This is a genomic window from Pandoraea norimbergensis, from assembly GCF_001465545.3.
GTDB lineage: Bacteria > Pseudomonadota > Gammaproteobacteria > Burkholderiales > Burkholderiaceae > Pandoraea > Pandoraea norimbergensis.
Map to the genome: position 1 here is coordinate 5,753,655 of NZ_CP013480.3, position 230,686 is coordinate 5,984,340.

Consider the following 230,686-nt stretch of genomic DNA (forward strand, 5'->3'; position numbering starts at 1 on the left):
TGCTCGATGAAGGTACGGCATGGCGCGCCTGCTTCTGGATCGGCATTCTGCCCGCCGTGTGGATCACCTACGTGCGCCGCAACGTGTCGGACCCGGAGATCTTCACGCAAACGCGCAAGAAGATTGCGGAGGGCAAACTGCAAGGCAACTTCACGCAGATTTTCGCGCCCGAGCATCTGAAGACGACGATTCTCGGCAGCCTGCTCTGCACCGGCATGCTCGGTGGCTATTACGCGATCACGACGTGGCTGCCGACGTATCTGAAGACGGTGCGCGGCCTGTCGGTGTTCAATACGAGTGCGTATCTGATCGTGCTGATCGTCGGCTCGTTCGTGGGCTATATCGTGGGCGCCATTCTCTCGGACAAACTCGGCCGTCGCGGCGCGTTCATCTTCTTCGCCATCGCCTCGTTTGTGCTCGGCATGGTCTACACGATGCTGCCGATCACCGACAGCGCGATGCTGTGGCTGGGCTTCCCGCTGGGGATTGTGGTGCAAGGCATTTTTGCCGGCATTGGCGCGTATCTCACCGAGTTGTATCCGAACCATATTCGCGGTTCGGGTCAGGGCTTTTGCTACAACCTCGGGCGCGGCATCGGTTCGTTCTTCCCCATCGCCGTGGGCATGCTCGCGCAAACAGGCTCGCTGGTGAAAGCCATCGGCTTCGTTGCCGGCGGCGGCTATCTGCTGGTGGTCGTCTGCGCGCTGCTGTTGCCGGAGACGCGCGGCAAAGTGCTCACGACGCCGGACCTGACGCACTGATTACGCACTGTTTACGCACTGATTACGCACTGACCAAGCACTGACTAAGCACTGACTAAGCACTGATCACGCACAGAAATGGCAAAACGGGATGCCGGATCGCGAACGACGTTCGATCCGGCATCCCGCTGCCTCACCGGGCGTTCGCCTGAACTACCGCGAGCGCGCCGGACAACTACCGCGGTGCGCGCCGCTTGTGCGCGGCGTCGCGACCGTCATACCCCCGCCTACACACCGGCTACCGGCCCAACATTCAACACGCCCGCATAGGGCGTTTCCGGCAAACCCTGGACGCCGCATCGCACGGCAAACACGTGACCATCGTGCTCGTTGGCATTCGCCCCCGGGCGGATGGACGTGACAAACAACGTATCGTACTCTCGCCCGCCAAACGCGCACATCGACGGTTTGGACACCGGCAACACGATCTCGCGATCCAGTGCACCGGCAGGCGTAAAGCGCAGCAACCGGCTGCCGTCGTTCGCACATGTCCAGTAACAACCGTCCGCATCGACCGCCGCGCCATCGGGGCGGCCCGGGTACTGGTTCATATCCACGAACAGGCGTTGCCCGCTGATCGCACCGCTGTCGATATCGAAGTCGAATGCCCACACGAGACGCCGCGTCGGGTGCGAATCACTCAGATACATCGTGCGGCCGTCCGGCGAGAAACCCAGACCGTTTTGCGTCACCAGTGCGTCGACCAACGGTGCCGACAACTCACCCGCGGCGTCGAATCGGAACAACGCACCCGCGTCGCTCGCCAACGACATGTCCTGCACCATCGTGCCCGCCCAGAAGCGGCCCTGCCGATCGCAACGTCCGTCGTTGAAACGCATGCCGGGCGCCGGAAAAGCGGGGGCAGCGAGACGATGGAATTGCGCCGTGTCGACGACGTCCGACTTAGCGAGATCAGCGAGATCATCGCGATGCACCGCGAACAGCCCGGTCTCGGCACCGGCGAGCAACGTGCCCACGGCGTCGAACGTGAAGCACGCGACCTGCTCGGGGAAAGTCCACTGGCGATGCGCGCCATCGGCCGGCGTCAGCCGATGCAGTTGCTTCGCAGGGATATCCACCCAGTAGAGCGCCTGTTCGTCATCGCGCCAGAGCGGGCTTTCTCCAACTGCGTGCGGCGTCGAACGCGTAGGCGCCAGTCGCTCGATGCGTTCGATGCGTTCGATCGACAGACTCATGCTTTGGGCTCCATCGGCCCCATCAGCACGAACGGACCGCCTTGATAGCGTTGGGTCCAGTCATCCATTTGCGTATCGGGCGCCTTCGCCGGGAACAGCCCTGCGAATTCGGCCGAACTGTCTTGCGGACGGTAGCCGAGGAACGACGCCTTGGTGTTGTCGACCCACAGCGTCGGGTTGTCCGACACGCCGTAGACGATGGCATGGCCCACGCGATTGGTGAACAGCGAGCAACGCACGAGTTCTGCCAGATCGCGAAAGCTCAGATACGTGACCATCATGCGCGGATTCTTCGGCTGCTCGAACGATGAGCCGATGCGCAGGCACACGGTCTCGAGGCCAAAGCGATCGAAGTAGTAACGCGACAGATCTTCGCCAAAACACTTCGACAGTCCGTACATGCCATCGGGACGGTGCGGGACGTCGGTATCGAGCACTTCGGTGACTTCGTGAAAGCCCACCGCGTGGTTGGAACTGGCGTACACAATGCGCTTCACACCCTGCTTCTGCGCGGCGCTGTAGACGTTGTACAGCCCCAGAATGTTCGCTTGCAGAATGTCGTCGAACGGCGCTTCGACGGAAATGCCGCCCAGATGCACGAGCGCATCCACGCCTTCGAGTAACGCGTGCACGGCGGCGCGATCTGCGAGATCGACCTGCATCGCTTCTTCATGCGGTGCGTCTGCGGTGACCGGCACGATGTCGCTCACGCGAACGATGTCCGCCCATTCGGCAAGCTTGCCGCGCAATTGTTTGCCGAGGTTGCCCGCTGCGCCGGTCAACAGCAGACGGCGGAAGGGTTTGCCGGAAGTCTGGCTCATGTCACTCCTTGTTCATCGGTAGATCGCCATGCATGCGTCGATGCATCGCTACAACGAAATCGACACTGCGCCACACACCGGTCAAGGTGCGCAGCGCAGTGTTCGTCAAACTTACTGTTCAGACTTAAGTTCAGGTTCGGGCGCAAGCTCAAGCATTCGCCGTGCGCCCCACATCCACACGCTGCGCCGGTGCCGGGGTCGCCGTGCCGGTGATATGCGGCTTGACCACCGTCCACAGAATCACCGCACCGATCAGGTCACCCAGACCGAGTGCCACGAAGAACGGGGCATAACCGACGGCCGTCACGAACGCACCGATCACCAGCGTGAACAACAGGTTACCGATACCGGCCGAGAGACCCGCCAGCCCGGTGACCGTGGCCACTTCATTACGCGGAAACAGGTCGGCCGACATGGAGATCACGCTGATCGAAAGCGTCTGGTGCGCGAAGCCGCCGAGACACAGCAGGAAAATCGCCATCATCGGGTCTTTGACGAAGCCCACGCCGCACATCGCCGTCATGACGAATGCACCGATGGTGAACACCACGCGTTTGCCGTTGAAGATGGTGATCTTGAAATGCTTGTTGAGCCATACGGAAATGGTGCCGCCCATCAGACAGCCGATGTCGGCCGCCACGAACGGCAGCCATGCCGTCGCCGCGATGGTCTTCAGATCGAAGCCACGCGCCTGACTCAGGTACAACGGCATCCAGAACACGATGGTGCCCCACACCGGATCGGCGAAGAAACGCGGCAGGGCGATGCCCCAGAAATTACGCTGACGCAGGATCGAACGCAGGTTCGGCTTGCGCGCGTCGGCCGCGGCATCGACGACGTTGCCTTCGTTGATGTAGTCGGACTCGGCTTGCGTCAGTGCCGGGTGGTCCGTCGGATGACGATAGAACGCGAACCACAGCGCCCCCCACACCAGCCCCAACGCACCGGCGATCACAAACGCGGTTTCCCAGTTGTAGCGCAGGATCGACCAAGCGATCAGCGGCGGCGCAAGAATGGCGCCGATGGACGTGCCAATGTTGAAGATGCCCGCTGCGAACGCGCGCTCTTTCGACGGAAACCAGAAGGCTGCGGCACGCATGCCGGCCGGAATGAACGACGCTTCGGCCAACCCCAGCAAACCGCGCAGGACGAACAGCCCGACCCAGCCGTCTGCCAGACCGTGCAGCATGCACACGATCGACCACATCACGCCGCACAGCAGGAAGCCGAGACGCAGGCCGATGCGGTCCATCAGGTAGCCCGTCAACGGGGCGCCGATCGGGTACAGCACGAGGAATGCACCCGTGATCCAGCCGTACTGCTGGGTGGTAATGTGGAGATCCTTCATTACCGTGGGGGCGGCAACGGCAAGCGAGCTGCGCGCGAGGTAGTTCATGACCGTGCCGAGTGGCAGCAGTCCGATCATCCACCAGCGCAGGCCTTTGATCTTCAGTGCCATGATGGTTGTCTCTCTGTTGTGGATTTTTTTGTTGCGAGTGCATGGCTCGCATGGAGAGGCATCCTACGTGAGACGATGTACGATGACAATGGCTGTTTGTGGCGTTTACGGATAATCCCTAGTGTTTTGATTTACCCCGGCGCAACACGTCATATACCTTATAGGCATTGATGTTTGCACATGTTGGGAAGGATTTCCCACATGTCATCGCATCGAAAAGATGTCTTGTTGTATGACATCTTATATTTAGCGATTTACTGAATTTCCAGCTTGGCGGGCGTTGCACCCGACAGCACCTGCGCAAGACGAACAGGCAAGAAAAAACCGCCCGAACGTTGCCGTTCGGACGGTTTCTCCACAGCGACGCAGCTGCCTACGGCTGCGCCCCCTCCTCTCAAACTCAACAACCACCCCGTATTTGTGGTTTTGGCAGGCAAATTTGCTTAGCGCGGCAGTTCCGAATGGCCCATCAGGAACTCGTCGACCGCGCGTGCGCACTGACGGCCTTCGCGAATCGCCCACACCACCAGCGACTGACCGCGACGCACGTCACCGGCAGCAAACACCTTCGGCAGATTCGTCGTGTAGGCGCGCTCGCCTTCGGTCGAGGCACGCACGTTGCCGCGCGCATCCTTGTCCACGCCGAACGCGTCGAGCACGGTCTGCACCGGCGAGACGAAGCCCATGGCCAGCAGCACCAGATCGGCCTTCAACTCGAACTCCGAACCGGCCACTTCCTGCATCTTGCCGTCCTTCCATTCGAGGCGCACGGCGATCAGCTTTTCCACCTTGCCGTTCTTGCCTTCGAAGCGCTTCGTCGCGACCGACCAGTCACGCTCGCAACCTTCGTCATGGCTCGACGACGTGCGCAGCTTGGTCGGCCAGTACGGCCACACCATTGGCTTGTTTTCCTGCTCCGGCGGCTGCGGCAGCAGCTCGAACTGCATCACGTGCTTCGCACCATGACGGTTCGACGTGCCCACGCAATCCGAACCCGTATCGCCGCCACCGATCACGATCACGCTCTTGCCCGTCGCCAGCATCTGGTTCGCCAGCTTGTCGCCCGCGTTGACCTTGTTCTGCTGCGGCAGGAATTCCATCGCGAAATGCACGCCTTCGAGCTCACGCCCCGGCACCGGCAGATCGCGCGGCTGTTCCGCACCACCCGCGATGACCACGGCGTCGAACTGCGCTTGCAGTTGTTCCGGCGAAATCGTCTCTTTCGAGAAGTTGTTGATGGTGGCATCCGGCGCATCTTTGCCGATGTACACACCGGTGCGGAACGTCACGCCCTCGGCTTCCATCTGACGCATGCGGCGATCGATCAGCCACTTTTCGAGCTTGAAGTCGGGAATGCCGTAACGCAGCAGGCCGCCCACGCGATCGTTCTTTTCGAACACGGTCACGTCGTGACCGGCGCGTGCCAGTTGTTGTGCGACTGCCAGACCCGCCGGGCCCGAACCGACCACGGCAACCGTTTTGCCGGTCTTGTGCTTGGCGGGCTGCGGCTCAACCCAGCCTTCGCTCCACGCCTTGTCGATGATCGCGTGTTCGATCGACTTGATGCCCACGGCGTCGCTGTTGATGTTCAGCGTGCACGCGGCTTCACACGGTGCCGGGCAGATGCGGCCCGTGAACTCCGGGAAGTTGTTTGTCGAGTGCAACACCGCAATCGCCGACTTCCAGTCCTGGCGATACACCAGATCGTTGAAGTCGGGAATGATGTTGTTGACCGGGCAACCGTTGTTACAGAACGGGATGCCGCAATCCATGCAGCGTGCGCCCTGTACTTTTGCCTGATCGTCGGAGAGCGCGAGCACGAACTCCTTGTAATGCTTGACCCGTGCCAGCGGTGCTTCGTACGACTCGCTCTGGCGCTCGAATTCGAGAAAACCTGTGACCTTGCCCATGTTTCTTCAGTCGGAAAGTTTTGTGGTTACCGTGCCTCACCCGCGCGCGGCACGCCGACAGGGCCCTCACCCTGTGACGTGACCGCGCATTCGGTATCAGGCCGCCAGTGCTTGTTTGTCGTTGGCTTTGGCCATTTCGCCCAAAGCGCGTTTGTATTCGTTCGGGAACACCTTCACGAACTTGCGGCGGGCGCTGTCCCAGTCCTCAAGCAACGCCTTCGCGCGCATCGAACCGGTGTACTGGAAGTGACGCTCGATCAGCTCGCGCAGCAACGCTTCGTCGGTCTGGCCGCGATGCCACAGGCCCTGACTCACCGTACGCTCCTGCTCGCCGTGCGGCAGCACCGGATCCAGCGCGACCATCGCCGTGTTGCACTTGGCGCCGAAGGTACCGTCGGCGTCGTAGATGTACGCCACGCCACCCGACATGCCCGCAGCAAAGTTGCGGCCCGTCTCGCCCAGCACGACCACCGTGCCGCCGGTCATGTATTCGCAACCGTGATCGCCCGTGCCTTCCACGACGGCCGTGGCCCCCGAGTTACGCACGCAGAAGCGCTCGCCGGCCACGCCGTTGAAGAACGCTTCGCCTTCGATCGCACCGATCATCACGGTGTTGCCCACGATGATGTTGTTCTCGGCGTCGCCGCGGAAGTCGTTGGTCGGACGCACGATGATGCGGCCACCCGACAAGCCCTTGCCGACGTAGTCGTTACCGTCGCCCACGAGATCGAGCGTGATACCGCGCGCCAGGAAGGCACCGAAGCTCTGACCCGCCGTGCCCTTGAGTTGCACGTGGATCGTGTCGTCCGGCAGACCTTCGTGACCGTAGCGCTTGGCGACTTCGCCCGAGAGCATCGCGCCGACCGTGCGGTTACGGTTGCGCACCGGCTGGATGAACGAGACGTGCTCGCCCTTTTCCAGCGCCGGCAGCGCCTTCTCGATCAGCGCGTGATCGAGTGCCTGCACCAGACCGTGATCTTGCGACTCGACATGCAGACGCGGCACCGAGGCTTCGACCTCCGGCAGGTAGAAGATGCGCGAGAAATCGAGACCCTTCGCCTTCCAGTGCTCCACGCCCGACTTGGTGTTGAGCAGGTCGGCACGGCCGATCAGGTCATCGAACTTCGCGATGCCCAGTTGCGCCATGATTTCGCGCACTTCCTCGGCCACAAAGAAGAAGTAATTGACGACGTGTTCCGGCTTGCCTTGGAATTTCTTGCGCAGCACCGGATCTTGCGTCGCCACGCCCACCGGGCAGGTGTTCAGGTGGCACTTGCGCATCATGATGCAGCCTTCGACGACGAGCGGTGCCGTCGCGAAGCCGAATTCGTCAGCGCCGAGCAGCGCACCGATCACCACGTCACGGCCGGTCTTCATCTGACCGTCGGCCTGCACGCGGATACGCCCGCGCAGACGGTTGAGCACCAGCGTTTGCTGCGTCTCAGCCAAGCCCAGTTCCCACGGCGAGCCGGCGTACTTCACCGACGACAGCGGCGAGGCGCCCGTGCCGCCATCATGACCGGCGATCACAACGTGATCGGCCTTGGCCTTGGCAACACCGGCAGCCACCGTGCCCACGCCCACTTCGGACACGAGCTTCACCGAGATCGACGACGAGGCGTTCACGTTCTTCAGATCGTGAATCAGCTGTGCCAGATCTTCAATCGAGTAAATGTCATGGTGCGGCGGCGGCGAGATCAGACCCACGCCCGGCACCGAGTAACGCAGCTTGCCGATGTACTCGGTCACCTTGTGACCCGGCAATTGACCGCCTTCGCCCGGCTTCGCGCCCTGCGCCATCTTGATCTGGATCTGATCGGCCGAGACCAGATAGTCGGCCGTCACACCAAAGCGGCCCGAGGCCACTTGCTTGATGCGCGAGCGCAGCGAGTCGCCGTCTTGCAGCTCGATATCGGCTTCGATGACGTCGTGGCCCACGATCGAGGCAAGCGATTCGCCCTTCTTGATCGGAATACCCTTGAGTTCGTTGCGATAACGGCGCGGATCTTCACCGCCCTCACCCGTGTTCGACTTGCCGCCGATACGGTTCATCGCCACGGCCAGCGTCGCGTGCGCTTCGGTCGAGATCGAACCGAGCGACATGGCACCCGTCGCGAAACGCTTCACGATGTCTTTGGCCGACTCGACTTGATCGAGCGGGATCGCGCGCTGCGGATCGACGCGGAACTCGAACAGACCGCGCAGCGTCATGTGGCGCTTGCTCTGGTCGTTGATGAGGTTCGCGTATTCCTTGTACGTCTGGTACGAGTTGGAACGGGTCGAGTGCTGGAGCTTGGCGATGGCGTCCGGGGTCCACATGTGGTCTTCACCACGAATGCGGAACGCGTATTCGCCACCGGCGTCGAGCATGTTGGCCAGCACCGGATTGTCGCCGAAGGCTTCACGATGCAGACGCACCGCTTCTTCCGCCACTTCGAAGATGCCGATACCGCCGACGTTCGACGCCGTGCCCTGGAAGTACTTGCGGACCAGTTCCTGCGACAGGCCAATGGCTTCGAAGATCTGTGCACCCGTGTACGACATGTACGTCGAGATGCCCATCTTCGACATGACCTTGTGCAGCCCCTTGCCGACGGCCTTCACAAAATGCTTCACGGCCTTCTCGGGCGTCAGGTCGCCGCCTTGCTTGCGGGCGATCTGCGCGAGCGTTTCCATCGCGAGATACGGGTGCACGGCTTCGGCACCGTAGCCGGCCAGCAGCGCGAAGTGATGCACTTCACGGGCCGAACCGGTTTCCACCACGAGACCCGTGCTCGTGCGCAGACCTTGCGCCACCAGATGCTGGTGCACGGCCGACGTGGCGAGCAGCGCCGGCATGGCGACTTGTTCGCGATTCGTCAGACGGTCGGAGACGATCAGGATGTTGTAGCCCGACTTCACCGCGTCGACAGCTTCGGCGCACAGCGATGCGAGGCGGGCTTCGATGCCTTCCTTGCCCCAGGCGACCGGGTAGCAGATGTTCAACTCGTACGAGCGGAATTTGCCGCCGGTGTACTTGTCGATGTGACGGATCTTCGAGATTTCCTTGAAGTCCAGCACCGGCTGCGACACTTCGAGACGCATCGGCGGGTTGATGTTGTTCGTGTCGAGCAGGTTCGGCTTCGGGCCGATGAACGACACCAGCGACATCACCATGTTTTCGCGGATCGGGTCGATCGGCGGGTTCGTCACCTGCGCAAACAGCTGGCGGAAGTAGTGATAGAGCGTCTTGTTCTTGTTGCTCATCACCGCGAGCGGGCTGTCGTTGCCCATTGAGCCCACGGCTTCTTCACCGTTGATCGCCATCGGCGTCATCAACACCTTCACTTCTTCCTGCGTGTAACCGAACGCCTGCTGCAAGTCGATCAGCGGCGTGGCCGTGTCGTGATGCACACCGGCCTCTTCCACCTTCGGCTCGATCTCGTCGAGCTTGATGCGCACGGCGTCGATCCAGCTCTTGTAGGGCTTGGCGTTGGCCAGGTTGTCCTTGAGCTCCTTGTCGTCGATGATGCGGCCCTGTTCCATATCGATCAGGAACATCTTGCCCGGTTGCAGGCGCCACTTCTTGACGATCTTCGACTCGGGAATCGGCAGCACGCCCGATTCCGACGCCAGAATCACCATGTCGTCATCGGTGATGACGTAGCGCGCCGGGCGCAGACCGTTACGGTCGAGCGTCGCGCCGATTTGACGACCGTCGGTGAAGGCGATGGCAGCGGGGCCGTCCCACGGCTCCATCATCGCGGCGTGGTATTCGTAGAACGCGCGGCGGTTCTCGTCCATCAACGTGTGCTGTTCCCAGGCTTCCGGGATCATCATCATCATCGCGTGGGCGAGCGGGTAGCCGGCCATCGTGAGCATTTCGAGGCAGTTGTCGAACGATGCGGTGTCCGACTGGCCCGGATAGATCAGCGGCCACAGCTTTTGCAGATCGCTGCCGAGCACGGCCGACGAGATCGCACCCGTGCGGGCGTTGATCCAGTTGACGTTGCCCTTGACGGTGTTGATTTCGCCGTTGTGCGCCACCATGCGATACGGGTGGGCGAGTTCCCAGGCCGGGAACGTGTTGGTCGAGAAGCGCTGGTGCACGAGGGCGAGCGCGGAGACCGTGCGCGGATCGGCCAGATCGCGGTAGTAGCGGCCGACCTGATCGCACAGCAGCAGACCCTTGTAGACGATGGTGCGTGCCGACATCGACGGCACGAAGTATTCCTTGCCGTGCTTGAGCTTGAGCGCCTGAATGCGGTGGCTTGCGGTCTTGCGGATGACGTACAGCTTACGTTCGAGCGCGTCGGTCACCATGATGTCCTGACCGCGACCGATGAAGATCTGACGGATCACCGGCTCGGTGGCCTTCACGTTCGGCGACATCGGCATGTCGCGATCGATGGCGACATCGCGCCAGCCCAGCACGACCTGACCTTCGGCCTTCACGGTGCGCTCGAGCTCTTGTTCGCAAGCGAGACGCGACGCGTGTTCCTTCGGCAGGAAGATCATGCCCACGCCATACTCGCCGGCCGGCGGCAGCGTGACGCCCTGACGGGCCATCTCTTCGCGGTAGAACTGATCGGGAATCTGGAGCAGGATGCCGGCACCGTCGCCCATCAGCGGGTCGGCGCCCACGGCGCCCCGGTGATCGAGGTTCTCGAGGATCTTCAGACCCTGCTCGACGATGGCGTGACTCTTCACACCCTTGATATGGGCCACGAAGCCGACACCGCAGGCGTCGTGTTCATTGGCCGGGTCGTACATGCCCTGTGCGTCCGGCGCCACGTACGCCTCACCCGGCAGCGCTGCTGCCGTCGCAATCGGTTGCTGTTTCTTTTCCACGAGTTACACCGTCTCTTGGCGAGGCCGCCGCGCGCATGTTCGTCACGGTCGGCCGGGTTAAGTGGGGGTTGGCCGGGCAGGCCAGACTGCGGTGTCGCACGCGTCGAAGATCATTCTCGAGTGTCGCCACAGGTACCGACTCAGTGCGCACGGTTTTGCGCATCGCACCAATCGGCCGAAGTTGGAATATACGCTATGAAATTCACAATGACAAAATATTTTAATGGGGTCAGATTCCAATTAACGACCGCACCAAAAGAAGGCTTATTTTTATTGGGGTCAGATTGTTTTCATCAATTTGATCACCGTCATAAATTTGTTGAATTTCAAGCAGTTGAGGGAGATTGGCGAACCCGGACGGGTTCGCCGATGGGGAGATTCAGCAGGAGATCAGAGCAGATCGGAGGCCAACTTGCGGGGACGGCCACGCGTGAGTGGACTCACTCGACGATTCGCCGCCAGTGACATTCTCGCCAGATATTCGGGGCCGCCAAGCAGCCACCCCTTCTGCGTGGCTGTACGCAGCGCGTCAACCTCGTAGGGCGGCAGCGGAACTGAGAACCCCTCCGCGTAGGTACGTTGACGTTCGAACGGCGTATTACCGAGTGACCAATACAGCGCGTGATCGGTCACGAGGCTATCGACCGTCAGGCCTACGTGATGGTTGTAGCTCGACCACACGTAGTTGCCCGGGGCGTCGGCCAGCCCGGCGCGCACCGGGTTGAGTTCGACATAACGGCTCGCGAGCAGCAGATAGTGCTCGGCTTCGATGACCGTCGCCCGGTAGCGCCCTTCCCACAAGGTGCCGGTGCGCTGGTGCCGCCGGTTGAAGTACAGCACGTAATAGCGGCCGACCGCCTGAAGCGTGGCGGGCAGGCTGCGCTCGTCGGCCGGCGTCGCGACCAGATGGAGATGGTTCGGCATCATGCACCACGCGTGAATCGCCAGCCCGTGCGCTCGCGCAGCTTCGCGCAGACGGTCATGGAATACACGCCGGTCTTCGTCGTCCACGAAGATGGCTTGCCGGTTGTTGCCGCGCAGAATCACATGCTGCGGCTGACGGGGAATAAAGAGTCGCGGTAATCGGGCCATGCGAATTCAAATGTAAAGCTTTAAAGCTCGATATCACGATTCGCGAGGCAGTTTCGACAGCAAAAACCTCTTTAAATACTGATATCTAGCCAATTCCCTTTGATTCGTACAAAAACTCTAGATTCGACGATTGCGCCCAGAGTCCACCAGCGCATAATGCATCGAAAAATAAATAAATAATCTTGGGAGGATAGACAAATGACAACTCGGACCTACCGGTCCGCAGCGTGCTTTTGCGCGCTCGGTATCGGCATATCACTGGCGTCCACCAGCGCCACTGCACAACAAGCCGGCGACAACGTCGTCAACCTCGGGTGGTTTCACATCGCGCCGCAAGACTCCAGCAAGCCGATGACCACCAGCACCAATCAGGACGGTCTCACCCCAACGCTCGTGCCGGCGAACTTTACCTCACCGGGCTCCGGCGCGAAGGTTAGCAATGCCGACACGCTCGGGCTCGTCATCACCCACTTCATCACCGACAACATCGCCTTGCAAACGGTGGCCGGGGTTCCTGCCAAATTCAAGCTCACCGGCCAAGGCGTGATTGCACCCCCGGGTCTTGCCGGCGCGCTCACGAGTATCGACCTCGGCGCACCGCAAAACAACCCGATCGTGCAAAGCGTTCGGCAATGGAGTCCGGCGCTGGTATTCCAGTATTACTTCGGCCAGGCTAATTCGACCTGGCGTCCTTTTCTCGGCGTCGGCGTGAGCTATACGTTCTTTACAAACGTCAGTCTCAATCCGAGTTTCGAATCAGCGCTGAATCAGAATTTCGGTAGCGTGCTCGCTTTTACTTCCGGACATAACGGTCCGACGACGGTAGAAGCGAAATCATCGGCATCGTGGCAACCAGTTGTGAATGCCGGCGTCTCTTATGCGTTCGACAAGCACTGGGTCGCAAGCGCATCGGTTTCCTACATTCCGCTCAAGACCACGGCCAACATCAAGATCAAGGCACAGGACGGTACGGTGCTTGCGTCCTCAGATGCCGAAATCAAGCTGAATCCGATTGTGACCTTCGTCTCGCTCGGCTACAAGTTCTAAAGCCAGCCTGCGGGACGCTAATTGCGTTCGTAATATCGGAGTCCGGAGGTTTTTTCTCAAAGCGTGCCTGACGTATAAGGGCACGCTTTTCTTTCGTCCAGCGCTTTTTTCTAAGGGCATTCCATAAGTCGATGCGTGGAAACAACACCTTTAGAGCGACACCTCCAGTCTCATGCTACCCGCGACTTTCCACGCTCGGCATAATGGCCCTGAATTTCATTTACCGAAATTCTCGACAATAAAGAATCTTGAGCAGGAGACGAATCAAATGAAGTTGAAGCATTTGACCATTGCTGCCGTGGCCATGCTGACGGCGTCGGGGGCCGCTTTCGCACAGAAAGCCGGCGATAACGTTGTCAGCCTCGGCTGGTTCCACCTCTCGCCGCAAGTTTCCAGCGATCCGTTGAAGGTAACGGGATCGAGCGTGCCGGGACTGGCTGCCGGCCTTAACGCCGCGCTTGGGGGCAATACCGGCGCCCAGGTGTCTGACGCCGATACGCTCGGCATCACGTTCGCGCATTTCTTCACCGATAACATCGCCGTCGAAGGCGTGTTCGGTGTTCCGCCGAAATTCCATCTGTACGGCCAAGGCCGCCTGCAACTGCCTGGTAACGGCGCACTGGCGTCGGCCAAGCAGTGGAGCCCGGCCCTGTTGCTGAAGTACTACTTCGGTCAGGCCGACGACAAGTGGCGTCCGTTCGTGGGCATTGGTGCCAGCTACTTCTGGTACTCGAACATCGAGCTCACGGATGGCTTCCAGGCACTGGCCAGCAACTCGCTCGCCCTCGGCCCGGGTGGCTCGACCACGGCAAAGCTGACCAACTCGTGGGCCCCGGTGTTCAACGCGGGTATCAACTACAACATGGACCAGCACTGGACGCTGTCTTTCTCCGTGTCGTACATCCCGGTGAGCACGACGGCCAAGCTGACCACGACGCGCGGTCCGATCACCACGACCAGCGAAGCCAAGGTCAAGCTGAACCCGGTGGTCACGTTCCTGTCGCTCGGCTATCGCTTCTAAGTCACTGCCAGATCACGGCAGCGCGCTTCAAAGCGTCGCACCACGCTTCAGATGGATCAGAAAACGCCGCCTTGTGCGGCGTTTTCGCATTTCCTCGCGGAAATTGGCACCATCGCAATCGATCGATCGGTAAATATCTGCAACTTTCCCTTTTGGCCCGCTGTCTCTCATGGTGTACGCCCGCGAACGGCCACGCCATAATGGCCGCTCGCACCAGGTTTCCATCGGCATGACGCCGGCAAGTCCCCCCCGGACATGGCGCATGTCGCATTTCAATACCACCATCAGGGAGTCAGAAATGGGAATTGCCTCGAAAGCGGAATCAGCACTGAATAACGGCCTCGACGATGCCCGCTATGCGGGACGCCGCACGGCACGCGCAGCACGTCTCGCAACCGGCGACGTTTCAGCACGTGTTCGCGACCTGCTCGACGATCTCGACCACGCCCTCTCCAACGCAAAATCGGCCTCCGACATTGAAGCGCTGCGCGCCGAAATCGGAGACAAGCTTCGTGAAGCACGTAGTGATTTTGGTGACAAAAGCGCCCATCTGCGCCGCCGCGCCAACGAAGTCTGGGAAGAAGCCGACGGCTATGTGCACGAACGCCCCTGGCAGACGCTCGGGACGGTAGCCGCCGTGGCCTTGGTACTCGGGTTTATCGCGGGACGTAGTTAATCGCAGTGCGAGGGGCGGCCTCCCTCGCGGAGGCCGTGACTCACTCAACTGTCCACTAGACTGTCGGCTCGATCGTGAAGAGCCTGCGGTATTCCTTGATCGCGTAGCGGTCGGTCATGCCCGCGACGTAGTGCGCAATCCAGCGCGGTTGATCAGCCTCGTTCTCGGGGCGGTAGTTCGGCGGCAGCAACCGAGGGTCCGAGAGAAACGCGGCAAACAGCTCCTGCACAATGCGCTGGGCTTTGGCCGCCATGCGCATCACCAGATAGTGGCGATACAGGTTCTCGAACAGAAAGCGCTTCAACTGGCCCGCCTGCTCCCGCATCTCGTCGCTGAACGCCACCAGCGGTCCGACACCCCGCACGTCGTCCATCGAGGCCGGTGAGGCATCCGCCACACGGCGGCGCGTCGTGGCGATCAGGTCGACGATCAGCGCGTTGATGATGCGTCGTGTCGTCTCATGCACGAGCCGGCGACCGGATATCTCCGGCCACTCGCGCTGCGCGTCAGCGCAATAGCGCTTCCAGAGCGGCACGGCATCGAGCTGCTCCAACGACAACAACCCGGAGCGCACGCCATCGTCGATATCGTGATTGTTGTAGGCAATCTCGTCGGCGAGATTCGCAATCTGCGCTTCAATGCCCGGCTGGCGCCCCTTGAGAAAACGCTCACCTAGCTCACCCAGCTCTCGCGCATTCGCACGCGAGCAGTGCTTGAGAATGCCCTCGCGCGTCTCGAAGCACAGGTTCAGGCCGTTGAATCCCCCATAGTGCTCTTCGAGTTCATCGACAACGATCAGGCTTTGCAGGTTGTGCTCGAAGCCACCATAGTCGCGCATGCAGGCGTTCAGTGCGTCTTGTCCGGCGTGACCGAACGGTGTGTGGCCGAGGTCATGCGCCAATGCAATGGCTTCGACCAGGTCTTCGTTGACACGGAGGTTGCGGGCGATCGAGCGCCCGATCTGGGCAACTTCGAGGCTATGGGTGAGGCGGGTGCGGAACAGGTCGCCTTCGTGGTTCACGAAGACCTGCGTTTTGTATTCGAGCCGGCGAAACGCCGTTGAATGGATGATGCGGTCGCGGTCGCGCTGAAACTCACTGCGTGTCGCCGGTGCCGCCTCGGCAAACCGACGTCCACGCGAATTCAGCGAACGGGCCGCGTATGGGGCCAGCGACGCTTCGTAATCGACCATCGCCAGCCCTCCCGCTTACACGTTGGCGCGCAGCGTCGCGCGCAGTTCGGCATCGGGCACACGCGTCATGAACGCTTCGCCCAGCCGATTAAGTAGCACGAAGCGGATATCACCGCCCTCGGCCTTCTTGTCGACCCGCATCAGGTCGATATAGCGATCTTCGCCGAGCGCAGGGCCGGTCACCGGCAACTTGGCTGCCGCGACGAGAGCCTTGATGCGCGGCACCAGGGCTTCGTCGATGTAGCCGAGCCGCGCCGACAGATCAGCGCCCATCACCATGCCACAGCCGACTGCTTCGCCGTGCAGCCACTCGCCGTAGCCGAGACCCGCTTCGATGGCGTGTCCGAAGGTATGTCCGAAGTTCAGCGTGGCGCGCAATCCTTGTTCGCGTTCATCGCTGGCAACCACGGCGGCCTTGATCTCGCACGAGCGTTGCACCGCGTAAGACAGCGCCGCCGTATCGCGCGCATTCAACGCGTCGATATTGGCTTCGATCCAGTCGAAATACGCTTCATCGGCGATCGCACCGTGTTTGATGACTTCTGCGAGTCCCGCCGCCAACTCACGTTCCGGCAGCGTCGACAACGTGTCGATGTCAGCCAGCACGGCGCTCGGCTGCCAGAAGGCGCCGATCATGTTCTTGCCCAACGGATGGTTGATGCCCGTCTTGCCGCCCACCGACGAGTCGACTTGCGAGAGCAGCGTCGTCGGCACCTGCACGAACGGGACACCGCGCATGTAGCACGCTGCGGCAAAGCCCGTCATATCGCCCACCACCCCGCCGCCCAGCGCGATCAGTGTCGCCTTACGATCGGCTTGCGCGCCCAGCAGTTCGTCGAAAATCAGATTCAGCGTCTGCCAGTTCTTGTACTTCTCGCCATCCGGCAGCACCGCCGTGACGACGCGTTTGCCGAGCCGCTGGAGGGTTGCGGCGACTTTCTCTGCATACAGCGGCGCCACGGTCGTGTTCGTCACGATGATCGCGTGCGTGCCGCGCACATGCGGCGCGAACAGGGCGTCCTGCGAGAGCAGGTCGGTGCCGATATGAATGGGGTAGGCGCGCTCGCCAAGTTCGAGTTTGAGGGTAATCATGCCGCTGACTGGCTAGTTATCGTGGTCGGCAACATCAGCGTGAGGCCGCGTCAGGTATTGGTGACACGGTCTTTCCCGCTGCGTCGCTGGGTAAGGGTTCGCTTGCGTGCGTGCTCGTGTTCGGCGTGTCAGTCTCGGCCGCCTCGCTGGCGTTCCCGACGCTTCCGGTGCCGGGACTTCCGATGCCTTCGCCGCGGCCTTCATTGTCTTCGCCCTGGGCATCAACAACATCAGCACCATCCACATGTGCATCTGCTTCAAGCTCATGGTGAGGCCCGATCGGCACAATGCCGGCGACCTCCAGTTGCATGAGCACCATGTTGACGAGCGCATTGACGCTTGGCCGGCCCGTCTCGATGACAAAGGTCGCACACTCGCGGTACAGCGCGTCGCGCTCCTGAAACAATTGTTCGAGGCGCGCGCGCGGATCCGCCGTTTGCAGCAACGGGCGGTTTTTGTCGCGACGTGTGCGCAGCCACAAGTCATGCGGCGTGGCGCGCAAATAGACGACAGTACCGCGCGACTTGATGCATTCGCGGTTTTCGGCGCGCAGCACGGCGCCCCCGCCGGTGGCGAGAACGATGCCGCTGCGCTGTGTGAGTTCGTCGATGGTATGCGCTTCGCGCTGGCGAAAGCCGTCTTCGCCCTCGTGCTCGAAGATGACCGGGATTCGCACGCCTGTGCGCGCTTCGATCTCGTGGTCGGAGTCATAGAACTGCCGTCCGAGACGTCGCGCGACGGCGCGTCCGACCGTGGTCTTGCCCGCCCCCATCAATCCGACAAGTATTACGTTTTCCAGCATGAATCGCTGATATTTGGGTTCCAATCCCTGATGATACCGGGATATGCGTCGGGCGTGCGGAACGCGTCGCCTCCAAAGACGCCGCCGTCAGCCTGGCGTGCCCCGCCGGAACGTCATTTGCCGGCGCCTTGGGGCGCGCTGCCGGGTGGTCCGGCTCGCCCCGGAATGCCTTGCGTCCGGGCATCGTCTCGCTACCGCCCGGTAACGGTGCGGACCTGCCGGGGGCGACATTGGCGTCCACGCCACCGGCCTCGGGCACCACGCTGGGCGTGATGAACACAAGCAACTCGGTGCGCCGGTCCTCCTCCGACCGGTTCCGGAATAGCGCACCCAGCAGGGGCACGTCACCTAGCCATGGCACCTGGGCGCGCGAATCGCGCCGTTCCTCCTGATAGATCCCCCCGATGGCCACCGTTCCACCGTCTTCGACCTGCACCTGTGTCTTGACGTGCCGGGTATCCACGGCGAAGCCGTCTGCGACCTCATGCCCGACGCTGTCCTTGCGCACATCCACGTCAAGAATGACCTGTCCGTCGGGCGTAATCAGCGGCGTGACCTCCAGACGCAGCGTGGCTTTGCGGAACTGTAGCGTCGACACGCTTCGCCGCCCGCTACGGGCCTGATAGGGCAATTCGGTTCCCTGCTCGATGACCGCCTCCACCTTGTCTGCCGTCACCACCCTCGGACGCGACACCACACGCCCCCGCCCGCTGGTTTCCAGTGCCGACAGCTCTAGTTGTAGAAACCGCGTTGCAGATCGTCCGAACAGCGTAATGGCCAGACTTGGCGGCGCCACACCGGCGAGTGCCGCCGCAGGCAAGGCGCTGTCGAGTATGTCGACCAATCCCTGAGACCCCGTGCCGGTCGACGAGCCCTGCCTCCCCTTAGCTCCCTGCCCCCCATTAGCCCCATTAGCCCCATTAGCCCCATTAGCCCCATTAGCCCCATTCGCCCCATTAGCCCCATTCGCCCCGTTTGCCGCTTTACCTGCCGCACTGCCACTTCGCTCCGAGGGGGGCCCGCCACCGCGCGAAGGCCCGGCGTTTCCGGCCTTCTGGGCATGGGTCCGCGCGTAATAGCCGGCGAGGTTGACGCCGAGAGACTCGCTGAACCGATCGTCCGCTTCGACGATGCGCGCCTCGATCAGCACCTGCCTGACTGGCACATCGATACGCGCGATAAACGCGCCGAGCGCGTCGAGGCGTTCCGGCAAGTCCGTCACGAAGAGCTGGTTGGTGCGAGGGTCTGCGATCAAACTGCCTCGCGATGACAACAGCCGCTGCGTTTTGCGATCCTTTTCGCCGATGATGATTTCGCGCAATTCCAATGCGCGCGGGTAATTCAGCGTGAAGCGCCGGCTGACGAGTGGTTGCATGGTCTCGCGCTTCGCGGCGGTTTCCAGTTGCGTCTGCTCGTCAGCGAGCAACTCGGCCTTCGGCGCAACCCAGTCCACACCGTGCAGCGATCGCACGCCCAGCCCTGCCGCCCTGATCAGCACTTCGAAGGCCGTCGCCGGGGAGACGTTTGCCATTTCCACCTCAAGCCGCCCCGCGACATGTTCGCCGAGCACTAGATTTCTTCCCGTCAGACGCGCGAACGCCTTCAGTGCAGCCACCGTATCCACGCCATGCAGCGTCACATTGATCTGCGTTTCGAGGTGCGGTCCGGGTGCATGTGTCGGTCCTGCCCAATCCGTGGCCACACCGTTGGCGACACGCCGGAAGGTCACCCGGCGCGCCCCGGCCTGCATCTTGCCAATGGGATCGGCAACATCAACTGCCAAGATGGGCGGCGCCGCCGGGTCTACCGCCATTGCAGCGGCCGCTTGCCCGGGACGCCCCGTCAAGGACGCCCGGAACACGTCGACCATGGCCGGCGGCATCTGCCAAGGTGTCGGCGTCTCTGGCAGCTCGGGCATCGGCACGGTCTCACTCACGACCCCAGCGGCTGACGTGCGATGCCAAACGTAGGTCGCTATCGTCACCTTTAAGGTTGCCTGCCCGTTTCCGTCATGCGCCGCCCCCGCCCCCGCCCCCGCCTCTACCCCCTGCAAATTCAGCCGTTCGATGACAAGATGACGTGGCGCCCGCTCGATCTCGGCAAGCAGGCCGATCAAACCCGCCACAGACCCCGTCACCCGCAACTCCGCTCGCTCGGTGTCGATATCGGCCTTCGTGTCGAATGCCCCCGGACGGGCCGTCTCCAATACCAGCCCAGCGCGCGCGACGAGCGACTCTAAGTCGGCACGCCACATCGGTTCGGACCCTGCGTCCGCGCTATTCGCCCCAACTCGTGGTATCTGCCGCAGTGGTTGCTGCGGCTGTGGTACCTGCCGCCGTGGTACCTGCTGCATACCCTCGGGAAACCCGCCGACCGCCGCTGAAGCGCTATGCACAAGCGCCCCCGGAGGCACCTCCGATGGCGCCACCGGTACCAGTCGCTCCCACGCCACCGTCTCGGCTTGCGCGTTTCGCAGCGTCGTCATCAACTGCGGCAATTGCTTCGCCTGCGACATCGCAAGATTCAGCGCCGTGCGCCCAGCCGCGATGTCGTTACTCAGCGACGTGCGGACCGGTAACCCGATGAGCCACCACATCGACCAACTCAGCATCAGTGCCCCCAGCAGCACCCCAGCCCCAAGGCTCCAACGCACGGGCAACGGCCATTCCTGTGGCGACACGGATGTCCATGCCGCGCAGTGTGTCCGGCAACGCTCGACAAGATCGGCAAGAAGATCGCGGACGTCGGCCGGCGATTGGCGGTCATTTGTCATCGACGCCCTCCTCCTGGTCCCATACGGCGTCACCAGCAAACACCGGTTCAGCAATGGGCCGGGGCACGACACGCACCGCGAAACGTCGTACAGCCGGCAACGACGCAGGGGGATTGGCGCCCATCAATTGCCGCGCCACGCTCTCCGGGATCAGACTCGATTCGACTTCCGCAACTTTCTTGACCCACAGCAGGCTTCGCAAGCGCTTCTGCATCTCTCGCACACGGGACTGTGTTGTCGCGAAGCCACCGACGTTCAGTTGCCGGTCGTCGATATCGAGGCTCGCCAGACGCACGCCGTCGGCACACGCCCGCATGACGTCGAGGAGCCGGCCCGCCATATCCTGCCGGCGCGTGACCAGTGCCAGCACCACCCTCCGGTGTGCCCGAATACCCGCTAACGTGCGCCGCGTTGTGTCGAACGACGCTGTCTCTGCGTCAAGCCGCGATCGTGCCGCGTTCAACGCCAACAACTGCGCTTGCCCTTCTCGACGAGCATGAACGTCCCAAGCGATCGGCAGCAACGCCAGCAAGGCGCCCACCAGCGCGAGAGCCGCCCAGATTTGCCACTGCCGTCGAAAATCGCGCTGACGACGCTGTGCCAGCGTGGGTAGCAAATCGATTGGCGGGAGATAAGGCATCACTGCCATGGCAGCCCCCGCATCGACATGGCGCGCAACGCCAGACCACACGCCACTGCAAGCGACGCACGTTCCGCAAACGTCTGTCGCAGGCGCGCCGGTGCGTTCGCAGCGTCGAGTCGACCGAGCGGATCAAACGGCCGTACGGGGACACGGCACGCCGAGACGAGACCATCGCACATCGCCACGAAAGCGCCCGGCGTCACGCTTTGCGCCGCCACATGCAGCGAACCGGCGGGGACCGGCATTCTGCCGAGTAGCTCACAAACCACACTCGCCAATGCTTCCGGATTCCCATTCACGCCGTCGAAGCGCTCGCGCAGGTCGGCCACGCACGTCTGCGCATCGAATACGGCCAGATCGATGTCGTGGTCGCTAACCTGGAGTAGCGCCATCGGCGATTGTGGTGATTTTGGTGATTGAGTCGAGATCGGCGTCTCATGCGCCGGCTCACCCATCGCTGGCCACGCCCATTGAAACGCCCGACGCCCGGCGGCATGCGCCACATCGACGGCATGGGCACGCAAGCCCGCCATTTCCAAAGCCGCAAGGCGGTCGTCGACCAGCTCGGCCTCACAGGCATACAGCCGTAGGCGGTGACTCCCCGGTTCGGCCCAAGTCACTCCCACGCGCGAGCGCAAACCGGGCCTACCGTCGCCCGGCAACAGTAGCGCCGCATGCCGCTCGCACCAGGCGCGCAGGGCGCGCGCCGGCATATCCGGCGGGTACTCGACGACGTGCGTCTTGAGCAGGTGCGCGGGTAGCGCCAGCACGACGGTGTCGCCTCGCAGGGACTCGGCACTCGTGCCGGCACGTTCGAGCAGCTCACCGAGGCGTCGCGCCGCGGCTTCGGGTTTGGCCAGCACTCCGCCGCGCAACACATCGTCGTCGAGCGCCGCCGTGCCGTAAGCGTCGAGGCGCAGCCGCGAAGGACCGGCCACCCGCGCCAGGCGAACAAATTGCAGGGTTCCTGCGTCAAAGTGAATACCGCACCCACCACCGTCGAGACGCGGCATAAGCGCCGCGAAGGGCCGTGCAAAGGGGGATGTAATGTGGCGCAAGTTGCGCAGGGCCGCTTCGATCATGACGTGCCTCCCATGTGGATCGATGTCGATGCAATCGATCCTAGCCATGGAGGAAGCGGCCTCCAATCGGACGAGTCCGAATCTAGGCGCGGAAATCGCGGTTCGTTTCGCTTTCGGAATCCACGCCGCTTTTTTCTCATCTTTGTCCGAGTCACGACACGCCTGGAATCCCATTTCTGACATCTTCGGCAAAGAGGCACCGGCCGTTCGGGGGTCCTTCGCTAACCGTTCGTTATAATCGGCCCATTGTTTTTTTCGACTCCCCCATGGCAAGCACACCCCAAACAGACACCCCACGCGACAAGCGCCCACCCAAGCCGCGCCGCTCGATCTGGCTGCGCATCGTTTTGTGGTTCGTCGGCCTGATCGCCGCGATGCTCGTCTGTGGCGCGTTGCTGGCGGGGTACATCCTGGTGGTCATGACGCCGCAGTTGCCGTCGCTCGACACCATCGTCGACTATCGGCCGAAGATTCCGCTTCGCATCTATACCGCCGACGAAATTCAGATCGGCGAGTTTGGCGAGGAACGTCGTAACGTCGTGCGCTTTGCCGATATTCCGGATGTGATGAAGAAGGCCGTTCTCGCCATCGAGGACGATCGCTTCTATCAGCACGGCGGCGTCGACTTCATCGGGATCTTCCGGGCTGGCGTGGCCAACGTCGCCCGTGGCGGCTCGTCGCAAGGCGCCAGTACGATCACGATGCAGGTCGCACGCAACTTCTTCCTCTCGAGCGAGAAGACGTATACGCGCAAGATTTACGAAGCCCTGCTCGCCTACAAGATCGAGTCGCGCCTGACGAAGGATCAGATTCTCGAGCTGTACATGAATCAGATCTATCTGGGCGAGCGCGCGTACGGTTTCGCGAGCGCCGCCCGCGTGTATTTCGGCAAGGACATCAAGGACGTCACGCTTGCCGAAGCCGCAATGCTGGCCGGTCTGCCCAAGGCACCGTCGGCCTATAACCCGATCGTCAACTACAAGCGGGCGCGCGTGCGTCAGGAATACATCCTCAAGCGCATGTACGACCTCGGTTACATCTCGAAAGCGGAATACGATCAGGCGATCTCGCAAGAGCTGGTCGTGCGCGGGCTCGGCAGCGAGTTCAGCGTGCATGCCGGTTATGTCGCGGAAATGGTGCGTCAACTGCTTTACGCCCAGTTCAAGGACGAGATCTATACGCGCGGCTTCAACGTCTACACGACGATCAATTCGGCCGATCAGGAAGCAGCCTATGAAGCCCTGCGCGCCGGGGTCATGGCCTACGAACTGCGTCATGGCTACCGTGGGCCGGAAGCCAATATCGATCTGCCGAGCGACCAGGACGACCGAGAACAGTTGATCGACGACACACTCGTCGAGCATCCGGACAGCGGCGACATGGTGGCGGCCGTGGTACTTGCCGCGTCGCCGCAGCAGGTCAAGGCGGTACTGCTCAATGGTGACGACGTGAGCGTGACGGGCGACGGTCTGCGTTTCGCCGCCGCCGGCCTGAGCGCCAAAGCGCAACCCAAGCAGAAGATTCGCCCGGGTTCGGTCATTCGCGTGACGAAGGACGCCAAGGACAACTGGCGCATCGTGCAGATGCCCGACATCGAAGCAGCGTTTGTCTCGCTCGACCCGCAGAACGGCGCAATTCGCTCGCTCGTCGGCGGCTTCGACTTCAATCGCAACAAGTTCAATCACGTCACGCAGGCGTGGCGTCAGCCGGGGTCGAGCTTCAAGCCGTTCATCTACTCGGCTGCGCTGGAAAAGGGCTTCGCGCCGGCGACGATCATCAACGACGGTCCGCTCTACTTCACCGCGGCGCAAACGGGCGGTCAGCCGTGGGAGCCGAAGAATTACGGTGGTGGCTTCGAAGGTCCGATGCCGATGCGTGTCGCGCTGATGCGCTCACGAAACCTTGTATCGATCCGTATTCTGCAAAGCATCACGCCCGGGTACGCCCAGAAGTACATCGCACGCTTCGGGTTCGAAGCCGACAAGCACCCGGCGTATTTGCCGATGGCGCTGGGTGCCGGCATGGTCACCCCGTTGCAAATGGCGAGCGCCTACGCCGTGTTCGCTAACGGCGGCTTCCGCGTGAATCCGTTCATCGTGGCGCGCATCACGGACTCGAAAGGCAACGTGATCATGGAAGAGAAGCCGGCCACGGCGGGCGATGAAACGTTCCGCGCCATTCCGGCCCGCAACGCCTTCATCATGAACTCGATGCTGCACGATGTGGCGACGCGTGGCACGGCCGCCAAGACGAACGTGCTCAAACGAAACGACCTCGCCGGCAAGACCGGCACGACCAACGATTCGCACGACGCCTGGTTTGCGGGATATCAATCGCAACTGGTGGGGGTGGCGTGGATCGGCTTCGATCAGCCGCGCAATCTGGGCGACCGTGAAACCGGTGGCGGTCTGGCACTGCCGATCTGGATCGACTACATGACCAAGGCTTTGCGTGGTGTGCCGGAATCGACGCGCCCGGTGCCCTCGGGAATCATTCAGGCGAACGGCGATTATTTCTACGACGACTATCCGCCGGGTCGCGCGATCAGCACAGTGGGTCTGAGCGCAGACACCGCGCCGGATGGCACGACAACCAGTGCACCGCCGGGGCCGGTCGATACGCAGGAGCGCCAACGCATCCTGGATATGTTTAACAAGCCTTGAGGGGATTTATCCGGGAAAAGTGCTGATGTGCGCGGTGGGAAACACGCACTGACATACAGAAAATCAAGCGGCGCAGCGGTCTCTCACGAGGTGCTGCGCCGTTTTTGCGACTGGACAGTCAATTCCCCGGTGGAATCGAACGGTCGGCCGGACAGGCCGGGCAGCCTCAGTCAGCTTGCAGCGTCACCGTCTCGCCGGCTTGCTGCGACGCGAAACGCGAGAGCGCCTCGAACAGCTCGGCGTCGTCACGGGTGTCGCGCCATTCGTCACCCTTCAGGCGATAGTGGTAGCCGCCCGAGCGCGCCGCCACCCAGATTTCGCTCATCGGCGTTTGCAGATTCACGATGATCTTGCTGCCGTCGTCGAACTCGAGCGTCAGCACGTTGCCCGTGCGCTCGCAATCGATGTCCACGTCGCTGTCTTCGACAGCCGCCTCCACCCGCGCCAGCACAGCCTCGGCGAGCGCCAGGAATTCACTTTCCGTCATGCTAAACTCCACGGTTTGCGTCATCGATTGCATGCCGCACCACGCGGCGATACCCCCATGACAGCACCTATTCGAACCTGCGCGATTGTAGCCTCGATTGCCCTGCTGAGCGTATTAGCCAGCTGCGGCCAAGCCGGGCCCCTTTATTTGCCGGCTCGGCCGATCAAGCCGACTGCGCCGCCGGGTGCACCGCTGCCCCCGCCGCCGCTCGTGCCTGAGCCGCAGCGCGGTCCGTCGGTCGAAGTGCCGCCAGCAGCGTCGCTGCCCGCCGCCAAACCGGAGTAAGCTTGTCGGCACCGTTGTCGGGCACCTGACACCCGACAACGAACCCGACGGCCAGCGCTCCGGATTGCCGGACAAGCGCTTCCTACCTGTTTATATTGCGCGCCACGGCGCGTGCCCTTGCCGATTACCCGAGTTTCCGCGATGTCCAACGCCTTCTTCTCTTACCGCGACGACGTACTCCATGCCGAGGGCGTGGCCCTGCCCGTACTCGCCGAGCGTTTCGGTACGCCTTTGTACGTGTATTCGAAGGCGGCTCTGACGTCCGCCTATCAGGCTTACGCCAAGGCTTGCGAAGGGCGTAACGCGGCAGTTCATTACGCGGCCAAGGCCAACTCGAATCTGGCCGTACTCGGCGTGTTCGCCAAGCTGGGTGCTGGGTTTGACATCGTCTCGGCCGGTGAACTGGCACGCGTGATTGCCGCCGGCGGTGACGCCGGCCGCGTGGTCTTCTCCGGTGTGGGCAAGCACGCCGACGAAATGCGTTATGCGCTCGACAAGGACGTGTTCTGCTTCAACGTCGAATCGCGCCCCGAGCTCGACCGTCTGAACGAAGTGGCCGCCCAGATGAACAAGCGCGCGCGCGTGTCGCTGCGCGTGAATCCGAACGTAGACGCCAAGACGCACCCGTATATTTCTACCGGCCTGCGCGGCAACAAGTTCGGCGTGGCTTACGAAGAAGCGTTCGACGCTTACCGTGCCGCTGCGGCAATGTCGCATCTCGACGTGGTCGGCATCGATTGCCACATCGGCTCGCAAATCACGGAGATTTCGCCGTACCTCGACGCCATCGACAAGCTCCTCGATCTGGTCGAAAAGCTCGATGATGCCGGGATCTCGCTGCATCACATCGATGTGGGCGGCGGCCTCGGCATTCAGTACACAGATGAAACGCCGCCGGACATCACCGCGTTTGCCACCACGGTCATCGACCACATTGCCAAGCGCGGCCATGCGCATCGTCAGGTGCTGTTCGAGCCGGGCCGCTCGCTGGTCGGCAACGCTGGCGTACTGCTCACGCGCGTGGAATTCCTCAAGCACGGTGAGACCAAGAACTTCGCCATCGTCGACGCGGCCATGAACGATCTCGCCCGCCCGGCCATGTACGAGGCTTATCACGGCATCGATCCGGTGACGCGTCATGCAGCCGACGTGGTGACGTACGACGTGGTGGGCCCGGTGTGCGAAAGCGGCGACTGGCTCGGCCGTGACCGCGCGCTGGCCATTGCGCCGGACGATCTGCTGGCGATTCGCTCGGCCGGCGCGTACGGCTTCACGATGAGCTCGAACTACAACACGCGTCCGCGTGCGGCAGAAGTCATGGTCGATGGCGTCGATGTCCACCTCGTGCGCGAGCGCGAAACGGTCGAATCGCTGTTCGCCGGTGAACGTCTGCTGCCGGCCTGAAGTTGCCTCAGCCAGCCTGAGCGGACCGATCCGCCGGTTTGCCAACGCCCACACTTACGGGCCGGCAAACCAAAGCGCCGCCCAATAAAAAAGCCGCCTGCGCACATTGCGCGGCGGCTTTTTTACTTCACGTATCGATCGGCCGTGTACTGCGACTGCTGGCCGTATCGACACGTGGATGACGCGTCAGAGCTGTCCGTAGCTGTGCAGCCCCGACAGGAACATGTTCACACCGAGGAACGCGAACGTCGTGATCAGCAGGCCGGTCAGCGACCACCATGCAGCCACCACGCCACGCAGCCCCTTCATCAGGCGCATGTGCAGCCACGCCGCGTAGTTCAGCCACACGATCAGTGCCCAGGTTTCCTTCGGGTCCCAGCTCCAGTAACCACCCCACGCGTCGGCCGCCCACAGCGCGCCGAGAATCGTGGCAATCGTGAAGAACGCGAAGCCCACGGCAATCGCCTTGTACATCACGTCGTCGAGCAGTTCGAGGGACGGCAGGCGTGACGAGAAGAAACCACTGTCGATCGCCTTGCCCGCGGCAACGTTACGCTTTTGTTCGCCGGACTTGAGCAGATACGCCACCGCCACCATCGCCGCCAGCGCAAACGTGCCGTAGCCGATGAAGTTGGCCGGTACGTGGATCTTCATCCACCAGCTTTGCAGCGCAGGCACGAGCGGCTGAATCTCGTAGGCACTGCGTGCCACGCTGTACCAGAGATTGAAGCCCACTGCGGCGCTGATGACCAACAGCACGAACGGGCCGAGGGCGCGCGTCGCATAGTGTTGCTCGTAGTACAGGTAGAACAGCGACGTGATCAGGCAGAAGAGGACGAACACCTCATACAGGTTCGAGATCGGAATGTGCCCGACGTCGGCCCCCACCAGATACGACTCGTACCAGCGCACCATCATGCCGGTGAACCCGAGCAACACCGCCGCCCAGCACAGTGCCGACCCGACACTCGCGCCGAACGGCGAGCGCGCCAGCAGGCCGCCCCAGTAGAACAGTGTCGCCAGGAAGAACAGCGCGCTCATCCAGAGGATGGCCGACTGGCTCGAGAGGAAATACTTCAGGAAGAACGCCTGATCGGCACGGGCCAGATCGTGGTGATAGAGCCCGATGCCGGAGAGTGCAAGAATCGCGATACCCGCCATCAGCCAGCGCACCGAGCGCCAGTGCCAACCCAATACCGCGAAGGTCGGCACCGAGAGCACCAGAATCGTGTGCTCGTAGTAATCCATAAAATGGCCGTAGCGATTGAGCGCGAAGCCCGCCCCAATCGCCAGCGCCAGTGCGAACAGCCAGTCACCGATACTGCGCCGGCGCAGCCACGAGACGTCTGAATAGCCTTGCGATAACTCCATGTCTCTCACCTTCATCGTTTTGTGACGATCGCGTCCAACTCCGCCTTCGTGCGGGCGAATTCCTTGTCGAAATCCAGCGTACGACGTGTCGTCGACGCTGCCATCATGACCGAGCTGCCGCCGTCGGGGGTGTCTTTCACCCACAGCCAGAGACGTCGTTCACGTACGTAAAACATCGAGAAGATACCGAGTACCAGCAGCAGACTGCCAAGATACACGATCTTCTTGCCGGGCGAGCGCGTGAGCTGGAAGACGCTCGCCTGGATCTGATCGAATGAGTCGAGTTGCAGGAACACCGGCGCGTCGTACAGGAAGTTGTCCGACAGTGCGTTGGTTGCCGTGTGCACAAAACGCTCGTTGTCCGGCGTCGGCGTCGCCGCCGGTTGACCGGCTTGCTCGCGCGCGACCTGCCAGAGTTGCCAGATCGTGCCGTCGAGAATGCGTCGGAACATGTCGGCCGCACTCGATTGCTGCTCCTGCGGCACCTTCTCGCTCACGAACTCGGCAATCGCTTGCAACCCGCCCGTCGCGTGGCCATTCGCGCTGGCCGGAATGGCCCCGGCGAACAGGTCGAGCTCACGCTTGGCGCTTTCCTGCAATTGACCACGCAGCTCAGCAGACGTCTGCGAAGGCAGCGATTGGGCAGCGAAGCGGCGCGCAGCTTCGACCCGGGCCCCGTCATCCTGAAGCGCTGCGCGCAGCAGCATCCATTGTTTGACGGAGCCGTCGTCGTCGGCCGGAATGCGCAAGTACTGGAACGGGCCGTCCGGGGTGTCGCGCACGCCCGTCATGAACACGCGCTGGCCGTCTTCCACCAGAATCGGCAGCATGTAGTTGCGGTATTCCTTCGCCTGCCCGCTGCGATCGCGCACCTTGTACTGCACCGACGGACCGACGTTGCGCAAGTCTTTGTTCAGATCGGTTTTCGCGCCCGAACCCAGTTGTGCACTCAGGTCGTCGCGGAACGATTTACGGGCCACGCCGCGAACATCTTGCTGCCCACTGCCATTGCTGATGTTCTCGACGTTGATCGCGCGGAAATCGCTGAACTCGACCGTGTATTCGTCTTTGGCTGCGGCGGCGCCCTTCAACTGCGTGGAGCCGCCGATGTCGCCCGAAAAGGCGAACGTCTTGTCAGACGCGCCACGCATGGGGTAACCGGTGAGCTTGAGCTTGCTGCCGCCATCTTCGAAGCTCGACTGATAGATCGCGACGCCCTTGTAGATGAACGGCTCATTGACCTTCACCGTGGCATCCATCGACTTGCCGGTCTCCGGGTCGGTCACCACGATGTCGCTCGCGAAGAGCTTGGGCATGCCCGTCGAGTAATAGTCGACGTGGAATTTCTTCAACTCGATGGAGAAGGGCAGGTCCTGCACAACCGAGCCGTCCTGAAAATTCAGAATCGCGGTCGTCGACTTGCCGCCTTCGGGCACGAATGCATAGCCGCGGAACGCGGGGTTGCTCGACGACAGGCGGTGCTCCTCGGGAATCTGTGCGATGACCGCGTTGCCTTGCAGCGGCGACTTGCCGAACAGCGCCATCTGCATGCGCGTGAGCAGATCGCTGTCGACCAGGCCGCCGAGGCAGATGATCACGATGGCACTGTGCGCGAAGATGTAGCCGATCTTGTTGATGGCGCCGGCCTTCGCCGCGACCAGCGTCGCCCCGTCGCGATCTCGCACAACGAAACGGTAGCCGCGACGCCCCAGAAAACCCGTCAATCGCGGCAGCAGCTCGGCGCGTGGCGTCGGGCCGGAGAACTCACCCTTGTGACCGAAGGCGCGCAGGCTGCCTTCACGCACGTGGTCGCGCCAGCTGCGGATGTCCGCGATCATCTTCGGCGCGTTGCGGACGACGCACAGCGTCGTCGATGCCATCAGGAAGAAGAGGATCAGCAGAAACCACCACGAGCTGTAGACCTTATAAAGGCCGAGCGAGCGGAAAACGTCGGCCCAGAACGGGCCGAACTGATTGACGTAGTTGGGGTAGGGGTCGCCTTGCTTGAGCACGGTGCCAACAATGCTGGCGATCGCGAGCACGGTGAGCAGGCTGATGGCAAAACGCATCGAACTGACCAGTTCGACACCGTCGCGCACCCATCGCTGCGCGCTTTTGATCTGCATTCCCGAAGTACTGATGCTCATCCTGTTTCCGGCAACAAAAAAGGGCGGGAGCGCGTTTTTCACGCGCCCGCCACCCTGTGTATGCTAAACCAGTTCTATCCCGTCACCCTGCGGCGACGGAGCTGGTTTCGTTATAAGTCAGCGAATATACCCCGACGTTCACACGATGTCAGAGTAGACCTTACCGATCAGCGCAAACCGGCGATGTAATCCGCGACTGCCTTGATTTCCTTGTCCGACAGTCGCGACGCAACGGCATGCATCGGCGCGTTGTTCAGACGCGTTTCGTCGCGGAAGGCCACGAGTTGTGCAGCGGTGTAATCGGCCCACTGGCCGCCGAGGCGCGGGTATTGCGACGGCATGCCGGCACCGGCCGGACCGTGGCAGGCAGCGCAGGCGGGCACGCCCTTCTCTGCAATACCCCCACGGAAAATCTTTTCGCCCAGCGGCACGGTGTCCTTGTTGCGCGCAGCGCCCGGTTTCTCGGTTTGCGACGCGAAATAAGCGGACACGTTGCGCATATCCTGATCGGACAACGCAGCGACCATACCGGCCATGATGGGATTGTTGCGCGCCGGTGTCTTGCCGGGCTGCGCCTTGAAGTCGGTCAGTTGCTTGTAGAGGTATTCAGCGTGCTGGCCGGCGATTTTCGGATAAGCACCACCGGTGCTGTTACCGTCCGCCGCGTGGCACGATGCGCAGACCTGACTGGCAATCGCCTGTCCCCGGTTCAAGTCTGGTTTGGCAGGCGCCTGAGGCTCGGCGGCTTGTCCTGCGCCGCTCAGTAGAAAGCATGCCAGCGCCAATGGTGTTGCAGCGAGAGACTTCCACACTCCTCGGTTCATTCGCACACCTTATATCTGTTTTGTCGGGAAATCGGTCGTTCGAACTCACCGTCCGGCGCCGTGTTTCTCCTCCAACCTCACGGCGTGCGAGACGTTCGGACAAGCCTTGGCAAGGCCAAGGTTAACTTTCGTATTGTACAATAAAGTCTTTCCCCGACTTTAGGGGATTCCATGTAGAAGGCCGCAGAGCGGGGCTTCCCGGGCTTTGGCCGGCAGCGCCCCAACTCATCGTTCTGCGCCCCCTGCGCCCGCGTTGCCAGCCCATCCCCTGTGGCTGCGGCGCTCCCCGGTTCCTGTCATGTCCCTACTTCATCAAGCCCGCTTCTTTACGACCGTCAATCATCTGCGCGATCTGCCGCCCACGGCAGTGCCCGAGGTCGCCTTCGCGGGTCGCTCGAACGCGGGCAAATCCAGCGCGCTGAACATCCTGTGCAACCAGAAGCGGCTGGCCTTCTCCAGTAAGACGCCGGGCCGCACGCAGCACATCAACTACTTCGAGATTGCCCACCTCGAGCATCTCTACGGCTATCTCGTCGATCTGCCCGGCTACGGCTACGCCGAAGTGGGTGGCGGCGTGAAAGTGCACTGGCAACAACTGCTTGGCGATTATCTGGTGCAACGTCCGCAACTGCGTGGACTAGTGCTGGTGATGGACTCGCGTCGACCGTTCACCGAACTCGATTGCGAACTGATCGACTGGTTCCTGCCGACCGGGCGCCCGATTCACGTGCTGCTGACCAAAGCCGACAAGCTCACCCGTCAGGAAGCCACGGTCGTCCTGCGCGACACCCAGAAGCGTCTGAATGCCCTTCAACGCACCGACGGTCTCCCGGCAGACGATCCCAACACGCTGCCCCAGTTCACCGCGCAGCTGTTCTCATCGCTCAAGCGCACAGGCGTCGAAGCCGCGCAACGCGTGCTCGAAGACTGGCTCGCCATTCCGCCGCGCGAATCCGCGAAGAAATGAGCGTGTCTCAGTAATTTCGCCGTCCAGCACGATTCGACACCCCGCCACCAAAACCCAAAGGTAGATGACGCACGCGCCCGCCGGGCGCGACATATCGTCGCGGTCAACGGCGTGGTCGTTTGGGTCAACGTGAAGAAAATCAGGACGGCGGCCGCTGCCTCAACCGAACGGATGAGGGGCACGTGAAGATATCGGGATTGACCGAAATGCCTGTACGCGCCCGATTTCCGGGGCGTTGGATGCAGTCATTGGTGCGATAAAGCGAGCGCACATAAAAAAACCGCCGTGTAGGCACGGCGGGTTTAAATGAGCCTTATCGTAGAACGACAGGCGCCCGCTCAGGGAGGAGAAGCGGGGGACGCCACACACAGTGCGAACATCCGGTTGGTATGATATACCATGCGTCCGAAAGTTTCCCGGCAAGCGGCCTTTTTTGCGCGCTTTCCTCCTTACGGAATCGTTGAGCCGATCGCAACGGCAACGCCTTTTCGGGACGTCTTCACCCGACGAATCACGGAATTTTCAGACGCGCTATTCCCCGTCCAAAGGACCGATCGCATGAGTTCCTATCCCCTGCTTCGCCCGCGCCGCATGCGACGCGATGACTTCTCACGCCGCCTGATGCGTGAAAACCACCTGACCTGTGACGACCTGATCTATCCGGTGTTCGTGCTCGACGGTCAGAATCGCCGCGAGGCTGTCGACTCGATGCCCGGCGTCGAGCGCGTCTCGGTCGATGAATTGCTGCGTGTGGCCGATACGTGCGTCACGCTCGGCGTGCCCGTCATTGCGCTGTTCCCGAATATCGACGCGTCGTTCAAGACGCCTGACGGCATCGAAGCGACCAACCCCGAAGGTCTGATCCCACGCGCCGTGCGCGAGATCAAACGCAACTTCCCCGATCTCGGCGTGCTCACTGATGTGGCCCTTGATCCGTACACCAGCCACGGTCAGGACGGCGTGCTCGATGAGAACGGCTACGTCATCAACGACGTGACGACCGCGATCCTCGTTAAGCAGGCCCTCACGCAGGCAGAAGCCGGCGTGGACATCGTTGCACCGTCCGACATGATGGACGGCCGCATCGGCGCCATCCGCGAAGCCCTCGAATCCGCCGGATATATTCACACGCGCATCATGGCTTACGCGGCCAAGTACGCGTCGGCGTTCTACGGCCCGTTCCGCGACGCCGTCGGTTCGGCATCGAACCTCGGCAAGGGCAACAAGATGACCTACCAGATGGACCCTGCCAATTCGGATGAAGCGCTGCGTGAAGTGGCCCTCGACATCGAAGAAGGCGCGGACATGGTCATGGTCAAGCCCGGCATGCCGTACCTCGATATCGTGCGCCGCGTGAAGGATGAGTTCCGCTACCCGACGTATGCCTATCAGGTCAGCGGCGAATACGCGATGTTGAAGGCCGCAGCTCAGAACGGCTGGCTAGATCACGACAAGGTAATGATGGAATCGCTGCTCGCCTTCAAGCGCGCAGGGGCCGATGGCATCCTGACCTACTTCGCACTCGATGCCGCACGCCTGATTCGCGCGCAAGCCTGAGTTGAGAAAACTTGAGCAGGCTTGAGGAAACACCGGCCACCGGTTGTGCGCATCCGCTCAAGTTCTCGCAGATGAAACACAAACAGCTAGTCCATCATCGGGCTAGCTGTTTGTTTTTGTAGCGGCGGAACAACCACCTTCGAGGTATTCAACGCAGCAGAGTCAACTTCGCAACCCCACCCCGTAATACCGTCAGGCGGCCGGACCGTACGCCTTATCGAGACTGCGCAGGAATTGATCGGCCGATTGCGCACCAATCACGCGTGAGCCTGCCACCTCAGCACCTTTGCCATCGAAGAAGATGATCCCGGGCGGACCGAACAATGCGAAGCGCTTGAGCAATGCCTGATCGTCGGCATTGTTTGCCGTAACGTCGGCTTGCACGAGCACCATCTGATCAAGGCGCGCCTTCACACGTGGATCGGTAAACACAAACCGCTCCATCTCCTTGCAACTGATGCACCAGTCGGCGTAGAAATCGAACATGACCGGCCGTCCTGCTGCGGCAACGACCTGATCAAGTTCAGCAACACTTCGCACGCGCTGAAATTTCACACCTTCGGCGGCCTGTGCGCCCGCACTGGCACTCCCCGACGCAACCGTCGACAAACCGGCCAGCGGAGCGAGCGGGTCGCGGGCGCCTGCGGCAGCGCCCACCAATGCCACGGCCCCGAGCAGCGCAACAGCAACGCCGAGTCCTTTGAGCAAACGTCGCGCACCGCTCACACCATCGGGCAGGGTATCGAAGACGCGCATGAAGGTCGCAGCCACCAGCAACAACACGCCCCACCCGAGCAGCAAGACTTGCGTCGACAGCAGCGGGCGCACGATCCACAGCGCGACACCCAGCAGCAGGAAACCGAAGAACCGCTTCACGCCATCCATCCATGCCCCGGCGCGCGGCAGCAACGTGCCTCCGCCGCCCGCCAGAATCACGAGCGGCAAGCCCATGCCCAACGACAGGGCGAAGAGCGTGGCGCCACCGAAGACGGCATCTCCGGTCTTGGCGATGAAGGCAAGCGCAGCCGCGAGCGGTGCTGTCACACAAGGGCTAACGATCAGGCCAGACAGAATACCCATCATGGCGGCACCCACCCATTGCCCCGATTTCTGCTTGCGGGCGGCGTCGTCGATTCGCTCACGCAGCGCCGTCGGCAATTGGATCTCGTACATGCCGAACATCGACAGCGACAAAATCACCATCAGCAACGCAAACAGGGCGAGCACCCAAGGTGCCTGGAGAAACGCGATGAGGCCTTGCCCGAGCAATCCCGCCGCCACACCAATCACGGTGTTCACGATGGCCATACCGAGCACGTAGGCGATCGCCAGGCGCACTGCCTTGCCGCGACTGGCCTCCTGACCTGCGACGATCGACAACAGGATAGGTACCATCGGCAAGACACACGGCGTAAAGGCCAGACCCACGCCCAGTGCAAAGAAGATGCCCAACGCCAGCAAGAAACTGCCGCCAGAGAGAATGCGCTCGGCTTCGCTGTAATCGTCACGTGCCGAGAGCCAGCCGCCACCCGAGCCACTGGGAGCGGTCGCAGTTACGTCGGCAGCAACTGTCGCGGGCTTGGCCCCAAGTAGCGCCTGTGTGGCGGGTCCGGCGGCAGATTGCGACGACATCGACGATGCCCCTGCACCGCCAGAGCTACCAACGGCTGACGAGATCTTGAACGGCTTGTCCATCGGCGGGTAGCACAACCCCTTGTCCGCACAGCCCTGCATCGTCACGGTCAGCGTGAACGGAGCTGTAGCGCCCTCGACAGGAATCCGGACGTCGATGGGCTCGTGATAGACCTCCATGTCCTTGCCGAAGGTCTCGTCATGCTTGACCTCACCCTTCGGGAATTCGGGGGTGCCGAGTTTGATGGCCGGGTTATCGGCAGCGAACGCAAAACGTTCGCGATAGAGGTAGTAGCCTTTGGCAACTTCAAAACGCAGCAGCACTGCACCGGGTTGCTCGGACTTTGACACCTTGAATGCCACATCCGGGTCGAGAAAATCGTCTGCGGCGTGGGCGCGTCCGACGCCGATTGTCATCAGTAGCAACGCTGCGCAAAGCCACGCAAAGGCCCAGAACGGGAGCCTCCTTTGGCCGCCGATCATCGATTCAAACATGCAACTTCCCCCGAGTCTCATCCTCAACCCAGCGCGCGTACGCGGGTAACGACGCCGTCGCGGGCCACGCCACGATTTCCGGCACGTCGTAAGGATGGTGTTCCTTGATGAACTGCTCAAGCGCCGTGTAGCGCGCGGCGCTCGTCTTGATCATGAGTGGCACTTCAACACTCGTCTCGCGCTTGCCTTGCCAACGATAACTCGAGCGCACCGGAGCCATCTGCTGCACACAAGCCGCCAACTGCGCAGCCAGCATGCCGTCGATAGCTGCCTCGGCGCTGGCCTCGTCGGGAAACGTCGTCATGACGATAAGAAGGGCATCCATAGTGTGCAATAGACCGGTCAAACGTAGCGATTGTTCACTGTACACCGGCCGCAAGCAAGCTGCGCAGGCGGGCCGTTATTCCGGAGATATCTGCCGCAGGCTTCGGACAACACCTCAAATGAAAAAAGCCAGGTCAATGACCTGGCTTCTCTCTTACGGCTCACGGTACCCGAAGGTCCGTTGCGCAAGTCACTTACTCAGCAACTTCCGGCGCTTCCGTATCAACTTCCGGACGGTCCAGCAGTTCGACGAACGCCATCGGAGCGTTATCGCCAACACGGAAACCCATCTTCAGGATACGCAGGTAGCCACCCGGACGGGTTGCAAAGCGCGGGCCGAGCACGTTGAACAGCTTCGACACCGAGTCACGATCACGCAGGCGGTTGAAAGCCAGGCGGCGGTTAGCCAGCGAGTCCTTCTTACCCAGGGTGATGAGGGGCTCGACGACCTTACGCAGTTCCTTGGCCTTCGGCAGCGTGGTCTTGATCGCTTCGTGTTCGATCAGCGAGTTCGACATGTTACGGAGCATTGCCAGACGGTGGCTGCTCGTACGATTCAGTTTACGCAAACCATGACGGTGACGCATTTCAACTTTCCTTTAAACAGAGTTTTTCGACCAAGCTCTTCTATCGGCGACTATCACCGCGGGCCGGTGTCGTTACAAACGGCCGTATCGGATCGCTCCGACGCACCGCACTTTTGTTGCAACACGGCCGCCCGAAGGCGGCCATGTCTTCACAACTTACTTCTCGAGACCAGCCGGCGGCCAGTTTTCGAGCTTCATACCCAGCGTGAGACCACGCGAGGCCAGCACTTCCTTGATCTCGTTGAGCGACTTGCGACCCAGATTCGGGGTCTTGAGCAATTCGTTCTCGGTACGTTGGATCAGGTCGCCGATGTAGTAGATGTTTTCGGCCTTCAGGCAGTTGGCCGAACGCACCGTCAACTCGAGATCGTCCACCGGACGCAGCAAGATCGGATCGATCTGCGGCGCACGCGACGGCGCTTCGCTGGCGGCTTCCGTGCCTTCCAGCGCAGCGAACACCGACAGCTGGTCGACGAGGATGCGAGCCGATTGACGGATCGCTTCTTCCGGCGACACAACACCGTTGGTTTCGATGTTCATCACGAGCTTGTCCAGGTCGGTACGCTGTTCCACACGGGCCGATTCGACCGCGTAGCTCACACGCTTGACCGGCGAGAACGACGCGTCGAGGACGATACGACCAATCACCTTGGCCGAATCATCGCCATAACGGCGCACGTTACCCGGGACATAACCACGACCCTTTTCAATCTTGATCTGGACGTCGAGCTTACCGCCCTTGGCCAGATGTGCAATCACGTGATCGGGGTTGATCAGTTCGACGTCGTGCGGCAGTTCGATATCCGAAGCACGCACCACACCTTCACCATCCTTGCGCAGCGTAACGGTGACTTCGTCACGGTTATGCAGCTTGAACACAACACCCTTCAGGTTCAGCAGGAAGTTGACAACATCTTCCTGAACGCCGTCGATGGTGGAGTATTCATGCACGACGCCAGCGATCGTCACTTCGGTCGGCGCATAGCCGAGCATCGACGACAACAGCACGCGGCGCAGCGCATTGCCCAAGGTGTGGCCGTAACCACGTTCGAACGGCTCCATCACAACTTTGGCGTGATGCTCACCGACTTCTTCAACCTCGATGATCTTGGGCTTCAATAAACTGTTTTGCATAGGTTTCCTTTTCAATACCCTCGGCTCGTTACACCGATAAGGCTGATGGGTGACAAACCTGCACGGAACGCAAACGCGCCGTGAGGCGCGTCAGCGTTTGGATTAACGCGAATACAATTCGACGATCAGGCTTTCGTTGATGTCGCCCGCGATATCGCTACGTTCCGGCAGTGCCTTGAAAGTGCCTTCCATCTTCTTGGCGTCAACCGAAACCCAGATCGGGAAACCGACTTGTTCTGCCAGCGTCAGCGATTCTTGAATACGCACTTGCTTCTTGGCCTTTTCGCGCACGGTGATCACATCACCCGGCTTGACCTTGATCGACGGGATGTTGGCGACAACACCGTTCAGCACGACGGCCTTGTGGCCAACCAGCTGGCGCGCTTCAGCGCGCGTCGAACCAAAACCCATGCGATAGACGACGTTGTCCAGACGCGACTCGAGCACTTGCAGCAGGTTTTCACCCGTGTTGCCCTTCAGACGATCGGCTTCCGCGAAATAACGACGGAACTGACGCTCGAGCACGCCGTAAATACGCTTGACCTTCTGCTTTTCGCGCAGTTGGTTGCCGTAGTCGGACGTACGAGCACCCGAGGTGCGGCCATGCTGACCCGGCTTGCTATCCAGCTTGCACTTGTCGGCGAGCGAGCGACGTGCGCTCTTCAGGAAGAGGTCAGTACCTTCACGACGGGAGAGTTTGGCCTTCGGGCCGATATAACGTGCCACGGTTGTTCCTTTATCTCAAAATTTGACGCAGCGGCGCCTTGTCCACTACGCAAGTCCGGTACCAATGTACCGGACGGTGGTCTTAGAAATTGCTTCGCGCACGGCCGAGACCGTGCGCGAACCCGCGATTATAGCAGGATTTTCTAAAGCGTCTTAGATACGACGACGCTTCGGCGGGCGGCAGCCGTTGTGCGGGACCGGCGTCACGTCCGAAATGGCCGTGATCTTGATACCCAGCGCATTCAGTGCACGAACCGCGGATTCGCGACCCGGGCCCGGGCCCTTGATGCGAACTTCCAGGTTCTTCACGCCGTATTCCAGTGCCACGCGGCCAGCCGACTCAGCAGCAACCTGGGCAGCAAACGGGGTCGATTTACGCGAACCCTTGAAGCCCTGGCCACCCGAAGTCGCCCATGCCAGTGCGTTGCCCTGACGATCGGTGATCGTGATGATGGTGTTGTTGAACGAAGCGTGGACGTGCACGACGCCTTCAGCAACGCTCTTCTTAACCTTCTTGCGAACGCGCTGTGAAGCGGCGTTGTTCTGTTGCTTAGCCATGAGTTTCCTATCCTCTGGTTACTTCTTCAGCGAGACGCCGGCCTTACGCGGGCCCTTGCGGGTACGCGCATTGGTACGGGTGCGCTGGCCGCGGACCGGCAGGCCCTTGCGGTGACGCAGACCACGATAGCAGCCCAAGTCCATCAGGCGCTTGATGCTCATGGTCACTTCACGGCGCAGGTCGCCTTCAACCGTCAGCTGACCGACTTGGTCACGCAGCTTTTCGAGATCGTTGTCGTCGAGGTCCTTGACCTTCTTCGAGAACGGCACACCAGCGGCTTCGCAAATCTGGCGAGCGCGCGTGCGACCGACACCGTAAATAGCCGTCAGGCCGATTTCCGTGTGCTGGTGGTTCGGGATGTTAACCCCTGCAATACGAGCCATTCGTAATTCCCCAACTAAATAGCGTTAAAGGCCGATTAGCCCTGACGTTGCTTGTGGCGTTGATCCGTGCTGCAAATCACGCGCACTACGCCTTTGCGCTTCACAATCTTGCAATTGCGGCACAGACACTTAACAGATGCCAAAACTTTCATGACAATTCCCTCTCTCTAATCACTTCGCCCGGAAGACGATCCGCGCACGCGACAGATCGTAGGGCGTCAACTCAACCGTCACCTTATCTCCGGGAAGGATGCGGATGTAATGCATCCGCATCTTGCCGGAAATGTGTCCGAGTACTACATGGCCATTTTCCAGTTTCACCCGGAAGGTGGCATTGGGGAGGTTTTCAAGGACCTCACCCTGCATTTGAATAACGTCGTCTTTCGACATGATCCCAGATGATCAGCGAAGCGTCATGTTATTGCCGCCCTTGAAATTCGCCTTACGGAGCAGCGACTCATACTGTTGCGACATCACATACGACTGCACTTGCGCCATGAAATCCATCGTGACCACGACGATGATCAGCAGTGACGTTCCGCCAAAATAAAACGGGACGTTCCAGCGCAACACCAGGAACTCGGGCAGCAGACACACCAGGGTGACATAAGCTGCACCGGCCAGCGTCAGACGCGTCAAGATCTTGTCGATGTACCGTGCCGTCTGGTCGCCCGGACGGATACCCGGCACAAACGCGCCGCTCTTCTTCAGGTTCTCGGCTGTTTCTTTGCTGTTGAACACCAGTGCGGTGTAGAAGAAGCAGAAAAACACGATTGCCAAAGCGTAGAGCATCACGTAGATCGGCTGACCCGGCGACAACTTGGCCGCGATGTCCTTGAGCCAACGCGTATTGTCACCTGCGCCGAACCAGTTCGCGATCGTTGCCGGGAACAGGATGATCGACGACGCAAAGATCGGCGGAATCACACCAGCCATATTCAGCTTGAGCGGCAGGTGCGATGCTTGACCACCGTACACCTTGTTGCCCACCTGACGTTTGGCGTAATTCACCAGAATCTTGCGCTGACCCCGTTCCACAAACACGACGAAGAACGTCACGAGCACAACGAGCGCACAGATCACGATCGCCGAGAACGGACCAATCGAACCCGTACCGACAAGCTCAAACAGGCCGCCCACAGCATTCGGCAAACCGGCCGCGATACCACCAAAGATGATGATCGAAATACCGTTACCGAGGCCGCGTTCAGTGATCTGCTCACCGAGCCACATCAGGAACATCGTGCCGGTTACGAGCGTGATCACCGTCGTCAGGCGGAACATCATGCCTGGATCAACGACGAGTCCCGGCTCGCTTTCCAACGTCACCGCGATTGCAGCTGCCTGGAAGAGCGCAAGCACCACCGTGAAATACCGGGTGTACTGCGTGATCTTGCGTTGGCCGGCTTGGCCTTCCTTACGCAAGGCTTCCAATTGTGGCGAAACCATCGCCAGCAACTGCATGATGATCGACGCCGAGATGTACGGCATGATCCCGAGCGCGAAGATCGTGAAACGCGACAACGCACCGCCCGAGAACATGTTGAACATGCCCAGGATCCCGCCCGACTGGCGCTGGAACAGCTGCGCCAGCTGATCGGGGTCGATGCCCGGCACCGGGATATGCGCACCAATACGGTAGACGATCAACGCCAGCAGCAGGAAAACCAGCCGCCGGCGCAGATCCGCATACTTCGGGCCCTGCGTACCAGGCTTAGCGAGATTAGGAGACTTGGCCAATGATGGCTCCGGGATGTCCTAACTTACTCTGCGACCGAACCGCCAGCCGCCTGAATTGCCGTGAGCGCACCCTTGGTGACGCCCAGACCCTTCACAACGACCTTGCGGGTGATCTCGCCAGCGGCGATGATCTTGGCCGACAACGACAGCTCGCTCACCAGACCGGCCTGCTTCAGAACCAACAGATCGATTTCGTCGACCGGCAGGTTGTTCAGGTCCGACAGGCGAACTTCGCCCACGAAACGACGCGTCAGCGACTTGAAGCCACGCTTCGGCAGACGACGTTGCAGCGGCATTTGACCGCCTTCGAAGCCCACCTTGTGGAAGCCGCCCGAACGCGACTTCTGACCCTTGTGACCACGGCCGGCGGTTTTACCCAGACCCGAACCGATGCCACGGCCAACGCGGCGCTTGGCGTGTTTAGCGCCTTCTGCCGGCTTAATCGAATTCAATTCCATTTTGCCCTCGCTCAGTCGACGATCTTCACAAGGTACGAGACCTTGTTGATCATGCCCCGCACAGCGGGCGTGTCCTGCAACTCATACGTCGAATTGAGGCGACGCAGGCCGAGACCGCGAACGGTTGCACGATGTTCTTCGCGCGTACCGATCAGGCTCTTGACCAGCTTGACTTTCACAGTTTGTTGCTGCGACATATTGATCACCCTTAGCCGAGGATCTCTTCCACCGACTTGCCACGCTTAGCGGCGATGTCAGCAGGAGTCGATTGTTTCTTCAGGCCGTCGAGCGTGGCGCGGACCAGGTTGTACGGGTTCGTCGAGCCAAGGCTCTTCGTCACCACGTTGGTCACGCCCATCACCTCGAACACCGCACGCATCGGGCCACCAGCGATAACGCCGGTACCGTCTTTCGCCGGCGACATCAGGACGCGCGAGGCGCCATGCTGGCCGAGAACGTTATGTTGCAGGGTGCCATTCTTCAGGGCGACCTTGAACATATTGCGGCGGGCTTGTTCCATTGCCTTTTGAACGGCAACCGGGACTTCCTTCGCCTTGCCTTTGCCCATGCCGATGCGGCCATCGCCGTCACCAACCACGGTCAACGCGGCAAAACCGAGAATACGACCACCCTTCACCACTTTCGTGACGCGGTTGACCGAAATCATCTTCTCGCGAAGGCCGTCGTCGCGTTCGTCAGCCTGAACTTTCGCTTGCATCTTTGCCATGACGGATCCTTACTTAGAACTTGAGGCCGGCTTCACGGGCAGCGTCGGCCAAAGCCTTGACGCGACCGTGATAGCGGAAGCCCGAGCGGTCGAAAGAGACGCTTTCGATGCCGGCAGCCTTCGCCTTTTCGGCGATACGACGGCCGATCAGCGCAGCAGCAGCAGCGTTTCCGCCCTTGCCTTCCTTGTCGCCCAGTTCCTTGCGCACTTCGGCTTCCAGCGTCGAAGCGCTGGCCAGCACTTGCGTGCCGTCTTCCGAGAAAACTTGCGCGTAAATGTGCACGTTGGTGCGATGCACGGAAAGGCGATGCACCTTTTGAGCTGCCAGCTTGATACGAGTCTGGCGAGCGCGGCGCACACGTGATTGTTTCTTGTCCATGTTTCGCACCCTTACTTCTTCTTGGTTTCCTTGAGGATCACCACTTCGTCCGCATAGCGGACACCCTTACCCTTGTAGGGCTCGGGCGGACGGTAACCGCGAACTTCCGCAGCCACTTGTCCGATGCGTTGTTTATCAACGCCTTTGATGATGATCTCCGTTTGCGTCGGGGTTTCCGCCTTAACACCTTCCGGCATGGCGTGCACAACATCGTGCGAGAAACCCAGCTCAAGCTTCAGGTTGTTACCTTCAGCCTTGGCGCGATAACCCACGCCAACGAGTTGCAGCTTCTTCTCGAAACCCTTGCTCACACCAGTCACCATATTGTTGACCAGTGCACGTTCCGTACCATACAGCGCATTCGCTTCACGGCTTTCATCGGCCGGGGCGAAGGTGATGGTGGCGTCTTCAATCTTGACGTTCACGAGGGTGTTGATGCCGCGGGTCAACGAACCCAGGGCGCCCTTGATCGTCAGCACATTGCCAGTCAGCGTTGCGTCAACGCCCTTCGGCAGTGCAATAGGACTCTTACCTACGCGAGACATTTAAACTCTCCTCGGTTAGGCGACGTAGCAGATGACTTCGCCGCCCACGCCGGTGGCGCGTGCTTTGCGATCGGTCATCACGCCCTTCGGGGTCGAGACGATTGCAACGCCGAGGCCATTCATGACCTGCGGGATGTCGTTGCGGCTCTTGTACACACGCAGACCCGGACGCGACACGCGCTCGAGGCGCTCAATCACAGGACGGCCAGCGTAGTACTTCAGTGCAATGTTCAGCACCGGCTTGGTTTCTTCTGCCTCAACCGCGAAGTCTTCGATGTAGCCTTCGTCCTTCAGGACTTTGGCGATCGAGACCTTCAGCTTGGACGAGGGCATCTTCACGGATGCCTTCTCAACCATCTGAGCGTTGCGGATGCGGGTCAGCATATCGGCGATAGGATCGCTCATGCTCATGGTGCTTCTCCTATTACCAGCTAGCTTTGGTCACGCCCGGGATTTCGCCACGGAAGGCGATTTCACGGATCTTGTTACGGGCCAGGCCGAATTTGCGGAAGGTTCCGCGCGGACGGCCGGTCAGTTCGCAACGATTGCGTTGACGCGTCGGGTTGGCGTTACGCGGCAGCTGTTGCAGCGCCAGACGTGCTTCATAACGCTCGTCTTCCGACTTGCTGGTGTCTTCGATGATCGCTTTGAGGGCGTCGCGCTTGGCAGAAAATTTCTGCGCCAGACGGGCGCGTTTCTTTTCGCGTTCGATAAGTGCCAGTTTAGCCACGATTACCTCAGTTACGGAACGGGAATTTGAACGCCGACAGAAGAGCCTTGGCTTCTTCGTCAGTCTTCGCGGTGGTGGTGATGCTGATGTTCAGCCCACGCAGCGCGTCGATTTTGTCGTACTCGATTTCGGGGAAGATGATCTGTTCCTTCACACCGATGTTGTAATTGCCACGACCGTCGAACGCACGACCCGAAATACCGCGGAAGTCACGCACGCGCGGCAGAGCCACGGTGATGAAACGATCCAGGAATTCGAACATACGCTCACCGCGCAACGTCACCATCGTACCGATCGGGTAACCTTCGCGGATCTTGAAACCGGCGATAGCCTTGCGAGCCTTCGTCACCACCGGCTTTTGGCCGGCAATTTTCGTCAGATCGCCAACGGCGTGTTCAATGATCTTCTTGTCAGCAACCGCTTGGCCAAGGCCCATGTTCAGGGTGATCTTGGTGATACGCGGCACTTCCATGACAGACTTGTAACCGAACTGAGTCGTCAGAGCGGCAACAACTTTGTCTTTGTAGAACTCTTGCAAACGGGCCATTTTCTATACTCCCTGCGACTTAGGCACCGACGACCGTAGCACCGGTCGTCTTGAGGAAGCGGACCTTCTTGCCGTCTTCGACCTTGATGCCCACACGCGACGGCTTGCCATTGGCATCCACCAGCGCCACGTTCGAAACGTGGATCGGCATCGTCTTGTCGACCACGCCACCTTGCGTGCCCTTCATCGGGTTCGGCTTGACGTGCTTCTTAGCAACGTTCACGCCCTCGACGACCAACTTGTCGCCATCAATGGCCAGGACCGTGCCACGCTTGGCCTTGTCCTTACCCGTCAGCACGATGACCTGGTCACCCTTGCGAATCTTGTTCATGTGTCGGCTCCTTACAGCACTTCCGGGGCCAGCGACACGATCTTCATGAAGCGTTCGGTACGCAGTTCACGCGTAACCGGTCCGAAGATACGGGTGCCGATCGGCTCGAGCTTGGTGTTCAGCAGCACGGCGGCGTTGCCGTCGAATTTGACCAGCGAGCCGTCTTGGCGACGCACGCCCTTGGCGGTACGCACGACCACTGCATTGTAAATTTCGCCCTTCTTGACGCGACCACGCGGCGCAGCGTCTTTCACGCTGACCTTGATGATGTCGCCAATGCCGGCGTAACGACGCTTGGAGCCGCCCAGCACCTTGATGCACATCACTTCGCGCGCACCGGTGTTGTCGGCCACTTCGAGCCGGGTTTCAGTTTGAATCATGGTGTTATCTTCCCAACTTAATCCGACACCAGGGCGTCGGTCAGTCTTGGTCCCCGTCAGCATCAAAGGATGCCGTTTGGGTTGAGTCGTTCAAAAGTGGACAACCTTGCTACCTCAACACGACTCGTAGAGGATACGAATCAGTCTCGGAAGCCATCCACTCCCTTGCGAAACCAAAGACCGGTTTTGGCGAAAGAAGCGGAAAGTCCGGAATTATACATCGATAATTCCGGACTTGCAAGTCAGCCTTCGCTTCAGCGCGCCTTAGATGATGCGGGCGGCTTCCACGAGACGGGAAACCGTCCAGGCCTTGGTCTTCGACAGCGGACGAGTTTCTTGAATCTCGACCGTATCGCCTTCCTTGATCTGGTTGGTTTCATCGTGCGCGTGATACTTCTTCGAACGCACAATGTACTTGCCGTAGAGCGGGTGCTTCATTTGACGCTCGACCAGCACGGTAACCGTCTTGTCCATCTTGTCGCTGACAACCTTACCCACGAGGGTACGCTTCAGCGAGGTCTTAGCGGTATCGTTCATTTCTGGCTCGCCTTCTCAGTCAACACGGTACGCACACGCGCGATGTCCTTGCGCACCTTCTTCAGCTGGCTGGTGTTGCTCAGCTGTTGGGTGGCCGCTTGCATGCGAAGACCGAATTGGGCCTTCAGCAGATCCGACAGCTCGTTGTTCAGAGCGACGGGATCCTTGGCACGAAGTTCGGATGCTTTCATTTCAATCTCTCCAATCAAGCGCCAAGGCGACGGACGAAGAACGTCGTCTGAATCGGCAGCTTAGCGGCAGCCAGGCGGAACGCCTCGCGTGCCAGTGCTTCATCAACACCGTCCATCTCGTACAGCATCTTGCCCGGTTGAATCTCGGCGACGTAGTACTCAGGGTTACCCTTACCGTTACCCATACGCACTTCGGCCGGCTTTTGCGAGATCGGCTTATCCGGGAAAATACGAATCCAGATACGGCCACCACGCTTGATGTGACGGGTCATGGCGCGACGAGCGGCTTCAATCTGACGAGCCGTCAGACGACCGCGACCGACCGCCTTGAGACCGAATTCGCCGAACGACACTTCGTTGCCACGGGTGGCGACGCCAGTGTTACGGCCCTTCTGCTCTTTACGATACTTTCTGCGTTTCGGTTGCAGCATGATTATTCTCCAGTCTTGGCGTCGCCTTCAGGCTTGCCAGCCGGACGGCGTGCACCACCGCGCTTCGCACCGGCCTTATCGCCAGCGTCGTCACGACGGGGGCGACGGTCGCCCGGACGCGCGTTGCGGCGCGGACGCTTTTCTTCGGCCGGCTCTTCAGCCACCGGAGCGTCGTTGCGGCCCAGCGTGTCACCCTTGTACACCCACACCTTGATACCGATGATGCCGTAGGTCGTCTTCGCTTCCGAGGTCGCGTAGTCGATGTCGGCGCGCAGGGTGTGCAGGGGCACACGGCCTTCGCGATACCATTCGGTACGGGCGATTTCGATACCGTTCAGACGGCCAGCGCTCATGATCTTGATGCCTTGGGCACCCAGACGCATCGCGTTCTGCATCGCGCGCTTCATTGCGCGACGGAACATGATACGGCGCTCAAGCTGCTGAGCGATCGAGTCGGCGATCAGTTGAGCATCGGTTTCCGGCTTGCGGATTTCTTCGATGTTCACGTGAACCGGCACGCCCATGCGCTTTTGCAGTTCGGCCTTGAGGATTTCGATGTCCTCGCCCTTCTTACCGATCACAACGCCCGGACGCGAGCTGAAAATCGTAATGCGGGCATTACGGGCCGGACGCTCGATGATGACGCGGCCAACCGAAGCGTTCTTCAGCTTCTTCTTCAGGTAATCGCGAACGCCGATGTCTTCCTGCAACATCTGAGCGAAATTCTGGTTGTTCGCGTACCAACGCGAAGACCAGTTACGACTGACGGCCAAGCGGAAGCCAGTCGGATGAATTTTCTGTCCCATCGTGACCCCTTAGTTACCCAGCGTCACAGTGATGTGACAGGATTGCTTCTCGATGCGGTTACCACGGCCCTTGGCGCGCGCGGTGAAACGCTTGAGCGAGGTCGCCTTGTCAACGAAGATGCCCTTAACGCGCAGCTCGTCGATGTCAGCACCTTCATTGTGCTCGGCGTTGGCGATTGCCGACTCGAGCACCTTCTTGATGATGACAGCGGCCTTCTTCGGCGAGAAGGTCAGGACATTCAGTGCACGTTCGAGCGGCAGGCCACGAATCTGGTCAGCGACCAGACGCGTCTTCTGCGCCGAGATACGAGCACCGCGATGAATTGCTTTCACTTCCATGGTCGGGCCCCTTATTTCTTCGCCTTCTTGTCGGCCGCATGGCCTTTGAAGGTACGGGTGAGTGCGAACTCACCCAGCTTGTGGCCGACCATGTTTTCCGTCACGTACACCGGCACGTGTTGACGGCCGTTATGCACGGCGATCGTCAAACCGATGAAATCGGGCAGAACGGTCGAACGACGCGACCAGGTTTTGATCGGCTTTTTGTCCCGCGATGCAGCAGCCGCTTCCACTTTCTTCAGCAGATGAGCGTCGCAAAACGGACCTTTTTTAACAGAACGAGTCATTTGCTAGCTCCTTAACGCTTCTTGCGACGCTGAACAATCATGCTGTCGGTGCGCTTGGTCGAGCGGGTACGCTTACCCTTGGTATGCTGACCCCACGGGCTGACCGGATGACGACCAGCAGCCGTACGACCTTCACCACCACCGTGCGGGTGATCCACCGGGTTCATCGCCACACCGCGAACGGTCGGGCGAATACCGCGCCAACGCTTTGCACCGGCCTTGCCCAATTGGCGCAGGCTGTGCTCTTCGTTACCGACTTCACCGATGGTGGCGCGGCACTCAATGTGCACGCGACGGATTTCACCCGAACGCAGACGCACCTGAGCGTACACACCTTCACGTGCCAGCAGCATTGCCGAGGTACCTGCAGCACGAGCGATTTGCGCGCCCTTGCCCGGCAGGATTTCGATGCCGTGGATCGTGGTACCGACCGGAATGTTGCGGATCGGCAGTGCATTGCCAGCCTTGATCGGCGCTTCCGAGCCGCTCACCACTTGCTGGCCGACGGTCAGACCGCGCGGAGCAATGATGTAACGACGCTCGCCGTCGGCGTAGCAAAGCAGTGCGATGTTCGCGCTGCGGTTCGGGTCATATTCCAGACGCTCAACCTTCGCCGGAATGCCGTCCTTGTTACGACGGAAATCGACGATACGGTAATGTTGCTTATGACCGCCACCCATGTGACGGGTGGTGATGTGACCGTTGTTGTTACGGCCGGCGGTCTTGCTCTTGGTATCCAGCAGCGGGGCGAACGGCTTGCCCTTATGCAGATCCTTGTTGACGACCTTGACCAGGGCACGGCGGCCCGGCGATGTCGGCTTAGTTTTGACGAGTGCCATGATTACTTGGCCTCCGCTTCAAAATTGATTTCCTGACCCGGCTTCAGGCTGACGTAGGCCTTCTTCTCATGGTCGCGACGACCCATGAAACGGCCAAAGCGCTTTTGCTTGCCCTTGCGGTTCAGGATTTGCACCGACTCGACTTCCACCTTGAAGAGAAGCTCAACAGCAGCCTTCACTTCTTGCTTGTTCGCGTCACGTGCAACTTGGAACACCACTTGCTCGTTCTTGTCGGCCACCAGCGTCGCCTTTTCGGAGATCACCGGCGCGAGCAGGACCTGCATCAGACGATGGTCGTTTTTACGCACGTCGCTCATGACAGCATCTCCTCAATCTTGGCGATCGCGCCCTTCGTCAGCAACACCTTCTTGAAGTAGATGAGCGACAGCGGGTCGGCGAAACGCGGCTCGGTGACAGCGAAGTGAGCCAGATTGCGCGAGGCCAAGAACAGGTTCTCGTCCACGGTATCCGTGATCAGCAGCACCGAATCGAGGCCCATGGCCTTGATCTTTTCAGCGAGCAGTTTGGTCTTCGGTGCATCAATCTTGATGTCGTCGACCACTACCAGACGACCTTCACGGGCGAGCTGCGACAGAATCGAGCACACACCGGCGCGGTACATCTTCTTGTTGATTTTGTGGGTGAAGTTTTCTTCCGGCGAATTCGGGAAGATACGGCCACCGCCGCGCCACAACGGGCTCGACGACATACCGGCACGAGCGCGGCCCGTACCCTTCTGACGCCACGGCTTCTTGGTCGTGTGCTTGACCTGTTCACGGTCTTTTTGCGCACGATTGCCGCTGCGGGCGTTGGCTTGATAAGCCACAACCACTTGGTGGATCAGCGCTTCGTTGTAGTCACGACCGAACACGACGTCCGACGCGTTGACCGCAGCGCCTTCCTGACCTTGCTCATTCAGGAGCTTCAGTTCCATTGTTACGCTCCCTTCGCGAGTTTGGCCTTGACAGCCGTGGTCACGAAAACCTTGCCTTCGTTGGCGCCCGGAACGGCACCCTTCACGAAGAGCAGGCCACGTTCAGCGTCAATGCGCGCGATTTCGAGATTCTGCACCGTCGTCGTCGCGTCACCCATGTGACCCGTCATGCGCTTACCCGGGAACACACGACCCGGATCCTGCGCCATACCGATCGAACCCGGAACGTTGTGCGAACGCGAGTTACCGTGCGAGGCACGGCCCGAAGCGAAGTTGTAACGCTTGATCGTACCGGCGTAACCCTTACCGATCGACACGCCTTGCACGTCGACCTTCTGGCCTACTTGGAACAGATCAACGCCAACGGCTGCGCCCGGCTGCAATTCAGCAGCTTTAGCAGCTTCGACGCGGAATTCCTTCAGGATTTCACCGGCTTCGACACCCGCTTTCGCGTAGTGACCGGCGGCGGCTTTGGTCACGCGCGTGGCGCGACGCTTACCGAAAGTAACTTGAACGGCGGTATAGCCGTCCGTTTCATCCGTCTTGATTTGCGTCACGCGGTTGTTAGACACGTCGAGCACGGTAACGGGAATCGAATCGCCGTCGTCCGTGAAAATACGCGTCATGCCAACCTTGCGACCGACAAGGCCAAGGCTCATGATTTTCTCCATTCCCGACTGCGATTGGCCGGGGCTAAATGACAAAAGGATGGACCACGGATGTGGGCCATCTTTTCAAAACTACACTTGAGCCCGCCATTATAGACGAGCTTTTATCGCTTGACAAGTGTTGCTAAATCGCATAACAAAAGCCCCACCAGATCCAGCATTGGCGGGGCTTTCGAGAGCAAAGTCGCCCGTAAGCCTTACTGCAGCTTGATCTCGACGTCGACACCAGCCGGCAGGTCCAGCTTCATCAGCGCGTCGACGGTCTTGTCCGTCGGATCGACGATGTCCATCAGGCGTTGGTGCGTGCGGATTTCGAGCTGATCGCGCGACGTCTTGTTGACGTGCGGCGAACGCAGGATGTCGAAACGCTCGATGCGCGTCGGCAGGGGCACCGGGCCCTTGACGATAGCGCCCGTGCGCTTGGCGGTTTCGACGATTTCAGCAGCCGACTGGTCGATCAAACGATAGTCGAAGGCCTTCAGGCGGATACGGATTTTTTGGTTCTGCATGGAAATTCTCCAAAGAGCGTGGCAGCCCTCGTTCGGGTGCCGGGTAAATCACAAAGAGCAAACAGACATTCGGTGGCAGGCGCCGGACTCGCCGGCACTTGCCACCTCAAAATCCGCTATTAGGCAACGATCGTAGCAACCACGCCGGCGCCGACGGTACGGCCACCTTCGCGGATTGCGAAACGCAGACCTTCGGTCATGGCGATCGGAGCGATCAGCTTGACCGTGATCGACACGTTGTCGCCCGGCATGACCATTTCCTTACCTTCCGGCAGGCTGATCGAACCGGTCACGTCCGTCGTACGGAAGTAGAACTGCGGACGGTAGTTGTTGAAGAACGGCGTGTGACGACCACCTTCGTCCTTCGACAGAATGTAGACCTCGCCCGTGAAGTCCGTGTGCGGCTTGATCGAGCCCGGCTTGGCCAGAACCTGACCACGCTGGACGTCTTCACGCTTCGTGCCGCGCAGCAGAATACCCACGTTGTCGCCTGCTTGACCTTGGTCGAGCAGCTTGCGGAACATTTCAACGCCCGTGCAAATCGTCTTGACCGTCGGCACGATGCCCACGATTTCGATTTCTTCGCCGACCTTGACCACGCCCGACTCAACGCGACCCGTCACCACCGTGCCACGGCCCGAGATCGAGAACACGTCTTCAACCGGCATCAGGAATGCCTTGTCGATGGCGCGCTCCGGCGTCGGGATGTACGTGTCCAGCGCTTCAGCCAGCGCCAGAATTGCCACTTCACCCAGTTCGCCCTTGTCGCCTTCCAGCGCCAGCTTGGCCGAACCCTTAACGATCGGCAGATCGTCGCCCGGGAATTCGTACTTCGTCAGAAGCTCACGAACTTCCATTTCGACCAGCTCGAGCAGCTCGGCGTCGTCGACCATGTCGCACTTGTTCAGGAACACGATGATGTACGGCACGCCAACTTGGCGGGCCAACAGGATGTGCTCACGCGTTTGCGGCATCGGACCGTCTGCGGCCGAGCAAACCAGGATTGCGCCGTCCATCTGCGCAGCACCGGTAATCATGTTCTTGACGTAGTCGGCGTGGCCCGGGCAGTCAACGTGTGCGTAGTGGCGGTTAGCCGTTTCGTACTCGATGTGCGCGGTGTTAATCGTAATACCGCGTGCCTTTTCTTCCGGCGCTGCGTCGATTTCGTCGTACTTCTTAGCCGTGCCGCCGAACTTCGACGACAGAACCGTTGCGATAGCGGCCGTCAGGGTGGTCTTGCCATGGTCAACGTGACCGATGGTGCCGACGTTCACGTGCGGCTTAGTCCGCTCGAATTTTTCCTTTGCCATTTCCGAATCCTCAGATACTGAATAGACGATTTAAACAGAGTGACGGGCGCTGCATCACATGACGCAGACACCCTTCAAAACGAATTTACTTGCTCTTGGCGCTGATGATGCCTTCGCTCACGTTCTTCGGAGCTTCAGCGTAGTGCTTGAACTCCATCGTGTACGTGGCGCGGCCTTGCGTAGCCGAACGCAGCGACGTCGAATAGCCGAACATTTCCGACAACGGAACTTCAGCGCGCACGATCTTGCCGCCGCCGACCATGTCATCCATGCCCTGGATAATGCCGCGACGCGACGACAAGTCGCCCATCACGTTACCCATGTAGTCTTCCGGCGTTTCGACTTCGACAGCCATCATCGGCTCGAGAATCACCGGGCTGGCGCGACGCATAGCTTCCTTGAAAGCCATCGAGCCGGCCATACGGAACGCGTTTTCGTTCGAGTCCACATCGTGGTACGAACCGAACGTCAGGCGAACCTTCACATCAACCACCGGGAAGCCGGCCAGAACACCGTTCTTGAGGGTGTCTTGAATACCCTTGTCGACCGCCGGGATGTATTCGCGAGGAATGACACCGCCCTTGATCTCGTCGAAGAACTCGTAGCCCTTGCCTTGCTCGTTCGGCTCCAGCGTGATGACCGCGTGACCGAATTGGCCGCGACCACCCGACTGCTTGACGAACTTGCCTTCGACGTCCGTCGCTGCCTTGCGAATGGTTTCGCGGTAAGCAACTTGCGGTGCGCCGATGTTGGCTTCCACGCCGAATTCGCGCTTCATGCGGTCCACCAGAATTTCGAGGTGGAGCTCGCCCATACCCGAAATGATGGTCTGACCCGATTCTTCATCGGTTTGCACGCGGAACGACGGGTCTTCCTGCGCCAGGCGGTTCAGGGCGAGGCCCATCTTTTCCTGGTCGACCTTGGTCTTCGGCTCGACAGCCTGCGAAATCACCGGCTCCGGGAACACCATGCGCTCGAGCACGATCGGGGCGGTCGGGTCGCACAGCGTGTCACCCGTGGTCGCGTCCTTCAAACCGACGGCTGCGGCGATGTCGCCTGCACGCACTTCGTCGATTTCTTCGCGCTGGTTCGCGTGCATCTGCACGATACGGCCCAGACGTTCCTTCTTGCCCTTGACCGAGTTCAGCAGCGTGTCGCCCTTGTTCACGACGCCCGAGTAGACGCGGAAGAAGATCAGCTGGCCAACGAACGGGTCGGTCATGATCTTGAATGCCAGCGACGAGAACTTCTCGTCATCGGCAGCGCGGCGCTCGACCGGCTCTTCCTTGTCGTTCGTGCCCTTGACCGGCGGAATGTCGATCGGCGACGGCAGGAAGTCGATCACGGCGTCCAGCATACGCTGCACACCCTTGTTCTTGAACGCGGTACCGCACAGCATCGGCTGGATTTCGCAAGCGATGGTACGCGTGCGCAGGCCCAGGATGATGTCTTCTTCGGAGAGGTCGCCCTCTTCGAGGTACTTGTTCATGAGCGCTTCGCTCGACTCGGCAGCAGCCTCGACCATGCTTTCACGCCACTTCTTGGCTTCCGCTTGCAGCTCGGCCGGAACGTCGACGTAGTCGAACTTCATGCCTTGCGAAGCTTCGTCCCACAAGATGGCCTTCATCTTGATCAGGTCGACGACGCCCTTGAAGTTTTCTTCAGCACCAATCGGCACCACCACCGGCACCGGGTTGGCCTTCAGGCGGTTCTTCAGTTGGTCATAGACCTTGAAGAAGTTTGCGCCGGTACGGTCCATCTTGTTGACGAACGCCAGACGCGGCACGCCGTACTTGTTGGCCTGACGCCACACGGTTTCCGACTGGGGCTGCACGCCACCCACAGCGCAATACACCATGCACGCGCCGTCAAGAACACGCATCGAGCGCTCGACTTCAATCGTGAAGTCGACGTGACCCGGGGTGTCGATGATGTTGATGCGGTGCTTTTGGTAATTGTTCGCCATGCCGGACCAGAAGCAGGTCGTGGCAGCCGACGTAATCGTGATGCCACGCTCTTGTTCCTGCTCCATCCAGTCCATCGTCGCGGCGCCATCGTGCACTTCACCGATTTTGTGGTTCACACCGGTGTAGAACAAAATGCGCTCGGTCGTCGTGGTTTTACCGGCGTCGATGTGAGCGCTAATACCGATGTTGCGGTAGCGCTCGATAGGGGTTGTACGAGCCACTTTAAGCCTCTTTCAATGTAGCCGCCATTTTTGAGGGGGCTACTAACACAAACGGGCGAGGCGCAATTTCTCATGCGCACCCGCCCCGGTTTCTGCTCTAGGTACTGCCTGCCAGCGTCAGAAGCGGAAGTGCGAGAAGGCCTTGTTGGCTTCAGCCATGCGGTGAACTTCGTCACGCTTCTTCATCGCACCGCCACGGCCTTCCGAGGCTTCGATCAGCTCGCCTGCCAGACGCAGGGCCATCGACTTTTCGCTACGCTTCTTCGCGGCCTCACGCAACCAACGCATCGCCAATGCCATACGACGCGACGGACGCACTTCGACCGGAACTTGATAGTTTGCACCGCCAACACGGCGGCTCTTCACTTCAACCACCGGCTTCACGTTACCGAGAGCCGTGTTGAAGATTTCCAGCGGATCCTTGCCCGCCTTGGTTTGGATCTGCTCGAAAGCACCATAAACGATGCGTTCTGCCACCGACTTCTTGCCGGCAAGCATCAACACGTTCATGAATTTAGCGACATCAACGTTGCCGAACTTCGGATCGGGCAACACTTCGCGCTTGGGGACTTCGCGGCGACGCGGCATAATTTCTTCCTTAATTGTTTCAGTCGGAGCCAGGCTCCAGGCCACCTACTAGCCCTTCTCAGGCCGAGTGACCACTTACTCAGTGACGATTCAACACCATCACCGAACGTATGTCCGTGAGGCTGCTTAGGCCTTCGGACGCTTCGCGCCGTACTTCGAACGGGCTTGCTTACGGTCCTTGACGCCTTGCGTGTCGAGGCTACCGCGCACCATGTGGTAACGCACACCCGGCAAGTCCTTCACACGACCGCCGCGAATCAGCACGACCGAGTGTTCCTGCAGGTTGTGGCCTTCACCGCCGATGTACGAGATGACCTCGAAACCGTTGGTCAGGCGCACCTTGGCAACCTTACGCAGTGCCGAGTTAGGCTTCTTGGGCGTCGTCGTGTACACACGGGTGCACACACCGCGACGCTGCGGGCAGTCCTGCAGGGCCGGGCTCTTGCTCTTGATTTGAGCAGAGGTGCGCGGCTTGCGGACCAATTGGTTAATCGTTGGCATTGTGATTTCCTAAATGTGTCAAAAGCATGACAACCAAGGCGGGCTACCATGCAGATTTACTGCGCACTTCCCGGTAACTCCTGCGGATTACCCGCACCTAACCGCTTGATGCGTAAGCATTTTGGGTTAGGCACGCGCCTACCGCCGGAAAAACCGGAGCCTGCGACTATACATGGGGGATGTGCAAGTGTCAATGCAGCCGCATGCGTTTTCGCTCGGTAAGTCGTTGATTGTTAACGGCTCCGTGGAGTGCCTCCCCCACCGGCGCCAAGTGCCCGTCCATTCGCCGAGACAGGATTCAGGCATTGCGACCGATATGTATGCAGACTAAACTGCATTACGACGCTGCATAGCGAAAAATCTCCATACATTCTACCGACATCCGCCATGGACGCCTCCCACGACACCCTGCGCGCCACCTTCTGGAAGCCCGCGCTGCTAGCCGGCAAAGGCCCGCGTTATCTGCGCCTCGCCAGCTTCATCGAGCAGGCCGTCGCGGATGGCCGGCTGCGTCCCGGCGACCGGTTACCCGCGCAGCGTGAGCTCGCCTCATGGCTCGGCATCGACTTCACCACGGTCACGCGCGCCTACAACCGGGCCCGCGAACGTAACGCCATCGAGGGGCGGGGGCCGCTGGGCACGTTCGTGAGCACACCGCGCGTCACCTTCGAGCAAGTGCTCGATCTGGGCATGAACATTCCCCCCGCGCCGTCCGACCTTTTCCTTGGAGAATTGCTCCAGCAAGGGATCGATGAGGTGCTCACCCACACCGACGCTTCCATGCTCATGGCATACCAGTTGGGCGACGGCGGCATTGCCGACCGGCAGGCTGGCGCACTCTGGCTGGCCCCCATGCTCGGCGAACTCGACGCGTCGCAGGTCTGCGTATGCCCCGGTGCACAGGCCACTTTGGCTGCGCTAATACTCACCGAGACTGCGCGCGACGAAACTATTCTGTGCGAGCCGATCGTGTATCCGGGCATCCGGAGCGCCGCCCGCACACTGGCGCGCAAGCTCGTCGCGGTGGCGACCGACGACGACGGCATGCTGCCCGACGCACTCATCGCCGCCGCCCGTGATCACAAGGCCCACGTCGTCTATCTGAATCCGACGCTGCAAAATCCGACCGCACGCACCATGCCCGAGGCCCGCCGGCGCCAGTTGCTCAATGTCGCCGAGACGCTCGACCTGACGGTGATCGAAGACGACCCTTACTGGCGCCTTGCCCACCGGGCCCCGCCGCCGCTCGCGCGCCTCGCGCCCCACCGCGTGCATTACATTGCGACGCTGTCGAAATGCCTCACACCCGGCTTGCGCACGGCCTACTTGCGCCTCGCCGACGCCCGTCGGCGCGACGCGTTCCTCGGCACACTGAACGCGTTTGCTCTGATGGCGCCGCCGTTGATGACCGGGCTGGCCACCCAGTGGATTCACAACGGCATGGCTGACCGTATTCTGGCCGGCGTGCGTAGCGCCGCCGCGCAACGCCAGGCCATCGCCGCCGAGGTGCTGGGCGACATTGGCGCAGTTTCTGAACAGGGCATCCATCGGTGGCAGTCATTGCCCGCCCCATGGACCGCGCGAGAATTGACGATGGCAGCGCGCGCCGAGGGGCTGGCCGTCACCCCGGCCGACGCGTTCTGCCTGACCCCCGATGCCCCTAACGCCATTCGTATTTCGCTGGGCGGGGTACGAGATCCCGAACGTCTCGCCAGCGCGCTCAAGCGACTGAAATCGCTCCTGAGCGAAGCGCCGCCCAGCGTGCACGCCGCGATTGTTTAGGCCCTTTGCGTCGAGTTGAACAGAAACCCCAACGCATTACGCCGGAACCGACAAACGCAATCTGCGCTAGTGGGAACACTGCGAAGCACCACGGGATAGGCCCGTGGTACTGACCGGGATGACCCCTTATGCACGTTGGAAAATGGCTGACGGCGGCATTAGCCGCCACAACGGGGATGCCGATCAATACGGCCCCCACTTCCGATTTTGCCGATGCGTTTGTCACCGGCGAGCACCCGCCGGCCTCCGACGCGGACCCTCCGGCCACGGCCAGACCTTCTGCAATGCGGCGTGCCAGCGTCCCGGCTTACGCGCCAACCGCGGCGCCTGCCTTCAGGTCGACCTTGGCGCCGACATCGGCCATCACTTCCGCCAACGCCGCCGCCCCGGCTTCGGCATCCCCATCCTCAAGCACGACCGCGACCCCACAACACTTCGACTGGTCGCGTCCACCGATCACGCGCGCGGCGTATTTGGCTGAACAGCTAGCGGATGTCCGGCCGGTCTGCGTCGTCGGCAGCCGGATGGACAGCGGCGATTGCCTGCTCGACATTCCTGCGGGAGAAAGGACCTATGTTCGCGTCAGCGAATTGATGCGACGCGGCTGCGAGAAGGCGCTGCCTCAGCACGTGCAGACAGCGCTGTCCGCCAGCCAGCGCGACGCAGACACCCTTGAAGCAGGCTTCGAAGCCCGCTTCGCCAGCGAATCGCAGGGCCGCTACGCCGCAAAGGCCATCGCGCAGCGCCTGGATGAGCGCATCGCCGGCCTGCCGCCGACGCTACGCGAGGCGCTGGCGGCGGACACCGCGTATATCGAAGTGCCGCGTCTGACCTTTCAGCGCGTCGTACGCGGCACGCAGGAAGCCCAGCGGAACAACCTGTTCCTGCGCATTCCTGACCGCGATGTGCCAGTACCCACCGGCGAGGCGCTGACCGACGAAGCCACGCTGGGGGCGTTCATCCGTATTCCGGGGCAAGGCGGCATCCGCACGTTTGTCGTCTCGCTGGGCACGCAGGCCACAATCGAGCCGGTGCAGCACGACCCCATCACCTACACGGGCCTGCATCTGGATCACCTGTTTGGCGAAGTCCCCGAGTACTACGTCATCAGCCGCATTCACATGCAAAAACTCGCCGTGGGCGACGATCTCGTGCACACCCTGTCGAAACGACTCCACGAGGGTCATCGGCGCTACTGGGACTTCGCGTACGGCAAGACCCGGGAACAGGCCGCCCGCAACTCGCATGCCGACGTTCGGCAACCACCCTGCGAGCCCCGCCCCCGACGGCTGTCGCGCACGCAACTGCTGTTCAGGCGGGTCTCGTTGGGTTGACATCCATGTACTCGGCTCCGGGTAGCACCGCGAAAAAAAGCCATAAAAAAGCGCCACCGGGGCGGCTTTCCCCCTTGATGCGCACCCGCCCTGTCAAATACCGTAGCCGAAGGTGTCGCAAACGGCGTATCCCGTGTCACCCGGCGCGTTTTATTTGATGCCGCGAATTCGTACACTCCGAGACTTCGTCTGTCACGACGCCTCTCCTCCTATTCCTATATCCCATGCAGGCGAGTTTCGAAAAAGACAGCATTCTGGTACTCGACGTCGACGGCACGCTCACGGATTCGGTGCGTATCCACCAGCGCGCACTGCTGGGCGCCATGGAGTCGCTGGCCTTCGAGGCACTGAATACCGACTGGGGCAGCTACCCGCATCACACGGATACGGGAATTCTGATCCATGCACACGCCGAGAATGGCCGCGCACTGCCGCAGCCGCACGATCTCGCACGCTTCGAGCATGAGATCGACGAACGCTTCACGGCGCTGCTCAACGCCCACGGGCTGGCGGAAATCCCCGGCGCACGCGCCTTCGTCGAAGCCGCGCACCGGTCGCGCTGGGGCGTGGTGTTCGCCACCGGCGGCATCCGGCAGGTCAGCCATCGCAAGCTGCGCTCAGTCGCCATCGACTACACCGACGCCATGCTCATCACCGCGTCGGAATACAGTTCACGCGAGCAACTGGTGAGCGAGGCCATCAAGCGTGCGCAGGCAGGTTACGGCATCACGAATCCGCGCGCGATCGTGTCGATCGGCGACGGCATGTGGGATCTGAAGGTGGCGCGCACGCTCGGCATCGACTTCGTCGGCATTGGCTCGAAGCGTCAGCGCTCACCGCTTTACGCCGAGGGCGTGCCGGTCTACGACGATATGTGGGAAGCCATGCACTGGCTCAATCCGGGTGCCGGCCGCGCGTCAGGTATTCGCTTGGCGTCACGCCCATAAGGCGGCGGAACATCGTGGAGAAGGCGCTCGGCGTGTCGTAGCCGACTTCGAGCGCCACCTGCGTGATGGGCCGCCCGGCCCCCAGCAGCGGCAATGCGCCGAGCAGCCGCATGTGTTGCCGCCATTCCCGAAACGGCAAGCCGAACTCCGTCATGAAACGGCGCTCCAGCGTGCGGCTCGACGCGCCGACTTCGGACGCCCAGTCCTGCAAGCTGCGCATGTCGGCCGGCGTGGCCAGATAAGCATCGAAGATCTTGCGCAAGCGAGTATCGACCGGCACCTGCAAGTGCAGCGGCGTGTCGCTCTTCCATTCGATTTCCTGCAACAGCAGGGCGATGACCAGACCGTCCTTGCCGTCGGCCGCCCAGTCCTTGGGTAACGCCATAGCGCGCAGAATCAGCTCGCGCAGCAACGGGGTGACACGGATGGCCACCGGCGTGTCGGGGGCGCTCAGACCGCAGCGCGCCACGTCGACGTACATCGTGCGCATTTCGACTTTGCCCCGCATACGGACTTCATGCGAGACGTTCCCCGGAATCCACAACGCGCGTTGCGGCGGTATTACCCAGAACGACGTATCGGTGCGCACTTCCATGATCCCGGCACGCGCGAACATCAATTGCGCACGCCGGTGGCTATGAGGCGTCACGATAAAACCGTCCGGATAATCTTTCGCCAGCGCGCCGACGGGGCGGTCGTGACCTGGACCATCCAGGGTTACCGCACTTGAGATCGGCATCGGGCCATTTTTCGGCGTTATAGGCGACCACGCCAGCGTAACACCGCCGACACACGCTCACCAAGCCGATTGCCCTCGATTGCCGCCGCCGTTGCCTTACCGCGTCATGGAAGCGGTTTCGATCGGCCCAACCCCGTGCCGCAGCGTCACAGTCCTCAGAAAGGCTTCACGATGACCATGACGACGATGACGGCCATCGACACCAGCGTAATGGGCAGCGCCCGCTGAAAAAGCGATGGCGAGGGTTGCATCACGCCGTCTCGCTCCAGCCTGCGCAGCGTGGCGGACAAACGCCCGTGCAGCGCCGAGATCACCAGCACGAAAACCAGTTTGACCATCAACCACGGCGCGCTCCACCAATTCGCCATCACCGCCAGCGTCGGGCCGCTCAGCCACACGACGATGAGCGCCGGCGACGCCAGCCGATAGTCGGCCTGCCGCGCGATGCGGCGCCAGTCGGGCTGCGCCAGACGTCCACCGAGCGACATCGCCACCAGCCCGGCAATCAACAAAATCACGGCAATCAGATGTACGGCCTTGATCCACAGATAAAGCATCGATGTCTCCTCAGTCGTTTTCGATTATTTCTTAATTGACAAGAGTTGCTTGACGAATGTCGTGTTTATTGTTGAGTCGCGCATCAATAGACTGTAACTGTCGACGATGAATTACACATCGCCCCCTTCAAAAGACAGGAGAAAACATCATGAAGCGCACTCTTATTACCTCGGCTCTGGTTTCCGCAATGCTTGCTGTGTCGGCCGGTTCGGCCTTTGCCAGCGACGCCTTCGACGGCCCTTCGGAGTTCTCGTGGGTCCCGCAAACCAGCGTTCTGACGCGCGCTCAAGTCCGTGAAGAACTGGTCCAGGCCCAGAAGGCCGGCCTCGTGGTTCAGCACGACAGCGTCTACCCGAAGGCAGCGCCGAGCGCCCAACCGGTCTCGAGCAGCGCCCCGGTCACCATGGGTTCGGTCGGTGGCTCGCAACGCGCCGGTTCGACCTACTTCGGTTCATAAGCTAAATTGCCGCGCCGCCCGTCCCCCTCAGGGGACCGCGGCGCGGTGCGCGTTCTGCGCACGACGACGCGTCGGCATCGTCCCGACGTTCAGCGTGTTCTCCGGTCTCGTATGGCGGGCGCTGGAAGTTTCAGCCAGCCCGGCATCACCGCAGGCTCCTGTCGCTGTGCGTAGTGGTTCAACGCACAGGACTTTGCCCGTCGCTCCGGCGACGGGCTTTTTTAGCACAGTCTGCCAATGAAAAGCCCGCCCAGGAATTGGGGCGGGCTTTTTTGTATCGCTATGGCAACGGCCTACTTCGACAGCCACGTCGAGAGGAATGCGAGCGAACGGCCGTGGGCTAGCGCCGCCGACGGCTGATGGTACGAGCCACGCGACCAGCAGTTGAAGCCGTGGTCGGCCTGCGGATACACGAAAACTTCGGTATTCGGGCGCGACTTCACGGCCTCGGTCACGGCCGTGACGATATCCGGCGTGATGTGACTATCGAGCGCGCCATAGTGGAATTGCGTCGGTACGTTGAGGCTGGTGGCTTCGCCGAGATAGTTGTGAATGCCTCCGCCGTAGTACGGCACGGCGGCATCGACCAGACCGCGCGCCGCGGCCAGATACGACACCAGTCCGCCGAAGCAGTAACCGACCGCAGCCACTTTCGCGCCCGCGTCGAGTTTGCCGCGCAGTGCCGTGACGCAGGCGCCGACGTCGGCGACGGCCTTCTCCACGTCGACCGACTTGCGCAATTCCATCGCGCGAGCCATGTCGTCACCCGAATAGCCGAGTTCGACGCGCGGGGCGGCGCGCCAGAAGATGTCCGGCGCGATCACGACGTAGCCATCCGACGCGTACTGGTCGGCCACACCGCGAATGTGTTCGTTTACACCGAAGATTTCTTGCACCAGCACGATGCCCGGTGCGTTAGCCGTCTTGCCCGACGGCGGCAATGCCAGATAGGCATCGAAAGTGCCGTCGACGGTTTCGACGCGGATCCATTGACTGTTCGACACGGGAGTGACTCCTCACGAAAAAGGGGGAAAGCCTGCGCTCGCGACCCGCCGACCGGCCGGTTCACCGGCAGCCGTGGGGAACGGCTACCTCGGGTGGCGGCTGTCGCGCGCAGAAAGGCCGGACCAGTATAGGCATTTTTCGTGATGCGCACCGGGCATGCCCACGCCCGTGGCATAAGGCTCAGCGGGCGACGACGCGTGCCCCGGCGCTCAGCCGGGAGCCATCGCGCCCGATCGCGACGTAGCGACCCTCGCCCGTCGTTTCAGTCGTCGAACCCATGCAGCACCGGCATTGCGCCGGGTCACGCCTTGAGCGCAGCCTCAAGCAGCTTCGCAACACCACCGAAGCCCGCCACTTGTGCGGCATCGATACCGTACAGCGCGCTCAACGCGGGACCGGGGTTCAGGAAATCCACCCGCACCTCATCGGCGGAAGCCGCCCAGACCATCACCTTGAGGGGCAACTCCAGCCCGGCATGCGGGTTGGCCGCCATGACCGGCGTACCGCCTTTCGGGTTACCGAACAACACCAGCCGCGTCGGTCGCAGCGACAGCCCCGCCGATGCTGCGGCAGCACTCTGATCGATGTCTGCAAAGATCGTCATGCCGTGCTGCTTGAGTGTGTCGATCACGCGCGCGAGCGTCGCGTAGAAATCCACCGGGCTGCGCAGCGACGTGACGGCGACCGGGCGAACGAAATCGGAAGTCATGAAGCGCTCCTTCTCAGAGATCCACGGCAGCATGCGGCACGAATTCGCACGCGGCTGCCAACCTGCATCGCTCCACACATTACACCTTACACACGGTTACCACTGACCGGCGCGCAGCACTCCGCGCGATACGCTTGGTGCATGCGTTCGATATCTCAGTGAACGCCTTTGCTATGGAGTCCAAATTATGAAGATCACCATCCGCCATCTCACGGGTGTCGTTGCCATGACGATGGTGTTAGCGGCAACTGCCACGACGGCCGCTCACGCAGCGCCGGCCAATATGTCGAATAGCGCGAATACCTCAGATTTACCACCGCAAATCGTCCTCGCGCAGAACGGCCCGCAAGGCAACGACATGCCGCCTCCCGGTGCCGGACCGCAAGGCCCCGGCGGCCCGCGCGGCCCGGGTCCGATGGGCCCCCGTTCACCGGGCGGTCCAGCGTTCGGCGCCATGCGTACGATCGACGAAATCGCCCACCTGTATCGTGTTGGCGGTCACCCCGAAAACGTATTGCCGTTCTATCGCGAGACGTTGACGCAAACGCGCGATCCGATGCTGCGTCACCATTTGCGCGAAGCCATCGCGCGTGAAGAACTGAAGCCGTCCGATACAAACGCGGCCATCTCGACGCTGCGCGCGCAGTTGAGCGAAGATCTCGCCGCGCTGTCGTCGCCCGACGGCAAGCGCAGATAAGTCACCCGCTTCGATGACGGCGGCGCCGCACGTCAATCATGCGAGGCAGACATGATGCGTTCGTTCCACTGCGGCAACCAGTCGAGCAGAAACTGCGCGAAACCTTCCGCAGCGGGTGACGCGGCACGCGATACCGGCCGATACACGCACACCTGACGAATCGTCTCGGGCGCGACGACACGTTGCATCACCAGACCGAAGGTATTGGCGAGCGCAGCCACGTAGCCGGGCGTCAGCGTGGACGCGAGTCCCTGCGCCGCAATACCGAGCGCCGTCGTCACGTTATCGACGACATCGATAGGCGTGATGCGTGCGTCGGGCGGAGCGCTCGCGCGCATTTGCTCGACGCTGCGCTCGTGGTCGCGCCCGGCGGCCACGAGTGGCGTGTCGCGCAGGTCTTGCCAGCGCAGTCGTTTGCGCTTGGCAAGCGGGTGCGACGGCGCGCACCACAACACCCACGGACTATCGAACGCCGGTGCCCCGGCGACATGCGCGCCGGTCGCACGATTGGGGCCGATGGCAAGATCGAGATCGCCATTGGCGACATGGTCGATGAGCGCGTCGACCGGGGTATCGACCACACGCACGACAACCTTCGGACGCAACGCCGCGTAATCGCGAATCGCTGCGGGCAGCGCCATGCCCGCGAGCACGAGCGGTGCGCCCACGCGCACGATCCCGGCGGCCCGATTGCGCAAATCGTCGGCGGTTTTCTCCGCCGCCTGCACATGACGCAATACCGATTCGGCGGATGCAAGAAAGTCGCGTCCGGCACTGGAAAGCGCGACGCGTCGCGTCGTGCGATCAAAGATGCGGAAGCCGAGCACGGATTCAAGCTCGGCCACGAGTTGGCTCACCGCCGACGACGTGAGACCCAGCCGCTTGCCGGCTTCGGCAAAGCTGTGCAGCTCGGCAATGGCCACCAGTGCTTCGAACTGGCGCAGCGTGACACGGGTCAGGGGCATGGGGTTTCGATTATCAAGTTTCGCTTACGAATCGACCAAAATCGATTGATTGTTCCGTAACGGGCCGTCGCCCACAATCGATTTCAAAAATCCACTGCGATTTCTTTGATCCCTTTGCGTCGAGATTCTGCGACGCCCCCTGCGAGGCCCCATGCAAGGTCCCATGTTTTCTCACGTCGATGCCTACCCCGGCGACCCCATCCTTGGTCTGAACGAAGCGTTTGGTCAGGACCCCCGGCCGCATAAGGTCAACCTGTCGATCGGCATCTATTTCGACGATGCCGGCCGCCTGCCCGTGATGGGTGCCGTGCGCGAAGCGGAAACCGGCGTGCTGGCCGACATTGGTCCGCGCCCGTACCTGCCAATGGCAGGCTCTGCCGCCTACCGCGACGCCGTGCAGGCCCTCGTCTTCGGCGACACCTGCGCCGCCCGCCGCGAGCAGCGCATTGCCACCTTGCAGACCCTCGGTGGCGGTGGCGCGCTGCGCGTGGGCGCCGACTTCCTCAAGCGCTACTTCCCCGACGCCACCGTGTGGATCAGCGACCCCAGCTGGGACAACCATCGCGTCGTGTTCGAGAGCGCCGGGTTCCCCGTGCAGGCGTATCCGTATTACGACGATGCCACCGGCGGCCTGCGTTTCGACGCGATGCTCGATACGATCGCCAAACTGCCGCCGCGCAGCATCGTGCTGCTGCACGCGTGCTGTCATAACCCGACGGGCGTCGATCTCACCCCGGCGCAGTGGCAGACCCTCATACCGGTGCTGCGCGAGCGCGGCCTCATCGCTTTCGTCGACATGGCGTATCAGGGCTTCGGCGATGGACTCGATGCCGACGCCTTCGCCGTGCGCGCACTCACCGAGTCGGGCGTACCGACCGTCGTGGCGAATTCGTTCTCGAAGAACTTCTCGCTGTACGGCGAACGTTGCGGCGCGTTGTCGGTTGTCTGCGCTTCGACGCAGGAGGCGTCACACGTCTTCGGTCAACTCACCGGCACGGTGCGGGCGAATTACAGCAATCCGCCGACCCACGGTGCACGGCTTGTCGCACAGGTGCTCACGACGCCCGCGCTGCGTCAATCGTGGGAAAAGGAACTCGACGGCATGCGTACGCGCATCGCCTCGATGCGCGCAGAAATTCACGCGCAGCTCGCGTCACATGTCAGCGACGAGAAGCGTTCGCGCTATCTCGCGCAGCGCGGCATGTTCACGTACACCGGCTTATCCGCAGCACAGGCAGACGCGCTGCGCGAAACCCACGGCGTCTACATCCTGCGCTCGGGGCGTATGTGTGTGGCGGGGCTCAACACGCGCAATGTCGGCACGGTCGCCAGCGCGATTGCGCAGGTGCTCACAGGCCATTGAGAGGGCACGGGGGCGTTGGCGCCCCCGACAAAGCATCACCAGAAACAATCATCGGAAACACGGAGCGCATGCCTCCGCCAAACGCATGCCGAATCCATAACTACATCACGACATCACGTCGACTGGAGACACCATGACAACAGCCACCGCCGCCGGCGCGCGTTCTGACGCGCACCAAGGCGACCACATTGCCAAGCACCCTTGGCGTGCGGTCATTTCCGCGTCCATCGGTAATGCGCTCGAATGGTTCGATCTGGTGGTGTACGGCTTCTTTGCCGTGACCATTGCGAAGCTGTTCTTCCCGACGCACGACGACACGACGTCGTTGCTGCTCACGCTGGGCACCTTCGGCGTGTCGTTCTTCATGCGTCCGCTGGGTGCAATCGTCATTGGTGTCTATGCCGACAAGCAGGGGCGGCGCGCGGCGCTCACGCTGACCATTCTGATGATGATGGTCGGCACGGCGATCATCGCGTTCATGCCGACGTACGCCTCCATCGGCGTGCTCGCCCCGGTAGGGATCGTGTTGGCGCGGATGATTCAGGGCTTTTCTGCGGGCGGTGAATTCGGCAGCGCGACGGCGTTTCTCGCTGAGCATGCCCCACGGCGTCGCGGCTTCTTCGCGAGCTTTCAGGTCGCGAGTCAGGGCCTGACGACGCTGCTCGCCGCCGGGTTTGGCGCGTTGCTCACCAGCACGCTGTCACCGGAACAAATGCAGAGTTGGGGCTGGCGGGTGCCGTTCCTGTTCGGTCTGTTGATCGGACCGGTGGCGTACTACATTCGCCGGCATGTCGATGAAACGCCGGAGTTCCTGCAAGCGGAGCCGACCGAGACACCACTGCGCGACACGCTGGAGCATCAGAAAATGCGCCTGCTGCTGGCCGTGGGGGCTGTCGTCGTCGCGACAGTGTCGACGTATCTTGTGCTGTACATGCCGACCTACGCGATCAAGCAGTTGGGGCTACCGGCATCGGTCGCGTTTGCCGCGACGGTAGCCACGGGGCTCGTGCAGATGTTTCTGTCGCCGGTGGTGGGTGCATGGTCTGACCGCGCCGGTCGCACGAAGCCGATGATGATTGCGGCGGCCGCGCTGCTGGTCTTGATCTGGCCGATGTTCTGGCTGCTCTCGACGTACCCGAGCTTCGGCATGATGCTCGCGCTGCAAACAGTGCTGGGGGTGCTGATGACGGTGTACTTTGCGCCGCTGCCCGCACTGGCCTCCGAGATATTCCCGGTGAAGACACGCACCACGGGCCTGTCGCTGTCGTACAACCTGTCTGTGACGTTCTTCGGTGGCTTCGCCCCGTTCATCCTCACGTGGCTCATCAACGTGACCGGCAGCAAACTGGCGCCGAGCTTCTACATGATGGCGGCTGCGGCAATCGGGCTGCTCGCCCTGAGCCGGATTTACCGGCATACCGGGGTGCGGTAGGTTGACTTAGAGCTCGTTCAGTCGGTCGAGAAGATCCGGCAACGCGATCTTGATAGTGTCTCAGACCATGTCAAGATTGATTTCGAAGTAGCCGTGAGCGATGCGATTGCGCATGCCGCGCATCGCTCGCCACGGCACTTCTGAGTGCGCTTGGGAGAAGTCAGCGTGGCGGTCCATGATCTTGGTAGCCGCCTCGCCGATGATTATCAGACTCATCACTACAGCTTGTTGCGTGCGCTTGTCCTGAAGAAAGTCTTCCTTTGACAAACCATCGACAAAGTCGCAGGCATCGGTTGCTGCCAGCCGCATATGGTCGAGATAGTCGGGTAGACGTGTTTCACTCATACAGGACGAGCCTCAGCGAGTACCTGTGCCCGAAATTTCAATGGGAGATCTGCTGGCGTCAGCACATCGACGTGCACACCCAGCATCGACTCCAATTCATCCTGCAAGCCGCCGAGATCGAAAAGTGTTGTGCCGGGCAAAGCATCCACCAGAAGATCGAGATCGCTGTCGTCGCGATCCGTTCCGCGCAGCACCGATCCGAACACGCGTGGATTTACGGTGTGATAACGCTCAACCGCCTCGCGGACTGCGGCGCGCTTCAGTTGCAGCACCATGGATGGTCGCATGACGCACCTCGACAAAGATGACTCGACAGCCGTCAATATAACCCATGCCCCGTACTCGACTTCATCACGGCTGCCGCTATCGGATTCGCCGCCCTGAGCCGGATTTACCGGCATACCGGGGTGCGGTAACACGACCCTGATTCGCTAATGCCAACGACCGAGGCCATTTCATACGGAATGGCCTCAGTTTTATCCCGCCCTTGAAGTGACATTTCACAGATCACCGGGTGAATTGATCGTATCTCCATGGTCGCGTCGCAGAGTCGCTTCAGCCCGCGATTCCTCCATCGATTTCGCAGGCTTCCTCGAAACGAACCGGAGATCACGACATGTACGACTCGATTCAAACCGATCAGAGCAAATTTGTGGCTTTGGTCAGAAGATTCTCCCAACTGACCGGCAGGCCTGTTCCTCTTAAAGAAGCAGGACACGGGGCGTACTTCCTCGGAGATGCCGGGATGAAGAATCTGGCTGATATGGTTGACGGTATTCAGTCGTTCCAGAAACTGCACCCGGGCTTCGCTCAGATTATCAACGCACCCAAAACATCTTCTCCGATCAATTCAATGGCGCACGGCCTATTGATCGTCAATCAAATCGACAGCGAGAAGGTTCCGCCCGGGCTCGACAAGGTGGCAGAGGATAAGTGGCGGGAAGCGCAGAAAAATGACCGCCAGGCAGAAATGGATTCGTACATGCATCTGGGCGGGAGCATTACCCTCAAACAGGGACAGACAACCTTCGTCGATAGCAACGATCGAAAGGTGAGTATCGATTATTGGGTCGCGTTCATGCCCGGCCACATGACGATGCGTGTGAGAACAAACTTGCTGGTGGATAACCTGCCGACGCAGCGCAAGGAATATTCCGACGGCGAACTGACTCAATTCAAGGGTATTTCGGACCTTGAAAAGCAGGTATTCACGAACTTCAAGTTTGTCCCGGCCGGGAAGCCCGAGGAAGTCGTCGAACCACTGATGGACGCCGCGCGTAGTTCGCAAGCGCATGACGTGCTGGCAGTGGCGGCTGGTCTGGACGGTCACACGCCGGCCACCGCAAAGCTCGATGCCCTGTTGCAATCGATGGGTGCCTTCACGCCCGAGAACAACGGCGTCGACCAGACCCTCACGCGCGTTACGTCGGCGCCGAAGGCATCGGTGTCGCTCGCCACACCGCATTAACGTCTTTACGGGGGCGCCTCACTTCGATCACCTTGCGTGATCCGCGCTAATTGCGCGGCGTCAACTGTGTAACACATACAACGGACACTCACGGCGGACTCGGCAACGCAGTCCGCCGCGCTCATGCCAGCCAACGTTGTGCAGACCTACTGCGGATATAACCCGCGCACTCGCCCAAACAACCGCGCCAAACCGAGCAACGCATCGATATTCGGCGTCGCCACTGACAGCGTCTGCCCCATCTCGCGCACCACGCTCACCAACGCGTCGAGCTCAATCGGCCGGCCGGCTTCCACATCCTGCAACATCGACGTCTTGAACGCACCGAGCTTCGCCGTTACCGCATGGCGATCCTCCGGTGATTGCTCGATCACGCAACCAATCTTCCCGCCAATCATCGCCGCCTCGGCCATTGCCGCCGAACAGAACGCGCGCACGAGCGGATCGTCGAGCACACGGTCGATGGTCGCCCCCGTGATTGCTGACACCGGGTTCATCGTCAGGTTGCCCCACAGCTTGTACCAAATGTCCTGTCGCACGTTCTCCGACGCTTTCACCTCGAAGCCCGCGCGCTCCAGCAGTCCGGCCAGCTTCTGCACACGGTCACTAGTCCCGCCGCCCGGCTCACCGATGATCAACCCGCGCCCCATCTTGTGATCGACCAACCCCGGCTCCGGCGTGGCCGCGCTCGCATGCACCACACAGCCCAACACGTTCGCCAGCGGAATCGCTGCGCCGATGGCGCCTCCCGGGTCGACACTCGTCAACGGTTCGTCGCCGAACGGCGCCACGCCCTTGCAGAACCACCACGGCACGCCGTTCATCGCCGGCAACACGATCGTGTCCGGCCCGATCAGCGGCCCAATGGATGCTGCCACTTGTGTGAGCGCCGGCCCTTTGACCGCGATCACCACCAGATCCTGCACGCCAAGCTTCTCCGCCTCTTCCAACGGATGCGCTGCCGCCACCGGCGCGGCGGAAAGCGACTCGCCCTGCTTTACCCGCCAGCCGCGCTCACGCAGCGCCGCCAGCGTCGCGCCGCGCGCCAATGCGCTGACCCGCGCTTCGCCCGTCGCCGCCAGCTTCGTGCCGATCAGCCCGCCAATGGCGCCCGCGCCAATGATCGTTACCTTCATTCGTCTGCTCCGTACCAAGAATTGCCGCGACGTGCCGGCATGACCGGGACATCTTCGGATGCCGCCACCGCTTACGTCAACTACGCCTTATTTGCCGCGCGCCGGTAGTTCTCTTTGAAATGCTCCGGTACACGCTCATCGAAGCCCAGCGCAACACGGCGTACTTCCGGGCTATCGGTCGGCGCATGTCCCACGCCGAGCGCCGCCGCACGCGGCGCTTCGATGCCGACGACCCGGCCTGACAGTCGGCCCAGCCCGGTGATCTCGCACTCGACCAGATCGCCCGCATCGACCGAGCGCGAATGGCATGGCGTGCCCATCAGGATCACGTCGCCCGGCATCAGCGTGATGTGACGCGCGATGTCCGCGATCACGTAATGCGGGCCCCAGATCGTCTCGCCGCCGATGTGCGCTTCCTGCACGACCAGTCCGTTGCGATACGTGCGCAATGTCTGCTCGAACAGATTCACGCCGCGCACGATGCCGGGACCGATCGGCAACAGCGTATCCGCGCCCTTCACACGCAGCATCGATCCCTGATCGGTATCGCGAAAGTCCTGCAACCCCATGTCGAGCGCCGGGCAGAAGCCTTCGATGTAATCCCACGCCTCGTCGGGCAATACGTTGCGGCACGTCCGGCTGATCACTACCGCGTACTCGCTCTCGTAGTTCAGATACTTGCAATCGGCAGGCTTGAGAATCTGCCCGCCATGGCCATTGAGCGAAGTCGGCGGCTTGGTGAAATACGTTGGCGTATCGGTCGGCTTCGGCTTGTTGCGCGTCTCCATGCTGCGCGAACGATACGAGATATGCACCGCGATGATCTTCGACGGGTCCACAGGCGGCAGATGCGCCACCGTTTGCGGATCAACGACGCGGCCGTCGTCGAGACGCAACTGACCGCGCAGCGAGCCGTCTTCGATCATCGTGCCCCAGAACGCGCTGCCGCCCAGCAAGATGCGCCGGCGCTCAACACGTGGTCCTCGCATGACTTCGGGGAGTGCTTTCAGCGGAAATTCGAAATCCATCGTGTGACTCCCTCAGGCCTGACGCGCGTTGCTGCTCGCGCTGTCATCGCCATCGAACCAGATATGCACGTTGCCGGTGCCGCGCGCGTTTTCGTAATCGGAGAGCACCACGCCCTTGCTTCGACATGCAGCGCCGCCCAACGCACCGACCATTTGCAGATAGTGCGCGCCGTGGGCTTCCCACGGACGCTTGCGATAGTCGCTGTCCCAGTCCGCCAGAATCTGGTCATGACGTCCCTCGCGAAACGCTTCGATCGCGCGCTTGTCGCTCTCGATGTTCTCCGGGCGCGACACGTTGCTCTCGTGAAAAATGCGCGGATGCGTGGGCTTCCAGTCGATGCCGTTGAACTTGTGACTCAGCGCGCCGGACGCCAGCATCACCACGCGCAAATCGCTGCGGCGAATGGCCTCGCCGATCACTTCCCCCGATTGCAGGAAGTGTTCCGTCTCGCAGTTCTGGCACGAGCTCACGGTCACGATCGGCCACGCATCGAGGCGCATCTGCTTGATGACGTTGATCGTCGGATAGTGACGCGGCAAATCGGGATGCTGCACGGCACGCGCGCGCACGCCCTTCTCGCGCGCTACGGCTTCCACCGCGAGCGCCAGTTCCGGATGACCACGATAGTCATACGGCACGCCGTGCAGATACCACGGCATTTCGTCCGAGACGTACATGCCGGAATAGCGCGCTCCGCCGTCGATCAAGTGATAGCCGGTCGTGAACCAGTGCGAATCGAAGATCAGCACGACATCCGGCTTCGCCGCCGCAATTCGCTCGCGCACTCGCGTGTACCCGGCGATCAAATCCGAATCCGCGCCTGCGCCCTGCAAGACGCGGAATTCCTCGCACTGCATCAGGCCGGGATGGTGCGACACCAATGCCGCGCCGACGATCTGTCCCATGGTGTTCTCCTCAATCTCTCTTGTTTTTTACGGAATGCCGCGATGCCATCAGCGATGATCAGCGATGGCTGAAGCTCGCCTTGAACGGCTGTTTCGGCACGACGACATCCTTCACGTCGCAGAAGAACTCGAAGCTCCATTCGCCGCCTTCGCGGCCTACGCCCGAGCGCTTGATCCCGCCGAACGGCGCCGCGAGATCGCGAATGCCAAAACTGTTGACCCAGATGAAGCCCGTGCGCACGCGTTGCGCGATGGCGATGGCATGCGCCTCGTCGCCATAGCAGACGCCACCCAACCCGAAATCGGTGCCGTTGGCCATGTCAACCACATCGTCGTCGCTGCGGAACGTCTGCAACGTGAGCACCGGCCCGAAGACTTCCTGCTGCACGATCTCGTCGCGTTGACGCAAGTCGGTGAGCAGCGTTGGTGCGAAATACTGCGCGCCGAACGCATGACGCTTGCCACCCCACAGCACGCGCGCGCCGCCAGCGACAGCACGCTCGACAAAACCCTCCACACGCTCAAGCTGACGCGGATGAATGATCGGCCCGACTTCCGTTGCCGCTTCACGCGGATCGCCCACGACGAGGCTTTCGACCAGCGTACGCAGCGTCTCGGTGAAACGTTGCGCGACGTCGGCATGCACGAGCAGTCGTGTGCCCGCGAGACACACCTGCCCCGCGTTGCGATACATCAGCGCGGCCGTGGCGGCGGCAGCGTCAAGATCGGCGTCGGCGAGCACGATGAAGGCCGACTTGCCGCCGAGTTCGAGGCTGCACGGCACCAGATTCGCGGCGGCCGTTTTCGCGATCCACTTCGCCGTCGTCACCGAGCCTGTGAACGAGATCCGTGCGAGCCGCGAATCGCTCACCAGCGCCGCCCCCGTCACCGCACCCGAGCCCTGCAACAGGTTGAATACGCCGGGCGGCAACCCCGCCTCTTCCGCACAGTCGGCCAATAGCGACGACGTGAGCGGTGCCCATTCGGGCGCCTTGAGCACTACGGTGTTGCCGGACGCGAGCGCCGGACCGATCTTCCACGTCGCGAGCATCAGCGGCGAATTCCACGGCGTGATGATGGCCACCACACCGGCCGGGTCGTGCCGCACGAGATGGCGCGCCTGCGGGGTCTCGATCACGCGGTCCTGCAACGTCAGTGCATGCTCGGCAAACCAAGTGATGTTTTGCATCGCGCGCGGCACCACGCCGTGCGCCATGCGCGAGCGCAACACACCCGCATCGTGGCTCTCCAGCGTGGCGAACGCTTCGGCACGACGCCCGATCGCGTCGGCAAAGCGTTGCAGATACGGCTGGCGTGCAGCCGCGCCCAGCGCCGCCCAAGCAGGGAACGCCTGTGCTGCCGAGGTGACGGCGGCGTCCACGTGCGCGAGATTGCCGCTGGCGATATGGCCGAGCAGCGATTGATCGATGGGGGAAACGCATTCGAACGTATCCGGCGACGCCACGCGTCGTCCGTCGATGAAATGATCTGGCGACACCGGAATACCGGCGACGTCAAAACGGGAAGCGCTCATGCGATGCCTCGTTGGGGGAAAGTGGGGAAATTCAATCTGCCGAGTCGGCAAACTTGGCGGCGAGCGCACGGCTCGCATTGGCGAGCAGCGACGTGTCGATGCCGACGGCAATAAACGTCACGCCGAGGTCGAGGTAGTGGCGCGCCAGCGTCTCGTCAACACACAAGATGCCGGCCGGTTTGCCGGCAGCGCGAATGCGCGCGATGCCGTCTTCGATGGCCTTGCGCACGTCCGGATGCGTCGCCTGCCCGAGATAGCCCATCGACGCGGCCAGATCCGCCGGGCCGATGAACACCCCGTCGACGCCGTCGACCGACGCGATGGCATCGACCTGCGCGAGCGCTTCGGCGGTTTCCACCTGCACCAGTAGACACGCCGTGTCGTTCGCTGCATGCAGATAGTCGTCGTAGCGATTCCAACGCGACGAGCGGGCGAGCCCGCTGCCGACACCGCGCGTGCCCTGCGGCGGATAGCGCATGGCGCTGACCAGCGCCGCCGCCATGTCGGCGGATTCGACCATCGGCACGAGCAACGTCGTCGCGCCGATTTCGAGCACCTGCTTGATGAGTACCGCATCGCCCTGCGGCAGACGCACGACCGGATGCGACGGGTAAGGCGCGACCGCCTGAAGGGCCGCGAGCGTCGAGCGCAGATCGTTAGGCGCGTGCTCGCCGTCGATCACGATCCAGTCGAAGCCGCTGCCGGCGCACAGCTCGGCGGCGTACGGTGTGGCGAGTCCCATCCACAGGCCGATCTGGCGCTGCCGGTTGGCGAGCGCCTGCTTGAAGGCATTCGGGGGCGTTTTCATGAGGTCGGTTCCGGAGTTCGGGGAGTCGGTCAGACGAAGCGCACACCGATCGCCCCCAAGGGGCCGTAATCGGCATGAAAGACATCGCCCGCCTTGCAGGCGACCGGTCGCGTGAACGACCCGGCGAGCACGATCTCGCCCGCCTGCAAGCCTTCGTCGAAGGCACCCAACTTGTTAGCAAGCCACGCGACACCGTTGGCCGGGTGATTCAGCACTGCGGCACTCAGGCCCGACTCTTCGATCACGCCATTGCGATAGAGCAACGCCCCCGTCCAGCGCAGATCGATGGCATCCGGTTTGACCGGGCGCCCGCCCAGCACGATGGCGGCATTGGCCGCGTTGTCGGCAATGGTGTCGAACACTTTGCGCGGTGTCTGCGTGTCGCGGTCGAACAGCTCGATGCGGCCGTCGATCAGCTCGAGCGCGGGTGTGACCCATGCCGTGGCGTCCAGCACATCGAACAGCGTGACGCCGGGGCCCTTGAGCGGTTTGGCCAGAATGAACGCTAGCTCCACTTCGAGACGCGGCACGATGAAGCGCCCCGCTTCGAGCGTTGCGCCATCGGCGACGAGCATGTCGTCAAGCAGCGTGCCGTGGTCGGGTTCGGTGATTTGCGCGGCCACCTGCATCGCGCGCGAGGTCAGTCCGATCTTGTGGCCGATCACACGCCGGCCTTCCGCGTATTTCAGCGCGAGCCACGCTTGCTGAATCGCGTAGCTGTCGGCAATGGTGATGTCGGGATAGCGGCGCGAGAACTGCGTCACCGGCGTGCGGCTACGCTCGGCGTCGTGCAACTCGCGGGCAAGGGCTTGATGAATCGACGCATCCAGCATCTTGTATGTCTCCGTAGCGCCGCCGCTCGCTCGGACGCTTGGGGCGCGTAGAGCGCGATGTGGGCAGCGCGGTTCTTGTCTCGATGCGCTCTATTCTTGCGGCTCGGCGCCTGCGGAACAATCAATCGATTTTGGGCGATTAGTAAGCAAAACTGGATAATCGTCGGCCGCCCCTCAGCCCCCTCTCGACTACGCCGTTGCGGCCCGAAAGCCCCTACTGTCGCAATCCAGTCACAGCCTCAACTACCCGTTGAAATTCACGAACGGCATTCGGCATACCCGGCTTCTTCTCGTATTTCTTCGCTTTTATAGCCCTTTTCCGAGCAATGCGTCCGTTTTTGCGTACCGCTATGCGCACCACGCATGGCCACCCGGGAATACCGATTCCCGATCATCAATACCCATTAAAAATGAGAGTGATTTGCATTTATAATCCGCGACGCTTTATTACAACGCATTACCCATAACAACCGACCGCGCCCGGGGGCTCGCCAAGAGCGAAGGCCGCGCTCGCCATACTCACGAAGTCACGAAGGTCAGCAAAGATGAAGATGTCCGAACGTCGCCGCGCGTCAGCGCCGGCCACTTTCAGCGCCGCCGCCATGTTGCCGGCAGCCCGCCTCCCCCGTGCCACCGCCTGTGCCGCCGCGCTGTTGATGGCGACACTCGGCGTCGCCCATGCGCAGCAGGCCAGCGATGCCGCCAACGGCGCCAGCGCCGCCAGCACCACGCGCGCCGCCAATGAAGCGAAGGCCGACGTCGAACTCGGTGCGGTCAACGTCTCGGGCGACTGGCTCGGTACGGGGCTGGATAACAGTGCGAAGACATTCCCGGGTGCACGCACGGTTGTGAAGAAAGACCAGATCGACGCCTCGGGCGCGGCAAGCATCGGCGACGTGCTGCGCCGCGTGCCGGGCGTGCAGGCCACCGACAACTCCAGCTCCGCCGGCAGCGCCATCTCGCTCAATATCGGCGTGCGCGGTCTCGCGGGTCGTTTCAGCCCGCGCTCGACCGTGCTGCTCGACGGCATTCCGCTCGCCGTGGCGCCCTACGGTCAGCCGCAGTTGTCGTTCGCCCCGGTCAGCCTCTTCAACATCGAGAGCATCGACGTCGTGCGTAGCGGCGGTGCCGTGCGCTACGGCCCGCAGAACGTGGGCGGCGTGATCAACTTCAAGACGCGCTCGATTCCGAACACGCCGGGCCTGACCGGCGACGCCACGGTGCGTCAGAACATTTACACCACCGGTGGCGGCGCCAACACGCAATACGGCCTGTTCCTCGGTACGCAGATGGACAACGGGCTGGGCCTCGCGTTGCTCTACTCGGGCATGGTCGGTCGCGACTGGCGCACGGGCAGCAACGAGAACGTGAACGACCTCGCGTTGAAGTGGCGCTACGACATCACGCCGAGCCAGCAGGTCTACGGTAAGGTCTCGTACTACGACGCCAAGTCGATGACACCGGGTGGCCTGACCGCTGCGCAGTACAACGCCGATCCGTTCCAGAACACGCGGCCGAACGACTACTGGAGCGGCAATCGCACCGGGCTCGACTTCGGCTACCTGAACACGATCTCGGAGACGCAGGAATTCGAGCTCCGCACGTTCTTCAACGAGAGCTACCGTCAAAGCTCGCTGACCAACTTGTCGGTGCTGCCGCTCGTGACCATTCACCAGCCGCGCAACTATCAGACGTTCGGCATCGAGCCGCGTTACACGCAGCGCCTGTTCCTCGGTCCGACGGCGCATGACGTCACGGTCGGCTATCGCTTCGTGCGCGAGCGCGGCGACGACAACAACTTCAGCACGACCCTGTCCAACGGCAAGAACTCGGCAACGACCACGTTCTACAACTACACCACGGCGAACGCGGTCTATATCGACGACCGCATGGCGTGGGGCAACTGGCGTCTGACGCCGGGCGTGCGCTACGAAATGATCGCCTCGCAGCGCGTCGACAAGGCCTCGGGCAGCACCTTCCGCACCGACAACAACAAGCCGCTGCCGTCGGTGAACCTGTCGTATCTGGTGAACAGCGCGTGGACGATCTTCGCGGACTACAGCACGTCGTTCGGCCCGGTGCAGAACACGCAGTTGAACTCGATGTCGGCGTCGAACCCGCTTCAGCCGGAAGTGGCGCGCACGTACGAAATCGGCACGCGCTGGACGGACAACCGCTGGCGCGCCGAGTTGACGGCGTTCAAGATGAAGTTCGACAACCAGATTCTGCAAGTGCCGAACGTCAGCCCGGCCACCTTCCAGAACATCGGTGCAACGAATCACGACGGTATCGAAACCGCGCTCGACTACACTTTCGACCGCGACAGCGTGCTGCGCGGCCTGAACCTGTACGCGAACTTCACCTACGTGCGTGCGATCCAGAAGTCGGGCACGACGGCCGGTCTCGACGTGCCGTTCTACTCGCGCTTTACCGACACGCTCGGCGCGCGCTACGCGATCGGCCAGTGGACCCTCAACGTCTCGACCACGCACCAGAGCTCGCAGTACTCGGACTTGGCGAACACCGAAGCGCAATCGGCCGACGGCACCAACGGCAAGGTGCCGGGTTACCGTGTGTGGAATCTGCAAGCGATGTACAAGCTGCCGTTCTACAAGAACGCCGATGTCACCGTGGGCGTGAACAACGTCTTCGATAAGCGCTTCTATACGCGTAACACCGATCAGAACGGCGGCATCATGGTTGGCGCCCCGCGCATGGTCTACGTGCAGGGCCACTTCGGGTTCTAAGCCAGCCCCCAACACCCAAACGGCAGGCAAAAAAAAAACGGCACCCCGCAAAGGGTGCCGTTTTTTACATCAACTTCTGTCGCAACAAAGTCAGAGGTGACAGCGCCGGTTTTCGTCGGCGCCGCCTGCCACCTTACTCTGCCGTCGGCTCTTCCACCGATGCGGGCATCGGGGCAAACGCCTCTTCCAGAGCGATCTGGTCGTGACGCTCGCGATCCGACGTTTCGCGGGCCTTGCGGGCCTTGTGATACGCCAGACCCGTACCTGCCGGGATCAGACGGCCGACGATGACGTTTTCCTTCAGGCCACGCAGGTCGTCCTTCTTGCCCATGATGGCGGCTTCGGTCAACACGCGCGTCGTTTCCTGGAACGATGCCGCCGAGATGAACGAGTCCGTCGACAGCGACGCCTTCGTAATACCCAGCAACACGTTCTCGTACTGCGCCGGACGCTTGTCCAAAGCGTTCATGGCGTCGTTCTCGTCGAGCATGTCCGAGCGTTCGACCTGTTCGCCGGTGATGAAGCGCGTATCGCCCGAATCGACGATCTGCACACGACGCAGCATCTGGCGAACGATCACCTCGATGTGCTTGTCGTTGATCTTCACACCCTGCAAACGGTACACGTCCTGAACTTCGTCGACGATGTAACGTGCCAGTGCCTCAATACCCTGCAAGCGCAGAATGTCGTGCGGATCGGCCGGGCCGTCCACGATCATTTCGCCCTTGTTCACCACCTGACCGTCGTGCACCAGCACCTGCTTTTCCTTCGGAATCAGGAACTCGTGCTGGTTGCCGTCCAGATCGGTAATGACCAGACGCTGCTTGCCCTTGGTGTCCTTACCGAACGACGTCGTACCCGTGACTTCGGCCAAAATGCCGGCGTCCTTCGGTGCACGTGCTTCGAACAGTTCGGCCACACGCGGCAGACCCCCGGTAATGTCGCGAGTCTTTTGCGCTTCGGTCGGGATACGTGCGAGCACTTCACCCACCGGCACTTGCTGACCGTCCTTGATGGTGATCAGTGCGCCCACCTGGAAGCCGATCGTCACAGCGTGATCGGTACCCGGGATCTTCACTTCCACACCATTTTCGTCGAGCAGCTTGACCTGCGGACGCACGTTCTTCGACGCCGGACCACGACGCTTCGGATCGATCACGACCAGCGTGGACAGACCCGTCACATCGTCGATCTGCTTGGCAACCGTGACACCTTCCTCGACATTCTCGAATCGGGCGAAACCGCCGTGTTCGGTAATGATCGGGCGCGTCAGCGGATCCCACGTACCGAGTTGCGTACCGGCCTTGACCTGCGAACCGTCAAGATGCAGCAGCGTTGCGCCGTACGGCACTTTGTGACGCTCGCGCTCGCGACCGTGATCATCCGTGATCAGGATTTCACCCGAACGCGAAATCACGATCTGCTCACCGCGACCATTCGTCACGTAACGCATCGTTGCCGTGAAGCGAACCGTACCGTTCGACTTGGCTTCGATCGACGAGGCCACTGCCGCACGCGATGCCGCACCACCGATGTGGAACGTACGCATCGTCAGCTGCGTGCCCGGTTCACCGATCGACTGTGCTGCGATCACGCCGACGGCTTCGCCGACGTTCACACGCGAACCGCGACCCAGGTCACGGCCATAGCACAGTGCGCACAGACCGTAACGCGTATCGCAGGTCAGCGGCGTGCGCACGCGCACTTCGTCGATACCCAGCGATTCGATCGTTTCGACAACGTCTTCGTCCAGCAGCGTGCCGGCCTCGTACACCGTCTCTTGCGTTTCCGGATTCACAACATCCGACACGGCCACGCGACCCAGAATACGGTCACGCAGGGCTTCGACCACTTCACCGCCCTCGACCAGCGCCTTCATTGCTACGCCGTTGCTCGTGCCGCAATCGTCTTCGACCACGACCAGATCCTGCGTCACGTCCACCAGACGACGCGTCAGGTAACCCGAGTTAGCCGTCTTCAGTGCCGTATCCGCCAGACCCTTACGTGCACCGTGGGTCGAGATGAAGTACTGCAACACGTTCAGGCCTTCGCGGAAGTTCGCGGTAATCGGCGTCTCGATAATCGAGCCGTCCGGCTTGGCCATCAGGCCACGCATACCGGCGAGCTGACGAATCTGAGCGCTCGAACCGCGAGCACCCGAGTCGGCCATCATGTAAATCGAGTTGAACGATTCCTGACGCACGGTCTTGCCATCGCGATCGACCGTTTCTTCCGTCGAGAGCTGTTCCATCATGGCCTTGCCCACGGCGTCGCCGGTCGCACCCCAGATGTCCACGACGTTGTTGTAACGCTCTTGCGCCGTGACCAGACCCGACATGTACTGACGGTCGTATTCCTTGACCTTCTTCGACGCTTCGCCGATCAGCTCTTCCTTCTTCGTCGGGACGAGCATGTCGTCGACGCAGATCGAGATACCGGCACGCGTTGCGAGCTTGAAGCCAGACTGCATCAGCTTGTCGACGAAGATCACCGTCTCGCGCAGACCGCAACGGCGGAACGCCGTGTTGATCAGCTTCGAGATTTCCTTCTTCTTGAGCGACTTGTTCAGCACCGAGAACGGCAGCCCCGGCGGCAGAATTTCGGACAGAATCGCGCGGCCGACAGTCGTCGGGTACAGCGTGATCTTCGGCACGAACTTCGGCGCACCTTCCGAGGTGTCCTCGTTGTGAACCATCTCGGTGATACGCACGTTCACGCGCGAAGCCAGTTCGACTTCCTTGTTGTCGTACGCACGCAGCACTTCCGAGACGTCAGCAAACGAAATGCCTTCGCCGCGGCCGTTGATCTTGTCACGCGTCGCGTAGTACAGACCCAGCACGATATCCTGCGACGGCACGATCGACGGATCGCCGTTAGCCGGGAACAACACGTTGTTCGAGGCCAGCATCAGGGTACGCGCTTCCATCTGCGCTTCGAGCGACAGCGGCACGTGAACGGCCATCTGGTCACCGTCGAAGTCGGCGTTGAACGCCGCGCAAACCAGCGGGTGAAGCTGAATTGCCTTGCCTTCGATCAGCACCGGCTCAAACGCCTGAATACCCAGGCGGTGCAGCGTCGGTGCGCGGTTCAGCATGATCGGATGCTCGCGGATCACCTCTTCCAAGATGTCCCACACCACCGCCGTCTGGTTCTCGACTTCCTTCTTCGCGGCCTTGATCGTCGTGGCCACGCCCATCACTTCCAGCTTGTGGAAAATGAACGGCTTGAAGAGTTCGAGCGCCATCAGCTTCGGCAGGCCGCACTGGTGCAGCTTGAGCGTCGGGCCCACGGTAATCACCGAACGGCCCGAGTAGTCAACGCGCTTACCGAGCAAGTTCTGACGGAAACGACCGCTCTTGCCCTTGATCATGTCGGCCAGCGACTTGAGCGGACGCTTGTTGGCACCCGTCATGGCCTTGCCGCGACGACCGTTATCGAGCAGCGAATCCACCGACTCCTGCAACATGCGCTTTTCGTTGCGCACGATGATGTCCGGTGCCTTCAGCTCGAGCAGACGCTTCAGACGGTTGTTACGGTTGATGACGCGGCGATACAGATCGTTCAGGTCCGAGGTCGCGAAGCGGCCACCGTCGAGCGGCACCAGCGGGCGCAGTTCGGGCGGCAGCACCGGCAGCACTTCGAGCACCATCCACTCGGGCTTGATGCCCGAGCGCTGGAATGCCTCGAGCACTTTCAGGCGCTTGGCGAACTTCTTGATCTTGGCTTCCGAGCCCGTGACTTTGAGCTCCTCGCGCAGACGCTCGACTTCCGAATCGATGTCGATCGCGCGCAGCAGTTCACGCACGCCTTCCGCGCCCATTTCGGCACGGAATTCGTCGCCGTATTCCTCGACCTTGTTGTAGTAATCCTCTTCGGTCATGATCTGCCGCGCTTTGAGCGGCGTCATACCCGCTTCGATCACCACGTAGGCTTCGAAGTACAGCACGCGTTCGATGTCGCGCAGCGTCATGTCGAGCACCATGCCCAGACGCGACGGCAGCGACTTCAGGAACCAGATGTGAGCGACCGGCGAGGCCAGCTCAATGTGGCCCATGCGTTCGCGACGCACCTTTGCCAGCGTGACTTCCACGCCGCACTTCTCGCAGATCACGCCACGGTGCTTCAGACGCTTGTACTTACCGCAAAGGCATTCGTAATCCTTGATCGGACCGAAGATCTTTGCGCAGAACAGACCATCACGCTCGGGCTTGAACGTCCGATAGTTGATCGTTTCCGGCTTCTTGACTTCACCGAACGACCACGAGCGGATCTTGTCCGGCGAAGCCAGACCGATCTTGATCGCGTCGAACTGTTCGTCCTGCTGGACTTGCTTGAATAGATCGAGCAAAGCTTTCATTGCTTTCTCCTATGTACCTGAACGCGATTAACCGCGCTCCAGGTCGATATCGATACCGAGCGAACGGATTTCCTTGACCAGCACGTTGAACGATTCCGGCATGCCGGCATCGATTACGTGATCGCCCTTGACGAGGTTTTCGTACACCTTCGTACGACCGTTCACGTCATCCGACTTCACCGTCAGCATTTCTTGCAGCACGTACGATGCGCCGTAAGCTTCCAGTGCCCACACTTCCATTTCACCGAAACGCTGACCACCGAACTGAGCCTTACCGCCCAACGGCTGCTGCGTCACCAGCGAGTACGGACCGGTCGAACGCGCGTGCATCTTGTCGTCGACCAAGTGGTGCAGCTTCAGCATGTGCATGAAGCCGCAAGTGACCGGACGCTCAAACGCTTCGCCGGTACGGCCGTCGTGCAGCGTGACCTGGTTCTTCGACGGCGTCATGCCGAGGCCCTTCGCAATGTGATCCGGGAAAGCCAGATCCAGCATGCGGCGGATTTCCTCTTCGTGCGCACCATCGAACACCGGCGTTGCGAACGGCACGCCGTTCTGCAAGTTGCGCGCCAGCGACATGATCTCGTCGTCCGACAGGCTGTCGATATCTTCTTGCTGACCGCTCTCGTTGTAGATCTTCGTCAGGAACTTGCGAACTTCCTGGACCTTGGTGTGCGCTTGCAGCATTTCGCCGATACGCCAACCCAGACCCTTCGCTGCCCAGCCGAGGTGCGATTCGAGAATCTGACCCACGTTCATCCGCGACGGCACGCCGAGCGGGTTGAGCACGATGTCTGCCGGACGGCCATCGGCCATGTACGGCATATCTTCGATCGGCACGATCTTCGAGACCACACCCTTGTTACCGTGACGGCCGGCCATCTTGTCGCCAGGCTGGAGACGGCGCTTCACGGCCAGGTACACCTTGACCATCTTCAACACGCCCGGCGGCAGTTCGTCGCCTTGCGTGAGCTTCTTGCGCTTCTCTTCGAAGGCCAGATCGAACTGGTGACGCTTCTGCTCGATCGATTCCTTGATCTGTTCGAGCTGTTGCGCACCTTCGTCTTCGGCCAGACGGATGTCGAACCAGTGGTAGCGGTCCAGATCGGCCAAGTATTCCTTGGTGATCTTGGTGCCCTTGACGAGCTTCTTCGGGCCGCCATTGGCCGACTTGCCCACCAGGAAACGCTCCAGACGCTGGAATGCATCGCCTTCCACGATACGCAGCTGGTCGTTCAGGTCCAGGCGGTAGCCCTTCAGTTCATCGTCGATGATCTGTTGAGCACGCTTGTCGCGCTGGATACCTTCACGCGTGAACACCTGCACGTCGATGACGGTGCCGCTCATGCCCGAGGGCACGCGCAGCGAGGTGTCCTTCACGTCCGAAGCCTTCTCGCCGAAAATCGCACGCAGCAGCTTTTCTTCCGGCGTGAGCTGGGTTTCGCCCTTCGGCGTGACCTTGCCCACCATCACGTCACCGGCTTCGACTTCTGCGCCGATGTACACGATGCCCGACTCGTCCAGACGGCTCAGTTGCACTTCCGCCAGGTTCGAGATGTCGCGCGTGATTTCTTCAGGTCCGAGCTTCGTGTCGCGAGCGACAACGTTCAGCTCTTCGATGTGGATCGACGTGTAACGGTCTTCCGCAACGACTCGCTCCGAGATCAGGATCGAATCCTCGAAGTTGTAGCCGTTCCACGGCATGAACGCGATCAGCATGTTCTGACCCAGCGCCAATTCGCCCAGATCGGTCGACGCGCCGTCGGCGATCACATCGCCGCGCGCCACCTTGTCGCCCACTTCTACGATCGGGCGCTGGTTGATGTTGGTGTTCTGGTTCGAACGCGTGTACTTGATCAGGTTGTAGATGTCGACGCCGACTTCACCGGCCAGTGCTTCGTCATCGTTCGCACGAATCACCACACGGCCTGCGTCGACGTAGTCCACCACGCCGCCACGGAAGGCTTGCACCGTCGTACCCGAGTCCACTGCCACGGTACGTTCGATACCCGTACCCACCACGGCTTTTTCCGGACGCAGGCAAGGCACGGCCTGGCGCTGCATGTTCGAGCCCATCAATGCGCGGTTCGCGTCATCGTGTTCAAGGAACGGAATCAGCGAGGCGGCGACCGAGACGATCTGCGACGGGGCCACGTCCATGTACTGGATGCGGTCCGGCGTGACCATCAGCGTTTCGCCGGCTTCACGCGACGACACGAGTTCGTCGGTGAGCGAGCCGTCGGCGCCGATCGACGCGTTCGCCTGAGCGATCACGTAACGACCTTCTTCAATGGCCGACAGGTAGTCGATCTGGTCGGTGACCTTGCCGTCTTCCACCTTGCGGTACGGCGTCTCCAGGAAGCCGTATTCGTTCAGGCGGGCGTACAGTGCCAGCGAGTTGATCAGACCAATGTTCGGACCTTCCGGCGTTTCAATCGGGCACACGCGACCGTAGTGAGTCGGGTGCACGTCGCGCACTTCGAAGCCGGCACGCTCACGCGTCAGACCGCCCGGGCCCAGTGCGGAAACACGACGCTTGTGCGTGATTTCCGACAGCGGGTTGGTTTGGTCCATAAACTGCGACAGCTGCGACGAACCGAAGAACTCGCGAATGGCCGACGAGATCGGCTTGCTGTTGATCAGGTCGTGCGGCATCAGGTTTTCCGACTCAGCCTGACCCAGACGTTCCTTCACAGCGCGCTCGACACGCACCAGACCGGCGCGGAACTGGTTCTCGGCGAGTTCGCCGACGCAACGCACACGACGGTTACCCAAGTGGTCGATATCGTCCACTTCGCCGCGGCCGTTACGCAGATCCACCAGGATCTTGATCGTCGCGAGGATGTCGTCGTCTTCCAGCGTCATCGGGCCGAGCACGTCATCACGGCCGACACGGCGGTTGAACTTCATACGACCCACCTTCGACAGGTCGTACGCTTCTTCGCTGTAGAACAAACGGTTGAACAGGGCCTCGACCGCATCTTCGGTCGGCGGCTCACCCGGGCGCATCATGCGGTAGATCGCGATACGCGCGGCGGTACGGTCGGCGGTTTCGTCGATACGCAGCGTGGCCGAGATGTACGGACCTTGGTCCAGATCGTTCGTGTAGAGCGTCTGGATATCCGACACACCCGACTCGCGCAGCTTGAGCAGCACGCTTTCGGTGATTTCGTCGTTGGCGTTAGCGATCACTTCGCCGGTATCGGCGTCGATCACGTTCTTCGCCAGCACGCGGCCGAGCAGGTAGTCTTCCGGCACCGAGATGAACTTGGTGTTGGCGTTTTCCAGATCACGGATGTGCTTGGCGTTGACGCGCTTGTCCTTCTGGACAATGACCTTGCCTTCGCGATCGGTGATGTCGAAACGCGCCACTTCACCACGCAGACGCTCCGGCACGAACTCCATCTGCGCGCCTTCCGGCATCAGCTTGAAGTTGTCGAACACGAAGAAGTTCGCGAGGATCTGTTCCGGCGTCAGGCCAATCGCCTTGAGCAGGATCGTGACCGGCATCTTGCGACGGCGGTCAACGCGGAAGTACAGGATGTCCTTCGGATCGAATTCGAAGTCCAGCCACGAGCCGCGGTAGGGGATGATACGTGCAGAGAACAGCAACTTGCCCGAGCTGTGCGTCTTGCCCTTGTCGTGTTCGAAGAACACGCCCGGCGAACGGTGCAGCTGCGAGACGATGACACGCTCCGTGCCATTGATGACGAAGGAACCCGTGGACGTCATGAGCGGAATTTCGCCCATGTACACTTCCTGTTCCTTGACTTCCTTGACGACGGGCTTGTTCGGCGATTCCTTATCCAGGATCACCAGACGAACTTTGGCGCGCAGAGCCGAGCAAAAAGTCAGGCCGCGCTGTTGACATTCCTTGACATCGAACGCGGGAGTACCGAGCAAATAGCTGACGAACTCAAGGCGTGCGAACCCGTTGTGAGAAACGATCGGGAAAATGGAGGAGAAGGCCGCTTGCAGACCCTCCGGTTTCCGCTCCGATGCAAGCGCTTCGGCCTGCAAGAACGATGTGTACGAGGCGAGCTGGGTAGCCAGCAAAAACGGCACCTTGTGCACGTTCGGACGCTTCGCAAAACTCTTGCGAATGCGTTTCTTCTCGGTGAAGGAATAGTGCATTACGATCTCCGAATCACTACGGTGACGACGACGGCAGGCATCGCCAACGGGTGTTCATCGACTGAGACCAGACGTCCTCCACGGCGGGCTTGCCATGGAGCAACGAGCTTGGTGGTTGGCCGCTACCAACCGCTGGCTGACGGCGACGGATGCCTGTGTTGCCCGTCGCCCGACCAAACTTGCCTTCTGCAGTCGCTTCAGAAGACAAAGAGAAGAACCGCCCTAACTTTCACGGCGCGATCTTTTCTTTGGCCTCTCTCAGTGTGTAACGCGCGTTTCAAACGCCACGATTCACACAGCCATCACTAAAACTTGTTTGACTTCAACCACTTGGCGCTTTTCTGCGCCGGCTTTCGAATACCGCACACGGGATGTGGGTTTTGCAACGCCTGAAAGCACAAAAAGGCTGACGACTTTTCGTCGCCAGCCTTCCCTACGCGCGCAGTCGAATTACTTAACTTCGACCTTGGCGCCGGCTTCTTCCAGCTTCTTCTTGGCTTCTTCAGCAGCAGCCTTGTCGACGCCTTCCTTGACAGCCTTCGGAGCACCGTCAACCACATCCTTGGCTTCCTTCAAGCCCAGGCCGGTCAGTTCGCGCACGGCCTTGATGACGCCGACCTTGTTTGCGCCGACTTCCGTCAGGATGACGTTGAATTCGGTTTGCTCTTCAGCAGCAGCAGCAGCACCGCCTGCGCCTGCCGGGCCAGCGACCGACAGAGCAGCTGCCGACACGCCGAACTTTTCTTCGAACGCCTTAACCAGGTCGTTCAGTTCCATAACCGACATCGAGCCAACGGCTTCGATGATGTCTTCTTTAGTGATTGCCATTTGTAAAACTCCTAGATTGTGTTCGGACCGAAGTCAGCGATCGTGTAACCGGGACGAGAATTAAGCAGCTTCCGCTTGCTTCTTCTCGGCCACGGCAGCCAGGACGCGAGCAAAGCCGGAAACCGGCGCTTGCATGACACCCAGCAACTTCGCGAGCAGTTCGTCGCGGCTCGGGATCGACGCCAGCGCTTGCACGCCAGCCTTGTCCATCACCTTGCCGTCGTACGAGCCGGCCTTCAAGATCAACTTGTCGTTGCCCTTCGAAAAGTCGTTCAAGACTTTCGCAGCGGCTACGGGATCCGTCGAGATACCGTAGATCAGAGGACCGGTCATCTGTTCAGCCAGGTCAGCAAACGCCGTGTTTTCCACTGCGCGGCGTGCCAGCGTGTTCTTCAGAACGCGCAGGTAGACGCCTTGCTGACGCGCGGTAGCGCGAAGCTTCGTCAGATCGCCAACCGTGATTCCGCGATATTCAGCCACAACGATGGTCGAAGCGCCGGCGACTTGCGCCGAAACTTCTGCCACGACGGCTTTCTTATCATCAAGATTAAGTGCCACGGTTAACCTCCAAAATTGACATCACCTCATGGTGATGCCGTTCCACTAACGGCTTACCGACATGTCTGGAGTTTCAATCACCGCGCCGGTTGCCCGTGCGCAATGACGTGACTGCATACTTGTTCGGGTTCGCCATCTGCGTTGGCTGGCGTATTAAGGGAGTGTCAGTGAATGCCCATTCCCGCCAACGGTCTTTGATAACCGAAAGCGTTTTCCGAGGAACCCGCTTTCGCCCAAAGTCTTTTGCTGCTGGCTATCGATCTCTAGGATCTAAAGCCATCGCAGGGGACGCCATCACCCTGCGATTGCGATACTTTGCAGTGCCGCTCGCCGCGTCTGGCGCTTAGGCCGACAGCGACGTCTGGTCCACACGCACGCCAACGCCCATCGTGCTCGACAGGGCGATCTTGCGCAGGTAGACACCCTTGCTCGAGGCCGGCTTGGCCTTCGTCAGGGCTTCCAGGAGTGCCGACAGGTTCTGTTGCAGCGAAGCTGCTTCGAACGATGCGCGACCGATCGTGGCGTGGATGATGCCGCCCTTGTCGACGCGGAATTGCACCTGACCTGCCTTGGCGTTCTTCACTGCCGTAGCGACGTCCGGGGTCACCGTGCCAACCTTCGGGTTCGGCATCAGGCCGCGCGGGCCGAGAATCTGACCCAGCGTACCGACAACGCGCATCGTGTCCGGCGAAGCGATCACGATGTCGAAGTCCATCTTGCCGGCCTTGATTTGCTCAGCCAGGTCTTCCATACCGACGATTTCAGCGCCGGCAGCCTTGGCTTGCTCAGCCTTCTCGCCTTGGGCGAAAACGGCCACGCGAACCGACTTACCGGTACCAGCCGGCAGAACGACCGAACCGCGAACCACTTGGTCCGACTTCTTTGCATCCACGCCCAGTTGAACGGCGACGTCGATCGACTCGTCGAACTTGGCGCTTGCGCATTCCTTGACCAGAGCCAGAGCGTCGCCGACCGGGTACAGCTTGTTGCGGTCGACCTTGGCGGCCAATGCTTGTTGACGCTTAGAGATCTTAGCCATTACAGACCCTCCACCGTGATGCCCATCGAACGTGCGCTGCCAGCGATGGTGCGAACCGCAGCGTCCAGATCGGCAGCGGTAAGGTCAGGCATCTTGGTCTTCGCGATTTCTTCCGCTTGTGCGCGGGTGATCTTGCCCACCTTATCGGTGTGCGGCTTGGCCGAGCCCTTGTCGAGCTTGGCAGCCTTCTTGATCAGCACGGTTGCCGGCGGGGTCTTCAGAACGAACGTGAAGCTCTTGTCCGCGAAGGCGGTGATCACCACCGGCGTCGGCAGACCCGGTTCGAGGCCCTGCGTCTGGGCGTTGAACGCCTTGCAGAACTCCATGATGTTCAGGCCGCGTTGACCCAGTGCCGGGCCCACGGGGGGCGACGGGTTGGCTTTACCTGCAGGAATCTGCAGCTTGATAAAGCCGATGATTTTCTTTGCCATGGTTTACTCCGGAACGAATATGTGGCGCATATTCGGGGTTGAGTCATAGCGCGCGTTCACCATAAAACGGGCTACTGACGCTCCTCGGCGACGACTGTCACCAACGCAAAAACGCGCCGGACGTTGTCCGGCGCATCTTATTCTTAGATCTTTTCGACTTGTCCGAACTCCAGTTCTACCGGAGTTGCCCGTCCAAAAATGGTGACGGAAACACGTAGGCGGGACTTTTCGTAGTTCACTTCTTCGACCGAGCCGTTGAAGTCCGTGAAAGGACCATCCTTGACTCGAACAAACTCGCCCACTTCGAACAACGTCTTGGGACGCGGCTTTTCCACCCCGTCCTTGATTTGAGACATGATCTTGTCGACCTCGGCCTGACGAATCGGCGTCGGACGGTTGCCCGTTCCGCCGACGAAGCCGGTGACCTTGGCGGTGTTTTTCACCAAGTGCCACGTCTCATCCGTCATTTCCATCTCGCACAGCACATAGCCGGGGAAGAAACGACGTTCGGTGACCGACTTCTGGCCACCCTTGGTTTCTACAACTTCTTCGGTCGGGACCAGGATCTCGCCGAAATAATCTTCCATCCCTGCGCGCGCAATGCGCTCGCGAAGCGCTTTGGCTACGCTCTTTTCCATGCCGGAATACGCATGAACGACGTACCAGCGCTTCTTACTCGGTGCAGCCCCGGTATCAGACATATCACTTCCAGCCAAGAATTAAAGAGAACACTGCCCATTCAATCGTCTTGTCGCTGATCCAGAGATACAGCGCCATAACGATGACGAACGCGAAGACAATCGCGGTCGTTTGAGCGGCCTCTTTACGGGTCGGCCAAACGACCTTACCCACTTCCCGATACGCATCCTTGGCAAAGGCCATGAAGCCCTTACCGGTTTGCGATGCCAATCCAACACCTGCGGCAATTGCCAGAACGACGACAATGGCAGCAACGCGCACATACAGTGCTTGTTGCTCCAAGGCGTAGAACGCCACGACACCAGCAACAACCAGCAGCGCGGCCAGAGCCAACAGCAGCTTGTCGCCAGTCGTACGTACAGTTTCTACGGGAGAATTCGCCATTTCCAGCTTGCAGACAGTTGTTTGGCAGGGGCAGAGGGAATCGAACCCCCAACCTTCGGTTTTGGAGACCGACGCTCTGCCAGTTGAGCTATACCCCTAAAACAGCAGCGGGGCCAGCCGCCAAAAGCTGACCCCCGTAAGCGCGGACCTTTAAAGGACCGGCTTAGGCAACGATCGTAGCAACCACGCCGGCGCCGACGGTACGGCCACCTTCGCGGATTGCGAAACGCAGACCTTCGGTCATGGCGATCGGAGCGATCAGCTTGACCGTGATCGACACGTTGTCGCCCGGCATGACCATTTCCTTACCTTCCGGCAGGCTGATCGAACCGGTCACGTCCGTCGTACGGAAGTAGAACTGCGGACGGTAGTTGTTGAAGAACGGCGTGTGACGACCACCTTCGTCCTTCGACAGAATGTAGACCTCGCCCGTGAAGTCCGTGTGCGGCTTGATCGAGCCCGGCTTGGCCAGAACCTGACCACGCTGGACGTCTTCACGCTTCGTGCCGCGCAGCAGAATACCCACGTTGTCGCCTGCTTGACCTTGGTCGAGCAGCTTGCGGAACATTTCAACGCCCGTGCAAATCGTCTTGACCGTCGGCACGATGCCCACGATTTCGATTTCTTCGCCGACCTTGACCACGCCCGACTCAACGCGACCCGTCACCACCGTGCCACGGCCCGAGATCGAGAACACGTCTTCAACCGGCATCAGGAATGCCTTGTCGATGGCGCGCTCCGGCGTCGGGATGTACGTGTCCAGCGCTTCAGCCAGCGCCAGAATTGCCACTTCACCCAGTTCGCCCTTGTCGCCTTCCAGCGCCAGCTTGGCCGAACCCTTAACGATCGGCAGATCGTCGCCCGGGAATTCGTACTTCGTCAGAAGCTCACGAACTTCCATTTCGACCAGCTCGAGCAGCTCGGCGTCGTCGACCATGTCGCACTTGTTCAGGAACACGATGATGTACGGCACGCCAACTTGGCGGGCCAACAGGATGTGCTCACGCGTTTGCGGCATCGGACCGTCTGCGGCCGAGCAAACCAGGATTGCGCCGTCCATCTGCGCAGCACCGGTAATCATGTTCTTGACGTAGTCGGCGTGGCCCGGGCAGTCAACGTGTGCGTAGTGGCGGTTAGCCGTTTCGTACTCGATGTGCGCGGTGTTAATCGTAATACCGCGTGCCTTTTCTTCCGGCGCTGCGTCGATTTCGTCGTACTTCTTAGCCGTGCCGCCGAACTTCGACGACAGAACCGTTGCGATAGCGGCCGTCAGGGTGGTCTTGCCATGGTCAACGTGACCGATGGTGCCGACGTTCACGTGCGGCTTAGTCCGCTCGAATTTTTCCTTTGCCATTTCCAACTCCTAACGGGTTATCTATTGCCGAGTTGCTCGGCATGTTGATTGCCGCGCTTCACACTATCTAGTGGTGCCCATGGGCAGGATCGAACTGCCGACCTCTCCCTTACCAAGGGAGTGCTCTACCACTGAGCCACATGGGCGAAACCTTTACTTCTTCTGCGTCTGCGCGTCACCTGGAGCGGGTGAAGGGAATCGAACCCTCGTCATAAGCTTGGAAGGCTTCTGCTCTACCATTGAGCTACACCCGCTTGGATTCCGACTCTCGCTTCCTTGATAATGAGCGCCGGAACTTCCGGCGCTCATTACTTCCGCATTCTGGTGGAGGAGGTTGGATTCGAACCAACGTAGGCGTAAGCCAACAGATTTACAGTCTGCCCCCTTTAGCCACTCGGGCACCCCTCCGCAGAGAATTTGCAATTATGGAGATGTCGCCCTACCTTGTCAACACCTTCCACGCATTAAAAGAGCAGTTTTTGTGCCTGCTGCTGCGATTTTTTTCGATCCGTGCGGCAAGTCTTTGATTTTCTTGGGAATCGAGACGACAAAGCAAAGCCGCAAATTTTCGTCGATAACTCACAAATTTGCGGCGGCGCTCGCCCCGGAAGCAAGCCCAGGTCACCCCGGCGCAGCGAGGCGCGAAGCGCAATTCCTCGCAACACCTCCGCAGACGGTCGCGTTGCGCGTCTGGCGCCGGCGATGTCGCATCAACGGCCCTGCCGCTGGCACTGACAGGGCCTGGAAGCATCGTGATCGTCCGAATATGTGCTGTCTGCATGGCTTAGCATGCCATCAACGAGGGCCAGGGCACATTACCCATGGGCACCGGCGTAGCGGCTCATCCGACTCGCCCAGCCACCCTGCCGGGAAGCCCTCATTCGGCAGGCGTGCCGGCCTCTAGCTCCCAGCCCGGAGAGCATCAGGCCCGCAGGCGGCTCGTAGTCGCTTCGCGTTGGCCTTATAGGCGCGCCTTGTGGGCCTTTGTAGACGCCAGATGCACTGACGTGCTGTGGTTGGTGCCAAGAACTCGATGGACGTCACGGCACGTGCCAGTTGCTCGATCTGAGCTCGGCACGGTGTTTTATGGCAGGATTTGATCCGTCATCACGCGATGCCGCGACGCTATCGAATTCCGAACGCGCAAAGCAAAAACCCCTTGCTACGCGTTGTAGCAAGGGGTCTTTAGGGGAGCCTGACGATTACCTACTTTCACACGGGTATCCGCACTATCATCGGCGTGGAGTCGTTTCACGGTCCTGTTCGGGATGGGAAGGGGTGGTTCCAACTCGCTATGGTCATCAGGCATAACTTGTATGTTCTGCTGCACTAGGTGCAACAAAACCAATTCAGAAGAAGCGTAGTACTACATGTAGTTGGGTTGTGAGCGTATCAGCCTCGTTATGGGCACACGCAAACTCACACCAGCACAAAACACACTGGTTATAGGATCAAGCCTTACGGGCAATTAGTATCAGTTAGCTTAACGCATTACTGCGCTTCCACACCTGACCTATCAACGTCCTGGTCTTGAACGACCCTTCAAAGGAATCAAGTTCCTAGGGAAGTCTCATCTTAAGGCGAGTTTCCCGCTTAGATGCTTTCAGCGGTTATCTCTTCCGAACATAGCTACCCGGCGATGCCACTGGCGTGACAACCGGTACACCAGAGGTTCGTCCACTCCGGTCCTCTCGTACTAGGAGCAGCCCCCTTCAAACTTCCAACGCCCACGGCAGATAGGGACCAAACTGTCTCACGACGTTTTAAACCCAGCTCACGTACCTCTTTAAATGGCGAACAGCCATACCCTTGGGACCGGCTACAGCCCCAGGATGAGATGAGCCGACATCGAGGTGCCAAACACCGCCGTCGATATGAACTCTTGGGCGGTATCAGCCTGTTATCCCCAGAGTACCTTTTATCCGTTGAGCGATGGCCCTTCCATACAGAACCACCGGATCACTATGACCTGCTTTCGCACCTGCTCGACTTGTCAGTCTCGCAGTTAAGCACGCTTTTGCCATTGCACTATCAGCACGATTTCCGACCGTACCTAGCGTACCTTCGTACTCCTCCGTTACACTTTGGGAGGAGACCGCCCCAGTCAAACTGCCTACCATGCACTGTCCCCGATCCGGATTACGGACCTAGGTTAGAACCTCAAACAAACCAGGGTGGTATTTCAAGGATGGCTCCACAGAAACTAGCGTTCCTGCTTCAAAGCCTCCCACCTATCCTACACAGACCGGTTCAAAGTCCAATGCAAAGCTACAGTAAAGGTTCATGGGGTCTTTCCGTCTAGCCGCGGGTAGATTGCATCATCACAAACACTTCAACTTCGCTGAGTCTCGGGAGGAGACAGTGTGGCCATCGTTACGCCATTCGTGCAGGTCGGAACTTACCCGACAAGGAATTTCGCTACCTTAGGACCGTTATAGTTACGGCCGCCGTTTACCGGGACTTCAATCAAGAGCTTGCACCCCATCATTTAATCTTCCGGCACCGGGCAGGCGTCACACCCTATACGTCCACTTTCGTGTTTGCAGAGTGCTGTGTTTTTATTAAACAGTCGCAGCCACCAGTTTATTGCAACCCTTTCACCCTCCTGGCGCAGGCCAGTCAAGCTACAAGGGCGTACCTTATCCCGAAGTTACGGTACCAATTTGCCGAGTTCCTTCTCCCGAGTTCTCTCAAGCGCCTTAGAATACTCATCTCGCCCACCTGTGTCGGTTTGCGGTACGGTCTCGTATGACTGAAGCTTAGAGGCTTTTCTTGGAACCACTTCCAATTGCTTCGTGAACAAGTTCACTCGCCCCATATCCTTGAATTCCGCGCCCGGATTTGCCTAAGCGCCTTCTCCAATACAGGGACCGGGACTTCCAACACCCGGACAACCTTCCGCGATCCGTCCCCCCATCGCATCATACGACGGTGCAGGAATATTAACCTGCTTCCCATCAGCTACGCATCTCTGCCTCGCCTTAGGGGCCGACTCACCCTACGCCGATGAACGTTGCGTAGGAAACCTTGGGCTTACGGCGAGGGGGCCTTTCACCCCCTTTATCGCTACTCATGTCAGCATTCGCACTTCTGATACCTCCAGCATCCTTCACAAGACACCTTCACAGGCTTACAGAACGCTCTCCTACCATGCGAGCAAGCTCGCATCCGCAGCTTCGGTATATTGCTTAGCCCCGTTACATCTTCCGCGCAGGACGACTCGATCAGTGAGCTATTACGCTTTCTTTAAAGGGTGGCTGCTTCTAAGCCAACCTCCTGACTGTTTTAGCCTTCCCACTTCGTTTCCCACTTAGCAATATTTAGGGACCTTAGCTGGCGGTCTGGGTTGTTTCCCTCTTGACACCGGACGTTAGCACCCGATGTCTGTCTCCCGTGATTGCACTCTTCGGTATTCGGAGTTTGCTATGGCGAAGTAATCCGCAATGGACCCTTCAACCATGACAGTGCTCTACCCCCGAAGGTGATACACGAGGCACTACCTAAATAGTTTTCGGAGAGAACCAGCTATTTCCAAGTTTGTTTAGCCTTTCACCCCTATCCACAGCTCATCCCCTAATTTTTCAACATTAGTGGGTTCGGACCTCCAGTACGTGTTACCGCACCTTCATCCTGGCCATGGATAGATCACTTGGTTTCGGGTCTACACCCAGCGACTGAACGCCCTATTCGGACTCGCTTTCGCTACGCCTTCCCTATTCGGTTAAGCTTGCCACTGAATGTAAGTCGCTGACCCATTATACAAAAGGTACGCCGTCACCCCTTACGAGGCTCCGACTGTTTGTATGCATGCGGTTTCAGGATCTATTTCACTCCCCTCCCGGGGTTCTTTTCGCCTTTCCCTCACGGTACTGGTTCACTATCGGTCGATTACGAGTATTTAGCCTTGGAGGATGGTCCCCCCATCTTCAGACAGGATTTCACGTGTCCCGCCCTACTTTTCTCAAGCTTAGTTCCACACCAGGGTTTTCTCATACGGGGCTATCACCCACTATGGCCGGACTTTCCATTCCGTTTTGATAACACCGGTGCTAAATCTTGAAGGCTGGTCCCATTTCGCTCGCCACTACTTTGGGAATCTCGGTTGATTTCTTTTCCTGCAGCTACTTAGATGTTTCAGTTCGCCGCGTTCGCTTCACTAGACCTATGTATTCAGTCTAGGATGACCCATTCGGGCCGGGTTTCCCCATTCGGACATTTGTGGATCAAAGCTTATTTGCCAGCTCCCCACAACTTTTCGCAGGCTATCGCGTCCTTCATCGCCTGTAATCGCCAAGGCATCCACCACATGCACTTATTCGCTTGACCCTATAACGAGAATGTCTCGTTACAGGTTGAGTTTTAGCGTTGTGCCGTATTCCAAGTCATCTTTCGATCACTTAAATACTAGTTGATACAATCACAACCCGTACAATTTCCACGCGCCATCTCTAACGCGTTTCCGTTGTACTACTACTTCTTCTAAATTGTTAAAGAACAAATAACTGCATGACATTGCTGTCATTCAAAAACATTCACATTCGTTGGGATTTACCGCAGACGTAAAAGCTTTTGACTGACATCGATGTGTGATCTAAGGAATTGGTGGAGGCAGACGGGATCGAACCGACGACCCCCTGCTTGCAAAGCAGGTGCTCTCCCAGCTGAGCTATGCCCCCATTTCAAGCCAGTTTCCACCGACTTGGTCAGGCGGTGGTTAGCTTGGTGGGTCTGGAAGGACTTGAACCTTCGACCCCCGCCTTATCAAGACGGTGCTCTAACCACCTGAGCTACAGACCCGACTTAGATCTACGCAGTCAACAACCGATAAGCGTGAACACTCAACTTCCAGTGCATGCTCTAGAAAGGAGGTGATCCAGCCGCAGGTTCCCCTACGGCTACCTTGTTACGACTTCACCCCAGTCATGAATCCTGCCGTGGTAAGCGCCCTCCTTACGGTTAGGCTACCTACTTCTGGCAAAACCCACTCCCATGGTGTGACGGGCGGTGTGTACAAGACCCGGGAACGTATTCACCGCGACATGCTGATCCGCGATTACTAGCGATTCCAACTTCACGCAGTCGAGTTGCAGACTGCGATCCGGACTACGATCGGTTTTCTGGGGTTAGCTCCATCTCGCGATTTGGCAGCCCTCTGTACCGACCATTGTATGACGTGTGAAGCCCTACCCATAAGGGCCATGAGGACTTGACGTCATCCCCACCTTCCTCCGGTTTGTCACCGGCAGTCTCCTTAGAGTGCTCTTGCGTAGCAACTAAGGACAAGGGTTGCGCTCGTTGCGGGACTTAACCCAACATCTCACGACACGAGCTGACGACAGCCATGCAGCACCTGTGTTACGGCTCTCTTTCGAGCACTCTCACCTTTCAGCAAGATTCCGTACATGTCAAGGGTAGGTAAGGTTTTTCGCGTTGCATCGAATTAATCCACATCATCCACCGCTTGTGCGGGTCCCCGTCAATTCCTTTGAGTTTTAATCTTGCGACCGTACTCCCCAGGCGGTCAACTTCACGCGTTAGCTTCGTTACTAAGGAAATGAATCCCCAACAACTAGTTGACATCGTTTAGGGCGTGGACTACCAGGGTATCTAATCCTGTTTGCTCCCCACGCTTTCGTGCATGAGCGTCAGTATTGGCCCAGGGGGCTGCCTTCGCCATCGGTATTCCTCCACATCTCTACGCATTTCACTGCTACACGTGGAATTCTACCCCCCTCTGCCATACTCTAGCCTTGCAGTCACGAATGCAGTTCCCAGGTTAAGCCCGGGGATTTCACATCCGTCTTACAAAACCGCCTGCGCACGCTTTACGCCCAGTAATTCCGATTAACGCTTGCACCCTACGTATTACCGCGGCTGCTGGCACGTAGTTAGCCGGTGCTTATTCTTCCGGTACCGTCATCCCCCCGAGGTATTAACCCAAAGGATTTCTTTCCGGACAAAAGTGCTTTACAACCCGAAGGCCTTCTTCACACACGCGGCATTGCTGGATCAGGCTTTCGCCCATTGTCCAAAATTCCCCACTGCTGCCTCCCGTAGGAGTCTGGGCCGTGTCTCAGTCCCAGTGTGGCTGGTCGTCCTCTCAGACCAGCTACAGATCGTCGCCTTGGTGAGCTTTTACCTCACCAACAAGCTAATCTGACATCGGCTGCTCTTGTAGCACGAGGCCCGAAGGTCCCCCGCTTTCCTCCTCAGAGCGTATGCGGTATTAATCCGGCTTTCGCCGAGCTATCCCCCACTACAAGGTACATTCCGATGTATTACTCACCCGTTCGCCACTCGCCACCAGGTGCAAGCACCCGTGCTGCCGTTCGACTTGCATGTGTAAGGCATGCCGCCAGCGTTCAATCTGAGCCAGGATCAAACTCTTCAGTTTAAACCTGTTACTGTTTTCGGTTTTTCGTGATAAATCACTTGAACCGGTCGCTCTCAAAGTATGCTGACAAGTTAATTACTTAACTTACCTATTACTATGTGAGCCTCAATAAATTTAAAGCTTATCTGCCGAGGCAGACGCACTTTTCATCGAGTGCCCACACTTATCGGTTGTTCAATTTTTAAAGATCAATCGCTTCGAACTTCGCTTCGTCGCATCATTACCGCGCCGTCGCTTCGTTTTCTGCGTCGCTGCATCAGCAGCAGAGAAGTGAGATTATGTCGCAGCTTCTCGTCGTCGTCAACAGTTTTTTTCGCTTCTTTTCGCTCGCCGCCGTAGCGACTCACAAGCTCTAAAACCACTAACCACCGGGCTTTCCAGCCCGTCGCACCTTCCTGCTTCGCCGCATTCGCTGCGTCGCTGTCGTTGCGAGAGACGGAATATTAGTGAAAACCCCGAACCCTGGCAAGCACTTTGTGAAAATAATTTGAAAAGGGCAAAAAAAGGCCCGCGTCGTGAGCGGGCCGAGATCCATGGGACAGGACTTCATGGAGGAGACAGCCCCAATGTATCCGGGCATCCCCCGGCGACGCAACCAACGAAATCGCATATGCTTTTGGCTAAGCTTCCCTATATGGAAAGGCTTCCCCAGCGGCAGCACCACTTCTGGCACCGCTTCTTTCTCCCTATATATAGAGCGTTCGAGATGGTCCTATTGCGCCTCCTCCGGTCGCTCCTCCCGCCCTATCAGGTCGTCACGCCGCGCAATGCGCGCAGGACGCAGACGCCACCCGCCCCTCGACTGTTTTCGCCGTCTCGCCTGGCATGGGTGCTCGCACTCTCGTTCACCGCGGCAGCCTGTACGTCCGTCCGGCCGCCGCCTGAGCCGACGCAGTGGACGTCCCATACGTCCGCCACGGCCCCGGGCGCATTGGCGGATGCCCTCGCCCCGGCTGAGCGGGCGCATCCGGGTGAATCGGGCTTCCAGTTGCTGGCCACCGGTTCCGCCGCATTCACCACGCGCATCGCTCTGGTCCAGTCGGCGCAGCACAGCCTCGACGTGCAGTACTACAGCGCGGGCGAAGACATTACCGGCCGCCTGCTGCTCCAGTCGCTGCTCGACGCCGCCGACCGGGGCGTGCGTGTGCGCATGCTGGTCGACGACATCAACCGTCGCCATACCGATCCGACCTTCGCCGTGCTCGACCAGCACCGCAATATCGAAGTCCGCGTCTTCAATCCGTTTGGCACGCGCGACACCACGCTGCTCCAACGCGCGGGCAACCTCCTGACGCAGTTCGATCAACTCAACCGGCGGATGCACAACAAGGCGCTCGTCGCCGACAACCAGCTCGCCATCGTCGGTGGCCGCAATCTGGGCGACGAGTATTTCGATGCGAACCCCGATCTGTCCTTCCGCGACTTCGACTTGTTATGCGCAGGCCCGGTCGTCGACGCGATCTCCCATAGCTTCGACCATTTCTGGACCAGCCCGCAGTCCTACCCGCTCCGGCAGGTGCAGTCCAAGATCGACAAGCAAACGCTCGACGCCACCCGCGACGCCCTGGCGCAACATTGGCGCGATGCCGAAAACGTGCCGGCCGGACGCGACGCTCTCCACCAACCGCCACTCGCCGCCGGCTTGAGCACTGGCAAGGTGCCTCTTTTCTGGGCACCTGCCGAACTCGCCGCCGACAGCCCCGACAAGCTCGATACCCCCGCGAAGGAAACCACGAGCGCGCCGGGCGACAAACTGCGCGAGCTGGCGGGCCACGCCCAGCGCGAGGTGCTGATCATTTCGCCCTACTTCGTCCCGCTAGATGGCGGCGTGAAATTTCTGTCGGCGCTGACTGCGCGCGGGGTCAGCGTGCGCGTGCTGACGAATTCGCTGGCCGCCACCGATGTCGTGCCGGTCCACGCTGGTTATGCTCGCTACCGCCCGGCGTTGTTGCAGGCGGGGATCGAACTCTATGAATTCAAGCCGATCCGCCCGGAGCCCGAGCAACGGCGTATCACCTTCGGGGGATCTTCACGTGCGAGCCTGCACGGCAAGGTCTACATCATCGACCGGCTGCATGTGGTGCTGGGTTCATTCAATCTCGACCCGCGCTCAGTACGTCTGAACACTGAGCTGGCCATCGTGATCCACAGCGCCGACTTCGCCGAGCGCATGGCGGGGATCTTCGAGCGGGCCGTCGCGCCGCGCTCCAGCTTCCACGTCGAGTTGGTGCCTCCGGGCACAACCCCACCCACGCCCACACCCCCGACGATGCCCGCACTGCGCTGGGTCGGCGAGGAGAACGGCCAGCCGCGCACGTTCGACGTCGAACCCTACGCGCCCTTCTGGCGCAACGCCGTCGCGGGCGCCTTCACGCTGCTGCCCAGCGACGATCTGCTGTAAGCGTGCGGCCAGGCCGCTCATTCTGTGTCCGCTCGACGGCACACCACACGTGGCTGACTGGCGCACTACCGTCGCGGGCGCCTTTACGCTGCTGCCCAGCGACGATCTGCTGTGGGCTTGCGGCCCCGCCGCTCACCCCTATGTATGTCCAGCGTCGCGCCATACCTGTCCTTTGGCCGCAACGCCGTCGCGGGCGCCTTCACGACGGCTCTCGGCGATGAGCTGCTGTGAGCTTGCTGAACAGTCACCCGCCAACATTCCCACCACCAAAATAATAACCGCCGCCCCGATAAGATCGGAGGCGGCGGCCTTTACGAACCCGGTTGCACCTGCCCACCGAACGCTCAACCCTCGCGCAACCCGAGTTCCCCCGGTGCGATCAAAACTCGAACGTCGCCGACAGTGTTGCCGAGCGGGCGTCGCCCACGGCCACGAAGTACTGGCTCGCGCTCGACGGGTAATACGTCTTGTTGAACACGTTCTTCACATTGAACTGGAAGTGCACCGGCTGACGGCCGATCTTCGTGTCGTAGGTGGCGAACACATCCGCCACGAAGTACGCGGGCAGCGTGAAGCTGTTGGCCGAATCCCCCGGGCGCGACCCGATATACCGGCCCACCGCGCCCAAGCGCAAATTGCCGCTGCCGTCGCCCAACACCGGTCCCCAGTCATACACCCCTGCGAGCGACGCCGTATGCCGCGCCACGTTGGCCAGCGTGTTGCCGGTGTAGAGCGGGTCGTCCGTGGTCTTTGCATCGATGAACGCATAGCTGGCAATCACGTTCCAGCGTTGCCCGATACGCCCCGACACGTCGAGCTCCAGCCCGCGCGAGCGCGCCGCGCCCGACGTACGCCAGTCGATCAGCTTGGTCGCATCGTTGAACTGCGAGACCAGCACGTTGCGCTTGTTGATGTTGAACAGCGCCACCGTCCCGGTCAGCCCGTTCGGCATGTCGAGCTTTGCGCCGACTTCAAACGACTTGGCATGCTCCGGCGCCACGTTCGAGTCGATCACCACGCCACTAGAGAGCGGTGCGATCGTCGACGTCGGCTTGAGCGACTCCGAGTAACTGCCATACAACGACAAATAGTTGGTCGCCTTATAGACGGCACCCGCGCGCGGCAGCCACTTCGAGTCGGAGATATTCGTGTTGACCTGGAACGGACGCCCCTTGCCGGCCAACTGGCTGTACGTAAGCAAACGCAAGCCGCCCACGAGAATCCAGCGGTCGGTCACGTGAATCGCGTCCTGAAAGAACAGCGACGCGTCGTGCAGCGTATCTGTCTGGTCGCTATCGGCCGCAGACACCGTCGTCGGAATCACCTCGCACCCATACACCGGGCTCAGATAGTTGAACTTGCACGTCGACGCCTGCCGGATCAGGTCTCGACGATAGATGCGCCGATATTCCCAATCGCCCCCGAACTGCACATCGTGACGCATGCCGGCCAGTTGCGCGCGGCCGTCGAGATACGCGATGCCGTAACTATCAGTGCTATCCGAGCCGCGCGTGCCGTCGTTGCTGCGCGAAATGATGCCGGTCTTCGTGTTGATGCCGTTCACGCGCAACTGCGTCGCGTCGTACGTTTCGGTGTTGTAGCTGTAGCCGAAGTGCGCCTTCCAGTCGGGGTTGAACTGATGATCGACCGTGATCTGCGCCAGATGCGACTGCCCGGTCATCTCGTTATGCACGTCGTCCAGACGCTCCCGCGGCGAGATTGCCAACGGCTTGTTGGTCGTCGGATCGATCACGGTGCCCCGGTCGAACGGCGTCAGGAAGTTGCGGTATTCGTACGACAGCACGACCTGCGTGTCACGTCCGTAGTAAGCGAGCGTCGGGGCGACCAGCGTCTCGCGCTGCGAGCCGAAGTTACGCCAGTACTGCTGGTTGTTCTGGTCGACGACCAGCCGGTAAGCCAGCCCCGAGTCACCGATCGGCCCCGTGGTGTCGAGCGTTTCTTCCACGCCGTTCTTGCCGTGACCATACGTCGTGCCGGCCACGCTCACCGCCGTATAAGGCTTGAGCAACGGACGCTTGCTCACCACGTTGATCACACCGCCCGGGTCCATGATCCCGTAAAGCAACGACGACGGTCCCTTGAGCACTTCGACCGCATCGGCATTCGCGTTCAGCCCGCGCCCCTGCACCAGCGGCATGCCGTTGTGCATGATCGAGCCGTCGCGATTGCCGCCGAAGCCGCGCTTGAGCAGCGTATCTTGCGTGCCCGCCAGCGTATTGCCCTGCACGATACCGCTCACGTTGATGAGCGCATCGTCGAGCGTGCGGGCGCGCTGATCGGCCAGCACTTGCTGCGGCACCACGTTGATCGCCTGCGGAATGTCGAGAATGGGTGCGTCGGCGCGCGCAATGCCGGCATCGGCGGGCGTGCGGTAAGCGTCCGTCCATGCCTGCCCCTGAACATGCGTCGTGGGCAAAGCCACGTCGCCCGACCCGCCGCCTGCGGCCAGCGTAGCCGCCGCCGGCGCGCCTTGCGGCACCAACGTGAAGCCCGCACCTTGCGGCGATGCAACGAGGCCCGTCCCGGCCAGTACCTGACCGAAGGCGGTCGGCACATCGAACCTGCCCTGCACGCCGGGGCTCTGCCGACCCGCCGTCAGCGACGGCGCATACGTGAGCAGAATGCCCGCCTCGCGGCCGAAGCGCGTCAATACCGCGTCGAGTCCACCAGCCGGAATGTCATACACGCGGCTCGTGGCGGCTGCCTGAGTGGCAGCGGTCGACTGCGTTTGCTGTGCTTGCGCGACACCCGCGCTGAGTGCGGACGCGAACGTCACTGCAACGGCAAGACAAACGTGCCGAGGGCGCGCGCCCAGCGGCATCCGGCGGCGCGCAACGGCGAGGGAATCGGGAAAAGCAACGGCCATGATGTGATATCTCGTTCAGGCAATAGACAGAAGGTTTCACTTCCCTTGTCACGCGAGATGTACAAAACAGCTCACTGGCCGGACAAAATTTTGAAAAAAGTGGAAAAAGACTCAGGCGACGGGTCAACGCGCACGCGAGAGCGCATGACAAACCGCACCAAGATCGACGGTAAAACGTGAAGCGGGTAAGGCCGCGCCCGTTCAGTCCAGTTCAAGCCCGCGGCCCCACGCTCACCCAGTAGCGCGTGACCGACGCCACCGTCACCGGCAGCGCGTGCGGCAGCACCGCGAGAATGGCGTCGATGTCGCCGAGCGGATACGTGCCCGATACCCGCAGCGCCGCCACGGCCGGATCACAGCGCAGATACCCGCGTCGATATCGCGACAGCTCCGCGAGAAACGTATCCAACCGCATGTCGACGGCGACGAGCATGCCATCCGTCCATGCGCCGTCACCGTCCTCAAGCGCGGTGAGCGGCTCAATCGTGTGCGCAGTGAACTCCGCCTGCTCTCCCGCCTGCACGATGCGCTCGACGTGCGGCGCGCCCTGCGGCATGACACGCACCGCCCCCTCGAAGACCTGCACGCGCCCGCCCGCGTCGTCCTGACGGACGGCAAAACGCGTCCCCAACGGCTGCAACGTCGCCTGCGCCGTCGTCACGACCAACGGCCGGGGCGGTACGTGTCCGGCGTCCTTGCCAGTCGTCACCATCACTTCGCCATCCACAAGCGCGATGCGGCGCGTCGAGCCATCCATGGATAAACGGACCGCACTACGCGTATTGAGAACCAACGTCGTCCCATCCGCCAGACGCAGCGTACGGCGCTCGCCGACGCCCGTACGCGTATCCGCGCGCAACCGCTGCACGGCGCGCGGGTCCGTCGCGAGCCACACTCCACCGCCGACAAACAGCGCCCCGGCAATCGCCTTGATGGCCGTGCGCCGTGCCCGCGAGCGGGGTGCGCGAAGCGCCGCCTGCGCCACGGCCGCGCCCAACGTATCGGACACATGCCGCATACGGTGGTTGGCGCTCTCAATATGCCGCCACGCGCGTTCGTGATCGGGATGCGCCTCACGCCAACGCACGCAGGCCGCGCGCAACGTTTCAGTGGCGTCGCCGCCATGCAGCGTCACCCACCACTCGACGGCCTGCTGCGCGATGCCGGGCGCGAACCCTTGCGCCGTCGTCCGCGTCATGCCGCCTCCATCGCGAAGAAGCACTGCGTACCGGCACGCACCAGATAGCGTTTGACGGTCGCGAGCGAGATGCCCAGTTCGGCCGCAATCTCGGCATGAGACAGGCCATCGAGCTGGGCCAGCAGAAAGGCGCGTTTGACCGGGGGAGGTAGACCGTCGAGACAGCGATCGATCTCAAGCAGCGTCTCGAGCACGATGGCGCGCTCTTCTGGTGAAGGGGCGACGGCTTCGGGCTGCTGGGCCAGCGCTTCGAGATACGCGCGCTCGATCTGTTCGCGACGCCAGTAGTTATAGAGAACACGCTGCGCCACCGTGGTCAGGAAAGCGCGCGGCGACGCGAGCATGCGTGGCGGGTCGCGTTCGAGCAGCCGGATGAACGTGTCGTGCGCAAGATCGGCCGCCCGATGCGAGCAACCGGTCTTGCGATGCAGCCAGCCGTGAAGCCAGCCGTGATGGTCGTTATAGAGTCCCAGCAACGCGTCGCGTTGCAGCGTGTCGTCGGCGGGCATGCGCCCCTCCTGTCCCCGGGCCAGGTGTGGCCGAAAGGCTCAGGCACCCGCGTTGCAAATGAGAATCGTTCGCAGTATAGCAAACTAGTCCCGGGGGCGACGCACGATCAATAACGCACGAACGGGGGCGTCGCGCGGGCGCGACGATCCGTCATCTATCAAGCACAGATCAGGAGTCGATCAGTAGTAGGTATCGTCGAGCAGCATGTCCTCGAAGAACGCGCCGAAGCGTTGCTGCGGGTCGCGCAGGTGGATTTCCAGAATCCAGCGCATCGCCGAAGGGGTGGTCTCGAAGTCGGCGAGCGAGCCCGTATGAATGGCGGCATGCGGGAAGTCCGATACGCGATGCCCCGGCAGGTCGAAGTTCAGTTCCCAGCCCATGCGTTTCGCCACCTCGTCGGCATAGGCATACAGCGCCTGCCCCGATACGCCATCGCGCAGCCACTTGCCGCGCACGTCGTGGAACAGCGCTTGCGCGTCGTGCGCGCAGCGTGCGTGCCCAGCGTGCTCGCCCACGACAAAGCTCGCGCCGCCATCGCCTTCCCACGCTTCGAAGCGCGGGGCGATGTCGATGAAGAAGATGTCGTTCTCGCCCAGCACCACACCCGGCGTGGACGGCTGACGCATGGGCTTGAGCGTGTTCTCACCCAAGCGCACCCGCGTCGGATGCCAGCTCAGTTCGAGGCCAGCGGCCGCGAGCACGCCTTTGGCCATCGCGACCGCATCTTCTTCCACCATGCCCGGCTTCACTTGACTCGCGATGTCGGCGATGGCCGCACGTGTCTTGTGACGCGCCATCAACATGCCGTCGACCGAGAACGCTGGGCCGACGCGCTCGGCGAGCGACGCATCGTCCGGATAGCGCACGCGGGGCGCATCGTTGGCCGCCGCCCCGCCTGTCGTCGCGGACGGTGCGCAGGGCGTTGGAGCATTCGGGGAAATCGGGGAAGTCGCAGTTTTGGCGTTGTGCATCGATGCCTCTCGGGGGGAAACGCAGCGGCCCATGCCGCCGTCGATGTCACCGATTGTGCGAACGCTGCCTTTGGATGCCACGCGACCCGAGCGGCCCGATTCTGCCAAACCGAGGCCCCTTCGCGCCAACAGCGGGGCGTGATCGGCTCATCTGACCGCTTTCTGCCAAAATGCAGCGCATTACTGCCAGAGCGCCCCTTTGCCATGATCCGGAATGTCGCCTTGCTGGTTTTTCCCGGCGTGCAATCGCTCGATGTGAGCGGCCCGCTCGATGTCTTCGCGGAAGCAAACCGCTTTCTGCTGCCCGGCGACCACTATCAGACGGAAGTCATCGGCACCCAGCACGGACCGATTGCCTGTTCGAACGGCATGACGATTCTGCCGCGCCGTCACTATCAGGAAGCGGGCGGACATCTCGACTTGCTGCTGGTGGCGGGCGGCCCGTCGCTGCTGACCGACGATCTCGGCCCCAACGTGTCGCGCTGGCTGCACGACGCCACGCCGCGCGCCCGCCGCTTCGGCTCGATTTGCAACGGCGCGCTGGTGCTGGCCGCCGCCGGACTGCTCGACGGCAAGCGCGTGACCACCCACTGGAACGACGTTGACGTGCTGGCCGAGCGCGCCCCCGGCGCCCGCATCGAGGCCGACCGGCTCTTCGTTCAGGACGGGAATCTGTACACGTCAGCGGGCGTGACGGCGGGCATCGACTTATCGCTGCACCTTCTCGCGCAGGATCACGGACAAGAGGTGGCACTCAACGTGGCGAAGCGGTTAGTGGTGTTCACGCAGCGCGCTGGCGGTCAGTCGCAGTTCAGCCCGTACCTCACGCCCTACGCGGAACCGAATTCCCCGGTCGCACAGGTGCAGCAATTCGTGCTGGAACATCTGGCCGAGCCGCTGTCGGTCGGTGATCTGGCCGCGGTGGCCAAGATGAGTGTGCGGAATTTCTCGCGGGTGTTTGCGCGCGACGCGGGCGTAACGCCCGCCGACTTCGTGAGCGCCGCCCGCATCGACGCCGCGCGCGTCATGCTGGAGAACGGCAACGCACCGCTCAAGACCGTGGCATGGCAATGCGGCTTCGGCGATCCGCACAACATGCGCAAGGTGTTTCAGCGCCGCTTCGGGGTGTCGCCTCAGCAGTACCGCGAACATTTCGGGCAGCCGCAGGACTGAAACACCGCCCGCGGCCTGCTGCCCGCCACTCCGGCATTCGTGCCAGTCAATCAGTGCCAGTAGGAAAACGCCGCCAGCGACGTCATCACGACAATCGCGCCGCCGATACGAGTGGCGATCTGTGCGAAGGGCATCAGCGCCATGCGATTCGCCGCCGTGAGAATCGCCACATCGCCGGTGCCGCCCAAGCCGCTGTGCGTCACGTTGACGATGGCCGCTTCCACCGGATACATCCCCACCCATTTCGCCACGACGAACCCGGTGACCGCCAGCGACAGCACCGTCGAGACAGCCGTCACGATGTTGATCCAGTGAAATGCCGTGACGATCTCGCCCCACGGCGTCATCGCGACGCTGATGGCGAACATCAGCGGGTACGTGACCGCGGTCGAGAAGAAGCTGTACATAAAACGCGCCCCGCCCCGCACGCGCGGCGACACAATCTGGAACAACTGCGCGATCACCACGAACACGAGCATCACCACGGGCGCCGGCCAGTTGAACCACTGATGGCTCAGCACCCCCAGCAAGTACAGGGCAATCGCCGTGCCGCCTGCGGCCGCCAGACTCGAGGCATCGAAACTCTGCGACGACTCGTCTTGCGCCGCGAGCGCCTCACCCGCTGGCGTGACCGTCAGTTGGCCGTAGCCAGTGAGCTTCGGCTTGCGCGTGCCCAGATAGCTCAGCAACCCCGCCAGACAGATCGCCGAGATGTTGCCGAGCATTGCGGCCGAGAGTGCCTGCGCGAAGAGCGGCCCCTGTTCCACACCGAGAATCTGCGCGTAGCCCGCCGAGAGCGGCAACGCGCCTTCGCCGACCCCGCCCGCCATGATCGGCACGACGATGTAGAAGAACGCCTGCTTCGCCTCCAGACCCAGTGCCGTGCCGACCGACGTGCCGACAATGGCCGCGACGAATGAACCACTCGCCAGTGGAATAAAGATGCGAACGAAGCCTTTCACCAGCGTGCGCCGGTCCATGCTCAATACGCTGCCGACAATGATCGCGGCGATAAACAGGTAGAGGAAATTGGAGCTCTTGGTGAACGTGGTGACCGCCTTCGTCACCGGTGCGGGCATGAGGCCGTAATAGACCATCGCCGACGGGATGAACGCCGCAAAGATCGACGTCGCGCCGATGTGACGCACCCACGGAATGCGCTTGGCCAGCTCGGCACACGTGAAGCCGCCGACGGCGACGAGCGCGATGCCGGTGGGCAGATCGGCGGCGAGCTTGCCGTTGTGCGTCATTGCCGCGAGGATCGCCACGAGCGCGAGATACACCGGCAACGGCAACGCACCGATGCGCAGGTCGAACACCGCCCACCAGCGCTCGCGCAGCGACATCACGCTGCCGCTTGCAGCACCGGCGCCGTCCGTCGTGCCCGAGGGCTTGGGCGTCGTCGCCCCGGCCCTCGACTGGGTCTGCACGGATGCCCTTGCCGCCTCAGCGCGCGTGGTTACCGTTTCCATGGATTTGTCTCCGTTCATCTTTCTTATATAAGGCGCGCAGCCTTGCGAATCCGATCGCCTGTCGCGCGCGGGGGGATTCGCTTACTGCACCGCCTCTGTCTTACGCAGCGCGGCAATGTCGGTGTCCGTCAGGCCGAGATCGCGCAGCACTTCATCGGAATGCTGGCCGAAGGCAGGCGCGGCGCGCGATACCGGCGCGTTGCCGTCATGACTGGCGCCCGCACCAAACCGGATCGGCTGCCGGAAACCGCGATAACCCAGATCGCCGTTCGGCCCGGCATAGGTGTAGTGCTGCACCATTGCTTCGGCGTCGACCTGCGGATCGTCGAACATGTCTTCGATGCGACGCGCGGCCGCGCAGGGCACGGCATCGCCAAAGATCGTCTCCCACTCGCGCGCACCATGCGCCTGCAACGCGGCGTGCAACTGCGGCACGATCTCGTCGCGATGCTGCGCGCGCTTGCGCACGGAATCGTAGCGCTCGTCGGCGGCCAGTGCAGCCATGCCCGTCTTTTCGCACAGCGCCTGCCAGAAGTGCGGCGTGTTGGCCGAGATATACAGATAGCCGTCGCGCGTGGGATGGATGCCGGTAATGCCGCCGGAGCGCATATCGCGACCGACGTCACGCGGTTCGTCATCGGCCCAGATCATGCGGGCAGACTGCATCGCCAGCGCGCTGCGCAGCAACGACACGCCCACGTACTGCCCCTGACCGGTGCGCTCGCGGGCGAATAACGCCGACGATACGCCCGCCGCTACCAGCGACGCCGCATAGTAGTCGACCACCGAGCCGTAGAGAATTTCAGGCGGACCGTCGGCCTTGCCCTGCATGGCGCACATGCCCGTCATGGTTTGCAGCACTTGGTCGTAACCGGCCTTGTCCTTGTTCGGGCCGGTCTCGCCGTAGCCGGTCACCGCGCAGTAGATCAGGCGCGGGTTCACTTCGCGCAGTTGTTCGTACGCGATGCCCAGCCGGGCGGGCACGCTGGGGCGGAAGTTGTGGACGAGTACGTCGGCCGATTCGACCAAACGGCACAGCACGGCAAGTGCTTCCGGCTGCTTGAGATCGAGCACCAACCCACGCTTACCGCGATTGACACCGAGAAAAGCGCGGCTCTCGCTGGCAAGCGTCGACGGGTATTTACGCAGATTGTCGCCTGTGGGCGGTTCGATTTTGATGACTTCGGCCCCTTGGTCGGCGAGCAACGTGCAGCCATAGGGGCCTGCGATGTAGGCGCTCAGGTCAAGCACACGGACGCCGTCGAGTGGGCCGGAGGCGGTGGTGGCCGTCGCGTCATGGGTGACGGCGGAAGACAAAACGGATTCTCGTTTCATAGCCGTCAGTTCACCGGCTGCTCGTCGCGCAACAAGCCCATGCGGCGGGCATTGCTCACCAGCGCGCGGGCGCGTTCGACAAACGGCACATCGATCATTTTTCCGTCGACGACATACGCGCCTACGCCGTCGCGGGCCGCCGTGCGTGCAGCATCGACCACGCGCACGGCATGGGCGATCTCTTCATCGGAAGGACGGAATACGTCGTTGGCGAGTGCAATCTGACTCGGATGGATGCAGCTCTTGCCGAGGAAACCCATCGCTTTTGCGAGCTGCGCTTCGGCGCGAAAGCCCGCTTCGTCCTTAATGTTGGCGAAGGCGGAGTCGTAAGCAAAAACGCCCGCCTCACCGGCGGCCATGCGCAGCGCAAACATGGCTTGCGAGATCGCGGCGGCTTCGCGACGTGCCACGCCCAGCGGCTCGAACAGATCGCCGAGACCCAGTTGCAACCCGGCCACGCGCGGATGCGCCGTTGCGAGTTCAGCGGCGCGGCGCAGGGCCTGCGGCGATTCGATATTCAGCAGCAAACGCACGGGCGTCGTGACGCCGTTGGCGCGTTCGGCCTGTTCGATGCGTTCTGCGGCGGCGAGCACGTCGTCGGCGCGTTCGGGCTTGGGCAGATTGATGAGTGCGACGCCGTTCTGCACGACGGCATCGATGTCGTCGCCGAAGTACGCGGTATCGAGCGGATTCACGCGCACGATCAATTGCTTGTCGGCGTGGGCGGGACCCGGCGTACGCAGCCAGTCACGCAATGTGTTGCGCGCGTCGTGCTTGCGCTCGGGGGCGACGGAATCTTCCAGATCGAACGACAGGGCGTCGGCCGCACTGGCGAGCGCCTTGGCGAAGAGCTCCGGCCGCGATGCGGGCACGAAGAGTTTGCTTCTCATGTCTCCAGTCCTTGCTTTCTTCTGACTGGAAATGAGTCTAAGTGCCGCCTAGCTTTAGATAAACTATCCGCACCTATCTTAAAAGCATAGAAAATCTATCGTCATGGATACCGCCTTTCTTGCCAATCTTCTGCTCGTGGTCGATAGCGGCTCGATGGCCGAAGCCGCGCGCCGCATCGGCGTGACGCCTGCGGCCATCGCGCAACAGGTGCAGGCGCTCGAGCGCGAACTCGGGGTGCCGTTGCTGGTGCGCGCGGGGCGCACGGTCATTCCGACGGAGGCCGGACATCGGGTGATTGAGAAAGCGCGGGCGCTGGTGCGCGAGGCGGCCGAGCTCCGGGCCGTGGCGCTGACCGACGAGCCTTCGGGCGAACTTCGAATCGGCACCATTACGACGGCGCTGCTCAGTTTGCTGCCCGACGTGCTGGCGAACTTCTCGACGGCGTTTCCGCAAGCCAAGGTGCTGATTCGTGCGGGCACGTCGATGGAGCTGTACGAGACGCTGCAACGCGGCGATCTGGATGTGGCGATCTGCCTGCATCCGCCGTTTGCGCTGCCCAAGGCGTACGACTGGCACTTGCTGCGCGAGGAGCCGATCGTGGTGCTGGCGCCGTCGCATCTGGCGGATGAAGACCCCCATTCCTTGCTGCGGCGCGAGCCGTTCATTCGCTATGACCGGTCGCTGGGCGGCGGCAAGCAGGCGGACCAGTACCTGCGCGCGGCGAAGATCGCGCCGAACGAATTGTTCGAACTGAACTCGCTGATGGCCATCGCCATGATGGTGGACCGCCGGCTGGGCGTGTCGCTCGTGCCCGATATCGTCTCACCGCTCACCAGTGGCCTGAATGTCGTGCGTCTGCCGCTGCCGGTCCCCGTCGAGCGTCGTCGGTTCGGCTTGCTGTGGCACCGGGCGTCGCCCCGGGCCCGGCTAATCAAGGGGTTGATGGCCTGTGCGGCTGAGGTGATCGAGGCGTGATCGGGAGGTAAACGCCTGCCCCCAATCGCCCCCGTCATCTCATGGAAAACATTTATTGACCGACCGGCCGGTCGGTTTATAATGCGTTCCATATCCCCATATGCCGCGGAGGCCTTCCTCTATGTATACGCAAGCCATCGATCTGGCCGGCAACAGCCCCAAGGGCGTGCGCACCCTGAGCGAGACGGAGCAGCAGCAACAAGCCCGCTTCGACGCGCGCATGGCCGCCGATCAGAAGATCGAGCCGCAGGACTACATGCCCGTCGAGTACCGCAAGACGCTCGTGCGCCAGATTTCGCAGCACGCGCACTCGGAAGTCGTCGGCATGCTGCCGGAAGGCAACTGGATTTCGCGCGCACCCAGCCTCAAGCGCAAAGCGATCCTGCTGGCCAAGGTGCAAGACGAAGCCGGCCACGGTCTCTATCTCTATTCCGCCGCTGAAACCCTCGGCACGTCGCGCGACCAGATGATCGACGCGCTGCACTCGGGCAAGGCCAAGTACTCCAGCATCTTCAATTACCCCACGCTCACGTGGGCCGACGTCGGCGTGATCGGCTGGCTGGTCGATGGCGCCGCCATCATGAACCAGGTGCCGCTGTGCCGCTGCTCGTACGGCCCGTATGCGCGCGCGATGATTCGCGTCTGTAAGGAAGAGTCGTTCCATCAGCGTCAGGGCTTCGACGCCCTGCTCTCGATGATGAACGGCACGCAGGCCCAGCGCGACATGGTGCAAGAAGCCGTCAACCGCTGGTGGTGGCCGGTGCTGATGATGTTCGGCCCGAGCGATAAGGAATCGATCCACAGCGCGCAGACCATGAAGTGGGGCATCAAGCGCATTTCGAACGACGACCTGCGTCAGAAGTTTGTCGATGCCGCCATCGAACAGGCCCGCGTGCTCGGCGTGACCTTCCCCGATCCGGATCTGAAGTGGAATGAAGCCCGCAAGGCCCACGACTACGGCGAGATCGACTGGTCGGAATTCTGGCGTGTCGTGAACGGCGAAGGCCCGTGCAACAAGGAACGTGTGGGCACCCGCGTGGCCGCTCACGACAACGGCGCCTGGGTGCGCGACGCTGCCCTCGCCCATGCGGCGAAGCAACGTCAGCGCGCCGAAAAACAAGCCGCCTGAACAAGCTGCCCGAATCAGCCGCCCGGCCAGTCACATGAACCAGCGGCAACCCCACAGACACGCGGGACGCCCCGCACAGGAACGATCATGACGCAAGCAAGCAACAAGGAATGGCCCCTCTGGGAAGTGTTCGTGCGCAGCAAGATGGGCCTCGAACACAAGCACAGCGGCAGCCTGCACGCCGCCGACGCCGAAATGGCGCTGCGCATGGCGCGCGACGTCTACACGCGCCGTCAGGAAGGCGTGAGCCTCTGGGTCGTGCCCTCGGCCGCCATCACAGCTTCGGCACCGGAAGACAAGGCCGAACTGTTCGACCCGGCCGCCGACAAAATCTACCGCCACCCGACCTTCTATCAGTTGCCGGAAGAAGTGAACCACATGTAAGTGGCTGCGCGCCGTCTGTCACGGCGCGCCCCGAGCGAGACACCAGAACATGAAACCGACGCAGGAACACCTGTCCTATCTGCTGCGCCTTGCCGACAACGCGCTGATCCTCGGTCAGCGCAACGCGGAATGGTGCGGTCACGGCCCCGTGCTCGAAGAAGACATCGCGCTCACCAACCTGAGCCTAGATCTGATCGGCCAGGCGCGCATGCTCTATCAACACGCCGCCAAGCTCGAAACCGAACTCACCGGCCTCACCAAGCAAGAAGACGACTACGCCTTCTGGCGCGACGAATTCGCGTTCCGTAACTGGACCCTCGTCGAACTGCCGCATTACGGCCCGACCGCCGGCACTTCGGCCGCCGAGCGTGACTACGCCGTAACGATCGTGCGCAACTTCCTGTACTCGGCCCTGATGGTCGAAGTCTGGCAAGCGCTGGCGCAATCGGGCGACGCCGAACTGGCCGCCATCGCCGCAAAGTCGGTCAAGGAAGCGCATTACCACCTGCATCACGCCCGCGACTGGCTGGTGCGTTTTGGTGACGGCACGGAAGAATCGCACCGTCGCGCACAAGCCGCCCTCGACTACCTGATGCCGTACATGAACGAAATCTTCAAGCGCGATGCGCTCGAAGACGCCGCTGCTGCGGCCGGCACGGGGGTGACCATGTCCGAGCTGAAGGATGCATGGCAGGCCGTCGTGACCGACGCGCTCGACGAAGCCACGCTTAGCGCACCGGCCGCCGGCGCGTTCGAGAGCACGGGCAAGTTCGGCCATCACTCCGAGCACATGAGCTATCTGCTCGGCGAGATGCAGGTCATCGCGCGTCAGCATCCCGGCGCGAGCTGGTAACTGATAACGCGACGCCCACCATGCACACGCACCTCGACACGATCATGAATCTGCCGCTCACCCCGCCCGTCGCCCCCGACGTGCTGACGCCGGCATCGGAAGCCTCGCTGCCGCTCGCGTGGCAGACGCTCGAATCGGTGCCCGATCCCGAGATTCCGGTCGTGTCGATTCGCGAACTCGGCATTCTGCGCGACGTGCGCGTGGTGCAGAACGCGGAAGACGTGACGTCGTTCGAGATCGTGATTACGCCGACGTACTCGGGGTGTCCGGCCATGCAGCAGATCGCCGAAGACATCGACGCCGCGATGACACGCGCGGGCCTCGGCCCGTGGCACATCAAGACCGTGCTGGCGCCCGCGTGGACCACCGACTGGATCAGCCCGGAGGCCCGCGAGAAGCTGCGCGGCTACGGCATTGCGCCGCCCACGGGCGCGCATGCGGTGGCCGCCGACGCGCCGCGCAAGATCACGTTCTACGGCCGCCCGAAAGACGGCGTGCCGTGCCCGCATTGCGGTTCAGCCGACACGGAAGTGGTATCGGCGTTCGGTTCGACCGCGTGCAAGGCGCATTACCGTTGCCGCACGTGCCGCGAGCCGTTCGACTACTTCAAGCCCTATTGATTGATCCGATTGATCCCGACCGGCGGGTGCCGGCGGCAAGGAAGCCCACGATGACGACCCCGCAATTCCATTCGCTGACCATTCGCGAAATCCGTCCCGAGACCGCCGACGCCATCTCGATCGCGTTCACCGTGCCGGATGCCCTGCGCGACGCCTACCGTTTCACGCAAGGCCAGTTCCTCACGCTCAAGACGCTGATCGAAGGCGAAGAAGCGCGCCGCTCGTACTCGATTTGCGTGGGCGTGCCCGACTACGAGGCGACCGGCGAATTGCGCGTGGGTATCAAGCGCGTGCCGGGCGGCAAGTTCTCGAACTTCGCCAACGATCAGTTGAAGCCGGGCCAGCAGATCGACGTGATGACGCCGGATGGCCGCTTCTTCACGCGTCTGTCGCCTGAGCATGCCAAGCATTACGTCGGCTTTGCCGGTGGCTCGGGTATCACGCCGATGCTCGCGCTCATCAAGACGACGCTGGCTTCTGAGCCGAACAGCCAGTTCACGCTCGTGTACGGCAACCGCTCGGTACCGGCCATCATGTTTGCCGAAGCGCTGGAAGACCTGAAGAACACGTATCTCGGCCGTCTGCGCCTGTACCACGTGCTCTCGGACGAGGCGCAGGAAGTCGAGTTGTTCAATGGCCTGCTCAATCAGGACAAGTGCTCGGCGTTTCTCGAGACGCTGATCCCGCCGTCGAGCATCGACGAAGCGTTCATCTGCGGCCCGGGCCCGATGATGGATGCCGCCGAAGCCGCGTTGGCCGCCGCTGGTGTCGCGAAGGAAAAGATCCACGTCGAGCGCTTCGGTGTGCCCACGTCGCAAGCCCCGGTGAAGCCGGTGGTGATCACCGACGACACGCCGATGGCCGAGCTGGTCGTCGTGATGGACGGCAAGGAGCGCCGCCTGCGTCAGCCGTACGAAGGCCAGAGCATTCTCGACACGGGTCTCGCGGCCGGACTCTCGCTGCCGTACGCCTGCAAGGGCGGCGTGTGCTGCACGTGCCGCGCCAAGGTGCTCGAAGGCGAAGTGGCAATGGAAAAGAACTACACGCTGGAAGATTACGAAGTCGAACAAGGTTTCGTGCTGACGTGCCAGGCACGTCCGCTGACGCAACGCGTAGTGGTCAGCTACGACGAGCGCTAAGCCCGCTGTTGGGCGCGCGGGGCGGCGAATTCCTTTGCCGCCCGGTGCGAACGCTCCGCCATCGCAACGGAATTTGCCTTGAAATGGTGCCAATGCGTCGATTATTCCCGGCATTACGGGAGCGTCAACCCGAGGTACCGGGAATACCGTAAACTACCGGCATGAATACCATCCATGTCGTCTGTGGCGATGTCGCCGCGCAGCAGTTACGCGCGGCGATGTCGCAAGCGCTTCGCGCCGACCCTGTCCTTGTCTTGCGTGACGATCTGGCCGTTGGCCCGTTGCGCGAAATCGACGAGAACGAGCGGCAACGCGCCGCCTTCTGGCAACGTGTCGTCCCCTCCGCCGGCCGCGATTATGCGGGTGAGCTGCGCGAGGAACTGGCATCGCTGCAACGGTTGGTCGAAGGCGACAACGCGGTGGTTTGCTGGCACGGCGACAGTGCGTCCGATCAGCTCACGTTGCGGCGCGTGGCGTTCATGCTGCGCAACACCCCCGCGCGACTGAATGAAATCGTGCTGCGCGCCACCGATCTGGCCCCGTCAGCCCAGACGGCGACGGCACAGGATGCCAATCGCCGCACCAGCGTCGGCATGTATGCCCCGGAAGTGCTGGCCGAGCGCTTCGCCCGTATCGCCCCGATTTCGCTGCTTCGGATCGGCCGGCTGTCACTGGAATGGCGGGCGCTCAAGCAAGTGAATACCCAAGTGCGCCGCTGGGTGCACAACACCTTCGAAGGCGCGACGTTTGCCGAGATCGACGATCAGATTCTCGATCGGGCACCGGTGACGTGGATGCCGATGGCCGCGTTTCTCGGTGAAATGATGCCGCGCGTGGAAGGTTTTTTCGCGACCGACAGTTTTCTGCTCTGGCGCTGCCGCGAACTCGGTGCGGCGGGCCGGCTCGCGTTGCGCGGCGACACCACCGTGCCCGCAGCGTGCGATCTACGACTGGAGTAACCCCCGTTTATGGCACGTACCAAGGCGCCCGACCACGAGTCGCAGCGCGAACAGATTCTCGATGTCGCCGCCGAGGCCTTTGCCCGCGCGAGCTATCCCAGCACGTCGATGTCGGAACTGGCCGCCGCCTGCGGCACGTCGAAAGCCCGTCTCTATCACTACTACGCAAGCAAGGACGCCATCCTGTTCGACCTGCTCGACCGCTACACGCAGCGGCTGATGCTGATCGTCACGGAAGTCGAAGCCCTTGGCCAGCGGCGCGGGCTCTCCGAGCGCGAAACGTTTCATGAACTGATCCGGGCGTTTCTCGACGAGTACGAGACCTCGCAGACGCGCCACATCGCGCTGCTCAACGACGTCAAATTCCTCAACGACGAACAACGCGAAGTGGTGCTCAACCGCCAGCGCGATGTGGTCGGCGCGTTCTCCCGTCAGCTCTCGCGCGCATTCCCTGAGCGCGTGGGCAAGCCCAACCAGACGGCGCTCACGATGATGCTGTTCGGCATGATCAACTGGACCTTCACGTGGCTCAAGCCGGGCGGGCGCATGCGCTACCGCGACTTCGCCGATGAGGTGATCGGTGTGCTCGAACACGGACTCGCCCAACCGCTCCCCGAGACGGCCGACCCGGCGGGCACCGCGACATCGGGCGCCGCGCAGGCCTGATTTTCACTCGAAGTGAGTAATTACTTACGATAGGAAGGGCGAATATTGCCCTTTCTTGTTGCTTCGCAGCAACCCTTCCCCCGATGGCCTGACTCGAACTATCGAGAAAACACGCCATTCTTCAGGTACTTAGACGTTTCCTTCCACGGCGTACTTTTATTTCCTAGGGTTTTTACCTAGCCGTTCGGCTATAATTCTTTTGCGCCGCACAATTCAGTGCACGCTCGAAAGAACACCAAGGAATACGCCATGACTGCCCCGAACCACACGCCCGACGTCGCCCACGCGACGGTTGCCGCTAACGAGCGGTCGAGCGTGCTGATTCGTGAGCTGACCTCGGGCGATATTCACCGCCTGCAACGCCACTTTCTGGCGCTGGGCGAAGAAGACCGCCTGCTGCGTTTCGGTCAGGCCGTCACCGACGACGTGATTACCCGCTACGTCGCCAGCCTCGACTTCTCGCGTGACAGCCTGCTCGGCGTCTACGACGACAATCTGGCGCTGGTCGCGGTCGCCCACGTGGCACAACTCCCCGAAGGCAAAAACGGCCGCGTTGCCGAATTCGGCGTCTCGGTGCTCGAATCGGCCCGTGGCCGTGGCATCGGCTCGCGTCTGTTCGAACGTGCGTCCATCCACTGCCGCAACAAGCGCGTCGATACGCTGTACATGCACTGCCTGTCGCGCAATGCCCGCATGATGCGCATCGCGAAGAAGGCCGGCATGGAAATCAACTACGCTTACGGCGAAGCCGACGGTTACCTCAGCCTGCCGCCCGCCGATACGCAGTCGATGCTCTCGGAAATGATGCAGGATCAGGTCGCCGCCTTCGATTACGCCATCAAGCGTCAGGTGCGTAACGCGCGACGTCTGCTCGGCGCCATCCTGCCGAAGGCTGCTTGATTCGAAATCGATTCACGGCAACGCAAAACAAAAAACCGGCCAAATTGGCCGGTTTCTTTTTTGTCCCGTCAGAATGATGAATCACCGGGCACCCTGTGGCTACAGCACGGATCAGGGCAGCGGTAACGCCGTCGTTTCCTTGAGCTGATCAAGGACGAAGCTGGTTTTCACATCGACCACGCTGGGGTGCATAAGCAGTTGCTTTTGCATGAAACGCGAAAAGTGCGTCATGTCGCCGACGTGCACGCGCAGCAGGTAGTCCATGTCGCCGGCCATCGCGTAGCAACCGACGACCTCGGGCCACGTATCGACCACGTCGCGGAAGTGCTCGTTGACCGTGCCGCCGTCTCCGTCACCGGGGTGCCGTTTGTCGAGACGCACGTTGACGTAAGCCAGCAGGCCGAGCCCCAGCCGTGTGGGTTCCAGCAGGGCAACGTAGCCACGGATGACGCCGGCCTCTTCCAGACGCCGGATACGACGCAGGCAAGGGCTCGGCGAGAGCCGCACCTGTTCGGCGATTTCGAGGTTGGATAGTCGGCCATTGCTTTGCAGCAATCCGAGAATCCGGCGGTCGATTTTATCCAATTCGAGTTTTGGCACTTCTCCCCCTGATTTTGATATTTATGAGCAATGATATTGCGTCAAAATACGAAAATCATAAAGTCATCACCCTGTTTACCCGATTACAAGACATTACAAGACAGTTCAGGGCAAGACGTCAGGGAATCGCATTAGCCACGCCGCGAAAACACCATGATCAAACCCAATAAAAAAGGCGCCAGCCTCATCGGTCGGCGCCCTGTGGTGTTGGGCGGCATCACTCGGTGGTGACGCACTCATGGTGTGTCTGGGGTCCGGCTTCGCAGCGCCTGATGCGCTCGCGTCGGAACAGCCTGCCCCGTTAGCCGTTTCGCCGGTGACGGCTTAACGGCGCTGAAATTCTCGCGGATCGATCGTGCGCTGGTCGAGCGGGCCTTCGTACCGCTGCGGCTGCTGCGTGGTGCGCAGCGGCGGCGTGACAGCCACGGTAACGGGGGTAGGTTCGGCCGCCTTGTCGCGTGCCAGTTCATCGGCACGTGCGACGCTCACTTCCAGGGTCAGAAACGAAGCGGAAACCAGCAGGAATTTGGCGATGTTTCGTTGATTCACAGTGACTCCTTCTTTCGTGTTGCTTGGGTACTTCCTTCGGTACTTCTTAAACGCAATGTCGTTTTTCCATCTGTCGGGTAACGCAACTTAGTGTGCATTCTGCCCTGCCCGTTCCCGATCGCCGACAGGCGTTACACGTTGTTACCCGCGTGTCAGAAACCACCGACAAGCGTACCTTTGCCGACATAATCGCGACACAATCCCGCCATTTTGCTGCGGAATCCGAAAAACACCACGCGTCACGATGCCGCATCTGCCACCCCATATTGGGATGATGCACATGGGCGCAAAGGGAGGGTTTACGCCAGCTACATGACGTTTACGTAAACGTCAGAATCCTCGCTATACTGCCCTCGATCGACAACTCGGATGACACCGGAACAACGTCGCTGCGCGGGCATCATGCCCATCGGGCGACGCCATGGCGCCGGTGCTAACATAGTTGCGACTGGTAACAGCATCACGAAAAAAGGCCCCGCTCACGGAGTGACATCGTTCACCCGTGGGACGTTAAAGAGGCCTGTGTCACCACCGCCGTCCTGCTTCACGAGAGCGGGGGGGCAGGAAGTTTTGGCGATCCCAAAATCAGTGAGAGTGAGGAGCACACCCCATGAACGCCCCCGTCAATCCGAGCTTGCTGGCCGCGCTGGAGTCGGTCACGCTCGACGACAAATACACGCTCGAGCGCGGTCGCGCTTACATGAGCGGCATTCAAGCCCTAGTCCGACTACCGATGTTGCAGCAGGCCCGCGATGCGGCGGCCGGGCTCAACACCGCCGGTTATATTTCGGGCTATCGCGGCTCGCCGCTCGGCGGTCTGGATCTGTCGCTATGGAAGGCCAAGCAGCACCTCGCCGGCCATAACATCGTCTTTCAGCCCGGTCTGAACGAAGACCTCGCGGCCACCGCCGTCTGGGGCTCTCAACAAGTCAATCTGTATCCCGCCAAGTTCGATGGCGTGTTTTCCATGTGGTACGGCAAGGGGCCCGGCGTCGACCGCTCCATGGACGTGCTCAAACACGGCAACTCGGCAGGCTCGTCGAAACACGGTGGCGTACTGGTCCTGGCCGGTGACGACCACGCGGCCAAATCCTCCACGCTCGCGCACCAGTCCGAACACGTCTTCAAGGCAGCCGGTATCCCCGTGCTGTATCCGTCGAACGTGCAGGAGTATCTCGACTACGGTCTGCACGGCTGGGCAATGAGCCGCTACTCGGGTCTGTGGGTCGCGATGAAGTGCGTGACGGACGTGGTCGAATCGTCGGCCTCGGTGATGATCGATCCGCACAACGTCGACATCCGCCTGCCGAACGACTTCATCATGCCGCCCGACGGCCTGAACATCCGCTGGCCCGATCCGCCGCTGGTGCAGGAAGCGCGGATGATCGACCACAAGTGGTACGCCGCCCTCGCCTACGTGCGCGCCAACAAGCTCGACCGCGTGACGATCGATTCCGACAATGCGCGCTTCGGCATCATGACCGGCGGCAAGGCGTATCTCGACGTATGTCAGGCACTTGCCGATCTGGGGCTCGACGAAGCCACGTGCCAGCGCATCGGCATTCGTCTGTACAAAGTGGGCTGTGTGTGGCCGCTCGAAGCGCAGGGTGCGCGCGCGTTTGCACAGGGCTTGCAGGAAATTCTCGTGGTCGAGGAAAAGCGTCAGATCCTCGAATATCAGATCAAAGAAGAACTGTACAACTGGCGTGACGACGTGCGCCCGCGCGTGTACGGCAAGTTCGACGAGAAGGACGGTGCAGGCGGCGAATGGTCGGTGCCGATGGCCAACTGGCTGCTGCCCGCGCACTACGAACTCTCGCCCGCATTGATCGCGAAGGCAATTGCCACGCGTCTGGAAAAATTCGAGTTGCCGAGCGACGTGCGCGATCGCATCAACACGCGCCTGAAGGTGATCGAAGCCAAGGAGCAAGCGCTCGCCAAGCCGCGCGTCGCTGCTGAGCGCAAGCCATGGTTCTGCTCGGGCTGCCCGCACAACACCTCGACGAATGTGCCGGAAGGCTCGCGCGCCATCGCAGGCATCGGCTGTCACTACATGACCGTGTGGATGGACCGCAAGACCGACACCTTCTCGCAGATGGGTGGCGAAGGGGTGCCCTGGATCGGTCAGGCGCCGTTCTCGTGCGACGAACACATCTTCGCGAATCTTGGCGACGGCACCTACTTCCACTCGGGGCTGCTCGCGATTCGCGCGGCGATCTCGTCGAAGGTCAACATCACCTACAAGATTCTCTACAACGACGCCGTTGCGATGACGGGCGGCCAGCCGGTCGACGGCACGTTGAGCGTGCCGCAGATCGTGGCGCAGGTGGCCGCGGAAGGTGCCGAGAAGATCGTCATCGTGACCGATGAGCCTGAGAAGTACGAGGGCGTGAAGTTGGTTGGCGATGTGCCCATCTACCATCGCAGCGAACTCGATCGCGTGCAGCGCGAACTGCGGCTGGTCAAGGGCACGACGATTCTCGTCTACGACCAGACGTGTGCCACCGAGAAGCGCCGCCGCCGCAAACGCGGCGCGTATCCCGATCCGGCCAAGCGTGTCGTGATCAACGAGGCGGTCTGCGAAGGCTGCGGCGATTGCTCGGTGAAGTCGAACTGTCTGTCGGTCGAGCCGCTCGAAACGGAATTCGGCACGAAGCGTCAGATCAACCAGTCGACCTGCAACAAGGACTTCTCGTGCGTGAACGGTTTCTGCCCGAGCTTCGTGACGGTGGAAGGCGGACAGCTGCGCAAGCCCAAGACGGCCAAGGTCGATAACGAAGGTCTGCCGCCGCTGCCCGAACCCGCGCTCCCGCAGATCACGCGTCCGTATGGCATTCTCGTCACGGGCGTGGGTGGCACGGGTGTCGTGACCATCGGCGGCCTGCTCGGCATGGCGGCGCATCTGGAAAACAAGGGCGTCACCACGCTCGACGTGACCGGCTTGGCGCAAAAGGGTGGCGCGGTGACGAGCCACGTACAGATCGCGCTGCAACCGGACGACATCCACGCCACGCGCATCGCCATGGGCGACGCACGCGTGGTGATCGGTTGCGACGCGATCACCACCGCCACCGACGACACGCTGTCGCGCGTGCAGCACGGTGTGACGAACATCGTGGTGAACAGCGCCCATACACCGACGGCCGACTTCATCCGCAACCCGAACTGGCGCTTCCCGGGATCGAGCACGGAGAACGATATCCGCGCCGCCGCCGGTGACAACGTCGATTTCGTCGACGCGAATCACCTGGCACTGCGTCTGCTCGGCGACACGATCTACACCAACCCGTTCGTGCTGGGCTTCGCGTGGCAGAAAGGCTGGGTGCCGCTCTCGTACGCGGCGCTCACGCGCGCCATCGAACTCAACGGCGTGTCGATCGAGAAGAACAAGCAGGCGTTCGAATGGGGACGCCGTGCCGCGCACGATCTCGCCAGCGTGCGCAAGCTCGCCCAGCAAGGGGAAACGCCGGAGTCCTCAGCCGCTGGCGGCAAGCTGATCACGCTGCATTCGCCCAAGGCGCTCGACGCGCTGATTCAACGCCGCTACGACCAGCTCGTCGCGTATCAGGATCGCGCGTATGCCGAACGCTTCAAGCAAACGGTCGATCGCGTGCGCACTGCCGAGTCGGCCATCGACAACGGCGCGTCGCAAATGCCGCTCACCGAAGCGGTTGCCCGCGCGCTCTACAAGCTCATGGCCTACAAGGACGAGTACGAAGTCGCACGCCTGTACACCGACCCGGCCTTCATGAAGAAGCTGAACGAGCAGTTCGAAGGCGACTTCTCGGTGCACTTCCACTTGGCGCCGCCGTCGCTCGCCAAGCACGACGACAAGGGGCATCTGATCAAGAAGTCCTACGGCCCGTGGATGATGAAGGCATTCGGCGTGCTGGCGAAGTTCAAGGGGCTGCGCGGTGGCGCGTTCGACATCTTCGGTCGCACGGAAGAGCGTCGCACCGAACGTGCGTTGATCGGTGAGTACGAGGCCTTGGTGAACGAACTGATCTCGCATCTGAACGAGCGCAACACGTCGCTGGCCGTGCAACTGGCTGAACTGCCGCAGGAGATTCGCGGTTATGGCCACGTGAAGGACCAGAACCTCGCCGCCACGCGCATCAAGTGGACGAAGCTGCTCACGCAGTTCCGCGATGGCAATGCGCATCGCGTTGCGGCCTGAAAGTCCGTTTAGCCTGAGCCTGAGCCGAAAGCGTCACCCGCATCAGAAGCCGCATGAAAAATCCCGCCAGCGCGTAAGCGACTGGCGGGATTTTTTTATCCTGCACTGACAGACACACGTACCGGATCAACCCGGCGGCGCGTCCGTCAGATCATCAACGAACCACGTTGGCAGCGGCCACAGCGGTCATGTTGATAATGCGGCGCACAGTGGCCGCCGGCGTCAGGATGTGAACCGGCTTGGCGCAGCCGAGCAGGAACGGACCGACCGTCACGCCTTCACCGCCCGTCATCTTGAGCAGGTTGTACGTGATGTTGGCTGCTTCTACGTTCGGCATGACCAGCAGGTTGGCTTCGCCCGACAGACGCGAGGCCGGGTAAGCGGCGCGACGCACCGACTCCGACAGCGCGGCGTCGCCGTGCATTTCGCCGTCCACTTCCAGCGACGGCGCACGGGCGGCCAGCAGTTCGCAGGCGCGCGCCATGCGTTGTGCCGAGGCCGACTTCACGCTGCCGAAGTTCGAGTTCGAGAGCAGCGCCACCTTCGGGGCGATACCGAAGCGCTCGATTTCCTTGGCGGCGAGCACCGTCATTTCGGCGAGTTGCTCCGACGTCGGCGTCTCGTTCACGTACGTGTCGCTGATGAACAGGTTGCGCTTCTCAAGCATCAACAGGTTCATCGCGGCGTAGTTGCTCACGCCTTCGGCACGGCCCAGCACCTGATCGACCACGTCGAGGTGACGGTGGTACGTATCGATCATGCCGCAGATCATGCCGTCGGCTTCGCCCAGATGCACGAGGATCGAACCGATCAGCGTGTTGTCCTTGCGCATGGCGGCCTTCGCCACTTCCGGGGTCACGCCGTGACGGGCGCCCAGGTTGTGGTATTCCTGCCAGCAACGCTGATAACGCGCGTCGTCTTCCGGATTGACGATCTCGAAATCGACACCCGGCTTGAGCTTCGAGCCGATCTTTTGCAGACGCATTTCCACCACGGCCGGACGGCCGATGATGATCGGCTTGGCGATACGCTCGGCCAGCACGAACTGGGCAGCGCGCAGCACGCGCTCGTCTTCGCCTTCGGCGAACACGATGCGGGCAGCCGTATCGGCGGCGAAACGGGCACGCGCGGCGGCAAACACCGGGCGCATGATGAAGCCCGTGCGGTAGACCGTGCCACCGAGTTGCTCGCGGTAGGCGTCCATGTCCTTGATCGGACGCGTCGCCACGCCCGAGTCCATCGCGGCTTGCGCGACGGCCGGAGCGATCTTGATGATCAGGCGCGGATCGAACGGCTTCGGAATGATGTATTCCGGACCGAATTCGAGCGACTGGCCTTCATAGGCGCGCGCCACTTCTTCGCTCTGCTCTTCTTCCTGCGCCAGTTCGGCGATGGCACGCACGGTGGCGAGCTTCATCTCTTCCGTAATGGTCGTCGCGCCCACGTCGAGCGCGCCGCGGAAGATGAACGGGAAGCACAGCACGTTGTTCACCTGGTTCGGATAGTCCGAACGGCCGGTGGCCACGATGCAATCCGGGCGAGCGGCCTTGGCGATTTCCGGGCGAATTTCCGGCTCGGGGTTGGCGAGCGCGAGAATCAGCGGGCTCGGGCCCATGGTCTTGACCATGTCGCCGGTGAGCACGCCTGCGGTCGAGCAGCCGAGGAACACGTCGGCGCCGTTGCTCGCATCAGCCAGCGTGCGGGCTTCGGTCGCCACGGCGTAGCGCGCCTTGCTCTCGTCGAGCTTGTCGCGGCCGGTGTGAATCACGCCCTTCGAGTCGAGAACCAGAATGTTCTCTTTCTTCAGGCCCAGATTCACCAGCAGGTCCAGACAGGCGATGGCGGCAGCGCCGGCGCCCGAGCAGACCAGCTTCACGTTGCCGATGTCCTTGCCCACGACCTTCAGGCCGTTGAGGATCGCGGCCGACGCGATGATGGCGGTACCGTGCTGATCGTCGTGGAAGACGGGGATCTTCATGCGCTCGCGCAGCTTCTTCTCGATGTAGAAGCACTCGGGCGCCTTGATGTCTTCGAGGTTGATGCCGCCGAGCGTCGGCTCGAGCATCGCGATCGCTTCGACGAGCTTGTCCGGGTCATGTTCGGCGAGTTCGATGTCGAACACGTCGATGCCTGCGAATTTCTTGAACAGGCAGCCCTTGCCTTCCATCACCGGCTTGGCGGCGAGCGGGCCGATATTGCCCAGACCCAGCACGGCGGTACCGTTGGTGATCACGCCCACGAGGTTGCTGCGCGAGGTGTAGCGGTTAGCGGCGAGGGGGTCTTCGGCGATCGCTTCGCAGGCGTAGGCCACGCCCGGCGAGTAAGCCAGCGACAGATCGATCTGGTTCGACAGCGGCTTCGTCGGCGTCACCGAGATTTTGCCCGGGCGGGGAAATTCGTGGTACGCCAGAGCGCTTTCTTTCAAGTCAGGTTTGTCCATATCTCGATACCTAAATACAGGGCGACGGCCGGGCGTCGGCCACCCGAGGGTAGCGCGCAGGCACGGCAGTCTTGTGACGGATCACGGCGGGAAGAGCCAACCGGAGGGATTCGGCGATTTTGTCGCTGACGGTGTTCTTCGCTGCGCGGCGGCGTGATGGCCCCCGCTCCCCCGGGTCTTGCATACCGCGCTCGCGCGCGTCAGACCAAGGGCTTGCGGCGCGCCGGACGCACCGCAGGACGCAAAGTGTACACCTTGCGCCAAAAGCTTGATGGCAGTGCACGGCAACCCGTTCGAGAGGCTTACCGGGCACTGCGGGCGTGTCGAATATCAGGAATCAGGAAAGCGCCTCGCCGCGACGCTCCGGAATCAGGAACAGCGTGGCGATGATGTCGAGCACGTAAATGCTGGCGAGAAACACGAGCGCCATCTTGAACGAGTACGCCGCCGCCAGTGCACCGACCGCGAGCGGGCCGAAACCGCCCACGGCGCGGCCGATATTGAACAGCACGTTCTGCGCCGTGGCGCGCGCCGCCGTCGGATACAGCTCCGAGATCAGTGCGCCGTAGCCGCCGATCATCCCGTTCACGAACATGCCCATCACAGCCCCGCCGATCAGCAATGCGAACTGCGATTGCAACTGCGCGTAGACGAACACCATCACGACGGCACCGATCTGGTAGCCGATGAACGTCGGGCGGCGGCCGAAGCGATCGGCCAGACGGCCGAACAGCCAGATGCCGAACGCCATGCCGAGCACGGTCACTGCCGTCCACATGGCCGACTTGGTGAGCGAATAACCGAACGCCTTCGACAGATACGACGGCATCCAGATCATCAGGCCGTAATAGCCGAAGTTCTGTACGGAACAGAGAATGGCCACGCCGAGACTCGCACGCGTGGTCGCGCAGTCCTTCACCAGCAGCTTGAGCGGCGCGTGTTCACGCGGCTGCTTCTGTTGCGCGATGAAGAGCTCCGGCTCGCCCAGCGTGCGGCGCATGATGAACGACACCACCGCCGGCAGCAGGCCGACCGCGAACATGCCGCGCCAGCCGATGACCGGCAGCAGCACGGGCGTGAGCAACGCGGCGGCGAGCACCCCGGCTTGCCAGCCCAGCCCCACGAACGACGACGCGCGCGCACGCCGCGCCGGTGCGCAGGCTTCTGCGGCCAGCGCCATGCCGATGCCGAACTCACCGCCCAGACCGATCCCGGCGATGGTGCGATACGCGAGTAGGTCCCAATAGCCTTGCGCGAGTGCGCACATCCCGGTGAAGACCGCGAACAGCAGAATCGTCCACGAGAGCACGCGCACGCGGCCGTAGCGATCTGAGAGCATGCCGAAGACGAGACCGCCCACGACGGCGCCGATGAGTGTCCACGTGACGAGTGCGCCCGACTGCGCGCTGGTCAGCGACAGGTCAGCGGCAATCGCGGGAAGAATGAAGCCGAGGATCAGCAGGTCGAAGCCGTCCATCGCGTAGCCGACGGCCGATGCCCAGAGGGCCCGGCTGGCGTAACCGTTGTCGTGCGCGTGGCCCGGTGCGGCGCCCGCGGCGGGGAATGACGTTGAATCGTTGGACATGTTGGCGGCTCCGGCCGGCGTATGAAATTCGGCGAGAGTGTATGCCTGTCATAAACCATCGGCAACTGTCTCTTTTTTTGGACTCATCTATCGGGACAGATTTTTCATATGCGCCGTGCGGTCACCCTGCGCGTATGTCGCCCCGTGGAAATATACGCTCCGTGCATAATTGACCGCTCGATTGCTGAATGTTGTGGCATAATTCGCGTTTAAGCGCCGGTCCGCCGTGCCGACCTGTCGCGCTGAACCTGATTTCCCCCTGCTGCCCGCACGGCGTGCAGCTATGCAAAGGATCCGCATCATGATTGGCATCGACCGCCAGGCGATCTCCGACATCACCGCCAAAATCCTGCTCGAAGTGGGCGCGGTGCATTTCAACGCTGAGAAGCCGTACATCTTCACCTCGGGCTGGGCCAGCCCGGTCTACACCGATTGCCGCAAGCTCATCTCGTACCCGCGCGTGCGCCGTACGCTGATGGACTTCGCAGAAGCCGTGCTCATCGAAGACGTCGGCTGCGAGCAGTTCGACACGGTCGCTGGCGGTGAAACCGCAGGCATTCCGTTCGCTGCCTGGATCGCCGACAAGCTGATGCTGCCGATGCAGTACGTGCGCAAAAAACCGAAGGGTTTTGGCCGCAATGCCCAGATCGAAGGCGATCTGCCGGAAGGCTCGCGCGTGCTGCTGGTCGAAGACCTGACGACCGACGGCCGCAGCAAGATCAACTTCTGTAAGGCGCTGCGCGAAGCCGGTGCGAGCGTGAACCACGTGTTCGTGATCTTCCACTACGACATCTTCCCGGAGAGCCGTCAGGTGTTGAAGGACATCGACGTGCAACTGCACTCGCTCGCGACGTGGTGGGACGTGCTGCGCGTAGCCAAGCAGCAGAACCACTTCGACACGAAGACGCTGGATGAAGTCGAGAAATTCCTGAACGCACCGGCCGAATGGTCGGGTGCGCACGGTGGCGCAACGTCCTTCCCGAAGGACTGAGCGACCGTGGTAATGCTCGCAATGCCCGCAATGCCCGTAGTATTCGCTTGAGAGGCGAGGACGGCCGGCCCCGAACAGGGCCGGCCGTTTTATTATCTGCCAGGGGAAAACTTATGTTTGCTTCGGTCGTTGCCATCAGCATGGGCGCCGCCCTCGGGGCGCTGCTGCGCTGGGCGTTGAGCGTACAGTTCAACGCCATTCTGCCGACGCTTCCGCTCGGCACGCTCGCCGCCAATCTCGGCGGCGGCTACCTGATCGGTGTTGCGGTCGCGCTGTTCAGCCAGTTCCCCTCGATCCCCGCCGAATGGCGGCTGCTGATCGTCACCGGCTTTCTCGGCGGCCTCACCACGTTCTCGACCTTCTCGGCGGAAGTCACGACGCTGCTGCGCGAAGGGCAGCTCGGCTGGGCATCGATGACGGTCGTCGCCCACGTGGCGGGCTCGCTCCTGATGACGCTGCTCGGCATGGCGAGTGCGACGTACCTCGTGCAGTGGATGCGGCCGGCGGCCTAAATTCCCCCTACGCCAGCAACATCACCAGCTTCACGTCATCGTGACCGGAGAGCCGGAACGTCACCTGCGCAAAGTCGATCTCGCCGCGCGTCGGATGATGAAAGCCACGGCGGCCGCCTTCACGCTCCACCACATCTTGCTGCGACCAGAGCGCCGCGAACACGGCACTCTCGCGTTGCAACGCGTCGGTCAGTGCGCGCACCGGCGAATCGTCCAGATACGCGCTGCACTCGGCGCGAAACTCGGCCACTACGCGCCGCGCACGGCTCGGCCAGTCCTGAATCAACGACTGCGCGCCGACGTCGAGAAAGATGTAACGCAGCAAATTCTTCGGCCCCGGTGCATCGAGCCAGCCACGGAAGATGTCGGTCGCCGCATCGTTCCACGCCAGCACATCCCAGCAGCGATCCAGCGCGTAGGCGGGTGCCGCCACCGCAGCGACGGCGGCCTGCACTTGGGCCGCCGCGTGGTGGGGCAACGGTTCGGCACCGCGCTCGGGATCACGCTTTCCCGCGAGATCGAACAGGTACGAACGCTCTGCGCGCGAGAGTCGCAACGCACTCGCCACCGCCGACAACGCCCCCACCGAAATCGATACCTCGCGCGCCTGCTCGATCCACGTGTACCAAGTGGCGGACAATCCCGACAACTGCGCCACTTCTTCGCGTCGCAATCCCGGCGTGCGGCGTCGGCCGATCGGCGGCAGGCCGACGGCAGCCGGGGTGAGACGCTCGCGATGGGCGCGCAGAAAGTCACCCAGCGCGCGGCGCTGGCTGGCCGCGCCACGAGCATCGTCGGAAGCTTGCCGGTGGGCCGTGGTATCGGGTGGTGTCATGATAGGGGTAGTTTTCATACCAGGATAAATGGACAACTTGTACCGGTATCGGCGAACCATTATCGTGAGTCACATCGAGGTTGCGCAAGCACGAATGCCGGGTCTTCCCGTCATCGACATGCCCTGCCCCGCCCCCACAAACATGATGACTGTCCAATCGAAGGAGACGCCCCGTGAGCGACGCTAATCGCCCCACTTCCTCGTCAGCGCCCCCCGCAGCGCACGACGCCCACAATGCCGTCGTCACCGGTCAGTTCGGCCCGCAGGCATCGGCGTATCTGACGAGCGCCAACCACGCGCAGGGTGCTGACCTCGAACAACTCGCGGTGATCGCCCGTGCACACCCGAACGCCCAAGTGCTCGATCTGGGCTGCGGTGCCGGTCATGTGAGCTTCTTCACCGCGCCGTTTGCGTCGCGCGTCGTCGCGTACGACCTGTCTGCCGACATGCTCGGTGTCGTGGCTGGCGAAGCGGCCAAACGCGGATTGACGAATATCGAAACGCAACTCGGCGCGGCCGAATCGCTGCCGTTCGACGACGCCAGCTTCGACCTCGTCTTCAGCCGATACAGCGCGCATCACTGGGCCGACGTCGGCGCCGCGTTGCGCGAGATGCGCCGCGTGTTGAAGCCGGGTGGCCGTGTCGTGATCTGTGACGTCGCCTCCACCGGGCAACCGCTGTTCGACACGTATCTTCAAGCTGTCGAAGTGTTGCGCGATACGTCGCACGTACGTGACTACGCTGTTGGCGAATGGCTGGCGATGGCCGCGAATGCCGGGTTCTCGGTGGCATCGCTCACACCGCGCACGCTCGATCTCGACTTCAAGACGTGGACGACACGTATGCGCACGCCCGAGCCGATGCAAGTCGCGATTCGTGCGCTGCAAACGGCTATGGCCGACGACGTGCGGCGACACTTCCGCATTCAGGATGACGGCTCGTTCACGCTCGACACCGTCACGCTGGAATTCGTCGCAGGCTGACGAGCCACGGTTCGTCGTGACCCAATGAAAATGGGGCGCTCCCGCAAGAGCGCCCCATCTTTTTTGCCTTCGATACTTTCGATAACTTTGGCTTCGCGCGACGCCTTACTGCAAGAGCCGCGCCCCGTCGCCATCGTTAGCACCGCTGATTTCCGCCGCCCCGGCGAGCAACGCCACATAGTGACGCAGCGCGCGCGTGCGGGCGTTCTCATACAACTGCGCAGCGATGCGATCGGCCACGCGCTCGAACGGCGGCATACGGCCCTTCACACGCCGCTCGATACGCACGACGTGAAAGCCGTAGCGCGTATTCACCAGCCGTGGCAGCACGCCCAACCGGTCACCGCAGAACAGCACCAGCTCGAACTCCGGCGCCCCACTGCCGCGCGTGAGCATGCCGAGGCTGCCACCGCTTCGTCCCGAAGGACAATCCGACGCGCTCGCCGCGAGCGACTCGAACGCGGCGGGCTCGACGCGCAGTCTGTCGAGCGCCGCCTGCGCCCGTGAGAGCGTGACCGAGAGCGGCACGCCTGCCGAAAGTGCAAACAGAATATGACTCGCCTGCACCTGATCGCCCACGCGGAATTGCCCCGCGTGTTCGTGGAAGTACGCACGGCACTCGGCTTCGGTGGGTCGCCGCACATGCACATCGCGGGTGAAGAGCGCATCGACAATCGCGTCGTCGCTCGCGCCGGCCATCTCAGCATCACCGAGCAACCGCAGATCACGCACGCGTTGCCGCAACAACTCGCGACTGACGAGGGCGTGCCGGGCCGCCGTTTCCGGGTCGGCCGCGTCGCGATGCTGATCGATCTCATCGGCGACGCGGCGTGCGTCGATGACAATCCCGTTGACGCTCAAAGACATGACGAACTCCTGCAAATGCTCAGAGGCCGGCGCTCACCCGCAGTGACACACACTCACGTTCGTGCTCAGAACTCGTTCTGAATACGACGATAAGCGCGTGCCAGTTGCACGTTCGTGCGGCTCACCGATTCGGAGAACTCGCGCGCGTCGACAGTGACCTTCGGAATGGTCGCGAGATCGGTCTCGCGGCTGATGTGTGTGGTCGAGGGAATGTAGAAGTTCTCGGGAATATCGCGCCCGTCGACCACGCTGTTGTGTCGCACGACGACGCCGTCGTGCACGACGCAGTTGAACAACACAGAGTTGAAACCGATGAATACGTTGTTACCGATCACACACGGGCCATGCACGATAGAGCGATGGGCAATCGAAGTGTTCTCGCCAATGGTCACGCGTGCGCCGTCTTTCGAATGGATCACGACCCCGTCCTGAATATTGGAATTGGCGCCGATCACGATCGGCTCCATCTTGCCGCCCTCGTCGACTTCATCGGCACGCAATACGGCGTAGGGTCCGATGAAGACGTTCTCGCCGACGATGATCTTGCCGCACAAAATGGCCGTCGGATCGATGAACGAGGTTTCATGCACGACGGGGAAATCCCCGCTCGGATTCTTTCGCAACATTGATGAATGACTCCAGACCGCTCGCTCGTAAGCCCGGGCCCTGCGGACAGCCACGTCGCGTACGTGCGCGATGCATCGCTGCCTGAAACGGCCTCGTCGGAATACGCCCTGTGGGCAAGCGGGGGAAAGGGAACACGGACAGGCGCCGTGGTACAGATTCTCTCACCGCCGCGAACGGTATAACGTTGTTGTAGGCGATGAGAGACAGAAAGGCAAATGCCCGCGATGACGGTGCGGGCAGCCGTTGCGCGCCGCACACAAGCGTGTTTAGCACGGGAAAAAAGCGGTTCGCTACGCGATGACCGAAGTAATGAACTACGTAGCGAACTATCTGGCGAGCAGCGTCTTTTACGACTTAGTGCGCAGCGCGCGTCGGGGCGGCTTGCGCATCGTTGGCGGTGCCCGTCGGGCGACCACGCCAGTAACCCGCGAGTAGCGATCCGGACAGGTTGTGCCAGACCGAGAACAGGGCACCCGGCAGCGCCGCCAGTGGCGTGAAATACAGCTTGCCGAGCGTGGCCGCGAGCCCCGAATTCTGCATGCCGACTTCGATGGCGAGCGTGCGGCAGATCGATTCGTCGAAGCCGAGCAGACGTCCGCCCCAGTAGCCGCCGAGCAGCCCCAGACCGTTGTGCAGCACCACGCCAAGCATCACCAACGGACCCACCGTGGCAATGTTGCCCTGATTGGCGCCCACCACAGCACCGATGATCAGCACGATGGCGACCATGGAGACCAGCGGCAGATAGCTTTCGACCGCACGCACGGCACGGTTGAAGAAGCGGTTGATGAGCAACCCCGCGCCAATCGGCAGCGCAACGATTTGCAGAATCGAGAGCAGCATGCCTTCCACGTCCACCGAGATCGATGCGTCCACATACAGACGCGTGAGCAGCGGCGTCGCGAACACGCCCACCAGCGTGGACATGGCGCTGATGGTGACTGACAGGGCCACGTCGCCACGCGCGAGATAAATCATGACGTTCGACGCAGTACCGCTCGCCACACTGCCCACGAGCACCATGCCGGCGGTCAGATCGGGCGGCATATGCAGCACGCGTGCGATCACCCAGGCGGCCAGCGGCATCACGAGGTAATGCAGCACCACGCCCGCGACGATCGGCGCGGGACGCGTAAAGACACGTTTGAAGTCGTCGAACGTCAGCGTGACGCCCATCGCGAACATCACAACGGTCAGCAGTGCGGTGACGTGCGGCGTGACGCCGGAGAAACTGGCCGGCGAGAAGTAGGCGGCAACGGAGAGCAGCAGGGCCCACAACGGGAACAAGCGGGTGACACGGGCGATCATGAGGTCCTCGGAGAACGGAAATGCGGCGCGCGAACTGGCGAGTCCATGCGCCCTCGTTCCCTGAGAGGTCATCGCACCTGCCACACCCGGGCCGCCGGGTGCAAAAGGTTAATATTTTACTTAATTTGCGCCGAGTGCCTCTCGGGGATGCCTCGAACGGGTTCGACATACCCGTCAGGCGCGCGCGCGGCACGATACTTCGAGGCCCAATGAAAACGGGCCTGACGAGCAAGACGCGGTTCAAACTCACTGGAGTATTGAACCGCGAATGCATCATCAGGCCCGTGGCAAGCGCTGGCGACGTTTAATCGCGGGTTTAATCGCGTTTCGGTTTGCCCATCAGCAGGGCAGCACCGACACCATCACGGCGTGCCGGGCGCGGCCCGCGCGGCGCGAAATCGCTGCGCTCACCACCGCCCTGCCCGCGCGACGCATTCTGCCCGTCGCGACCTTGCCCTTGATGGGCGCCGCCTTGCGTGGCACGTGCCGGGGCGCGTTGCCCATCGACACGCTTGCCGCCGCCGACACCACCGCCACCACCGTTACCGCCACCGCCTGCGCGTTTGCCGGGTTGCGATTGATTGCCGCCGAAGCCGCCACCATTGCCACCGTTACCGCCGCCATTGCGGCCACCGGTTGCCGCGCCGCTCGTGCGCGGTGCCGATGCGTTACGCTCGCCGTTGCGTTGGCCACCCCCGTCGGCCGCGTGACGCGGCTTGCCGGCATCCCCCTGACGCGGGGCGCGGCCGTCGCGGCCACCTTCACGGGGCTCACGCGCTTCACGCGGGGCACGGGCCTGCTGGCCATCGCCGCGGCCGCGTCCACCACCGCCACCACCACCCGGCGCACCACGGCCACCCGATTGATTCTTGCGAATCGGCTGGGCGACGGCGGTCGGGTCCGGTTCGAAGCCCGGCACCACTTCCGTGTCGATCTGGCGCTTGATGAGGCGCTCGATGGCGGTGAGCAGTTGATGCTCGTCCACGCACACCAGCGACACCGCTTCGCCCTGCGCACCGGCACGGCCGGTACGGCCGATACGGTGCACATAGTCTTCCGCCACTTCCGGCAGATCGAAGTTCACCACGTGCGGCAGTTGATCGATATCGATACCGCGTGCGGCGATATCGGTCGCCACCAGCACTTGCAGCGTGCCGCTCTTGAACTCGGCGAGCGCGCGGGTGCGGGCACCCTGGCTCTTGTTGCCGTGAATCGCGAGGGCCGGCACACCGCCCTTCGTCAGCTGTTCGGCCAGACGATTGGCACCGTGCTTGGTACGCGTGAAGACGAGCACCTGAAACCAGTTGTTCTCGCGCACCAGGTGTTCGAGCAGTTCGCGCTTGCGGTCACGGTCGACCGGGTGAATCTTTTGCGCGACCGTCTCGGCCGTGGTGTTGCGGCGAGCCACTTCGATCAGGGCGGGCGACTTCAGCAGGCCATCGGCCAGTTGCTTGATTTCGTCCGAGAACGTGGCCGAGAACAACAGATTCTGACGCTTGGCGGGCAGCACAGCCAGCACGCGGCGGATATCGCGAATGAAGCCCATGTCCAGCATGCGGTCTGCCTCGTCGAGCACGAGGATTTCCACGGCCGACAGGTCGACGGTCTTCTGCTGCATGTGGTCGAGCAGACGGCCCGGCGTGGCGACGAGAATATCGACACCGCGCGCCAGTTGACGCACCTGCGGCACCATCGACACGCCGCCGAAGACGGTCATCGACGTGAGGGGCAGGTACTTGCCGTATTGCGTGACGCTCTCTTCGACTTGCGCGGCCAGCTCACGCGTGGGCGTGAGCACGAGGGCGCGCACGCGGCGTTTGCCGTTGGCGGCAGCGGGGGCTGCACGCGAGGAGAGCATTTGCAGGATCGGCAGCGTGAAGCCTGCCGTCTTGCCGGTACCGGTTTGGGCACCGGCGAGAAGATCGCCGCCTTGCAGGACAGCCGGAATCGCTTGTTGTTGAATCGGGGTCGGTTGTGTGTAGCCGAGATCGCTGACTGCACGCAGGATGTCGGCCGATAGGCCGAGCGTTTCAAAAGACATATAAAGACCAATGCGCGGACTCCACGATGTGTGTCCCCGCGCGTATCGATTGATTGTTCTTGATGGAAAGCCCGCGTCGGGCGTGCGACGCACGTCGCGCTCATTTTGGGCGACGCGTCTGAAGACGCCGGCAAGACGACCCGCCGGCTGACTATGTGTCTAGCGGCTTGGCGGGCGAGGCCGTCGCGGGTACGGCCGTGTCTTGAAAGGGCGTAGTTTACCACGCGCCCCTTGCGCGAGTCAGGTGACATCCCACAGCGCTTTCGCGAGCGCGGGCCAAGCCGCTACACTGACGCCATTCTCCCGACGCCCAGGTGGCCCGTTCCCGTGCGATTCGATCTGACCGACCTGCGCCTGTGCCTGCTCGTGGCCGAGGCCGGCAGCATTACCGGAGGGGCCGAACGTGCCCATCTGACCCTTGCCTCCGCCAGTGCCCGCATTCGCGGGCTGGAAGAGACGCTGGGGGTCGCCCTGTTCATGCGCCACCGTCAGGGCGTCATCCCGACACCGGCCGGGCGCGCCCTGCTCGCCCACGCCCGCCGGGTGCTCGCCCAGATCGAGCAGATGCGCGGCGAACTCGGCGAGTACGCGGCGGGCCTCAAGGGCAACGTGCGCATTGCGTCGAACACGGTCGCCATGTCCGAATTCCTGCCCGATCTGCTGGGCGCGTTCCTCGCGGAGCATCCGAATGTGGAAATTGCTCTGCGCGAACAGACCAGCCCCGCTGTCGTGCAGGCCGTGCTCGAAGGCGCGGCGGATATCGGCGTCGTCTCCGACTGGATCGAGCTGACCGGGCTTGAAACCGTGCCGTTCCGGCAAGACCGGCTGGTGGTCGTCACGCCACCGGGTCATGCGCTGACACAACGCGACGCGGTCGCCCTCATCGACATTCTCGACGCCGAATTCATCGGTCTGCCCGAGCACAGCGCCTTGGCCGAGCATCTCGACGGCCACGCGAAGCGTGCCGGGCGGCCGCTGCGCTACCGGCTGCGGCTGCGCGACTTCGACAGCTTGTGCCGGGCCGTCGCAGCAGGTGCCGCGCTCGGTATCGTGCCGCTCAGCGCCGCCCGGCGCTCGGCGGCAACGCTGGGCATCGGCATGGTGCCGCTCTCAGATGCCTGGGCGCTGCGCACGCTGGTGCTGTGTGTGCGCGAGCGCGACGCCCTGCCCGTCTACGCCCTCCAGTTGCTCGACCGGCTGCAAGGGCCTGCCATCCATTCGGCAGACACGACCGTCGGCACAAACAAAAACGGCACGACGTAATCGCCGTGCCGCTCGTTTAATGCTCGTTTAATGCTCGCTTGATGTTCGTTTGATGCTGGTGTGACGCCGGGAGAAGGCTCGCCCGGCGCGTTTCCTGCCAAGACTGCTTACATCGCCGCCGGCGTCGAAACACCGCGTCCGCGCAGTAGAGCGTACAGGATGATGGCGCCGAACGTCGCGCAGCCGATGCCGCCCAACGAGAAGTTGCCGAACTTCAGCGTGAAGTCACCGGCACCGAGCACCAGCGTGACTGCCGCCACGATCAGGTTGCGGTTATCCGAGAAATCCACCTTGTTCTGCACCCAGATGCGCGCGCCGGCCACCGTAATCAGGCCGAACACCACGATCGACACGCCACCGAGCACCGGGCCCGGAATCGTCTGGATCACCGCGCCGAACTTCGGCGAGAAGCCCAGCACCAGCGCAATCACCGCCGCCACGGCAAACACCACCGTCGAATAGATCTTCGTGACCGCCATCACGCCGATGTTCTCGGCGTAAGTCGTCACACCGGTACCGCCTACGCTGCCCGACACGATCGTCGCCAGACCGTCGCCGAGGAAGGCGCGGCCCATGTAGCGGTCCAGATTCTGACCGGTCATGGCGCTCACGGCCTTGATGTGGCCCAGATTTTCCGCGACCAGAATGATGGCGATCGGCGCCAGCAGCACCATGGCTTCCGGCTTGAACACCGGCGCAGCAAAGTGCGGCAGGCCGAACCAGGCCGCATTGGCGACGATCGAGAAGTCGATCGGCTTGCCAAGACCCATGCCGTTGGTGAGCACCGCGTACAGCACATAGGCGAGCAGCAGGCCGACGAGAATCAGCAGACGCTGCACCATGCCGCGCGCAAACACGGCCACGAGGCCAACGCTCAGCACCGTCGCGAGCGCCATCCATGTGTCGAAGCTGGTGGCCGAGACACCCTTCACCGCCACCGGCGCGAGGTTCAGGCCGATCACGGCAACGACCGCACCGGTGACCACCGGGGGCATGAGCGCCTCGATCCAGCGGGTGCCGACCACCATGACGATCAGGCCGATGATGGCGTACAGCACACCGCACGCGATGATGCCGCCGAGCGCGACGGGAATATTCAGGTTCGGTCCGCTACCGGCGTAACCCGTCACTGAGATGACGAGGCCGATGAAGGCGAAGCTCGACCCGAGGTAGCTGGGCACGCGCCCGCCGACGAGCACGAAGAACAGCAACGTGCCGATGCCCGACATGAAGATGGCGAGGTTCGGATCGAAACCCATGAGCAACGGGGCCAGCACGGTCGAGCCGAACATGGCGACCACGTGCTGGACGCCCATGGCGATGGTCTGCGGCCACGGCAGGCGTTCGTCGGGCGCGATGACGCGTCCGGACGCCGTGTCCCGTTGCTGCCATTTGGGGAAATAACCCTCTGCCATATCGATCTTCTCCTGTGTGTCGTGCGCAAGGTGGGCCAATGAAACTGGCGGCAGTGTACGGAGCGCCAGACCGGAAGGCAAGGCGAGAAAAAGCGGTGCGGGCGGGGATACAACGGCGGGGCGAATGGCGAGCTGAGCGGCGAGCTGAGCGGCGGGGTGAGCGGGCGGCTGAGCGGGCGGCTGAGCAGCCATGCAGGCGGCGGCATCCGGAGTGCCGCCGCCTTGTGTAACGGGCGCTCAGTGCTTGCCGACGCCTTCGAGAATCAGATCGGCCAGCCGTGTGTAATTGCCGTCGAAATGGTGACCCCCGGGCATTTTGACGATCTGCACGCGCTTGGGGTCGAGGCCGGGGCAATTGCTGTCGTCCTCGTCCGCGCCGTACACGCACATGGCCAGCCCGTCGGGCAGGCGTTCGACCTCGGGGCGGATCGGCAGGCCGTTCTGGCTGGACATCACCCAGTTGGTCATGCGGAATTCGAAGTCCGCCTTCTGCCCCAGCCCCATCAGCACGAGCAGCGCCACGCGCTCCTTGCTGACCGGTGGCATGCGGTTGACCATGAACGGCAGCACATCCGCGCCTTGCGAATAACCGATGAGAATCACGCGCTTCTTGTTCCAGCGCGTCTGATAGAAGCGCACCAGCCGGTCGATATCGAGCGCGCCCGACGCGGGTGTGCGCGCCGACCAGAAGTAGCGCAGCGAGTCGATGCCGACCACCGGCAGGCCGTGCGCGGCGAGCGCCCCCGCGACGTCGCGGTCCAGCCCGGCCCAGCCGCCATCACCCGACAGCAGAATCGCGAACGCATCGGCCATGTTGGCCGCTGGCTTGCCCGTCGCGGCGACTTCGATCACCGGCAGGTCGGCCACGGCGGCAGGTGGGCGCACCGTCCCCGCTACGTGATGCGCATTGAGCCGCTTGAACGCGTTCTTGTATTGCGTGGCCCAGTCGGCCAGTACCGGCGTGTTCCCGCCCGGTGAGGCGTCCGCCCCATCGCCCTGACTGCCGAGACTGCCCGCCAGACCGCCCACGACCCAACTGGCGTTCGAGGCGCGCGCAACAAAGCCTTGGGCGAGACGATCCGAGCAACGCGGTGCACGCGCAACGGGGTTCCCCGCCGGGCCACTCATGGCCAGCCACGGTGCCCCCAATGCGGGCGCGGGCAGCAGACGCATCGGCGCGCCGCCAGCGGTGTGCGTGATGCCGCGTCCGAAATGCACGCCTTCGCCCTGACACAGCGGCTTGGCCATCGGCAGCACCGGGCAGAAATCGACCGAGAGCGCGCCGGAGAAGGTTTCGCTCTTGGCCTGCGCGAGCATCGCGTAGGCGAACGTCCCGCCGACGCCATCGCCCACGAGAATCGGCGGCGTGTAACCGGGCAGCTTTTCGTAGGCTTCGAGAAAGCGGCCGAAGTTGTCCAGATCGCCCGACGGGAAGACACACGCGCCGTCATCCTTCGTGAAATTCGCCATCAGCCGGGCGGTGTCGATGCCTGCCACGATGGCCCCGGTGTCGACGAGGGCGCGGGCCATGCGCTCGGCACGCGGCGTCCAGCCGTCGTCATCCGAGAGGAACAGCACCGTGGCGTTCGGCTCGCCCGTCGGCCGGAAGACCGGCACGTTCTCGAAGCGGCCATGCGAGATGACTTCCGTCGCCGCACCGCGCGACGCCGCAGCACCGGCCGCCGCAGCCGCAGCAGGCGCCATGACGGGCGCGGTGACGCTCGAGGCAACCGAAGGCGGCACAGCGACCGGGCCCGCCTTCGGGGCAGGCTTGAGCACGTTGCGCGCCTTCGCAGCCTGTTCCGCAGAGCGGGCAGACGCGGCGGACGCAAGATCGGCGTGTGTGACTGTCTGCGACGATTGGGGCGCTGGAGCCGATTGCGCCAGCGTCTGTGCGTTTGCCAACCCGCTCACGGTCAGTGGCAGAAACAACGCCGCGGCCAGCCACACGCCACGTCCGCCGCCGTGCTTCCCCCCTGCCGTCGCCATTGCGCGGTGTTTCCCCTGCGTTCGATCCATTCGATCTGTCCGATCCGTCATTTCGTAATCATCCCTTTCCAGCCGCCCCCGACAAGCGCCGCCACGTCGGCGAGTGTGAGCATCGGCGCGAGTCCGCCCGGCGTCATCAGATAGCGCGCCTCCCATTGCGGATCGAATTTGTCCTTGAAGCTGCGCAGCCCGCGGAAGTTGTAGAACCGTGCCCCGTGCGCAAACATCATTCGCCCGAAGCGATGCCACCGCGGCGCGAGCTGGTGCGTCACCATGCCCGACATCGGCGCCATGCCCAGCCCGAAGCGCTGATACCCCTGCGCCTTGAAGTGCAGCATCAGATTAGCGAACAGAAAGTCCATCGTGCCGGCGGGCGCATCCGGCACCTGACGCATCAGGTCGATGCTCGCCTCGATGCGCTGCACGTCCGGGCACATCAGCGTCGCAAACGCGACCAGCCGGCCTTCGCGCCGCACCAGCGCCACGGGTTGCCGTGCCACGTAGGTGTCGGTGAACGCCCCCAGCGAGAAGCCCTTTTCTCGCGTGTGCTGTCGCGCGAGCCACGCGTCGGACACCGCGCGCATCTCGGGCAGATGCGGCGGCACATCGGCGGGAGCAACGATTTCCAGCGAGAGTCCTTCGCGCTCGCCGCGCGCCACGCCATGTCGCAAATTCGCGCGGCGCGAGCCTTGCAGCCCGAACTCAGGCAGCGAAACGAACGCCTCCTCACCGAGCTTGTACGCACGCAACCCTGCATCGATATAGAGCGGCAGCGCCTGCGGACGTGTCTTGTAGAACGCCGCACGCCCGCCATGCGAGTCCGCCAGCTCGATGAAACGCCAGATCAACTCCGGCCATTCCTTCTGATCTCCCACCGGATCAGCGAGCGACACCCACGAGCGCCGATGCTTCGCATACATGATGAAAGCGTTGCCCGACGGCGAGAACAGGAAGCTCTTGTCGCCCATGAGCGCGAGACAGGCGTCGGCAGCCGGCTGCTTCTGAATCACCGCACGCGCGCGCGCCAGTTCTTCTTCACTCGCGGGCACCATCGCCCCGGCCGACTGACGCAGCAATTGCCACAGCGACAGGCCCAGACCGATGACGGCCACCACCATCAGCGCCCGCATCGAGCGTGGCGCGTCGCCATCGAACGTGAATTGCCACCAGAGTTGATTCGCGTAACCCACGCGCCGGTACGACATGAACATCAGCCACGTACACGCGCCAAGTACCGAGAGCACGGCGATGATCCAGCCCGGCTCGAACGTCTGCGTGAAGAGCGACGAGCGCCGGTCGAACTGTTTGCGCGAGACCAGCAGCAGCGTGGCCAGCACGGCCAGTACGAAGCACTCCGACAACGCGATGCCCTTCGGAATCGCGAGCACCGCCGCCACAATCGTCAGCCCGAGCGAGCCCCACCATGCGGCATCCAGCCGATGCAGCAGGCCGCGCGCAAGAAACAGCATCGACAGCCCCGCCACACTGCCCAGCAAGTGCGAGACCTCGACGAGAAACAGCGGCACGTGCTGGCGCAGAAAGTCTTCAGCGTCGCGCGTGGCGGGCGTCACGCCGGAGATCAGCAGCATGACGCCGGCCACGAGCGTGAGCGCCGCCAATACGCCGGGGAAGAGCCGCACGGCGGCACGCCCGATGGGGGCCGCCGGACTTTGCCGGAATTCGAACCACGCCAGCAGGCAGGCCGCGAGCATGAGCGGCAGCAAATAGTAGATACCGCGATAGAGCACCAGCGCCCCGGCCACCTGACTCACTGGCGCGTGCCCGTTGGTGGCGAGCAGAATCACGGCCTCGAACACGCCCACACCGCCCGGCACGTGGCTGAGCACGCCCAGCGCCATGGCGATGGCATAGAAGACCACGAACGTCGGCAGATCCACCACACCGGCGGGCAGCAGGCACCACAGCGCCGCCGCGGCCATGCCGAGATCGGCGGCCGAGATCAGCAGTTGCCGCAACGCGAGACGCAGCGGCGGCAGGGGGATATCCCAGCGGCCGAAGAGCGCGACCGTGCGCTTGCGGGCGCACAGCGCGAGGAACCAGCCGGACCCGGCAAGCAGCAACAGCGCCGCCAACTGCAACATCCATGCGGGCACCGGCACCAGCGCCGAAACGCGCGACGCGCCCCACAACATCCCCAGCGACCCGAAGACCGTCATGCCTAAACCGAACGCGCCCGCGTTGAAGGCGACGGCCTGCGCGACCTTCGACGCATCGACGCCGGCCGCCGCATACATGCGCATGCGCACGGTGCCGCCAGTCAGCACACCCAGCCCGACGGAATTCCCCAGTGCATAAGCGATGAACGACGTGAGCATGACCGTCGAGCGCTTGACGGTGGCGCCCGCGAAGCGCAGGCCGGAAATGTCGTAACCGGTGAGTGCCGCGTAGCTCGCGAGGGTTGCCAGCATGGCAAGCACGAGCCGTGTCACAGGGGTGTCGTGAATCGCGGCGATAACGTCGTCGTAGTGCACGTGACGCAGCATGTGATGCAGCGCGTCGAAGACGAAGAGCCCAAGCAGAATGACCCCGGCCGTGATCAGCCAAGGACGTGCGGCGCTCCACGGCAACTGGCGCACCCAGCGCCACCGGGCGGGCAACGCGAGCAGGGCAACGGGGTCGATATTGGGTGCGGGATCAGATGGCGGGTTGCCCGCCCCCCCGCCACCGGCAGACGCAGTAGCGCTGAGTGAGCCAAGCCCGCTTGCGGGCGGCATGCCGACAGCGTGGTCAGCGGAATCAGCAGAATCGGCGGGCCGGCTCGGGCGCGCGCGGGTGGGTTCAGTCATGTATCGGTCGATCCTTCGGCCGGTACGACGCCATCATCGAGACGCCGCCCCTAGGGCCTGTGGGCGAGTCGGAGCCAGTAGCCGATAGATTACACCGCGAAACGTGACAGGTCTTGTCGGTGTGGCGCTGACAGGCCGGCTCAGTAAGCCGCAAAGCCTTATTGGACGGGCCTTTGCGGAGGTTGTCTCGCAAGACGAGAGAGTTCTCGCCGTGCAATAGCGACTACGCGTCGGCCGCCGCGCCCGCGCGTTCGGGGCTGGGCGGCTGCGATTGCGTTTGGCTATGGGTGATTTTTGGCGATATGTGCAACTTAATGTAAAATGCGGGCCTTTTGCTAGGTATTTACACGAAGTTTTTCTAGACTTCGATCAACATTGAAGAGCGCCGCAAAGCGGCAAGTGCGCACCCCGAACCATTCCGACTCCGAAGAGAGTTGAGTTGATGTCCATCGGATCGTGCGCGGGGGGAATTAAAAATGTACGTCGTTCGGCACCGCCGGGCGGCAGGGGCACGTTTGACCACGCATGAGGCGTTGCGTTGCATGTCACGCAGCGTGTTGTGCGGCGTATCGCGTATCGGCGCGCGTTTGACGCGTGTTGCCGGTTTTGGCGATACGACCGATGTGAAACTGCGCCAGCCCTTCCGGGGTCTGGTGGCGGCCGCGCTGATTGGCGCGGTGACCCTGCTGACGGCAGTCAATGCGCTTGCGCAGAACAATTCAGCGGCGGCAACAACCGCCAGCAGTGCCAACAGTGCCTACAGTGGAGCAGGCGCTGTCGTTGCACTGCCCTCGACCGGCGGCTCGGTGCCCATTACACCGGCCGTGCCGATCGGGCAGTCGACCATCACGCAGGGCGTGGCGCAACTCAAGGAGCGCTACAACCTGTCGCACGTCTGGCTGCGCTCGGAAACCGATGGCGGCGCGCCGCTCGAAGCGGCCACGCCCGGCGACGACGCCTCGCGGATGCTGCCGGTGGCCAGCCTGTCGAAGTCGGTGACCGCTATCGGCATCGCGCTGCTCGTGCAGCAGGGCAAGCTCTCGCTCGACGCCAAGCTGGGCGAGTTGCTCGACGCCTATTCCAAAGAACACGGCAAGCCGCTCGACCCGAGCCTGCGCGACCTGAGCGTGCGGCGTCTGCTCGCGCACCGTGCCGGTCTCGCGACCAATGGCTACAACGACCCAGTCAACGGGTTGTATAGCGGGCTCGCGATTCGTCGTGTGGGCGGCAGCTCGGACTTCTTCAACTATCTCGACGCAGGCGACGCAGGTCACTCGACGGGGAAAACCGACTTCGTCTACTCGAACGTCTCGTACCTGCTGCTGGGGATGGTGATCGAAGCCGTGTCGGGCACCGACTACAAGGACTTCTGCGAGAAGAACATCTTCGGCCCGCTCGGCATCGCCGACGCGACCCTGCCCGAAAGCTGGCGACTGCTGGCGCCGTTCGCGGGCTGGCAGATGTCGACCTCGGCACTGCTCAAGGTCTGGCGCGTGTTCGACATTCGCCGTCCGAGTCTGCTCACCGAGAAGACGCTGCGCGCGATGCTGCTCGACAAGCAGGCCGGGCCGATCAATCCGGATCGCGACATCTTCTACACGCTGGGCGTGTTTCTCGTGCCGGGTTCGGGGGATCGCAGCTACCGGATCAGTCACGACGGCATCGCCGACTTCTTCCGCACGCAGTCGACCTACTACACGGTGGTCGAAAAGACGGTGCCGGGAGATAGCTGGGCGCTGGTGGTCTCGCCGATTCCGCCGCGCGGTCAATTCGGCGCGATTCAGCGCGACGTGCGCAAGATCATTCGACAGGCGCGTCTGGTGCCGTGACTTTGCGGCGGCGTGAAGGTGATTTGGGACTGCCGATCACCTCACCCGCCGACGACTTCACCGCCGGCACCGCGTCACTCACACCGAAATCCACGGCGAGTGTGCCCGCAATCAACGCGCGCTTTTGCGGCGCACTCAACTGCTTCACCCGATACTCGGCGCGCGACGCTGCGGAGCGGTCCGCAAACGTCATCGACAACAAGATGCCCGACGGCGGATGTGCCCGTGTGAAGCGCGCTCCTTTGCCCGCCACGTGTGCAGCGTAGCGCGCCTGAACATCGACCGTGATACCGGTGTAGATGCGCCCGCCCGCGCATTCGAGCAAATAGAGAAACCACGGTTTGCCGGGAAGCGCGCCGGTCATGCCTTCGTCTTCCCTTCACGCGTGAATTCGCGCGGCGACACGCCCAGCGCACGCCGGAACATCGCCGAGAACGCAGCAGGGTTCGCATAACCCAGACGTGCCGCAACACTTGCCACCGGCACGCCGCGCGCAATCCAGTCGACGGCGCGTGCGAGTCGCACCTGTTGGCGCCACGTGCCGAAACTCGTCCCCAGTTCCGTGCTGAACAGGCGCGCGAGCGTGCGCTCCGACGCCCCCACTTCCGATGCCCACTGCGCCAGCGACCGATCGTCGTCGGGCTGTTCCATCAACGCGTCGCACAGCAGCCGCAAGCGCCGGTCGGTCGGCATCTGCAAATCGAGCGAGACAGGCGGCGCGGCACGCAACTCCTCCAGCAACAACGACGTGATCAACCCATGGCGGCGATCCGTCACCGGCATATCGCCTGCCAGCGACGCCGCCAGATCGCGCATCAGCGGCGACGCTTCGATCACCACGCACCGGTCGGCCGGTAGCGGCGACGCCTCAGGCCATAGATACAGCGCATAGAACTCGGCCACGCCCAGTGCCGCCACTTCATGCAGCATTTCCGCGGGCACCCACGCCGCGCGAAAGATCGGGGCGATCAGACTCGTGTTGCCTGCGTTGATGCGCAGTCCGCCACGCAGCGGGAAGATCAGTTGCCCCCACGGGTGACGATGCGATTCGATGAGCGCGTCGGCGGGCGGCGTGCGCAGATGCGCGATGACCGGCACGTCGGCGCTCGGCGCGGTGCGCGGCATCGGGAAGAAGTTCGGGCGCGCCGCGGAGGCGCGCGGGGGGCGTGGCATATTTGCGTTGGTATTTGTCCGGATCGGGGTGTCGTAGCCCCCGATGAGTCGCTAGGATACGACATGCCCGCGCCGACGCAAGCCACTGCGCCATCGCGGGCGGCAATACCGACTTTCTGGCCCATCATCACAACGACAAGCGCCATGACCCATGCTTCGCCGCAACACTCGCCCGCCACCCCGCCCCCTCCTGCGGAAACCCTCCGACGCGAGCGCCTGAAAGCGCAGGTGCGCGCCCTCTCCGGCTACGGCGTCTATATCGTTTTGGCGCTCGCGCTGTGGGCCGCCAGCCACGGCAGTACCACGCTAGGCCTGACCCCGACCGCTGCGCAGGCGGCCGTGCTCGTGCTGTTCACCATTGGCGCGTGGGCATTCGGGCTGTTCCCCGAGCCGATCACCACGCTGACGTTCTTTCTGCTGGCCGTATTGCTGCACGTCGCGAAGCCCGAAGTCATCTTCGCGGGCTTCCACTCGGCAGCGTGGTGGCTCGTGTTCGGCGGTGCCGTCACCGGCATTGCCGTGCGCACGACTGGCCTCGGCACGAAACTGGCCGCGACGCTCTTCGCGCTTAAGCGCCCGACGTACCCGCGCTATGTCGCGTCCGTGATGGTGGCGTGCGTGGGCCTCGCGTTCGTGATGCCCTCCACGACGGGCCGCATCCTGCTGCTCATCCCCATCGTGCTGGCGCTCGCCGATCGCATCGGACTCACGGAGGGACGACGCGGCCGTACAGGGCTCGTCATGACCGTCGCCGCCGCCAGCTATATGCCGCCCACGACGATCCTGCCCGCTAACATTCCCAACAGCGTGTTGATGGGCGCGGCCGACTCGTTCTACGGTGTGAAGCTGCACTACGCGCCGTATCTCTTGCTGCACTTCCCGGTACTTGGCGCGCTCAAGGCCGTGATTCTGGTGTGGGCGATCTGCCGCCTGTTTCCCGACAACGGCCCGCTCGAGAACACGAAGGACACCGCCGCGCCGCCGCTGTCGACCGACGCACGGCGCTTGTCGATCTTGCTGGCGCTGGCGCTCGCCGGCTTCGCCACCGACGCATGGCATGGCATTTCGCCCGCGTGGATCTCCATCGCGGCGGCCATCATCTGCCTGCTGCCTGCCATTCACATCGTCACACCGAAGACCTTCACCGAGCAGATGCACATCACGCCGCTGATCTACGTGGCGGGCTTTCTCGGTATGGGCGCGGTGGTGGCAGACACCGGTCTCGGGGAAAAGCTTGCTCGGTTATGTCTCGACGCCGTTGGCATGGTGCCGGGCACACCGGTCATCAATGCCGCGTGGTTGATCGCCATCGGTGCGGCCATCGGCCTCGTGGCCACGCTGCCGGGACTGCCTGCGGTGCTCACGCCGCTCGCCGGACAACTCTCCACGGCCAGTGGCCTGCCGCTCTACACCGTGCTGATGTTGCAGGTGCCGGTGTTCTCCACCGCACTGCTGCCGTACCAGAGCCCACCGATGATGATCGCCATGCATCTCGGCGGCGCCACCATGCGCGACGGCACGCGGCTGACCGTGGTCATGACCGTCATCACCCTGGTGCTGCTGTTCCCGCTCGATTACCTCTGGTGGCGCGTGCTCGGCATGCTGCCCTAAATAGTCGTGACTCCTGAATATCCATGACGTGCGAAGGGCTGCGTTGGCACGAGGCTTGCATGACATCTCATGTAGTCCGTGTGACACCACAACGCAGCGCACGTTTGGGAGATCGTTCATGGCAGCACCGGAGAGAATCGTCGAGTTGGCCCACAGCGTTAAAAACATCGCCGACGACAAGATCGCAACCATCGCCCACATCACCCGGGAGACCAAGTACCTCGCGCTCAACGCGCTCATCGAAGCCGCACGCGCGGGTGACGCAGGACGGGGGTTTGCCGTTGTCGCCAACGAAGTGAAGCATGTCTCGGAGCGCATCACGACGATTGCCGGGGATCTGACAACGGAGCTGGCCGGCTCGCTCACCGAGTTATCGGCGCTGGGCGACAGCATGATCGGTCAACTGGAACAGCATCGCGGGCAGCGTCTGGCCGACCTGGCGCATCACATGATCGAGATCATCGACCGCAACCTCTATGAGCGCTCATGCGACGTACGTTGGTGGGCCACCGACGCGGCCCTCGTCGATGTCCTCAGCGAGCCATCGCCCGAAGCCGCGCGCCACGCGTGCCGGCGTCTCGGCGTGATTCTCGACAGCTACACGGTGTATCTCGATCTCTGGGTGGCGGATGCCGAGGGACGCATCGTCGCCAACGGCCGCCCCGATCGCTATCCCGGCGTGATCGGCTCTGATGCCTCACGGCACCCTTGGTTTCTCAAAGCGATGAACACACCGAGCGGTGCCGACTATGCCGCGTTCGACGTTCGCCGCGCAAAGCTCCTGCACAACGCCGAAGTCGCGACCTATGCGACGGCGATTCGAGAGGAAGGTGAAACGCATGGCGCGCCGCTCGGCGCGTTGGGGATCTTCTTCGATTGGGCACCGCAGGCGAAGGCCGTCGTGCAGGGGGTGCCGTTGCTACCCGACGAACGCACGCGTACACGCTGTCTGCTGCTCGACGCGGAACATCGCGTGCTGGCGTCGAGCGATGGCGAGGGGATATTGCTGGAGCGGTTCAGTCTGCGCCGGCCGCGCGAGGGTGTGTCGGCGTCGACCGGCTTCTACCATGCGGGGGATGCGGGAGATGCGGGCAATGCTGGCGACGATGGCCTTGTCGGCTACGCGCTCACGCCCGGCTACGAGACTTATGAGGGATTGGGATGGTACGGCGTGGTGCAGCAATGGGACGATGACGCTGCATTGCGGGACATGCGCACCAAAGCGGTGCTGTCAGCAACGCCGACGCCAGCATCGCCCACGCACGAGATGTCGAACGCTGTCGCCACCGCGGCAGCGATCGAAACTTCAGCGCAGGCCCAGCGCTGGCTCGCCGCCTGATCGGCAAAACACCAGCCAGCGGTCGCCGTCTTCCTCACGCCAGAACGCGCCTTCGCGTTCCAAGACGGCGGCGAGCCGCTGGCGGGTATCGCGCCGATGTGCGTCACTCACCCCGGGCAGGATCATGCCGCGCACGTAGGTCACGTGTGGCACCGTGCGCAGCAACATCCGGATCAGTCGACAGAAGCGGCGCACGACGACTTCGCTGGCGGTGGCCTCGGGCCCGAGCCTGAAGTCGGTGACCGTCAGCACGGTCCCGGCGGCCACCTTATCCAATCGATGACAGAGCGACAGCACACCATCGTCGACACGGTGTCCCACCTCGATGCGCGTGTGTTCGCAAACTTCGACTTTCGCGGTGAAACGGTGGGTCCGGAAGAATGCTGCGACGGCGCGCTCGCAAGTTCTCATTGGGTTACCGAATGGACTCGTACATTTTGACGACCTGCTGACCCCACATACTGAGCATCGCCTGAGACTTCTCGCGAATGTCTGCACTGCTCGCCTCGATACGCTGGCGCAACCGGTCATTGGTGCGGCGGGTCTCGTCGGTCAGCGAGGTCTCGAACTCGCCGAGCACATCGTTATCGCGCCCGGCAAACGATTCGTTGTTGGCTTTGAAATCGATGCCGTGCTTGATCGTCGTGCCCATGCCGTTCGTGATATCGCTGCCGATGCGGGCAATATCCCCCATGCCCTTGAATCCGGCCACCGCACCACCGGCGCCTCCCACCAGAGAAAAGAGACCGGCACCGAGACCGCCGCCCGCCGACGACATCCCCGAGCGGTAGTGTTTTTTGTTGGCGTTGTATTTCTCTTGCCGTGCCGTTTGTGCCCGCTCGAACACGATCACGTCATGGCGCGTGCGGAAAGACTGATCGACGTTGCGCTCTTCCGTGCGCATCGTGACGAAGAGCTTGTGCAGCATGCGCAGCAACGCAAGGCCATCCGGTTTGTCTCTGAGGGCCGAGGGTACCGGCAAGCGCTCGCCATCGATCACCGTATCGTGCTGAGCGGAGGCTGCCGGCGAAATCGAGGAGGTGCGAAGTGTCATATCAAACTCCGTCATAAGAATGGCGTGGCATCTGCCACGCCGGATGATTCAAAAGTGACGAGAACTCACGCCATGGAAGCGGCGATGCGAATTCGCGTTGCACCCGTTTGCTGCACCATCTCGCTGGCGGAGGTGGCCACGTCGGCCTGTTGCTCAATGAGCGTCGCCATGCGCTTTGCATTGCGCTTCTTGTCATCGCCCGTCATGTCCATGAGCGTTTGCAGCCACATCATGTCCACGCCAAGATTTCTCGCCTCGAAATTCAGCTTCGCGCGCTGCATGCCGATCACGTTCTGACCAACGGCGTTGGCGCCGACCAGCGTGCTGCGCACCGCGCCCGAGAGCGACCACGAACCGCGCAGCGCCGCTCTCCCCGCTTCCAGACGCAATTGCGAACCGAACGAGTTGCCCAGACTTTTCGCCGTGACGGCCTTGCCCTTCGCGACCTGCTTGGTCGCCGCCTTGACGACTTTCTTGAACGCGCGCTCGACCATCTGCTCGGTCATCTGCTGCGCAAATGTCTCCGCCATCCGGTTGAAGCCCGCCTTGGCCAGTGCGCGCGAAGTGCGCGTACCGCTTTGCAACAGCGACTTTCCCACGCGCTTACCGATCTGGTCACCGATCACAAAACTGACCTCAGACGACACTCGCTTCTTGATCGTATCGATCGCCGCTTTATCTCCCGCCTTAACCGCCTGTTCCAGTGACTCACCGGCGGCGCCCTTGAACACGCGGCCCGCTGTCTTTGTCACTGTGCGTGCGGCGAGCACCCCTTTGAGCGATGTGCCGAAGCCCACCACCGCGCCGATAATCTGAAACGCCATCTGCGCTTTGCCCCACTTCTCTGCCTGCTGCTCGTGGTATCCCGCGTTCTTCGGATCGACCAATGCCATCGTCTTGTGGAACGCCGCGCCGAGGCCAGCAATGCCCGCGCCCAGATCGGCAACACCGCCTGCGATCAGCAACGGGTTCATCGTCAAAACGCCGGTCACCACTTTCACGGCACCGACGACCGTCTCTACCGCCGCCACGATCCAGTCGAACACCGCGCCGAAGACGCCGCCCTTGCGAGCCTTGTTAGCGTCTTCGGTGGCCTTGTCCATCTGCTCGCGAAACTTCTGAATATCTTCTTGCCGCAATTTGTCCTGACGCTCGGCGAGCAGTTCGAGCGCGCGTTGCGTCGACTTCGCCGTATCGCCCAGCGCTTCCATCGTGATCATCGAGGCCATCATGGCCATGGTCGATGGATCGAGTTCCTCCAGCGACGCGAGGTCTTGTGCGCCGTGATGGCCCGGCGGACGGAGGGCGTCCAAAGCGAGACCGCTGCTGATCGAGAAGAGCTTTTGCAACAGCCGGGCAAACGCGCCATCGGCCTCTTTCGCATCGGCGTCGCCCGGCATGTCAGGCGCGAAGTCATCCGACGTGAGCCAGTTGTCGCTCTCGCGGCGCTTGCGCACCGCATCGGCCTGCGCGCTGGCGGACGCGGCATTGGAGGCAGGCGCGTCGTGAACATCCAACGCCCGCGACGGGCCAAAACCGGCCCCTACCGAATAAATCGGAATCATGTTGTCTCCTGTCGTGGGGGATTTTCAAGGCACTCGCATCTCGCTCTTGCCGAACGGGCGAGCGTTGCGTGCTGCGGTTCGGCAGCACACAGCCGAAGCGTGGCGCGATAGGCCTTCACGGCGAATGCCCGATTGCCGGTGCGCTCGTAACTGAGCCCGGCGAGATAAGGGGCGCGAGGGTCCGACACGCGGATCACCCCGGCCTTCGCAAAACACGGCAACGCCTGCTCGTGCTGGCCTAAGCGCTGGTAACAAAGCCCCAGTCCGAACCAGTCATCGAACGACCATTGATCCAGCGTGGTGAGCACGAAGTACACCCGCTGGGCGGCTGCGATTTTTCCTTCCGTGAATCGCTGACATGCATGGGCACGCACGCGGGCGAGATCGGCCTCATCAAGATCGGCGAGCATTCGCAACGCGCCGCCACTCTCGAAAAACCTCGCGAAGATGGCTTCGGCGTCCTCTGCCGGAGGCACCTGCCGCGACGCCGCCTCGGGCGCGATACCGCTCACGTGCGCAACGATCCGTTGATCTGATTGAGCTGCGAACCCTGCGAGCTGATGATCGTGTTCACCAGCGTCGATGCACCGTTGTATTGCTGAAGCGTCTTGTTGATTTCGATCTGATCGACGGTACGGCTGTCGGAGGCCTGCTCGCCGAAACCTTCGGCTGCCGCCTTCAGTGCGCGCAAATGTGCGGCGTTGTAATTACCGTTGCCACCGGATGGCGTCTTATCGTTCGCACCTCGCCCCTCCCATTGGCGCATCGTTTTCTTCGTACCGTCATCCCCGGTCGTGATTTCAATGTTGTATTTATCGAAGAAGCTTCGGATGCCTGCACCGACCTCCACCTTCTTCGCGTTATCCGAGCCGACATCGTTGATCAATTTCTCGATCTGATTGGCCGCTTCGCGTGCCTCGCGTCCTTGCGCCTGACGCTTTTTCATTTCCTGAATCTTGTAGTTCGCGTCTTCGGCACCGGCTTCCATCATCATCGTGCCGTACTGCGCCAGCAGACCGTGAAAGTCGAGTTTCACCTTTTCGCCCGCGCCTTCGTAACCGCGCAAGTCGCGCTTGATTTTTGACTCGGAGATGAAGCTCGGGTTTGAGACAGACGTAGCCATTGATTGATTTCCTTCAGTAAGAGATGAACTTCAGATGTTTTGCGTGATTGACTTCAACGTCTCGCGCAGACGTGTTTGTGTCCCGTTGGCCAGCGATAGCGTGGTCTCGTAGAACATGAGCAACCGCTTGACCTCGACTTGATCCTGCGTTGCGGAGCCACCGGCGAACGACACCGCTTCGAGGTCCGCTTTCAAACGTCGCAGCGATGGCGCATCGAACCGCGCCGACGCCGCTTCGGCGGAGATCAGTTCGTGCCGGGTGGCAAATTCACGCAGCGCTGGCGGCAACGTTTGTGTTTGTGTGGCGCTCGCCAGCAAGCTGTCGCAGACCTTGACGTAATCATGCGCGCTGCGTGCCGCGTCGAGTCTTGCGATCAACAGCGGCAACGCCGACGTCGAGTGCGCGTGCACTTCGATCAACTGGTCTCGTGCCCGCAGAATTACGGCCTTCAGCAAGTTGCCGTCGGCAACATCAATCTGCGTGTCTGCGCTTTCATACGCCGAGATTTTTGACATCACGGCAAGCCCGTCCTCAAGACGCGTGCCGGACACACCGGGGATGGCGTTCCACATCGTTGCCTCCCGGTTCAGGCGCGCGGCGCAGACGGCACGCGCTTCGCCGGCTGACGCACAGGTTGCTCGGATTGCTCGGTCAGAGATTTGGGCGCGTCTGCCTTAAATTTCGCGACGGCGTGCGCCAGCGCGCCGCTCATGCGTTGGATCTCACGCTCGTCACGTTGAAATGTCTCGCTCGCGACCAGCGCGGAGAGTCGCTGGAGTTTCTCGCGGGATTCGGGGGTGCGGGAGGCTTCGAGACGAGCGACTTCATCGAGCATCGTCTGATATTCCTGCATATGACGATGTAGCTTGCGACCCGCCAGTTGCATCTCGGCGCAGGCACGCTCGTACTGGCGAATGACATCGTCCTGCGACGCCGAGTCACACTCGACAGACGAGAGCGATGGCACTTGGGGGACCTGCGATGACTCGGACATTGACGTGCCTCCGTACGTAGATTGGTGCTGTTAGAAACAACACGTGCATCGTACGGAGGCGTCACTGACGTGACTTCTCAAACTGCGACTTTGCTTCCGGGAAGCGGATAGGCTTCAGTGCTTTCCCATGTCACGCGTGGCATGTTCACCGCATTGCACGGTGATGACCCTCGCGCAAACCACGCGATCAACGCACACCGAACCCGCCGCCGCCCGGCGTTTCCACCACGAAGATGTCACCCGGTTGCATCTGCGTGCGGCCGATGTGGCCCAGCGCTTCTCGCGTGCCATCTGAACGTTCCACGTAATTTGCGCCCAGCGCGCCGACCTCACCGCCCTGCGCACCGAACGGCGCGTGCACGCGATTGTTCGACAGGATCGATGCCGTCATCTGCGTAAGGAAGCGAATGCGCCGCACGGCACCGTTGCCGCCGTGCCAGCGCCCTGTACCTCCCGAACCTGCGCGAATACGGTGGCTTTCCAGTCGCACCGGATAGCGCCACTCCAACACTTCTGGGTCCGTCAGTCGCGAGTTCGTCATGTGGGTCTGCACGGCGTCCGAACCGTTGAAGCCCTCGCCTGCACCGCTGCCACCGGCGATGGTCTCGTAGTACTGATACGTCTCGTTGCCGAAGGTGAAGTTGTTCATCGTGCCCTGACTCGATGCGACACGGCCCAGCGCGCCGTACAACGCATTGGTGATGGCCGACGACGTTTCCACATTCCCGGACACCACCGCCGCCGGGTACGCCGGATTCAACATCGAGCCACGCGGCACGATCACCGTGAGTGGTTTCAGGCAACCGGCATTGAGCGGAATGTCGTCGTCGACCAGCGTACGGAACACGTACAGCACCGCTGCCATGCACACCGCGCGCGGCGCATTGAAGTTGTTGGGCAACTGATCCGACGTGCCCGTGAAGTCGATGGTCGCGCTGTGCGTCGCCGCATCGACACGAATCGTCACGTCGATTACCGCGCCGTTGTCGAGCGGATAACGATAGTGCCCGTCTGCCAACGCGCCGATCACGCGACGCACAGCCGCTTCGGCGTTGTCCTGCACGTGCCCCATATAGGCCAGCACCACGTCGCGGCCGAACTCGTTGACCATGCGGCGCAGTTCGTCCACACCCTTCTGGTTGGCTGCGACCTGCGCGCGCAGGTCCGCCATGTTCTGATCGATGTTGCGCGCCGGGTAACGTGCGCCGGCGAGCAGCCCACGCGTCTCACGATCGCGCAGCACGCCGGCAGCGACGAGTTGCCAGTTGTCGATCAGCACGCCCTCTTCTTCGACGTGCGTCGAGTCCGGCGGCATCGACCCGGGCGTAATACCACCGATATCGGCATGGTGACCGCGCGAACCCACGTAGAACAGCGGTTCACTTTCGCCCGCCATGAACACCGGCGTGATCACGGTGACGTCCGGTAAGTGCGTGCCACCGTGATACGGGTCGTTGAGCATGAAGACGTCGCCATCGCGCATCGCACCGCGATTGCGCTCGATCACCGTACGGATGCTCTCGCCCATCGACCCCAGATGCACGGGCATGTGCGGCGCGTTAGCGATCAAATTGCCTTCCCGGTCGAACAGCGCGCACGAGAAGTCGAGACGTTCCTTGATGTTTACCGAGTACGCCGTGTTTTGCAGCCGCAGCCCCATCTGCTCGGCGATCGACATGAACAGGTTGTTGAAGATTTCCAGACGCACCGGGTCGGCCTGCGTGCCCAGACCGCGTTGCGATTCACGCGGTACTACGCGCGTCAGAATCAAATTGCCTTGCGCGCTCATCTGCGCCTGCCATCCCGGCTCCACCACCGTCGTGCCGCTCTTCTCGGCGACGATGGCCGGGCCATCGATGGTGTCTCCAGCGAGCAGCGTATCGCGTGCGAACAGCGCGGCTTCACACCATGCACCGCTCGCATAGAGCTTCACCTGATCAATCGGCCGCGGTGCACCGGCAGTGCGTGCGGCCAGCGGCGTGATATCGACGGGCGCGTCCGAGTGACCGATCGCTTCGACCGACGCCACTTCGACAATCAATGCTGCGCCATCCATCAGGAACGAATAGCGCTGGCGATACGCCGCCTCGAAGGCTGCGCGCATTTGATCCACATCACCGAACGGCACGGCGATGGCCGAATCCGTGCCCGCATAGCGAACGTGCACACGGCGCACGGTTTCGATGCGCGACGGCGGCACACCTTGCGCGAGCAGACTGTTGGCCGCTTCGTCGGCGAGCGCACCGAGCGCGTCTTCCAGTGCTTGCGATCCGTCCACGGCAAGCGGCGCTTCGATCATGCGCTCGCGCATCGCCGTCTGATCGGCGAGACCCATGCCATACGCCGACAGCACGCCAGCCAGCGGATGCGCAAACACCTGCGTCATGCCGAGGGCATCGGCCACACCGCATGCATGTTGACCACCCGCGCCACCGAACGTCGTCAGCACATAGCGGCTCACGTCATGACCGCGCTGCACGGAGATTTTCTTGATCGCGTTGGCCATGCTGCCAATCGCGATTTCGAGGAAGCCTTCGGCGAGCGCTTCCGGCGTCTGGCTGCGGCCGGTGGCGCGCTCGATTTCCTTCGCCAACGCAGTGAACTTCTCGACCACAACCTCACGGTCAAGCGCTTCATTCGCGTGAGGACCGAATACCTTCGGGAAGTGGGCAGGCTGAATTTTGCCCAGCATGACGTTGCAGTCGGTCACCGTCAGCGGTCCGCCGCGACGGTACGCTGCCGGCCCGGGATTCGCACCCGCCGAGTCGGGCCCCACGCGCAGACGCGTGCCGTCGAACGACAGCACCGAGCCGCCGCCGGCCGCCACCGTGTGAATACTCATCATCGGCGCGCGCATGCGCACGCCGGCCACTTGCGTCTCGAACACGCGCTCGAACTCGCCGTTGTAATGCGAGACGTCGGTGGACGTGCCGCCCATATCGAAGCCGATCACGCGATCAAAGCCTGCCGCGCTCGACGCACGCACCATGCCGACAATGCCACCCGCTGGGCCGGACAGGATGGCGTCCTTGCCTTGGAAATTGTCGGCACGCGTCAGTCCGCCGCTGCTCTGCATGAATTGCAGATTCACGCCCGGCATCTCCTGCGCGACCTGCTCGACGTAGCGGCGCAGAATTGGCGAGAGATACGCATCGACCACCGTCGTATCACCGCGCGACACCAGCTTCATCAGCGGCGACACTTCGTGCGACACCGACACTTGCGTGAAACCCAGTTCGCGAGCGAGCGCCGCCAGTGCTTTCTCATGTGCCTGAAAGCGATAGCCGTGCATCAACACGATGGCCAGCGCCCGCACGCCCTTCGCATACACGGCTTCGAGCGCGATACGTGCCGCCGCGAGATCGAGCTCGCGCACGACTTCACCCTGCGCGCCGACGCGCTCATCGACTTCCACCACTTCCGCATACAACGCTTCGGGCAGCGCGATATCCAGATCGAACAAACGCGGGCGATTTTGATAGGCGATGCGCAACGCGTCGCGAAAGCCCTGCGTCGTCACCAGCGCCAGCGCTTCGCCTTTGCGTTCGAGCAGTGCGTTGGTGGCAACGGTGGTGCCCATCTTCACCATCTCGACTTGTGCGGGTGTGATGGGCTCACCGGTCGACAGACCCAGCAGGTGACGGATACCGGCAACGGCGGCATCGCGATATTGCTCCGGGTTTTCCGACAGCAGCTTGTGCGTCACGAGCGTGCCGTCGGGACGACGCGCCACGATATCGGTGAAGGTGCCGCCACGATCGATCCAGAACTGCCAGCGCGGGTCGGTGGCGATGTTGTGTTGGGTAGCAGGCGTGAGAGCGTTCGTCATGGGGTCACTCGCAAAGCAATGGTCAAACGGGAAAGACCGATTTCACAATTTCACAGCGCGCACGTCTCCCATGCAGGCCCGCATGGCCATCGCCACGGGGCTGCACAGAATGGTGCGATCAGGGGAATGTGTTCAGGCGCGGCAGCGACGGCTGCCGCGGTGATTCAATAACTCGACGTGAGGTGAATTGCCAAAGTCCTCACTGCGTTTTCAGTTCGAGCGATTCCAGCTCGCGGCCACGCGTCTCCGGCAAGGTAAGTGCCGCAAGAATCAGCACACCGTAGGCTACCGCCGCGAAGATGCCGATGGTCGTGCCCAGTCCGTACTGCTTGGAGAGCATGCCGATCAGGAAGGGGAACAGGGCCCCCACAGCGCGGCCTACGTTGTAGCAGAAGCCTTGGCCCGAGCCGCGAACGTTCGTCGGGAACAACTCGGTCAGGAAGGCACCCATGCCGCTGAAAATACCCGAGGCGAAGAACCCGAGCGGGAAGCCGAGCCAGAACATGGCGCTGTCGGTGAGCGGCAGCGACGTGTACGAGAACGCAATCACCATCGAGCCCACAGCGAACAGGATGAAGTTCGGTTTGCGGCCCAGACGATCAGTCAGGTACGAACTCACCAGATAGCCGACCCACGAGCCGAAGATGATCATTGCGAGATAACCGCCGGTGCCCATCACGGTGAGATGGCGTTCAGTCTTGAGGAACGTCGGCAACCACGTGGTAATGGCGTAGTAGCCGCCCTGTGCACCGGTGGTCAGCAATGCCGCGCGAATCGTCGTGGAGAGCAGCTTCGGGCTGAAGATGGCCGCGAGTCCCGGCGCGTCGTCCGACTTCGCCTGTTTGGCCTTCTCCTTCTGATACACCTCCGGCTCTTTCACATAGCGGCGGATGAACAGCACCAGCAGCGCCGGCAGCAGGCCGATCAGGAACAGCGCGCGCCAGGCCAGTTCCGCCGGCATCAGCGAGAACAGCACCGCGTAGAGAATGGCGGTCAGGCCCCAGCCGATGGCCCAGCCCGACTGCACCAGCCCCACGGCCTTGCCGCGATCGCGGGCGCGAATCACTTCGCCGATCAGCACGGCACCGGCCGTCCATTCGCCGCCGAAGCCGAAGCCCATGAGCGCACGCGCTGCGAGCAGTTGGTGATAGTTCTGCGCGAGGCCGCACAGCCCGGTGAATACCGCGAACCAGAGAACCGTCAGTTGCAGCGTGCGCACACGTCCGATGCGGTCGGACAGAATGCCGGCGACCCAGCCGCCGAGTGCTGAAGCGAGTAGCGTGAGCGTGCCGATGAAGCCCGCGTCGGCGAGGCTGATGCCCCACGTGGCGATCAGCGTCGGGATGACGAAGCTCAGCATCTGCGTGTCCATGCCGTCGAGCATGTAGCCGACCTTGCAGCTCCAGAACGCGCGCTTTTCCGTCGGTGTCGCGTCGCCGTACCAGCCGAACAGACTGCCGCCGGCGGGGGCCGGCGTGTCCGGCACCGTGGCAGCCGCAGCTGCCGACGGGCTCGCGAGAGGGGTTTTGCTATCCATGAGTAGAAGACTCCGGTGATGTCCTGTCTTGCCGTGTGATGCCCTCGGGCCGCGCTCCGCGATGGGCGTGTTCGGTCGACGGCCGGCAGCAACTGCCCTGCCGACTTCCGTCATGGCGCGGTGTTCTTATGTGATGCGTGATGCGTGCTACGTGGTGCCTGCTGCGGGGTGCGTGTCTTGCCGTCAGGAATTAGAAGACGGCGAGCGATGCGTTCGGGATATCGGTCATGAGCATGTAGCCCGGTTTGTGCGCGATAGCGAGCGGCAGCTTCGCGCCCATCAGGGCGGTTTGCGGCGTCACGCCGCAAGCCCAGTACACGGGCAGTTCGCCGTCGCGGATGGTCACGGCGTCGCCGAATTCCGGCTTCGACAAATCGGCGATCCCCAGCTCGGCCGGGTCACCGATATGAATCGGCGCACCATGCACGCCCGGGAAACGGCTCGTGATCTGCACGGCGCGAATGGCGTCGGCCCCTTTCATCGGGCGCATCGACACCACCAGTTCGCCGCCGAATTTGCCCGCGCGCTGATTGGCGATCTTCGTGCGATACATCGGCACGTTGCAGCCTTCTTCCACGTGACGCAGCGGGATGCCCGCCTTGGCGAGCATGTGTTCGAACGAAAAAGAGCAGCCGATAGCGAACACGACGAAGTCGCTCTGCCAGTACTCGGCCAGATTGTCGACTTCGCCGGCGAGCTTGCCGTCGCGGTAGACGTTGTAGCCCGGCACGTCGGTACGGATATCCACTTCGCGGCCCAGCGACGGCACATGCCATTGACCGGGCTCGCCCACGCCCAGCAGCGGGCACGCCTTGGGGTTGCTCTGGCAGAAGCGCAGGAAGTCATGCGCATGCGCCACGGGAAGGATGGCGAGGTTGGCCTGCGCGAACTCGCCGCAATAGCCGGCAGTCGGTCCACGGAACTGGCCGCTGCGCACGGCCTGACGGAATTCGAAGGGCATGATCGTCTCGCGTTGCGAAGTGAAATCGAGCGGCGTGGCAGGGTGGTTCATGGCAGTCGGGCGAGTGAGCAACAATCCGGGGGCGATGCGTTGCGGTGCTTGGGGGGCGCATCGAATGGATGAAGCATAGAAAGAAAAAAATGTTGTCGCTAACGAGTTTTTCTACGCGTCGCCGTATAGAATTTCTTAACGACTTCGCGGGTTTTCCCGAGGTTTGCCGTCTTTCTTTTCTTCACAGCATGACCGCTATTGCGCGCGCCGCGCCCCTGCTCCCCCCAGGATTGCCGTGAATACCCGTTTTCTCGAAACCTTCGTCACGCTGGCCAAACTGCGCAACTTTCGCGCTACGGCCGCCGCATTGCACGCTACGCCTGCCGCCATTTCGCAACGCCTGAAAGCGCTCGAAGACGAGTTGAATACCGCGCTAGTAGATCGCGAGAGCCGCGAGTTTCGACTCACGCCCAACGGCGAGTATTTGCTGGGCTATGCCAAGGCCGTGGTCGAAGCCGCCAAGCGCTTGCAAGCGGCAGCCTCCGGTGAAAGCACGACACGCGGACGCCTGCGTCTGGGCGTGATCGAAACAGTGGTGCATAGCTGGTTGCCGCACTACCTGCGACGGCTGGCCGCCGATTACCCGACGCTGGAAGTCGAGCTGACGGTCGATGTTTCCGTGCAGTTGCAACGACGGCTGCTCGCCGACGAACTCGATCTGATCATTCGTGTGGAAGGCAGCGACGACAGCAGCGTGGTGTGCGACGCGCTGGCCAATTACCCGGTGCACTGGATCGCACGTACCGGCTTGTTTCCGAACACGCGCGGCGGACTCGCAAAGCAGGTCTTGCAGCACCCGATCCTCACGTACGGACGCGGCACTGCACCTCACCGGGCGCTCGAAGATATCGTCGCGAAACTGGCGGGCGTGCACGGCGTGCCGCTGTCGGAGACGCGCATCACGGGCTCGCCTTCGATTGCCGTCATCGTGCAGTTGGTGCGCGACGGCTTCGGCGTGGCGGCGATACCCCGCCTGTTCGTGGATGCGCTGATAGCGAACGGGGAAGTGGTCGAGCTGCCGTTGCAGCCAGCGCCGCCGTCCATCGTCGTGTCGATGTCGCGGCGCGCCGATGCGCCGTTGTTCGTACACGGCGCCGCAACGGCAGCGCGTGCGGCCTGTGCGGAATACTGTCGCAAGAGTGACCGGCGACTGGTGGAACTGTTGTGAGCGTCGGCGCGATTAACCGAAGTGCGCCAGTCGCGTGAGGAACGTGTAGTCGGCCTCCGTCGCCATGAGCGCCATCAACACGAGTAGCGCGAGCGGCGGAATCAGAATCGCGTAGACGAGCGCCAGCCGCTCCCAGCGCATATGCATGAAGACCGCCACGATCAGCCCCGCCTTTGCGACCATTAGCGCGAGGATCAATCCCCATCGCAGATAGCCGTGCAGGTTCGCATAGTCGACGAGATACGAGAAGGTCGAGAGCACGAACAGCAGCCCCCACACCTTCAGGTAGATGCCGACCGGATGCTGTTGTCCGGAATGATCGTCGGATGCGGATGCAGTTGCGGCAGCGGGGTCCATGGCAGGCCTCTACCAGAGATAGAACAACGCAAAGATGAACACCCAGACGAGATCGACGAAGTGCCAGTAGAGGCCCGCGATTTCGACGAGTTGATAGTTGTCCCGCCGCTCAAGGGTGCCGTTGAGCACCTTGCGCATGACGGTGAGCAGATAGATCACGCCCGCGCTCACGTGCAGCCCGTGAAAGCCGGTGATCATAAAGAAGCACGCGCCGAACTGCGCCGCGCCCATCTTGTTGCCCCACGGGCGAATGCCTTCATGCGCGATCAGATTGGTCCACTCGAAGGCCTGCATGCCCACGAATGCAATGCCGAGATACGCCGTCGCAAGAATGCACGCCGCCGTCTTGTCGCGGTCTTTCCGATACGCGTAATTGACGGCCATCGCCATACTGCCGCTGCTGCTGATCAGCACGAAGGTCATGATCGCGATGAGCAGCAAAGGCACCGGGTGCCCGTTCACATTCAGCGCAAAAATCTCGGCGGGGTTGGGCCACGGTGCCGTCGTGGAGATGCGCACCGTCATGTAGCCGATGAGAAAGCTGCTGAAGACGAAGGTGTCCGAGACGAGGAAGATCCACATCATCGCCTTGCCCCACGGCACCTGAAATGCCGCGCGGTCGCCGGACCAGTCGGTCACGATGCCACGCCAGCCGCCGGGCAGATGGGCCGTGTCTGCGATTGTGTTTGAAGGGGTCGATGTCGTGTTCACGATGTCGCTCCGGCTCACTGACTGACGCCGCACAACCGCTGCGCAATCTCTGGCGTGAGATTGGCCATGGCGGCGAACAGCACGAGCCACAGCAGCAGCAAAAAGTGCCAGTACTGCGCGGTGAGCGACAGCCGTCGCGCCCGCGTACCGTGCGACATCGCGCGCGGCATGAGCAGCGCCCATGCAACGAGTCCGCCGACGAGATGGAGCGCATGCAGCCCCGTGAGCAGGAAGAAGAAGCTGTTGGCCGGGTTGCCCGCCACGCCATAGTGACGTGCCACGAGATCGCGCCAGACCCATAACTGCCCGATCACGAACACTAGCGCCAGCACGCCGGCCGCCGTCCAGTCGCGGCGCGAGCGACGCAGTTCGCCGCGCTTTGCCTGCCAGACGGACGACTGCATCACGATGCAGGCCGCTGCCAGCACCCCGGTGTTCAACCACAGCATCGGGAGCGAGGGTAGCGGCCGCCAGTCGCCGAGACTCATGCGCATCACGTAGGCGACGAGCATCAGGCCAAAGAGCACGCCGATGACCCCCATCAACCACCAGATGGCAACCTGCGATGCGCGGCGGCGCGGCGGCTGTGCGATCGGCGCGCCCCCGGGCATAGGCGGCCACGACGGAACGGGTCTCATGATGCGGCTCCTTTCGGGCTGTCCGGCGAAGGGGGTGTGGGCGGCACGGAGGGTGACGATGGTCCGTGCGATGGCAACGCATCGCGATCGACCATCGTGGCGGGCCGTCGCGGATCGGGGGCGAGATTTTGTGCGACGAAGTCGTCGATGTCGCCCGGCACGCTGTACTCATAGGGCCAGCGATAGGCCACGGGCAGCGTCGGCCCCCAGTTGCCGTGCACCGGCGGCACGTTGGGCGTCTGCCATTCGAGCGACGCCGCCCGCCACGTATTCGCACCCGCCGGTTTGCCGTGCCGCAGACTCCACGCGAGATTGAACAGGAAAAGTAATTGCCCGAGCGCAACGATGAACGCGGCCACCGAGATGTAGGTGTTCATCGTGTGGGCCGACTGCGGAATGAAGCTGTACCCCTGAAACTCGTAATAGCGTCGCGGCATGCCGAGAATGCCGAGGTAATGCATCGGGAAGAAGATCGCGTAGGTGCCCAGGAACGTGATCCAGAAATGCCACTGTCCGAGACGATCGTTCAGGCGTCTGCCGCTCACCAGCGGATACCAGTGATAGATGCCGCCGAAGACCACCAGCAGCGGTGCGACCCCCATCACCATGTGAAAGTGCGCGACCACGAAGTACGTGTTCGAGAGCGGCATGTCCACGCTCACGTTGCCGAGAAACAATCCCGTCAGGCCGCCGATCACGAACGTGCTGATGAAACCGATGGCGAACAGCATCGGCACGCTCAGATGAATGTCGCCGCGCCAGAGCGTGAGCACCCAGTTGTAGACCTTGATGGCCGTGGGGATGGCGATGATGAGCGTGGTCGTGGCGAAGAAGAAGCCGAAGTACGGATTCATGCCGCTGATGAACATGTGGTGCGCCCACACCACGAACGACAGCACGCCGATGGCAAGAATCGCCCAGACCATCATGCGGTAGCCGAAGATGTTTTTGCGCGCATGCACGCTGATGAGATCGGAGACGATGCCGAACGCCGGCAGCGCAACGATGTAGACCTCCGGGTGACCGAAGAACCAGAACAGATGCTGGAACAGCAACGGGCTGCCGCCGCGATAGTCGAGCGTCTGCCCGAGCGAGACGATGGCGGGCATGAAGAAGCTGGTATGCAGCGTCTTGTCGAGCAGCATCATCACGCCCGAGACAAACAGCGCGGGGAACGCGAGCAGCGCCAGCACGGTCGCCATCACGATGCCCCAGACGGTGAGCGGCATGCGCAGCAGCGTCATGCCTTCTGTGCGCGCCTGCAAGACCGTGGTGACGTAGTTCAGGCCGCCCATCGTCGCCGCCACGATGAAGATCAGCAGCGAGACCAGCATCAGCACGATGCCCCACTCGGTGCCCGGCGTGCCGGGCAGGATGGCCTGTGGCGGGTAGAGCGTCCAGCCGGCACCCGTGGGCCCGCCCGGTACGAAGAAACTCGCCATCAGCACGATGACGGCCAGCAAGTAGACCCAGTAACTGAGCATGTTCAGGAACGGGAAGACCATGTCGCGCGCGCCGACCATCAGCGGGATCAGGTAGTTGCCGAAGCCGCCTAGAAACAGCGCGGTGAGCAGGTAGATCACCATGATCATGCCGTGCATCGTCACGTACTGGTAATAGTGACTGGCGTCGATGAACGAGAACTTGCCGGGGAAGCCCAGTTGCAGACGCATCAGGTTGGAGAGCACGAGACCGACCAGACCGACGGCAATCGCCGTGAGTGCGTACTGCACCGCAATGACTTTGTGGTCCTGACTCCAGACGTACTTCGTCCAGAAGCTTTGCGGGCCGTCGTGGTCGCCGTGTGCGGATTTTCCGTAAGCCATGAAGTCTCTCCTCCTTCACGTCTGTCTTGTCTGTTTTATCTGTCTTGTTCGTTCTATTGCGGTCTGGTCTGCGGCGGAACCATCGACGGCACGCGCGGCGGTGATACCCCGCCCGACGGAGCCGAGGGTGCATTTCCCGGTGGTGGCGGGATGGCCAAGGGTGGAATCGGTGTGGCCAGCGGCGGTGGTCCCGACCGGGTCGGCGCGCTGGGGGCGCTATAGCCAGACGATGAAGACGACGCCGCCTCAGGGGATAACGGTGCCATGGGCGCGGGCGAGCGCGGCGTAGCCAGCGAGTTCTGGGCGAGTTGCAGTGTATCGACGCGCGCCGTCGGCGCGGCGGGGGCAACAGTCGGTGCAGGTGTTGCAGGCGTCGTTGATGCCCCGCCCGGGGCAAGTGTCTTGATGTAGGCGATCAGTGCGGCGAGATCGGCATCGCTCACGTCGAGTTGCGGCATGATCGGCGCGAAGCCTTTGGGCACGCGCGCGGTCGGGTTTCGAATGAACGTAGCGAGATAAGCGTCGTCGACCATGGCCGAGCTGCCATCCTGAAACGTCTCGGTCTTGCCATACAGGCCGTGCCACGTCGGTCCGACGCCCGCTGCGCCATCGACCGAATGGCACACGGCGCAGCCCTTCGCCTGTGCAAGCAGTTTGCCCTTGGCCGCGAGTGGGTCCATCGCGCTGGCCCCGGCATGCTGTGCTTGCAGTGCAGCAAATGTCGGCAGTTTGGCGACCCACGCGTCGTAGGCGGGGCGGTCGTCCACCACGACGACGCCGCGCATGTTCGAATGGCCGACACCGCAAAGCTGAGCGCAGAGAATGTCGAAACGCCCGGTTTGCGTGGGGGTGAGCCACATTTGCGTGACCATGCCCGGCACCATGTTCATCCGCGTGCGGAATGGTGGGACGTAGAAATCGTGCAGGACGTCTTTGGCGCGCAGCAGCAATTTGACCGGCACGCCGACGAGCAGATGAAGCTCGGGGGCATCGACGATGCGATTGTCCTGATTGGCGGGATCCTTGGGATTCAGGCCGAGCGGGTTATCGGCGGTGACATAGGCAGGATCGGAGCTGCCGAGGCGCCCATCCGGTCCCGGCAGTCGAAACCGCCACTGCCACTGCTGGCCGACGACTTCCACCACCATGGCGTTCGTCGGCGGGTTGATGAGCTTGGCATAGACGAGCAGACCCGGGGCAAGCATCGCCACGATGCCGACGGTCGTGATACCGATGAGCCAGGCTTCAAGACGGCGGTTGTGGGGCTCGTAGGCGGCACGGTGGCCGTCGCGATGGCGATAGCGGAAGACCGCCCATGCCACGAAGAGATTGATGACGACAAAGGCCACGCCGGTGATCACCAGCGTGATGGTGAGGGTGTCGTCCATCTGGCGCCAGTTCGACGCCAGCGGGGTCAGCCACCACGGACTCCAGAAATGAAACGCGAGCGCGGCGACGACAATGACGATCAGCAGGATCGGGAGGGCCATGACGTTGTACCGTGGCAACTCGGCAAAGTCGTAACGATCGAGGGATTCTCAAGCAGCGCGGCCTTTATCCTGCGCGCTGCTTTCGCGCCCCGCCTTTCAGGCTAGACGTCCTGAGCCAAGAGTCAAGGCGAGACTTCCCCGTCATTGCGGCCAGATGACAATGCCGTCCTTGCATGTCGCCAGTGGCGGACCGTGCATGCCCACCGAGTAGCAGTCCTCTGGATTAATGTCCGTCCAAGCCGTGGTCGCCAGCGTTGCGTATGCGCCACGGGACATTTCGTCGAGCTGGATCGCCAGCGACTTATCGAGAGAACCCTCCGCGTATCGAGGCGGGTCCATCTCGTGCGTGAGCACTGCGATCGGGTTGTCGATACCGGCCGCACGCGCGAAGCGATACACCGCCACGACGGGCTCGATGTCCCAAACGGTGAATACGTTTATGACCAGCGCAGTCTTTGGATGCGCCCGCAGGGCGGCCTCCATGCGAATCAGACTCGCCTCGAAACGCTGCGTATCTGTCACGGTGCGAGTGGCGGCCTGGCGATTGGCATCAAAGTGCTCGCGTGCGTTCGACAGAAACACCAGGGATAGTGCCGTCGTCGTCAGGCCAACTGCCACAGAACGCCATCCCCCTCGCGGCACGCCACGGCGTACAAGGTCGATAACCAACGCCGCTCCGAGCAAAAGCATCAGATGACCGGCCAGCACACCAGGGAAAAGATAGCGCCCTTGCAAATTTTTCCCGTCTGGCCAAGCCGCTGTGTAAAAAACTACCTGCGCCGCGTAAATGGCCAGTACGGCCACCCCAACGAACAGGAAGCGCCGCCACGCGAGATAGGGAGGTGCATTTCCGTCCACATCCCCCAACGGCCGTCCGGCCCGATCGCGCGTGAGCCAGCAGGCCACGGCCGCCACCAACAACGCCGCCAGCCAGAGCTGGATCACGGGCCGCTGCAACAGTGACAGAATGACGGCGGCACGTCCCTGTACCGATGCGTCGTTGTTATAAATATCCGTTCCGGTACGCGCGATCCGCAAACCGACCGTCACACCGATCCAGATCATGAATGCGAGCGTGCCTGCCATCACCGCACGGGCAGCGGGCGTCACCCGCACTCGCCGTGTCACCAGCAACCAGAGCGGCACAATGCCAAGCAGCAGCATGTTTTCCTTGCTGCCGCTGGCTATCATGGCGCCTGCCGCGAGTCCACAGGCCCGGCCCAACGTCAGCGTCTCTCGGCGGGTCCGCCCCCAGGCCAATGCCATCAGGCACACGCCCAACACGACATAGGTCTCAGCCGGTCCGGCCCGCGCGAAGATGTCGCTCCAGTACGGTGCGGACATTGCAAAAATCACGAATGCCGCTGTCAGCCATACGCCAGCGACCGGCAGACAGAAGTACACCAGCGTGACTGCCAGCAACAACGCGATACCGATACGCGCGGCATACCAAAGGGCAGCACTTTTGCCCCACACGACCGCTTCCATCGCCCGCAACGTGAAGTAGGCGGGGCGAAAGCGCGCGATTGTGGCGTCCGATGCCAGTTCGGTGTGGGCGAGTGTGTCGCCAAGCCGCGAAGGGTCAAGCCGCGCGTGGTTGCCAATCATCCACATGATCTCGTGATCGTCGATGGCGCCCCACTTCGCGTGTATCAGCCCGCCCCACATGAACCAGGTGTACGCGATGACCACGGCATAACAGAGTCCGATCAGCCATCCGGCAGTATCCCGGCCACGGTCACCGGGATGCGTGCCGATCATGGCTTTCTCCACAGCGTGATCGTGGCGAAGGACAACGTTCTACCCAGCCAGCCGCGCCAGAACAGCCGGTCAATGGCAAAGGCGCTGCGCACAGCGCGAGGGCCCCCGCGATTGAGCAGCGGAAAGGCATCGGGATTGTAGTAAAGCACGTAGGCGAGCAGCCCCGGATATACCTGGTCGACCCGCATCATCTGCTGTTGGGTAAACATCGCATCCAACGCAGGAAGATCGAAACCCTGTTCGGTCTCGTTGTCGAACAGCGCATTCTTCTCGTAGATGCGCTGGCGCACTTTACGCGTGAGCCAAGTGTTCTGCGTAGGCTCGAAGGTAAGGAAATGCCCCCCCGGTTTGAGCGCTGCGCACAAGCGCGCCACCACGTCGGCGCTGCGATCGAACACATGATGCAGGCCACCGATCAGAATGATGAAGTCGAACGTCTGCCCCTCGGCATCGAACTGTGTGGCGTCCTGCCACTCGATACGCTGGCCGGGATGCAGCGACCGGGCGTGCTCGACCATGTTCTCGCTGTAGTCGAACCCTAGATAGACCACGTCTTCCTGAACGAACTTACGCACAATCTGCAGCCCTTCGGCCATACCGCACATCGGCTCGAGCAGTGCTGTGCCCGGGCGTAACAAGCCCGCTTTATCCGAAAAAAAATGTCGCCAGATGAGATCCTTGAGCAACAGGTGATTCTCGTGCCGTCTGGCTGACCAGTACTTCTCGGAAATGCTGTTGAAATGTTCGCGCTGCCGATCGATGTCGTTGCTCATGACTTTCCAATATTCGCGCCGACAAAAACCATGCCGGACAGAATCAATACGATTCCCACTCCCTGCATCGCGGACAGCCGCTCATCGAGCAAGAAATAGCCTGTCAGCGTCGTGCCAAGCATGAGCATGCCTGAAGCGATAGGGAACGCGACGGACAGCGGCAGCAGACGCAGCAGGCAGATCCATATGGCCGCCCCGGCGACGTAAAGCACGCCGCCGGAAGCGAAGCGCAAACTGAACCAGCCATCTGCCGTCTTTAGCAGATACAACCCCGTGCAACTCGTCGCCGCGTAGACGAGCATGGCAAGCGGTCCAAAGAGCCACTTCACTTGGCCTCCTCCTCTATCAGATAACGAGGCCTGCGCTTCACCCCGGTCAGAATCTGTGCCATGTACTCGCCGATCACGGCAGTGCACAGAATCTGCACCCCCCCGAGGAAATAGATGGGCAGCGTCGTCGACGCCCAGCCAGGTACCACCTTGTCGAAAAACAGAGCGATCGCCAGCACATAGAGCGCCATCGCCAGGCTCATACCAAAGACCAGAAGGCCAATCACGGTAATCAGTCGCAGCGGGGCAACGCTGAACGAAGTGATGCCGGTCAAAGCCAGCTTGAGCATCTTGCCGAATGAATATTTGCTGACGCCGGCAGCACGCTCGGTCACCTCGAATTCCACGGTCGCCGTGCGGTAACCCAACTGGATACACAGCGCCCGCAGAAATACCTCCGGCTCGCCGTACTGACTCAGCGCCGCCATCGCCTTGTTGCCGAGCAGCCGATAGTCGGCATGATTCGGAATCACCCGTGCCCCCATTCGCGCCATCAACCGATAGAAGAATGTGGCGGTCGTGCGCTTGAAGAAACCATCGGCATCGCGATTTCGCCGTACCCCATAGACAATCTCTGCCCCCTCGGCGTAGCGGGCCAAAAAATCCCGGATGGCACCCGAATCCTGTTGCAGATCGGCGTCGATCGAGATGGAAACGTCGCAATGCGGCCGTACCTGCATGAGTCCGGCCAACAGCGCGTTCTGATGCCCGAAGTTTCGCGAGAGCTTGAGTGATCGCACGCTATCGTTTTCGGTGCGCGCTGCGATCAGAATCGGCCAAGTGAGGTCGGTGGATCCGTCGTCGACGAAGTAAAGATAGCTACCTGCGGCCACCTGCCCCTGCGTTTTGAGATTGTCGAGCACTCCGGCCAGATGACGGATGGTCATAGGGAGCACTTCCTGCTCGTTAAAACAAGGCACGACGATCGCCAGAACAGGCGACGATGTTCCCCTGAAGCGCTCAGGCATAGCTCTCCCTATTGATTGCGACGAAGAGGCGCATGATTACACAAAATTTTCATGACGCCCGGGAGATGCCCCTTCAGGGGTGCAGATACCGATGGATGAAATATTCTTTGATCGGCTTGAACGTCGGCTCGCCGCCTTCGCCCGCAAACACGTAACAGTTTCCCGGGGTATCGCGATTCACGAGTTTCACGCCCGGTGTGAGCACCGTATTCTCTCTCACATGGCACTGACCGATGATGGCCGAGTTGGGATACAGCACGACGCCCGGCTCGATGACCGGACGATCGTCCTGGTTTCGCCCAACGGTGCAGTTCTGGTGCATCTGGAAATGCGATCCATAAGTCGCTTTCGCAAACACCATGCCCGTGGAATGCGTCAGCAGAAAAACCTTCGGCATCTCGATCTCGTAAAACAGATCGATGCCGTTGACCGCCTTGTTGAGCAAAAACACCCGAGTCGCCTGATCGTTGCCCTGACCTCTCGCCCAAAGCGTGCGTGACAGCCAATAGAGAAACGTCGCGTAATGGGTCGAGTTTTGGTAATCGAAGCGCGCTCCCGAATAGACCTTGATCTTCGACACCGTAAAGCAGGTCAGATCGACAGCCGCTTCGACCGCCGCGCGATCCACAAGCGACTCGCCATCGAACGAGGGAAACAGATTATCGAGTTGCTTGTTTACGTACCAATGCAACCGATCGCAAAATTGGAGATTGTCCATGCAATGGAACTCTGAAAATCGTCGCCTTTCAGGGCAGCGCACCCTTAAAGGAACTGTTTAACCTTGCTGAGATTTTTCCACACAATGGCCCCCACGCCGCCGAACGCACCAACGCGGTTGCGATGCAATGCCAGCCAATCCTCCTTGGACTTGCGCACAATCCGCGAGAGCGAACGATTGCTCTCACCGCCGAGTCGCATTTTCACGAGCACACGAGGGATGTATACGGCGTTCCATTTCGCGGCCGAGAAGTGGCGCAGGATGAAATCATAGTCCGCAGCGATGCGATAACGGGTGTCGAACGCACCGGCCTGCTCGATGGCACTGCGCCGCACGAACAACGTCGGGTGAGGCGGCATCCATCCCCAGGCCAATTGACCCGCGCTGAACGGCGCTGAACGCCAATGGCGAATGACGCGAGCCGTATCGTTCTTGGCAACGTAATCGAGATCGCCGTACACCGCGTCGACGTTCGGGTCTTCAAAGGCAACGGCCACATCACGCAGCACGTCTGTGTCAGCAAAAAAATCGTCCGAGTGCATCACACCCACGACATCGCCGGTGGCTTTGAGAAAGCCCTTGTTCAATGCGTCGTAAATGCCGGTGTCGCGCTCGCTGATCAGTATGGCCCGGCTGTCCAGACAACCCTGCAAGACGCTCAGTGTCTTGTCTGTCGAGGCACCGTCAACGACGATATGTTCGATGTCTTCATACGATTGCGCCTGCACACTGGCAACGGCGTCTGCAATGACATCTTCGCGGTTGTAGACGGCTGTAACGATGGAAATTTTTATCATGACGCCGCAAGGTTCCTATTGATCTCTATCGCGTCTCGCGATTTGCTCATTCGTTGCATGTGGATGCCACCAGTCCAAGCGTCTGCTCCACCCCGCCGCAAAGCGTATGGCCGATCAGGATATGGGCTTCCTGAATACGTGCCGTCACTTGTGACGGGACAACGATCGCGCAATCGCACAACGGTGCGAGCTTGCCACCGTCGCGCCCGAGCAGACCGATCGTCCGAATTCCCATCTCCCGGGCGGCCTGCACGGCGCGCAGCACGTTGCCCGAATTACCGGACGTGGAGATGCCCACCAGGCAATCGCCGGCTCGCCCCAGTGCCTGAAGTTGGCGGACGAAGACATCGTCGAAGGAGTAATCGTTGCCGATGCACGTCAGCGCCGACGAGTCCGTCGATAAGGCGATGGCAGCCAGCGGCTTACGATCGTGGATGAACCGTCCGGTGAATTCGGCAGCCAGATGCTGACTATCGGCGGCTGATCCACCGTTGCCGCAGAACATGACTTTGCCGCCCGCAGCTAATGCCTCGGAGACGAGGTTGATGGCTTGTTGCACGACGTCGCCGAGAACAGGCAGTGCTTCGATGACGGCCCGATGTTCGTCGATGTTTTGTTGAAAGAGGTATTTAGATTCCATCGTTCGATCACATGACAGGATTCACAAACTGAGAACGCGGCGCTCACGTCACGCAGGTACAGGTACCGACGTGTGCCCAACAAAGGCGTTCAGGCGCGCTTCGAGCAACGCCAACTCCCCAAACAAGGCCCATCGGTCATGCTCCAGACTGCTCAGCGGGAGCCAGTACGTGTTCGTCACCGGCGACGCCACGAAGACCGGGCGCGCGACGAATTCCGCCAAGTGAGCGGGCATGCTGTCCGCGGAGACGACCCGATCCACGCTCCCCACTGCCTGCAGCATGGCGGAGAACCTGCGCGGCACCACCGTCGTCTTATAGACCGGACTCTGCGGCGCAAGCGGTTCACCTTCCAGGCAAAACACTTCAACATCGGCGCCTGCCGCACGGCACTTGTGGGCAATCCACGCAATCAGGTCGGGCGGCAGCTGTTTAGCCGCAATACGGCTGCCTGGAAATATGCCCACGAGCGGCGGCCGGTCGCCCAAGCACGGTGTTGCCACTGCATTGGCACTTGTCGTTACGGACGGGGCGGACGCAGCAGTCCCAAGCAACTGCATGTACGCCCGATAGATGTTCTGCGAGGCAGGCAGCGCCATGCTGGGCGCGCGCCCCGCCAGAAACCGTTCACGCGCACCGAGTCGGTCAAAGACCAGCGTCGTATCGCTTGCGGCAGTCAGTGTGCGCAACGACTTGCGCAATTTCACACCGCTGCACATGGCAGACACGGCGCCAGCCTTCTTGACGTCGAAGAATGCGGGCACCCCTGGGCCATGCTCGATCACCCGTGTGCCAGCGCGCGGGCTCAGCGCTTCGTGCAATTCAATCAGATGCTCTCCGATGAACATCTGCACGTCGTCTGCCGCGCTGCCAGCCTGACGTAACGCTGCGCGGGCGATCACGAGATCGCCAAACGCCTTGAGCGAGACCAGCGCTACGTTCGCCGTCTTGTTTTGAGATGTCAACACAACCATGACGTTACTGAAGGACTTGCCCCGTTTTTCTGTCGATCAAAGCCTGCGTAGACGAGGCGCTCTCCTTAACCAACGCAGGCTTCACGCGACGCATACGCAGCAATCTCCACGACCATGTGCTTGACTGCAACCCCGCAAGAACCGCAAGGTACACGACCGCCTGAAACGAGATCTTCATTGCGGGAATGATGCCGTCCCGGAAGTGTGGAATAAAGATCGCCACGCAAACCAGATACCCGATGGCGGCAAGTGGCAGGCGACGCTCGCGCACGTCAGACGCCATGTACCGGATACCGACATAAAAGCGCTGGAACACGAAGCCCATCACAAAGTAGGTCAGGCCGACAGCCAACGCGCCGCCTTGCAGCACGACCTCGGCCAACATCGTCGTCGCCCCTAATGGAGAGACCCCAACCAACGCCGCGTTACCCGCGTAGAGCAATGCGTCCTTCTCTGGCCACAGAAAGCGGGGCACAACGGCGAGCACGCCCATGAGCATGCGGGATCCGTCCTCGTAATCGATACTACCCATTTGGATCTTCTCGATGATGCCCGGAAGACTGTGGCCGGCAAATAACCCTTCGGAAAACAAGTTGAACATCAGACTGGGAAGATTGAACGCCTCACCCAGACGCAGCGACGCAACCAGCGAAATGACGACGGCGAGGCTCAGGATCAACGTCAGTCGACTCAGCGGCTTGGTCAGCCAACGCGACATGCCGAACGACAGCAATGCCAGCGGCAGGAAGGCTGACACCACTTCCAGCCGCTTACCCCGCAACAGCGCCAATACGATCAGGAAGATCGCCGCCATCCAGACGACGTTCGATATGGGGCGATCTTTGTGGGCAACCTTAACCAGCAGGACGTAGCCGAACGTCAGTCCGATGAACTCGATCGATGAATAGATGAATGCGTTCCCGAGCGCGGCGGAGCCCTCGGTAGATTCCACCGCGTAGCCTGCGAAGAACGCCGGGCCGTAGAGGCCGATTCCGCAGACGATCACGATCATCAGCAGCAGGATGAAATTGCGCGCCTTGCGGCCGTCCTTCGGCATCAGGGGAAACATGTGCCTAACCGCGCCGCTACCGATTGTCGATGCAATCCACTGACCGCATTTCAGGCTGATCACCGCAAGAATGGCGTAATGCAGCGACTGCAGTGCAATTTCCGGGTCGGAGGCAGCTCTGTGCAGATAGACGCGTCCGTCGTCGTCACGCAGCACCAGTGCAACAAACGACAAAGGCAGCGCGTAGTAGAGAACGGAGAGCGCCGCCAGGTCTGCGGGATGCGCAAATCGGCGTGTCAGTACTCGCCAGAGTACGAAACACCCCATCATTACCGCAACGGATATCGAAAGCGTTGAATCATCCATTTATCGTCATCCAGGCTGCGTCGCGTCAGCCCTTTGCGAGACGCATGGCGACGAAAATCTGCTCCATCGGATTATAGGCTACGCCAGTGTGCCCCCCGGCGATCATGGCGCCGAATTGCTGCGACGCACCATATACGTCGTGAACGCCGCGCTCGCCCATGTTGACGGGACGCGTGTCGAGAAATGATCGCATCAGACGCGCGGCACGCCCGCTGCTCTGCTGTACGGCAGCCGCCTCACTTCGTGTGATGCCCGCCGTCGAATACATTTGCTCGATCTCCTGCGCCGCACGTCCGGCGGCTTCGCGCGCGGCAGCTTCCCGTTGCAGCGTCGCCCGAACGCGCGACTCGCCGAGCATCGCGGCAATGTTGTTAGCGGGGTTGCCTTGGCAATAGCGCAGTGCCGATTCGACGATCAGGGCCGGCACACCGATACAACCGTCGAACCCCGGCAGGAATCCGAGATCGTCTTCCTGCTTCCAGAGGTTCTTTTCTTTGTCAGTGCCGCCACCGAAGTGCGATGCGCCATTGCTGCGCGACGAGCCGCCGTTGATGATGAGCGGCGACCGGCTAAATGCGTAGCGAATGCCTTCCATCGACAGTGCGATGGACGAGAACATGTCGACCTGGCAGGAAAGGAAAAAACGGCCTTGCCGTTGCTTGACGCGCTCCACGACACTGCGGCGGACAAACCCGTGGTACAGGCACGGCAGGCGATAGTAATCACCGTGATCGAGCAACTCGTTGAGTTTCTGACGGGCATCGAAGATTTCGACGCCGTCGTGGCGTGGCAATAGTCCGGTGTTCTTGCGCGCGCTGACCAGGTCCGGCCAGAAGTAATGAGCGCGCGCTGCCGAAATGGCGTCGATATCCTCGCGCGCAAACAGTTCCATCGCACGCGCGGCCGCGCCGGGCAAAATGCCGTCATCATCGCCAATGAAACACAGAACGTCGCCGCTGGCCAGATTCAGGCCCTTCTCGAAGTTGTCACGCATCGACAAACGAACATCATTACGCACATAACGAATGCGTGAATCTTTCATGCCGGCAACCACTTCCTGCGTACCGTCGGTGCTGGCGTTATCCAATATCAGGATCTCGACGTCGAGATCGGCTCCCCCGCCGGCCAGACACGTACGTACGGCGTGGGGAAGATAAGCGGCCCGTTCTCGCGTGGGAACGATCAGCGAAAGAGTAGTCGTCATGATTCGGTTTCGGAAAGGGCAGAAATCAAAAAACAGCCGGCGATGGCATCAGTTGGCGCGCCGCAAGCGCAAGTGCAAACTCTGCCGAACGACCGGCAACGCACTTACCGTAGCTACCACCAGCGCAACAAATATACAGGCGACCAGCACACCTGCCTGGAGCCGGCTCTGCGCGTGCGGGGCGACGAGCAGAAGTACCGTGCTAGCCGCGACGCCTGCGAACAACGGCCGACCGACCGCATCCCGATACCAAGGTATCTTGCACTGGGGCAGGATGCGCCGGTACACCAGCGGCGCAACGATCAGAATATACGCGGCATTTAGGGCCACCCAAACATACGCGCCGCCGACTGCGCCGAAAAATGGCACGGCCAGCATGATCAACGGCACATTGACCAATACGGCGATCACATTCGCTTTGACGGACAGTGACGTCCAGCCATGCGCCAGTTGCAGCATGTAGGGCAAGTTCATCAATGCATTCCCCAGCGTGCCAAGCGCGAGCATCGACAGAATGGGGGCGACGGCGGCGGCCATTTTGAGATCGCCCGTCCACAGCACCAGCACCGGATGCGCGAAGAACGTCAGCAGCAACGCTGGCGGCGTCACAATGGCTGCCATCCACGCACATGAATTCATATAAACGTCGGCCAGCCCCGCTGTGTCGTGACGGCTCACGTGTTCGGTCAGTCGGGGATAGACGGCGGTGCTCATCGGAATCACCAGTTGCAGCAACCCGCTGGCGGCCATCGAAGCGACCATGTAGTAGCCCAATTGCTCCAGCGGCAACAGCTTGCTCACGACGAGTTTGTCCGACTGGGTGAGCGCGAAGGACAACAAGGCGCCGAAGAACATGCCACTGGCGAAGTGACGGATATCGTACAGCGCACGTGCATCGAATCTGCCCCCGCGCGAACTGGCCGGCAGAACGCGATAGGTACGGTGAATCAGCAGCGCACAGGTCAGGACGGAGACCGCACCCTGCCATACAAAGAACGCCAGAATCGACGGGGGCCCAAGAAAGATGACGAGGTAGGCGCCCCCCCAACGCAGCGTCGCGGTCGCGGCTTGCATCACGTTAAGCCACACCTGATCCTGCAACCCCTGCAGCGCGCCGCGGTAGACCTGCTCCAGCCAGCGCGCAGCGAGCACGAACCCCATAATGCGGATCGCCTCGGTCACACTGGGCAGCGGCAGACGTTCAACCTTCAGCCAGCCGCCGGCCAATGGCGTCGCCAGCCACCAAACCGCCGCGATCATCACAATGGCCAGCGCCACATAGACGAATTCGAGCGAACGCAGAAGATCACGAATCGAATTCACCGAGCGTGCCCCGCCGTTCATGCGCGCCATTTCGCGGTTCAACGTGGGTGTCAGACCCATATCAAGCAGCGTCATCCATGCTTGCAGGATGGTGAACACACCGATCAGCCCGAAGGTCTCCGGCCCAAGAACCTTGGCATACAAGGGCACGAAGAGCACGCCCATGACGGCGGCCCAACCTTGACCAAGGTAGCTTGCGATAACGTTTTTTTTCAGTGACATGCTGCGCGTCCAGACCGGCCCCACAACGGGGCCCGGCGTGCTGCTGCTGCGGAATTACCGCGGCATGTAGGGGATGCCGACCACGCAGGGCGGATCCACCAGATTATCCGGTCGCGCGCCAAACTTCAGCAGATCCCGGCGCCCCGACTCGTCGGCAATGCGCTCGGCCAACTGACGCACGGTAATGGGCGTGCCGGAGCAGATATTCAGCGCACCGGTCACATCGCCCAACGCCACGTCGGCGATTTGCCGCCCCGCTTGGGCGACATCGATGAAATCGCGAATCTGCCGGCCACTGGTCAGCTCGGCGACTTCCCCGGCGGCCAGCTTCGCGCGCAGATACGGCACAAGACGTCGCGCGTCTTCGCCTTCGCCGAACAGATAGAACAACCGGCACCAGGCAAATGACACGTTCTGCGTCGGAAGCCAGGTCGAGAGCGCCTCGAAAGTCGCGGCCTTCGCCCCCGCATAGGGCGTGATCGGCCGCAGCGGCGTGTCGGTCGACAATACGCCGCCGGACAAATCGTATTCAAAGCACGTACCCACACCGACCAATCGCTTCACACCCGCGGCAACGGCACCCTGGGCGAGTGCCAGCGTACCCGCCAGGCACTGCAGATTGAGCGGCGACGTCAGGTACTTGCCCGGTTCGGCGTACCAGGCAGCGTGGATGACGGTGTCGATACCCGCACACGCGGACTGCCACCATGCAGCGGATTCCGAGAACAGGTCTGCGGACTCGATCACGTTGGCAACGCCGTCGAGCTTGCGTGCCTCGGCAGCGCGATTGGCGCGCGTCACCAGCGTGACACGGCAATCGCTTGCCACCAAGGCACGCAGCACCTGCGCGCCGACGAAGCCCGTGCCTCCGGTGAGCAGTACGTGCTGGGTCATCGAATCACCAGATGCGGGACCGCAGTCACGAATTTGACGCCACGTGCCGCCAGATGCGCGTTTTGCGCGCGGACTTCGTCGGCAATGTTCCACGGCAGGATGACGACGAAGTCGAGATCGTGCTCGCCGAGTGCGGTCTGCGGCAAAATCGGAATATGACTGCCCGGCATGAACTTGCCCTGCTTGGCCAGCGCTGCATCGCATACGAACGGCAGCACGTCGGGCTTTACGCCGCAATAGTTCAAAAGCGTGTTGCCCTTCGCAGCGGCACCATAGGCGGCAACCTTCTTGCCTGCGCGCTTCTGCTCGATCAGGAACAACAACAGGTCGTCCTTGACCTTGTTCGAGCGCTCCTGAAACCCCTGATAAGTGTCGAGTTGCTGCATGCCGCGCGAGGCTTCCTCGGCAAGAATGTGGTCTACGCTTTCGTTCGTCTCGCGAGGATCGTCTTCATGGCAACCATACACACGCAGGCTCCCGCCGTGCGTGCTGAGCTCCTCGACGCTCCACACGCGCAGGCCCGCCGCCTTGAAAATGCGCGAGACGGTATAGAGCGACAGATACGAAAAGTGTTCGTGATAAATCGTGTCGAACTGCGTGAGTTCAAGCAAACGCATCAGATGCGGAAACTCGAGCGTGATCGTGCCGCCCGGTTTCAATGCGCGCTTGAGGCCGCGCGTAAAATCGTTGATGTCCGGAACGTGGGCGAAGACGTTGTTGCCTGCGATGAGATCTGCCTGCCGACCCTGTGCTGCGAGTTGCTCGCCAAGCGTTTCGCCGAAGAATTCCTGCAACACCGGGATGCCAAGCGCGCGCGCAGCGGCAGCGGTGCTGGCGGTCGGCTCAATACCGACGCAAGGCACGCCCGCCGCGACGAAATTCTTCAGCAGATAGCCGTCGTTCGAAGCAACCTCGATGACGTGACTACGCTCGTTCAACGCAAGCATGTCGATCATCTTGGCCGCGTAACGAGCAGCGTGATCGAGCCAGCCCGTCGACGTGCTCGAGAAATACGCGTATTCCGAACTGAAAAGCTCATCGGCCGCCGTGTAATCTTCCGTCTGCACCAACCAGCAGTGATCGCAGACCATTACCTTGAGCGGATAGTAGCGCTCCGGTCGTGTCAGATCTTCGGCTGTCAGATACGCATTGGACGGGGGAGCAAACCCCAAGTCGAGGAAGGTATGCGTAAGGGAGGTCCCGCAGTGGCGGCAATTCATAGGAGAAGCCCAACAAACGTATCATCGATGGCGGGATGCGCTGCATCCCGCGGGGAAAGGCCAATTACCGGCAAGGGCCAGTCAATTGCCAGACGCGCGTCCGTAGCACACAAGCCGCCTTCGGCCGGTCCACAGTACGCCGCCGTGTGGAAATACAAGAGCTCGCAGTCGTCGCTCAGGCACTGAAAACCATGAGCGAACCCTTCGGGAATCAGCAGCGAACGGTGATTCTCTGCGCTCAACACCTGCGCATGCCATTGGAGAAAAGTCGGCGAATCGCGCCGCAGATCCACGGCCACGTCAAACACTTCACCGCGAATGCAACTCACGAGTTTGACCTCGGCATGGGGTGGGCGCTGGAAATGCATCCCTCGCACCGTGCCTCGTTTCGCCGTCGCGGTGTGGTTGATCTGCGCAATACGACGTGAGCCGAGCACCCCGTCGAGATCGTCGGCACAGTACATCCGTTCCAAGTATCCGCGCGCGTCTCCCATCACCTGCTTATCGAGGACCTTGAGTCCTTGCAGGGCAGTATCCACGATATCGAAACGACCGCTGATCATTCACGCGTCCCGGCTTCGTATTGGGCAATCTGCGCCAGACTGACATCGGTCATCGACGCGCCGCGACGCCAGGCAAGGTGCCAGTCAAGCGTCTTGCGCAGTGCCGTCTCAAGATTCCAGCGCGGCGCCCAGCCCAGCAGTGACTTGGCCTTCGCGCTATCGAGCTTGAGGGTATTGGCTTCGTGTGGCTGCGGCGTGCCTTCGAGCTGCCAACTGGCGGACTCCACCTGTGCGCACAGCTGTTCGACGATCCACTGCACCGGCTTCGCGTCGGCGTCTTCCGGGCCGAAGTTCCACGCCTGTGCAAATGTGTCGCCGGCTTCGTACAGTCGCTGCGCCAGCGTCAGGTACCCAGAGAGCGGCTCCAGCACGTGCTGCCACGGGCGCACCGCAAAGGGCGAGCGAATCATGAGGGTGCGTGAGGCATCGATCGCACGCAGGAAGTCCGGGATCAGGCGATCTGCCGCCCAGTCGCCGCCGCCGATCACATTACCGGCGCGGGCGCTGCCTAGCGGGATGCCCGCTGCTTGCATGAACGAACGACGGTAGGCAGCCGTCACAATCTCTGCGCATGCCTTGCTGCTCGAGTACGGATCGTAACCGCCCAGGCTTTCGTTCTCGCGATAGGGCCAGAGCCATTCGCGGTTCTCATAGCATTTGTCTGTCGTTACATTGACGACGCTGCGCACGCCCGGCGTTTGCCGTACCGCTTCGAATACATTGATCAGCCCCATGACATTCACGTCATAGGTCTCGACGGGCGCCACGTACGACTGCCGCACCAGCGGCTGCGCTGCCAGGTGCAACACGACGTCAGCCTGTGAAGCGCGCATCGCCTCGACCAGGCGCGCGCTATCGCGAATATCGCCGAACGTGCTCTGTGCAAGGCGCTCACGCAATCCGGTGACTTCGAAGAAGCTGGGCTCGGTCGGGGGCGGCAGTGCATAACCGTGCACATCGGCCCCCAATTGGGTGAGCCACATGGATAGCCAGCCCCCCTTGAACCCGGTATGTCCGGTAACGAAAACGCGCTTGCCGCGCCAGAATTCCTGGCTCATGCCCACCTCTTCCAGGGAGCATCACCCGAACTCCACATCTCTTCGAGCATGTTCTTTTCGCGCAATGTGTCCATTGGCTGCCAGAACCCATCGTGCTGGAAAGCTTCCAATTGGCCACGACGCGCCAGTTCCACGAGCGGTGCCGCTTCCCAACTGGTATCGTCGTTGTCGATCAGATCGAGGCACTTCGGCGACAGCACGAAGAACCCACCGTTGATAAGTCCGCCGTCACCGCGCGGCTTCTCGCTGAAGCCGGCGACGCTCGTGCCATCCAGGCGCAGTGCGCCGTAGCGTCCCGGTGGTTGCACGGCAGCCACCGTGGCCCACTTGCCGTGCTCGCGGTGGAAAGCCAGTTCCGCCGAGATATCGATATCGGACACGCCGTCGCCATAGGTGAAGCAGAACGCTTCGTCATCGCACACGTAATTCGCCACACGCTTGAGGCGGCCACCGGTCATCGTGTTTTCGCCGGTATCGATCAACGTCACGCGCCAGGGCTCGGCCTTCTGGTGATGCACTTCCATCCGATTGTTGGCCATGTCGAACGTCACGTCGGACATGTGCAGGAAGTAGTTCGCGAAATACTCCTTGATCACGTAGCCCTTATAGCCACAACAGATCACGAAATCGTTGATCCCGTGTGCGGAGTAGATCTTCATGATGTGCCACAGGATCGGCTTTCCGCCGATCTCGATCATGGGCTTAGGCTTCAGATGCGTTTCCTCGGAAATTCGGGTTCCGAGTCCACCTGCGAGGATGACGGCCTTCATAAGCTTTACTCTGTGCTGACGGTAAATTGATAACCATGTGCCTTGAGCAGGGCGTGTTTCTTGGCATCAGCCAAGTCAGATGCCACCATTTCGGCGACCATCTCGTCCAGCGTAATTTCTGGCACCCAGCCAAGTTTTTCGCGCGCCTTGGTCGGATCGCCCAGCAGGGTTTCGACTTCGGTCGGCCGGAAGTAGCGCGGATCGATTCGCACCACGGCCTTGTCGCCCCAGTAGCCGACTTCATCGACACCGTGACCTTCCCAGCGAATCGTCTTGCCGAGCGCTTCACTCGTCTTTTCGATGAACTGGCGCACGCTGTATTGGACGCCGGTCGCAATGACGAAGTCTTCGGGATTGTCCTGCTGGAGCATCAGCCATTGCATGCGCACATAGTCCTTGGCATGCCCCCAGTCGCGCAGGGCTTCGATATTGCCCATGTACAGGCAATCTTCCAGATCCTGGCTGATGTTGGCCAAACCGCGCGTAATTTTACGTGTGACGAACGTCTCGCCACGACGCGGGCTTTCGTGATTGAACAAAATGCCGTTGCAGGCGTAGATGCCGTAGGCTTCGCGGTAGTTGACCGTAATCCAGTACGCGTACAGTTTGGCCACGGCATACGGGCTGCGCGGGTAGAACGGTGTGGTCTCGCGCTGCGGCGTTTCCTGCACCAGACCATACAGCTCCGACGTACTCGCCTGATAGAAGCGGGTCGTCTTTTCCATCCCCAGAATGCGAATGGCTTCCAGCAGACGGAGTGTACCCATCGCATCGACATCCGCCGTGTACTCAGGGCTCTCAAAACTGACGGCAACGTGCGACTGCGCGCCGAGGTTGTAGATCTCGGTCGGTTTCGTCTCCTGGATCAGGCGAACGAGGTTGCTCGTGTCGCTCAGATCGCCGTAATGGAGCTTGAACCGCACGTTCTCGTGGTGCAGATCTTCATAAATGTGATCTACGCGCTGCGTATTGAACGAGCTGGCGCGACGCTTGATCCCATGAACAAGATAGCCTTTCTCAAGCAGAAACTCGGCTAGATAAGAGCCATCCTGGCCGGTGATGCCAGTGATGAGCGCGACTTTTTGCTGTTCCGACATGACGTGCAGTGTTCCTTATACGCGGGTTGAAGCCGAATTCAAAAAATCCTGATAGGCCAGTGGCAAGCCTCGTGCCAGCGACACACCCGCCGACCATCCGAGGCTATTGAGCCGCTCGCTATTCATGAGCTTGCGCGGAGCGCCGTCCGGCTTAGTCGCATCGAACTGGATCTCGCCGGTATAACCCACTGTGGCGGCAACCGTCTGAGCCAGTTCGCGAATCGACACATCGTCACCAAAGCCGACGTTGATATGGCTGAGCATCGGCTGCGTGTGTGTGTCATACACGTCGCGTGAGAGATTCATCACATGCACGCTGGCCGCCGCCATATCGTCCACATAAAGGAATTCGCGACGCGGCGTACCGCTCCCCCACACCACGACGGTCGGTGCGTCAGCCGCTTTGGCCTCGTGAAAACGGCGCAGCAACGCCGGAATCACATGACTGTTTTCCGGGTGATAGTTGTCGCCCGGGCCATAGAGATTGGTCGGCATGACGCTGCGATAGTCCACACCGTACTGGCGGTTGTAGCTCTCGCACAACTTGATGCCTGCGATTTTCGCAATGGCATAAGGTTCGTTGGTCGGCTCTAGCGTGCCGCTCAGCAACGCATCCTCACGCATCGGTTGTGCCGCGAGCTTTGGGTAGATGCAACTGGAGCCGAGAAACAGCAACTTACCTACGCCATGCCGATAGGCAGAATCGATCACGTTCGCCTGAAGCACCAGGTTGTCGTAGATGAATTCGGCGGGATACGTGTTGTTGGCATGAATGCCGCCCACCTTCGCTGCCGCCAGATACACCTGATCAATGGCTTCGGCGGCAAAAAAGGCCTGCACATCGGCCTGGCACGTGAGGTCCAGTTCCGCTCGGGTACGAGTGACGATTCGATCGGTGGGATGTCCAGCGGCTACCAGTTGACGCACGATCGCGCTGCCCACCATGCCGCGGTGGCCTGCAACGAAGATTTTTGGGTAAGTCATAAAATAAATGCTACGCCCTACCGTAGGTATCTTCGAGGCGAATGATATCGTCCTCGCCCAGATAGCTGCCGGATTGGATTTCAATGATTTCGAGCTCGACCTTGCCCGGATTGCGCAGACGGTGCACTTCACCGATAGGGATATAGGTCGATTGATTTTCACTCAACAGGAACGTCTCGTTACCGCGCGTGACTTCGGCAACGCCCTTGACAACGATCCAGTGTTCGGCGCGGTGATGGTGCTTCTGCAAACTCAGGGCCGCACCAGGCCGCACCCCGATCCGCTTGACCTGAAACCTCTCGCCGGCTTCCAACGCGTCATACCAGCCCCACGGCCGCGCCACCTTGCGATGCGCAACCGCTTCTACGTATTGTTCCGTTTCGAGGCGGCTGACCACTTCCTTCACATCCTCGGCACAGTGGCGGCTCGCGACCAGCACGGCATCCGGCGTATCGACGATCACCAGATCCTCCGTTCCGAGCGCGACGACCGGGCGATGCGGGGCACGAATAAACGTATTGCTCGACTTGTGCACAAAACCACGGCCGTGTACGCGGTTGCCGCGCTCGTCCGGCTGAGCCAGATCCGCCACCGCATTCCAACTGCCGACATCGCTCCACTGTCCACGAAACGGGAACACCACGACATTGCTGTGTCGTTCGATCACGGCGAAGTCGATGCTCTGCGATCGACACTGCTTCAACGCGGCCGCATCCGGACGGACGAACGTGTGACCGGACGGCGCGTTATCCTTCTGCGCGCCGAGCATTGCCTGCTGACAGCATTCGAGAATATCTGGCGCGAATCTCGCCAGTGCGTCGATCAGAGTGGATGCTTTGCAAAGGAAAATACCCGCGTTCCAAAGCACGTCGCCCGAGAGCAGCAGCGCCTGGGCCTTGTCGGCAGGTGGTTTTTCGATGAACTCTACGACCGGAAAACTGCCGTCGGCTTGTTTTTCTCCGAAGCGAATGTAGCCGTACGCCGTGCTGGGTAGCGAAGGCACCACGCCGAAGGTCACAATCGCCCCGGCCTCAGCGGCGGCGACGCCAGACTGGACCATCTCAACGAAAGCGGAAACGTCCGGGATGTGGTGGTCTGCCGGGCAGAAAAGCAGCAGTTCGTCCGGCGAGGACTCGCCAAGTGCTGCCAGCGCCATCGCGGCGGCAGTATTGCGCGGCGTGGACTCGAGAATGAGGCTTCCGGTCGTGCCCGCGCGCTGCATCGCATCGACCACCATGAAGCGATGATCTTCGGCAGCCACCGTCACCACGCGATCGCCGAGCGCCTTGACGCGCCGAAGCGTCATATCAAGCAGGCTCGAGTCGCCAATCAGTTCCGCAAACTGTTTCGGAAAGCTCTTGCGCGAAAGGGGCCACAGCCGGGTACCGGAGCCTCCGCAAAGCACTACAGGGATAATTTGCTTCATAGTTTGGGATGCACTAGCTTCACTACTCGTATGGCCACGACTTGCGTAGACATGCTGTCGAATTTCCGGCGCGCGTTATGCGCAGCCGTCGTGTTCTTGCGTGAGCTGAAACCGCTGAGGGCGTCGCCAGAGCCGACGCGCGCCCCACTCACCTTGTACAGGCCTTCGGTTTCCCGCAAATTATGTTGTTGAGACGACGCGTACGCCAATTGCGTCTGCACGTCTTTTTGTCACGCCCCCCAAGGCACGGATATCCCCCTTTCAATGCGAAGGCTCGGTCACTGGCACATTTCGTTATATCGAATGACCAAGATCCGCCCATCACATTCAGCTACGCTCGCGATATGAAGAATCACGCTGGGTATTTACCACCGGCTCCCTATGGAGAACGAGCCGCGTCCATTGTGATCCAGGGCTTTTAATGCGAGCGCCCCGTTCAAGTGTCCTGAAAAATTCAAATACTCAGCACTAACAGCACAGCAAAAGCAACGTTACCAGCGAAGCCGGTCACCCGCGCCCCTGGTTGCCAAATGTTACACCAGTGTCGCTAGCGGCCCGCCCTAAGACGGCACGGTCGAAAATTGTATCGTTGGCCAGAGCGTGCTGGCAAACCAAATTCCTCATAGCCGCTTTCGTACTGATATTAATTGCATGGCACCGCAACATTTTGACAACACTTTCCGGAATTCAGGGCTTGTGAGTCAAGTTTCGATGTAATCGCAAAAAACCAGATTGATTTAATACGGACGTCAAATACGCAATGGCGTTCGGCAGAATATCGGGTCGAAAAGCGGCCCTAATGTTAGAGGCCGCTTTTGAAAAGAGGCACTGGTGGAGCGGAGGAGGATCGAACTCCCGACCTTCGCATTGCGAACGCGACGCTCTCCCAGCTGAGCTACCGCCCCACACGAAGCCCCGATTATAGCGGCTTTTTCACAGACAACGAGCAGCCGACAAAATTGGTCGGGATTTATGAAATTTCCCGAAGTATCAATAACTTAAGCGACCGCCGATGCGTTTCAGCGGCCCCGCGCGGCCGCGATCAGGCCGCCCCCTGGTTCCCCTTCATGCCCTTGATCACCGGCACTTTCGGCGCCTTTGCCACGATGGTCTTCTGGGCTCGCAGGTAGCGCGCCACCACGTCCCAGACCGGCTCGCCCTGAGCGCCTTCAGCCACCGGCGCCCAGCCAGCCACCTTGTACGTCTTGCCGGCATCGATCGGCTTGCCGTTCAGGCGCATGTCTGTGATGCGCTGGCCCATCGGCGCCATCGGATCGATCGTGTAGTCCATGCCGCCGACCCGCACCATGTCGCCGCCCTGCTGGTAGTACGGGTCCGGGTTGAACAGGTTGTCGGCCACGTCTTCGAGCACGGTCTTGATCGTCTCGCCCGTCATCGGCGTGAGCGTCGTATACGGATAGGTAATCGCCGTCTGATCGAGCAGTTGCTCCATCGTGATCGCCTGCCCCGGCAGGAGCGACGTGCCCCAGCGGAAACCCGGCGAGAAGCCGATTTCGGCATCCTTCTCGGCCATGACGGCATCGAGCAGCAACTGGTCGAAGGTGCCGTTGAAATTCCCGCGCCGGTACAACACGCCCTCCGTCACGGCGAGCGGTTCGGCCAGTTTCGCGGCAAACGGCGCACGCACGCGCTCGATCAGCGCCTGCATCGGCGCGTCGGCCGGCAGCAGGTTCGCAAAGATCGGCAACAGTTTGTAGCGGAAGTCGACCGGCTTGCCGCCCTTGACGTCGAAGTCGAGCACCGCGAGGAACTTGCCGTTCGAGCCCGCGTTGGTCACGAGCGTTTTGCCGCCCGCGTTCTCCACGATCACCGGCTTGGGCACGCCGTCATGGGTGTGCCCGCCCAGAATCGCATCGATGCCGCGCACGCGTGACGCCAGCTTCAGGTCGACGTCCATGCCGTTGTGCGAGAGCACCACCACGACCTGCGCCCCCTTGCCCCGTACCTCGTCGACCATCGACTGCAAACGCTCTTCCTGAATGCCGAAGGTCCAGTCAGGCACGAGGTAACGCGGGTTGGCGATCGGGGTGTACGGGAACGCCTGCCCGATGATCGCCACCGGCACGCCGTTCATCGACTTCATCGTATATGGCGCAAAGACGGGGTCGCCGAAGTCGTTGGTCTGCACGTTCTGGGCGACGAAATCGATTTTGCCCTTGAGCTGCTCTTCGACCACCGACTTCACTCGCTCGGCCCCGTAGGTGAATTCCCAGTGCGCCGTCATCACGTCGACGCCCAACGCGAGCGTGGCGTCGACCATGTCCTGCCCCTTGGTCCACATGGCCGTGCCGGAGCCCTGCCACGTGTCGCCGCCGTCGAGCAGCAAGGCACCCGGGCGCGACGCCTTCATGCGCTTGACCAGCGTGGCCAGATGCGCAAAACCGCCCACCTTGCCGTAAGTGCGCGACGCCGCAGCGAAGTCGAGATAGGTGAATGCGTAAGCGTCGGGGGTGCCCGGACGCAGCCCGTAGGCCTTCAGGAACGCGTCGCCGACCAGATGCGGCGCGCGGTTGGCCTGCGCGCCGATGCCCAGATTGACGCTCGGCTCACGGAAGTAGATCGGCAGCAACTGCGCATGGCAGTCGGTGAAGTGCAGAAAGTGCACGTTGCCGAATTTCGGCAGATCGTAAAACGTCGCAGCCGCCTTGGCCGCCGCCGTCTCGTGATGCGACAGTGCCATCCCGCCGGCCGCTGCCACCGCCAATACCTGCATGAACTCGCGTCGATCCATTTCGTCTCCCTGGCACGCGCCTCTGGTGGCGCGCTTTTTATGTCATTCGTCGGTCACTGCCAGCGCCGCGCGCCGACATCACTTGCCTGCGTAATCCGCCAGCGCCGCCACATCCTCGCCGAACATCTCGCCGACTTCCTTGCGCAAGACTTTGCCGTCGCGGCCAATCACGTAAAGCTCCGGCAGCCCGCGCCGCTTGCCGAGCGCCGCCTGCCACGCCTCGTTATCCATACCCGCCGGGAACGTGTAGCGATGCGCCTTGAGATAGTCGATCGCCTCGGCCGGTTTCTTGTCGATCGACAGCGTAACGATCTGGATCGGCTTGCCGCGCGTGGCCTCGTACAACTTCTGAAGATGCGGATTCTGCTGCGCACAGAACGGGCACCACGACGCCCAGTACTCGACGATCACCGTGCGGCCCTTGAACGACTCGGCCGGCAGCGTCTTGCCATCGAACGTCACGAGCGACGGCAAGGTGACCGTGTCGCCCACATCCACCGCTTGCGCGGGCATGCCGAAGGCCATGATCGCAGCGCCAAAGATGACGAGCGCCGCCCGCCGCGCGGCGTTGTCGCAGGCGGTACGAATTGAACGAAACAGGGATGTCATGAGGAACTCCGGAAGCCGGCCGGTCACCTGTCGTCTTCACGCAGGCGGCCGGCCGGTACGGCAGACGACTTACTGATTGACCGGCGAGGCCGGGTCGAGCAACAGCGCCATCACGTCTTTCAACTGCTGTTCGGTCAGGATGCCCGCTGCGCCGAAACGCGGCATGTTCGAGCACGCCATATAGCTGTGCGAGTCATAGACCTTGGCCCACGTGTACTTCACGACTTCGGGCGAATCGCCGCGCAGCTTGCCGTAGTTGTACAGCGACGGACCGATGTTGCCGAACGAGATCTCAGTCTTGGTCAACTGGTGACACGCGTAGCAGTTGCCGCCGTTGACCGTGTCGGCCTTGTCGGTGAACTGCATGCCGCGACCGTTCTGGGCCACCTTCTCGCCCTCTTTCCAGTCGCCCAGATACTTGCCGTCAGCCGGCGCCTTGACGGCAGCCAGTTCGGCCTTCTGCAAACGCTCGGCAATCTTGGCCGGCATCGGCTTCGTCGCGTATTGCGTGCACAGCTTCTGCAATTCGCTCTGATCGATACGGTCGAGTTGTGCGATGCCCGACGCACGGAACGAGTCGCGCAGCTCCTGCACGACAGCGGCATCGGTCGAGCCGGTCACGAGCTTCGCGCCCTCGCCCTGTGCGAATGCTGCGCCGATGACGAGTGCCCCGGCCGCGCCCAGCACGGCGGTCGCCGTGCGCAATGCGAATGATTTCATGGGTGTGCCTCGTGATCGGTCAGCGCTTCAGGCCGGGGGCGTCCATCTTGCCGCCGTTGGCCATCACACCGAGGAAAGTAATCAGATCGATCGACGCCTGCGAGCCGTAGTTCAGCTCAGGCATGCGCTGCTGACGGAAGCAGTCGTACATGCGCCACTGAATCGTGCGCAGTGCGCCTTGCGAGACACGGTAGCCCGGCCACGTCGCAAACGCCTGACGGGCGGCGGCGGGCTTGGTCAGATTCGGCAGATCCTGCAAGCGGATGCGCTTGTCGTCCGACCCGTGACACGACGCGCACGAGAAGTCGTACGGTCCGGCACGGTAGTAGAAAATCTTCTGGCCGCGCGCGTAGGCATCCTTCTCTTCCTTGTGCGCTTGCGGCACATGGATGACGGCGCCGCGCGACTGGCCCGCCACATAGGCGGTCAGCGACTCGAGATCGGTCGGGTCCTGCCCTTCCTTCGAGAACGGCTGCTTGATAACGTCGGCCCGCTTGAAGCCTTGCAGATTCACCATGCATTCGACGATGCGCGACTCGGCGTCGAGCACGCGTTTGGCATCGGGGAAATAGCGGGGCAGTTGTGCGTAGGCGTCTTTCACGACACCGGCGCCGAGGCCGAGATCGCATTGCGCGAGCGAGACATTGTTCGGGCCGCGCGGTGTTTTCCAGAGCTCTTCGCCGCGCATCTCGATCAGTTCGGCCGGATTACCGTCGGCAAGCATCTCGCGATATTGCGCGATCGCGTCGGCGGTCGATTGACCGGCGGCAAATGCGGGGGCGCTGAGGCCCGCGATGGCGATGGCGAACATACCGCCGAGCACTGTCCGACGCAGCCATGTTTTGTGTCGCGGGGTGCTCACCCGTGCGCTATCTTGCGCATCAAGCATCTGACTCTCCTCTGTGTGGGTTGTTCGGCGCATCGCGAGGAGACTCCCCGCGAGCGCCACCGCGCACTTCCCGGCGCTTGATTCCTGCTTGACTGGTGCTCGACGCGTGCTCAGGCGACTGCGGTCTCGTCGGTACGTGTGTCGCCCTTGTTGTCGACCCACGTGACCGTGACCTTGTCACCCTTCTTGGCGCCCTTGAACTTGAACGACAGGAACGGATCCTTCGACACTGCCGGACCCCATTCCGCCGTCAGCACGGTCTTGCCGTTGCAGGCGACCGTCACCGTCTGGATGAAGTGTGCGGGCACGATATTACCGGAAGCGTCTTTGCGCTGACCGGTTTCCATGATGTGGCTCATCAGCACCTTGACCTCGACGACTCCGCCGGCCTCGGTTGCGCGAATGCGCATCGGATTACCCATGTGTGGCTCCTCGTTATTCTCTTCGCGCGCTTAACCGCCGCAGCCGCCCAGCGTGACCTTGATTTCCTTCTCGGCCACGAGGTACTTGTTATCCGCCTTGACGAGCGCGTAGACCTTCGAGGTCTGGCCCATCTTGACGCGCGTGGTCACCGACGGGTCGGTGCCATCGGGAATGTCGAACGACGCCGCGAGGGTGTTCGGATTCTTCTCGATCAGAATCGCGATCGATTGCGTGTTCGGCGCCTTGCTCGTGACCGCCACCGGCACGACTGCACCGTTCTCGGCAATGTCGGGTGCGGTAAGCACGACCAGATCGCTCGGGCTGGCGCTCGTGCCACCCAGTGCCTTGACCGTATCGGCAACGCTCTTGGTCGCAAACGCCGCCTTGTTCCACTGCGCTTCTGCCGCGCGTGCCTCTTCGGGCTTGATCAGCCCAGCGGCCACCGCCAGTCCCATTACCGCGGAAAACCGCAGCATGTCGCGTCGCTGTTGGTTCATCTTCGTGTGTTTCCTTCTCTGAAGGCCGCCGGTGCGAGACATCCTGAACGCACCGGCCGCCGTTCGCTCATCCGGCCCCCTCGCGAACGAGGCGTGCCGCCTGAGCCCCCTGCCCCGGACTTACTTCGCCGGGGCGCCTGCCAGAACCCAATCCACCAGGATCTTGGCGTCGGCATCCGACATGTTCGGGTGCGCCGGCATCGGGATCGGACCCCAGACGCCTGCACCGCCACCCTTCACTTTCTTCACCAGCTTGGCCACGGCATCCTTGTCGCCCTTGTACTTGGCAGCGACGTCCTGATAGGACGGGCCCACGAGCTTCTTGTCGACGGCGTGGCAACCCATACAGGCGTTAGCGGCGGCGAGCTTGGTTGCGGCGGCAACATCGACACCGGCGTGCGCCAGCGAGGTACCGGCCAGCATCGCGGCGGCGATCAACAACTTTTTCATCGTATCTCCTTCGATTTATGTAGGGGACGGTGTCCTGCGGCGGCATGCGGAACATGGCGCTGCCGTCGGACACCTTGCCCGCTCACTGTGCACCACGGAGAATCCAGTCGACCATCGTACGGACGTCGGTTTCGGCGACCTGCGACTGCGGCGGCATTGGCATGCTGCCCCAGTTACCGGCGCCGCCGGCACGTATCTTCGCCACCAATTTTTCAGTCGCATCCGACTGCCCATGGTACTTGGTGGCAACCTCCGAAAAGGCGGGCCCGATCTTCTTGTCGGTGACGCCGTGACAGGCCAGACAACCGTTTTTGTCCGCAAGCGTTGCTGCCGGTGACGTCACGGCGGCGGTTTGGGCCGGTGCGTCCGGACTCGCCATGCCAAGCGTGGCGAGAGCCGCCATCTTGCGCACCGACGCATTTTGCGCGGCGGTGCCTGAGAGCGGCGGCAGCTTCGTATCGACACCGCGCACCGGTCCGATGACTCGGTTTTGCGCGGCCAGATCTCCATGTGCGTCGCGGGCGTACGCAGGGAGTGCGGACGTCACGATACCAGCCCCGGGACAATCCTGCATACACGCGCTGTTATGGGTATCCGGTTTGTCTCCCACGCGCCACATGCCGTGCGCGCGCGTCATGCCGTTGCGGTTGGGCATGCGCTGCTGCACGTCGGCGATGTTCTTGTCGGACAGCACGAAATCGGCCGGCACGATCTCGCCCAAATTCAGAATATAAGCGGTGACCGCATAGACTTCGTCGGGCGTCAGGGATCGCGGCGCGTTCCAGGGCATGGCGCGGCGGATGTAGTCCCAGATCGTGGATACAGTGTTGACCTTCATCAGCGTGGTGCGCACCGGCTGGTTGTTCGCGCGCAGCGAGGCGACGTGACCGGTCTTGATGTCGTCGTCCGTGGTGCCGCCCACCAGCGGATTGAACACCTCGTTGCTCTCGCCAAACGTGCCGTGGCAAGACGCGCAGCGTGCGTCGAAGAGCTTCTGCCCGTCGGCCACCGAACCTTGCCCCTTTGGCAGCCCCTTGAAGTCGGGCCGCACGTCGATGTCCCACGCGTTCAGTTCGGCGGGCGTGGCGTCGCGGCCGATGCCGGCGGGCGCTTTGATGGCCGGGGCTTTCGTCGCGGGTGCGGCAGCAGGGGCGGCATGGGCAGATGTGCTCACCCATGCGCTCACGGTCAGCCCGGCCACGGCAAGCGCGCTCGCCCAAAGGCAGGCGACGGCGACCGCCTGAAGCCGGCGGCGCACGGCGGGGCGCTTGGCCAATTTAGTCGACGTGGACATTGGTCACCTCCCCGCTGGCAGCCACTTGCCAAGTCTGGATCGCATTGTTGTGATAAATCGACTTGGTGCCGCGCACATCGCGCAACTGGCGGTAACGCGGCTGCACGTAGCCTGTCTCGTCCACCGCACGGCTTTGCAGCAGTGCTGGCGAGCCATCCCACTGCCAGTCGAAGTTAAAGCGTGTGAGGCACTTGGGCAGCACGGGCGACTCGATGCGCGCCGCACGCCACGACTTGCCGCCATCGGTCGACACATCGACGCGTTTGATGCGCCCGCGTCCCGACCACGCCAGCCCCGTCACGTTGAAATAACCGCGATCGAGCAACGCCTGCCCGCCCGAGGGCGACGTGATGACCGACTTGCACTCCTGAATCGACGTGTACTGGCGGTGCTGACCGTCCGGCATCAGGTCGACGTAGTGACTCGTTTCATCCTTGGCATTCCACGGCGCATCGCCGACCTTGATGCGGCGCAGCCATTTCACCCACGACACGCCCTGCACACCGGGCACGACCAGACGCAGCGGGTAGCCATTCTCCGGGCGCAGCATTTCGCCGTTCATGCCCCATGCCACGAGCACATCCGAGAGGGCGGCTTCCATCGAAATGGTGCGCGTCATGCCGGAGCCGTCGCCCCCTTCGGCAAGCACGTATTGACCGCGCTTGATATCGGCGCCCACATCGTCGAGCAGTACCGACAGCGGCACACCGGTGAACTCACAGCACGAGAGCATGCCGTGCGTGTACTGCACCGTGGGCACGGCCGAGTTACCCCACTCCATGCCGGTGTTGGCGCCGCACTCGATGAAGTGCATGCGCGAGACGGACGGCAACCGCATGATGTCGTCCATCGTGTAGACCTTCGATTCGCGCACCATGCCGTGCACCATCAGACGGTGCTGGGTCGGGTCGATCTCCTGCCAGCCCTGATGGTGACGCTCGAAGTGCAGGCCGCTCGGCGTGATGATGCCGAACAGCCCCTGAAGCGGCGTGAAGGCAACCGACGCCTGTGTCGTCTGCGTAAGCCCCGGCGATTGCCGGCGTTGCAGGTTGGCTTCGAATTTCGACGGCATGCCGTACGGGCGTGCGGCCACCGCTTGACCCAGTGACGTCGCCCACGGGCGCGGCTCCAGAATCATCGGATCGCCATCGCCGAGCGACTTGGGGGCGTCGGCGGCAAAGGCTGCACCACCGGCGAGGGCGGCGCCAGCAGCCAGAAAGCTGCGTTGCAGGAAATTGCGGCGTGTGGGGTTTAGCCCGTCACGGGCGATGTCGCCGGCCAGTGTGCCGTCGATGAAATTCTCCGGAGCCCGGCGCAACCGGCCGGCTCGCGATGTGCTATCGCTGGTCTTGCTCACCCTGTCTCCTCGCGTTTTGTGGCGCCCGAGCGCGTCGCGAAGGACACGGATCGGGCTAGAGCAGGCTCACATCACCTCGTGCGAACCGGCTCTGGAACCTCGCGCGGTCTCGTCGCCGCGCTGCACTACGGGTCTTGCAATGTTGCGATGTTGCTTCGTAGGGTGTGTCGTATGGCGATGACGCCAGCCGCGTTACTGACCGCGCGGCATGAAGCCGTCGACCGCACGGTGCGGCAGCGCCTCCTCTTCGAGCCGGCCGGCCACCTGCACGCACACGGCGCGGCAGATCTCGACCACGCCCGTATCCGCAATCGTGTAGTACACCTGATTGCCCTCCTTGCGACGCCCCAGCACACCCGCCTGATACATCGCGTTGAGATGTCGCGAAACGTTCGTCTGCGACGAATTCACCGCCGTCACCACATCGCTCACCGATTGTTCGCCACCGCACAAGGCATGCAGAATGCGCAGCCGGGTCGGCTCGGAGAGCAGGCTGAAGTAGTGAGATACCTTTTCGAATACGCGGTCGAGTTCTTCCATGACGTTCGGCAATCAAGTTCGTGTGAAGGCGTGAATGAGACCGTATATGCCTACATACGCATATACGGATAATCGAAATAACGGGCGAGATAAGCAAGCTGCGCTGCAACATGTCGGAGGCCGATCTATTGCGCGGCGTTCGCCGTAATTTCGGAGCTGAAGTGGTTTTTCCGTGTATACAGCCGGATATAGCGCGCAGCGGGTTATGCCGCAGCGAGTGGGTCGTGACAACGCCGGTCGGCAAGTCGCTCGACGACTCCGACGTGACGCGCATGGATGGCATCAGGGAAAAACCTGATAAGAAAAATGACGCGGGACGTCGCACCAGAGCACTGCACTCTGCGTACGACGTCCCGAATGACGTCAGCGGCAAGTCACCGCACATGCGGTTCACTCGAATTGGTAGGAGTAGTTGGCGTTGAAACGCAGCGGCCGGTTAGTCGAGTTGGTCGGCGCGTCAGCCATCGGCTTGGCGACCGACAGATCGAGCGTGTAGTACTTCCGGTCGGAGATGCGCACGCCGAGACCGACGGACGCCAGACTGTTGTGAACGACTTGCCCGTAGTTCACGTAGACACGCGCGGTGTCGGCGATCAGGTAAGGCTGAACCGTCTTCAGATAGCGGAAGTCGGTGCGAAACATCCGGTTGATCTCGATCGATGCGCCCCAGCCCTTGTCGCCGGCCACTTCACCCGCCGGGTAGCCAAGGCCGTAGCGCGTGCCCCCGAACGTGGCCTGTTCAGACGTCGGCAACGTATTGCTGCTGTACTGTGCGCCGGCCGAGACGACGACGCCGAAGTCCCACGGCAGCACCACGCCTTGTTTCGCATCGAGCGTGAAGCGCCAGAACCCGAGATCGTACGGCCCGAGAATCTGCTGAATGCCGGCGGGCTGCGTGGTGTACGACTGGCTCGCGCCCAGTCCGTTGAAGCCCTTGAACACGCCCAGCGTCGCGCTGCGCGTCTGCTTGTCGGTGACTTCGTTATAGGCGAGCTGCACCTGTGCGGCCCGCACGTTGGCCTGCGAATTGATGAAGTTCGGCGAGTCCGGCACTTCGTACCGGTCGCGCGAATTGACGCCGTACATGCCGCCGCTGGCCGTCAGGCTGCGCTGGTTGTTCAGCAAAATCGGATACGACAGGCTCACGGCCACACGCTTGGTATCGAGGTGACGCGTCAGCCCGGCGAGGGCCTGATCGTCCGGCTGACCGCGATAGTGCGACGCATCGAGACGCGCTTGCAAGCCGTTTGAGCCGAGCGGCTGGATGTACGACGCCGAGTAAAACTCTTCGTCGTTGTGCCCCTTCGGCGCGATGGCCGTCAGTTGAATCTGCTCGCCCAGCGGCGTCAGCGCGTTGCTCGTCACCGTGAACACGCCGCGAATGCCCGGGTTGTTATACGAGAGCGACGTGCCCGCGGCGATCGGCTGGCGCGAGACATCGAGCGAGAGTTCGGTGGCGCCGTCGGTCTGCGTGGGCGGCTGCACGTCGGCCTTGATCTTCATGCCGGGCACGAGCGTGAGCAGGTTCAGGTAGCGCTCGAACGTGGCGCGCTTGAGCGGGCGCTCGGCTTCGATGTGCGCAGCGATATCGCGCAGACGCTGCTCGGACGGCCCCGGCTTGCCGGTGATCTTCGTGGACGAGATATAGCCCTCGACGATGGTCACACGCACGAAACCGTTGGCGAAGTCCTGCGCGGGCACGAAGGCGAACGACAGCAGGTAGCCGGCGTCCTGATACATCTTCGTGACCTGATTGGCCTTCTCGACCAGATCGCCGATGGTCACTTCCTTGCCGGCCAACGGGGCGAAAAGCGCCGCCACCTGCTCGAACGGAATCGACTTCACGCCTTCGATACCGAAGCGCTGCGGCGTGATCGGTCGTGCCAGCAACGCCTTGAGGGCGTCGTCCTGCGAGGGTGGCTGGATGTGAATGGTGGCAGGCGCTGCCTTGGGTGCCTCGATTTTCGGAAGGCTTTGCAACGGGTCGCCGCGCACTGGGCTGCTGTCGGCCCACGCCGGCTGGCTGGTGAGCCACCCGCCGATGCCGACGATGGCGACAGCGGTTACGGAAACCGAAATGGATACCGATACGGCACGGTGGACGATACGAACTACGCTGACAACTTTGCGGCTGCGAACGGTCTTGACCGAGTCCCCGCGCGTGTCGCGCGACGCAAGACGGGACCCTCCCTGGCGATACGCCATCCCTATGCCCCCCAGCTTATTTTTTCGTGGAGCCAGTGTAACCGAGAGGCCTCAGGCCCCGTCAATGAAGGAAAGCAGGGGGACTGAGGCGCACGCGCAACAACCGCGCGACAAGTCAGCCCAAAGGCGATGGCACCGGGGTTTCGTCACTTAGAGAAACCCTTCCAAACGCGCTGGACTATTACGTTGCAGGACGAAATACCGCCGGGTGGCGCATCAGGCCAGCATGTCGGCCCAGATTCCCTGCGCCCACGCGAGTCCGAGCGCGAACTCGTCGCCGTTGGCATGGGGCGACGCGCCACCGGTGCCGGGCACGGGCAGCATGGTGCGTTGTGTCGCGTCGTAGCGATGAACGCTCGCGACGTGCATAGCCTGCGTTGCCGAGACGAACGTGTAGCAGGTGTTGCTGTAGAGCGGTTCGGGGTTGACCGGCCGGCCCGCCAACGTCGCGACGATGGCCGCCGCGCACACCTTGCCGTGCTGGTTGGCCATGTGGCCCGACTTGGGCATTTGCGGCGCGATCTGAACGGCGTCGCCCAGCACATGAATGTCGGGTTGTGCCGTCGAGGCAAAGGTCAGGAAATCGACGTCGCACCAACGCCCGTTGGCGGTAGCGAGTCCGCTTGCGGTCGCAATGTCGCCCGCACGCATCGGCGGAATGACGTTCAGGACATCCGCCCGCACCTCTTCGCCCAACTCGAAACGAGCGATCTGCTTCGCGCCGTCCAGCGCGACTTCCGTGCAGTTGAACTGCGGGTGGTACTCGACGATGTCGGCGAACTGCGTGCGCCAGACTTCGTGAAACTGCTCGGCTTCGGCCAACACTTCATCGTTGGCGTCAAAGATGAGCACTTTCGCCCGCGGCTTGTACTGCTTGAGCCATGCGGCGGCCTGACAGGCGCGCTCGTAAGGCGCGGGCGGACAGCGGAACGGCGCCTCGGGGATCGTGATGGCGAAGACGCCGCCCTCGGGCATCGCCTGCAAGCGGGCGTGCAACGCAGCGCTCTCACGTGCGTCGGTCCAGCCGACCGGCAACGCCTCGCGCACGGCGGCGGCGTCGAAGCCTGCGATGGCATCGTGGCGCAGCGCGATGCCCGGCGAGACGATCAGCTTGTCGTACGGGAGACGGCTGCCGTCGGCGAGTTGCACTTGCTTGTGCGCGGCGTCGATGGCGCTGGCGCGCGTGCGCCGCCAGACCACGCCGTGGCGCGCCACGAGCCGGTCATAAGACACAGTGAGATCGCTCACGCGCAGGTTGCCGCCGACGACCAGATTCGACAGCGGCGCGGACACAAAGGCCGCATTCGGCTCGACCAGGGTCACGTCGACGGTGTTGCCCGACAGCATGCGCAGATACTTGGCCGCCGTCGCACCACCAAAGCCGCCGCCGATGATGACCACCCGGGCGCGCCCTTTGATCGGCGTGATCCATGAATTGGCCGCCGATGCGGGCGGCGCGGCAAACGCGCCGGATATGCCGGATATGCCGGATATGCCGGACATGCCGCTCAGCGCTGCCACCGAGCTCATGCCAAGGAGAAAGTCGCGACGATGCATGGCGCGGCCTATTGGGGAGTGCGCGCCGCTTCGGGCGCCGGACGTGCGGAAACCCCGCGAGACAGGGCAGGCGGCTGTGATTGAGATTGCGGAAGCGGCTGCGGAATTGGCTGTGCTGCGAAGTAGGCCGCGATGCGCTGCAACTCCTCGTCGCGATAGCCCTTGAGGAGCTGCGGCATGAGGGTGGCGGGACGAGCAGCATCCCCCTTTGCGTTGCGCAACGCTTGCAGCGTGGCGACGAGTTCGGCCGCCGGACGCCCTTCGAGCTTCGACAGCGATGCTTTGCCTGCGCTCACCGGAGCGGCCGCGTTATGGCAACTCATGCAGGCCATCGCCCAGTCACGGGCTTGCCAGTCGGGTTGGGAGTTGGGCGTCGCAGGCGAAGTCACGAACGCCGGTGATGCGGCCTTCACGATGGTCGGAGCCGCTGTGCCGTCGGGCGATGCGCCACCGGCTATCGGCGACGATGCGGGAGTGGCCAGGGCCGTGGAGGCCGCCACTGCCATCCCCATCGCCAGAATGAATAGCGCCGGCATCGTCCGAAGACGATGCCGGCGGTTCGAACCCTCCGGGTGCTGGGCGCTAATCCGCGCCTCTTGCGCCGTTCGCGCCGTTCGCGCCGTTCGCGCCGTTCGCGCCATTCGCGACGTCAGTTGCCCGTGCGCGTGGACGGACCGGGCTTGATCGGCGCATCGCTGATCGGAGCGGGCGTCGCCAGCGGCTTGGCCGTCACGGTATCGGTGCCGATCGGTGTCGTGGTCACGGTGGCGGCATTGCTGTCGTCACCCTGCGCCGGGGCCGGATTCTTCTGCGCTTCGGTCGACAGACGTTGCGCCTCTTCCGGCTTCACGTATTCGTACAGCTTGATGACTTTCTGCACGCCATCGATACGGCTGGCGACGTTGGCGGCGATGCGGCCTTCTTCTTCCGAAACCAGGCCCATCAGGTAGACGTCGCCACGCTCGGTCACCACCTTGAACACGTTGGCCGAGATTTCCTTCGTATTGATCAGGTTCGCCTTGACCTTGCTGGTGATCCACGCGTCGTTCGAGCGCGAGCCGAACGAGCTCTTCGGTGCGATGGCGAGTTCGTCGACGATGCCGCGCACGTTGCTGATCTGCTTGACGATGTCGACGGCACGTTGCTTGGTGGCGTCGTCCGGCACTTCGCCGGTCAGCAGTACGCGACGGTTGAAGACGGTCACGTTCACATGCACGGCGTCGGCGGTGAGCGTGTTGGCGGTATTGGCTTCCGCCTTGACCTGAATTTCACGGTCTTCCGTCTGCGCACCGACCGAGCGGCGGTCCGTGGCGACGAGTGCCCCGGTGGCGGCGCCGCCGAGGATGATGGGGGCGCAACCGGCCAGGGTTGCTGTGATCAACGCAGCCGCTACCAGCGGCCTGACTGCGCGTTGGAAACTCATCGGGCATTCTCCTTGTTGGATGGGTCGAACGGGCCGGCCCCCGCCGTCCCCTGCCGACACCGCCCGCCCCCGCGGACTGGTGTGCGTGATGATCTTGACGCCTTACGATGACATTAGGTTCACGCGTCGCCGAACAGCATCGCGTCGACCAGGTCGCACAGGCAGTGAATGGTAAGCAGGTGAACTTCCTGAATACGGGCCGTACGATCGGCCGGCACGCAGATGTGGACGTCCAGTTCGCCGAGTACGGCGTTGACCTTGCCGCCACCTTTGCCGGTCAGGGCAATCACGTGCATCTCGCGCTCGTGTGCGGCCTCGATGGCGGCGAGCACGTTGCCCGAATTGCCCGACGTGGTGATGGCCAGCAGGATGTCGCCGGGTTGCCCGAGCGCGCGCACCTGCTTGGAGAAGATGGCGTCGAAGTTGTAGTCGTTGCCGACGGCGGTCAGGATCGACGAGTCGGTGGTGAGTGCGATCGCCGGCAGTTCGGGGCGTTCGCGCTCGAAGCGGCCGACGAGTTCGGCGGCGAAATGCTGGCAATCGGCTGCCGATCCGCCGTTACCGCAGGCGAGGATCTTGTTGCCGTTGGACAGCGCGTTGAACATGACCTCGGCGGCGGCGGCGATGGGGTCGGCGAGCACGTCGCGCGCGGCCAGCTTGGTTTCGACGCTATCCGTGAAGTGTTGTTGAATTCGTTCGATCGACATGGTCGTTGAGCCAGGGTGTCGCAAAAGCTGTCGGCCCGGTGTGGGCGCAGTGTCCCTGCATGGCCGACGATCAAAGCCGTCATCCTGAAAATCCCGGAAAAGCCCGAGGACGCACGGAGACGGCACTTTCGCAAGTGTAACAGGGCGCGTCCAGCGGGGTTTCGTCATACCGAAGTCACACCTCGTCGGCACGGAAGGCGTCGGGCAGCCAACTGACCACCGCCGGATGGCCGTCGAAAGTCACGACGTCGAAGCGGCAGCGCCCGGCCGGACACCTGAGCAGATAGTGACGCGCCGCGAGCGTCAGGCGCCGGCGCTTGGTACGGGTGATGCTCGCGGCGGCCCCGCCGAAGTCTGCCCGGCGGCGGGCGCGCACCTCGACGAACACCAGCACCCCGGCGCGATCGCGCATAATGAGGTCGATTTCGCCGCCGCGGCACCGGTAATTGCGCGCGACGAGCCGCCAGCCACGGCGCTCCAGCATCGACTGGGCGCGGGCTTCAAACGATTCTCCAAGCTGATTCGACATGGTTGTTCCGATCTGTACCCCGATGTGCCCCGCCTTCGCCGCGCGCCACGCGCTCCCTGCTTTTGCAGCTTTTGCAGCTTTCGCCGCGCCGCGTGCCGCTGTCTGCGACACCGGCCTGCTGCATGCAACTTGCGACGCGATCGCACCGACGCCGGGAGGCTGCTGAGATGGACGAACGCCTGATGTCGCTGGCCGAAGGTCAGCACTATCCCACCGGCACGCTCTATGTCGTGGCCACGCCGCTCGGCAACATGGCGGACATTTCGGTGCGCGCCCTTCACGTGCTCGGCATGGCCGACGCCATTGCCTGTGAAGATACGCGCAACAGCGCGCAGTTGTTGCAGCGTTACGGCATCGACAAGCCGCTGATTGCGGCGCACGAACACAACGAAAACACCGTGGCGACGCGGCTTGTGGAGCGTTTGCGGGCGGGCGAGCGTATTGCTTATATTTCGGACGCCGGCACCCCCGGCATCTCCGATCCGGGCGCGCGGCTCGTCGATGCGGTGCGGGCGGCCGGGCTGGGCGTGGTGCCGGTGCCGGGGGCGAGTGCGATCATCACCCTGCTCTCGGTCGCGGGTGCGTGGGTGGAAACGTTCACGTTCGTCGGTTTCTTGCCATCGAAGTCGCAGCAGCGCGCGCAAGCGATTACAGCGTTGGCGGGTGCCACCGCAGCACAGGTGTTCTACGAAGCCCCGCATCGCATCGTCGAGACCGTTGCCGCACTGGCCGAGGGGCTCGGGGCGGAGCGCAAGCTGCTGATCGGCCGCGAGTTGACCAAGCGCTTCGAAGATATTCACGAGTGCGCGCTGGGCGACGGCGAAGCGTGGCTGAAAGCGGACGCCAACCGTCAGCGAGGCGAGTTCGTGCTGGTGGTGTCGGGTGCGGCGGCCAGTACGACCGACGATGGCGTGGATGCCGAAGCGCAGCGTGTGCTGGCGTTGCTGGTGGCTGAGCTGCCGACGAAGAGCGCCGCCAAGCTGGCTGCCGCGATTACCGGCGCGCCGAAAAACGCGCTATATGAACGGGCGCTGGCGCTGAAGAACGGCTGATCCGCCGAGAAGTTGTGGGAACCGCGGGAGCGGCAGGCCCGCTTCCAATTCGGAATACGCCGTGGGTAATTCTGGCGAATGCCCAATCCATTGCACCGGCAGCCGACCTATGATGGACGCAATTGTATGGTCTCGGTCGGTGCATGCCCGCATGCCGACCGCCTCCCCCCGGGCCCTATGAGACGTGAGATGAAAAACATCCTAGCCCGCGCATCGATCGGAATCAGCGAATTGAAACTGAACCCCAGCGCCGCCATTGAGCGCGCCGACGGCCCCGTCGCCATCCTGAATCGCAATAAACCCGTGGCCTACCTGATCCCTGCCGCCGATTGGGAAGCCATTTGCGACCGCCTTGACGACGCCGAACTCGCCGACATCATCCGCTCGCGTGCCGGCGAAACGCCGGTGAGTACGAAGCTTGACGACCTATGACCTGCAATTCTTACCTTCTGCCCTCAAAGAATGGCGGGCGCTTGACCCCACCATTGCGCAGCAATTCAAAGCACGCTTACGAGATCGCCTGCGACATCCTCGCGTAGCCGCCAGCCAACTGCGTGCGATGCCGGGTTGCTACAAGATAAAACTCGCGTCGGTCGGTTATCGACTCGTGTACCGCGTTGAAGACGCGACTGTCACCGTTCTCGTGCTGGCCGTCGGAAAGCGCGAAAATCTTGCGGCTTATCGCACCGGGCGCCGACGGATTCAATAATTCCTATCGTGCCTCACCCAAGAAAAAGCCCGCCGAAGCGGGCTTTTTCATGCTGCGGATTCGCTAATCGGCCGATCAGCCCAGCAGCAGCGCGTCGTCGTCGAGTTGTTCGCCGCGGGTGCGCTCGAACATCTGGAGCAGGTCGGGGACGTCCAGTCCCTTGCGCTCTTCGCCCGACACGTCCAGCACGACTTTGCCCTGGTGGAGCATCACCGTCCGGTCGCCGTAGTCCAGCGCCTGACGCATGCTGTGCGTGACCATCATCGCCGTCAGCTTGCTCTCCTGCACGATACGCGCCGTCAGCTCCAGCACGAACGCCGCCGTCTTCGGGTCGAGCGCCGCCGTGTGTTCGTCGAGCAGCAGAATGCGCGACGGCTGCAATGACGCCATCAGCAGACTCACCGCCTGACGCTGACCACCCGAGAGCAGGCCGATACGGTCCGACAGGCGATTCTCAAGCCCCAGATTCAGCAAGCTCAACTTCTCGCGGAACCGCTCGCGCAACGGCTTGTTCAACGCCAGCCGGAAACTGCGGCTCTCGCCACGCTTCACCGCCAGCGCCATGTTCTCTTCAATGGTCAGCGCCTCGCAGGTGCCCGCCATCGGGTCCTGAAACACGCGTGCCACCTGACTCGCCCGCTGCCACGCCGTCTTCTTCGTGACGTCGTTGCCGTCGATCGAAATCGTGCCCGTGTCGACAATCAAGTCGCCACTGATCGCGTTCAGGAACGTCGACTTGCCCGCCCCGTTCGAACCGATCACCGTCACGAATTGCCCCGTCGGAATGTCCAGCGACATGCCGCGCAGCGCACGATTCTCAATCGGCGTACCCGGGTTGAAAGTGATCTTCAGGTCTTTTGCGCTCAACATGATCAGGCACCCCCGTTCTTGCGCGGAAACAGCTTGCGACGCGTGGCCGGCAACACCAGTGCCACCGCGACGAGCAAGGCCGTCACCAAGTTCAGGTCCTGCGCCTTCAGACCGATGAAATCGCTATTGAGCGCCAGCGCGATGAAGAAGCGATACAACACCGCCCCGACCACCACCGCCAACGTCGTGAGAATGAGCCGTCGCGCCGGCAAGATCGTCTCGCCGATAATCACCGCCGCCAGACCGATCACGATGGTACCGATCCCCATCGAAATATCCGCCCCGCCCTGCGACTGCGCAAACAAAGCGCCGGCAAGCGCCACCAGCGCATTCGACAACGCCATCCCCGCCAGAATCTCGTGGCCGGTGTTCACGCCCTGCGCGCGCGCCATGCGCGAATTCACGCCGGTCGAGCGCATCGCCAGACCCTGTTGCGACGAGAAGAAATAGTCGAGGCCGAGCTTCACTACCGCCACCACGACCAGCAGCATGAGCGGGCGCAGCACGAAGTCAGGCAGCCATTGCGGGGCGTTCTCGGGCAACAACATCGTGAAGACCGTCGGCGAAGTGATCAGTGGCACGTTCGGCGCACCCATCACACGCAAGTTCACCGAGTAGAGCGCGATCATCATCAGGATACTGGCGAGCAGATCCATGATCTTCAGGCGCACATTGAGCCAGCCGGTGATGAACCCTGCCGTGGCGCCTGCCGCCATCGCGCCGGCCGTGGCCACGAACGGATTGGTGCCGGCAGCGATCAGCGTGGCTGCGACGGCGCCGCCGAGCGCAAAGCTGCCGTCAACGGTCAGGTCGGGAAAATTGAGGATGCGAAAGGAAATCAGCACCCCGAGCGCCACCAGACTGAAGATCAAGCCGATCTCCAGGGCGCCCATCATAGAAAAAAGGGACATTTTTCGTAATTCCACTACACAAGACGATCCGCACCGGGTCTCGGTGAGGCGCGCCGTTGGGGGGACTCAAGCGGAAAAGAGCGGCGGGGACAGGTCATGTCCGGTCGCCGCCCTGTCGCTCACCGGCAAGGCAGGCCGTTCGCCCGCCACACCGGCATCACGCTCGCGTTATTGCTTGATGACCGTCTTGGCTTCTTTCACCAGATCGTCCGACAGCGTCACGCCTTGCTTGGCAGCGGCCGCCGTGTTGACGAACAGTTCCAGGTTCGAGCTGGTCTGCGAAGCGATCGCACCCGGCTTTTCACCCTTCAGAATGCGCACCACCACCTTGCCCGTCTGACGGCCCAGGTCGTAGTAGTTGATGCCCAGTGCAGCGATGGCACCACGCTTCACGCTGTCGGTATCCGACGCCACCAGCGGGATCTTGCGATCGTTGGCAACCTTCACCAGCGACTCGTAAGCCGACACGACGTTGTTGTCCGTGTTGGTGTAGATCACGTCGACCTTGCCGACCAGGCTGTTGGCCGCCGAGCTGATGTCGACGGTACGCGGTGCAGCGGCTTCAACCAGCGTCAGGCCCGCGGCGGGCAGCAGCTTCTTGAGTTCGTTGACGACCACGACCGAATTGGCTTCGCCCGGGTTGTACACCATGCCCACGCGCTTGGCGTTCGGCACGACGCGCTTGATCAGCGCCACCTGCTTGTCGAGCGGCAGCTTGTCCGACACGCCGGTCACGTTGGTGCCCGAGGCGTCCCAGCTCTTGACCAGTTGGGCAGCGACCGGATCGGTCACGCCCGAGTACACCAGCGGCACGCTCTTCGTGGCAGCGGCAACAGCCTGAGCCGTCGGCGTGGCGATGCCGATGATCGCGTCCGGCTTGTCGCCGACGAACTTACGGGCGATCTGAGCCGCGGTCGACACGTTGCCCTGTGCGCTTTGATATTCCCACTTGAGGTTCTTGCCGGCTTCGAAACCTTCTGCCTTGAGTTCGTCGCGCGCGCCGTCACGGATGGCGTCGAGTGCCGGGTGCTCCACGATGGCGAGCACGGCCACCGACTTCGTATCCTGCGCGAATGCGGCGCCGGTTGTCCCCAACAACGTTGCGGCCACCGCGCACAACAGGGTGCGCTTGGCGTATTTGCCCATGGTCGACATCAAAACTCCTCCAGGATTGCTTTTTGAAAGGTGCGCCGTGCCCGGGTCTCTGCGGGCCTCATTCGGATGCACTTAAAGCGTGCACCTGCGCGTGGGGCACAGTCTACCCACATCCCCAGCAGCGAACAACGGTTGCCAACGCAACGGATGGCGAGGCCCGCCACATATCGGATTGCGCCCAAACACTGGCAGAACTGTGCGGCAATCGGAAAAAAATTAGTCGATTCGGGCGTGCACATTCCTCACCGCGCACATTCATGCGAAGCGTTCAGCCAATGAGATGCGGTGAAACGGCCGATTGGTGATGAAAAAACCGGGACGAGTTACGCGATTCGCGTCAGATAGTGACCGATGGCGTCCCACTTTTTAAGACGAGTCCGATTTGAATTCGAGACGACACGCTATCTACAGGCAATGGCGTGGGGGCGCGAAGAACGGATGATGCGAGGAATGCGAGGCGGATACCGCGAGGAGACTCTCGGGTGAGACCCGACGCTCAGGGCGCGTTATTACTTTGGTCGAGGCCGAGGGCCGCAACTTCGCTACGCGATAGGCGGCGAATTTCGACCTTCGCGTGGCCCGAGCGAATGAAGTCGAGTTGTTTGGCGGCGCCGTAGGAGAGGTCGATGATGCGATTGCGCGTGTACGGGCCGCGATCGTTGATCTTCACCACCACCGTCTTGTCGTTGGCCACGTTACGCACAAGGACGAAGCTTGCCAGCGGCAGTGTGGGATGCGCGGCCGTGAGTTCGTTCATGTCGAACGCCTCGCCGGTGGCGGTGCGCCGGCCATGAAACTTCTTGCCGTACCACGAGGCCGTGCCGGTTTGATAGAACGTGCCCGCATCGGCGCGCAGGCGCGCTTCGCCATCGCGGTCCGGGGCATTCGGGTCCCCGGGGTTCAGGCCTTCGTTGCGGTAGGCCCGGCCGGGCCAGTGAAGATCGAAACTTGAGCCAACGGGTGCGTTGGCTTCACGCGAGCGCGTGCGGACGTCTGTCGCCGAGGAGGCGGCAGCCGTCTGGCTGGGTGGTTCGAGCGGCGTTGTGCAGGCTGTCAACGTCAGGGCGAGGGCGCAGCCGACCGCGAACCGTGTGAGCATGTCGCGTGTTCGCATAGCCCGCAAGTTTAACACGCCGTCAAAGTCAACCCATCAGCGAGCGTTCACTTACATGGCGTGGCTTGTTTACAAAGCGTTACGCAAAAGCGATGTAACGCCCGAAGCCCCCGCCCGGCGGGCGATTTCGGCTGGACATCGCCTAATTCGCGCGCCCTGAGTACGTCGCTGTGCAGACGGCGAGCCCCCTGCCCGACTTACAATAAGCGAAAACCGCGTCCCCGATACCTCATGAACGTCACCCTGATTCCTGTCACGCCTTTCCAACAGAACTGCACGCTGCTCGTCTGCGACGCGACCCAACGGGCCGCCGTGGTCGACCCGGGCGGCGATATCGACCGCATCGTCGGCGAGATCGAGCGCCAAGGGGTGACGCTCGAGAAGATCTTCCTCACGCACGGTCATCTGGACCATTGCGGCGGTGCCGGCGAACTGGCGGCCAAGTACGAAGTGCCCATTGAAGGCCCGCATCCCGACGACGCCTTCTGGATCGATCAGTTGGAAGCCCAGAGCGCGCGCTTCGGTTTTCCCGAGCCGCAGAGCTTCACGCCCGACCGCTGGCTGGGCGACGGTGACACCGTCAACTTCGGCGAGGTCACGCTGGATGTCTTTCATTGCCCGGGGCACACGCCGGGCCACGTAGTGTTCTTCTCGGCCGATGAGCGGCTGGCGAGCGTCGGCGACGTGCTGTTTGCCGGGTCCATCGGCCGCACCGACTTCCCGCGCGGCAACCATGCCGACCTGATCGCGTCGATTCGCGACAAGCTCTGGCCGCTGGGCGACGACGTCACCTTCATTCCGGGGCACGGCCCCGTGTCGACCTTCGGTCAGGAGCGCGAGACCAATCCGTACGTGGCCGACGCCGTGCTCGCCCGGAGCGGCGCATGAGCACCGCCGTCTCCCGCGTGCCGTCGCGCATCATCCCCGTCGACGAAGAGATTTTTGTCAGCACCGACGTCGAGGCCGACGGCCCGATTCCCGGCCCGCATTCGATGCTGAGCTTTGCCTCGGCTGCCTACACGGCCGACAAGGAACTCATCGGCACCTTCAGCGCGAATCTGGAATTTTTGCCCGATGCGAAGGGCCACCCGCTCACGATGAAGTGGTGGAAGACCGAACCTGAAGCGTGGGCGGCCTGCCGTATCGATCCGGAAGATCCGGCCAAGGCGCTGAAGGCGTACGTGAAGTGGGTCGAGAAGCTGCCGGGCAAGCCCGTGTTCGTCGCCTACCCGGCGGGGTTCGATTTCACGTTCATGTTCTGGTACATGATGCGTTTTGTCGGCCGTTGCCCGTTCTCGTGGTCGGCGCTCGACATCAAGACGTTGGCGTTCGCGATGACGGGCATGCCGTATCGCAAGTGCATCAAGCCGCGTTTGCCGCAGGTGTGGCTCGATCCGCTGCCACACACGCACGTGGCGCTCGACGACGCGCTCGAACAGGGCGCCCTCTTCTGCAACATGCTGGCGGAGCTGCGCGAACAGCAGAAGACGCTGGCCGCGTTGCCCGAATGGCAGGGCGCCGGGTTGACGGCCAATGCCGACAAGCCGGTGTTCGGCTCGGCGGCGGCGCAAGCAGCCGCGGCTGAATCGACCGAAACCCCAGCCGCCGAGGCGGGCCCGGAGAAGGACAACGCGGCGCAACGCTGAGCCATTACGCCGTCGGGCTGCGGGGGCCTCGCCCCCTCCTCCCGCCGACTTAGCTGACTTAGCTGACTTAGCTGACTTAGCTGACTTAGCTGACTTAGCTGACTTAGCTGACTTAGCTGACTTAGCTGACTTAGCTGACTTAGCTGACTTAGCTGACTTAGCTGACCTAAGACACCTCGTCCTCAAATCGCCCTTACAGCACCTCGTTCGCCAGCTCTGGCGGACGAGCGATCACGGCCTTGTCGCCGTTGACGACGATGGGACGTTGCAGCAGCTTCGGATGCTTTGCGATCGCCGCCAGCAACTCGTCGTCGGTCAACTCTTTGTCCGACAGCCCCAACTCCGTGTACTCCGTCTCGTTGCTGCGAATCATGTCGCGCACGGGCACGCCCAGCAGCTTTTGCAGGCGTTTGAGTTCGGCCGCCTTCGGTGGCGTCTTCAGATATTCGATGATTTGCAGATCGCTGCCGCCCACCGCCGGCGAGCCTTCCACCAGCGCCAGCGCTTCGCGCGACTTCGAGCAGCGCGGGTTGTGATACACGGTAATCATGGTCACTCCAATGCGTCAAAAACAAGCAAACGTTCACCCTTCGAACGTGCGCTCCGAGTATGCATGGTATCGTCGAATGCCGCTACCGAGGTCACATCACAGACCCAGTAACCGACCTGCAATACCTGATCCGCATTGCCCGATCATTACCCCGCAACTTCACCGCAACTTCACCGTAATGTCCGTGTATCGAACCGACGGCAGCGCCCGACCCTTGCCTCTGACGGGCACGGTTGCGCGCCCGGCTGCACCGCTGCGGGTTTACCGCGCGGCGCAGCGCGCGTGCACCGCCTAAGCTAGGCGATGAGCGCTGTCTGCGGCACGATCCGGCCCCTCAGGAGACAGTGACATGGCAGGACGCTTCATCAGCATCGAGTCGCGCGACGGCAAGACCTTTCAGGCGTATCTCGCCTTACCCGACGCGAGCAAGGGCGGCAACAACAAGGGCCCGGGCCTGGTGCTATGTCAGGAGATTTTCGGCGTGAACGCGCACATTCGCGAACTTGCCGACCGCTACGCCGAAGAGGGCTACGTCGTACTGGCCCCCGACCTGTTCTGGCGCATCGAGCCGGGCATCGAACTCGACTACTCACCGGGTGGCTGGCAGCGGGCGTTTGCGCTGTTCCAGAGCTTCGACGTCGATCTCGGCATGGAAGACGTGGGCGCGACCGTCGATGCGGTGCGCGCGCTGCCCGAGTGCGTGGGTGGTGTCGGTGTGGTCGGCTATTGTCTGGGCGGGAAACTCGCCGCGCTGTCCGTCACGCGCACCAGCGCCGATGTCGCCGTGGGTTACTACGGCGTCGGGCTGGAGCAGCATGTGGAAGAACTCGCCGGCGACCATCCGCCGCTCGTGCTGCATATTGCCGAACTCGACAAATATGCCCCGGCCGAGGTTCGCGAGACACTCAGCGCCAAGTTGGGCGAACACCCCAACGTCACCCTCTATACGTACCCCGACGCCGATCACGCATTTGCCCGGCCCGGCGAACACTTCAACCGGTCGGCGAACCAGCTTGCGCATCAGCGCACCATCGGCGCGTTGCGCCGGGTCATCGGTCCGCATTTCGATTTCGCCTCCCTGTGGGAGACGCACTGCGCGTACGAATTCGCCATTCGCGAGATCGATCCGCTGATGAAGACCATGGTCGACGAGCCCTACGTCAATCACATCCCGACGATGACGGGCGGGGTCGGCCATCAGCAACTCGCGCACTTTTATCGCAATCACTTCGTCAACAGCAACCCGCCGGATACCAAGCTGGTGCCGATCTCGCGCACCATCGGCGCGACTCAGTTGGTCGACGAGCTGCTGTTCTGCTTCACGCACACGACGCCGGTCGACTGGATGCTGCCGGGCGTGGCGCCGACCGGGCGCCGTGTCGAGATTCCGCTGGTGGCCATCGTGCGATTCCGGGGCGGCAAGCTCGAACACGAACATATCTATTGGGATCAGGCGAGCGTACTGGTGCAGATCGGGTTGCTCGATCCGACCGGATTGCCGGTAGCCGGCATCGAGACGGCGCGCAAATTGCAGGATGAGAATCTGCCGTCCAACACACTGATGCCGAACTGGTCGTTCGGTACCCGGCCGCACTAAGCACGACACTAAGCACGACACTAAGCAAGACACTCAGCAAGACAGCAGGTGATTCACGTTGGCCGTCGCAGGCTTCGAGGTTTGAGAATCGTGTTTGCGGCGGCCATCGGATAGCGGGACATGAGCAGGACGTGGCAAGACAAAGAAGCGTCGCTGATTTGGCAGGAGACGCCCATGAAAACCGAATCCTCTCCTAATGCGCATCGCTTTCGCGCAGCCTCCCGGCTGGCCTCCGGAAGCGGACTGATGGCCAGTCTGATCGGCAGCCTCGCGGTACTGACCAGTTGCGCCAATCCCGATTTCGCCCCCAAGTCACCGCTCGTCCTCGACTTCACACCCGGCAACGTGCCGCTCACCGCGCTCGATCAATACAAGATCGCCGCTGCGCAGCGCGTGACCGAAGTCAACGCGAAACAGATCACCCCGGGCAATCCGCAGCCGATGCTGCGCTCGGTCGTGTCGCTGGAATATTGGGTCGATCGCAACGGCAACATCACGCAGGTGCTGCTGTATCGCAGCAACGGCGATCACGAAGCCGAGCGCATTGCGGTGGCGAGCTTGCGCCGGGCGAGTCCGTTGCCGGCGCCGAGCCGCGCGCTGGTCGACAGCAGCGGCCGGGTGCGCGCCGTCGAGACATGGCTTTTCAATAATGACGGACGTTTTCAGGTTCGCAGCGTGGCCGCGCCTCAGGTCGACGGCCAGTGATATCGTGACGGGCATATGCCCATCCGCTTCACGCGACGGAGAGTCCGACCATGCCGCGATTTGCCGCGAACCTGACCCTGCTCTATCAGGAAGTCCCGTTTCTCGAACGTTTCCGCGAGGCGGCCGCCGACGGCTTCCGTGGGGTGGAATGCCTGTTCCCTTATGAGCACCCGGCCAACGAAGTGCGCACGCGACTCGATGACGCCGGTCTCACACAGGTGCTTTTCAATACCCCGGGTGGAGACTGGGCCAGCGGCGAGCGTGGCCTCGCCGCATTGCCGGGGCGTGAAGCTCAGTTTCGCGACGGCCTCGAACTCGCACTCGACTACGCCGACACGCTCGGTTGCCGCCAACTGCACGTGATGGCAGGCTGCCCCGACGCTTCGCAGTCGCCCGAGCAATGCCGGGCCGTCTATCTGGACAACCTCGCCTACGCCGCCGAACGAGCGGCCGCCCACGGCGTGACCATCCTCATCGAGCCGATCAATCCGCGCGACTTCCCGCGCTACTTCCTCACCCGTCAGGACCAGGCGCAGGCGATTCGTCAGGCAGTCGGCGCCAGCAACCTCAAAGTGCAGTTCGACGCGTATCACTGCCAGATCGTCGAAGGCGACCTCGCAATGAAGTTGCGCCAGCACATTGCCAATATCGGGCACGTGCAGGTCGCGGGCGTGCCCGCGCGGCATGAACCCGACACCGGCGAAGTCAACTATCCGTTCCTTTTCCGGTTGCTGGATGAATTGGGTTACGCGGGCTGGATCGGTTGCGAATACCGTCCACAGGGCGAAACGCGTGCGGGCCTTGGCTGGCTCAAACCGTGGTTGCGCAGTGCCGCACGCTGACGAAGCAACCGGCGACGCAGTCAATCACACGCGCGACAAATTACGCAGGGATAAATCGATTTCCGAATTTCACTCGGATGGCGAAGCATTTGTGTGACACGCGATGTCAGCGAGGGCAAAAGAAACCGTTTGCATGATGCAATTCAACGCGTCGAAGCGATCGCATACCCGCGTGTTTCGCGTGTGTGTCGGAGAACGGGGGAGAAAAGATGTAGGACGTTTCGGACAAAAAAATGGCGGGACACTTGGGCCCGCCAAAACCACACGCTACGGGGTTAGCGCGAGGAGACCAGATTCGGAGCACTGTATCGAACCAGCTTGCAAATCGCGCCGGGGGACGCTCGTTGCCGATACAGTCGCGCTGCTGTGTTACCGGGGGATAAGCACTTCAGCGTTGAGATGCATTGTGGTTGAAACGTCTGAGCCGAGGGGTAACAAAGTGTTTCAGGTTGTAACACCTCGCCCCGAAAACGCGTCGAAAACCGGCATCCCTCTCCTTGCCCGGCAAGCGTTTGACGCGTAACACCGAATTCGTCACTTGATTCGTCGTCCTGAGTAACTCATCTAATAGTGCGTCATCCCCGACCACCAGTCGGCAACCTTTCCCAGTGACGCCGCCCACTTTGGCAATCGCCAACCCCGGTTTCACGCCCTGCGCGTCAATGTGCTAAGTTCGGTCTTTGTGCGTGGCAGCATAGAACGCCATCCCAATTCGCAGTCCAACCGTTGACCTACCGGCCGGACCGGCCGACCCCGCATGGAAACCATCGAACGACTGGCACAGATCCTTGCGCGCGACCGCGTCATCGCGGTGGTGGGCTTATCGCCGCGGCCTGACCGCCCGAGCTTCACCACCTCGCGCTATATGCAGCAGCACGGGTACCGCATCGTGCCGGTCAACCCGCAGGCAGCCGACAGCGGCGAGCCCATTCTGGGCGAGACCGTATACGCCAGCCTCACCGAGGCAGCCGATGCGCTGCGCACCGAAGGGGTGCAGATTCAGATGGTCGACTGCTTCCGGCGTAGCGCCGACATCCCCCCCATTGCCGATGAAGCCGTCGCCATCGGCGCCAACAGTTTGTGGATGCAGTTGGGTATCGAGAACGACGACGCGGCCGCCGTGGCATTGGCGGCCGGGCTCGATGTCGTGATGGATCGCTGCGTCAAGATCGAACACCAGCGCTGGCAGATGCTTGGCGCGGGTCAGTCATAACCCCAGCAAGACAACGAAACAGTCACCCAGACGCCACACGAGCGCCCTCCCGTTCACTCCACACACTGTCCGCTGCCATGACCATCGATGCCGATCTGCTTGCCTACTACGACCTGATGGCGCGCAAGTATCCCGCGCTCCCGGGGTCAGCGAGTCCGCAGGAAATCCGTGCCCGCTTCGCTACCGTGGCCAACGAGGCATTGCGCCCGTTGCCCGCCGCCTTGCGCAGCGAGACCTTCGAGATTCCGTTGCCCGGCCGCAGTTTGCGCGCACGGCTCTACCGTCCGGTAGGGCGTGAAGTGCCGCTCGTCGTGTTCTTTCATGGTGGCGGCTGGGTGGTTGGCGACGTAGATACGCACGGCACGATGGCCGCGTTTCTTGCGCAGGATGGCGATGTCGCCGTGTTGAGCGTCGATTACCGGCTGGCGCCGGAGCACGCGTTCCCGGCACCGGTCGACGATGCCCGCGAGGCATTGGCGTGGGCCGCCGAGCAGCGCGTGCGGCTAGGCGTGTCACCGGATCGATTGGCCGTCGCAGGCGACAGCGCCGGTGGGCACTTGGCGGCACAGGCGGCGGCGTGGTTCAACGACCAGCACCCGGGCGTCGTGGGTGCGCAGTTGTTGATCTATCCGGTGGTGCAGTATCGGTTCGACACGCCGAGTTACGAGCGTCTGGCGGATGGCGTCGGTTTGACCCGGGACGAGATGCGCTGGTATTGGAAGCAGTTCCTGAACGGCACCGAGCCGAAGGAAAGCGACGTGCGCGTCAACCTGACGGCCGAGGCCCCCAAGCACCCCCTGCCGAACACCTTGGTCATTGCGGCCGAGTACGATCCGCTGCATGACGAAGCGGTCGAGTACGCGCACTTCGTTGCGCAGTCGGGTGGCCGGGCGGAGGTGATCGAAGCCGCAGGATTGACCCACAGTTTCGCTCGCCTGCAACCGTATGTGCCGCAGGCGAGACTGGTAATGCACGACGCCGCGCAGCGTCTGCGCGACTGGCTGGGTTAATCGGGCGGCCTAAGCGAACGGAATAAGGCGGCTGAATCAGCGGACCGAATCAGCTCACTTCAGCCACTTATCCACTACCGCCTGATACTCACCGGTCTTCTGGGCGAGATTCAGCCACTGATCGACGTAGTTCTTGAACACGTCATCGCCACGCGGCAGCAAGTAGGCTTTCTCGCCGAATTGCAGCGGCTTGTCGGGGTTCACCGGGCAGAGCGCCGGATTCAGCTTGTGCTGGAGCAGCGTCTCCGATGAGTCGGTCACCATCACATCGGCTTTCCCGTCGGCGATCTGTTTAAAGATCGTCACGTTGTCCGGATAGATCGTGAGCGTGGCGTTCGGCAGAAACTGGCGGGCAAAGCGTTCGTTCGTGCCGCCCGGGTTAGCGATGGCGCGCGTGCTGGGCTTGTTCAGATCGGCGAGCGTCTGATACTTCGCCACGTCGGCGCAGCGCACGATCGGCGACTTGCCGTCCACCATCACAACGCGGCTGTAGTAAGCCTTGCGGGCACGGTCGAGCGTGACCGAGACCCCGCCCACGACGATGTCGCACTTCCCCGCCGTGAAATCGTCCATCAGCTTCGGCCAGCTGGTCGGCACGATTTCCGGCTTCACGCCGAGCGACTTCGCGAGCGAGGCGACCAGATCCACGTCGATGCCTTCGAACTGACCGTCCGGGCGCTTATAGGAATAGGGCTTGTAGTCGCCGGTGGCACAGGCCCGCAGCGTGCCCGACTTCACGATCTCGTCGAGCCGTGAGGGGGCGCCGGCACCGGCCGACTGGGCTTGGACCGTATTGGCGGCGAGCGCCGTCAATGCCATGAGGGCCGCCGAGGCGGCCGCAATCATGCCTTTCATGCTTGTCTCCTGATTGTTATCTTTCCGGGCGATCCGTCTGTTGCAGATCGTGTGCCCGGCGTCACTTTCGAGGCCACCGCAGAGGTCACCCCCGAAGCAGCGCCACAAAGTGTGCCGCCATACTAAAGAGAGTGGGCGTCGTCGCCAATCGGGGCATGCCCGCGAGATCAATGCGTACGCAACAGATGTGCCGCCCGGGTGCACTTATGCGCGGCATAACAGCGCCCCAAGCGTCCGGGCCCCGGATACCCGAGTAAAATAGCCGCTTGCCCAAATTTCAGATACCACCGCCTCGACGTGTCCCAAGCTCTGCAAAACGATACTTTCCTGCGCGCCCTGCTGCGCCAGCCGACCGAGTACACGCCGATCTGGCTCATGCGCCAGGCGGGCCGGTACCTGCCCGAATACAACGCCACCCGCGCCAAGGCCGGCAGCTTCCTGGCGCTCGCCAAGAACCCCGCCTACGCCACCGAGGTGACGCTTCAGCCGCTTGAGCGCTTCCCGCTCGACGCCGCCATTCTCTTCTCGGACATCCTGACCATTCCCGATGCCATGGGCCTCGGTCTGTCGTTCGAAGCCGGCGAAGGCCCGCGCTTTGCGCGCCCGCTGCGCACCGAAGACGACGTGCGCCGCCTGCACGCCCCCGATCTCGACAGCCTGCGCTACGTGTTCGACGCCGTCGCCGAGATTCGCCGCGCGCTGCAAGGCCGCGTGCCGCTCATCGGCTTCTCCGGCAGCCCGTGGACGCTGGCGTGCTACATGGTCGAAGGCTCCGGCTCGGCCGACTACCGCACGGTCAAGACGATGATGTATGAGCGTCCCGACCTGATGACGCACATCCTCGAGACCAACGCCAAGGCCGTCAGCGCTTACCTGAACGCCCAGATCGAAGCGGGCGCACAGGCCATCATGGTGTTCGACACCTGGGGGGGAGCGCTTGCCGATGGACTCTATCAACGCTTCTCACTCGCGTATATGCAGAAAGCGCTCGCGGGCGTGCATCGCGAATGGGCCGGCGCGCGCATTCCGCACATCGTGTTCACCAAGGGTGGCGGCCAGTGGCTTGAAGCCATTGCCGATACCGGCCCCGATGCCATCGGCCTCGACTGGACCGTCGATCTCGCCGCTGCGCGCAAGCGCGTGGGCGACCGTTGTGCACTGCAAGGCAATTTCGACCCGACCGCGCTGTTTGCTTCGCCCGACGCCATTCGCGCCGAAGCCCGCCGTCTGCTCAATGCCTACGGCAACGCACCGGGCCACGTCTTCAACCTCGGGCACGGCATCTCGCAGTTCACGCCGCCCGAACACGTCGCAGCGCTCGTCGACGAAGTGCATAGCCACAGCCGGAAGCTGCGCCAGCCGGTGTAATGACAGGTGCCGCCACGTGGCGGCGCGGGTTCGCGGGGCATTTTGCCCTGCAAACCCGATCGCCGTTACACGTTGGCAAAGTCAAGGGGAAACGGGTCGAATAACCCCTCCAATTTGCGGAGTTGTCCCAAAGACTTATGCACAAATTCTCGCTGCGCCGCCGCAACTGTCTCGCACTTTGAAGCACCCTACGACGCCGCTCATAAGCTATTGATCAAAAAGCCTTTTTGATTCACGCAAAGAAACGGTGCCGCGCGATGTCAGGCCCGCGCGGTGAGGCTGCCGGGAGATAATCCCCACAGTTCTCAACATAGTTATCCACAAGCGTTTCGGGCTACCGGAAAGCCGACTCAAATCCGGGGTTTACCGGAACTTCTCAGGATTCACTTTAAGTTTGACCCGCGCCGACGATGTCCCCGAACCGTCTCTCCTTCCGCCGGAGTCCTCCGACGAAGGGGCCGCTGCGGCCGCACCACGCGGCGGCGCCGGTGCGTTTGCCATTGCGCGGGTCGCACTCGATACGCCGCTGCTCACGTTGTTTGACTATCGCCTCGACCAGGCCGCCAGCCCGGGGCAGTTGGTGCAGGTACCGTTCGGACGGCGGCAGGTCGTGGGCATCGTCTGGGAATTGACGCAGCGCAGCGAAGTCGACCCCGCGAAGCTCCGGGAAGTGACGTCTGTCTGGCATGAATTGCCGCCGTTGGGTGACGAGTGGCGCGACCTGATGCGTTTTGCCGCGCGGTATTACCAGCGCGGCATCGGCGAGGTGGCGTTGCCGGCCATCCCCGGTCATTTGCGCACGCCGATGCGCTGGTCGCGGCTGCTGGCCCAACGCGGCGTGCAGCGCTACCGCATCGCCGACGGCGCGCTCGACACGTTGATGGAGAACGTCCCCGCCCGGTTGCGCGCGCAGCGACGGCTCGCCGAAGGGCTGGCGCAAGCCGGGACGCTCGACGCCGACGAGGCCCGCGCGCTCTGCGCCAAAGCCGCCGACGTGCTCAAGCAATGGGCGGCGGCAGGTTGGGTCGTGGTGGAAACCGTGCCGTTCCACGAGGCGGTACGGGAAGACGACGAAGACGTTTCGGATGACGTATCGACCGACGCCGGCGACAGCTTTTCGGCCGACAACGTCGATTCTCCTGACGCGGCCGCCCCCACGCTACCGGGCAACAAGACGCTCACCGCCGGGCAGGCCGATGCCGTCGCCGCTATCCACGACGCGTTGCTGTCGTCCGGCGCACGGCCGCTCGACAGGGCCAACGCAACCGATACGTCCGGTGATGCCAATGGCGAAGCCCCCGGCACCGCCGACAAGCCCGATACACCCGATACCCCAGATACCCCCGCCTGCGCCCCGTTCCTGCTCTACGGCGTGACCGGCAGCGGCAAGACCGAGGTCTACCTGCGCGCCGTCGCCGAAGCGCTGCGCGAGGGCGACGCGCAGGTGCTGGTTCTCGTGCCGGAAATCAACCTCACGCCGCAGCTCGAAGGTGTGTTCCGCTCGCGCTTTCCGCACGAGACACTCGTCACCCTGCACAGCGGACTGGCCGAAGGCGAGCGCGCACGGCACTGGCTCGCCGCGCATCGCGGCGAAGCCCGCATCGTGTTGGGCACGCGCCTCGCCGTCATGGCATCGCTGCCGCATCTGCGCCTGATCGTCGTCGACGAAGAGCACGACCCGTCGTACAAGCAACAGGAAGGTCTGCGCTACTCCGCCCGCGATCTCGCCATCTGGCGCGCCAACCGGCTGCGCATTCCGGTCGTCCTCGGCTCCGCGACCCCGTCGCTCGATAGCTGGCGGCGTGCCGAGCAAGGCCGCTACGTGCGACTGTCGATGCCGGAGCGAGCCACACCGGACGCGGTACTGCCGCGCGTGTCGCTGATCGACATGGACATTGAACGCAAGCGCCAGCGCACCGTGCACGAGGGCTTGTCGCAGACGCTGCTCGCAGCGATCAAAGCGCGCTTCGATGCCGGTGAACAGAGCCTGCTGTTCCTGAACCGCCGTGGCTACGCCCCGGTGCTCAACTGCGATGCATGCGGATGGGTGAGCGACTGCCGCCGATGCAGCGCCCACATGGTGCTGCACAAGCCCGAGCGCCGCCTGCGCTGTCACCACTGCGGCGCCGAGTCGCGCATTCCGCACGCCTGCCCCGATTGCGGCAATCAGGATCTCGCACCGCTCGGACGAGGCACGCAGCGTATCGAAGAAGCGCTTGCCGAACACTTCCCCGAGGCACGGCTAGCGCGCATCGACGCCGACAGCACGCGCCGCAAAGGCAGCGCGCAAGCCCTCTTCGCGCAGGTGCACGCGGGCGAGGTCGACATCCTGATCGGCACGCAGATGGTTGCCAAGGGCCACGACTTCCGCAACGTGACGCTCGTGGGCGTGGTGAACGCCGACAGCGCGTTGTTCTCCCACGACTTCCGGGCCGCCGAGCGTCTGTTTGCCCAGCTGATGCAGGTGGCCGGACGCGCCGGGCGCGCGGCACGCGCCGACGGCCCCGGCGACGTATTGATCCAGACCCGCTACGCGTCGCATCCGCTGTTCGGGTCGCTCATGCGTCATGACTACGCGGGGTTCGCGGCGCAGCAACTGGAGGAGCGGCGCGTTGCGCTGCTGCCGCCTTATACGCATCAGGCGCTGCTGCGCGCCGAAGCCCGCAAGCTCGACGATGCCATGGCGTTCCTCAAGCAGGCGCGCGAAATTGCGGCCGGCCCCGATCTCAACGATCCCCGCATCTCGCTCTGGGACCCTGTGCCCATGACGATGGTGCGCATCGCCGGCACCGACCGCGCGCAGCTCGTGGTGGAAAGCCCGCATCGGGGCGCCCTGCAACGATTCCTCGCCGGCTGGATGGCTGGCCTTCGTGCGCTCAAGGCACCGGTTCGCTGGCATCTCGAAGTCGATCCGCTCGAAATATAAATCGGTATATAACGTTCCGAAAATTTGACATCATCGGAAGAATCTCCGACGATGCGGGCATGCTTCGCCCTGCATCGCGTCCCCACACGCGGCGCCAGAGCACGCATCGCATCACCGCAGCGCGCAAGAACACATCACAAGCCTCACCGCGCTGCCGCGTCACCCTGAAAGCACGATAAGAACGTCTACAGGAGACCTTCCGATGAAGTCGCACGACCCCAGCGCCGCCCCCACGGCCCTCGCTTCCGCTTTGCCCGAATCCTCCGTGTCAACGCCATCCACGTTGGCAGACCTTTCCGAATCAACGATCGCCGCCACCTCGCGTCGCCGCTTTTTGCGACGCGCCGGTGCGCTGGGTGTGGGCGCAAGCCTCGCCGGCCGTGCGCTCGACACGCTCGCCGCCGTCAGTGCGCCACAGACCGTGACGCTGCCGTTTGCCAATGGCGAGCGTGAGTTGGTGGCGTATCCGCAAAAGCGTCCGCTGATCCGGCTCACCGCGCGGCCACCGCAACTGGAGACGCCGTTCGAAGTTTTCAACGAAGGGCTGATCACACCGAACGACGCGTTCTTCGTGCGGTATCACTTGGCGGGTATCCCGACGGATGTCGACGCCAAGAAGCACCGCATCCGCGTGAGCGGCAGCGTCGCCAAGCCGCTCGAAATTTCACTGGAATCCCTGAAGAAGGATTTCGGCGCGCCCGTCGAACTCGTGGCGGTGCACCAGTGTTCGGGCAACAGCCGGGGCTTTTTCGAGCCGCGCGTTGGCGGCGGGCAGATCGCCAATGGCGCGATGGGCAATGCCCGCTGGAAAGGCATTCCGCTCAAGCGGATTCTGGAAAAAGCGGGCGTCGCGGCCAGTGCGAAGCAAGTTACCTTTGAAGGGCTCGACCGCCCGATCATTCCGGCCACGCCCGAGTTCGTGAAGGCGCTCGATCTCGATCACGCGATGGATGGCGAGGTGATGATCGCGTTTGCGATGAACGGGCAGGATTTGCCGATGCTCAACGGGTATCCGGTGCGGCTGGTGGTGCCGGGTTACTACGGCACGTATTGGGTCAAGCATCTGGCCGATATCAAGGTGATCGACACGGTGTTCGACGGCTTCTGGATGGCCACGGCGTATCGCATTCCCGACAACGACTGCAACTGCGTGGCCCCGGGCACAGCGCCGCAGAAGACCAAGCCGATCGAGCGCTTCACGGTGCGCTCGTTCGTGACGAATCTGACCGATGGGCAACACGTGGCAGTGGGCAAGCCAGTACGTGTGCGGGGGATTGCGTTCGATGGCGGTGAAGGCATCCGCGACGTGCAGTTCTCCAGCGACGGCGGCCAGACTTGGCAGGCGGCGAAGCTGGGCAACGAGTTGTCGAAGTATTCGTTCCGCGAGTGGACGGCGACGTTCACGCCATCGGCAGCAGGCGAGCAAGTGCTGAAGGTACGCGCGACGAACCGCGCAGGCGTCGCGCAGCCGCTGCAATCGCTGTGGAATCCGGCCGGGTATCTGCGCAACGGCGTAGAGACCGTGCGCGTGATCGCGGCTTGAGACGGGAGATGACCATGAATGCTTTGAAGATATCGCGCCGTCTTGCCGCGCCCGTGATGTGTGCGTTCGGTTTGCTGGGCGCGCTGGCAGCACCTGCGGCGCAAGCGCTTGAGATCAAGTTGCCGCAGGAGACCGCGCAACTGAAAGCGTCGACGCTCACCGGCTATCAGGCCACCAGCGCATGGTGCGTGATGTGCCATTCGGTCGACTACATCAACAGCCAGCCACCGATGCCCGCCGCGTTTTGGAGTGCTGAAGTCACGAAGATGGTGAAGGTGTACGGCGCGCCAATTCCGGAAGATCAGGTGAAGCTGATTTCGGAGTATTTGGGCAAGACTTACGGGACAGAGGGGGGGAAGTGACGCCTCGCAAACGATAAAAGGCGCGTGCGCTGACCTCAGGATTACCGGGTAAATTTCACACACTTGACGCCGGCGCCACGCTCCTTGAGTCGTAACATCCACGCCCCGGTATCTGGGTCGCGGTAGAAGTCTCTCCTCTGGTTGGCCCACGAACATCCATACTTGCTTTCGTCCGGAGCCATCTCGCAATGGTCCCATGGCCCTCCGGCTTCTGCGTCGATGTTGTAGACGTATCCTGCGTCGTCGTTCCAGGTCGAGCAGCGATATTTCTCAAAGAGCCCGATGGCAGCGATCCCGGGCTGACGCGCATGCATGATCAGCCGGTCCAGATCCCGCTCGTTGGCTGGGCGGCTCCACCCCCCGTCCCGTTGGGAAAGCCAACCACCACCCCGACTCCTTCCATTGACGACCATGTAGTCGACGTCTTTCCCTTTCGGCGTCAAACACGTCAACCTGAAGCGTCCGACACCAACGCCACCATGTTTCGCATCGGCAGCCGGTATCTCGTAGGTGACCTTCCCAGCAGAATTACCGTATGACCAGTCAGAACGCTGAACCAAACTGGGAGAGCGCTCGCAGTAATTCGTCAACACGTCGAGCTGACAGGCGAAACCACTGTAAATTTCGTAATGTGCAGACGAATTACAGTCCACTTTTGCGGATGAAAATTCACCGGAAACCACATCCCAACTCGCGTATCCCACACGCCCATCGCTCTCGATCTCCTCGCGGATATTCTTGGGCACCTCGCTCGAATCCCTGGGCACGCTTCCCAACTGCCACGTCCCGTTCTGACAGGACATTACACGGCCATCGGCATTGAGCCCGATACCTCGCTCCTTGCACGTCCCACCAACTTTGCCATCAAGCTGAATAACACCGTGCTCGGACCACAATTTGCCCGCGGCCCAAACATCGCCGTAACTCCAGACGTTATTTCTTACGGTCATCGACCGTTTGTCGCTACCTATCGTCACTTCTCCTAGTTCCACCGAAGCTCTTGTGCCCGTGACAGAAAGGGTTCCGTTAATCGTCGCGCCGTTCCCACTCAACGTGCCTCCGGCCGATACACTCCCCTTTGCGTTCACGTCGGCATCGGCACGCACATTCTTCTTGGTATACACATCGCCGTCGGCCAATACCTCGCCTACGGCGACCACGTTCTTGCCGGAGTAAATGCCTCCCTCCGCGATGACGCCACCTTCCATCGTCTTGATCAGATCGTCGTGTTTATTCTTCGAATACCCTGCCACCAGGTTTTTGGCAGCAAACACCGACGGTGCGCTCACCTGCTCGGTTGCAGTGATATTCTTCGCGCCCACGATGTCCTTATCGCCCATTCTCAGGTCCCCCTTCATCGCACGCGTCCCATCGCGTCGCAAGAACACGTCCTGCGCACTCGTCTGATAGCCGCCACGTATCGCGATCAGTCCGGCGACAGCGGGTTGCCCTGGGTTCTGAACGGTATTGATCACCGCACCGTTCCCGTCGAGAAATCGGAAGGTCCCCGGTGCGTCCTGCCGTGAAATACCGCCCAGCACGCCAAGCTTCGTCAACGCGGCACCCGATGCCACCCAGTCCGGTTCAGTGGAATACGTGCTTTTGATCGGTGCCGTGAGATAGGTGACGGAATTGATATCGCACGAATTACTCTCGTTCTCGCAGTTATCGGAATACACGACGATGTGATACTCCGCCCCGGCCAGCGGTGGCGAGATTCCAATACCTTTCGCTCCGGTCGCCCGAATTAGTTTGTCCACCGTCAGGTCCTGAATGGTCATCGCCTGAAAGCGCCCATTGAAATGACGCGTCAAAGTGATTTCGCCCGCCGGGATTTTCAATGTGACGCGCGTGCTCTGCCCGCCAAACAACGTCCTGATCTCCCCATGATGCTCAACCATGAAATCCTGAACGTGGTTCCCCAGCACCTTGAGCGCCTCCCCCACCCGCTCGCCCTTCTCGATGCGCATCTGGTGCATCTGATGCCGCCCCCAGAACGCGATCAACATGCCCACGATCGCGACGGCAATCGTCGCCCCGATCAGAAATACCCCTCGCTGCTTGCTTCGCATGGCCTTGCCCCCAGAGCCAACCGGCCAGCGCGCCACGAAACGCAGTCGCAAAGCCGGCACCGTTGAAACTGGCCATTCTCAGAGCGGAACATCGGGCTGCGGTTGGGAAAGGCCCGGATTCCACGGGGACATCGGCCGGGAGCGTGTACAAACACAGAAGTCAGGCACGAAAAGTCACAAGTCACTGCCCCACCCCAAGGTGCAACCCGAATATTGACACCGGTTGCACCCGCCTGAAAACCCGGTTACGATGCCGCCATTCACCCCGCTATGGGTGTCATGTTTTCGCGTCATCAGGTAACCCTCCATGGCTAACACCACTCTCGGCGTCAAGGTCGACGACGTTCTGCGCACCCGGCTCAAGACGGCCGCCCAGCAAATCGAGCGCACCCCCCACTGGCTCATCAAACAGGCGATCTTTGCCTATTTGGAGCGTATCGAGAGTGGCACGCTGCCCCCGGAGCTCAATGGTGCAACCCACGCGGGCACCGAAGTCATCGACGGCCTGAGCGGCGACGACACCGCGTCACACCCCTTCCTCGAATTCGCCCAGAACGTGCAGCCCCAGTCGGTGCTGCGCGCGGCCATTACCGCCGCCTACCGCCGCCCCGAGCCGGAATGCGTGCCCGTGCTGATCGGTCAGGCCAAGCTGGCCCCGGCCACCGCCTCGTCGGCCTCGGCCCTCGCCCGCAAGCTCGTGGTCGCCCTGCGCGGCAAGAGCACCGGCGGCGGCGTGGAAGGCCTGATTCACGAGTTCTCGCTGTCCAGCCAGGAAGGCGTCGCCCTGATGTGTCTGGCCGAAGCCCTGCTGCGCATTCCCGACAAGGCCACGCGCGACGCCCTCATCCGCGACAAGATCAGCAAGGGTGACTGGCATGCCCACATGGGCAACTCGCCGTCGATGTTCGTCAACGCCGCCACGTGGGGCCTGATGATCACCGGCAAGCTCGTCACCACCACCAGCGAAGCCGGCCTCACCAAAGCCCTCACCCGCCTCATCGGCCGTGGCGGCGAACCCCTCATCCGCAAGGGTGTGGACATGGCCATGCGCCTGATGGGCGAACAGTTCGTCACCGGCGAAACCATCTCCGAAGCGCTCGCCAACAGCCGCAAGTACGAAGCCCAAGGCTTCCGCTACTCGTACGACATGCTCGGCGAAGCCGCGACCACCGAAGAAGACGCCCAGCGCTACTACGCGAGCTACGAGCAGGCCATTCACGCCATCGGCAAGGCCTCGGCCGGCCGTGGCATCTACGAAGGCCCGGGCATCTCGATCAAGCTCTCGGCCCTGCACCCGCGCTACTCGCGCAGCCAGCATGAGCGCACGCTCACCGAGTTGCTGCCGCGCGTGAAGTCGCTGGCGCTGCTGGCGCGTCACTACGACATCGGCCTGAATATCGACGCCGAAGAAGCCGACCGCCTCGAAATCTCGCTCGATCTGCTCGAAGCCCTGTGCTTCGACCCGGATCTGGCCGGCTGGAACGGCATCGGCTTCGTGGTGCAGGCATATCAGAAGCGTTGCCCGTTCGTGATCGACTTCATCATCGATCTGGCCCGCCGCAGCCGTCACCGCATCATGGTGCGTCTGGTCAAGGGCGCTTACTGGGATACCGAAATCAAGCGCGCGCAGGTCGACGGCCTCGAAGGCTATCCGGTCTACACCCGCAAGATTTACACCGACGTGTCGTACATGGCCTGCGCGAAGAAGCTGCTCGCCGTGCCCGACGCGATCTACCCGCAGTTCGCCACGCACAACGCCCACACGCTCTCCGCGATCTACCATCTGGCCGGTAACAACTACTACCCCGGCCAGTACGAGTTCCAGTGCCTGCACGGCATGGGCGAGCCGCTGTACGAAGAAGTCACCGGCCCGATCGCTGCGGGCAAGCTGGCGCGACCGTGCCGCGTCTACGCGCCGGTCGGCACGCACGAAACGCTGCTCGCATATCTGGTGCGCCGCCTGCTGGAGAACGGTGCAAACACGTCGTTCGTGAACCGTATCGCCGACGAGACCGTCAGCGTCGACGAACTGATTGCCGACCCGATCACCGAAGCCGAGAAGGTGCAACCGCTGGGCGCCCCGCACGCCAAGATTCCGCTGCCGCGTGAGCTGTACGGCACGTCGCGCGCCAACTCGTCGGGCTTCGATCTCTCGAACGAACACCGCCTCGCCTCGCTGTCGTCGGCCCTGCTGGCCAGCGCCGGTACGCCGTGGCGCGCCGCCCCGATGCTCGCCGACGGCGAGCGCGTGGAAGGCACACCGCGCTTCGTGCGCAACCCGGCCGACCTGCGCGACACCGTGGGTCAGGTGATCGAAGCCACGTCGCAAGACGTCGACGCCGCGCTCGCCCACGCCGTGGCCGCCGCCCCGATCTGGCAAGCCACGCCGGTGGAAGAGCGCGCCGACTGCCTGATGCGCGCAGCCGATCTGCTCGAAGCGCATATGCCCACGCTCATGGGCCTGTGTGTGCGTGAAGCGGGCAAGTCGCTGCCGAACGCCGTCGCCGAAGTGCGCGAAGCGGTCGATTTCCTGCGTTACTACGCCGCGCAAATCCGCCAAGGCTTCTCGAACGACACGCACCGCCCGCTGGGTCCGGTGCTGTGCATTAGCCCGTGGAACTTCCCGCTGGCGATTTTCGTGGGTCAGGTCTCGGCAGCATTGGCCGCCGGTAACCCGGTCATCGCCAAGCCGGCCGAGCAAACGCCGCTCATCGCCGCCGAAGCCGTGCGCCTGATGCACGCCGCCGGCATCCCGGCCGGTGCATTGCAACTGCTGCCGGGCACAGGTGAGACCGTGGGTGCTGCCCTCGTCGCCGACGCCCGCACCAAGGCCGTGATGTTCACCGGCTCGACCGAAGTGGCCCGCATCATCGCGCGCACGCTGGCCGAGCGCCTCGACGCCAACGGCCGTCCGATTCCGCTGATTGCCGAGACCGGCGGTCAGAACGCGATGATCGTCGACTCGTCGGCCCTGCCGGAACAAGTTGTCTACGACGTGCTGGCCTCGGCCTTCGACTCGGCCGGTCAGCGTTGCTCGGCCCTGCGCGTGCTGTGCTTGCAGGACGACATCGCCGACAAGACGCTGCACATGCTCAAGGGCGCGATGCAGGAACTGGCCATCGGTAACCCGGACCGTCTGTCGATCGACGTCGGCCCGGTGATCGACGCCGAAGCGCAAGCCGGTATCACCCGTCACGTCGAACAAATGCGCGCCAAGGGCTTCCCGGTGGAACAACTGCCGCTGCCGGACGCCGCTCGTCACGGCACCTTCGTGCCCCCGACGTTAATCGAACTGACCGACCTGAAGGCACTGCAACGCGAAGTCTTCGGCCCGGTGCTGCACGTCATCCGCTTCAAGCGCGCGCAACTCGACAAGCTGCTCGACCAGATCAACGGCACCGGTTATGGCCTGACGTTCGGTGTGCATACACGGATCGACGAAACCATCGCCTATGTGACCGAGCGTGCCCATGTCGGCAACGTCTACGTGAACCGTAATGTGATCGGCGCCGTGGTCGGTGTGCAGCCGTTCGGCGGTGAAGGTTTGTCTGGGACGGGTCCGAAAGCAGGCGGTCCGATGTATCTGCCGCGCCTGTTGGCGACGCGTCCGGCCGCCCTCGCACCGGAACTCAACCGCAACGAGTCGGCACTGTCGCCGCTGGTGAGCTATCGCGACTGGCTGCATCAAGCCGGTCAATCGCAAGCCGAGCACGCCGACAGCGCGGCAGCGATCGATCGCGTCGACCGCTATCTGGCCACGTCGGCGCTCGACGCCACGGCCGTGCTGCCGGGGCCGACCGGCGAGCGCAACACGTACGGTCTGGAACCGCGCGGCCCGGTGCTGTGTGTGGCCGCCACGCCGTTCGGTGCACGCACGCAATTGGCGGCCGTCCTCGCCACGGGTAACACGGCAGTGTTCGCCGACAGCGCCGTCGCTCGCGATCTCGTGGGCGCCCTGCCCGCGTCGATCAAGGGCCGCGCTGCGGTGCTGGCCGCCGGTGTCGATGCCGCTGCAGAACCGTCGCTCGCCGCCGTGCTGTTCGAAGGCGACAGCGACGAGCTGCGCGCGCTGAATCGCCGCATTGCCACGCGTAACGGCCCAATCCTGTCGATGCAGGGCCTCGCCCCCGAAGCCCTCGCCGCAGGTGACGACTACTCGCTCGAGCGCCTGCTCTGCGAGCGCTCGGTGTCGGTGAACACGGCCGCTGCTGGCGGTAACGCCAACCTCATGACCATCGGCTGATCGGTCAGCAGCCCCCGTAGGTCACGCGCCTCGCCCGTCTCGCAAACTGCGGGGCGCGCGAGGCGCGATTCATTTCTGCGCCCGCGTTTGCGGGCGTTTTCGATTGCGCACACTTCGCGATCAACGCGCCATTCGCGGGTGTGGCGGCCGCGGTCGCTTCCCGCTTTTTCCTCCGCAAACTGCGTCCGTACGCGCTCCCCGTAGTCAAGCGGGGCGCACGCATTCGCGGTATCGTCGCGCCCTCCCCCGACATCCGAAATCGGAAATCCGTAACCGCCTTTGTGCGGTCAACCCGTGCCAGCGACACGCATCGCTGGCCGCTGCTGTCGCCGCCACGCGCCCACGCGTCTTTTGTCATGCCGGGAGATGCTTCCGCACGTACCACGGCGCCGGCCAAGGAGGCTTCATGTCCCTTTGGAACCCCACGGCGGTGACCTTCACCGTCTATTTATTACTGATGCTCGGCATCGGCTGGCTTGGCTATCGGGCGACGCACAATCTCTCCGACTACATCCTCGGCGGGCGCCGTCTCGGCAGCTTCGTCACCGCCCTCTCGGCCGGGGCCTCCGACATGAGCGGCTGGTTGCTGCTTGGCCTGCCCGGCGCCATTTATGCCGGCGGCCTGTCGGGCGTGTGGATTGCGGTGGGGCTGGCCTTCGGTGCATGGGCCAACTGGCATCTCGTCGCCGCACGCCTGCGCGTGCACACAGAGCAATGCGGCAACGCGCTCACGTTGCCCGAATACCTCACGCATCGGTTTGGCGACGGCAGCCATGTGCTGCGCATCGTCACCGCGCTGGTGATCCTGATCTTTTTCACCATCTATTGCGCCTCGGGTGTGGTCGCGGGCGCGCGCCTGTTCGAGACAATGTTCGGACTCGATTACCGCACCGCGCTGTGGATCGGCGCGCTGGCCACCATTGCCTATGTCTTCATCGGCGGCTTTCTCGCGGTGAGCTGGACCGACACCGTGCAGGCGTCGCTGATGTTCGCGGCGCTGGTCGTCACGCCGATTGCCGTCATCGCACTGGACGGCAGCCCGGCAGCGGCCGTCGCGGCCGTGACCGCCGTGCATCCGACGCATACCGACTGGTTTGGCGATCTCGCACCGCTCGGCGTGATTTCAATGCTCGCGTGGGGCTTGGGCTACTTCGGCCAGCCGCACATTCTCGTGCGCTTCATGGCAACACGATCCGCTGCGGCCATCCCGAAGGCGCGGCGCATCTGCATGACGTGGATGGTGTTGTGTCTGGTCGGTGCGGTCGCTGTCGGCTTCTTCGGGCTCGCGTTCTTCAGCGCGCGGCCGGACC

General features: G+C 62.1%; 203 protein-coding genes, 7 tRNA genes, 3 rRNA genes and 2 pseudogenes (2 of these 215 only partly in view). 54 read left to right on the top strand and 161 right to left on the bottom strand.

Translation table 11 applies throughout. From position 1 onward, the window contains the following. Nucleotides 1-761: the 3' portion of an MFS transporter gene (locus AT302_RS25210; protein WP_058376345.1), read on the top strand. Its footprint begins 499 nt before the window's first position; the window shows 761 of its 1,260 coding nt (coding positions 500-1,260); its start codon lies off the left edge, out of view; it ends in the stop codon at nucleotides 759-761. 227 nt (nucleotides 762-988) lie between these two features. Here AT302_RS25210 and AT302_RS25215 read toward each other — a convergent pair whose 3' ends face one another. The 6 genes from AT302_RS25215 to AT302_RS25240 all read right to left on the bottom strand — a co-directional run bounded on the left by AT302_RS25215 (nucleotide 989) and on the right by AT302_RS25240 (nucleotide 12,069). After that, nucleotides 989-1,957, bottom strand: coding sequence for an SMP-30/gluconolactonase/LRE family protein (locus tag AT302_RS25215; RefSeq protein ID WP_058376346.1), 969 nt, complete (start codon nucleotides 1,955-1,957; stop codon nucleotides 989-991). Further along, nucleotides 1,954-2,778 carry an NAD-dependent epimerase/dehydratase family protein gene (locus AT302_RS25220; RefSeq protein WP_058376347.1) on the bottom strand — a complete coding sequence of 275 codons (825 nt, stop codon included), beginning with the start codon at nucleotides 2,776-2,778 and terminating at the stop codon, nucleotides 1,954-1,956. The genes AT302_RS25215 and AT302_RS25220 overlap by 4 nt, the downstream gene beginning before the upstream one ends. A gap of 148 nt (nucleotides 2,779-2,926) precedes the next feature. After that, entirely contained in the window at nucleotides 2,927-4,237 is a 1,311-nt protein-coding gene (locus AT302_RS25225; protein WP_058376348.1) for an MFS transporter, read from the bottom strand. 443 nt (nucleotides 4,238-4,680) lie between these two features. Further along, complete coding sequence (locus AT302_RS25230) at nucleotides 4,681-6,147, bottom strand: glutamate synthase subunit beta (RefSeq protein ID WP_058376349.1); 1,467 nt, start codon at nucleotides 6,145-6,147, stop codon at nucleotides 4,681-4,683. Between the two features lie 96 nt (nucleotides 6,148-6,243). Further along, nucleotides 6,244-10,977 (bottom strand): glutamate synthase-related protein, encoded by a 4,734-nt coding sequence (locus tag AT302_RS25235; protein ID WP_407668808.1) that lies wholly within the window; start codon nucleotides 10,975-10,977, stop codon nucleotides 6,244-6,246. A 390-nt stretch (nucleotides 10,978-11,367) separates the two neighbouring features. Continuing rightward, the gene (locus AT302_RS25240) at nucleotides 11,368-12,069 is read right to left on the bottom strand and encodes a transposase (RefSeq protein WP_058376350.1); all 702 of its coding nucleotides are present in this window, start codon (nucleotides 12,067-12,069) and stop codon (nucleotides 11,368-11,370) included. A 198-nt stretch (nucleotides 12,070-12,267) separates the two neighbouring features. On the opposite strand from AT302_RS25240, the gene AT302_RS25245 reads away from it, so the two are divergent. The 3 genes from AT302_RS25245 (at nucleotide 12,268) to AT302_RS25255 (ending at nucleotide 14,813) form a co-directional block, all read left to right on the top strand. Then, complete coding sequence (locus AT302_RS25245; RefSeq protein WP_058376351.1) at nucleotides 12,268-13,116, top strand: OmpW/AlkL family protein; 849 nt, start codon at nucleotides 12,268-12,270, stop codon at nucleotides 13,114-13,116. A 268-nt stretch (nucleotides 13,117-13,384) separates the two neighbouring features. Beyond that, on the top strand, nucleotides 13,385-14,137 hold the full coding sequence (locus AT302_RS25250) for an OmpW/AlkL family protein (protein ID WP_058376352.1): 753 nt from the start codon (nucleotides 13,385-13,387) through the stop codon (nucleotides 14,135-14,137). A 262-nt stretch (nucleotides 14,138-14,399) separates the two neighbouring features. Continuing rightward, nucleotides 14,400-14,813, top strand: coding sequence for a DUF883 family protein (locus AT302_RS25255; protein ID WP_167365820.1), 414 nt, complete (start codon nucleotides 14,400-14,402; stop codon nucleotides 14,811-14,813). A 55-nt stretch (nucleotides 14,814-14,868) separates the two neighbouring features. On the opposite strand, the gene AT302_RS25260 is transcribed toward AT302_RS25255, so the two are convergent. From AT302_RS25260 to pilM, 6 genes and pseudogenes are all read right to left on the bottom strand, one after another. After that, nucleotides 14,869-16,005, bottom strand: coding sequence for a deoxyguanosinetriphosphate triphosphohydrolase (locus tag AT302_RS25260; RefSeq protein ID WP_058376354.1), 1,137 nt, complete (start codon nucleotides 16,003-16,005; stop codon nucleotides 14,869-14,871). 15 nt (nucleotides 16,006-16,020) lie between these two features. Continuing rightward, nucleotides 16,021-17,097 (bottom strand): 3-dehydroquinate synthase, encoded by a 1,077-nt coding sequence (gene aroB, locus AT302_RS25265; protein ID WP_058376355.1) that lies wholly within the window; start codon nucleotides 17,095-17,097, stop codon nucleotides 16,021-16,023. A gap of 283 nt (nucleotides 17,098-17,380) precedes the next feature. Further along, nucleotides 17,381-17,899, bottom strand: a pseudogene (locus AT302_RS25270) (shikimate kinase); the annotation flags it as partial. Continuing rightward, entirely contained in the window at nucleotides 17,805-20,672 is a 2,868-nt protein-coding gene (gene pilQ / locus AT302_RS28375; RefSeq protein ID WP_084656466.1) for a type IV pilus secretin PilQ, read from the bottom strand. The pseudogene AT302_RS25270 and the gene pilQ, both read right to left, overlap by 95 nt. Further along, the gene (locus AT302_RS25280) at nucleotides 20,662-21,321 is read right to left on the bottom strand and encodes a PilN domain-containing protein (protein ID WP_058376357.1); all 660 of its coding nucleotides are present in this window, start codon (nucleotides 21,319-21,321) and stop codon (nucleotides 20,662-20,664) included. Before AT302_RS25280 ends, pilQ begins: the two co-directional genes overlap by 11 nt. Beyond that, a complete protein-coding gene (gene pilM / locus AT302_RS25285) occupies nucleotides 21,312-22,397 on the bottom strand; it encodes a pilus assembly protein PilM (protein WP_058376358.1) in 1,086 nt (361 codons plus the stop codon). Before pilM ends, AT302_RS25280 begins: the two co-directional genes overlap by 10 nt. Before the next feature lie 266 nt (nucleotides 22,398-22,663). Here pilM and AT302_RS25290 point away from each other — a divergent pair, with 266 nt between their 5' ends. Next, nucleotides 22,664-25,060 (top strand): penicillin-binding protein 1A, encoded by a 2,397-nt coding sequence (locus tag AT302_RS25290; protein ID WP_058376359.1) that lies wholly within the window; start codon nucleotides 22,664-22,666, stop codon nucleotides 25,058-25,060. Between the two features lie 166 nt (nucleotides 25,061-25,226). On the opposite strand, the gene cyaY is transcribed toward AT302_RS25290, so the two are convergent. Continuing rightward, the gene (cyaY, locus tag AT302_RS25295) at nucleotides 25,227-25,547 is read right to left on the bottom strand and encodes an iron donor protein CyaY (protein WP_058379944.1); all 321 of its coding nucleotides are present in this window, start codon (nucleotides 25,545-25,547) and stop codon (nucleotides 25,227-25,229) included. 57 nt (nucleotides 25,548-25,604) lie between these two features. On the opposite strand from cyaY, the gene lptM reads away from it, so the two are divergent. Both lptM and lysA read left to right on the top strand, forming a co-directional pair. Beyond that, on the top strand, nucleotides 25,605-25,832 hold the full coding sequence (gene lptM / locus AT302_RS28460; protein WP_407668809.1) for an LPS translocon maturation chaperone LptM: 228 nt from the start codon (nucleotides 25,605-25,607) through the stop codon (nucleotides 25,830-25,832). Nucleotides 25,833-25,973: 141 nt separating this feature from the next. Continuing rightward, entirely contained in the window at nucleotides 25,974-27,236 is a 1,263-nt protein-coding gene (gene lysA / locus AT302_RS25300) for a diaminopimelate decarboxylase (protein WP_058376360.1), read from the top strand. 186 nt (nucleotides 27,237-27,422) lie between these two features. Here the strand turns inward: lysA and ccsB are convergent, their stop codons facing one another. The 3 genes from ccsB to AT302_RS25315 all read right to left on the bottom strand — a co-directional run bounded on the left by ccsB (nucleotide 27,423) and on the right by AT302_RS25315 (nucleotide 31,578). Further along, a complete protein-coding gene (gene ccsB / locus AT302_RS25305) occupies nucleotides 27,423-28,607 on the bottom strand; it encodes a c-type cytochrome biogenesis protein CcsB (protein WP_087721623.1) in 1,185 nt (394 codons plus the stop codon). Between the two features lie 11 nt (nucleotides 28,608-28,618). Next, nucleotides 28,619-30,754 carry a cytochrome c biogenesis protein ResB gene (locus AT302_RS25310; RefSeq protein ID WP_058376362.1) on the bottom strand — a complete coding sequence of 712 codons (2,136 nt, stop codon included), beginning with the start codon at nucleotides 30,752-30,754 and terminating at the stop codon, nucleotides 28,619-28,621. 167 nt (nucleotides 30,755-30,921) lie between these two features. Continuing rightward, entirely contained in the window at nucleotides 30,922-31,578 is a 657-nt protein-coding gene (locus AT302_RS25315; protein WP_058376363.1) for a c-type cytochrome, read from the bottom strand. 298 nt (nucleotides 31,579-31,876) lie between these two features. Here AT302_RS25315 and yihA point away from each other — a divergent pair, with 298 nt between their 5' ends. Together yihA and hemB are read left to right on the top strand one after the other, a co-directional pair. After that, on the top strand, nucleotides 31,877-32,545 hold the full coding sequence (gene yihA, locus AT302_RS25320; protein ID WP_058376364.1) for a ribosome biogenesis GTP-binding protein YihA/YsxC: 669 nt from the start codon (nucleotides 31,877-31,879) through the stop codon (nucleotides 32,543-32,545). A 558-nt stretch (nucleotides 32,546-33,103) separates the two neighbouring features. Then, nucleotides 33,104-34,102 carry a porphobilinogen synthase gene (gene hemB / locus AT302_RS25325; protein ID WP_058376365.1) on the top strand — a complete coding sequence of 333 codons (999 nt, stop codon included), beginning with the start codon at nucleotides 33,104-33,106 and terminating at the stop codon, nucleotides 34,100-34,102. 192 nt (nucleotides 34,103-34,294) lie between these two features. On the opposite strand, the gene dsbD is transcribed toward hemB, so the two are convergent. The 35 genes from dsbD to rpsL form a co-directional block, all read right to left on the bottom strand. After that, nucleotides 34,295-36,151, bottom strand: a complete 1,857-nt coding sequence (gene dsbD, locus AT302_RS25330) for a protein-disulfide reductase DsbD (protein ID WP_058379945.1) — start codon at nucleotides 36,149-36,151, stop codon at nucleotides 34,295-34,297. 70 nt (nucleotides 36,152-36,221) lie between these two features. After that, nucleotides 36,222-36,554 (bottom strand): divalent-cation tolerance protein CutA, encoded by a 333-nt coding sequence (cutA, locus tag AT302_RS25335; protein WP_058376366.1) that lies wholly within the window; start codon nucleotides 36,552-36,554, stop codon nucleotides 36,222-36,224. Nucleotides 36,555-36,747: 193 nt separating this feature from the next. Further along, nucleotides 36,748-37,140, bottom strand: a complete 393-nt coding sequence (gene rplQ / locus AT302_RS25340; RefSeq protein WP_058376367.1) for a 50S ribosomal protein L17 — start codon at nucleotides 37,138-37,140, stop codon at nucleotides 36,748-36,750. Between the two features lie 156 nt (nucleotides 37,141-37,296). Next, nucleotides 37,297-38,274, bottom strand: coding sequence for a DNA-directed RNA polymerase subunit alpha (locus AT302_RS25345; protein WP_058376368.1), 978 nt, complete (start codon nucleotides 38,272-38,274; stop codon nucleotides 37,297-37,299). A 102-nt stretch (nucleotides 38,275-38,376) separates the two neighbouring features. Beyond that, nucleotides 38,377-39,000 (bottom strand): 30S ribosomal protein S4, encoded by a 624-nt coding sequence (gene rpsD, locus AT302_RS25350; RefSeq protein WP_058376369.1) that lies wholly within the window; start codon nucleotides 38,998-39,000, stop codon nucleotides 38,377-38,379. A gap of 153 nt (nucleotides 39,001-39,153) precedes the next feature. After that, nucleotides 39,154-39,558 carry a 30S ribosomal protein S11 gene (gene rpsK, locus AT302_RS25355; RefSeq protein ID WP_010804113.1) on the bottom strand — a complete coding sequence of 135 codons (405 nt, stop codon included), beginning with the start codon at nucleotides 39,556-39,558 and terminating at the stop codon, nucleotides 39,154-39,156. Nucleotides 39,559-39,576: 18 nt separating this feature from the next. After that, nucleotides 39,577-39,942, bottom strand: coding sequence for a 30S ribosomal protein S13 (gene rpsM / locus AT302_RS25360; RefSeq protein ID WP_058376370.1), 366 nt, complete (start codon nucleotides 39,940-39,942; stop codon nucleotides 39,577-39,579). Between the two features lie 35 nt (nucleotides 39,943-39,977). Then, complete coding sequence (gene rpmJ, locus AT302_RS27435) at nucleotides 39,978-40,094, bottom strand: 50S ribosomal protein L36 (protein ID WP_084656468.1); 117 nt, start codon at nucleotides 40,092-40,094, stop codon at nucleotides 39,978-39,980. A 19-nt stretch (nucleotides 40,095-40,113) separates the two neighbouring features. Further along, on the bottom strand, nucleotides 40,114-40,332 hold the full coding sequence (infA, locus tag AT302_RS25365) for a translation initiation factor IF-1 (protein WP_010804116.1): 219 nt from the start codon (nucleotides 40,330-40,332) through the stop codon (nucleotides 40,114-40,116). Between the two features lie 12 nt (nucleotides 40,333-40,344). Beyond that, nucleotides 40,345-41,682: a preprotein translocase subunit SecY gene (gene secY / locus AT302_RS25370; protein WP_058376371.1), complete on the bottom strand. Its 1,338-nt coding sequence runs from the start codon at nucleotides 41,680-41,682 to the stop codon at nucleotides 40,345-40,347. Between the two features lie 23 nt (nucleotides 41,683-41,705). Next, nucleotides 41,706-42,140 (bottom strand): 50S ribosomal protein L15, encoded by a 435-nt coding sequence (rplO, locus tag AT302_RS25375; RefSeq protein WP_039393709.1) that lies wholly within the window; start codon nucleotides 42,138-42,140, stop codon nucleotides 41,706-41,708. Between the two features lie 11 nt (nucleotides 42,141-42,151). Further along, the gene (gene rpmD, locus AT302_RS25380; protein WP_058379946.1) at nucleotides 42,152-42,337 is read right to left on the bottom strand and encodes a 50S ribosomal protein L30; all 186 of its coding nucleotides are present in this window, start codon (nucleotides 42,335-42,337) and stop codon (nucleotides 42,152-42,154) included. 11 nt (nucleotides 42,338-42,348) lie between these two features. Then, nucleotides 42,349-42,867 (bottom strand): 30S ribosomal protein S5, encoded by a 519-nt coding sequence (gene rpsE / locus AT302_RS25385; RefSeq protein ID WP_058376372.1) that lies wholly within the window; start codon nucleotides 42,865-42,867, stop codon nucleotides 42,349-42,351. Nucleotides 42,868-42,880: 13 nt separating this feature from the next. Continuing rightward, entirely contained in the window at nucleotides 42,881-43,246 is a 366-nt protein-coding gene (gene rplR, locus AT302_RS25390; protein WP_039393713.1) for a 50S ribosomal protein L18, read from the bottom strand. An 11-nt stretch (nucleotides 43,247-43,257) separates the two neighbouring features. Then, a complete protein-coding gene (gene rplF / locus AT302_RS25395; protein ID WP_058376373.1) occupies nucleotides 43,258-43,791 on the bottom strand; it encodes a 50S ribosomal protein L6 in 534 nt (177 codons plus the stop codon). A 15-nt stretch (nucleotides 43,792-43,806) separates the two neighbouring features. After that, entirely contained in the window at nucleotides 43,807-44,202 is a 396-nt protein-coding gene (rpsH, locus tag AT302_RS25400) for a 30S ribosomal protein S8 (RefSeq protein ID WP_010804123.1), read from the bottom strand. Between the two features lie 13 nt (nucleotides 44,203-44,215). Further along, on the bottom strand, nucleotides 44,216-44,521 hold the full coding sequence (gene rpsN / locus AT302_RS25405) for a 30S ribosomal protein S14 (RefSeq protein ID WP_058376374.1): 306 nt from the start codon (nucleotides 44,519-44,521) through the stop codon (nucleotides 44,216-44,218). Between the two features lie 7 nt (nucleotides 44,522-44,528). After that, complete coding sequence (rplE, locus tag AT302_RS25410; protein WP_058376375.1) at nucleotides 44,529-45,068, bottom strand: 50S ribosomal protein L5; 540 nt, start codon at nucleotides 45,066-45,068, stop codon at nucleotides 44,529-44,531. A gap of 19 nt (nucleotides 45,069-45,087) precedes the next feature. Continuing rightward, nucleotides 45,088-45,399: a 50S ribosomal protein L24 gene (rplX, locus tag AT302_RS25415; RefSeq protein WP_058376376.1), complete on the bottom strand. Its 312-nt coding sequence runs from the start codon at nucleotides 45,397-45,399 to the stop codon at nucleotides 45,088-45,090. 11 nt (nucleotides 45,400-45,410) lie between these two features. Continuing rightward, entirely contained in the window at nucleotides 45,411-45,779 is a 369-nt protein-coding gene (rplN, locus tag AT302_RS25420) for a 50S ribosomal protein L14 (RefSeq protein ID WP_010804127.1), read from the bottom strand. Nucleotides 45,780-46,043: 264 nt separating this feature from the next. Beyond that, nucleotides 46,044-46,316: a 30S ribosomal protein S17 gene (gene rpsQ, locus AT302_RS25425; protein ID WP_039374937.1), complete on the bottom strand. Its 273-nt coding sequence runs from the start codon at nucleotides 46,314-46,316 to the stop codon at nucleotides 46,044-46,046. Beyond that, a complete protein-coding gene (gene rpmC, locus AT302_RS25430) occupies nucleotides 46,313-46,507 on the bottom strand; it encodes a 50S ribosomal protein L29 (protein WP_058376377.1) in 195 nt (64 codons plus the stop codon). The genes rpsQ and rpmC overlap by 4 nt, the downstream gene beginning before the upstream one ends. A gap of 14 nt (nucleotides 46,508-46,521) precedes the next feature. Further along, nucleotides 46,522-46,938, bottom strand: coding sequence for a 50S ribosomal protein L16 (gene rplP, locus AT302_RS25435; protein WP_010804130.1), 417 nt, complete (start codon nucleotides 46,936-46,938; stop codon nucleotides 46,522-46,524). Between the two features lie 2 nt (nucleotides 46,939-46,940). Next, nucleotides 46,941-47,744 (bottom strand): 30S ribosomal protein S3, encoded by an 804-nt coding sequence (gene rpsC, locus AT302_RS25440; protein WP_058376378.1) that lies wholly within the window; start codon nucleotides 47,742-47,744, stop codon nucleotides 46,941-46,943. A 9-nt stretch (nucleotides 47,745-47,753) separates the two neighbouring features. Next, complete coding sequence (gene rplV, locus AT302_RS25445; RefSeq protein WP_058376379.1) at nucleotides 47,754-48,083, bottom strand: 50S ribosomal protein L22; 330 nt, start codon at nucleotides 48,081-48,083, stop codon at nucleotides 47,754-47,756. Nucleotides 48,084-48,094: 11 nt separating this feature from the next. Continuing rightward, nucleotides 48,095-48,370 (bottom strand): 30S ribosomal protein S19, encoded by a 276-nt coding sequence (gene rpsS / locus AT302_RS25450; RefSeq protein WP_010804133.1) that lies wholly within the window; start codon nucleotides 48,368-48,370, stop codon nucleotides 48,095-48,097. An 11-nt stretch (nucleotides 48,371-48,381) separates the two neighbouring features. Then, nucleotides 48,382-49,209 (bottom strand): 50S ribosomal protein L2, encoded by an 828-nt coding sequence (gene rplB / locus AT302_RS25455; RefSeq protein WP_058376380.1) that lies wholly within the window; start codon nucleotides 49,207-49,209, stop codon nucleotides 48,382-48,384. 2 nt (nucleotides 49,210-49,211) lie between these two features. Then, a complete protein-coding gene (rplW, locus tag AT302_RS25460; RefSeq protein ID WP_058376381.1) occupies nucleotides 49,212-49,526 on the bottom strand; it encodes a 50S ribosomal protein L23 in 315 nt (104 codons plus the stop codon). Beyond that, the gene (gene rplD, locus AT302_RS25465) at nucleotides 49,523-50,143 is read right to left on the bottom strand and encodes a 50S ribosomal protein L4 (RefSeq protein ID WP_058376382.1); all 621 of its coding nucleotides are present in this window, start codon (nucleotides 50,141-50,143) and stop codon (nucleotides 49,523-49,525) included. The genes rplW and rplD overlap by 4 nt, the downstream gene beginning before the upstream one ends. 2 nt (nucleotides 50,144-50,145) lie before the next feature. Next, nucleotides 50,146-50,802: a 50S ribosomal protein L3 gene (rplC, locus tag AT302_RS25470; protein ID WP_058376383.1), complete on the bottom strand. Its 657-nt coding sequence runs from the start codon at nucleotides 50,800-50,802 to the stop codon at nucleotides 50,146-50,148. Between the two features lie 206 nt (nucleotides 50,803-51,008). Continuing rightward, a complete protein-coding gene (gene rpsJ, locus AT302_RS25475; protein WP_010804138.1) occupies nucleotides 51,009-51,320 on the bottom strand; it encodes a 30S ribosomal protein S10 in 312 nt (103 codons plus the stop codon). Nucleotides 51,321-51,439: 119 nt separating this feature from the next. Next, nucleotides 51,440-52,630: an elongation factor Tu gene (gene tuf, locus AT302_RS25480; protein WP_058376384.1), complete on the bottom strand. Its 1,191-nt coding sequence runs from the start codon at nucleotides 52,628-52,630 to the stop codon at nucleotides 51,440-51,442. An 85-nt stretch (nucleotides 52,631-52,715) separates the two neighbouring features. Further along, entirely contained in the window at nucleotides 52,716-54,818 is a 2,103-nt protein-coding gene (gene fusA, locus AT302_RS25485; protein WP_058376385.1) for an elongation factor G, read from the bottom strand. A gap of 117 nt (nucleotides 54,819-54,935) precedes the next feature. Continuing rightward, nucleotides 54,936-55,406, bottom strand: coding sequence for a 30S ribosomal protein S7 (gene rpsG / locus AT302_RS25490; RefSeq protein WP_017232357.1), 471 nt, complete (start codon nucleotides 55,404-55,406; stop codon nucleotides 54,936-54,938). A 126-nt stretch (nucleotides 55,407-55,532) separates the two neighbouring features. Continuing rightward, entirely contained in the window at nucleotides 55,533-55,907 is a 375-nt protein-coding gene (rpsL, locus tag AT302_RS25495; RefSeq protein ID WP_010804142.1) for a 30S ribosomal protein S12, read from the bottom strand. 387 nt (nucleotides 55,908-56,294) lie between these two features. Between rpsL and AT302_RS25500 the strand changes: the two genes are divergently transcribed. From AT302_RS25500 to AT302_RS25515, 3 genes are all read left to right on the top strand, one after another. Next, on the top strand, nucleotides 56,295-57,689 hold the full coding sequence (locus AT302_RS25500) for an aminotransferase-like domain-containing protein (protein ID WP_058376386.1): 1,395 nt from the start codon (nucleotides 56,295-56,297) through the stop codon (nucleotides 57,687-57,689). Between the two features lie 176 nt (nucleotides 57,690-57,865). After that, nucleotides 57,866-59,023, top strand: a complete 1,158-nt coding sequence (locus tag AT302_RS27775; RefSeq protein WP_157125876.1) for a hypothetical protein — start codon at nucleotides 57,866-57,868, stop codon at nucleotides 59,021-59,023. A gap of 224 nt (nucleotides 59,024-59,247) precedes the next feature. Beyond that, on the top strand, nucleotides 59,248-59,970 hold the full coding sequence (locus AT302_RS25515) for an HAD family hydrolase (protein ID WP_058376389.1): 723 nt from the start codon (nucleotides 59,248-59,250) through the stop codon (nucleotides 59,968-59,970). On the opposite strand, the gene AT302_RS25520 is transcribed toward AT302_RS25515, so the two are convergent. Together AT302_RS25520 and AT302_RS25525 are read right to left on the bottom strand one after the other, a co-directional pair. Then, nucleotides 59,918-60,619 (bottom strand): AraC family transcriptional regulator, encoded by a 702-nt coding sequence (locus AT302_RS25520; RefSeq protein WP_237172018.1) that lies wholly within the window; start codon nucleotides 60,617-60,619, stop codon nucleotides 59,918-59,920. The two genes, AT302_RS25515 and AT302_RS25520, sit on opposite strands and share 53 nt — an antisense overlap. Before the next feature lie 245 nt (nucleotides 60,620-60,864). Beyond that, nucleotides 60,865-61,266, bottom strand: coding sequence for a CopD family protein (locus AT302_RS25525; RefSeq protein WP_058376391.1), 402 nt, complete (start codon nucleotides 61,264-61,266; stop codon nucleotides 60,865-60,867). Between the two features lie 149 nt (nucleotides 61,267-61,415). Between AT302_RS25525 and AT302_RS25530 the strand changes: the two genes are divergently transcribed. Further along, nucleotides 61,416-61,724 (top strand): DUF4148 domain-containing protein, encoded by a 309-nt coding sequence (locus AT302_RS25530; RefSeq protein ID WP_084656469.1) that lies wholly within the window; start codon nucleotides 61,416-61,418, stop codon nucleotides 61,722-61,724. Between the two features lie 293 nt (nucleotides 61,725-62,017). Here AT302_RS25530 and AT302_RS25535 read toward each other — a convergent pair whose 3' ends face one another. Both AT302_RS25535 and AT302_RS25540 read right to left on the bottom strand, forming a co-directional pair. Further along, entirely contained in the window at nucleotides 62,018-62,728 is a 711-nt protein-coding gene (locus AT302_RS25535; RefSeq protein ID WP_058376393.1) for a dienelactone hydrolase family protein, read from the bottom strand. 302 nt (nucleotides 62,729-63,030) lie between these two features. Then, nucleotides 63,031-63,438 carry a DUF302 domain-containing protein gene (locus AT302_RS25540; protein WP_058379947.1) on the bottom strand — a complete coding sequence of 136 codons (408 nt, stop codon included), beginning with the start codon at nucleotides 63,436-63,438 and terminating at the stop codon, nucleotides 63,031-63,033. Between the two features lie 187 nt (nucleotides 63,439-63,625). Here AT302_RS25540 and AT302_RS25545 point away from each other — a divergent pair, with 187 nt between their 5' ends. After that, nucleotides 63,626-64,135: a hypothetical protein gene (locus tag AT302_RS25545; protein WP_058376394.1), complete on the top strand. Its 510-nt coding sequence runs from the start codon at nucleotides 63,626-63,628 to the stop codon at nucleotides 64,133-64,135. A gap of 32 nt (nucleotides 64,136-64,167) precedes the next feature. Here AT302_RS25545 and AT302_RS25550 read toward each other — a convergent pair whose 3' ends face one another. Beyond that, nucleotides 64,168-65,100 (bottom strand): LysR family transcriptional regulator, encoded by a 933-nt coding sequence (locus AT302_RS25550; RefSeq protein WP_058376395.1) that lies wholly within the window; start codon nucleotides 65,098-65,100, stop codon nucleotides 64,168-64,170. Nucleotides 65,101-65,263: 163 nt separating this feature from the next. Between AT302_RS25550 and AT302_RS25555 the strand changes: the two genes are divergently transcribed. Together AT302_RS25555 and AT302_RS25560 are read left to right on the top strand one after the other, a co-directional pair. Further along, a complete protein-coding gene (locus AT302_RS25555) occupies nucleotides 65,264-66,463 on the top strand; it encodes an amino acid aminotransferase (RefSeq protein ID WP_058376396.1) in 1,200 nt (399 codons plus the stop codon). Between the two features lie 133 nt (nucleotides 66,464-66,596). Beyond that, a complete protein-coding gene (locus AT302_RS25560; RefSeq protein ID WP_058376397.1) occupies nucleotides 66,597-67,895 on the top strand; it encodes an MFS transporter in 1,299 nt (432 codons plus the stop codon). 60 nt (nucleotides 67,896-67,955) lie between these two features. Here the strand turns inward: AT302_RS25560 and AT302_RS25565 are convergent, their stop codons facing one another. Both AT302_RS25565 and AT302_RS25570 read right to left on the bottom strand, forming a co-directional pair. Beyond that, nucleotides 67,956-68,240 (bottom strand): HepT-like ribonuclease domain-containing protein, encoded by a 285-nt coding sequence (locus AT302_RS25565; RefSeq protein ID WP_084656470.1) that lies wholly within the window; start codon nucleotides 68,238-68,240, stop codon nucleotides 67,956-67,958. Continuing rightward, the gene (locus tag AT302_RS25570; RefSeq protein ID WP_058376398.1) at nucleotides 68,237-68,527 is read right to left on the bottom strand and encodes a nucleotidyltransferase family protein; all 291 of its coding nucleotides are present in this window, start codon (nucleotides 68,525-68,527) and stop codon (nucleotides 68,237-68,239) included. The genes AT302_RS25565 and AT302_RS25570 overlap by 4 nt, the downstream gene beginning before the upstream one ends. Nucleotides 68,528-68,856: 329 nt before the next feature. Here AT302_RS25570 and AT302_RS25575 point away from each other — a divergent pair, with 329 nt between their 5' ends. Further along, nucleotides 68,857-69,708 (top strand): hypothetical protein, encoded by an 852-nt coding sequence (locus AT302_RS25575; RefSeq protein ID WP_157125877.1) that lies wholly within the window; start codon nucleotides 68,857-68,859, stop codon nucleotides 69,706-69,708. Nucleotides 69,709-69,854: 146 nt separating this feature from the next. Here the strand turns inward: AT302_RS25575 and AT302_RS25580 are convergent, their stop codons facing one another. The 6 genes from AT302_RS25580 to hpaH form a co-directional block, all read right to left on the bottom strand. Then, nucleotides 69,855-70,844 (bottom strand): 2-dehydropantoate 2-reductase, encoded by a 990-nt coding sequence (locus AT302_RS25580; protein ID WP_058376400.1) that lies wholly within the window; start codon nucleotides 70,842-70,844, stop codon nucleotides 69,855-69,857. 80 nt (nucleotides 70,845-70,924) lie between these two features. Continuing rightward, nucleotides 70,925-71,872: a fumarylacetoacetate hydrolase family protein gene (locus AT302_RS25585; RefSeq protein WP_058376401.1), complete on the bottom strand. Its 948-nt coding sequence runs from the start codon at nucleotides 71,870-71,872 to the stop codon at nucleotides 70,925-70,927. A gap of 12 nt (nucleotides 71,873-71,884) precedes the next feature. Next, nucleotides 71,885-72,778: a DODA-type extradiol aromatic ring-opening family dioxygenase gene (locus AT302_RS25590; protein WP_058376402.1), complete on the bottom strand. Its 894-nt coding sequence runs from the start codon at nucleotides 72,776-72,778 to the stop codon at nucleotides 71,885-71,887. A gap of 58 nt (nucleotides 72,779-72,836) precedes the next feature. Next, nucleotides 72,837-74,312 carry an aldehyde dehydrogenase family protein gene (locus AT302_RS25595; RefSeq protein ID WP_058376403.1) on the bottom strand — a complete coding sequence of 492 codons (1,476 nt, stop codon included), beginning with the start codon at nucleotides 74,310-74,312 and terminating at the stop codon, nucleotides 72,837-72,839. 31 nt (nucleotides 74,313-74,343) lie between these two features. Then, nucleotides 74,344-75,120, bottom strand: a complete 777-nt coding sequence (gene hpaI, locus AT302_RS25600) for a 4-hydroxy-2-oxoheptanedioate aldolase (RefSeq protein WP_058376404.1) — start codon at nucleotides 75,118-75,120, stop codon at nucleotides 74,344-74,346. Between the two features lie 29 nt (nucleotides 75,121-75,149). Then, the gene (gene hpaH, locus AT302_RS25605) at nucleotides 75,150-75,953 is read right to left on the bottom strand and encodes a 2-oxo-hept-4-ene-1,7-dioate hydratase (RefSeq protein WP_058376405.1); all 804 of its coding nucleotides are present in this window, start codon (nucleotides 75,951-75,953) and stop codon (nucleotides 75,150-75,152) included. A gap of 545 nt (nucleotides 75,954-76,498) precedes the next feature. Here hpaH and AT302_RS25610 point away from each other — a divergent pair. Continuing rightward, nucleotides 76,499-78,700, top strand: coding sequence for a TonB-dependent receptor family protein (locus AT302_RS25610; RefSeq protein WP_084656471.1), 2,202 nt, complete (start codon nucleotides 76,499-76,501; stop codon nucleotides 78,698-78,700). Between the two features lie 133 nt (nucleotides 78,701-78,833). Here the strand turns inward: AT302_RS25610 and rpoC are convergent, their stop codons facing one another. The 18 genes from rpoC to AT302_RS25700 form a co-directional block, all read right to left on the bottom strand. Then, nucleotides 78,834-83,057, bottom strand: a complete 4,224-nt coding sequence (rpoC, locus tag AT302_RS25615) for a DNA-directed RNA polymerase subunit beta' (RefSeq protein ID WP_058376406.1) — start codon at nucleotides 83,055-83,057, stop codon at nucleotides 78,834-78,836. 27 nt (nucleotides 83,058-83,084) lie between these two features. Then, nucleotides 83,085-87,191 (bottom strand): DNA-directed RNA polymerase subunit beta, encoded by a 4,107-nt coding sequence (gene rpoB, locus AT302_RS25620; RefSeq protein WP_058376407.1) that lies wholly within the window; start codon nucleotides 87,189-87,191, stop codon nucleotides 83,085-83,087. A gap of 450 nt (nucleotides 87,192-87,641) precedes the next feature. Continuing rightward, entirely contained in the window at nucleotides 87,642-88,019 is a 378-nt protein-coding gene (rplL, locus tag AT302_RS25625) for a 50S ribosomal protein L7/L12 (protein WP_058376408.1), read from the bottom strand. A 60-nt stretch (nucleotides 88,020-88,079) separates the two neighbouring features. Further along, nucleotides 88,080-88,577 (bottom strand): 50S ribosomal protein L10, encoded by a 498-nt coding sequence (gene rplJ / locus AT302_RS25630; protein WP_058376409.1) that lies wholly within the window; start codon nucleotides 88,575-88,577, stop codon nucleotides 88,080-88,082. A 343-nt stretch (nucleotides 88,578-88,920) separates the two neighbouring features. After that, nucleotides 88,921-89,616: a 50S ribosomal protein L1 gene (gene rplA, locus AT302_RS25635; protein ID WP_058376410.1), complete on the bottom strand. Its 696-nt coding sequence runs from the start codon at nucleotides 89,614-89,616 to the stop codon at nucleotides 88,921-88,923. Next, nucleotides 89,616-90,047, bottom strand: a complete 432-nt coding sequence (gene rplK, locus AT302_RS25640; RefSeq protein ID WP_058376411.1) for a 50S ribosomal protein L11 — start codon at nucleotides 90,045-90,047, stop codon at nucleotides 89,616-89,618. Before rplK ends, rplA begins: the two co-directional genes overlap by 1 nt. 143 nt (nucleotides 90,048-90,190) lie before the next feature. Beyond that, nucleotides 90,191-90,748: a transcription termination/antitermination protein NusG gene (gene nusG / locus AT302_RS25645; protein ID WP_058376412.1), complete on the bottom strand. Its 558-nt coding sequence runs from the start codon at nucleotides 90,746-90,748 to the stop codon at nucleotides 90,191-90,193. A gap of 1 nt (nucleotide 90,749) precedes the next feature. After that, nucleotides 90,750-91,130 carry a preprotein translocase subunit SecE gene (gene secE, locus AT302_RS25650; RefSeq protein WP_058376413.1) on the bottom strand — a complete coding sequence of 127 codons (381 nt, stop codon included), beginning with the start codon at nucleotides 91,128-91,130 and terminating at the stop codon, nucleotides 90,750-90,752. Between the two features lie 22 nt (nucleotides 91,131-91,152). Further along, nucleotides 91,153-91,228: transfer RNA gene (locus tag AT302_RS25655), tRNA-Trp, on the bottom strand. Between the two features lie 65 nt (nucleotides 91,229-91,293). Then, a complete protein-coding gene (gene tuf, locus AT302_RS25660) occupies nucleotides 91,294-92,484 on the bottom strand; it encodes an elongation factor Tu (RefSeq protein ID WP_058376384.1) in 1,191 nt (396 codons plus the stop codon). 71 nt (nucleotides 92,485-92,555) lie between these two features. Next, a tRNA-Thr gene (locus AT302_RS25665) sits at nucleotides 92,556-92,630 on the bottom strand. Between the two features lie 34 nt (nucleotides 92,631-92,664). After that, a tRNA-Gly gene (locus tag AT302_RS25670) sits at nucleotides 92,665-92,738 on the bottom strand. A gap of 68 nt (nucleotides 92,739-92,806) precedes the next feature. After that, nucleotides 92,807-92,892, bottom strand: a tRNA-Tyr gene (locus tag AT302_RS25675). 785 nt (nucleotides 92,893-93,677) lie between these two features. Beyond that, a 5S ribosomal RNA gene (gene rrf, locus AT302_RS25680) occupies nucleotides 93,678-93,790 on the bottom strand. 141 nt (nucleotides 93,791-93,931) lie between these two features. Next, nucleotides 93,932-96,810, bottom strand: a 23S ribosomal RNA gene (locus tag AT302_RS25685). Nucleotides 96,811-97,084: 274 nt separating this feature from the next. Further along, a tRNA-Ala gene (locus AT302_RS25690) sits at nucleotides 97,085-97,160 on the bottom strand. A 44-nt stretch (nucleotides 97,161-97,204) separates the two neighbouring features. After that, a tRNA-Ile gene (locus AT302_RS25695) sits at nucleotides 97,205-97,281 on the bottom strand. Between the two features lie 64 nt (nucleotides 97,282-97,345). Continuing rightward, a 16S ribosomal RNA gene (locus AT302_RS25700) occupies nucleotides 97,346-98,878 on the bottom strand. Together the 16S, 23S and 5S rRNA genes with 2 tRNA genes alongside form the textbook arrangement of a ribosomal RNA operon. Nucleotides 98,879-99,488: 610 nt before the next feature. Here AT302_RS25700 and AT302_RS25705 point away from each other — a divergent pair. Next, nucleotides 99,489-101,279, top strand: coding sequence for a phospholipase D family protein (locus AT302_RS25705; RefSeq protein ID WP_237172019.1), 1,791 nt, complete (start codon nucleotides 99,489-99,491; stop codon nucleotides 101,277-101,279). A gap of 379 nt (nucleotides 101,280-101,658) precedes the next feature. Here AT302_RS25705 and AT302_RS25710 read toward each other — a convergent pair whose 3' ends face one another. From AT302_RS25710 to AT302_RS25725, 4 genes are all read right to left on the bottom strand, one after another. Continuing rightward, nucleotides 101,659-104,166 carry a TonB-dependent siderophore receptor gene (locus tag AT302_RS25710; RefSeq protein WP_058376414.1) on the bottom strand — a complete coding sequence of 836 codons (2,508 nt, stop codon included), beginning with the start codon at nucleotides 104,164-104,166 and terminating at the stop codon, nucleotides 101,659-101,661. A 211-nt stretch (nucleotides 104,167-104,377) separates the two neighbouring features. Beyond that, entirely contained in the window at nucleotides 104,378-105,364 is a 987-nt protein-coding gene (locus tag AT302_RS25715; RefSeq protein ID WP_058376415.1) for a FecR domain-containing protein, read from the bottom strand. Further along, nucleotides 105,361-105,873, bottom strand: a complete 513-nt coding sequence (locus AT302_RS25720; RefSeq protein ID WP_058376416.1) for a sigma-70 family RNA polymerase sigma factor — start codon at nucleotides 105,871-105,873, stop codon at nucleotides 105,361-105,363. The genes AT302_RS25715 and AT302_RS25720 overlap by 4 nt, the downstream gene beginning before the upstream one ends. Before the next feature lie 180 nt (nucleotides 105,874-106,053). Next, nucleotides 106,054-106,677 carry a M24 family metallopeptidase gene (locus AT302_RS25725; protein ID WP_058379950.1) on the bottom strand — a complete coding sequence of 208 codons (624 nt, stop codon included), beginning with the start codon at nucleotides 106,675-106,677 and terminating at the stop codon, nucleotides 106,054-106,056. A gap of 372 nt (nucleotides 106,678-107,049) precedes the next feature. On the opposite strand from AT302_RS25725, the gene AT302_RS25730 reads away from it, so the two are divergent. Further along, nucleotides 107,050-108,018 (top strand): GlxA family transcriptional regulator, encoded by a 969-nt coding sequence (locus AT302_RS25730; RefSeq protein WP_058376417.1) that lies wholly within the window; start codon nucleotides 107,050-107,052, stop codon nucleotides 108,016-108,018. Nucleotides 108,019-108,068: 50 nt separating this feature from the next. Here the strand turns inward: AT302_RS25730 and AT302_RS25735 are convergent, their stop codons facing one another. The 3 genes from AT302_RS25735 to AT302_RS25745 all read right to left on the bottom strand — a co-directional run bounded on the left by AT302_RS25735 (nucleotide 108,069) and on the right by AT302_RS25745 (nucleotide 111,715). Continuing rightward, entirely contained in the window at nucleotides 108,069-109,490 is a 1,422-nt protein-coding gene (locus AT302_RS25735) for a 2-hydroxycarboxylate transporter family protein (RefSeq protein WP_084656474.1), read from the bottom strand. 81 nt (nucleotides 109,491-109,571) lie between these two features. Continuing rightward, a complete protein-coding gene (locus AT302_RS25740) occupies nucleotides 109,572-110,807 on the bottom strand; it encodes a CaiB/BaiF CoA transferase family protein (RefSeq protein WP_058376418.1) in 1,236 nt (411 codons plus the stop codon). 23 nt (nucleotides 110,808-110,830) lie between these two features. Continuing rightward, the gene (locus AT302_RS25745) at nucleotides 110,831-111,715 is read right to left on the bottom strand and encodes an HpcH/HpaI aldolase/citrate lyase family protein (RefSeq protein ID WP_058376419.1); all 885 of its coding nucleotides are present in this window, start codon (nucleotides 111,713-111,715) and stop codon (nucleotides 110,831-110,833) included. A 103-nt stretch (nucleotides 111,716-111,818) separates the two neighbouring features. Between AT302_RS25745 and AT302_RS25750 the strand changes: the two genes are divergently transcribed. From AT302_RS25750 to AT302_RS25790, 9 genes are all read left to right on the top strand, one after another. Next, nucleotides 111,819-112,691 carry a LysR substrate-binding domain-containing protein gene (locus AT302_RS25750; RefSeq protein WP_058376420.1) on the top strand — a complete coding sequence of 291 codons (873 nt, stop codon included), beginning with the start codon at nucleotides 111,819-111,821 and terminating at the stop codon, nucleotides 112,689-112,691. Between the two features lie 121 nt (nucleotides 112,692-112,812). Further along, the gene (gene paaA / locus AT302_RS25755) at nucleotides 112,813-113,820 is read left to right on the top strand and encodes a 1,2-phenylacetyl-CoA epoxidase subunit PaaA (protein WP_058376421.1); all 1,008 of its coding nucleotides are present in this window, start codon (nucleotides 112,813-112,815) and stop codon (nucleotides 113,818-113,820) included. 87 nt (nucleotides 113,821-113,907) lie between these two features. Further along, on the top strand, nucleotides 113,908-114,204 hold the full coding sequence (gene paaB / locus AT302_RS25760; protein WP_058376422.1) for a 1,2-phenylacetyl-CoA epoxidase subunit PaaB: 297 nt from the start codon (nucleotides 113,908-113,910) through the stop codon (nucleotides 114,202-114,204). Between the two features lie 49 nt (nucleotides 114,205-114,253). Next, on the top strand, nucleotides 114,254-115,057 hold the full coding sequence (gene paaC / locus AT302_RS25765; protein ID WP_058376423.1) for a 1,2-phenylacetyl-CoA epoxidase subunit PaaC: 804 nt from the start codon (nucleotides 114,254-114,256) through the stop codon (nucleotides 115,055-115,057). A 20-nt stretch (nucleotides 115,058-115,077) separates the two neighbouring features. Beyond that, nucleotides 115,078-115,677, top strand: coding sequence for a 1,2-phenylacetyl-CoA epoxidase subunit PaaD (gene paaD, locus AT302_RS25770; protein ID WP_157125878.1), 600 nt, complete (start codon nucleotides 115,078-115,080; stop codon nucleotides 115,675-115,677). Nucleotides 115,678-115,727: 50 nt separating this feature from the next. Further along, nucleotides 115,728-116,816: a 1,2-phenylacetyl-CoA epoxidase subunit PaaE gene (gene paaE / locus AT302_RS25775; protein WP_058376424.1), complete on the top strand. Its 1,089-nt coding sequence runs from the start codon at nucleotides 115,728-115,730 to the stop codon at nucleotides 116,814-116,816. A 161-nt stretch (nucleotides 116,817-116,977) separates the two neighbouring features. Then, nucleotides 116,978-117,775 (top strand): DUF1835 domain-containing protein, encoded by a 798-nt coding sequence (locus AT302_RS25780; protein WP_058376425.1) that lies wholly within the window; start codon nucleotides 116,978-116,980, stop codon nucleotides 117,773-117,775. 9 nt (nucleotides 117,776-117,784) lie between these two features. After that, on the top strand, nucleotides 117,785-118,441 hold the full coding sequence (locus tag AT302_RS25785; protein ID WP_058376426.1) for a TetR/AcrR family transcriptional regulator: 657 nt from the start codon (nucleotides 117,785-117,787) through the stop codon (nucleotides 118,439-118,441). A 249-nt stretch (nucleotides 118,442-118,690) separates the two neighbouring features. Next, a complete protein-coding gene (locus AT302_RS25790) occupies nucleotides 118,691-119,341 on the top strand; it encodes a GNAT family N-acetyltransferase (RefSeq protein WP_058376427.1) in 651 nt (216 codons plus the stop codon). A gap of 111 nt (nucleotides 119,342-119,452) precedes the next feature. On the opposite strand, the gene AT302_RS25795 is transcribed toward AT302_RS25790, so the two are convergent. Together AT302_RS25795 and AT302_RS25800 are read right to left on the bottom strand one after the other, a co-directional pair. Further along, nucleotides 119,453-119,941 carry an Lrp/AsnC family transcriptional regulator gene (locus AT302_RS25795; RefSeq protein ID WP_058376428.1) on the bottom strand — a complete coding sequence of 163 codons (489 nt, stop codon included), beginning with the start codon at nucleotides 119,939-119,941 and terminating at the stop codon, nucleotides 119,453-119,455. 324 nt (nucleotides 119,942-120,265) lie between these two features. After that, nucleotides 120,266-120,490 carry a hypothetical protein gene (locus AT302_RS25800; RefSeq protein WP_058376429.1) on the bottom strand — a complete coding sequence of 75 codons (225 nt, stop codon included), beginning with the start codon at nucleotides 120,488-120,490 and terminating at the stop codon, nucleotides 120,266-120,268. A 610-nt stretch (nucleotides 120,491-121,100) separates the two neighbouring features. Here AT302_RS25800 and AT302_RS25805 point away from each other — a divergent pair. After that, the gene (locus AT302_RS25805; protein WP_058376430.1) at nucleotides 121,101-124,667 is read left to right on the top strand and encodes an indolepyruvate ferredoxin oxidoreductase family protein; all 3,567 of its coding nucleotides are present in this window, start codon (nucleotides 121,101-121,103) and stop codon (nucleotides 124,665-124,667) included. 154 nt (nucleotides 124,668-124,821) lie between these two features. On the opposite strand, the gene AT302_RS25810 is transcribed toward AT302_RS25805, so the two are convergent. Beyond that, entirely contained in the window at nucleotides 124,822-127,107 is a 2,286-nt protein-coding gene (locus tag AT302_RS25810; RefSeq protein WP_058376431.1) for an NADP-dependent malic enzyme, read from the bottom strand. 337 nt (nucleotides 127,108-127,444) lie between these two features. Beyond that, nucleotides 127,445-128,692 carry an MFS transporter gene (locus AT302_RS25815; RefSeq protein WP_058376432.1) on the bottom strand — a complete coding sequence of 416 codons (1,248 nt, stop codon included), beginning with the start codon at nucleotides 128,690-128,692 and terminating at the stop codon, nucleotides 127,445-127,447. 301 nt (nucleotides 128,693-128,993) lie between these two features. Here AT302_RS25815 and AT302_RS25820 point away from each other — a divergent pair, with 301 nt between their 5' ends. Then, nucleotides 128,994-129,683, top strand: coding sequence for an orotate phosphoribosyltransferase (locus AT302_RS25820; RefSeq protein ID WP_058376433.1), 690 nt, complete (start codon nucleotides 128,994-128,996; stop codon nucleotides 129,681-129,683). A 113-nt stretch (nucleotides 129,684-129,796) separates the two neighbouring features. Continuing rightward, the gene (gene crcB / locus AT302_RS25825; protein ID WP_058376434.1) at nucleotides 129,797-130,195 is read left to right on the top strand and encodes a fluoride efflux transporter CrcB; all 399 of its coding nucleotides are present in this window, start codon (nucleotides 129,797-129,799) and stop codon (nucleotides 130,193-130,195) included. Nucleotides 130,196-130,202: 7 nt separating this feature from the next. Here the strand turns inward: crcB and AT302_RS25830 are convergent, their stop codons facing one another. Next, nucleotides 130,203-131,030: a helix-turn-helix transcriptional regulator gene (locus AT302_RS25830; RefSeq protein WP_058376435.1), complete on the bottom strand. Its 828-nt coding sequence runs from the start codon at nucleotides 131,028-131,030 to the stop codon at nucleotides 130,203-130,205. 173 nt (nucleotides 131,031-131,203) lie between these two features. Here AT302_RS25830 and AT302_RS25835 point away from each other — a divergent pair, with 173 nt between their 5' ends. Beyond that, nucleotides 131,204-132,013 (top strand): class I SAM-dependent methyltransferase, encoded by an 810-nt coding sequence (locus tag AT302_RS25835; RefSeq protein ID WP_058376436.1) that lies wholly within the window; start codon nucleotides 131,204-131,206, stop codon nucleotides 132,011-132,013. A 105-nt stretch (nucleotides 132,014-132,118) separates the two neighbouring features. Here AT302_RS25835 and AT302_RS25840 read toward each other — a convergent pair whose 3' ends face one another. The 4 genes from AT302_RS25840 to AT302_RS25855 form a co-directional block, all read right to left on the bottom strand. Next, nucleotides 132,119-132,880 carry a peptidylprolyl isomerase gene (locus tag AT302_RS25840; protein WP_058376437.1) on the bottom strand — a complete coding sequence of 254 codons (762 nt, stop codon included), beginning with the start codon at nucleotides 132,878-132,880 and terminating at the stop codon, nucleotides 132,119-132,121. A 65-nt stretch (nucleotides 132,881-132,945) separates the two neighbouring features. Then, nucleotides 132,946-133,506, bottom strand: coding sequence for a gamma carbonic anhydrase family protein (locus AT302_RS25845; protein WP_058376438.1), 561 nt, complete (start codon nucleotides 133,504-133,506; stop codon nucleotides 132,946-132,948). A 355-nt stretch (nucleotides 133,507-133,861) separates the two neighbouring features. Further along, nucleotides 133,862-134,815 (bottom strand): ketopantoate/pantoate/pantothenate transporter PanS, encoded by a 954-nt coding sequence (gene panS / locus AT302_RS25850; protein ID WP_058376439.1) that lies wholly within the window; start codon nucleotides 134,813-134,815, stop codon nucleotides 133,862-133,864. A gap of 316 nt (nucleotides 134,816-135,131) precedes the next feature. Beyond that, nucleotides 135,132-136,856 carry a DEAD/DEAH box helicase gene (locus AT302_RS25855; protein ID WP_058376440.1) on the bottom strand — a complete coding sequence of 575 codons (1,725 nt, stop codon included), beginning with the start codon at nucleotides 136,854-136,856 and terminating at the stop codon, nucleotides 135,132-135,134. Nucleotides 136,857-137,183: 327 nt separating this feature from the next. Between AT302_RS25855 and AT302_RS25860 the strand changes: the two genes are divergently transcribed. Further along, the gene (locus AT302_RS25860) at nucleotides 137,184-138,119 is read left to right on the top strand and encodes a LysR substrate-binding domain-containing protein (protein WP_058376441.1); all 936 of its coding nucleotides are present in this window, start codon (nucleotides 137,184-137,186) and stop codon (nucleotides 138,117-138,119) included. A 107-nt stretch (nucleotides 138,120-138,226) separates the two neighbouring features. Here AT302_RS25860 and AT302_RS25865 read toward each other — a convergent pair whose 3' ends face one another. The 3 genes from AT302_RS25865 to mprF form a co-directional block, all read right to left on the bottom strand. Further along, nucleotides 138,227-139,534 (bottom strand): solute carrier family 23 protein, encoded by a 1,308-nt coding sequence (locus tag AT302_RS25865; protein ID WP_058376442.1) that lies wholly within the window; start codon nucleotides 139,532-139,534, stop codon nucleotides 138,227-138,229. 237 nt (nucleotides 139,535-139,771) lie between these two features. After that, nucleotides 139,772-141,553, bottom strand: coding sequence for a virulence factor family protein (locus AT302_RS25870; RefSeq protein ID WP_167365822.1), 1,782 nt, complete (start codon nucleotides 141,551-141,553; stop codon nucleotides 139,772-139,774). A gap of 17 nt (nucleotides 141,554-141,570) precedes the next feature. Beyond that, nucleotides 141,571-144,258 (bottom strand): bifunctional lysylphosphatidylglycerol flippase/synthetase MprF, encoded by a 2,688-nt coding sequence (gene mprF / locus AT302_RS25875; protein WP_084656476.1) that lies wholly within the window; start codon nucleotides 144,256-144,258, stop codon nucleotides 141,571-141,573. A 614-nt stretch (nucleotides 144,259-144,872) separates the two neighbouring features. On the opposite strand from mprF, the gene AT302_RS25880 reads away from it, so the two are divergent. Then, nucleotides 144,873-146,159 (top strand): serine hydrolase domain-containing protein, encoded by a 1,287-nt coding sequence (locus AT302_RS25880; protein WP_058376443.1) that lies wholly within the window; start codon nucleotides 144,873-144,875, stop codon nucleotides 146,157-146,159. On the opposite strand, the gene AT302_RS25885 is transcribed toward AT302_RS25880, so the two are convergent. Both AT302_RS25885 and AT302_RS25890 read right to left on the bottom strand, forming a co-directional pair. Beyond that, complete coding sequence (locus AT302_RS25885) at nucleotides 146,131-146,523, bottom strand: GIY-YIG nuclease family protein (RefSeq protein WP_084656478.1); 393 nt, start codon at nucleotides 146,521-146,523, stop codon at nucleotides 146,131-146,133. The two genes, AT302_RS25880 and AT302_RS25885, sit on opposite strands and share 29 nt — an antisense overlap. Continuing rightward, a complete protein-coding gene (locus AT302_RS25890; RefSeq protein ID WP_058376444.1) occupies nucleotides 146,520-147,332 on the bottom strand; it encodes a helix-turn-helix domain-containing protein in 813 nt (270 codons plus the stop codon). The genes AT302_RS25885 and AT302_RS25890 overlap by 4 nt, the downstream gene beginning before the upstream one ends. Nucleotides 147,333-147,476: 144 nt before the next feature. Between AT302_RS25890 and AT302_RS25895 the strand changes: the two genes are divergently transcribed. Further along, nucleotides 147,477-148,943, top strand: a complete 1,467-nt coding sequence (locus AT302_RS25895) for an SLC13 family permease (RefSeq protein WP_058376445.1) — start codon at nucleotides 147,477-147,479, stop codon at nucleotides 148,941-148,943. Nucleotides 148,944-149,061: 118 nt separating this feature from the next. Further along, on the top strand, nucleotides 149,062-150,282 hold the full coding sequence (locus AT302_RS28300) for a methyl-accepting chemotaxis protein (protein WP_064675009.1): 1,221 nt from the start codon (nucleotides 149,062-149,064) through the stop codon (nucleotides 150,280-150,282). Here the strand turns inward: AT302_RS28300 and AT302_RS25905 are convergent. From AT302_RS25905 to AT302_RS25950, 10 genes are all read right to left on the bottom strand, one after another. Continuing rightward, nucleotides 150,250-150,693 (bottom strand): hypothetical protein, encoded by a 444-nt coding sequence (locus AT302_RS25905; RefSeq protein WP_058376446.1) that lies wholly within the window; start codon nucleotides 150,691-150,693, stop codon nucleotides 150,250-150,252. The two genes, AT302_RS28300 and AT302_RS25905, sit on opposite strands and share 33 nt — an antisense overlap. Nucleotides 150,694-150,697: 4 nt before the next feature. After that, on the bottom strand, nucleotides 150,698-151,336 hold the full coding sequence (locus AT302_RS25910; protein ID WP_058376447.1) for a hypothetical protein: 639 nt from the start codon (nucleotides 151,334-151,336) through the stop codon (nucleotides 150,698-150,700). A gap of 65 nt (nucleotides 151,337-151,401) precedes the next feature. After that, nucleotides 151,402-152,901: a type III secretion system translocon subunit SctE gene (gene sctE, locus AT302_RS25915; protein WP_058376448.1), complete on the bottom strand. Its 1,500-nt coding sequence runs from the start codon at nucleotides 152,899-152,901 to the stop codon at nucleotides 151,402-151,404. Then, on the bottom strand, nucleotides 152,898-153,413 hold the full coding sequence (locus AT302_RS25920; RefSeq protein WP_058376449.1) for a tetratricopeptide repeat protein: 516 nt from the start codon (nucleotides 153,411-153,413) through the stop codon (nucleotides 152,898-152,900). Before AT302_RS25920 ends, sctE begins: the two co-directional genes overlap by 4 nt. Beyond that, nucleotides 153,410-154,024, bottom strand: coding sequence for a hypothetical protein (locus AT302_RS25925; protein ID WP_058376450.1), 615 nt, complete (start codon nucleotides 154,022-154,024; stop codon nucleotides 153,410-153,412). The genes AT302_RS25920 and AT302_RS25925 overlap by 4 nt, the downstream gene beginning before the upstream one ends. A 30-nt stretch (nucleotides 154,025-154,054) precedes the next feature. Next, complete coding sequence (locus tag AT302_RS25930) at nucleotides 154,055-154,597, bottom strand: hypothetical protein (RefSeq protein ID WP_058376451.1); 543 nt, start codon at nucleotides 154,595-154,597, stop codon at nucleotides 154,055-154,057. Nucleotides 154,598-154,611: 14 nt separating this feature from the next. Continuing rightward, nucleotides 154,612-155,019 carry a hypothetical protein gene (locus AT302_RS25935; protein ID WP_058376452.1) on the bottom strand — a complete coding sequence of 136 codons (408 nt, stop codon included), beginning with the start codon at nucleotides 155,017-155,019 and terminating at the stop codon, nucleotides 154,612-154,614. Nucleotides 155,020-155,206: 187 nt separating this feature from the next. After that, a complete protein-coding gene (locus tag AT302_RS25940) occupies nucleotides 155,207-158,848 on the bottom strand; it encodes a hydantoinase B/oxoprolinase family protein (RefSeq protein WP_058376453.1) in 3,642 nt (1,213 codons plus the stop codon). Between the two features lie 199 nt (nucleotides 158,849-159,047). Then, nucleotides 159,048-160,385, bottom strand: a complete 1,338-nt coding sequence (locus AT302_RS25945; protein WP_058376454.1) for an MFS transporter — start codon at nucleotides 160,383-160,385, stop codon at nucleotides 159,048-159,050. Nucleotides 160,386-160,575: 190 nt separating this feature from the next. Beyond that, nucleotides 160,576-161,349, bottom strand: coding sequence for a putative hydro-lyase (locus AT302_RS25950; protein WP_058379955.1), 774 nt, complete (start codon nucleotides 161,347-161,349; stop codon nucleotides 160,576-160,578). A gap of 283 nt (nucleotides 161,350-161,632) precedes the next feature. Here AT302_RS25950 and AT302_RS25955 point away from each other — a divergent pair, with 283 nt between their 5' ends. Further along, nucleotides 161,633-162,565 carry a LysR family transcriptional regulator gene (locus AT302_RS25955; RefSeq protein WP_058376455.1) on the top strand — a complete coding sequence of 311 codons (933 nt, stop codon included), beginning with the start codon at nucleotides 161,633-161,635 and terminating at the stop codon, nucleotides 162,563-162,565. A 12-nt stretch (nucleotides 162,566-162,577) separates the two neighbouring features. On the opposite strand, the gene AT302_RS25960 is transcribed toward AT302_RS25955, so the two are convergent. The 41 genes and pseudogenes from AT302_RS25960 to AT302_RS26160 all read right to left on the bottom strand — a co-directional run bounded on the left by AT302_RS25960 (nucleotide 162,578) and on the right by AT302_RS26160 (nucleotide 202,633). After that, on the bottom strand, nucleotides 162,578-162,922 hold the full coding sequence (locus AT302_RS25960; protein WP_058376456.1) for a cytochrome C oxidase subunit IV family protein: 345 nt from the start codon (nucleotides 162,920-162,922) through the stop codon (nucleotides 162,578-162,580). A gap of 9 nt (nucleotides 162,923-162,931) precedes the next feature. After that, a complete protein-coding gene (locus tag AT302_RS25965) occupies nucleotides 162,932-163,633 on the bottom strand; it encodes a heme-copper oxidase subunit III family protein (RefSeq protein ID WP_058379956.1) in 702 nt (233 codons plus the stop codon). A gap of 14 nt (nucleotides 163,634-163,647) precedes the next feature. Further along, the gene (locus AT302_RS25970; RefSeq protein ID WP_064675010.1) at nucleotides 163,648-164,271 is read right to left on the bottom strand and encodes a cytochrome c oxidase subunit 3; all 624 of its coding nucleotides are present in this window, start codon (nucleotides 164,269-164,271) and stop codon (nucleotides 163,648-163,650) included. Continuing rightward, nucleotides 164,268-166,097: a cytochrome c oxidase subunit I gene (ctaD, locus tag AT302_RS25975; RefSeq protein WP_058376458.1), complete on the bottom strand. Its 1,830-nt coding sequence runs from the start codon at nucleotides 166,095-166,097 to the stop codon at nucleotides 164,268-164,270. The genes AT302_RS25970 and ctaD overlap by 4 nt, the downstream gene beginning before the upstream one ends. A 365-nt stretch (nucleotides 166,098-166,462) precedes the next feature. Then, nucleotides 166,463-167,587, bottom strand: a pseudogene (locus tag AT302_RS25980) (cytochrome c oxidase subunit II); the annotation flags it as partial. 141 nt (nucleotides 167,588-167,728) lie between these two features. Then, nucleotides 167,729-169,348, bottom strand: a complete 1,620-nt coding sequence (locus AT302_RS25985; RefSeq protein ID WP_058376459.1) for a hypothetical protein — start codon at nucleotides 169,346-169,348, stop codon at nucleotides 167,729-167,731. After that, entirely contained in the window at nucleotides 169,345-170,121 is a 777-nt protein-coding gene (locus tag AT302_RS25990) for a class I SAM-dependent methyltransferase (protein ID WP_058376460.1), read from the bottom strand. Before AT302_RS25990 ends, AT302_RS25985 begins: the two co-directional genes overlap by 4 nt. Next, nucleotides 170,118-170,450 (bottom strand): SMR family transporter, encoded by a 333-nt coding sequence (locus tag AT302_RS25995; protein ID WP_058376461.1) that lies wholly within the window; start codon nucleotides 170,448-170,450, stop codon nucleotides 170,118-170,120. Before AT302_RS25995 ends, AT302_RS25990 begins: the two co-directional genes overlap by 4 nt. Then, nucleotides 170,447-171,418, bottom strand: a complete 972-nt coding sequence (locus AT302_RS26000; RefSeq protein WP_058376462.1) for a glycosyltransferase family 2 protein — start codon at nucleotides 171,416-171,418, stop codon at nucleotides 170,447-170,449. The genes AT302_RS25995 and AT302_RS26000 overlap by 4 nt, the downstream gene beginning before the upstream one ends. Nucleotides 171,419-171,491: 73 nt before the next feature. After that, the gene (locus tag AT302_RS26005) at nucleotides 171,492-172,136 is read right to left on the bottom strand and encodes an LbetaH domain-containing protein (RefSeq protein ID WP_058376463.1); all 645 of its coding nucleotides are present in this window, start codon (nucleotides 172,134-172,136) and stop codon (nucleotides 171,492-171,494) included. A gap of 44 nt (nucleotides 172,137-172,180) precedes the next feature. Further along, complete coding sequence (locus AT302_RS26010) at nucleotides 172,181-172,933, bottom strand: glycosyltransferase family 2 protein (protein WP_218918978.1); 753 nt, start codon at nucleotides 172,931-172,933, stop codon at nucleotides 172,181-172,183. A 46-nt stretch (nucleotides 172,934-172,979) separates the two neighbouring features. Next, nucleotides 172,980-173,573 carry a D-sedoheptulose 7-phosphate isomerase gene (gene gmhA / locus AT302_RS26015; protein WP_058376464.1) on the bottom strand — a complete coding sequence of 198 codons (594 nt, stop codon included), beginning with the start codon at nucleotides 173,571-173,573 and terminating at the stop codon, nucleotides 172,980-172,982. A gap of 48 nt (nucleotides 173,574-173,621) precedes the next feature. Then, a complete protein-coding gene (locus AT302_RS26020; protein ID WP_157125880.1) occupies nucleotides 173,622-174,539 on the bottom strand; it encodes a glycosyltransferase family 9 protein in 918 nt (305 codons plus the stop codon). A gap of 10 nt (nucleotides 174,540-174,549) precedes the next feature. Continuing rightward, nucleotides 174,550-175,920 carry a hypothetical protein gene (locus AT302_RS26025; RefSeq protein ID WP_157125881.1) on the bottom strand — a complete coding sequence of 457 codons (1,371 nt, stop codon included), beginning with the start codon at nucleotides 175,918-175,920 and terminating at the stop codon, nucleotides 174,550-174,552. Between the two features lie 25 nt (nucleotides 175,921-175,945). Continuing rightward, nucleotides 175,946-177,124 carry a glycosyltransferase family 2 protein gene (locus AT302_RS26030; protein ID WP_084656479.1) on the bottom strand — a complete coding sequence of 393 codons (1,179 nt, stop codon included), beginning with the start codon at nucleotides 177,122-177,124 and terminating at the stop codon, nucleotides 175,946-175,948. Nucleotides 177,125-177,172: 48 nt separating this feature from the next. Beyond that, complete coding sequence (locus AT302_RS26035) at nucleotides 177,173-178,669, bottom strand: oligosaccharide flippase family protein (protein ID WP_058376468.1); 1,497 nt, start codon at nucleotides 178,667-178,669, stop codon at nucleotides 177,173-177,175. Nucleotides 178,670-178,723: 54 nt separating this feature from the next. Further along, on the bottom strand, nucleotides 178,724-179,563 hold the full coding sequence (locus AT302_RS26040; RefSeq protein WP_058376469.1) for an NAD-dependent epimerase/dehydratase family protein: 840 nt from the start codon (nucleotides 179,561-179,563) through the stop codon (nucleotides 178,724-178,726). Beyond that, nucleotides 179,560-180,783: a class I SAM-dependent methyltransferase gene (locus tag AT302_RS26045; RefSeq protein WP_058376470.1), complete on the bottom strand. Its 1,224-nt coding sequence runs from the start codon at nucleotides 180,781-180,783 to the stop codon at nucleotides 179,560-179,562. Before AT302_RS26045 ends, AT302_RS26040 begins: the two co-directional genes overlap by 4 nt. Beyond that, the gene (gene rfbC, locus AT302_RS26050) at nucleotides 180,780-181,346 is read right to left on the bottom strand and encodes a dTDP-4-dehydrorhamnose 3,5-epimerase (protein ID WP_058376471.1); all 567 of its coding nucleotides are present in this window, start codon (nucleotides 181,344-181,346) and stop codon (nucleotides 180,780-180,782) included. Before rfbC ends, AT302_RS26045 begins: the two co-directional genes overlap by 4 nt. Beyond that, nucleotides 181,343-182,404, bottom strand: a complete 1,062-nt coding sequence (gene rfbG, locus AT302_RS26055; protein WP_058376472.1) for a CDP-glucose 4,6-dehydratase — start codon at nucleotides 182,402-182,404, stop codon at nucleotides 181,343-181,345. The genes rfbC and rfbG overlap by 4 nt, the downstream gene beginning before the upstream one ends. After that, entirely contained in the window at nucleotides 182,401-183,174 is a 774-nt protein-coding gene (gene rfbF, locus AT302_RS26060) for a glucose-1-phosphate cytidylyltransferase (protein ID WP_058376473.1), read from the bottom strand. The genes rfbG and rfbF overlap by 4 nt, the downstream gene beginning before the upstream one ends. 5 nt (nucleotides 183,175-183,179) lie before the next feature. After that, nucleotides 183,180-184,271, bottom strand: a complete 1,092-nt coding sequence (gene gmd, locus AT302_RS26065) for a GDP-mannose 4,6-dehydratase (RefSeq protein WP_058376474.1) — start codon at nucleotides 184,269-184,271, stop codon at nucleotides 183,180-183,182. Between the two features lie 15 nt (nucleotides 184,272-184,286). Continuing rightward, a complete protein-coding gene (gene fcl, locus AT302_RS26070; RefSeq protein WP_058376475.1) occupies nucleotides 184,287-185,255 on the bottom strand; it encodes a GDP-L-fucose synthase in 969 nt (322 codons plus the stop codon). 10 nt (nucleotides 185,256-185,265) lie between these two features. Next, nucleotides 185,266-186,681 carry a mannose-1-phosphate guanylyltransferase/mannose-6-phosphate isomerase gene (locus AT302_RS26075; protein ID WP_058376476.1) on the bottom strand — a complete coding sequence of 472 codons (1,416 nt, stop codon included), beginning with the start codon at nucleotides 186,679-186,681 and terminating at the stop codon, nucleotides 185,266-185,268. A gap of 829 nt (nucleotides 186,682-187,510) precedes the next feature. Next, nucleotides 187,511-187,586, bottom strand: a tRNA-Ala gene (locus AT302_RS26080). 137 nt (nucleotides 187,587-187,723) lie between these two features. Continuing rightward, complete coding sequence (gene soxB, locus AT302_RS26085; RefSeq protein ID WP_058376477.1) at nucleotides 187,724-189,433, bottom strand: thiosulfohydrolase SoxB; 1,710 nt, start codon at nucleotides 189,431-189,433, stop codon at nucleotides 187,724-187,726. Between the two features lie 78 nt (nucleotides 189,434-189,511). Further along, the gene (locus AT302_RS26090; protein ID WP_407668811.1) at nucleotides 189,512-190,042 is read right to left on the bottom strand and encodes a TlpA family protein disulfide reductase; all 531 of its coding nucleotides are present in this window, start codon (nucleotides 190,040-190,042) and stop codon (nucleotides 189,512-189,514) included. A 69-nt stretch (nucleotides 190,043-190,111) separates the two neighbouring features. After that, nucleotides 190,112-190,762, bottom strand: a complete 651-nt coding sequence (gene soxX, locus AT302_RS26095; protein ID WP_058376478.1) for a sulfur oxidation c-type cytochrome SoxX — start codon at nucleotides 190,760-190,762, stop codon at nucleotides 190,112-190,114. Between the two features lie 19 nt (nucleotides 190,763-190,781). Further along, entirely contained in the window at nucleotides 190,782-191,573 is a 792-nt protein-coding gene (gene soxA, locus AT302_RS26100) for a sulfur oxidation c-type cytochrome SoxA (protein WP_407668854.1), read from the bottom strand. Nucleotides 191,574-191,761: 188 nt separating this feature from the next. Continuing rightward, nucleotides 191,762-192,073, bottom strand: coding sequence for a thiosulfate oxidation carrier complex protein SoxZ (soxZ, locus tag AT302_RS26105; protein WP_058376479.1), 312 nt, complete (start codon nucleotides 192,071-192,073; stop codon nucleotides 191,762-191,764). A 30-nt stretch (nucleotides 192,074-192,103) separates the two neighbouring features. Then, nucleotides 192,104-192,571 carry a thiosulfate oxidation carrier protein SoxY gene (gene soxY, locus AT302_RS26110; protein ID WP_058376480.1) on the bottom strand — a complete coding sequence of 156 codons (468 nt, stop codon included), beginning with the start codon at nucleotides 192,569-192,571 and terminating at the stop codon, nucleotides 192,104-192,106. Between the two features lie 120 nt (nucleotides 192,572-192,691). Then, nucleotides 192,692-193,021, bottom strand: coding sequence for a c-type cytochrome (locus AT302_RS26115; protein ID WP_058376481.1), 330 nt, complete (start codon nucleotides 193,019-193,021; stop codon nucleotides 192,692-192,694). A gap of 82 nt (nucleotides 193,022-193,103) precedes the next feature. Further along, the gene (locus AT302_RS26120) at nucleotides 193,104-194,207 is read right to left on the bottom strand and encodes a c-type cytochrome (protein WP_174554635.1); all 1,104 of its coding nucleotides are present in this window, start codon (nucleotides 194,205-194,207) and stop codon (nucleotides 193,104-193,106) included. A gap of 91 nt (nucleotides 194,208-194,298) precedes the next feature. After that, nucleotides 194,299-195,672, bottom strand: coding sequence for a sulfite dehydrogenase (gene soxC / locus AT302_RS26125; RefSeq protein WP_058376482.1), 1,374 nt, complete (start codon nucleotides 195,670-195,672; stop codon nucleotides 194,299-194,301). Between the two features lie 192 nt (nucleotides 195,673-195,864). Then, entirely contained in the window at nucleotides 195,865-196,212 is a 348-nt protein-coding gene (locus AT302_RS26130; RefSeq protein ID WP_058376483.1) for an ArsR/SmtB family transcription factor, read from the bottom strand. A 390-nt stretch (nucleotides 196,213-196,602) separates the two neighbouring features. Next, on the bottom strand, nucleotides 196,603-198,417 hold the full coding sequence (locus tag AT302_RS26135) for a ShlB/FhaC/HecB family hemolysin secretion/activation protein (protein WP_058376484.1): 1,815 nt from the start codon (nucleotides 198,415-198,417) through the stop codon (nucleotides 196,603-196,605). Nucleotides 198,418-198,633: 216 nt separating this feature from the next. After that, nucleotides 198,634-199,974 (bottom strand): NAD(P)/FAD-dependent oxidoreductase, encoded by a 1,341-nt coding sequence (locus tag AT302_RS26140; protein ID WP_058376485.1) that lies wholly within the window; start codon nucleotides 199,972-199,974, stop codon nucleotides 198,634-198,636. A gap of 8 nt (nucleotides 199,975-199,982) precedes the next feature. Beyond that, nucleotides 199,983-200,510, bottom strand: a complete 528-nt coding sequence (locus tag AT302_RS27780) for a c-type cytochrome (protein WP_058376486.1) — start codon at nucleotides 200,508-200,510, stop codon at nucleotides 199,983-199,985. A 113-nt stretch (nucleotides 200,511-200,623) separates the two neighbouring features. Beyond that, on the bottom strand, nucleotides 200,624-201,397 hold the full coding sequence (locus AT302_RS26150; protein WP_058376487.1) for a BON domain-containing protein: 774 nt from the start codon (nucleotides 201,395-201,397) through the stop codon (nucleotides 200,624-200,626). Between the two features lie 119 nt (nucleotides 201,398-201,516). After that, nucleotides 201,517-202,104, bottom strand: a complete 588-nt coding sequence (locus tag AT302_RS26155) for a phosphoheptose isomerase (protein ID WP_058376488.1) — start codon at nucleotides 202,102-202,104, stop codon at nucleotides 201,517-201,519. A gap of 175 nt (nucleotides 202,105-202,279) precedes the next feature. After that, nucleotides 202,280-202,633, bottom strand: coding sequence for a YraN family protein (locus AT302_RS26160; protein WP_058376489.1), 354 nt, complete (start codon nucleotides 202,631-202,633; stop codon nucleotides 202,280-202,282). Nucleotides 202,634-202,800: 167 nt separating this feature from the next. Between AT302_RS26160 and rsmI the strand changes: the two genes are divergently transcribed. From rsmI to AT302_RS27445, 3 genes are all read left to right on the top strand, one after another. Beyond that, nucleotides 202,801-203,685, top strand: coding sequence for a 16S rRNA (cytidine(1402)-2'-O)-methyltransferase (gene rsmI, locus AT302_RS26165; RefSeq protein ID WP_058376490.1), 885 nt, complete (start codon nucleotides 202,801-202,803; stop codon nucleotides 203,683-203,685). Nucleotides 203,686-203,874: 189 nt separating this feature from the next. After that, complete coding sequence (locus AT302_RS26170) at nucleotides 203,875-204,117, top strand: type II toxin-antitoxin system Phd/YefM family antitoxin (RefSeq protein ID WP_058376491.1); 243 nt, start codon at nucleotides 203,875-203,877, stop codon at nucleotides 204,115-204,117. Beyond that, nucleotides 204,104-204,394 carry a type II toxin-antitoxin system RelE family toxin gene (locus tag AT302_RS27445; RefSeq protein ID WP_084656480.1) on the top strand — a complete coding sequence of 97 codons (291 nt, stop codon included), beginning with the start codon at nucleotides 204,104-204,106 and terminating at the stop codon, nucleotides 204,392-204,394. The genes AT302_RS26170 and AT302_RS27445 overlap by 14 nt, the downstream gene beginning before the upstream one ends. A gap of 75 nt (nucleotides 204,395-204,469) precedes the next feature. Here AT302_RS27445 and AT302_RS26180 read toward each other — a convergent pair whose 3' ends face one another. The 4 genes from AT302_RS26180 to AT302_RS26195 form a co-directional block, all read right to left on the bottom strand. Next, complete coding sequence (locus AT302_RS26180) at nucleotides 204,470-205,264, bottom strand: ABC transporter ATP-binding protein (protein WP_058376493.1); 795 nt, start codon at nucleotides 205,262-205,264, stop codon at nucleotides 204,470-204,472. A gap of 2 nt (nucleotides 205,265-205,266) precedes the next feature. Next, complete coding sequence (locus AT302_RS26185; protein ID WP_058376494.1) at nucleotides 205,267-206,175, bottom strand: ABC transporter permease; 909 nt, start codon at nucleotides 206,173-206,175, stop codon at nucleotides 205,267-205,269. Nucleotides 206,176-206,343: 168 nt separating this feature from the next. Further along, nucleotides 206,344-207,330 carry an ABC transporter substrate-binding protein gene (locus AT302_RS26190; RefSeq protein ID WP_058376495.1) on the bottom strand — a complete coding sequence of 329 codons (987 nt, stop codon included), beginning with the start codon at nucleotides 207,328-207,330 and terminating at the stop codon, nucleotides 206,344-206,346. A gap of 496 nt (nucleotides 207,331-207,826) precedes the next feature. Beyond that, nucleotides 207,827-208,429, bottom strand: a complete 603-nt coding sequence (locus AT302_RS26195) for a septal ring lytic transglycosylase RlpA family protein (protein ID WP_058376496.1) — start codon at nucleotides 208,427-208,429, stop codon at nucleotides 207,827-207,829. Nucleotides 208,430-208,675: 246 nt separating this feature from the next. Between AT302_RS26195 and AT302_RS26200 the strand changes: the two genes are divergently transcribed. Next, nucleotides 208,676-209,332: an MBL fold metallo-hydrolase gene (locus tag AT302_RS26200; protein WP_058376497.1), complete on the top strand. Its 657-nt coding sequence runs from the start codon at nucleotides 208,676-208,678 to the stop codon at nucleotides 209,330-209,332. After that, nucleotides 209,329-210,090, top strand: a complete 762-nt coding sequence (locus AT302_RS26205) for a 3'-5' exonuclease family protein (protein ID WP_058376498.1) — start codon at nucleotides 209,329-209,331, stop codon at nucleotides 210,088-210,090. Before AT302_RS26200 ends, AT302_RS26205 begins: the two co-directional genes overlap by 4 nt. 193 nt (nucleotides 210,091-210,283) lie before the next feature. On the opposite strand, the gene arsC is transcribed toward AT302_RS26205, so the two are convergent. Continuing rightward, complete coding sequence (gene arsC / locus AT302_RS26210; RefSeq protein ID WP_058376499.1) at nucleotides 210,284-210,640, bottom strand: arsenate reductase (glutaredoxin); 357 nt, start codon at nucleotides 210,638-210,640, stop codon at nucleotides 210,284-210,286. 349 nt (nucleotides 210,641-210,989) lie between these two features. Here arsC and AT302_RS26215 point away from each other — a divergent pair, with 349 nt between their 5' ends. The 5 genes from AT302_RS26215 (at nucleotide 210,990) to AT302_RS26235 (ending at nucleotide 216,007) form a co-directional block, all read left to right on the top strand. After that, nucleotides 210,990-212,237 carry a dienelactone hydrolase family protein gene (locus AT302_RS26215; RefSeq protein WP_058376500.1) on the top strand — a complete coding sequence of 416 codons (1,248 nt, stop codon included), beginning with the start codon at nucleotides 210,990-210,992 and terminating at the stop codon, nucleotides 212,235-212,237. A gap of 174 nt (nucleotides 212,238-212,411) precedes the next feature. Next, nucleotides 212,412-212,942, top strand: coding sequence for an energy transducer TonB family protein (locus AT302_RS26220; protein ID WP_064675151.1), 531 nt, complete (start codon nucleotides 212,412-212,414; stop codon nucleotides 212,940-212,942). Nucleotides 212,943-212,992: 50 nt separating this feature from the next. Further along, nucleotides 212,993-213,784 (top strand): 2-oxo-tetronate isomerase, encoded by a 792-nt coding sequence (otnI, locus tag AT302_RS26225; RefSeq protein WP_058376502.1) that lies wholly within the window; start codon nucleotides 212,993-212,995, stop codon nucleotides 213,782-213,784. A gap of 757 nt (nucleotides 213,785-214,541) precedes the next feature. Further along, entirely contained in the window at nucleotides 214,542-214,997 is a 456-nt protein-coding gene (locus tag AT302_RS26230; protein WP_058376503.1) for a CoA-binding protein, read from the top strand. Nucleotides 214,998-215,074: 77 nt separating this feature from the next. Then, nucleotides 215,075-216,007, top strand: coding sequence for an alpha/beta hydrolase (locus AT302_RS26235; RefSeq protein ID WP_058376504.1), 933 nt, complete (start codon nucleotides 215,075-215,077; stop codon nucleotides 216,005-216,007). Nucleotides 216,008-216,061: 54 nt separating this feature from the next. Here AT302_RS26235 and AT302_RS26240 read toward each other — a convergent pair whose 3' ends face one another. Next, a complete protein-coding gene (locus tag AT302_RS26240) occupies nucleotides 216,062-216,862 on the bottom strand; it encodes a transporter substrate-binding domain-containing protein (RefSeq protein ID WP_058376505.1) in 801 nt (266 codons plus the stop codon). Nucleotides 216,863-217,159: 297 nt separating this feature from the next. Between AT302_RS26240 and hemE the strand changes: the two genes are divergently transcribed. From hemE to sorB, 4 genes are all read left to right on the top strand, one after another. Further along, nucleotides 217,160-218,230, top strand: a complete 1,071-nt coding sequence (gene hemE / locus AT302_RS26245; RefSeq protein WP_058376506.1) for a uroporphyrinogen decarboxylase — start codon at nucleotides 217,160-217,162, stop codon at nucleotides 218,228-218,230. 394 nt (nucleotides 218,231-218,624) lie between these two features. Further along, the gene (locus AT302_RS26250; RefSeq protein ID WP_058376507.1) at nucleotides 218,625-221,156 is read left to right on the top strand and encodes a primosomal protein N'; all 2,532 of its coding nucleotides are present in this window, start codon (nucleotides 218,625-218,627) and stop codon (nucleotides 221,154-221,156) included. A 202-nt stretch (nucleotides 221,157-221,358) separates the two neighbouring features. Next, a complete protein-coding gene (gene sorA, locus AT302_RS26255) occupies nucleotides 221,359-222,699 on the top strand; it encodes a SorA family sulfite dehydrogenase catalytic subunit (RefSeq protein WP_084656482.1) in 1,341 nt (446 codons plus the stop codon). A gap of 14 nt (nucleotides 222,700-222,713) precedes the next feature. Further along, nucleotides 222,714-223,061 carry a SorB family sulfite dehydrogenase c-type cytochrome subunit gene (gene sorB, locus AT302_RS26260; RefSeq protein ID WP_237172023.1) on the top strand — a complete coding sequence of 116 codons (348 nt, stop codon included), beginning with the start codon at nucleotides 222,714-222,716 and terminating at the stop codon, nucleotides 223,059-223,061. Nucleotides 223,062-223,102: 41 nt separating this feature from the next. Here sorB and AT302_RS26265 read toward each other — a convergent pair whose 3' ends face one another. Next, nucleotides 223,103-225,133 (bottom strand): hypothetical protein, encoded by a 2,031-nt coding sequence (locus AT302_RS26265; protein WP_058376508.1) that lies wholly within the window; start codon nucleotides 225,131-225,133, stop codon nucleotides 223,103-223,105. A gap of 307 nt (nucleotides 225,134-225,440) precedes the next feature. On the opposite strand from AT302_RS26265, the gene putA reads away from it, so the two are divergent. After that, a complete protein-coding gene (putA, locus tag AT302_RS26270; RefSeq protein WP_058376509.1) occupies nucleotides 225,441-229,376 on the top strand; it encodes a trifunctional transcriptional regulator/proline dehydrogenase/L-glutamate gamma-semialdehyde dehydrogenase in 3,936 nt (1,311 codons plus the stop codon). Nucleotides 229,377-229,782: 406 nt separating this feature from the next. Next, on the top strand, nucleotides 229,783-230,686 hold the 5' portion of the coding sequence (gene putP / locus AT302_RS26275; protein ID WP_058376510.1) for a sodium/proline symporter PutP. It continues 644 nt past the right edge of the window; the window shows 904 of its 1,548 coding nt (coding positions 1-904); the start codon lies at nucleotides 229,783-229,785; its stop codon lies off the right edge, out of view.

What these genes read in the sequence shown, in the direction of transcription:
- AT302_RS25215 (WP_058376346.1), bottom strand. Translation starts at nt 1,957, where the DNA reads ATGAGTCTGTCGATCGAACGCATCGAACGCATCGAGCGACTGGCGCCT.
- AT302_RS25220 (WP_058376347.1), bottom strand. Translation starts at nt 2,778, where the DNA reads ATGAGCCAGACTTCCGGCAAACCCTTCCGCCGTCTGCTGTTGACCGGC.
- AT302_RS25225 (WP_058376348.1), bottom strand. Translation starts at nt 4,237, where the DNA reads ATGGCACTGAAGATCAAAGGCCTGCGCTGGTGGATGATCGGACTGCTG.
- AT302_RS25230 (WP_058376349.1), bottom strand. Translation starts at nt 6,147, where the DNA reads ATGGGCAAGGTCACAGGTTTTCTCGAATTCGAGCGCCAGAGCGAGTCG.
- AT302_RS25240 (WP_058376350.1), bottom strand. Translation starts at nt 12,069, where the DNA reads ATGGCCCGATTACCGCGACTCTTTATTCCCCGTCAGCCGCAGCATGTG.
- AT302_RS25245 (WP_058376351.1), top strand. Translation starts at nt 12,268, where the DNA reads ATGACAACTCGGACCTACCGGTCCGCAGCGTGCTTTTGCGCGCTCGGT.
- AT302_RS25250 (WP_058376352.1), top strand. Translation starts at nt 13,385, where the DNA reads ATGAAGTTGAAGCATTTGACCATTGCTGCCGTGGCCATGCTGACGGCG.
- AT302_RS25255 (WP_167365820.1), top strand. Translation starts at nt 14,400, where the DNA reads ATGTCGCATTTCAATACCACCATCAGGGAGTCAGAAATGGGAATTGCC.
- AT302_RS25260 (WP_058376354.1), bottom strand. Translation starts at nt 16,005, where the DNA reads ATGGTCGATTACGAAGCGTCGCTGGCCCCATACGCGGCCCGTTCGCTG.
- aroB (WP_058376355.1), bottom strand. Translation starts at nt 17,097, where the DNA reads ATGATTACCCTCAAACTCGAACTTGGCGAGCGCGCCTACCCCATTCAT.
- pilQ (WP_084656466.1), bottom strand. Translation starts at nt 20,672, where the DNA reads ATGACAAATGACCGCCAATCGCCGGCCGACGTCCGCGATCTTCTTGCC.
- AT302_RS25280 (WP_058376357.1), bottom strand. Translation starts at nt 21,321, where the DNA reads ATGGCAGTGATGCCTTATCTCCCGCCAATCGATTTGCTACCCACGCTG.
- pilM (WP_058376358.1), bottom strand. Translation starts at nt 22,397, where the DNA reads ATGATCGAAGCGGCCCTGCGCAACTTGCGCCACATTACATCCCCCTTT.
- AT302_RS25290 (WP_058376359.1), top strand. Translation starts at nt 22,664, where the DNA reads ATGGCAAGCACACCCCAAACAGACACCCCACGCGACAAGCGCCCACCC.
- cyaY (WP_058379944.1), bottom strand. Translation starts at nt 25,547, where the DNA reads ATGACGGAAAGTGAATTCCTGGCGCTCGCCGAGGCTGTGCTGGCGCGG.
- lptM (WP_407668809.1), top strand. Translation starts at nt 25,605, where the DNA reads ATGACAGCACCTATTCGAACCTGCGCGATTGTAGCCTCGATTGCCCTG.
- lysA (WP_058376360.1), top strand. Translation starts at nt 25,974, where the DNA reads ATGTCCAACGCCTTCTTCTCTTACCGCGACGACGTACTCCATGCCGAG.
- ccsB (WP_087721623.1), bottom strand. Translation starts at nt 28,607, where the DNA reads ATGGAGTTATCGCAAGGCTATTCAGACGTCTCGTGGCTGCGCCGGCGC.
- AT302_RS25310 (WP_058376362.1), bottom strand. Translation starts at nt 30,754, where the DNA reads ATGAGCATCAGTACTTCGGGAATGCAGATCAAAAGCGCGCAGCGATGG.
- AT302_RS25315 (WP_058376363.1), bottom strand. Translation starts at nt 31,578, where the DNA reads ATGAACCGAGGAGTGTGGAAGTCTCTCGCTGCAACACCATTGGCGCTG.
- yihA (WP_058376364.1), top strand. Translation starts at nt 31,877, where the DNA reads ATGTCCCTACTTCATCAAGCCCGCTTCTTTACGACCGTCAATCATCTG.
- hemB (WP_058376365.1), top strand. Translation starts at nt 33,104, where the DNA reads ATGAGTTCCTATCCCCTGCTTCGCCCGCGCCGCATGCGACGCGATGAC.
- dsbD (WP_058379945.1), bottom strand. Translation starts at nt 36,151, where the DNA reads ATGACAATCGGCGTCGGACGCGCCCACGCCGCAGACGATTTTCTCGAC.
- cutA (WP_058376366.1), bottom strand. Translation starts at nt 36,554, where the DNA reads ATGGATGCCCTTCTTATCGTCATGACGACGTTTCCCGACGAGGCCAGC.
- rplQ (WP_058376367.1), bottom strand. Translation starts at nt 37,140, where the DNA reads ATGCGTCACCGTCATGGTTTGCGTAAACTGAATCGTACGAGCAGCCAC.
- AT302_RS25345 (WP_058376368.1), bottom strand. Translation starts at nt 38,274, where the DNA reads ATGCAAAACAGTTTATTGAAGCCCAAGATCATCGAGGTTGAAGAAGTC.
- rpsK (WP_010804113.1), bottom strand. Translation starts at nt 39,558, where the DNA reads ATGGCTAAGCAACAGAACAACGCCGCTTCACAGCGCGTTCGCAAGAAG.
- rpsM (WP_058376370.1), bottom strand. Translation starts at nt 39,942, where the DNA reads ATGGCTCGTATTGCAGGGGTTAACATCCCGAACCACCAGCACACGGAA.
- rpmJ (WP_084656468.1), bottom strand. Translation starts at nt 40,094, where the DNA reads ATGAAAGTTTTGGCATCTGTTAAGTGTCTGTGCCGCAATTGCAAGATT.
- infA (WP_010804116.1), bottom strand. Translation starts at nt 40,332, where the DNA reads ATGTCGAAAGACGACGTTATTCAAATGCAGGGTGAGGTCCTTGAAAAC.
- rplO (WP_039393709.1), bottom strand. Translation starts at nt 42,140, where the DNA reads ATGGAATTGAATTCGATTAAGCCGGCAGAAGGCGCTAAACACGCCAAG.
- rpmD (WP_058379946.1), bottom strand. Translation starts at nt 42,337, where the DNA reads ATGTCGCAGCAACAAACTGTGAAAGTCAAGCTGGTCAAGAGCCTGATC.
- rpsE (WP_058376372.1), bottom strand. Translation starts at nt 42,867, where the DNA reads ATGGCAAAGATGCAAGCGAAAGTTCAGGCTGACGAACGCGACGACGGC.
- rplR (WP_039393713.1), bottom strand. Translation starts at nt 43,246, where the DNA reads ATGGACAAGAAACAATCACGTGTGCGCCGCGCTCGCCAGACTCGTATC.
- rplF (WP_058376373.1), bottom strand. Translation starts at nt 43,791, where the DNA reads ATGTCTCGCGTAGGTAAGAGTCCTATTGCACTGCCGAAGGGCGTTGAC.
- rpsH (WP_010804123.1), bottom strand. Translation starts at nt 44,202, where the DNA reads ATGAGCATGAGCGATCCTATCGCCGATATGCTGACCCGCATCCGCAAC.
- rplE (WP_058376375.1), bottom strand. Translation starts at nt 45,068, where the DNA reads ATGGCCCGTTTGCAAGAGTTCTACAAAGACAAAGTTGTTGCCGCTCTG.
- rplX (WP_058376376.1), bottom strand. Translation starts at nt 45,399, where the DNA reads ATGAACAAGATTCGCAAGGGTGACCAGGTCATCGTGCTGACGGGTAAG.
- rplN (WP_010804127.1), bottom strand. Translation starts at nt 45,779, where the DNA reads ATGATTCAAACTGAAACCCGGCTCGAAGTGGCCGACAACACCGGTGCG.
- rpsQ (WP_039374937.1), bottom strand. Translation starts at nt 46,316, where the DNA reads ATGAACGATACCGCTAAGACCTCGCTGAAGCGTACCCTCGTGGGTAAG.
- rpmC (WP_058376377.1), bottom strand. Translation starts at nt 46,507, where the DNA reads ATGAAAGCATCCGAACTTCGTGCCAAGGATCCCGTCGCTCTGAACAAC.
- rplP (WP_010804130.1), bottom strand. Translation starts at nt 46,938, where the DNA reads ATGCTGCAACCGAAACGCAGAAAGTATCGTAAAGAGCAGAAGGGCCGT.
- rpsC (WP_058376378.1), bottom strand. Translation starts at nt 47,744, where the DNA reads ATGGGACAGAAAATTCATCCGACTGGCTTCCGCTTGGCCGTCAGTCGT.
- rplV (WP_058376379.1), bottom strand. Translation starts at nt 48,083, where the DNA reads ATGGAAGTGAAAGCAATTCATCGCGGTGCTCGTATCTCGGCGCAGAAG.
- rpsS (WP_010804133.1), bottom strand. Translation starts at nt 48,370, where the DNA reads ATGACTCGTTCTGTTAAAAAAGGTCCGTTTTGCGACGCTCATCTGCTG.
- rplB (WP_058376380.1), bottom strand. Translation starts at nt 49,209, where the DNA reads ATGGCACTCGTCAAAACTAAGCCGACATCGCCGGGCCGCCGTGCCCTG.
- rplW (WP_058376381.1), bottom strand. Translation starts at nt 49,526, where the DNA reads ATGAGCGACGTGCGTAAAAACGACCATCGTCTGATGCAGGTCCTGCTC.
- rplD (WP_058376382.1), bottom strand. Translation starts at nt 50,143, where the DNA reads ATGGAACTGAAGCTCCTGAATGAGCAAGGTCAGGAAGGCGCTGCGGTC.
- rplC (WP_058376383.1), bottom strand. Translation starts at nt 50,802, where the DNA reads ATGAGCCTTGGCCTTGTCGGTCGCAAGGTTGGCATGACGCGTATTTTC.
- rpsJ (WP_010804138.1), bottom strand. Translation starts at nt 51,320, where the DNA reads ATGCAGAACCAAAAAATCCGTATCCGCCTGAAGGCCTTCGACTATCGT.
- tuf (WP_058376384.1), bottom strand. Translation starts at nt 52,630, where the DNA reads ATGGCAAAGGAAAAATTCGAGCGGACTAAGCCGCACGTGAACGTCGGC.
- rpsG (WP_017232357.1), bottom strand. Translation starts at nt 55,406, where the DNA reads ATGCCGCGTCGCCGCGAAGTCCCCAAGCGCGAAGTGTTGCCCGATCCG.
- rpsL (WP_010804142.1), bottom strand. Translation starts at nt 55,907, where the DNA reads ATGCCAACGATTAACCAATTGGTCCGCAAGCCGCGCACCTCTGCTCAA.
- AT302_RS25500 (WP_058376386.1), top strand. Translation starts at nt 56,295, where the DNA reads ATGGACGCCTCCCACGACACCCTGCGCGCCACCTTCTGGAAGCCCGCG.
- AT302_RS27775 (WP_157125876.1), top strand. Translation starts at nt 57,866, where the DNA reads ATGCCGATCAATACGGCCCCCACTTCCGATTTTGCCGATGCGTTTGTC.
- AT302_RS25515 (WP_058376389.1), top strand. Translation starts at nt 59,248, where the DNA reads ATGCAGGCGAGTTTCGAAAAAGACAGCATTCTGGTACTCGACGTCGAC.
- AT302_RS25525 (WP_058376391.1), bottom strand. Translation starts at nt 61,266, where the DNA reads ATGCTTTATCTGTGGATCAAGGCCGTACATCTGATTGCCGTGATTTTG.
- AT302_RS25530 (WP_084656469.1), top strand. Translation starts at nt 61,416, where the DNA reads ATGAAGCGCACTCTTATTACCTCGGCTCTGGTTTCCGCAATGCTTGCT.
- AT302_RS25540 (WP_058379947.1), bottom strand. Translation starts at nt 63,438, where the DNA reads ATGACTTCCGATTTCGTTCGCCCGGTCGCCGTCACGTCGCTGCGCAGC.
- AT302_RS25545 (WP_058376394.1), top strand. Translation starts at nt 63,626, where the DNA reads ATGAAGATCACCATCCGCCATCTCACGGGTGTCGTTGCCATGACGATG.
- AT302_RS25550 (WP_058376395.1), bottom strand. Translation starts at nt 65,100, where the DNA reads ATGCCCCTGACCCGTGTCACGCTGCGCCAGTTCGAAGCACTGGTGGCC.
- AT302_RS25555 (WP_058376396.1), top strand. Translation starts at nt 65,264, where the DNA reads ATGTTTTCTCACGTCGATGCCTACCCCGGCGACCCCATCCTTGGTCTG.
- AT302_RS25560 (WP_058376397.1), top strand. Translation starts at nt 66,597, where the DNA reads ATGACAACAGCCACCGCCGCCGGCGCGCGTTCTGACGCGCACCAAGGC.
- AT302_RS25565 (WP_084656470.1), bottom strand. Translation starts at nt 68,240, where the DNA reads ATGAGTGAAACACGTCTACCCGACTATCTCGACCATATGCGGCTGGCA.
- AT302_RS25570 (WP_058376398.1), bottom strand. Translation starts at nt 68,527, where the DNA reads ATGCGACCATCCATGGTGCTGCAACTGAAGCGCGCCGCAGTCCGCGAG.
- AT302_RS25575 (WP_157125877.1), top strand. Translation starts at nt 68,857, where the DNA reads ATGTACGACTCGATTCAAACCGATCAGAGCAAATTTGTGGCTTTGGTC.
- AT302_RS25580 (WP_058376400.1), bottom strand. Translation starts at nt 70,844, where the DNA reads ATGAAGGTAACGATCATTGGCGCGGGCGCCATTGGCGGGCTGATCGGC.
- AT302_RS25585 (WP_058376401.1), bottom strand. Translation starts at nt 71,872, where the DNA reads ATGGATTTCGAATTTCCGCTGAAAGCACTCCCCGAAGTCATGCGAGGA.
- AT302_RS25590 (WP_058376402.1), bottom strand. Translation starts at nt 72,778, where the DNA reads ATGGGACAGATCGTCGGCGCGGCATTGGTGTCGCACCATCCCGGCCTG.
- AT302_RS25595 (WP_058376403.1), bottom strand. Translation starts at nt 74,312, where the DNA reads ATGAGCGCTTCCCGTTTTGACGTCGCCGGTATTCCGGTGTCGCCAGAT.
- hpaI (WP_058376404.1), bottom strand. Translation starts at nt 75,120, where the DNA reads ATGAAAACGCCCCCGAATGCCTTCAAGCAGGCGCTCGCCAACCGGCAG.
- hpaH (WP_058376405.1), bottom strand. Translation starts at nt 75,953, where the DNA reads ATGCTGGATGCGTCGATTCATCAAGCCCTTGCCCGCGAGTTGCACGAC.
- AT302_RS25610 (WP_084656471.1), top strand. Translation starts at nt 76,499, where the DNA reads ATGAAGATGTCCGAACGTCGCCGCGCGTCAGCGCCGGCCACTTTCAGC.
- rpoC (WP_058376406.1), bottom strand. Translation starts at nt 83,057, where the DNA reads ATGAAAGCTTTGCTCGATCTATTCAAGCAAGTCCAGCAGGACGAACAG.
- rpoB (WP_058376407.1), bottom strand. Translation starts at nt 87,191, where the DNA reads ATGCACTATTCCTTCACCGAGAAGAAACGCATTCGCAAGAGTTTTGCG.
- rplL (WP_058376408.1), bottom strand. Translation starts at nt 88,019, where the DNA reads ATGGCAATCACTAAAGAAGACATCATCGAAGCCGTTGGCTCGATGTCG.
- rplA (WP_058376410.1), bottom strand. Translation starts at nt 89,616, where the DNA reads ATGGCTAAGATCTCTAAGCGTCAACAAGCATTGGCCGCCAAGGTCGAC.
- rplK (WP_058376411.1), bottom strand. Translation starts at nt 90,047, where the DNA reads ATGGCAAAGAAAATCATCGGCTTTATCAAGCTGCAGATTCCTGCAGGT.
- nusG (WP_058376412.1), bottom strand. Translation starts at nt 90,748, where the DNA reads ATGTCTGATACCGGGGCTGCACCGAGTAAGAAGCGCTGGTACGTCGTT.
- secE (WP_058376413.1), bottom strand. Translation starts at nt 91,130, where the DNA reads ATGGCGAATTCTCCCGTAGAAACTGTACGTACGACTGGCGACAAGCTG.
- tuf (WP_058376384.1), bottom strand. Translation starts at nt 92,484, where the DNA reads ATGGCAAAGGAAAAATTCGAGCGGACTAAGCCGCACGTGAACGTCGGC.
- AT302_RS25705 (WP_237172019.1), top strand. Translation starts at nt 99,489, where the DNA reads ATGCTTTTGGCTAAGCTTCCCTATATGGAAAGGCTTCCCCAGCGGCAG.
- AT302_RS25710 (WP_058376414.1), bottom strand. Translation starts at nt 104,166, where the DNA reads ATGGCCGTTGCTTTTCCCGATTCCCTCGCCGTTGCGCGCCGCCGGATG.
- AT302_RS25715 (WP_058376415.1), bottom strand. Translation starts at nt 105,364, where the DNA reads ATGACGCGGACGACGGCGCAAGGGTTCGCGCCCGGCATCGCGCAGCAG.
- AT302_RS25720 (WP_058376416.1), bottom strand. Translation starts at nt 105,873, where the DNA reads ATGCCCGCCGACGACACGCTGCAACGCGACGCGTTGCTGGGACTCTAT.
- AT302_RS25725 (WP_058379950.1), bottom strand. Translation starts at nt 106,677, where the DNA reads ATGTTGATGGCGCGTCACAAGACACGTGCGGCCATCGCCGACATCGCG.
- AT302_RS25730 (WP_058376417.1), top strand. Translation starts at nt 107,050, where the DNA reads ATGATCCGGAATGTCGCCTTGCTGGTTTTTCCCGGCGTGCAATCGCTC.
- AT302_RS25735 (WP_084656474.1), bottom strand. Translation starts at nt 109,490, where the DNA reads ATGGAAACGGTAACCACGCGCGCTGAGGCGGCAAGGGCATCCGTGCAG.
- AT302_RS25745 (WP_058376419.1), bottom strand. Translation starts at nt 111,715, where the DNA reads ATGAGAAGCAAACTCTTCGTGCCCGCATCGCGGCCGGAGCTCTTCGCC.
- AT302_RS25750 (WP_058376420.1), top strand. Translation starts at nt 111,819, where the DNA reads ATGGATACCGCCTTTCTTGCCAATCTTCTGCTCGTGGTCGATAGCGGC.
- paaA (WP_058376421.1), top strand. Translation starts at nt 112,813, where the DNA reads ATGTATACGCAAGCCATCGATCTGGCCGGCAACAGCCCCAAGGGCGTG.
- paaB (WP_058376422.1), top strand. Translation starts at nt 113,908, where the DNA reads ATGACGCAAGCAAGCAACAAGGAATGGCCCCTCTGGGAAGTGTTCGTG.
- paaC (WP_058376423.1), top strand. Translation starts at nt 114,254, where the DNA reads ATGAAACCGACGCAGGAACACCTGTCCTATCTGCTGCGCCTTGCCGAC.
- paaD (WP_157125878.1), top strand. Translation starts at nt 115,078, where the DNA reads ATGCACACGCACCTCGACACGATCATGAATCTGCCGCTCACCCCGCCC.
- paaE (WP_058376424.1), top strand. Translation starts at nt 115,728, where the DNA reads ATGACGACCCCGCAATTCCATTCGCTGACCATTCGCGAAATCCGTCCC.
- AT302_RS25780 (WP_058376425.1), top strand. Translation starts at nt 116,978, where the DNA reads ATGAATACCATCCATGTCGTCTGTGGCGATGTCGCCGCGCAGCAGTTA.
- AT302_RS25785 (WP_058376426.1), top strand. Translation starts at nt 117,785, where the DNA reads ATGGCACGTACCAAGGCGCCCGACCACGAGTCGCAGCGCGAACAGATT.
- AT302_RS25790 (WP_058376427.1), top strand. Translation starts at nt 118,691, where the DNA reads ATGACTGCCCCGAACCACACGCCCGACGTCGCCCACGCGACGGTTGCC.
- AT302_RS25805 (WP_058376430.1), top strand. Translation starts at nt 121,101, where the DNA reads ATGAACGCCCCCGTCAATCCGAGCTTGCTGGCCGCGCTGGAGTCGGTC.
- AT302_RS25810 (WP_058376431.1), bottom strand. Translation starts at nt 127,107, where the DNA reads ATGGACAAACCTGACTTGAAAGAAAGCGCTCTGGCGTACCACGAATTT.
- AT302_RS25815 (WP_058376432.1), bottom strand. Translation starts at nt 128,692, where the DNA reads ATGTCCAACGATTCAACGTCATTCCCCGCCGCGGGCGCCGCACCGGGC.
- AT302_RS25820 (WP_058376433.1), top strand. Translation starts at nt 128,994, where the DNA reads ATGATTGGCATCGACCGCCAGGCGATCTCCGACATCACCGCCAAAATC.
- crcB (WP_058376434.1), top strand. Translation starts at nt 129,797, where the DNA reads ATGTTTGCTTCGGTCGTTGCCATCAGCATGGGCGCCGCCCTCGGGGCG.
- AT302_RS25830 (WP_058376435.1), bottom strand. Translation starts at nt 131,030, where the DNA reads ATGACACCACCCGATACCACGGCCCACCGGCAAGCTTCCGACGATGCT.
- AT302_RS25840 (WP_058376437.1), bottom strand. Translation starts at nt 132,880, where the DNA reads ATGTCTTTGAGCGTCAACGGGATTGTCATCGACGCACGCCGCGTCGCC.
- AT302_RS25845 (WP_058376438.1), bottom strand. Translation starts at nt 133,506, where the DNA reads ATGTTGCGAAAGAATCCGAGCGGGGATTTCCCCGTCGTGCATGAAACC.
- panS (WP_058376439.1), bottom strand. Translation starts at nt 134,815, where the DNA reads ATGATCGCCCGTGTCACCCGCTTGTTCCCGTTGTGGGCCCTGCTGCTC.
- AT302_RS25855 (WP_058376440.1), bottom strand. Translation starts at nt 136,856, where the DNA reads ATGTCTTTTGAAACGCTCGGCCTATCGGCCGACATCCTGCGTGCAGTC.
- AT302_RS25865 (WP_058376442.1), bottom strand. Translation starts at nt 139,534, where the DNA reads ATGGCAGAGGGTTATTTCCCCAAATGGCAGCAACGGGACACGGCGTCC.
- AT302_RS25870 (WP_167365822.1), bottom strand. Translation starts at nt 141,553, where the DNA reads ATGGATCGAACGCAGGGGAAACACCGCGCAATGGCGACGGCAGGGGGG.
- mprF (WP_084656476.1), bottom strand. Translation starts at nt 144,258, where the DNA reads ATGCCGCCCGCAAGCGGGCTTGGCTCACTCAGCGCTACTGCGTCTGCC.
- AT302_RS25880 (WP_058376443.1), top strand. Translation starts at nt 144,873, where the DNA reads ATGTCACGCAGCGTGTTGTGCGGCGTATCGCGTATCGGCGCGCGTTTG.
- AT302_RS25885 (WP_084656478.1), bottom strand. Translation starts at nt 146,523, where the DNA reads ATGACCGGCGCGCTTCCCGGCAAACCGTGGTTTCTCTATTTGCTCGAA.
- AT302_RS25890 (WP_058376444.1), bottom strand. Translation starts at nt 147,332, where the DNA reads ATGCCACGCCCCCCGCGCGCCTCCGCGGCGCGCCCGAACTTCTTCCCG.
- AT302_RS25895 (WP_058376445.1), top strand. Translation starts at nt 147,477, where the DNA reads ATGACCCATGCTTCGCCGCAACACTCGCCCGCCACCCCGCCCCCTCCT.
- AT302_RS28300 (WP_064675009.1), top strand. Translation starts at nt 149,062, where the DNA reads ATGGCAGCACCGGAGAGAATCGTCGAGTTGGCCCACAGCGTTAAAAAC.
- AT302_RS25905 (WP_058376446.1), bottom strand. Translation starts at nt 150,693, where the DNA reads ATGAGAACTTGCGAGCGCGCCGTCGCAGCATTCTTCCGGACCCACCGT.
- AT302_RS25910 (WP_058376447.1), bottom strand. Translation starts at nt 151,336, where the DNA reads ATGACACTTCGCACCTCCTCGATTTCGCCGGCAGCCTCCGCTCAGCAC.
- sctE (WP_058376448.1), bottom strand. Translation starts at nt 152,901, where the DNA reads ATGATTCCGATTTATTCGGTAGGGGCCGGTTTTGGCCCGTCGCGGGCG.
- AT302_RS25925 (WP_058376450.1), bottom strand. Translation starts at nt 154,024, where the DNA reads ATGGCTACGTCTGTCTCAAACCCGAGCTTCATCTCCGAGTCAAAAATC.
- AT302_RS25930 (WP_058376451.1), bottom strand. Translation starts at nt 154,597, where the DNA reads ATGTGGAACGCCATCCCCGGTGTGTCCGGCACGCGTCTTGAGGACGGG.
- AT302_RS25935 (WP_058376452.1), bottom strand. Translation starts at nt 155,019, where the DNA reads ATGTCCGAGTCATCGCAGGTCCCCCAAGTGCCATCGCTCTCGTCTGTC.
- AT302_RS25940 (WP_058376453.1), bottom strand. Translation starts at nt 158,848, where the DNA reads ATGACGAACGCTCTCACGCCTGCTACCCAACACAACATCGCCACCGAC.
- AT302_RS25945 (WP_058376454.1), bottom strand. Translation starts at nt 160,385, where the DNA reads ATGGATAGCAAAACCCCTCTCGCGAGCCCGTCGGCAGCTGCGGCTGCC.
- AT302_RS25960 (WP_058376456.1), bottom strand. Translation starts at nt 162,922, where the DNA reads ATGGACCCCGCTGCCGCAACTGCATCCGCATCCGACGATCATTCCGGA.
- AT302_RS25970 (WP_064675010.1), bottom strand. Translation starts at nt 164,271, where the DNA reads ATGAGACCCGTTCCGTCGTGGCCGCCTATGCCCGGGGGCGCGCCGATC.
- ctaD (WP_058376458.1), bottom strand. Translation starts at nt 166,097, where the DNA reads ATGGCTTACGGAAAATCCGCACACGGCGACCACGACGGCCCGCAAAGC.
- AT302_RS25985 (WP_058376459.1), bottom strand. Translation starts at nt 169,348, where the DNA reads ATGATCGGCACGCATCCCGGTGACCGTGGCCGGGATACTGCCGGATGG.
- AT302_RS25990 (WP_058376460.1), bottom strand. Translation starts at nt 170,121, where the DNA reads ATGAGCAACGACATCGATCGGCAGCGCGAACATTTCAACAGCATTTCC.
- AT302_RS26000 (WP_058376462.1), bottom strand. Translation starts at nt 171,418, where the DNA reads ATGCCTGAGCGCTTCAGGGGAACATCGTCGCCTGTTCTGGCGATCGTC.
- AT302_RS26005 (WP_058376463.1), bottom strand. Translation starts at nt 172,136, where the DNA reads ATGGACAATCTCCAATTTTGCGATCGGTTGCATTGGTACGTAAACAAG.
- AT302_RS26010 (WP_218918978.1), bottom strand. Translation starts at nt 172,933, where the DNA reads ATGATAAAAATTTCCATCGTTACAGCCGTCTACAACCGCGAAGATGTC.
- gmhA (WP_058376464.1), bottom strand. Translation starts at nt 173,573, where the DNA reads ATGGAATCTAAATACCTCTTTCAACAAAACATCGACGAACATCGGGCC.
- AT302_RS26025 (WP_157125881.1), bottom strand. Translation starts at nt 175,920, where the DNA reads ATGGATGATTCAACGCTTTCGATATCCGTTGCGGTAATGATGGGGTGT.
- AT302_RS26030 (WP_084656479.1), bottom strand. Translation starts at nt 177,124, where the DNA reads ATGACGACTACTCTTTCGCTGATCGTTCCCACGCGAGAACGGGCCGCT.
- AT302_RS26035 (WP_058376468.1), bottom strand. Translation starts at nt 178,669, where the DNA reads ATGTCACTGAAAAAAAACGTTATCGCAAGCTACCTTGGTCAAGGTTGG.
- AT302_RS26040 (WP_058376469.1), bottom strand. Translation starts at nt 179,563, where the DNA reads ATGACCCAGCACGTACTGCTCACCGGAGGCACGGGCTTCGTCGGCGCG.
- AT302_RS26045 (WP_058376470.1), bottom strand. Translation starts at nt 180,783, where the DNA reads ATGAATTGCCGCCACTGCGGGACCTCCCTTACGCATACCTTCCTCGAC.
- rfbC (WP_058376471.1), bottom strand. Translation starts at nt 181,346, where the DNA reads ATGATCAGCGGTCGTTTCGATATCGTGGATACTGCCCTGCAAGGACTC.
- rfbG (WP_058376472.1), bottom strand. Translation starts at nt 182,404, where the DNA reads ATGAGCCAGGAATTCTGGCGCGGCAAGCGCGTTTTCGTTACCGGACAT.
- rfbF (WP_058376473.1), bottom strand. Translation starts at nt 183,174, where the DNA reads ATGAAGGCCGTCATCCTCGCAGGTGGACTCGGAACCCGAATTTCCGAG.
- gmd (WP_058376474.1), bottom strand. Translation starts at nt 184,271, where the DNA reads ATGTCGGAACAGCAAAAAGTCGCGCTCATCACTGGCATCACCGGCCAG.
- fcl (WP_058376475.1), bottom strand. Translation starts at nt 185,255, where the DNA reads ATGACTTACCCAAAAATCTTCGTTGCAGGCCACCGCGGCATGGTGGGC.
- AT302_RS26075 (WP_058376476.1), bottom strand. Translation starts at nt 186,681, where the DNA reads ATGAAGCAAATTATCCCTGTAGTGCTTTGCGGAGGCTCCGGTACCCGG.
- soxB (WP_058376477.1), bottom strand. Translation starts at nt 189,433, where the DNA reads ATGGATCGACGCGAGTTCATGCAGGTATTGGCGGTGGCAGCGGCCGGC.
- AT302_RS26090 (WP_407668811.1), bottom strand. Translation starts at nt 190,042, where the DNA reads ATGACATCCCTGTTTCGTTCAATTCGTACCGCCTGCGACAACGCCGCG.
- soxX (WP_058376478.1), bottom strand. Translation starts at nt 190,762, where the DNA reads ATGAAATCATTCGCATTGCGCACGGCGACCGCCGTGCTGGGCGCGGCC.
- soxA (WP_407668854.1), bottom strand. Translation starts at nt 191,573, where the DNA reads ATGTTCGCCATCGCCATCGCGGGCCTCAGCGCCCCCGCATTTGCCGCC.
- soxZ (WP_058376479.1), bottom strand. Translation starts at nt 192,073, where the DNA reads ATGGGTAATCCGATGCGCATTCGCGCAACCGAGGCCGGCGGAGTCGTC.
- soxY (WP_058376480.1), bottom strand. Translation starts at nt 192,571, where the DNA reads ATGAACCAACAGCGACGCGACATGCTGCGGTTTTCCGCGGTAATGGGA.
- AT302_RS26115 (WP_058376481.1), bottom strand. Translation starts at nt 193,021, where the DNA reads ATGAAAAAGTTGTTGATCGCCGCCGCGATGCTGGCCGGTACCTCGCTG.
- AT302_RS26130 (WP_058376483.1), bottom strand. Translation starts at nt 196,212, where the DNA reads ATGGAAGAACTCGACCGCGTATTCGAAAAGGTATCTCACTACTTCAGC.
- AT302_RS26135 (WP_058376484.1), bottom strand. Translation starts at nt 198,417, where the DNA reads ATGGCGTATCGCCAGGGAGGGTCCCGTCTTGCGTCGCGCGACACGCGC.
- AT302_RS26140 (WP_058376485.1), bottom strand. Translation starts at nt 199,974, where the DNA reads ATGCATCGTCGCGACTTTCTCCTTGGCATGAGCTCGGTGGCAGCGCTG.
- AT302_RS27780 (WP_058376486.1), bottom strand. Translation starts at nt 200,510, where the DNA reads ATGCCGGCGCTATTCATTCTGGCGATGGGGATGGCAGTGGCGGCCTCC.
- AT302_RS26150 (WP_058376487.1), bottom strand. Translation starts at nt 201,397, where the DNA reads ATGAGTTTCCAACGCGCAGTCAGGCCGCTGGTAGCGGCTGCGTTGATC.
- AT302_RS26155 (WP_058376488.1), bottom strand. Translation starts at nt 202,104, where the DNA reads ATGTCGATCGAACGAATTCAACAACACTTCACGGATAGCGTCGAAACC.
- AT302_RS26160 (WP_058376489.1), bottom strand. Translation starts at nt 202,633, where the DNA reads ATGTCGAATCAGCTTGGAGAATCGTTTGAAGCCCGCGCCCAGTCGATG.
- rsmI (WP_058376490.1), top strand. Translation starts at nt 202,801, where the DNA reads ATGGACGAACGCCTGATGTCGCTGGCCGAAGGTCAGCACTATCCCACC.
- AT302_RS26170 (WP_058376491.1), top strand. Translation starts at nt 203,875, where the DNA reads ATGAAAAACATCCTAGCCCGCGCATCGATCGGAATCAGCGAATTGAAA.
- AT302_RS26180 (WP_058376493.1), bottom strand. Translation starts at nt 205,264, where the DNA reads ATGTTGAGCGCAAAAGACCTGAAGATCACTTTCAACCCGGGTACGCCG.
- AT302_RS26185 (WP_058376494.1), bottom strand. Translation starts at nt 206,175, where the DNA reads ATGTCCCTTTTTTCTATGATGGGCGCCCTGGAGATCGGCTTGATCTTC.
- AT302_RS26190 (WP_058376495.1), bottom strand. Translation starts at nt 207,330, where the DNA reads ATGTCGACCATGGGCAAATACGCCAAGCGCACCCTGTTGTGCGCGGTG.
- AT302_RS26195 (WP_058376496.1), bottom strand. Translation starts at nt 208,429, where the DNA reads ATGCTCACACGGTTCGCGGTCGGCTGCGCCCTCGCCCTGACGTTGACA.
- AT302_RS26200 (WP_058376497.1), top strand. Translation starts at nt 208,676, where the DNA reads ATGAACGTCACCCTGATTCCTGTCACGCCTTTCCAACAGAACTGCACG.
- AT302_RS26205 (WP_058376498.1), top strand. Translation starts at nt 209,329, where the DNA reads ATGAGCACCGCCGTCTCCCGCGTGCCGTCGCGCATCATCCCCGTCGAC.
- arsC (WP_058376499.1), bottom strand. Translation starts at nt 210,640, where the DNA reads ATGATTACCGTGTATCACAACCCGCGCTGCTCGAAGTCGCGCGAAGCG.
- AT302_RS26215 (WP_058376500.1), top strand. Translation starts at nt 210,990, where the DNA reads ATGGCAGGACGCTTCATCAGCATCGAGTCGCGCGACGGCAAGACCTTT.
- AT302_RS26220 (WP_064675151.1), top strand. Translation starts at nt 212,412, where the DNA reads ATGAAAACCGAATCCTCTCCTAATGCGCATCGCTTTCGCGCAGCCTCC.
- otnI (WP_058376502.1), top strand. Translation starts at nt 212,993, where the DNA reads ATGCCGCGATTTGCCGCGAACCTGACCCTGCTCTATCAGGAAGTCCCG.
- AT302_RS26230 (WP_058376503.1), top strand. Translation starts at nt 214,542, where the DNA reads ATGGAAACCATCGAACGACTGGCACAGATCCTTGCGCGCGACCGCGTC.
- AT302_RS26235 (WP_058376504.1), top strand. Translation starts at nt 215,075, where the DNA reads ATGACCATCGATGCCGATCTGCTTGCCTACTACGACCTGATGGCGCGC.
- AT302_RS26240 (WP_058376505.1), bottom strand. Translation starts at nt 216,862, where the DNA reads ATGAAAGGCATGATTGCGGCCGCCTCGGCGGCCCTCATGGCATTGACG.
- sorA (WP_084656482.1), top strand. Translation starts at nt 221,359, where the DNA reads ATGAAGTCGCACGACCCCAGCGCCGCCCCCACGGCCCTCGCTTCCGCT.
- sorB (WP_237172023.1), top strand. Translation starts at nt 222,714, where the DNA reads ATGAATGCTTTGAAGATATCGCGCCGTCTTGCCGCGCCCGTGATGTGT.
- AT302_RS26265 (WP_058376508.1), bottom strand. Translation starts at nt 225,133, where the DNA reads ATGCGAAGCAAGCAGCGAGGGGTATTTCTGATCGGGGCGACGATTGCC.
- putA (WP_058376509.1), top strand. Translation starts at nt 225,441, where the DNA reads ATGGCTAACACCACTCTCGGCGTCAAGGTCGACGACGTTCTGCGCACC.